Origin of the sequence: Hymenobacter sp. J193 (genome assembly GCF_024700075.1) — a bacterium.
Lineage (GTDB): Bacteria > Bacteroidota > Bacteroidia > Cytophagales > Hymenobacteraceae > Hymenobacter.
In genome coordinates this window covers 1434198-1635000 of sequence record NZ_JAJONE010000001.1, presented here as the reverse complement: position 1 = coordinate 1635000, position 200803 = coordinate 1434198, and the positions used below count along the sequence as shown (strand labels likewise).

The 200803-nt window shown below is 60.7% G+C and carries 163 protein-coding genes, 1 tRNA gene, 2 rRNA genes, 5 pseudogenes and 1 riboswitch (2 of these 172 only partly in view); of the genes and pseudogenes, 93 read left to right on the top strand and 78 right to left on the bottom strand.

The features are described 5' to 3' along the window. Together LRS06_RS07050 and rrf are read left to right on the top strand one after the other, a co-directional pair. A 23S ribosomal RNA gene (locus tag LRS06_RS07050) occupies window positions 1-492 on the top strand; it begins 2417 nt to the left of the window's first position. Window positions 493-575: 83 nt separating this feature from the next. Beyond that, window positions 576-687 (top strand): 5S ribosomal RNA (gene rrf, locus LRS06_RS07045). A 550-nt stretch (window positions 688-1237) separates the two neighbouring features. Here rrf and LRS06_RS07040 read toward each other — a convergent pair. The 10 genes and pseudogenes from LRS06_RS07040 to LRS06_RS06995 form a co-directional block, all read right to left on the bottom strand. After that, window positions 1238-1983, bottom strand: a pseudogene (locus LRS06_RS07040) (IS5 family transposase). 607 nt (window positions 1984-2590) lie between these two features. Further along, window positions 2591-3781 carry a class I SAM-dependent rRNA methyltransferase gene (locus tag LRS06_RS07035; protein ID WP_257870835.1) on the bottom strand — a complete coding sequence of 397 codons (1191 nt, stop codon included), beginning with the start codon at window positions 3779-3781 and terminating at the stop codon, window positions 2591-2593. A gap of 108 nt (window positions 3782-3889) precedes the next feature. Further along, window positions 3890-7570 carry a T9SS type A sorting domain-containing protein gene (locus tag LRS06_RS07030; RefSeq protein WP_257870834.1) on the bottom strand — a complete coding sequence of 1227 codons (3681 nt, stop codon included), beginning with the start codon at window positions 7568-7570 and terminating at the stop codon, window positions 3890-3892. A 159-nt stretch (window positions 7571-7729) separates the two neighbouring features. Beyond that, a complete protein-coding gene (locus LRS06_RS07025; RefSeq protein WP_257870833.1) occupies window positions 7730-8287 on the bottom strand; it encodes a hypothetical protein in 558 nt (185 codons plus the stop codon). Between the two features lie 107 nt (window positions 8288-8394). Then, complete coding sequence (locus tag LRS06_RS07020; RefSeq protein WP_257870832.1) at window positions 8395-8850, bottom strand: hypothetical protein; 456 nt, start codon at window positions 8848-8850, stop codon at window positions 8395-8397. A 57-nt stretch (window positions 8851-8907) separates the two neighbouring features. Beyond that, window positions 8908-11882: pseudogene (locus LRS06_RS07015) on the bottom strand (SNF2-related protein). A gap of 167 nt (window positions 11883-12049) precedes the next feature. Further along, window positions 12050-13279, bottom strand: a complete 1230-nt coding sequence (locus LRS06_RS07010; protein ID WP_257870831.1) for an ABC transporter permease — start codon at window positions 13277-13279, stop codon at window positions 12050-12052. Window positions 13280-13326: 47 nt separating this feature from the next. Next, window positions 13327-13662, bottom strand: coding sequence for a hypothetical protein (locus tag LRS06_RS07005; RefSeq protein ID WP_257870830.1), 336 nt, complete (start codon window positions 13660-13662; stop codon window positions 13327-13329). A gap of 58 nt (window positions 13663-13720) precedes the next feature. Continuing rightward, window positions 13721-14530 (bottom strand): bifunctional 2-polyprenyl-6-hydroxyphenol methylase/3-demethylubiquinol 3-O-methyltransferase UbiG, encoded by an 810-nt coding sequence (locus tag LRS06_RS07000; RefSeq protein ID WP_257870829.1) that lies wholly within the window; start codon window positions 14528-14530, stop codon window positions 13721-13723. 102 nt (window positions 14531-14632) lie between these two features. Next, complete coding sequence (locus LRS06_RS06995) at window positions 14633-15061, bottom strand: ribosome-binding factor A (RefSeq protein ID WP_257870828.1); 429 nt, start codon at window positions 15059-15061, stop codon at window positions 14633-14635. A gap of 171 nt (window positions 15062-15232) precedes the next feature. Between LRS06_RS06995 and LRS06_RS06990 the strand changes: the two genes are divergently transcribed. Continuing rightward, window positions 15233-16645, top strand: a complete 1413-nt coding sequence (locus LRS06_RS06990; RefSeq protein ID WP_257870827.1) for a hypothetical protein — start codon at window positions 15233-15235, stop codon at window positions 16643-16645. Between the two features lie 85 nt (window positions 16646-16730). Here the strand turns inward: LRS06_RS06990 and rpiB are convergent, their stop codons facing one another. The 7 genes from rpiB to LRS06_RS06955 all read right to left on the bottom strand — a co-directional run bounded on the left by rpiB (window position 16731) and on the right by LRS06_RS06955 (window position 24425). After that, window positions 16731-17162, bottom strand: a complete 432-nt coding sequence (gene rpiB / locus LRS06_RS06985) for a ribose 5-phosphate isomerase B (RefSeq protein WP_257870826.1) — start codon at window positions 17160-17162, stop codon at window positions 16731-16733. A gap of 149 nt (window positions 17163-17311) precedes the next feature. Next, complete coding sequence (tatC, locus tag LRS06_RS06980; RefSeq protein ID WP_308239878.1) at window positions 17312-18169, bottom strand: twin-arginine translocase subunit TatC; 858 nt, start codon at window positions 18167-18169, stop codon at window positions 17312-17314. Window positions 18170-18319: 150 nt separating this feature from the next. Beyond that, on the bottom strand, window positions 18320-19612 hold the full coding sequence (glyA, locus tag LRS06_RS06975; RefSeq protein WP_257870825.1) for a serine hydroxymethyltransferase: 1293 nt from the start codon (window positions 19610-19612) through the stop codon (window positions 18320-18322). A gap of 191 nt (window positions 19613-19803) precedes the next feature. Further along, window positions 19804-22308, bottom strand: a complete 2505-nt coding sequence (locus tag LRS06_RS06970) for a T9SS type A sorting domain-containing protein (protein WP_257870824.1) — start codon at window positions 22306-22308, stop codon at window positions 19804-19806. A gap of 545 nt (window positions 22309-22853) precedes the next feature. Continuing rightward, complete coding sequence (locus LRS06_RS06965; protein WP_257870823.1) at window positions 22854-23558, bottom strand: metallophosphoesterase family protein; 705 nt, start codon at window positions 23556-23558, stop codon at window positions 22854-22856. Window positions 23559-23640: 82 nt separating this feature from the next. Further along, on the bottom strand, window positions 23641-23853 hold the full coding sequence (locus LRS06_RS06960) for a hypothetical protein (RefSeq protein ID WP_257870822.1): 213 nt from the start codon (window positions 23851-23853) through the stop codon (window positions 23641-23643). A 71-nt stretch (window positions 23854-23924) separates the two neighbouring features. Beyond that, a complete protein-coding gene (locus LRS06_RS06955; RefSeq protein ID WP_257870821.1) occupies window positions 23925-24425 on the bottom strand; it encodes a hypothetical protein in 501 nt (166 codons plus the stop codon). 118 nt (window positions 24426-24543) lie between these two features. Here LRS06_RS06955 and LRS06_RS06950 point away from each other — a divergent pair, with 118 nt between their 5' ends. Next, window positions 24544-25113 (top strand): NADAR family protein, encoded by a 570-nt coding sequence (locus LRS06_RS06950; RefSeq protein ID WP_257870820.1) that lies wholly within the window; start codon window positions 24544-24546, stop codon window positions 25111-25113. Here LRS06_RS06950 and LRS06_RS06945 read toward each other — a convergent pair. Beyond that, entirely contained in the window at window positions 25103-25360 is a 258-nt protein-coding gene (locus LRS06_RS06945; protein WP_257870819.1) for a hypothetical protein, read from the bottom strand. The two genes, LRS06_RS06950 and LRS06_RS06945, sit on opposite strands and share 11 nt — an antisense overlap. A gap of 105 nt (window positions 25361-25465) precedes the next feature. Between LRS06_RS06945 and LRS06_RS06940 the strand changes: the two genes are divergently transcribed. The 9 genes and pseudogenes from LRS06_RS06940 (at window position 25466) to LRS06_RS25510 (ending at window position 31606) form a co-directional block, all read left to right on the top strand. Next, window positions 25466-25738, top strand: a complete 273-nt coding sequence (locus LRS06_RS06940; RefSeq protein WP_257870818.1) for a 4a-hydroxytetrahydrobiopterin dehydratase — start codon at window positions 25466-25468, stop codon at window positions 25736-25738. A gap of 71 nt (window positions 25739-25809) precedes the next feature. After that, window positions 25810-26538: a 16S rRNA (cytidine(1402)-2'-O)-methyltransferase gene (gene rsmI, locus LRS06_RS06935; RefSeq protein WP_257870817.1), complete on the top strand. Its 729-nt coding sequence runs from the start codon at window positions 25810-25812 to the stop codon at window positions 26536-26538. Window positions 26539-26566: 28 nt separating this feature from the next. Then, on the top strand, window positions 26567-28204 hold the full coding sequence (gene lnt, locus LRS06_RS06930; protein ID WP_257870816.1) for an apolipoprotein N-acyltransferase: 1638 nt from the start codon (window positions 26567-26569) through the stop codon (window positions 28202-28204). A gap of 26 nt (window positions 28205-28230) precedes the next feature. Further along, window positions 28231-28551, top strand: a complete 321-nt coding sequence (locus LRS06_RS06925) for a hypothetical protein (protein WP_257870815.1) — start codon at window positions 28231-28233, stop codon at window positions 28549-28551. Then, a complete protein-coding gene (locus LRS06_RS06920) occupies window positions 28551-29351 on the top strand; it encodes an inositol monophosphatase family protein (RefSeq protein ID WP_308239877.1) in 801 nt (266 codons plus the stop codon). The genes LRS06_RS06925 and LRS06_RS06920 overlap by 1 nt, the downstream gene beginning before the upstream one ends. A 206-nt stretch (window positions 29352-29557) precedes the next feature. After that, entirely contained in the window at window positions 29558-29752 is a 195-nt protein-coding gene (locus LRS06_RS06915; protein ID WP_196957356.1) for a FeoB-associated Cys-rich membrane protein, read from the top strand. A 127-nt stretch (window positions 29753-29879) separates the two neighbouring features. Then, on the top strand, window positions 29880-30221 hold the full coding sequence (locus LRS06_RS06910; protein ID WP_257870814.1) for a hypothetical protein: 342 nt from the start codon (window positions 29880-29882) through the stop codon (window positions 30219-30221). A 90-nt stretch (window positions 30222-30311) separates the two neighbouring features. Then, window positions 30312-31474: pseudogene (locus LRS06_RS06905) on the top strand (erythromycin esterase family protein); the annotation flags it as partial. 6 nt (window positions 31475-31480) lie between these two features. After that, complete coding sequence (locus LRS06_RS25510) at window positions 31481-31606, top strand: hypothetical protein (protein ID WP_374679456.1); 126 nt, start codon at window positions 31481-31483, stop codon at window positions 31604-31606. Between the two features lie 270 nt (window positions 31607-31876). Here the strand turns inward: LRS06_RS25510 and LRS06_RS06895 are convergent, their stop codons facing one another. From LRS06_RS06895 to radA, 3 genes are all read right to left on the bottom strand, one after another. Next, entirely contained in the window at window positions 31877-32899 is a 1023-nt protein-coding gene (locus LRS06_RS06895; protein ID WP_257870812.1) for an SPASM domain-containing protein, read from the bottom strand. A 110-nt stretch (window positions 32900-33009) separates the two neighbouring features. Beyond that, window positions 33010-34461 (bottom strand): TlpA disulfide reductase family protein, encoded by a 1452-nt coding sequence (locus LRS06_RS06890; protein ID WP_257870811.1) that lies wholly within the window; start codon window positions 34459-34461, stop codon window positions 33010-33012. A gap of 205 nt (window positions 34462-34666) precedes the next feature. Then, window positions 34667-36058, bottom strand: coding sequence for a DNA repair protein RadA (gene radA / locus LRS06_RS06885; RefSeq protein WP_196957351.1), 1392 nt, complete (start codon window positions 36056-36058; stop codon window positions 34667-34669). Between the two features lie 220 nt (window positions 36059-36278). Between radA and LRS06_RS06880 the strand changes: the two genes are divergently transcribed. The 7 genes from LRS06_RS06880 (at window position 36279) to LRS06_RS06850 (ending at window position 43966) form a co-directional block, all read left to right on the top strand. Then, window positions 36279-37604, top strand: a complete 1326-nt coding sequence (locus LRS06_RS06880) for a tail fiber domain-containing protein (protein WP_257870810.1) — start codon at window positions 36279-36281, stop codon at window positions 37602-37604. Between the two features lie 672 nt (window positions 37605-38276). Beyond that, on the top strand, window positions 38277-38723 hold the full coding sequence (locus LRS06_RS06875) for a DUF2846 domain-containing protein (protein WP_257870809.1): 447 nt from the start codon (window positions 38277-38279) through the stop codon (window positions 38721-38723). A 182-nt stretch (window positions 38724-38905) separates the two neighbouring features. After that, window positions 38906-40303, top strand: a complete 1398-nt coding sequence (locus tag LRS06_RS06870) for a sensor histidine kinase (protein ID WP_257870808.1) — start codon at window positions 38906-38908, stop codon at window positions 40301-40303. A gap of 261 nt (window positions 40304-40564) precedes the next feature. Beyond that, on the top strand, window positions 40565-42220 hold the full coding sequence (locus LRS06_RS06865) for an FAD-dependent oxidoreductase (protein ID WP_257870807.1): 1656 nt from the start codon (window positions 40565-40567) through the stop codon (window positions 42218-42220). Between the two features lie 287 nt (window positions 42221-42507). Then, window positions 42508-43338: a metallophosphoesterase gene (locus LRS06_RS06860; protein ID WP_257870806.1), complete on the top strand. Its 831-nt coding sequence runs from the start codon at window positions 42508-42510 to the stop codon at window positions 43336-43338. Then, window positions 43338-43682, top strand: a complete 345-nt coding sequence (locus tag LRS06_RS06855) for a hypothetical protein (RefSeq protein ID WP_257870805.1) — start codon at window positions 43338-43340, stop codon at window positions 43680-43682. The genes LRS06_RS06860 and LRS06_RS06855 overlap by 1 nt, the downstream gene beginning before the upstream one ends. Next, a complete protein-coding gene (locus LRS06_RS06850; RefSeq protein WP_257870804.1) occupies window positions 43676-43966 on the top strand; it encodes a hypothetical protein in 291 nt (96 codons plus the stop codon). The genes LRS06_RS06855 and LRS06_RS06850 overlap by 7 nt, the downstream gene beginning before the upstream one ends. Before the next feature lie 12 nt (window positions 43967-43978). Here the strand turns inward: LRS06_RS06850 and LRS06_RS06845 are convergent, their stop codons facing one another. Further along, window positions 43979-45370: a lysophospholipid acyltransferase family protein gene (locus LRS06_RS06845; RefSeq protein WP_257870803.1), complete on the bottom strand. Its 1392-nt coding sequence runs from the start codon at window positions 45368-45370 to the stop codon at window positions 43979-43981. 98 nt (window positions 45371-45468) lie between these two features. Then, the gene (locus tag LRS06_RS06840) at window positions 45469-46563 is read right to left on the bottom strand and encodes a sensor histidine kinase (RefSeq protein ID WP_257870802.1); all 1095 of its coding nucleotides are present in this window, start codon (window positions 46561-46563) and stop codon (window positions 45469-45471) included. Between the two features lie 227 nt (window positions 46564-46790). Here LRS06_RS06840 and LRS06_RS06835 point away from each other — a divergent pair, with 227 nt between their 5' ends. From LRS06_RS06835 to LRS06_RS06820, 4 genes are all read left to right on the top strand, one after another. Further along, window positions 46791-49238, top strand: coding sequence for a TonB-dependent receptor (locus tag LRS06_RS06835; RefSeq protein WP_257870801.1), 2448 nt, complete (start codon window positions 46791-46793; stop codon window positions 49236-49238). A 508-nt stretch (window positions 49239-49746) separates the two neighbouring features. Beyond that, entirely contained in the window at window positions 49747-51072 is a 1326-nt protein-coding gene (locus LRS06_RS06830) for an erythromycin esterase family protein (protein ID WP_257870800.1), read from the top strand. A gap of 166 nt (window positions 51073-51238) precedes the next feature. Further along, window positions 51239-51877, top strand: a complete 639-nt coding sequence (locus LRS06_RS06825) for a porin family protein (protein ID WP_257870799.1) — start codon at window positions 51239-51241, stop codon at window positions 51875-51877. A gap of 118 nt (window positions 51878-51995) precedes the next feature. Further along, window positions 51996-52655 carry a T-complex 10 C-terminal domain-containing protein gene (locus tag LRS06_RS06820; RefSeq protein ID WP_257870798.1) on the top strand — a complete coding sequence of 220 codons (660 nt, stop codon included), beginning with the start codon at window positions 51996-51998 and terminating at the stop codon, window positions 52653-52655. A gap of 142 nt (window positions 52656-52797) precedes the next feature. Here LRS06_RS06820 and LRS06_RS06815 read toward each other — a convergent pair whose 3' ends face one another. Continuing rightward, on the bottom strand, window positions 52798-53868 hold the full coding sequence (locus LRS06_RS06815) for a hypothetical protein (RefSeq protein ID WP_257870797.1): 1071 nt from the start codon (window positions 53866-53868) through the stop codon (window positions 52798-52800). A gap of 53 nt (window positions 53869-53921) precedes the next feature. Beyond that, a complete protein-coding gene (locus LRS06_RS06810) occupies window positions 53922-54773 on the bottom strand; it encodes an AraC family transcriptional regulator (protein WP_257870796.1) in 852 nt (283 codons plus the stop codon). A 140-nt stretch (window positions 54774-54913) separates the two neighbouring features. On the opposite strand from LRS06_RS06810, the gene LRS06_RS06805 reads away from it, so the two are divergent. Continuing rightward, window positions 54914-55327, top strand: a complete 414-nt coding sequence (locus tag LRS06_RS06805; RefSeq protein WP_257870795.1) for a hypothetical protein — start codon at window positions 54914-54916, stop codon at window positions 55325-55327. 9 nt (window positions 55328-55336) lie between these two features. Here LRS06_RS06805 and LRS06_RS06800 read toward each other — a convergent pair whose 3' ends face one another. Together LRS06_RS06800 and LRS06_RS06795 are read right to left on the bottom strand one after the other, a co-directional pair. After that, a complete protein-coding gene (locus LRS06_RS06800) occupies window positions 55337-55759 on the bottom strand; it encodes a hypothetical protein (protein ID WP_257870794.1) in 423 nt (140 codons plus the stop codon). Between the two features lie 105 nt (window positions 55760-55864). Next, entirely contained in the window at window positions 55865-56353 is a 489-nt protein-coding gene (locus LRS06_RS06795) for a DinB family protein (RefSeq protein WP_257870793.1), read from the bottom strand. A 171-nt stretch (window positions 56354-56524) separates the two neighbouring features. On the opposite strand from LRS06_RS06795, the gene LRS06_RS06790 reads away from it, so the two are divergent. The 6 genes from LRS06_RS06790 (at window position 56525) to LRS06_RS06765 (ending at window position 63083) form a co-directional block, all read left to right on the top strand. Further along, window positions 56525-57976 carry an aldehyde dehydrogenase family protein gene (locus LRS06_RS06790; protein ID WP_257870792.1) on the top strand — a complete coding sequence of 484 codons (1452 nt, stop codon included), beginning with the start codon at window positions 56525-56527 and terminating at the stop codon, window positions 57974-57976. A 141-nt stretch (window positions 57977-58117) separates the two neighbouring features. Next, window positions 58118-60196, top strand: coding sequence for an FAD-dependent oxidoreductase (locus tag LRS06_RS06785; protein ID WP_257870791.1), 2079 nt, complete (start codon window positions 58118-58120; stop codon window positions 60194-60196). A gap of 69 nt (window positions 60197-60265) precedes the next feature. Beyond that, window positions 60266-60706 carry a hypothetical protein gene (locus LRS06_RS06780; protein WP_257870790.1) on the top strand — a complete coding sequence of 147 codons (441 nt, stop codon included), beginning with the start codon at window positions 60266-60268 and terminating at the stop codon, window positions 60704-60706. Between the two features lie 53 nt (window positions 60707-60759). Next, window positions 60760-61863 (top strand): DUF3616 domain-containing protein, encoded by a 1104-nt coding sequence (locus LRS06_RS06775; RefSeq protein ID WP_257870789.1) that lies wholly within the window; start codon window positions 60760-60762, stop codon window positions 61861-61863. Window positions 61864-61913: 50 nt separating this feature from the next. Continuing rightward, entirely contained in the window at window positions 61914-62438 is a 525-nt protein-coding gene (locus tag LRS06_RS06770; RefSeq protein ID WP_257870788.1) for a thioesterase family protein, read from the top strand. Between the two features lie 90 nt (window positions 62439-62528). After that, complete coding sequence (locus tag LRS06_RS06765; protein ID WP_257870787.1) at window positions 62529-63083, top strand: type 1 glutamine amidotransferase domain-containing protein; 555 nt, start codon at window positions 62529-62531, stop codon at window positions 63081-63083. Window positions 63084-63156: 73 nt separating this feature from the next. On the opposite strand, the gene LRS06_RS06760 is transcribed toward LRS06_RS06765, so the two are convergent. Beyond that, window positions 63157-63849 (bottom strand): porin family protein, encoded by a 693-nt coding sequence (locus LRS06_RS06760; RefSeq protein WP_257870786.1) that lies wholly within the window; start codon window positions 63847-63849, stop codon window positions 63157-63159. Window positions 63850-64045: 196 nt separating this feature from the next. Between LRS06_RS06760 and LRS06_RS06755 the strand changes: the two genes are divergently transcribed. Then, window positions 64046-64120 (top strand) — tRNA-Val (locus LRS06_RS06755). Between the two features lie 130 nt (window positions 64121-64250). After that, window positions 64251-65159 (top strand): histone deacetylase, encoded by a 909-nt coding sequence (locus tag LRS06_RS06750; RefSeq protein ID WP_257870785.1) that lies wholly within the window; start codon window positions 64251-64253, stop codon window positions 65157-65159. Window positions 65160-65290: 131 nt separating this feature from the next. Here the strand turns inward: LRS06_RS06750 and LRS06_RS06745 are convergent, their stop codons facing one another. From LRS06_RS06745 to LRS06_RS06735, 3 genes are read right to left on the bottom strand one after another with little or no spacing between them, the layout of a single operon-like run. Then, window positions 65291-66001, bottom strand: coding sequence for a methyltransferase domain-containing protein (locus tag LRS06_RS06745; RefSeq protein WP_257870784.1), 711 nt, complete (start codon window positions 65999-66001; stop codon window positions 65291-65293). After that, window positions 65994-67106, bottom strand: a complete 1113-nt coding sequence (locus tag LRS06_RS06740) for a type III polyketide synthase (protein WP_257870783.1) — start codon at window positions 67104-67106, stop codon at window positions 65994-65996. Before LRS06_RS06740 ends, LRS06_RS06745 begins: the two co-directional genes overlap by 8 nt. A 42-nt stretch (window positions 67107-67148) precedes the next feature. Beyond that, window positions 67149-68288, bottom strand: a complete 1140-nt coding sequence (locus tag LRS06_RS06735) for an NAD(P)/FAD-dependent oxidoreductase (RefSeq protein WP_257870782.1) — start codon at window positions 68286-68288, stop codon at window positions 67149-67151. 175 nt (window positions 68289-68463) lie between these two features. Between LRS06_RS06735 and LRS06_RS06730 the strand changes: the two genes are divergently transcribed. Continuing rightward, window positions 68464-68838 (top strand): T9SS type A sorting domain-containing protein, encoded by a 375-nt coding sequence (locus LRS06_RS06730; protein WP_196955346.1) that lies wholly within the window; start codon window positions 68464-68466, stop codon window positions 68836-68838. Window positions 68839-69236: 398 nt separating this feature from the next. On the opposite strand, the gene LRS06_RS06725 is transcribed toward LRS06_RS06730, so the two are convergent. Together LRS06_RS06725 and LRS06_RS06720 are read right to left on the bottom strand one after the other, a co-directional pair. Next, window positions 69237-72365 carry a PAS domain S-box protein gene (locus LRS06_RS06725; RefSeq protein ID WP_257870781.1) on the bottom strand — a complete coding sequence of 1043 codons (3129 nt, stop codon included), beginning with the start codon at window positions 72363-72365 and terminating at the stop codon, window positions 69237-69239. 18 nt (window positions 72366-72383) lie between these two features. Continuing rightward, the gene (locus LRS06_RS06720; protein ID WP_257870780.1) at window positions 72384-73745 is read right to left on the bottom strand and encodes a sigma-54 dependent transcriptional regulator; all 1362 of its coding nucleotides are present in this window, start codon (window positions 73743-73745) and stop codon (window positions 72384-72386) included. Between the two features lie 326 nt (window positions 73746-74071). Between LRS06_RS06720 and LRS06_RS06715 the strand changes: the two genes are divergently transcribed. Further along, window positions 74072-76258: a T9SS type A sorting domain-containing protein gene (locus LRS06_RS06715; RefSeq protein ID WP_257870779.1), complete on the top strand. Its 2187-nt coding sequence runs from the start codon at window positions 74072-74074 to the stop codon at window positions 76256-76258. 574 nt (window positions 76259-76832) lie between these two features. Here the strand turns inward: LRS06_RS06715 and LRS06_RS06710 are convergent. The 3 genes from LRS06_RS06710 to LRS06_RS06700 are packed head-to-tail and all read right to left on the bottom strand — an operon-like array spanning window position 76833 to window position 78152. Then, a complete protein-coding gene (locus LRS06_RS06710; protein WP_257869901.1) occupies window positions 76833-77294 on the bottom strand; it encodes a transposase in 462 nt (153 codons plus the stop codon). After that, entirely contained in the window at window positions 77291-77608 is a 318-nt protein-coding gene (locus LRS06_RS06705; protein ID WP_257869900.1) for a transposase, read from the bottom strand. Before LRS06_RS06705 ends, LRS06_RS06710 begins: the two co-directional genes overlap by 4 nt. A 31-nt stretch (window positions 77609-77639) precedes the next feature. Continuing rightward, the gene (locus LRS06_RS06700; RefSeq protein ID WP_257870778.1) at window positions 77640-78152 is read right to left on the bottom strand and encodes a DUF4468 domain-containing protein; all 513 of its coding nucleotides are present in this window, start codon (window positions 78150-78152) and stop codon (window positions 77640-77642) included. Window positions 78153-78856: 704 nt separating this feature from the next. Between LRS06_RS06700 and LRS06_RS06695 the strand changes: the two genes are divergently transcribed. The 16 genes from LRS06_RS06695 to LRS06_RS25340 all read left to right on the top strand — a co-directional run bounded on the left by LRS06_RS06695 (window position 78857) and on the right by LRS06_RS25340 (window position 95792). Next, window positions 78857-79117: a hypothetical protein gene (locus LRS06_RS06695; RefSeq protein ID WP_257870777.1), complete on the top strand. Its 261-nt coding sequence runs from the start codon at window positions 78857-78859 to the stop codon at window positions 79115-79117. Window positions 79118-79329: 212 nt separating this feature from the next. Continuing rightward, the gene (locus tag LRS06_RS06690; protein ID WP_257870776.1) at window positions 79330-80208 is read left to right on the top strand and encodes a dihydroorotate dehydrogenase; all 879 of its coding nucleotides are present in this window, start codon (window positions 79330-79332) and stop codon (window positions 80206-80208) included. Between the two features lie 70 nt (window positions 80209-80278). Continuing rightward, on the top strand, window positions 80279-81040 hold the full coding sequence (gene pyrF / locus LRS06_RS06685; RefSeq protein WP_257870775.1) for an orotidine-5'-phosphate decarboxylase: 762 nt from the start codon (window positions 80279-80281) through the stop codon (window positions 81038-81040). Window positions 81041-81113: 73 nt separating this feature from the next. Beyond that, on the top strand, window positions 81114-81728 hold the full coding sequence (gene pyrE, locus LRS06_RS06680) for an orotate phosphoribosyltransferase (RefSeq protein ID WP_257870774.1): 615 nt from the start codon (window positions 81114-81116) through the stop codon (window positions 81726-81728). Between the two features lie 125 nt (window positions 81729-81853). Continuing rightward, window positions 81854-84988, top strand: a complete 3135-nt coding sequence (locus LRS06_RS06675; protein WP_257870773.1) for an AIR synthase-related protein — start codon at window positions 81854-81856, stop codon at window positions 84986-84988. Continuing rightward, the gene (locus LRS06_RS06670) at window positions 84985-86046 is read left to right on the top strand and encodes a phosphoribosylformylglycinamidine synthase subunit PurQ (RefSeq protein WP_257870772.1); all 1062 of its coding nucleotides are present in this window, start codon (window positions 84985-84987) and stop codon (window positions 86044-86046) included. The genes LRS06_RS06675 and LRS06_RS06670 overlap by 4 nt, the downstream gene beginning before the upstream one ends. Window positions 86047-86092: 46 nt before the next feature. Continuing rightward, complete coding sequence (locus tag LRS06_RS06665) at window positions 86093-87025, top strand: phosphoribosylaminoimidazolesuccinocarboxamide synthase (protein ID WP_257870771.1); 933 nt, start codon at window positions 86093-86095, stop codon at window positions 87023-87025. A gap of 54 nt (window positions 87026-87079) precedes the next feature. Next, complete coding sequence (locus tag LRS06_RS06660) at window positions 87080-87436, top strand: nuclear transport factor 2 family protein (protein WP_257870770.1); 357 nt, start codon at window positions 87080-87082, stop codon at window positions 87434-87436. 17 nt (window positions 87437-87453) lie between these two features. Continuing rightward, entirely contained in the window at window positions 87454-87951 is a 498-nt protein-coding gene (locus LRS06_RS06655; RefSeq protein ID WP_257870769.1) for a GNAT family N-acetyltransferase, read from the top strand. After that, on the top strand, window positions 87944-89230 hold the full coding sequence (gene purD, locus LRS06_RS06650; RefSeq protein ID WP_257870768.1) for a phosphoribosylamine--glycine ligase: 1287 nt from the start codon (window positions 87944-87946) through the stop codon (window positions 89228-89230). The genes LRS06_RS06655 and purD overlap by 8 nt, the downstream gene beginning before the upstream one ends. Continuing rightward, entirely contained in the window at window positions 89214-89831 is a 618-nt protein-coding gene (gene purN, locus LRS06_RS06645) for a phosphoribosylglycinamide formyltransferase (RefSeq protein ID WP_257870767.1), read from the top strand. The genes purD and purN overlap by 17 nt, the downstream gene beginning before the upstream one ends. Window positions 89832-89891: 60 nt before the next feature. Beyond that, on the top strand, window positions 89892-91400 hold the full coding sequence (gene purF / locus LRS06_RS06640; RefSeq protein ID WP_257870766.1) for an amidophosphoribosyltransferase: 1509 nt from the start codon (window positions 89892-89894) through the stop codon (window positions 91398-91400). Window positions 91401-91530: 130 nt separating this feature from the next. Continuing rightward, window positions 91531-92679, top strand: coding sequence for an AIR synthase-related protein (locus tag LRS06_RS06635; RefSeq protein WP_257870765.1), 1149 nt, complete (start codon window positions 91531-91533; stop codon window positions 92677-92679). A 633-nt stretch (window positions 92680-93312) separates the two neighbouring features. Next, entirely contained in the window at window positions 93313-94344 is a 1032-nt protein-coding gene (locus LRS06_RS06630; protein WP_257870764.1) for a porin, read from the top strand. A 75-nt stretch (window positions 94345-94419) separates the two neighbouring features. Continuing rightward, window positions 94420-95349 (top strand): ammonium transporter, encoded by a 930-nt coding sequence (locus LRS06_RS06625; protein ID WP_308239876.1) that lies wholly within the window; start codon window positions 94420-94422, stop codon window positions 95347-95349. Then, a complete protein-coding gene (locus LRS06_RS25340; protein WP_308239875.1) occupies window positions 95325-95792 on the top strand; it encodes a hypothetical protein in 468 nt (155 codons plus the stop codon). The genes LRS06_RS06625 and LRS06_RS25340 overlap by 25 nt, the downstream gene beginning before the upstream one ends. A gap of 39 nt (window positions 95793-95831) precedes the next feature. On the opposite strand, the gene LRS06_RS06620 is transcribed toward LRS06_RS25340, so the two are convergent. From LRS06_RS06620 to LRS06_RS06610, 3 genes are all read right to left on the bottom strand, one after another. Next, window positions 95832-96368, bottom strand: a complete 537-nt coding sequence (locus tag LRS06_RS06620) for a hypothetical protein (protein WP_257870763.1) — start codon at window positions 96366-96368, stop codon at window positions 95832-95834. Between the two features lie 259 nt (window positions 96369-96627). After that, a complete protein-coding gene (locus tag LRS06_RS06615) occupies window positions 96628-96843 on the bottom strand; it encodes a heavy-metal-associated domain-containing protein (RefSeq protein WP_196955325.1) in 216 nt (71 codons plus the stop codon). A gap of 255 nt (window positions 96844-97098) precedes the next feature. Next, a complete protein-coding gene (locus LRS06_RS06610; RefSeq protein ID WP_257870762.1) occupies window positions 97099-99831 on the bottom strand; it encodes a 4-alpha-glucanotransferase in 2733 nt (910 codons plus the stop codon). Between the two features lie 222 nt (window positions 99832-100053). On the opposite strand from LRS06_RS06610, the gene LRS06_RS06605 reads away from it, so the two are divergent. The 3 genes from LRS06_RS06605 to LRS06_RS06595 all read left to right on the top strand — a co-directional run bounded on the left by LRS06_RS06605 (window position 100054) and on the right by LRS06_RS06595 (window position 109304). Then, a complete protein-coding gene (locus LRS06_RS06605) occupies window positions 100054-101334 on the top strand; it encodes a DUF2268 domain-containing putative Zn-dependent protease (RefSeq protein ID WP_257870761.1) in 1281 nt (426 codons plus the stop codon). A gap of 410 nt (window positions 101335-101744) precedes the next feature. Beyond that, window positions 101745-106919, top strand: coding sequence for a translocation/assembly module TamB (locus LRS06_RS06600; RefSeq protein ID WP_257870760.1), 5175 nt, complete (start codon window positions 101745-101747; stop codon window positions 106917-106919). A gap of 9 nt (window positions 106920-106928) precedes the next feature. After that, window positions 106929-109304 carry a BamA/TamA family outer membrane protein gene (locus tag LRS06_RS06595; RefSeq protein ID WP_257870759.1) on the top strand — a complete coding sequence of 792 codons (2376 nt, stop codon included), beginning with the start codon at window positions 106929-106931 and terminating at the stop codon, window positions 109302-109304. Window positions 109305-109417: 113 nt separating this feature from the next. Here LRS06_RS06595 and LRS06_RS06590 read toward each other — a convergent pair whose 3' ends face one another. The 4 genes from LRS06_RS06590 to LRS06_RS06575 form a co-directional block, all read right to left on the bottom strand. Then, window positions 109418-109636, bottom strand: a complete 219-nt coding sequence (locus LRS06_RS06590; protein ID WP_257870758.1) for a hypothetical protein — start codon at window positions 109634-109636, stop codon at window positions 109418-109420. Further along, window positions 109629-109991 carry a hypothetical protein gene (locus tag LRS06_RS06585; RefSeq protein WP_257870757.1) on the bottom strand — a complete coding sequence of 121 codons (363 nt, stop codon included), beginning with the start codon at window positions 109989-109991 and terminating at the stop codon, window positions 109629-109631. Before LRS06_RS06585 ends, LRS06_RS06590 begins: the two co-directional genes overlap by 8 nt. A gap of 195 nt (window positions 109992-110186) precedes the next feature. Beyond that, the gene (locus LRS06_RS06580) at window positions 110187-112736 is read right to left on the bottom strand and encodes an FdhF/YdeP family oxidoreductase (protein WP_257870756.1); all 2550 of its coding nucleotides are present in this window, start codon (window positions 112734-112736) and stop codon (window positions 110187-110189) included. Window positions 112737-112777: 41 nt separating this feature from the next. Then, complete coding sequence (locus LRS06_RS06575; protein ID WP_257870755.1) at window positions 112778-113104, bottom strand: hypothetical protein; 327 nt, start codon at window positions 113102-113104, stop codon at window positions 112778-112780. 205 nt (window positions 113105-113309) lie between these two features. On the opposite strand from LRS06_RS06575, the gene LRS06_RS06570 reads away from it, so the two are divergent. Genes LRS06_RS06570 through LRS06_RS06555 form a run of 4 tightly spaced genes read left to right on the top strand, consistent with a single transcriptional unit; the run spans window position 113310 to window position 120460 of the window. Continuing rightward, a complete protein-coding gene (locus tag LRS06_RS06570; RefSeq protein ID WP_257870754.1) occupies window positions 113310-114065 on the top strand; it encodes a hypothetical protein in 756 nt (251 codons plus the stop codon). Window positions 114066-114110: 45 nt separating this feature from the next. Next, window positions 114111-116867 (top strand): TonB-dependent receptor, encoded by a 2757-nt coding sequence (locus tag LRS06_RS06565; protein WP_257870753.1) that lies wholly within the window; start codon window positions 114111-114113, stop codon window positions 116865-116867. Further along, window positions 116867-118009 (top strand): DUF4249 domain-containing protein, encoded by a 1143-nt coding sequence (locus LRS06_RS06560; protein WP_257870752.1) that lies wholly within the window; start codon window positions 116867-116869, stop codon window positions 118007-118009. The genes LRS06_RS06565 and LRS06_RS06560 overlap by 1 nt, the downstream gene beginning before the upstream one ends. A 51-nt stretch (window positions 118010-118060) precedes the next feature. Then, entirely contained in the window at window positions 118061-120460 is a 2400-nt protein-coding gene (locus LRS06_RS06555; protein WP_257870751.1) for a hypothetical protein, read from the top strand. Here the strand turns inward: LRS06_RS06555 and fdhD are convergent. Next, window positions 120455-121336, bottom strand: coding sequence for a formate dehydrogenase accessory sulfurtransferase FdhD (fdhD, locus tag LRS06_RS06550; RefSeq protein WP_257870750.1), 882 nt, complete (start codon window positions 121334-121336; stop codon window positions 120455-120457). The genes LRS06_RS06555 and fdhD overlap by 6 nt on opposite strands. A 114-nt stretch (window positions 121337-121450) precedes the next feature. Here fdhD and moeB point away from each other — a divergent pair, with 114 nt between their 5' ends. Beyond that, window positions 121451-122539, top strand: a complete 1089-nt coding sequence (gene moeB, locus LRS06_RS06545; RefSeq protein WP_257870749.1) for a molybdopterin-synthase adenylyltransferase MoeB — start codon at window positions 121451-121453, stop codon at window positions 122537-122539. Between the two features lie 252 nt (window positions 122540-122791). Further along, window positions 122792-123958 (top strand): putative sulfate/molybdate transporter, encoded by a 1167-nt coding sequence (locus LRS06_RS06540; RefSeq protein ID WP_257870748.1) that lies wholly within the window; start codon window positions 122792-122794, stop codon window positions 123956-123958. Here the strand turns inward: LRS06_RS06540 and LRS06_RS06535 are convergent. The 3 genes from LRS06_RS06535 to moaA form a co-directional block, all read right to left on the bottom strand. Beyond that, window positions 123928-124968, bottom strand: coding sequence for a leucine-rich repeat domain-containing protein (locus LRS06_RS06535; protein WP_257870747.1), 1041 nt, complete (start codon window positions 124966-124968; stop codon window positions 123928-123930). The two genes, LRS06_RS06540 and LRS06_RS06535, sit on opposite strands and share 31 nt — an antisense overlap. A 384-nt stretch (window positions 124969-125352) precedes the next feature. Beyond that, window positions 125353-126153: an alpha/beta hydrolase gene (locus LRS06_RS06530; RefSeq protein ID WP_257870746.1), complete on the bottom strand. Its 801-nt coding sequence runs from the start codon at window positions 126151-126153 to the stop codon at window positions 125353-125355. 21 nt (window positions 126154-126174) lie between these two features. Continuing rightward, window positions 126175-127161: a GTP 3',8-cyclase MoaA gene (moaA, locus tag LRS06_RS06525; RefSeq protein ID WP_257873387.1), complete on the bottom strand. Its 987-nt coding sequence runs from the start codon at window positions 127159-127161 to the stop codon at window positions 126175-126177. A gap of 219 nt (window positions 127162-127380) precedes the next feature. Between moaA and moaD the strand changes: the two genes are divergently transcribed. Continuing rightward, complete coding sequence (moaD, locus tag LRS06_RS06520; RefSeq protein ID WP_196955304.1) at window positions 127381-127623, top strand: molybdopterin converting factor subunit 1; 243 nt, start codon at window positions 127381-127383, stop codon at window positions 127621-127623. Between the two features lie 189 nt (window positions 127624-127812). Beyond that, window positions 127813-128232, top strand: a complete 420-nt coding sequence (locus LRS06_RS06515; RefSeq protein WP_257870745.1) for a molybdenum cofactor biosynthesis protein MoaE — start codon at window positions 127813-127815, stop codon at window positions 128230-128232. 112 nt (window positions 128233-128344) lie between these two features. Here LRS06_RS06515 and LRS06_RS06510 read toward each other — a convergent pair whose 3' ends face one another. Both LRS06_RS06510 and moaC read right to left on the bottom strand, forming a co-directional pair. Next, the gene (locus LRS06_RS06510) at window positions 128345-129529 is read right to left on the bottom strand and encodes an NTP transferase domain-containing protein (RefSeq protein WP_257870744.1); all 1185 of its coding nucleotides are present in this window, start codon (window positions 129527-129529) and stop codon (window positions 128345-128347) included. After that, the gene (gene moaC / locus LRS06_RS06505; protein ID WP_257870743.1) at window positions 129519-130007 is read right to left on the bottom strand and encodes a cyclic pyranopterin monophosphate synthase MoaC; all 489 of its coding nucleotides are present in this window, start codon (window positions 130005-130007) and stop codon (window positions 129519-129521) included. The genes LRS06_RS06510 and moaC overlap by 11 nt, the downstream gene beginning before the upstream one ends. Window positions 130008-130457: 450 nt before the next feature. Between moaC and LRS06_RS06500 the strand changes: the two genes are divergently transcribed. Continuing rightward, window positions 130458-131687, top strand: a complete 1230-nt coding sequence (locus tag LRS06_RS06500; protein ID WP_257870742.1) for a molybdopterin molybdotransferase MoeA — start codon at window positions 130458-130460, stop codon at window positions 131685-131687. A gap of 30 nt (window positions 131688-131717) precedes the next feature. On the opposite strand, the gene LRS06_RS06495 is transcribed toward LRS06_RS06500, so the two are convergent. The 7 genes from LRS06_RS06495 to LRS06_RS06465 all read right to left on the bottom strand — a co-directional run bounded on the left by LRS06_RS06495 (window position 131718) and on the right by LRS06_RS06465 (window position 139449). Then, entirely contained in the window at window positions 131718-132137 is a 420-nt protein-coding gene (locus LRS06_RS06495; RefSeq protein ID WP_257870741.1) for a putative signal transducing protein, read from the bottom strand. Between the two features lie 83 nt (window positions 132138-132220). After that, window positions 132221-132751 carry a hypothetical protein gene (locus LRS06_RS06490; RefSeq protein WP_257870740.1) on the bottom strand — a complete coding sequence of 177 codons (531 nt, stop codon included), beginning with the start codon at window positions 132749-132751 and terminating at the stop codon, window positions 132221-132223. A 45-nt stretch (window positions 132752-132796) separates the two neighbouring features. Next, window positions 132797-133369: an energy transducer TonB gene (locus LRS06_RS06485; RefSeq protein WP_257870739.1), complete on the bottom strand. Its 573-nt coding sequence runs from the start codon at window positions 133367-133369 to the stop codon at window positions 132797-132799. Window positions 133370-133571: 202 nt separating this feature from the next. Then, window positions 133572-134051: a tetratricopeptide repeat protein gene (locus LRS06_RS06480; protein ID WP_257870738.1), complete on the bottom strand. Its 480-nt coding sequence runs from the start codon at window positions 134049-134051 to the stop codon at window positions 133572-133574. A 91-nt stretch (window positions 134052-134142) separates the two neighbouring features. Next, entirely contained in the window at window positions 134143-135099 is a 957-nt protein-coding gene (gene metF / locus LRS06_RS06475; RefSeq protein ID WP_257870737.1) for a methylenetetrahydrofolate reductase [NAD(P)H], read from the bottom strand. Window positions 135100-135328: 229 nt separating this feature from the next. Beyond that, window positions 135329-139039 (bottom strand): methionine synthase, encoded by a 3711-nt coding sequence (gene metH / locus LRS06_RS06470; protein ID WP_257870736.1) that lies wholly within the window; start codon window positions 139037-139039, stop codon window positions 135329-135331. Window positions 139040-139111: 72 nt separating this feature from the next. Continuing rightward, window positions 139112-139225: riboswitch (SAM riboswitch) on the bottom strand. A 98-nt stretch (window positions 139226-139323) separates the two neighbouring features. Then, complete coding sequence (locus tag LRS06_RS06465) at window positions 139324-139449, bottom strand: hypothetical protein (RefSeq protein ID WP_257870735.1); 126 nt, start codon at window positions 139447-139449, stop codon at window positions 139324-139326. A 154-nt stretch (window positions 139450-139603) separates the two neighbouring features. Between LRS06_RS06465 and LRS06_RS06460 the strand changes: the two genes are divergently transcribed. Next, entirely contained in the window at window positions 139604-140707 is a 1104-nt protein-coding gene (locus LRS06_RS06460) for a PA14 domain-containing protein (protein WP_257870734.1), read from the top strand. A 71-nt stretch (window positions 140708-140778) separates the two neighbouring features. Here the strand turns inward: LRS06_RS06460 and LRS06_RS06455 are convergent, their stop codons facing one another. From LRS06_RS06455 to LRS06_RS06435, 5 genes are all read right to left on the bottom strand, one after another. Then, window positions 140779-142065, bottom strand: a complete 1287-nt coding sequence (locus tag LRS06_RS06455; RefSeq protein WP_257870733.1) for a pitrilysin family protein — start codon at window positions 142063-142065, stop codon at window positions 140779-140781. A gap of 5 nt (window positions 142066-142070) precedes the next feature. After that, window positions 142071-143267, bottom strand: coding sequence for a type IX secretion system outer membrane channel protein PorV (gene porV / locus LRS06_RS06450; RefSeq protein ID WP_257870732.1), 1197 nt, complete (start codon window positions 143265-143267; stop codon window positions 142071-142073). A gap of 57 nt (window positions 143268-143324) precedes the next feature. Next, complete coding sequence (porU, locus tag LRS06_RS06445; RefSeq protein WP_257870731.1) at window positions 143325-147260, bottom strand: type IX secretion system sortase PorU; 3936 nt, start codon at window positions 147258-147260, stop codon at window positions 143325-143327. Between the two features lie 120 nt (window positions 147261-147380). Then, on the bottom strand, window positions 147381-148148 hold the full coding sequence (locus tag LRS06_RS06440) for a phosphatidylcholine/phosphatidylserine synthase (protein ID WP_257870730.1): 768 nt from the start codon (window positions 148146-148148) through the stop codon (window positions 147381-147383). Between the two features lie 3 nt (window positions 148149-148151). Continuing rightward, on the bottom strand, window positions 148152-148787 hold the full coding sequence (locus LRS06_RS06435; RefSeq protein WP_257870729.1) for an MBL fold metallo-hydrolase: 636 nt from the start codon (window positions 148785-148787) through the stop codon (window positions 148152-148154). An 85-nt stretch (window positions 148788-148872) separates the two neighbouring features. Between LRS06_RS06435 and LRS06_RS06430 the strand changes: the two genes are divergently transcribed. The 18 genes and pseudogenes from LRS06_RS06430 to LRS06_RS06345 form a co-directional block, all read left to right on the top strand. Continuing rightward, the gene (locus tag LRS06_RS06430; RefSeq protein ID WP_257870728.1) at window positions 148873-149970 is read left to right on the top strand and encodes an FAD-binding oxidoreductase; all 1098 of its coding nucleotides are present in this window, start codon (window positions 148873-148875) and stop codon (window positions 149968-149970) included. Between the two features lie 20 nt (window positions 149971-149990). Next, on the top strand, window positions 149991-152174 hold the full coding sequence (locus LRS06_RS06425) for a hypothetical protein (protein WP_257870727.1): 2184 nt from the start codon (window positions 149991-149993) through the stop codon (window positions 152172-152174). Next, on the top strand, window positions 152057-153211 hold the full coding sequence (locus tag LRS06_RS06420) for a hypothetical protein (RefSeq protein WP_257870726.1): 1155 nt from the start codon (window positions 152057-152059) through the stop codon (window positions 153209-153211). Before LRS06_RS06425 ends, LRS06_RS06420 begins: the two co-directional genes overlap by 118 nt. A gap of 201 nt (window positions 153212-153412) precedes the next feature. Further along, a complete protein-coding gene (locus LRS06_RS06415; RefSeq protein WP_257870725.1) occupies window positions 153413-154054 on the top strand; it encodes a heme exporter protein CcmB in 642 nt (213 codons plus the stop codon). Window positions 154055-154178: 124 nt separating this feature from the next. Then, a complete protein-coding gene (locus tag LRS06_RS06410) occupies window positions 154179-154850 on the top strand; it encodes a cytochrome c biogenesis protein (RefSeq protein WP_257870724.1) in 672 nt (223 codons plus the stop codon). A gap of 79 nt (window positions 154851-154929) precedes the next feature. Beyond that, window positions 154930-155133: a CcmD family protein gene (locus LRS06_RS06405; RefSeq protein WP_257870723.1), complete on the top strand. Its 204-nt coding sequence runs from the start codon at window positions 154930-154932 to the stop codon at window positions 155131-155133. 102 nt (window positions 155134-155235) lie between these two features. Beyond that, entirely contained in the window at window positions 155236-155661 is a 426-nt protein-coding gene (locus LRS06_RS06400; protein ID WP_196955284.1) for a cytochrome c maturation protein CcmE, read from the top strand. 108 nt (window positions 155662-155769) lie between these two features. Further along, window positions 155770-158355: a cytochrome c biogenesis protein CcsA gene (gene ccsA / locus LRS06_RS06395; protein ID WP_257870722.1), complete on the top strand. Its 2586-nt coding sequence runs from the start codon at window positions 155770-155772 to the stop codon at window positions 158353-158355. Window positions 158356-158524: 169 nt separating this feature from the next. Then, window positions 158525-159340: a Rossmann-like and DUF2520 domain-containing protein gene (locus tag LRS06_RS06390; RefSeq protein ID WP_257870721.1), complete on the top strand. Its 816-nt coding sequence runs from the start codon at window positions 158525-158527 to the stop codon at window positions 159338-159340. A gap of 42 nt (window positions 159341-159382) precedes the next feature. Further along, window positions 159383-159736 carry a (2Fe-2S)-binding protein gene (locus LRS06_RS06385; protein WP_257870720.1) on the top strand — a complete coding sequence of 118 codons (354 nt, stop codon included), beginning with the start codon at window positions 159383-159385 and terminating at the stop codon, window positions 159734-159736. Between the two features lie 131 nt (window positions 159737-159867). Continuing rightward, window positions 159868-160104, top strand: coding sequence for a Fe-S cluster assembly protein IscX (gene iscX / locus LRS06_RS06380; protein WP_196955280.1), 237 nt, complete (start codon window positions 159868-159870; stop codon window positions 160102-160104). A gap of 115 nt (window positions 160105-160219) precedes the next feature. Beyond that, window positions 160220-160705, top strand: coding sequence for an HAD family hydrolase (locus LRS06_RS06375; RefSeq protein ID WP_257870719.1), 486 nt, complete (start codon window positions 160220-160222; stop codon window positions 160703-160705). A gap of 115 nt (window positions 160706-160820) precedes the next feature. Beyond that, on the top strand, window positions 160821-161015 hold the full coding sequence (locus LRS06_RS06370; protein ID WP_196955278.1) for a cold-shock protein: 195 nt from the start codon (window positions 160821-160823) through the stop codon (window positions 161013-161015). Between the two features lie 116 nt (window positions 161016-161131). Beyond that, the gene (locus LRS06_RS06365) at window positions 161132-162055 is read left to right on the top strand and encodes a geranylgeranylglycerol-phosphate geranylgeranyltransferase (RefSeq protein ID WP_257870718.1); all 924 of its coding nucleotides are present in this window, start codon (window positions 161132-161134) and stop codon (window positions 162053-162055) included. A 78-nt stretch (window positions 162056-162133) separates the two neighbouring features. Further along, window positions 162134-163345, top strand: coding sequence for a BamA/TamA family outer membrane protein (locus LRS06_RS06360; protein WP_257870717.1), 1212 nt, complete (start codon window positions 162134-162136; stop codon window positions 163343-163345). Window positions 163346-163426: 81 nt separating this feature from the next. Continuing rightward, complete coding sequence (locus tag LRS06_RS06355; protein ID WP_257870716.1) at window positions 163427-164308, top strand: outer membrane protein assembly factor; 882 nt, start codon at window positions 163427-163429, stop codon at window positions 164306-164308. Beyond that, window positions 164289-164576, top strand: a complete 288-nt coding sequence (locus LRS06_RS06350) for a hypothetical protein (RefSeq protein WP_257870715.1) — start codon at window positions 164289-164291, stop codon at window positions 164574-164576. The genes LRS06_RS06355 and LRS06_RS06350 overlap by 20 nt, the downstream gene beginning before the upstream one ends. A gap of 105 nt (window positions 164577-164681) precedes the next feature. Further along, window positions 164682-165302 (top strand): annotated as a pseudogene (locus LRS06_RS06345) (glycosyltransferase family 2 protein); the annotation flags it as partial. 544 nt (window positions 165303-165846) lie between these two features. Here the strand turns inward: LRS06_RS06345 and LRS06_RS06340 are convergent. The 3 genes from LRS06_RS06340 to LRS06_RS06330 form a co-directional block, all read right to left on the bottom strand. Next, complete coding sequence (locus LRS06_RS06340) at window positions 165847-166449, bottom strand: nodulation S family protein (protein WP_257870714.1); 603 nt, start codon at window positions 166447-166449, stop codon at window positions 165847-165849. Window positions 166450-166597: 148 nt separating this feature from the next. Next, window positions 166598-167347 carry a PIG-L deacetylase family protein gene (locus LRS06_RS06335; protein WP_257870713.1) on the bottom strand — a complete coding sequence of 250 codons (750 nt, stop codon included), beginning with the start codon at window positions 167345-167347 and terminating at the stop codon, window positions 166598-166600. Beyond that, window positions 167340-168497: an acyl-CoA dehydrogenase family protein gene (locus tag LRS06_RS06330; protein ID WP_257870712.1), complete on the bottom strand. Its 1158-nt coding sequence runs from the start codon at window positions 168495-168497 to the stop codon at window positions 167340-167342. Before LRS06_RS06330 ends, LRS06_RS06335 begins: the two co-directional genes overlap by 8 nt. 228 nt (window positions 168498-168725) lie before the next feature. Between LRS06_RS06330 and purH the strand changes: the two genes are divergently transcribed. From purH to rodA, 6 genes are all read left to right on the top strand, one after another. Then, complete coding sequence (gene purH, locus LRS06_RS06325) at window positions 168726-170249, top strand: bifunctional phosphoribosylaminoimidazolecarboxamide formyltransferase/IMP cyclohydrolase (protein ID WP_257870711.1); 1524 nt, start codon at window positions 168726-168728, stop codon at window positions 170247-170249. Window positions 170250-170499: 250 nt separating this feature from the next. Continuing rightward, window positions 170500-171525, top strand: coding sequence for a rod shape-determining protein (locus tag LRS06_RS06320; RefSeq protein ID WP_149070810.1), 1026 nt, complete (start codon window positions 170500-170502; stop codon window positions 171523-171525). 97 nt (window positions 171526-171622) lie between these two features. Further along, complete coding sequence (gene mreC / locus LRS06_RS06315; protein ID WP_257870710.1) at window positions 171623-172546, top strand: rod shape-determining protein MreC; 924 nt, start codon at window positions 171623-171625, stop codon at window positions 172544-172546. Then, window positions 172546-173085, top strand: coding sequence for a hypothetical protein (locus tag LRS06_RS06310; RefSeq protein ID WP_257870709.1), 540 nt, complete (start codon window positions 172546-172548; stop codon window positions 173083-173085). Before mreC ends, LRS06_RS06310 begins: the two co-directional genes overlap by 1 nt. Window positions 173086-173192: 107 nt before the next feature. Beyond that, window positions 173193-175034, top strand: a complete 1842-nt coding sequence (gene mrdA, locus LRS06_RS06305; protein ID WP_257870708.1) for a penicillin-binding protein 2 — start codon at window positions 173193-173195, stop codon at window positions 175032-175034. A gap of 80 nt (window positions 175035-175114) precedes the next feature. Next, the gene (gene rodA / locus LRS06_RS06300; protein WP_257870707.1) at window positions 175115-176392 is read left to right on the top strand and encodes a rod shape-determining protein RodA; all 1278 of its coding nucleotides are present in this window, start codon (window positions 175115-175117) and stop codon (window positions 176390-176392) included. 444 nt (window positions 176393-176836) lie between these two features. Here the strand turns inward: rodA and LRS06_RS06295 are convergent, their stop codons facing one another. The 3 genes from LRS06_RS06295 to LRS06_RS06285 all read right to left on the bottom strand — a co-directional run bounded on the left by LRS06_RS06295 (window position 176837) and on the right by LRS06_RS06285 (window position 184551). Then, the gene (locus LRS06_RS06295; RefSeq protein ID WP_257870706.1) at window positions 176837-181786 is read right to left on the bottom strand and encodes an Ig-like domain-containing protein; all 4950 of its coding nucleotides are present in this window, start codon (window positions 181784-181786) and stop codon (window positions 176837-176839) included. 517 nt (window positions 181787-182303) lie between these two features. Beyond that, window positions 182304-183344, bottom strand: a complete 1041-nt coding sequence (locus LRS06_RS06290) for a hypothetical protein (RefSeq protein WP_257870705.1) — start codon at window positions 183342-183344, stop codon at window positions 182304-182306. 13 nt (window positions 183345-183357) lie between these two features. Beyond that, entirely contained in the window at window positions 183358-184551 is a 1194-nt protein-coding gene (locus LRS06_RS06285; RefSeq protein WP_257870704.1) for a hypothetical protein, read from the bottom strand. Window positions 184552-184587: 36 nt separating this feature from the next. On the opposite strand from LRS06_RS06285, the gene LRS06_RS06280 reads away from it, so the two are divergent. The 4 genes from LRS06_RS06280 (at window position 184588) to recO (ending at window position 188906) form a co-directional block, all read left to right on the top strand. Further along, window positions 184588-184911, top strand: a complete 324-nt coding sequence (locus tag LRS06_RS06280; protein WP_257870703.1) for a (2Fe-2S)-binding protein — start codon at window positions 184588-184590, stop codon at window positions 184909-184911. A gap of 154 nt (window positions 184912-185065) precedes the next feature. Continuing rightward, window positions 185066-185701 carry a thymidine kinase gene (locus LRS06_RS06275; RefSeq protein WP_257870702.1) on the top strand — a complete coding sequence of 212 codons (636 nt, stop codon included), beginning with the start codon at window positions 185066-185068 and terminating at the stop codon, window positions 185699-185701. A gap of 90 nt (window positions 185702-185791) precedes the next feature. Continuing rightward, window positions 185792-188098, top strand: a complete 2307-nt coding sequence (locus LRS06_RS06270; RefSeq protein ID WP_257870701.1) for a T9SS type A sorting domain-containing protein — start codon at window positions 185792-185794, stop codon at window positions 188096-188098. 88 nt (window positions 188099-188186) lie between these two features. Next, window positions 188187-188906: a DNA repair protein RecO gene (gene recO / locus LRS06_RS06265; RefSeq protein ID WP_257870700.1), complete on the top strand. Its 720-nt coding sequence runs from the start codon at window positions 188187-188189 to the stop codon at window positions 188904-188906. Window positions 188907-189140: 234 nt separating this feature from the next. On the opposite strand, the gene LRS06_RS06260 is transcribed toward recO, so the two are convergent. The 4 genes from LRS06_RS06260 to LRS06_RS06245 all read right to left on the bottom strand — a co-directional run bounded on the left by LRS06_RS06260 (window position 189141) and on the right by LRS06_RS06245 (window position 192234). After that, entirely contained in the window at window positions 189141-189578 is a 438-nt protein-coding gene (locus LRS06_RS06260) for an FKBP-type peptidyl-prolyl cis-trans isomerase (RefSeq protein ID WP_257870699.1), read from the bottom strand. Between the two features lie 2 nt (window positions 189579-189580). Then, the gene (locus LRS06_RS06255) at window positions 189581-190120 is read right to left on the bottom strand and encodes an FKBP-type peptidyl-prolyl cis-trans isomerase (RefSeq protein ID WP_257870698.1); all 540 of its coding nucleotides are present in this window, start codon (window positions 190118-190120) and stop codon (window positions 189581-189583) included. A 77-nt stretch (window positions 190121-190197) separates the two neighbouring features. Then, complete coding sequence (locus tag LRS06_RS06250) at window positions 190198-191151, bottom strand: FKBP-type peptidyl-prolyl cis-trans isomerase (RefSeq protein WP_257870697.1); 954 nt, start codon at window positions 191149-191151, stop codon at window positions 190198-190200. 39 nt (window positions 191152-191190) lie between these two features. Next, on the bottom strand, window positions 191191-192234 hold the full coding sequence (locus tag LRS06_RS06245; RefSeq protein WP_257870696.1) for a bifunctional oligoribonuclease/PAP phosphatase NrnA: 1044 nt from the start codon (window positions 192232-192234) through the stop codon (window positions 191191-191193). A 461-nt stretch (window positions 192235-192695) separates the two neighbouring features. On the opposite strand from LRS06_RS06245, the pseudogene LRS06_RS06240 reads away from it, so the two are divergent. After that, window positions 192696-193114: pseudogene (locus tag LRS06_RS06240) on the top strand (nucleoside-diphosphate kinase). Window positions 193115-193212: 98 nt separating this feature from the next. Here LRS06_RS06240 and LRS06_RS06235 read toward each other — a convergent pair. The 7 genes from LRS06_RS06235 to LRS06_RS06205 all read right to left on the bottom strand — a co-directional run. After that, the gene (locus LRS06_RS06235) at window positions 193213-194331 is read right to left on the bottom strand and encodes an ATP-binding protein (RefSeq protein WP_257870695.1); all 1119 of its coding nucleotides are present in this window, start codon (window positions 194329-194331) and stop codon (window positions 193213-193215) included. Between the two features lie 89 nt (window positions 194332-194420). Beyond that, window positions 194421-195713 (bottom strand): nucleoside permease, encoded by a 1293-nt coding sequence (locus LRS06_RS06230; protein ID WP_257870694.1) that lies wholly within the window; start codon window positions 195711-195713, stop codon window positions 194421-194423. Between the two features lie 178 nt (window positions 195714-195891). Then, entirely contained in the window at window positions 195892-196500 is a 609-nt protein-coding gene (locus tag LRS06_RS06225; RefSeq protein ID WP_257870693.1) for a superoxide dismutase, read from the bottom strand. Window positions 196501-196602: 102 nt separating this feature from the next. Next, on the bottom strand, window positions 196603-197049 hold the full coding sequence (locus LRS06_RS06220; protein WP_257870692.1) for a nucleoside deaminase: 447 nt from the start codon (window positions 197047-197049) through the stop codon (window positions 196603-196605). Between the two features lie 73 nt (window positions 197050-197122). Continuing rightward, entirely contained in the window at window positions 197123-197689 is a 567-nt protein-coding gene (locus tag LRS06_RS06215; RefSeq protein ID WP_257870691.1) for a hypothetical protein, read from the bottom strand. A gap of 255 nt (window positions 197690-197944) precedes the next feature. Further along, the gene (locus LRS06_RS06210; protein ID WP_257870690.1) at window positions 197945-198406 is read right to left on the bottom strand and encodes a T9SS type A sorting domain-containing protein; all 462 of its coding nucleotides are present in this window, start codon (window positions 198404-198406) and stop codon (window positions 197945-197947) included. A gap of 192 nt (window positions 198407-198598) precedes the next feature. Next, window positions 198599-200803, bottom strand: partial view of a M1 family aminopeptidase gene (locus LRS06_RS06205; RefSeq protein ID WP_257870689.1) — the 3' portion only. 1419 nt of this gene lie beyond the right edge of the window; 2205 of the gene's 3624 nt are visible here — the last part of the coding sequence; its start codon lies beyond the right edge, outside the window — the gene reads right to left on this strand; its stop codon occupies window positions 198599-198601.

Below are 200803 nucleotides of genomic sequence, written 5' to 3'. Positions count from 1 at the left end.
GTGGTTCCGCATGGAAGGGCCATCGCTCAAAGGATAAAAGGTACGCCGGGGATAACAGGCTGATCTCCCCCAAGAGCTCATATCGACGGGGAGGTTTGGCACCTCGATGTCGGCTCGTCACGTCCTGGGGCTGGAGAAGGTCCCAAGGGTTCGGCTGTTCGCCGATTAAAGTGGCACGCGAGCTGGGTTCAGAACGTCGTGAGACAGTTCGGTCCCTATCTGTGGTGGGCGTTGGATATTTGACAGGACCTGACTTTAGTACGAGAGGACCGAGTTGGACCAGCCGCTCGTGCACCGGTTGTGGCGCCAGCTGCAGCGCCGGGTAGCGACGCTGGGATGAGATAAGCGCTGAAAGCATCTAAGTGCGAAACTCACCTGAAGATGAGATATCCGATAATTAAGAGTCGTGGAAGATGACCACGTTGATAGGCACTAGGTGTAGAGGTCGAAATACCACAGCCAAGGTGTACTAATGACTCGAACGCTTCTGTAGTCAAGAAGCTTACGTTTCTGCTTTCTTACCCGTTCACTGCGTCAACGATATTGGCAAGGCATGTGCTGCCTTGCACACCAGGAATGGTGGCTTTAGCACGGGTGTTCACCTCTTCCCATTCCGAACAGAGTCGTTAAGCCCCGTTGCGCCTATGGTACTGCCTTCACCGGTGGGAGAGTCGGTCGCCGCCAACCCTATCTTTGCTCAGCGCCCCCGCGTCACCCCCTCCCCAACCCGGAGGCCGATGCGGGGGCGCTGACGCGTTTAGGGTAAGCCAAGAAGATGCTGTAGTCGGTGCCCTTTGAGTTCAAGCAAATAGTAGGACCACTCTGCTAATTAGCTGGTAATTCGCCTGCTTAAAATAAGGCGGGCTTCATTGAATCTGAGCTAGCTCTAGAGCTGATTTGCCTTAGTCAATATAAAGGGGTGAGCGTTGGTAGCGTATTTGGGTAGGGTGTAGCTTATCGATATAGAGGGCGTAATTATCAAGTACCATGCGCACTTCTGTTGGTCGTAATGGTTTGTGGAATAGCTGCATTTGGGTTAGCGGTATGGTCGTTACCTGATCAGATTTGTGTTTATCGAGGGTTTACAAGCCATCTGACTCCGGCAGAAAGTAATAGGTGTGCGTTTGGGGTAAATAGCGGCGAGGTACCTCAAAGCCTATTGCTCCCCCGGCGCCAGTATACCTGAACGCTTTACGCACTTGACCAAGGCAGTTAATGATTAAGGTATTAGGAAGTGTTAACAGTCGCGCAACCAGAGCACGGTTGCGGCCAGATGAACAAAGGCCAGAAAATGCGCATCGAGCTTGTCGTAGCGCGTGGCCACACGGCGAAACTGCTTGAGTCGGCTAAAGAGCCGCTCAACGGGGTGGCGCTGGGCATAGCGGGCCACGTCGTAGGCGCGCGGGTGTCGGCGCTTGCGCCGAGGCGGAATCACGGCACAGGTGCCGCGGGCGGCCAGGGCCGCGACGAACTGGTCGGAATCGTAGCCACGGTCGGCCACGACATACGCCGGACTCAACCCGTCGAGCAGCGGCAACGCCTGCGGGGCATCGTGGCGCTGGCCCGCCGTCAAGCCCCCACGCACAAACCGCCCCCGCGCGTCGGCCACCGCGTGCAGCTTGCTCGTCAGCCCGCCGCGGCTGCGCCCGAGGGCTTGCGGCCCGTTTTTTTGCGTGCCCCGCTGGCATGCTGGTGCGCCCGCACGGTGGTGGAGTCCACCAGCAGCGTGTGCAGCGCGTCGTCCTGTTGCACAGCCGCCAGCACCCGGGCCCACACGCCGGAGGCCGTCCAGCGCTGGAAGCGCGTGTAGGTCGTGTGCCAGTTGCCCCATTCGGTCGGCAGGGCCCGCCACCGGCAGCCATTGCGTGTCAGCCACAGCACCGCCTCCACAAAGCGTCGATTGTCCTGACCCCGCCCGCCTTTGGTGCCCTCGCGGCCCGGTAGCAGCGGCGCAATCCGCGCCCATTGCACATCTGTCAGCATGTACTCCATACCCAACTTAACACCTACTGTTAACACCTCCTAGTTCGCTTACCGTCACTACGTCGGGGCTGGCAACGCTGAAAAAGTCTTCCTTACGCAACTGCCGTCGAAATACCTGCTTCTGGTCAGCGTCGAGGAGGGTGATTGTAATGCGGCCTTCATAACCGCGCACCTGGTTAGTCTTTGCGAAAGTCTGGGTATCATCAGCGAAAGCCAGACCTACTATGCCTTGGCTGGTAGCGGCTAATGGCTTGGTTGAGTCGGTTTCGGCCCGCAACAGTAGCCGGTACTTCTGCTGGCTGCTATAGAATGTGGTGTCTCGGCCAATACGGTAACCGAATCTGACGCGGCTAACGTCCGTTGTATCGGGCGTTGGGGGCGGGACCAGAGGTGATGGAGGCGCTGCTACAATAGCACTGGCACTATCGGCTGGTACGACAGCAGTGGCGGGAGACGCCTGGCTGACGGAACGTTGCTGTTCGCAGTTGGTCAGCATTAGTACAGAAACAGCTACTAAGCCAAAGAAACAGCGCATACGTGTGCAGGGCTACGGGCTATTATCGTAGCTACTACTCAATAATATCATTTCCCGGACTTATTAGCTATTCTACTCTACCGCCAGAACCAAGCCTTTCAGGTATTCGCCTTCGGGGTGGAAGAGACTCACGGGGTGGTCGGCAGGCTGGGTGAGGCGGTGCAGGATGCGGGCGGGTCGGCCGGCTTCGATGGCCGCGGCGAGAATAGCACCCTCAAACAACTCCATGCTCACTACCTGCGAGCAGCTGAACGTAAACAGCAGCCCCCCGGGCGCAATCTGGCGTAATCCGGCCACATTCAGGCGCTTGTAGCCCATCAGAGCATTGTGGCGGGCCGAAAGGTGCTTGGCAAAAGCCGGCGGGTCCAGCACAATCAGGTCGTACTGGTTGTGACGGTCCTTAAGGAAGCTGAACACATCCTGGGCGTAGGCTTCGTGACGGTCCTGCAGGCCGGTAAGGGCAGCGTTGCGCTCCGTTAGCTCAATGGCTTTTTTGCTGGAATCGACGGAGTGAACCAGCTCAGCCCCGGCCATGAGAGCGTAGGAGCTAAAGCCGCCCGTGTAGCAGAACGTGTTGAGTACCCGACGGCCGGGCGCGTAGCGGGCCAGCAGGCTGCGGTTGTCGCGCTGGTCGATGAAGAAGCCCGTTTTCTGACCCGTCTCCCAATCTACGGCGAAAGGGTGGCCGTTTTCTTGCACAACATGCTCCTGCCCGCTGCTTTCCCCAAACAGGTAGCCGTTCTGGGCGTCGGGCGCGGCTTTCGTCGGCACGGTTTCGGCACTTTTATCGTAGATGGCCCGCAGCCCGGGAATTACGGCTTGGAGTGCCTGCGCAATGAGTGGGCGGGCCTTGTACATACCAGCACTGTGAGTTTGCACGACGGCTGTGTCGCCGTATACATCGATAATCAGGCCGGGCATACCGTCGCCCTCGGCGTGAGCAAGGCGGTACACGTTGGTGTTGCCAGTGCCCGTGAGGCCTAGCCCCTGGCGAAGCTGGTAGGCATTACGAATTTTCTCTTCCCAGAAAGCCGCGTCCGGCCACTGGGCCTCGGTACCGAAAGCCAGCATCCGCACGGCAATGGAGCCGGGCGCGTAGTGCCCCACACCCAGCAGCTCACCGTTGGCCGCGTGAACGGCCACTAGTTCGCCTTCCACAACTTCGCCCCGCATGCGGCCAATGGCCCCGGAAAAGACCCACGGGTGCAGGCGACGAAGGGACTGGTCTTTACCGGGTTTAAGCGTTACGGAAGCAGTGGGCATGGCAGCAAGAAGCAAGAGAAATGGACGACAAAGGTAGCCCAAGCGAGAGACGCAGCCTCAACTGAATTTAAAATATCGCGTGGTGGCAGGTTGCGCCGCAGGCTGCCTTTACAGTACCGCCACTCGCTTAGTGACGGTTCCAAGGTCGGTTTCAACCACAATAAAATACCACCCAGCTTTGGCGGCATTTAATGACAAGAGCAGAGCCGTTGCCTTTTGATCAGTAATCAGCTGTGCGTGCAGTAGCTTACCCAGCGCATTATACAAACGCACTTCACGCACCTGGCACTTAGCCTGCTGCCAGTTTACCGTTATGCTTCCGTGGGCTGGGTTAGGATACACGTTCAACAGCCCGGCCATTCCGGCAGAGACAGAGAGAGAAGTAGCTGTTCCTTCCACTTGAAATACCGAGGTGCTAGTCGCACCGCCGTCAGTCGTCGTAAGCCTTATACTGCCCGTGGTAGCAGCGGCGGGCACCCGCACGACCAGGGCTGTCGGGGAAGCACTGCTTATTTCCGCAAGCTGGTTGTTGAACCATACTTTATTGAGAGTAGGTGTGGCCCCAAAGCGCATACCCTGCAACGTGACCAAGGTGCCGGATTTTCCCCGAGCCGGCGCAAAGCTGCTGATGTGCGGCTCGGTTTCAAGGGCCGTGTACTCCTGCCACACCGCAGGCACTATTTCCCGGGGTATATCGAATAGCCGGTTTTGGGTAACATTCGTTCTAACGGGCTCATTGTAGTCGAACACGATGTCGGCCACGTTCTCAATCAAGGTTTTGACTGCTAGGTTAGGTTTAGGGCGAATAGAGAATTCGATGAACCCCTGACTGCCGAGGACATTGCGGCCACTATCAGGGAGCATGATGCGCGGGAAGGTGAACGTCAGGACTGGCCGCTCCTGCCCTGTCATTTGAAGGCGGAAGTTGTGCGAAGCATTCCCGACGCGTAGGGTGCTGATGTCTAAGTCTGACGATAAGGTATCTGTCACGGTCACGAAGTACGCCGTATCGGTGCCGGTATTCTGGAAGCGGATGCGGTAGCGTAGCAGGCTTTGGGTAGGCGTGTAGTGTTCTGCCGTAAGCCCAGCTGGCAATACCGCTTTATCGTTGGGGTCGAAAGAGTCTACGATGGGCTGGCAATCCTCTGCTTCTACGGGCTCTGTTTCCTCGAGCGGAAAGGCTGCCATAGCCTCCGAGGGGGCATTACTAGTGCGCAGTTTAGGTACTTCCACGGTGGCACTGGTGTAACGCTGCCATAGATGTCCCTCGGGCTGGTCTGCTTCCAGCCGAACTACGGAGCGCAGGGCTGGCACGCGCAGCACTACACTGTCGCCGGCGGCTAGGGCGTAGCGGTGCGTCAGCGACAGGTCGGTATCCTGGTAGAGGCGGAGCAGCAGACTATCGGTAGTAGCTCCGGTGCCCGTGTTACGCAGCACAAACCGCACCTGGTTGTTGGCTTCCAGTCGGCCACTGGCCTGCAGGGAAGCGGGAGGCTTTGTAGGTGAGGAAGGATAGGTATTTTCAGGCGTTATCTGCGCCTTCGTACACACCGTTAATCCCCGTAGCTCCGTATTGCCGCACACCACAGAGTCCTTAATCACGATTTGGCTCTTATGTGCAGGTGCCAGGTTACCTACCGAGAAAATGTATTGTCCCTGCTTGGTGCGGGTGTAGGGGCTGCTGGCCGAAACTAATACGACTTGCTCTGGCAGGGTCACCGTTACCTGGGCATTGGCGGCCGTGGCAAATCCGGTATTGCGGTACGTGACCGTGGTGATATTTTGAGCACAACGCCGCCGTCGATTAGAGCCAATGCTGACGCTTAGAAACGGCGAGAGGGTTACGGCGTTGGCGAAAGCAGGAAGCTCCTGCACATTGCCGTAGGTGGCAAACGTAGCCCGGGTGGCTGTTACGCAGAGTGGTTTAATGGAGCGCCCGATTTCATCAGTAGGCAGCAGCTCCCGCACGAGGTAAGAACCAGTATCTACTGCAATAGTGTAGCGCCCCTGCTCATCCGATAAACCGTAATAGTTACCTGGCTCAGCCACCACGGGTATACCCGCTAAGCCGGGTTCGTTGGTGTCTTGCTGACAGTTTTTGTTGAGGTCCTGAAAGAGTTGGCCAGCAACTATGTTTCTGCTCTGTGGACCTTGATCAGATTTATAAAAACGGATTACATCACTACCCGCTGTAATTAATCGTGTTGAGCCAAGTTGATTATACTTACTAAGGGAAAAAAAGCCAATTCCTCTAAGTGATTTAATAGAAGTCTTATTCCGTCCTCTTTCGTCGTATACCTGTAGCCCCCCAATTAATGTACTGCTTACATACATTTTGCCAGCTTCATCCACCTCTAGGAATACGGAACTTTCTGCCACTGAACCATCAACAGTTGTACGTTTCCCAAATTCCTGTATGAATTGACCATTAGGACTAAAACGCTGAACTCGTAATCCTCCGTTATCAACGGCATATACGAATCCATTGGCGTCTATTGCTACATCCTGCGGTAGCCACAGTTGGCCAGCTTCTGTTCCCTGTACTCCAATAGCCGAAAGCATGTTCCCGTCACGATTAATTCTTCGTATAACACCACCATAATAATCTGTAATATACATAACCTCATAATTATCCAATGCTATACCAACATTTCCAGCATAATATTGTATGTCATCAAAAAGGTTTGTGTAACTCCTTAATAATTTACCATCGGCTGTGAGTTTTGTGACCTGGCCGGATGACAAAACATAAACTTGCTCATTTAAGTCTACAGCAATATCAATTGCTCCGCCTGGGAAAAGTTGCGGACCTTCTTCTTGACCACCTATTTGCCACAGCAATTTGTGTGATTTAGTGAATTTTGATACCTGCCATTTATTTTGATCATATACATAGTAATTCCCGTATTTATCTTGCGTTATTGGCCCTAATTGGGTAAGACTCCCCCATTTTGCGAGTTGCTTACCTGTTGGATCAAACTTATACAGTCTATCCGTGTCCCAATCAGCTGCATATAAGTTACCAGCTCTGTCGAAGCATAGAGAAGTACGACCACTTAAATAGGCATCTCCTCCTATAATGTCGATATGCTCTCCTTCAGCAGAAAATTTGTGAATTCCGCCTAGGCGAAAGCTAGTCATATACAAATTCCCTGTATTATCGACAGCAACGGAAATTGCACCATCTGTCTGAGGTCTATATGGAACTTTTAATGGGATAGTTTGTATATAACTCCCTGCTGAAGATATTTTTGTCACATTATAACCTTCATCAAAAACATAAATAGTACCATCTTGCCCTAAAGCCATATCCACTGGATTTTGTAGTCCAGTTACACCTGAAGAGTTGTAGATAAATAGCAGTTGACCTGAACTATCGAATTTTTGCAAGCTATTGTTACTATTGTCTACAACATAAATATCACCCTTAGAATCTACGCAGATGGAATATGGATTTTTAAATTGTCCGGCTGCAGAACCTTTAGCTCCAAATTCTAATACCAACTTTCCTTTTGAATCATATTTTTGCACTCCATCAGGTGAACAAAAATAACTATTTCCATTTATATCTAAACCCATTGAGTAGCTACCCCGATATTCCTCGGGCATAATACTCTCTATTAGCTTACCTTCTGCTGTAAGCTTTGTAATACCATAAATATCTAACATATAGATGGTGCCATATTTATCTACTATCACATCAGCTGGAGAGCTAATCGGTGTGCCAATCGTCTCGGTTAAATGAAAAGCAGGAGCCTGTCCATAACTTACGAAAACATGTAATGACATGTATAATGCGACTAATATTCTTTTCATACTGAGATCTTAAAAACTAATCAAATATATTGCTCTGACCACGCATTCTCAAATATACAACTTAAAATATATACTACAGCTTTCTAGAATCCCTTTTACTGGGTGTCATGTTTTTCCCATAGCATCCTAACTTTACGCAAATGGGTCCAGCCACGCCACCAGTACCGCTAACGCCGCTAACCCCGCCAGCACAGCCCATACCGGCCCGCCCCAGATCAGCAGCCCAATAAGGCTTAGCGGAAACACCACCAGCCCCAATACGCCCAGCACAGTAGTACCCAGACCCACTTCCTCGACTTGCTTGGGCTTGGCTTGGTGCTTCTTGGCGGCTTGCGCCGCCGAGCGTGCCAGCACGGGGTGAGTTGCTGTCAATCTGCGCACGGCCACCACGCGCTGGTAGTGCGACCGGCGAGCGGGTTGGTGTGACTGCGGTTTCTGCTGCGGCGGGTGCACACGGCTTGCCGGCTTGGTGCCAATCACAGCCCTCGAGGGGAGAGCAGATGCCGGGTTGCTATCCGCCAGCAGCGTATCGGAAGCAACTACGCTGTGGGCCCTGGGCTGAAACTGATAGGCCGGATGAGAGCCGGCGCAGCCTACCAGCACTAAGCTTGTCAGGCTGCAGGTCAGAACCGTCGCATACCGCGCAGTTAAACGGCGCAGGCACCAGGGCAGAAATGTAGAGTTGAACATACAGGAAATTGGAGTACTGGCAAGATACTGGGTAGTATCCGGCTTGTACGGCAACTAGCTCAACTACGCTGTCGGGACCCGGCCATCATTCCCGGCAGCCACCACTATCATCCAACACTAGGCTTTCCAAACCAGCGGCGGTACACGGGCCCGCGCACCGCAAACTGTGTCCACATGATGGGATATATAAGTCTATCCAACCAGATGAACCGGGTTTGGTAGGTGATATCCTCTATAATGATAGTTCCGCCGTCCGGCGCAGGCTGCAGCAAGTGGCGGTGGCGCCATCCTACCAGCGGCGCGGGCAGCTCCTGGCCCTCATCCACAAAGAAATACGTGCCGTCGGGCAGCGTACCGTGCTCGATAATGAGCGAGGTCCAGCGGCGCCGCAGCGGCCCGGCACCCAGCTCAATCTGCACTTCGTCGCCGCGTCGGCAGCCGTCGAAGCGCAGCAGGCGCATGGGCGGAAACGGCGGAGCCAGCGCCAGAAACAACTCCCGTGTAAAGCCCTCCCAGACCTGGGCCGGCGACGCGGCTACGTACGTGCGGAGAAGTAGGTGCATGGCCTGGCTACAGGAAGGCTGGCGTGAAAAGTCCCATGCTGGAGGATGGCTGATTGTTTACCCCAGCAGTTCCTCAATATCCTCCTTCGTGAGGCTCTTGATGATGGCCTCGTCCGTAGTAATCAAATCGGTGACGAGCTGAATTTTCTTGCGCTGCAGCGCCAGGATTTTCTCCTCTACCGTGTTCTTGCTGATGAACTTGTAGGTGAACACGGTGCGCTGCTGCCCGATGCGGTGGGCGCGGTCTACGGCTTGGGCTTCCACGGCCGGGTTCCACCACGGGTCAAGGATGAACACGTAGTCGGCGGCGGTGAGGTTGAGCCCTACGCCGCCCGCTTTCAGGGAAATCAGGAATACGCGCAGGCTTTCCGTCTCCTGGAAGCGCTGCACCTCCTGGTGCCGGTCGCGGGTGTTGCCGTCGAGGTAGGCGTACTTGATCTGCTTTTCATCCAGAGAAGCGCGCACCAGATCCAGGTGCTTCACAAACTGGCTAAAAACCAGCACCTTGTGACCCTCGGCTATTACACTCCGAATCATGCGCACCACTTCACGCAGCTTGCCCGACTCCGCCTCGTAGGTTTCGTCGGCCATGCGGGGGTGGTTGGCAATCTGGCGCAGCTTGGTGAGGCCCTGCAGCAGCATAAACTGGGTGCCGGCCGTGCCATGCTCCTCAATGTTCTGCAGAATCTTGTTGCGGTAAAAGCTCTTGGTTTCCTCGTAGCACTGGGCCTGCTCCTCCGTCATGGTGCAGTAGCTCAGGTGCTCAATTTTCTCGGGCAGCTCACGGGCCACCTGGGCCTTGTGCCGCCGCAGAATAAAGGGCTTGATGAGGGAGTGCAGGCGCCGGGTTTTCTGCTCGTCCTTTTCCTTCTCGATAGGCTTAAGAAACTCCTTGCGGAAAAACGCCTGCGACCCCAGCAGGCCCGGGTTGATAAACGACATCTGCGACCAGAGGTCCATGGTGCTGTTTTCCACCGGCGTGCCCGTCAGGATCAGGCGGTGGCGGGAGTTGAGGCGGCGTACGGCCTGAGAAGTGGTGGAACTGGGGTTTTTGATGGCCTGCGACTCGTCCAGAATCACGTAGTCGAAGTGGTAGGTTTTGAGCAGGTCCGCATCGAGGCGCACGATGCCGTAGCTGGTCAGCACTAAGTCGTAATCGGCGAACTGCTCCACGTTCTTTTCGCGGTAGGTGCCAGTGTAAATCAGTAGGCGCAGCCCCGGCGTGAACTTGAACGCCTCAGCCATCCAGTTATATACCAGGGAAGTAGGCATCACCAGCAATGAAGCTGCCCCACCCGCCGCGCCGCTTTCCTTGCGGTGTAGGAGCATGGCCAGCGTCTGAATAGTTTTGCCCAGGCCCATATCATCGGCCAGGCAGCCTCCAAAGCGGTACTGCTGCACGAAATGCAGCCAGTTGTAGCCGGCCTTCTGGTAGGGGCGCAGCTCCCCCGGAAACCGACGGGAATAGGTTGGTCTTCTACCGCCTCAAAGTCGCGCAGCTTTTCCAGCTTGCGGCTCATGGTTACGGTGGCCAGGTTGCCGTTCTGCAGGTCGCTGATGAGGGCTACGTGGTGCTTTTTGAGCGTAAGCGAGTGGTGGTGCTCCTCTGCAAAGGCAAACAGCTCCAGGTACTCCGTAAACCACTCTTCGGGGATGATGGCAATCTGGCCGTTGGGCAGCCGGAACTCGTGGCGTCGGTTGAGAATGTAGGGCCGCAGCCGGATAAACGGAATTTCGTAGTCGCCGAAGCGCACGGTGCCGTGCACGTCAAACCAGTCACTGGTTTCGGTGATGCCCACCTGCACCGTCACGGCCCCGATAAAGTAGTCTTTGCCCGAGTGCGTGCCCTGCTCCACCGTGAAACCCAGCCGCTCCAGGTCCTCGGCATGGCTGTGCAGCCAGCGGAAGGCGGTGGCTTTTTCGAGCACGGCCCGGCCATTGCGTACCTCCAAGGCCCGCTGCCGCAGCTCCCCAATGATTTCCTGCTCATGGTCGAGGTTACGGATAAGCCGGTGGAAGATGTAGTTGCCGTTGGCTTTTTCCAGCTTTACGCACACCCGCTTATCGAAGCTGTGGTGCACCGTGTGCCCGCCGTAGCAGAACGATAAATCGAAGTGGATGTGCTCGGCCGGCGCGGTTAGCGTGGCTACCCCGCCGCTCTCGGCGGCTACGCGGCCCCGACCAGCGGCGCGGGCGGCCACGGGCCGCTCCTCCAGCACTACTTCCGGTCCTGGTACGTCCGAAAACGTGAGGTGGGGCTTGCCTACGTAGCGCTCCGAGCGGATATCGAAGCCACGGGCGTGCACGTCAAACGACTCTACCAAGGGGGCTACAAAGCGCTGAAAGTAGCTTTCCTCCACCTGCCGCGGAATCACAATAAACTTTTTGCGCAGAAAAGGCTGCAGCTTGCGGCCGTCTACGTCGTTGCGGAAGCTGTAGAGCACGCCATCCAGCAGCAGCCAGGCCGGCTGAGAGCACACCAGCACAGCATCCTTGAATTGAAAGTCGAGGCGCTGGCCCTGATACTGGATGGTGGGGAAATAATGGGTGTTGTCTTCGTTGCGACGAAAGTGAAACAGTACCGAGGCGCGCTCGGGGGCCAGCTGGATTTCGCGCCAGGTCGGCTCCCCATCCTTGCCCATAATGAACACGCATTTGCCCGCCAGCCGCGCCAGAATCTGGGCCATGCGGTGCTGCACGTACTGGCAGATGCGGTCCTGCAGTGTCTTGTCGCCCTTGTCGGGGTCGTAGATCTTGAAGAAGAAGTCGGCGGTATTGATCTTCTTGGGCCAGAACTCCTTGATAACGGCTTCCTGCTGAATCTGGTCCGTCAGGGCAATGATTTCGAAGTCGGCGGGGTCGAGGCCATCGGCAAACTCGGCGGCGTTTTTGGCCGACACGCTCTGGTGCTGGAGCGTGAGCTGCCCGCGGGCATTGCGCTGCACCACGTACGACTCAAACAGATACCCCAGGAACTCATGCTCCAGTAAGGAGTATACTATTTGAAAAGGCTGCGCCGTGGAGACTTTCATAATAATCGCCTAATGCGGCATCGAAAGTAAGAACAAATGCCATATACCGAATAATATAGCGCAAAGCAAAATTTTTTCTATAAATAGTCATAATTTTCCACACAAAATATTCCACTTCGTGCGTCATTTTGAGCCTGTCAGAAAAACTGTTGCTGGCTGCGGCGCTGTTAGAGATTATCGCGCAAGTCGAGGCGGGAGGCGGCCAGTGCCGGCCGGATAGACACCACAATGGTGATGAACACAATGGCCAGGCCCGTGAGGGCAATATCGGCCGCCTGCATCTTCACGGGGTACGAATCGACTACCGCGGTGGCCATGCCCATCGAAACCAGCCCAAACGTTTGCTGCAACCAGCAGATGGTAACGCCGAGCACCAGACCAGTAATTGCACCTACCTGAGCGACAATAGCGCCTTCGAACAGGAAAATGTTGCGGATGTGGTGGCTGGTGGCACCCATAGCCTGAAGTACGGCTACGTCCTTGCGCTTGTCAATCACCAACATGGAGAGGGAGAAGAAGATATTGAGTGAGGCAATCAGCAGGATAAAGGCGAAGGTGATGAACACGAACATCTTCTCCACCTTGATGGCCTTGAGCAAGCTCACGTGCTGCTCGTCGGAGTTGAAGACTGAGAATTTCGGGCCCAGGGCCTTTTTTACGTCCTCCTGCACCTGGTCGATTTCGCGGCTCTCGCTCACTTTTACTTCTAGGCTGGTACGGCGGTTGCCGTAGTTGAGCAGATTCTGCGCAAAATTAAGGGGCACGAAAATGTAGCTGTCGTCGATCTGCTGCTCAATCAGGAACACGCCGCCGGCCAGAATGGGCTGCTCGTTGAAGGCCGTTTCGGGGTTGAAGGACAGAGTACGCTTGCCTGTATTGCGCGGGTACAGCAGCTGAAGGGGGGAGAGGCGGTTGTCGAGGGCAATGCTGAGCTCGTGCTGCACCCCGGCGCCTACCAGGGCATACTCAGCGCCGTCTTTCACCAAGCGGTGGTCGCCCTGCACCAGGGCCGAGTCGATGTTGCTTTGGGCAAAGAAATTTTCCGAAACGCCCTTCATTTTTACCACCATCTGGCGGTCGTGGTAGCGCAGCAGGGCATTGTCCTCAATAACTTCCGTGACGATGGCCACGCCCGGTACCTGTCGGATACGGTTGAGCAACTGCTCATTTATCTCGAAGGACTTGCCCGCCACTGCCGCAATTTTCAGATCCGGGTCCGATTTGCCGTAGAGGGAGCGGACTAAGTCTTCGAGGCCGTTGAAAACCGACAGCACGATAATCAGGGCCATGGTGCCTACGGCTACCCCCACCATCGAAATGTTGGAGATAATGCTGATGATGTTGCGCTTCTTCTTCGAGAGAAAATAACGCCGGGCAATGAGGAACGGAACGTTCATGCAGGGCGCGGGGAGGCTGAAAAACGGGAGGTGAAGCTGTATACGGATTAACCGGCGCGGCGCATGAAGTCTTCCAGACGCCGGAGCCGTTCTTCGTGGTCCTGAAAGATGGTGGTACGGATGCCGCGCAAATCAGATTTGATGTCGCCCAGGTGGTCGAGTACTGTCCCGGCAAACGCATTGAAGCCGGCTTCGTTGCGGTGGAGGCGGTCCAGAATCTTTTCCTGGGTGCGCTGCATTTGCTCCTGTACCGTGAGCATGCGCTCCTGCACGTCTACCACGGTGCGCAGGACGCTGCTGTGCTTTTGTAATTCCTGACTGTGCTTTTGCAGTTCCAGCAGGATATCCGTAATAATTTCCGAGAAATCGTTCTTGTCGGCCATAGCAAAAGTGGCGGTTGCCTGATAGATGCTCCAAGATACGCCGGCCGCGCCGAAACAGCTACTTCCAGGCCTTCACAATCAGGCCGGTGCCGGAATCGTGAATGCGGGTGGCGTCGAACCAGTTCAAAAGCAGACAGAAGGGAAATACCACGGCGTAGTAGAACGGCAGCAGCAGGAAAAACCAGCGCGACACGCCCAGCAGCTGAATGGGGTACTTCATGCTCAGGCGCCACGAAACCTGGCCCGGCTCGCCGTAGCTGTAGCGGGCCTCAATTCGCTCGAAGCCGGCCGTGCGCAGCTTCTGCTGGATTTCGTGGATGTTATACCCGTCGCGCACGTGCTCTTCGATAAAGCTGGATTCGCCGTCGCCGTGGACGTCGGAGCCGCCCTGGTCGGAGGGGGTTGAAATGAGCAGCATGCCGCCGTCCTTGAGGGAGGCGTGAATGTTGCGGAATACTTCCACGTCTTCCAGAATGTGTTCCATCACGTCAACCGACAAAGCCAGATCGAAGGTGTTGGGCTCCTGATAGAGTACCAGATCCTGCACCGCAAACTGCACGTAGGGCCGCCCGATCTGGCGAAAAAACTGGTTGGAGTCGGCAATCTGCTCTTCCTTCACATCCACGGCCAGAATCTGCCACTTGCGGCTCAGACCCGAAAGCCAGTAGGTGTACTGCCCGTAGCCGGAGCCGGCATCCAGGATGGTGAGGGACTCATCGGTGCGGCCTTTGGCCCACTGGCGCAGCTCGCGGTGGACGTGCCAGGTACGCAGCAGCAGTAAGTCGAGCAGGTGATAAAACACGCGCCGCAGCCAGGGTGTGCGGTTGAATACCTGGCCCAGCGTTTTCTTGATCGGGTCGTAATGCAAGTGAAGAGGTGGTGAAATGGTGAAATGGTGAAATGGTGAGTTGCTTGGCGAAGAGGAGTAGACGCGCGGAACGTCAACTCGCTATTTCACTAGCTCACTAGTTCACTTTTCGTCTTCATCGGAGTAGAGGCGGGGGCGTTTAGGCGGGCTCTGCGGCTCGGAGTCGTCTTCGGAAGGGGGAGACGGGATGCTCAGGCCCCCAAACACTTCGTCCATGCGGGCGGCGTAGGCGGCGCTGTCGTCGAGGAAAAACTGCAGGGCCGGCACCACGCGCACCTGCTGGCGCACGCGCTTGGCCAGGGCCATACGAATAGGCTTTTCGTTGTCGCGCACCTGCTCCAGCAGCTGCTCGCCGCTGCCGGCCAGCAGGGCACTCAGGTACACGCGGGCCGTGCCCAGGTCGGGCGACACGCGAATGGTGCTGATGCCGGGGGCCAGACCCGTAAACAGGTGGGGCACGTCGCGCTGAAACACGGTGGCCAGCTCCTGCTGCAACAAGCTGGCAAATTTCTGTTGTCGTTTGCTTTCCATAAGAACTGGCAAAGATAGGGACTTAGGGAGTTGCGGCGGAACAGGTTTGTTGGCTGGCCGCTGAATCGGGAATGGCCGACACTGCCGGGAGGTCTATCTTTGCTGCGGTTTGGAGTTTGGCTGTAAAAACCAAGCCCCAGGCCCCTAAGCCTCCAAGCCTCTCCATCTCACTTGCTCCAGTTCTTTAAAAGCACCCTGCCGAGCCGGCTGCTGGCGCTGCTCCTGCTGATTCTGGCGCTGCGCCTGCCCTTGCACGCGCTGGGAATTCCGCTCACGCCCGCCGAGCTGCACGCCCTGCTGGTAGGCGAGCGGGTGCACGCCGGCGCGCTGCCTTACCGCGACCTGTACGACAGCACCGCCCCGCTGGTCGCCTGGTTTCTGGGCGGGCTCGACGCTGTGGCGGCCCGGCCGCTGTGGCTGTACCGCATCCTGGCCCTAACGGCGCTGGTAGCGCAGGCCCTGCGCTTCAACTTCGTGCTCAACCATAGCGGCGTACACCCCGAGCGGGGCTACGTGGCGGCCCTGACGTACCTGCTGCTTGCCAGCATCACTACTGATCTGGATACGCTGTCGCCGCTGCTGCTGGGGCAAACCAGCATCGTATTCGCGCTGAGTGCCCTGCTGCCCACGCTGCGGGAGGGCTACGACAACCGGCGCTTGTTCCGGGCAGGCTTTCTGATTGGGCTGGGGGCCCTGTCGTTTCTGCCGCTGGCGCTGTTTCTGGTAGTGGCGCTGTTTGCCGTTATTATCTTCGCGGCCAACTCCTTTCGCAGCTTTTTGCTGCTGGTGTGCGGCTTCCTGTTTCCGTACGCGGCGGTGGCTACGCTCTACCTCTACGCCGACGCGCTGCCCAGCTTCAGCGAGTTTCATCTGAAGCCGATGCTGCAGGGGCTGGCGGCGGCGCAGGATGGCCTCCCGCGGGCTCTGCAGCTGCAGCTGCTGGTAGTGCCCGGTATCGTGCTGGTGCTGGCGCTAGCCCGCACGTTTACCACTTCGCTGGGACTGGTGTTTCAGGCCAAGTTTATGCAGCTGATGCTGGTGTGGCTGGTGCAGGTCGTGGGGCTGCTGCTGCTCACGCGGGGCACCGCACCCGGCTCGTTGGTGCTGCTGCTGCCGCCGCTGGCGTATTTCAGCTTGTTTCTGTGGCAGAAATCTGCGCGCAGCTGGGTACCGGGGCTGCTGATGCTGATGCTGCTGGCCGTAGTGGAAGTGGTGCGCTACCGGGGCGTGCTGCAGCTGGACCACATGCTGCCGTTGCCGCTCGAAGAAAATTACGCCGTGCGCCCCAATCCCGTGTATGCGGAGCTGGAGCAGCAGCGCCTGCTCGTACTCGGCCCCGACCGGCGCCCTTACCTGCACAACCAGCTGGCCACGCCTTACCTCGACTGGCAGCTGGCGCAGGTAGATTTCGGGCACCTCAACCAGTATGCGGCCGTGTTCCGGCTGGCGCGCAACATCGGCCCGCAGCCGCCTACTTATATCATCGACCAGGCTCGCCTGATGCCCGAGCTGCAATACAAAGTCCCGGCCGTGTTCGGGCGCTACCAGCGCACCGCCACGCCGGGACTGTATGAGTTAAAGTAAATAAATGGTTGTCTTGTTAACTGGTTACAGGGTTGTTAGTTGAAGCAACTATCCAACCATTAAACAAGCCAACCAGCATAACGAGTTAACAATTAATCTTATCCACGCGGGTTTGGTGGCGTCCGCCCTCGAAGTTGGTTTCCAGGAACTGCGTTACGATGGCGCGGGCGGCTTCCTCGCTCACGAAGCGGGCCGGCAGGCAGATGACGTTGGCGTTGTTGTGCTGTCGCGCCAGTGAGGCCAGCTCCGGTTCCCAGGCAATTGCCGCCCGAATGCCCGCGTGCTTGTTGGCCGTGATGCACACCCCATTGGCCGAGCCGCATACCAGAATTCCCTGCTCAAACTCGCCGCCGGTAATGGCCGAAGCCAGCGGATGCACATAGTCGGGGTAGTCCACTGAGTCGGGAGAGTGGGTGCCGAAGTCGCGTACCGCGTAGCCTTGCTCCACAAGCCAGGTTTTCAACATCTCCTTGTAAGCAAAGCCGGCATGGTCGGCCCCAATGGCGAGGGTTTTCATTTTCGAATGAGCTAATGTGTGGGAATGTGGGAATGTGCTAATGTGAAGAATGTGCTGAGGTGCTAATAAGAGAGAATGGACTGACGAAGAACGACAATCAGCAAATTCAACCACTTTTCTCACATTAGCACATTCCCCACATCAGCACATTAACTGACTCCCTGATTCTGAGCCAGCTGCTCGTTGAGGCGCCGGGTGCTATTGCGGCGCACCACGCGGGCAATGTGAATACTGACTTCGTAGAGCAGAATGATGGGGATGGTGACGATAATCTGGGCCGAAACATCGGGTGGAGTGATGACGGCAGCCACTACCAGAATAACCACAATGGCGTGCTTACGGTACACGCGCATGATTTCGTGGGTAATCAGCCCGGCTTTGGCCAGGAAGAACACTATCATGGGCAGCTCAAACACAAAGGCGCACGAGAGAGACATGGTGGTGAGCGTACTGATGTAGCTCTGCAGGTCAATCTGGTTTTCGATGGTGGCGTCGAGCTGGTAAGACGCCAGAAAGTTGATGCTGAGCGGAGCCGCCACGAAGTAGCCGAACAATAGCCCCAGAATAAACAGTACCGACACAAAGAACACCGCCCCCCGCGAGTTGGCCTGCTCATGCGGGTAAAGCCCTGGCCGGATAAAGCGCCACAGTTCCCAGAACGTATAGGGGAAGCCCAGCGCAAGCCCCACCACAAACGAGGTGCTGATATGCATGGTCAGCTGCCCGCTCATCTGGCGATTTTGCAGGTCAAAGGTGGGCTTATCCATGTGCAGGGCAGTAGCCCCCAGCCACTCACCTACCTGGTTGAAGGTGCGGTAGGTCCAGAAGTCGGCGCGCGAAGGCCCCAGAATCAGGTCATGAAACAGGAAGTCCTTCGCCAGAAACGCCGCAATGGTAAAGACGACCACCGCAATAGCCGCCCGGATAATGTGCCAGCGCAGGGCCTCCAGGTGGTCGATGAAAGACATTTCCTGCTGGGTGCCCGGCTGGGATGATTCAGTATTCAAAGGAAGAGGTAAAATGGTGAGATGGTGAAGAGGGAGTTGCCGTTCAGACAAATTCCGGTGGACAAACAAACGAGAAACCCCGGCAACGGGATGTTGGCTGCCGGAGGGCGGCTGCGAAACTCACCACTTCACCGCCTCACCATCTCACGGTTAAGCAAACAGCGGATACTGCTGCATCCACTCGTTTACCTGGCCCCGCACGCGCAGCAGGTGTGCCTCGTCGGCGTGGTGCATCAGTACGTCGTCGATAAACTCCACGATGCGCGTCATATCGGCTTCCTTCAGGCCCCGCGTCGTTACGGCAGCCGAGCCGATGCGCATGCCGCTGGTCACGAAGGGCGACTTATCGTCGAAAGGCACCATGTTTTTGTTGATGGTGATGTCGGCCTTGATGAGCGTGTTTTCGGCCAGCTTGCCGGTGAGGCCTTTGCTGCGCAGGTCGATGAGCATGAGGTGGTTGTCGGTGCCGCCCGAAATGATGCTGTAGCCGCGGTCCGTGAAGCCTTTGGCCAGCGCCTGGGCGTTGCGGATAATCTGCTGGGTATAATCCGTGTAAGCATCACTCAGGGCTTCGCCAAACGCTACGGCCTTAGCCCCGATAACGTGCTCCAGCGGCCCGCCCTGGGTGCCGGGGAATACGCCTGAGTCCAGCAGCGCCGACATCATCCGCAGCTCGCCTTTGGGGGTTTTCAGCCCGAAAGGGTTTTCAAAGTCCCGGCCCAGCATGATGAGGCCGCCGCGCGGGCCGCGCAGGGTTTTGTGCGTGGTGGTGGTTACAATATGGCAGTGCTCGAAGGGGTTGTTGAGCAAGCCTTTGGCAATCAGGCCCGAGGGGTGCGAAATATCGGCCAGCAGCAGGGCACCCACTTCGTCGGCGGCTTCGCGCAGGGCTTTGTAGTCCCAGTCGCGGGAGTAAGCCGAGGCCCCGCAGATGATGAGCTTGGGCTGCTCGCGGCGGGCGGTTTCTTTTACCTTCTGCCAGTCGATAAGGCCGGTTTCGGGCTCCACCCCGTAGAATGACGGCTGGTAGAGCTTGCCCGAAAAGTTGACGGGCGAGCCGTGGGTAAGGTGGCCGCCGTGCGAAAGGTCGAAGCCCAGAATTTTGTCGCCGGGGTTCAGTACGGCCAGCATTACGGCGGCGTTGGCCTGGGCGCCGGAGTGCGGCTGCACGTTCACCCATTCTACCCCAAACAGCTCTTTGGCCCGGTCGATAGCCAACTGCTCAATCTGGTCAACAATTTCGCAGCCACCGTAGTAGCGCTTGCCGGGTAGTCCCTCGGCGTATTTATTGGTCAGGATGGAGCCCTGAGCCCGCATCACCTGCTCCGAGACATAGTTTTCGGAGGCAATGAGTTCAATACCGTGCGTCTGGCGCTCTTTTTCCTGACGAATAAGATCGAACACAGCAGTGTCCTGAGCAAGTGCGGGGGCTTTGGTTTCCATATCGCCAAAGGTAAGGCGGGGCCCGGGAACTGCCAACCTTCTAAAACAAGCAAACCCGCCCGGAAAACCAGACGGGTTTGCTTTTTCCTATTGCTTCAGGCCTGGTGCCTAGTGCTTAGACTCTATCTGGGTGCATCCCAAACACAAAGCACCGGGCGAGAAGCACTGAATCCAAGAACCAGAATCCAAATCTACCGGCGTACTACGCGCTGGCGCAGCACTTGGCCGTTCAGCGTGGCTTCCAGCACATAGGTGCCGGCGGCGCACGCTGGGGCGGCAGTCAGCTGGTTGGTGCCGGGCTGCAGGGCGCGGGTAGCGGTCCATACGGTGCGGCCCAGGCCATCTACCAGGCGCAGCACGGCGGTAGCGGCCAGCGGCGAGGACAGGCGCAGCTCCAGGTCCCCGGCGAAGGGGTTGGGGTAAGCGGCCAGCGTCAGGCTGGCCGGGCCAAACGCGAGGCTGCGGGCCTCGGTGTGGGTGATGCGGCCGTTGGTATCTTCCTGGCGCAGGCGGTAGTAGCGCACGCCGGTTTTTTGCTTTTCGGTATCCACGAAGCGGTACTGCTGCCCGCGGCCGGCGGCCGGCACAAAGCCCAGCGTGCGGAACGTCCGTCCATCCGCCGACACCTCCACCCCGAAGCCATGATTGTCGATTTCCGTGGCGGTAGACCAGGATACTACCGCGTTGCCCCCATCGGCGCGGGCCGAGAAGGCCGTGAGGGTGACTGGCAGCGGCTTGTCGAAAACACCCAGCGTCCAGCGGCCCAGGCTCGTTACCTTGTCCAGCTCGGCCATGTTCGTCGTGCTGTTGCTTATGCCTTCGGCAGTCCAGTCGCCCCCGTTGTTGGTAGACTGCAGGAATTCCAGCTTGCTCATATTCAGCGTGCCGATTTCGTGCGGCAGGTATTTGATAACCATGGAGGCCGTCAGACCGCTGGCTACATCGGCATTCACATCGAAGTACCGCTGGATCTGGCCGGATACAGCGGTGCCCGTAGTGCGCACTACCGTCATAAAGCCTGGCAGCACGGAGCCGAACTGGGGCGTAAATACCAGGCCAATGTTGCCAAAGTCTTCGGCTTTCCCGGCTTCCGGCTCCCGGCCCGAGGCTTCTACTTTCCCCAGGATGTAGCTGGCATCGGTTTCCACTACGTTGGCCAGCGGCCCTACGCTAATGAGGAAAGCACCAGTGTTGAGAATACCCTGCGTCATCTGAATACCGTTGTACACCGTCATATTGCCCGTAAGGGTTTTGGTGCCGGTACCGTTTACTTCCAGGTTGAAGTAAGTACCGCCGCTTACTTTCTGGTCGCGGCTGCCGGTAAGCTTTACGGCGCCGGTGGTGCAGTTGAAGATGTTGCGGTTGGTCATGTCGCCCTTCACTTCTAGGTCACCCTGGGTTTGGGCGAAGGTGCCGTTGTTGGTGAAGTTGCCTTCCACCAGCATGTTGCCGCCGGTGTGGTTGAGGATGCCGCTGTTCGTTAGGTTATTAAGTACGTGCAGCGTGCCGCGCTCCACGGCCATAATCTGGCCGCTGCTCACCGCAAAGTCGCTCAGCACCACGTTACCCCGGCTGATCAGGCTGTTCACGCCCTTTGTACCGCTGTTGGCCAGGCCGGAAATTACGTTGGCGGTCAGCTCCACCCGGCCGCCTTCTACAAGAATAGCCGTCAGTGACTGCTCGGTGTTCTGGCGGCTCAGCGTGATGTTGCGAATGGTGTTGTTGCTGAGTACGTTGGCCGCAGCACCCGTGCCCGAGCCGCAGCTCACCACAATAGCCTGGAAGTCGTTGATGCCGGTGTTGTCCCAGATGCCGGTAGCGGTAGCCGTGCGCCCGCCAATGGTGTTCAAGGTGATGCTATTGCCATCGGAAGCCGCGCCGGGCTGAAAATCGATGGCGCGCTGGGCCGAAGTTGGCGTCGCCGACAGGTTGTAGTAGAAGCTGTTTTCGGTAATAGTCCAGTTCCCGCCGTTGCCAGCCTGTACGGCCAGGCCGGTGCCCGTGAAATTGAGCAACTCATTTTTGCGGATGGTTATCTGCTCGTTGAGCGTGCCGGCTGTGGCGTTGGCCGCGTAAATGAGGTTTACGGGCGCGCTGCCCGTGGGCACGTTGCCAATCTGGTTACCGATGAGGTGCAGCTCCTTGTGGCCCGAAGTAGTGCCGGAGCCAATCACTACAACTCCGCTCAAGCTGCTGGCGTTGCTGCCCTGGATAATAAGGTCCCGGACGGTAATAGCCTGCGCATCATGGGCAAACTGCAGCGTGGGGCGGGCCGCGTCGGGCTGGCGCAGGGTGAGGGCGCGGGCCGTGGTGCCGTTGTGGCCATCCACTGTCACATTTGCAGCCCCATCTTCCAGCGCCAGCGTGCCTTCCCACACCACGGTGCTACCTGCTGCGGGCTTGATAGTGAGCGGCGCACCGGCCGGGAAAGCCTGCGTGATGGTTACGTCCTCGGTAAAGGTGCCGTCCAGCAGCTGCAACTCGTAAGCCTCTGCACCCGAGGTGTTCCGTAGCGCTTCGTTGATGGTGGCAAACTCTCCGCCCGACCCCACGGTGCGTACTATTATGCCCTGGGCACGCCCCGTGCGGGCCAGCAGCAACAGCAGGAGCAGGCCCGCCAACAAAGCCCAGCGGGTGGCGGGCAGCCGACGGGCCGGCCGCCGGCCGTAGAAAGTGCGCGAGGAAAACTGTTTCATGGTTGAAATGAAAAAGGGTGAAAACAGAAGGGAAGCCCAACAGTAGCGGCAATACCTGGCCGGGAAGCGCCTATAGGCGCTTCAACTGCTCGAATACAACGGTTTAGCTGCATGGGCCTGGACCAGAAATCGGACGGTCAGGAGCAAAAAAGCAGCAGGAAGTGAAAGACCAACACCACAACACTCGCCCGGCAATCATCTTATACTACTTCACCTGGCGAATGTGACTTAACAAATATAGCTACCCTTTGAAGCAAGTCAATGCCTGGGCGGGCTGGCACTAAGGGCTTGTAGGCGCTAGGGGTTTAGATGTTTATATTATATTTTCAAATGAATGATTTTCAATGTATTGAATAGAATAAGGTGTGCATGGGCTGCATTCCAAACGCTGGTTTGAGCTTCAATTTTCTTGAAATATTCTAAGCGGCACCAAGAATATGAATTGTAAAAATTCTAATTGGGTCTTTTATACTCATGTCACAAACAGTGGCAAATCCTCCTTGATTCCAGTGCCTTAAGCACTTGCAACAAGGCGCTAGAAGAGGCTAGCTCGGCCGGCGCGCAATGGGGTAGGGCAGCTCGCAGTTAGGCACAAGGTGCAGCGTGAACGTGTCTAGGTTCAGCACGCTGAGTTGGGCCAATTCGGGGTTATGGCGATACACGCAGCCGGTATCCAGTTTCAGCACCTGGGCGTGCGTATTGGCCAGGTGCTGCGCTTCTGCGGTGGGCGTGGGCACGTGGCCATGCACGAGGCGCTTGCCCTGCAACCGTGAGGCATCGAAGGTAAACTGCTTGATGTTCATCATGCTCTGATAGTCCCGCCGCATCTGCTCCGGCGCCTGGCGGAAATCAAAGCCGGCGTGTACCAGCACAAAGTCGGGCAGGTCGAACTCGTAGGGGAGGGCATCGAGCCAGCGCAGGTAAGGCGCCGGGATATCGGTGGCCTGCGCCACGCCGAAGCTGCGCAACGTCAGCTCCCGGTCGGCGGCCGAGGCCCACAGGGCAGCCGTGCGGCCGTGAGCGGCATCAAGCAATTCCTGGTCGTGGTTGCCGCGCAGGCAGTGGACGGCCATACCCAAGGCCTGCAGCTGCATCAGGTAGTCCAGCACGCCGCAGCTGTCGGGGCCCTTGTTCACGTAGTCGCCCAGCACGTACAGCTCGTCGCGGGGCGAAAACCGGATTACTTCCTCCAGCGCGCGGCGCAACGTGCGCAGGCAGCCGTGCAGGTCGGTGGTCACAAAACGGGCCATAAACAGCAAACGAAATTGGTGAGTAAAACAAAAAGGCACCTCCCGCTTGCGCGAGAGGTGCCTGGCTATACGGCGCTACAAATTAGTTGTAGGCAGGTTTGTCGAGTTCGGGTTTGTCGAGGTTGCGGTTCGGATGGCGCTGGGGCGCATCGGTTGCTTCCTGTTCCAGCCGTTCCTCCTGCTCGGGGTCGTACTGGTTTACGGGCAATGACTCGGCTTTGGGCTGACCGGCGCCGGTAGGGTTGCCGTGGTTTTCCTTCGACTGCTGGTTGGTGTTATTGCTTTTGTAAGGCATGGCAGAAGTTGGGTTAACGTGGAAAAAAGCCGGCGCCTCGCCTGTAAACAAGTAGGGCGCCGGCGAAAAAGCTACTGGTCGATGGCCGTATCGGAGGCGTTCGGGTCGGTGAGGTCGGCGTTGGTGCCCTGGCGGGCCAGCTCGGAGTTATCAATGGCCCGAGGCTCCATCTGGCCCAGGCCCACGCGCGAGTTGGGGTTCTGCATTTCGTCGCGGCCAGGGCGGGTATCATCCAGGTCCAGCTCGTCGGCCGGCCGGCGCGAGGTCAGCTCGGGGTCTTCGTCTTCGGGCAGATCCTGGTTGGGTCGGTCCGGGCGGCCTTCATCGGTGGTGCGGATATTATCCTTGGGGTGCTGCAGGTCGTCGGTGTTTTCGTTCACCGAAACGGCCGTAATACCTGAGCCGCTGTCGGTGCCGAATCCTTCTTTCCCGTCGCGGTTGCCAAAGCCCCCGCGGGCGTCTTCATTCTTGGGTGGGTTGGCGCCAGGAATGATGTGTCCGGCTTCTAGTTCCTGGTCGGTGGTATCGTCGTTGATGACGCGCACGGGGCGGTTGTTGGGGTCGATGGCCATAGGAAGTTCGTCGTTGGAATGGGAAAGGTATCTGCCTAGGGTGTACTGCCGTTTGCGGATTTAGGTTTAGGTTTGGCCACGAGCCGACCACCACAAAATCCCGGCTTCTATATCGGCTATGGCTTCTGCTGCAACTCCCGAAATCCGTTCCGTTGAGCAGTTGCTCGCGCAGCTAGCGGCCGGCTATTCAGTCAAATACCTGTACTTCTGGGGGCATACGGCCAAGCCCGGAGCCACCGTCGGCAAAGAGTGCTTCAGCCAGTGGTACCCGGCGCCTTTCACCCTGGCCAGCGAAACGTACGCCACCACCGAGCATTATATGATGGCCGAGAAAGCGCGCCTGTTCGACGATGAGCCCACGCGCCAGGCCATTCTGGGTTCCCGGCATCCGCAGGAAGCCAAAAAGCTGGGCCGCCAAATCAAAAACTTCGACGAAGCCCGGTGGAATGCGGCCCGCTTTGGTATCGTCGTGACGGGCAACGAAGCCAAGTTCGGGCAGCATCCAGCCTTGCAGGATTTTCTGCTGGGTACCGCCCCACGGGTTCTGGTAGAAGCCAGCCCGGTGGACGCCATCTGGGGAATCGGGCTGGCGCAGGACGACCCCAAGGCAGCCGATCCGGCGCAGTGGGCAGGCCTCAACCTGCTCGGGTTTGCCCTGATGGAGGTTCGGATGCGGCTTAGCGCATAATCTTGCCCCGCAGGTCCCAGTGGCTCGATTTCACCGCCAGGCTGCCTGGCTCCCGCTTGATGGTGCGCGTGTACCGCTCACCCGCAATGGCGCCATCGGGGCGGCGCTTGCCAAAGAACAGCGTTACCGGTTCGCCGTGCTCATTGGTAATAAAGGTGATGTCGTAGCCCTTGAATACGTCATCCACGCGCGACGACGGCTCGTAGATTTTACTTAGCTTCTGGTCTAGCAGGCGGTGCAATGGCATGGCTTGGAGGGCAAATGGTGAGGCGAATTTCTACGCAGCCCGTTGCGTTTGGATAAGGCCGGGCTTACGTTGCGGCTTAATACCTTCCAACCTGCCTTCCCGCCCATGTGGACTGAACTCGACAACGCCCTTACCTGCACGTTCCGCTTCAAGGACTTTCAAACCGCCTTCAGCTTCATGACCGACGTGGCCGAGGAGGCCGAGTTTCAGGGGCATCATCCGTGGTGGAGCAACGAGTACCAAGTGGTTTCCTTTCGCCTGTGCACCCACGATGCCGGCCGCACCATCACCGAGAAGGACCGGCAGCTCGCGGCGGCTATTGATACGCTGGCGGTGGCTTATAAAGGTGAAGCGCTGGCGGGCGCGGAGGTGGTCTAGCCAAGGCGCCGGGTTATCCGTTTTTATCCGTTCCTGCATCCGTCATCATCTGTGGTCTACCTTTGCGGCTTATGGCTGAAACTCCTGCGCCCACCTTGCTCTACCTCGTGCCCACGCCCATCGGCAACCTGGAGGATATTACCCTGCGGGCCATCCGGGTGCTGGGCGAGGTAGACACCGTGCTGGCCGAAGATACCCGCACCAGCGGCCGGCTCCTCCAGCATCTGGGGTTCAAAAAGCCCATGCTCAGCTACCATCTGCACAACGAGCACCAGCAGGTGCAGCGCCTGCTGGAACGGCTGGAGCGCGGCGAAACCATGGCCCTGGTATCCGACGCGGGCACGCCCGGCATTTCTGACCCCGGCTTTCTGCTGGTGCGTGAGTGCCTGGCCCGGGGCCTGAAAGTGGAGTGCCTGCCCGGCGCTACGGCCCTGGTGCCGGCTCTGCTGAAATCGGGGTTTGGGGCCGAGCGGTTTACGTTTGAGGGCTTTCTGCCGGTGAAGAAAGGCCGGCAGACCCGTCTGCGCGAGCTGATACCGGAAACCCGGACTATGATTTTCTACGAGTCGCCGCACCGCATTGTGAAGACGCTGGAGCAGCTGGCCGAGGTGCTGGGGCCCGAGCGGCCCGCATCGGTGAGCCGGGAGCTAACCAAGCTGTTCGAGGAAACCGTGACCCTTCCCCTGGCCGAGCTGGCGGCCAACTTTTCCGCCCGGCCCGCCATCAAAGGCGAAATTGTGCTGGTGGTGCAGGGCCGCAAAGAAGAACGCAGTAAAGAAACCCATCGTGCCGACGACTAACTCGAACCCAAGAACTTCTTCCACCGCAATGCCTTCCCGCAAGCTGGCGCTGGGCGTACCGCTTGGGCTGGCCTGGCTGGGGGGCTTTCTGCTATGGGCCGGCTGGCCGGTGAATCCGGCGCCGCTGGCCGCCCTGCTGCTGGTTGGCTGGGTGCCGTATCTGCGGCTGGAGCAACTGCTCACGGAACGCGGGGCCAGCGGCTGGAAAGTGTGGCGCTATTCCTACCTGCTGCTGCTGCTCTGGAATCTGTTTACCACCTACTGGGTGAGCTACAGCACCCTGGGCGGCGGCATCGCGGCCGTGGTCTGCAATGCCCTGATGATGAGCGCGCCGCTGATGGCGTTCTACCACACCAAAAAACGACTGGGCGCTACGCTGGGCTACCTTTCGCTCCCGATATACTGGATAGCCTTCGAGCAATTGCACCTGCACTGGTTTCTGACTTGGCCCTGGCTCACACTCGGCAACGGCTTTGCGCAGGCCAACCAGTGGGTGCAGTGGTATGAGTACACTGGCTTTCTGGGCGGCTCCGTGTGGATATGGCTGGTAAATATCCTGGTGTTTGGGGCGTGGTTTGGCTGGCAACGGCGGCGGGCTGAAGTCGTGGCCTCAGGTAAGTTGAAGTTGCGTTGGCTGTGGCCGGTTTTAGCAGTTTTGCTGCCTGTCGGTGCGTCCTACCTCATCGGCAGCAGCTACCAGGAAAAGGGGGCCACGGCCGAGGTGTTGGTGGTGCAGCCCAACGTGGACCCGTTCAACGAGAAGTTTGAGGGCGGCAGCAAGTTTATTTCCTTTGATGAGCAGCTCACGCGCCTGCTCACGCTCACCGAGCAGAACCTGACGCCCCAGACCCAGCTGGTGCTCTGGCCCGAAACCTCCCTCGACGAAATCTACTTCGAGGACTCTTTCGACAGTAACCTCAAGATCCAACGCATCCGGCAATGGCTGGGGCAGCACCCCAACGTGGAGCTCATTACGGGCCTTACGAGCGTGGGCCGCTACCCTTCCAAGGAAAAAGCCAGCCCCACCGCCCGTTTCCGCCAGGATATGGGCTACTACGACATTTTCAACACGGCCGTGCACCTGCCGGGCGCCTCGGGCGTACCGGAGTTCTACCATAAGTCGCGGCTGGTGCCGGGCGTGGAGGGCGTGCCGCCGTGGCTGTCGGCCTTCGTCATTGACCTCGGCGGCACGGCCGGGGGGCTGGGCTCCCAGCCCGAGCGCACGGTGTACCAGATGCGCCCCCCGGCACTGCGCGTGGGCCCGGTTATCTGCTACGAGTCCATCTACGGCGACTTTGTGCGCGACTACATCCGCAACGGGGCCACGCTCATCGGCATCATCACCAACGACGGCTGGTGGTCCGACTCGCCCGGCCACCAGCAGCATTTGCAGTACGCCACCCTGCGCGCTATCGAAACCCGCCGCGACATAGCCCGCTCCGCCAACACCGGCATTTCGGGCTTCATCAATCAAAAAGGCGAAATCACCCAGCGCACCGCGTGGTGGCAGCAGGCCGTAAGCCGCGCTACCGTGCGCCTCAACACCGAGCAAACCTTCTACGTGCGCTATGGTGAGCTGATTGGCCCGGCCTGCCAAGTGCTGGCGGTGCTGCTGCTGGCGTGGGTAGTGGTGAGGAGATTCATGCAGCCGAAAGTGACCGGATGAGAAAAGGCGCCCTCGTTCCCGCACCTATGACGGAAGTAGTGCGCCTGATGATTCATGACGATGCAGAAAGCGGCGTTTACCTTTTTGCATATAACACGCTCAAAGATGCGTCGTCTGTTTCAGATGAATGGTTCGAGACAGTTGCTATGGCTGAAGAAGCAGCCGAAGAGAAATATAAAGTTGCCTCCAACTCTTGGAATCCATTACCTGATTTACACGAGCATTGTCAGAGTGATTGGATTGAGCCAGTACGCGTAAAAGGCCGCGTAGAAGGCCAGCCGCAATGGGGGCACTTCGAAAAGCTTGTGAACAATAAATGGGTAGATCTTTTGCCCACTAAACCCTAATGATGGACTTCATTCAACTCAGTCTCGAAACTGCCGAGGTAGCCCGCCGGGCCGGCCAGTTTATTCGCCAGGAAGCGGCGGGCTTCGACCGTAGCCGCGTGCAGCACAAGGGCCTGCACGATATGGTGTCGTACGTGGACCAGGAAGCCGAAAAGCTGCTGGTGGCCGGGCTGCGGGAGCTGCTGCCGCAGGCAGGCTTCATCACGGAGGAAGGCACCGCCGGCGCCCCCAGCCGGGCCGAGGAGTTCACCTGGATTATCGACCCGCTCGACGGTACCACCAACTTCATTCACGGCCTGCCCTGCTATTCCGTGAGCGTGGCTTTAATGCAGGGCAGCGAGCTGGTGGTTGGGGTGGTTTATGAGGTAAACCAGGACGAATGCTTCCGGGCCGTGCGCGGGGGCGGAGCGTTCTGCAACGAGAAGCGTATCCACGTTTCCGAAACCGCCGAGCTGAACCACTCCCTGGTAGCCACGGGCTTCCCCTACAGCAACTTCCACCGGGTAGACACTTATCTGGCCATCCTCAAGGATTTTATGGGCGCTACCAACGGCATCCGCCGCGTGGGCTCGGCGGCCGTGGACCTGGCCTGGGTGGCCGCCGGGCGCTTTGAGGGCTACTTCGAGTTCAACATCAACTCCTACGACGTGGCGGCCGGTATTCTGCTGGTGCGCGAGGCCGGCGGGCACGTTACCCAGTTTCTGCACGACGGCGACCCGGTTTTCGGCCGCGAAGTGCTGGCTTCCAACCGGGCCGTGCACGACCAGATGCAGCAGATTATGCAGCAGCACTGGTCGTAGCCGGTGTGCTACTATCGTGTCATCCTGAGCGAAGCGAAGGACCTGCCTCTGATAACTGACTAAGCTTGTGCAACGCTTCTGTTCCTCAGACTGAGCTTCCGAACGTTGAACGGCCAACAGCACCGAGAAAAGGCAGGTCCTTCGCCAGCGCAGAAAACACTTCAAACCAAAAACTAAAACCCGCCGCCGGGAGTTATCCGACCATCATGTGGCTCCAATACCTCATCATCGCGCTACTCTTCGTGGGTGCGGCCTTCTACGTTGGCCGGATTTTCTGGCGCGCCTTCTTCACGAAAAGCGCGGCGGGCTGCGCCAAGGGCTGCGGGGCCTGCTCCACTATTGATGTAGACCGGCTGCAGCGCACCATCGAAGCCGCTGCGGCCCGGCAGCCAACGGCCTAGCCGTTAACTCCACTTTAATTTCAGACAACCTGCCCCCGTCCCGGCCTCGTATAGCCGGGGCGGGGGCTCGTCTTTTCAGCGCCCCGCTTCCCACCGACTCTCTCCCACATCCAACTCTCCCTTCGCCATGCAAGACAAAGAAGAAGAACGCTCCCTCATCAACGTCGAGAAAAAACTTTCCTCGGATGGCTACACGCAGGACTTTCAGGTAAGAGGTGGGCGCCTCTGCACCATCGGCTCCGACTCCAACAAAACCTACGGGCCGGAGGATGTGACCATCGTGGATTTTTACCGCTTTGAGGGCGAGTCGGACCCCGATGATATGTCGATTCTGTACGCGCTGGAAACCAACGACGGCGTGCGCGGTACCATCTCCTCGGCCTACGGCACCTATGGCGACTCCGACTCGCTCGATTTCCTGAAGCAGGTAGAAGACCTCGGCAAAAACCTGCATAAACACCACAAATAGACTTTACTGTCGTCTTTTCGGTGCCCGGCGTGCGGCGCGACCAAGGGGTTGCGCCGCACGCTGCTGTTTCTGGCCTATTCAACCTCGACTATGCCCACCATGCTGCCCACCCATCCGCTCACTTCTGCTGCCGATCTGGACCCGTTGCTGGAGGCCATCGGCGACGCCCGCATCGTGCTGCTGGGCGAGGCTTCGCACGGTACCTCCGAGTACTATACCTGGCGCACCGCCATCAGCAAGCGGCTTATTCAGGAAAAAGGCTTCCGCTTCCTAGCCGTGGAAGGCGACTGGCCCGACTGCTTCGAGGTGAATGCCGCTATCAAGCAGGATACCGTCAGCTACGGTACCCCAGCCAAGTTGCTGCAGACGTTTAACCGGTGGCCTACCTGGATGTGGGGTAACTGGGAAATTGCGGCCCTGGTGGAGTGGCTGCACCAACACAATCGCCAGCAGCCCCTAGAGCAGCGCGTGGGCTTCTATGGCCTCGATGTGTACAGCCTCTGGGAGTCGTTGCAGGAGATTCTGCACTACGTGGAAAAGCAGGGCGACGGGGCCGTTCAGGCTGCGCACAAGGCATTTCAGTGCTTCGAGCCCTTCGGCAACGACCCGCAGGAGTACGCCCAGGCCGTGGCCTACGTGTCGCAGGACTGCGAGGACGAAGTGACGGACATGCTGCAAGCCCTGCGGCAGCAGGTAGCCAGTCAGCACCCACAGGGTCTGCCCGAGCGGGAGCAGCAGTTCAACGCCGAGCAGAATGCCCTGGTGGCCGTAAACGCGGAGCGGTACTACCGGGCCATGATTCAGGGCGGCTCGGCTTCCTGGAACGTGCGCGACCAGCACATGATGGAAACCCTGATGCGCCTGCTCAACCTGCACGGCCCCGACAGCAAGACAATCATCTGGGAGCATAACACCCATATCGGCGATGCCCGCTACACCGATATGCCCCGCGACGGGTCGGTAAACGTAGGCCAGCTGGCCCGCGAAGCCTACGGCCGCAACCAGGTGTTTGCTGTGGGCTTTGACTCCTACCAGGGCACGGTGGTAGCCAGTAAAAAGTGGGGCGCCACGCCGGAAAAGATGACCGTGCCGGAAGCTACCCGCGGCTCCTGGGAGCATATGCTTCATCAGCAGCTGGGGGGCAGAATGCGCTGCTGCTCTCGGAAGAGCTGCGCAACGTTGCGGCGCTGCGCAAACCCATCGGGCACCGGGCCATTGGCGTAGTGTACCGGCCGGAGTTCGAGCGTTTCGGCAACTACGTGCCTTCCATTATCCCGGAGCGGTACGATGCTTTCCTCTTCATCGACCAGACCCAGGCCCTCCACGCCCTGCCCACCCACCCCGATGAGCATACCCCGCCCAATATGTATCCGTGGGGAGAGTAGTGTTTAATGTGCTGCGCTTCGCTAATGTGGAGAAATGTGCTGATGTGCTAATGCTTCAATTGTCGCGAGCGAAGCGAAGCAATCCGTCCTGAGCAATGCACTGAGCTTTATTCAGTGAAAAGCCCTTTCCTGCGCGAACGGGAAAGGGCTTTCTGGTAAAAGAACGTGAAGTACGTTTCAGAGGACGGATTGCTTCACTTCGCTCGCAATGACACTCATTAGCACATTGCCCACATTCTCCACATTAGCGAAGCGCAGCACATTAAGAAATCACCCCCACACCTTGGTGCCCTCAGTGCAGTTGCGGCACATGTCTATCTGGTCGCGGCCTTTGAGGAGGGAGGCGCGGAACTGGCGGTATTTAGGGCCGTGCCAGAGTTGGCGGAAGGTCTGCGTTTTCAGGTCGCCGAGGCGGTATTCAGCGTCTTTATCGAAGCAGCAGGGCACCACCAGCCCGTCCCAGGTGACCACGCACGAGTGCCACATCTTCCAGCAGTGGTTGAGCAGGCGGTTTTTGATGCTCCAGGTACCGTCCTGGTTGTTTTCGTAGCGGGAGTAGTAGTCGATGGTCGGAATCAGCGGGGAGCCTTGCTGGTAGTCGTAAATCTGGGCGGTTTTAAACCACACGTCATCCACGCCCAGCTCCCGGGCCAGCTGCTTCGCCTCGGCCATCTGGTGCTCGTTGGGGCGCACCACCAGAAACTGAAACACCACCCGCGGCGTCTGCGACTTCAGCTCCCGCCGCCACTTAATTAGGTTGCGGGTGCCTTCCAGTACTTTATCGAGCTTGCCGCCTACACGGTACTGCTGGTACACCTCCTGGGTGGTGCCATCCAAGGAAATGATTAGCCTGTCGAGGCCCGACTCTACCGTGCGGCGCGCATTCTTGTCGTTGAGGTAGTGGGCGTTGGTGCTGGTAGCGGTGTAGATGCCTTTCTTGGCGGCGTATTGCACTAGGTCCAGGAAGTTGGGGTGCAGGTACGGCTCTCCCTGGAAGTAGAAAATCAGGTACCACAGCCGCGAAGCTACCTCGTCGATGGTCTGCCGGAACAGCTCGTCGGGCAGCATGCCGGTGGGCCGCGTGAAGGAGCGCAGGCCGCTGGGGCACTCCGGGCAGCGTAGGTTGCAACTCGTCGTGGGCTCAAACGACAAGGCCACTGGCAGGCCCCAGTGCCGGGCTTTGCCCGTGGCCTTGCTCAGCACGTAGCCGCCCGTTACCTGCGCGGCGTTCCACACGCGGCGCGGCGTGGCCTTAGACAAGAAGTTGAGTGCGTCGTTGAGTAGCGTGGCCATGTAGCGGCTAAAGGTCGGCAGGGAAAGGGTAGGAGCGGCTATGCACCCGCCCAAAACACAGCCGCCCCCCGGAAAACCGGAAGGCGGCTGGTATAGCATAACCGAAAAGGCTACTTTTTGATTTCGGCAGTGCTGGTATAGAGGGCGGCTTTGCCAAAGGAATCCTTGATTTCTTCCACGGCGGCGTGACTGCTCAGGCGCTTGGGCTTGGTATTGAGGAAGGTTCCGTCCTCGGCCAGCAGAAAGTAGGCTGGCACGTTGTCGAGGGCATAGGCCCGTGCCAGGGCCGAGCGCAGGCCGCCCACGGCACGGGCATGTACGCCCGGCAGCTTCTTGCTCACGACCAGCTGTTTCCAGGCCGGCTCGTTTTCGTCCAGGGCAATATTCAGGAACACAATGTTTTTGCCGTCGAACTTCTTGGCTAGATCAGCCGCGTAGGGCAAGTCGCGCAGGCACAGGCCGCTGGTGCTTTTCCAGAAGTTGAGGTACACCAGCTTGCCCGCAAAGCTGTTGAGCGAAATAGTGTCGCCGGCTACGGATACCAGCTTGAAATCGGGCGCCAATGCGCCAATCGAAAACGCCTTGTGCGCGTCGAAATCGGCCTGCAGAGCCGGTACGTAGGTTTTGGAGCCTTCCACGGCCAAGAAGTCGGAGAGCATGGCCTGCGACACTTTCACGTGGCCGAAGCGGAAGGATTCCTGCATCACCCGGCCCATCACCAGCGGCCGGATGGCGCCGCTCAGCTTGGTCTTCGCCATTTCGTAGCACACCTGAAAGAAATCCGGGTCGGTGCGGCGGTGATTCTGGCTGAGGGCCTGGTAGTGAATGTAGTTGAGGAGAAATTCCTGATAGGTTTCGTTGTGAATGGCGGAAGGATTGTTGACCAGCTTCTCGTCGTTGAGGAACTCGTAGAAGGTGGGCGTCATTTTCAGGCGGGGCTCCGTGGCCACCACCTGCTCGCGCAGGTCCTGAAATGTCAGCCGGTCGTTGGCATAGGTGTAGTCAATCTCGGCCTTAATGTAGTTGCGGAAGGTAGCGGTGAGTCCTTCTTCGCTTTCTTCCAGAAACTTCAGCTCCTGCTTGCGGCGGTAATCCAGGAAATCCAGGAAGCCCGGCTCGTAGAGCATAATGTTGTCGGGCAGCACCTGAAAGCCGTCGTTTTCCACGAACCGCTCGTCCATCTCGGCCAGAAAGGTATTGGCCTCGGCCCCAGTGCCCTTGAATTTGATAGAGCCAATCAGGTCAGAGCTCTTAAAGCGCACCTCCAAGTTGTTGCCGGGCTCCACAAACAGCTGGGTAGCGTCGTCGCCGTACACCAGGTCGGCTTTGGTGGGGCCGCTTACGGGCACGGCCAGCCGAAACTCGCCTTTCTCGTTGACGCGGGCGTAGGTAAGCTGCTCGTGGGCTTCCAGCGGATTTTCCCGCACGGCCACCGCAATAGAGTCGCTGGTGCGGTTGCTGATTTTGCCGGTCAGCACTACAGTGCCCTGGGCCCAGCCAAGCACCGGGCTCAGCAGTGCCGCCATCAGGCAACTGGCAGTCAGGCGTAAAACTGAAGTCATCGAAAAAACAGTATCGTAGGATTATACACTGAGGAAGTACGGTACGCCTTGACTTTCAGTGCCAGAAAACAAAACCCGTCAGCCACCCCATTTTCGCGGGAAAAGTCAATTGCTATACCGAAGATACGGCACTCAGGTTCAGAAAATCCAATCCAAGGACATAATTTTTTCGTAGCCCACCTCCGCCGGGCACGTTTAGCCGCTTTTAGCCAAACAAACCGGATAGGACTTCATCGAGCCGGCCCGAAGGGTGTACCCGAATACCATAGCGGCTCAGATCCAGGCCGCGGGCGTTGAACTGGGAGATGTACATTTCGGCAAAGCCCAGCTTCTCCGCTTCCGAGAGGCGCTGGTCGAGCCGGCTCACTGCCCGGATTTCTCCGCTCAGGCCCACTTCGGCGGCCAGGCAGATTTCGCCCGCCAGCGGAATATCGTTCAAGGACGACACCACGGCGGCGCACACGGCCAGGTCCAGGGCCGGGTCGTCGAGGCGCAGGCCCCCGGCAATGTTCAGGAACACGTCGTGCTGGCCCAGGCGCAGGCCGCTGCGCTTTTCCAGCACGGCCAGCAGCATCTGCAGGCGCTTGGCGTCGAAGCCGGTGGCCGAGCGCTGGGGCGTGCCGTAGGTAGCGGGCGTCACGAGGGCCTGCACCTCCACCAGCAGGGGGCGGTTGCCTTCCAGCGTGCCCCCGATGGCAATGCCGCTGAGCGTTTCGCTGCGCTGGGAAAGCAGGATTTCCGAAGGATTGCTCACCTGCCGCAGCCCCGAGCCCTGCATCTCGTAGATGCCCAACTCGGAGGTGGAGCCAAAGCGGTTTTTGATGGTGCGCAGGATGCGGTACGTCAGATGCCGGTCGCCCTCAAACTGCAGCACCGTATCCACCATGTGCTCCAGGATTTTGGGGCCGGCAATGGAGCCGTCCTTAGTGATGTGGCCGATGAGCAGCACGGGCACCCCGGTTTCCTTGGCGTACTTGAGCAGCTCCTGGGTACACTCCCGCACCTGGCTCACCGAGCCCGCCCCGGATTCCACCAGAGAAGAATGCAGCGTCTGGATGGAGTCGATGATGACCACGTTGGGCTGCAGTTGGTCGATCTGGCGGAAGATGTTCTGGGTGCTGGTTTCGGTGAGGATGTACAGGCCCGCGTGCTGCTGGCCCAGGCGCTCGGCCCGCATCTTGATCTGCTGCTCGCTTTCCTCCCCACTCACGTACAGCACTTTCAGGCGGCCCAGGTGCATGGCAATCTGGAGCATGAGCGTGCTTTTGCCAATGCCCGGCTCACCCCCGATGAGCACCAGAGAGCCGGGCACCAGCCCGCCGCCCAGCACGCGGTTCAGCTCTCCGTCGTGGGTGTCGAGGCGCGACTCTTCTTCGTAGAGGATTTCGCCCAGGGGCTTGGGCTTGGCCGCTTTGGTGGGCGTGCTGCCCACGGTGGTGGAAGCTTTCCAGGCCGTGTTGGCCGTGGCCGTGTCGGCCTTTTCAATTACCTCCTCCACGTAGGTGTTCCACTCCCCGCAGCTGGGGCAGCGGCCAATCCATTTAGCACTCTGGGCGCCGCAGTTCTGGCAGAAAAAGAGGGTTTTTATCTTAGCCATGGGGAGTAGTCAGGGGGAAAAGAAGGTAATGCGCGCAGGGGCTAAAAAGTTTGGCAAGAACGGGGTTTTTGCTTGTTTCTACTGGCCCTATGGGAGCTGACGGGCTTGGCATAAGAAGTCGTCCCGAGCTTTCGACATCTCAAATGACGGCGTTGACATACATAGCTTTTCTTTTGAGCCGGACTCCTAGTAGTTTAGGGGCTTCACGCTACCCCGTCCTATGACACGCTCTGTTATCCGCTGCCTTATGGGTATCCTAGTGCTGCCCCTGCTCAGTACCGTAAAGGCGCAAGCCCAGGCCACGCAGAATTACGGCTTCAACGACCACGAAATACTGCTGCGGAACTTTACCGATACCAACCATGGACTGGGCTGGTACGGTGCGGCCAACAGCACGAAGAACTGGCTGGGCCAGAACGTAGATGGGCCAGTACTCTACGGCTATACGGGCGGCGTACTGGGCATCAACCGTGGTGGTGCCCGTCAGTCGGTGCTGACCTGGAACTACAGCGGCAACGTGGGCATCGGCGTTGATAACCCGCAGTACCTGCTGCATGTGGCCGGCGCGGGCTACTTCACCGGCCCGATCACGACTACCGGGGCGCTGAGTGTGACCGGCAACGGCAGCTTCGGCGGCAACTTGACGACCTCCACTGCACTGGGCATAGGCACCACTGGCCCCGCGCTGCTGTTGCACCTGCTGCGTGGTAATACCCCGGCCATTCGTATGGAGCAGACCAGTACTGGCGGCTTCACGGCCCAGACATGGGATATCGGGGCCAACGAAGCCAACTTCTTTGTGCGCGACCTGACGGGAGGCTCACGCCTGCCTTTTCGCATCCGCCCCGGCGCCCCTACCAGTTCTCTCGACATCAGCGCCAGCGGCAACGTAGGCATCGGCACCCCCAGTCCGCAGGCCAAGCTGGACGTGCAGGGCAACGTGAAAATCCAGGGAGCCAATACCTTGGAGTTTGGCTCGGGTGTGGCGGATAAGCACGCTCAGGCTGGCACCATCGGCTACGGCAACCTCACGGCCGACGCACTTAACATCGTGGGCGCCGGCACCAGCACCACCAACCGCAAAGTGGCCGTGTACGCCGAGGGCGGTATCACCATCACCGGTAATCTCACGTTGCAGGGCGTGGTTTCTACGAGCTCCGATGCCCGCCTGAAAACCGACGTGCGCCCTATAAGTAACGCGCTGGCCGGAGTGCAGGCACTGCAAGGCCGCCGCTACCGTTTCCGGGCCGGCCAAGGGCCACAGGGCGAGCAGGTGGGCTTCATTGCCCAGGAGCTGGAACAAGTGTACCCCGAACTGGTGAGCACTGACAAGGACGGACTTAAAGCTGTGAACTATGCCCAGCTCACGCCCGTACTGGTAGAAGCCCTGAAAGAGCAGCAGCGGCAGCTTGAGCAGCTACGCACCGAACTGTCGGCGGCCCAGGCCCAGCTGCGGCAGCAACAGGCGCAAACGGCCAGCACCGCCTCGCTGGAAACCCGGCTTAAGAATCTGGAGACGCTGCTCGGAGCCCGGGCGGCAGAGTAATGGCTTGGGCTAAGATTTACCTGAACTGTTGGTTTCCTCCAATTCCCAACTTGGCAGAAAGTTACCAGACCCACCGGTAGATCATAGCGAGTTTTGTGGCTACGCGTACTCGCCTTTTTACCCCTGATGCCCGACAAAACCCATAGCGGCGACAACATGGGCATCCACAACGCCACCTGAACCTGACCTGGGTACCAACATCCTGGTGGGTCAGAATAGCACGACTGATGCGGTAAGCACGACTGACCTGCGCGCCTACTCGGAGGGGCTGGTTAGTGTGGGTACTCCACGCACCCTGGATAGCAGTTATAACAACAATTCCTTTGCTGGCCTAGAAGTGAACAGTGACCGGGGCCTGTTGGCCACAGACAGCTTTGTATTCACCGACTGCGCCAATTTGCCTGGAAGCCGACACCGCCGCGCCAGAAGCTCGCCTACGTGCACTGGAAGCCCAGGCAGGAGCTCGGTCTGAAGCCCTACCGCTGGCTACGCACTAGCCAAGCCTTGGGCCAACTCGCCAGCCGGCCGTTATGTTACCTCGCCTAGCTAAGAAAGCAGCTACTCTGCGCAATGTGTGGAAGACAAACCTCTGCAACTCATAGCCGCTTTGGGCATCAGCCATGACGTTCTATATTGGGCCGGAATTGCCAACGCTTCACCCTAACCCACTTCATGCGCTACCTTCTTTGCACAGGCATACTAATGGCTGCCGCCAGTGCCAGCTATGCCCAGGGCACCCTGCCCGCCCCCACGCCCGATATGGCCACCGTGGTGTTTTACCGCCCGCCCATGCTGGCGCAGGCCGGCGTGAACTTCACCATTCGGGCCAACGGGGCCGAGCTGTGCCGCCTTAGCAACAAACGCTACTTTGTGGTGAAGCTGAAGCCAGGCGAAACGGCCTTCACCTCCGTGGCCGGCGGCCTCAACCTGCCTGACCACGACAAGTTTGACCTGACCCTGGAAGCCGGCAAGGTCTACTATATTCAGGGCGATGTGAAAACCCGCCTGATGACCGTAAAAATGGTCTTTACGGAAGTTACCGAGTCGACCTACAAGAAGAAAAACGCCGACCTGAAGCCCGATAACTGCGACGCTGCGGCCCCGGCAGAAAGTAAGTAACCGGCCGCATCATCCTGTACTTCCGGCTCCATCTTAGCGCAGGCCTTCTTATCCGGGGGCCTGCCCTGGGATGGAGCCGCGCTATGGTATAGGTGGGCCGGCAGATCAGGCCCATACGAAGCCCGGATGCCTGTAAGCCAATCCGGCAGCTAGCTTGTTGTCAGCAATCAACGTTCACTGCCATGTCCGAAACGCTTCTTTCCGCCGCCGACCTGGCGGCCGTGCCCCTGCTGGCCGACCTGCCACCCACCGTGTACGACTGGCTGCTGACCCACGGGGAGCGGCGCGAGTTTGCCGCCCAGCAGGATATTATGCGCCCCGGCGAGCCGGCCGACTATATGATGGTGATTCTACAGGGCGGCCTGCAATTCTTTCGGGTGGTGAACGGGCAGCGGGAGCCAGGCTTTCGGATAGAGGCCGGTCAGATCAGCGGGGTGCTGCCTTACTCGCGCCTGCGCACCAGCAGTGGCTTCGGGGTCACTACCGGGCCCACGGTGCTGCTGGCGTTGCACCGCAACCTGTTTCCGGAAATGGAACAGGTGAGCCCCGAACTGGTGCAGCGCCTGGTGAGTGCCATGAGCGACCGGGCCCGCGACGAAACCCGCGCCCAGGAGCGCGATGAGAAGCTGCGGGCCCTGGGCAAGCTCTCGGCCGGGCTGGCCCACGAGCTTAACAACCCCGCCGCCGCCATTGCCCGCGCCGCCCAGGCCCTGGCCAGCCAGGTAAGCCAGCAGCCCGCGTTTCTGCAGGCGCTGGTGCAGCACTGCCCCACACCCGAGGCCCTGGCCTTGCTCGTGGCGCTGGCCGAGCCGGCAGCGCCCGAAAACCGGGGCGGCTTCACGGCTCTGGAGTGCGCCGATGAGGAAGACCTGCTGGCCGACTGGCTTGAAAGCCAGGGCGTGCCCGACGGCTACCGGCTGGCCGCTCCGCTGCTGCAGGCCGGCCGCACCCGCGCCGAGCTGGAGCCCCTGGCGGCAACTCTTGCCCCCGAGGCCCGTCCCATTGCCCTGGCCTGGCTGGAAAGCCAGCTGACGGCCCGCTGCCTGCTGCACGACGTACAGGAAGCTTCCACCCGCATCAGTACCCTGGTTTCCAACGTGAAGACCTATTCGCACATGGACCGGGGCGCCAACTACGCCCCACTTGATGTGCAGGCCGGTCTCGAAAGCACCCTCAACATGCTGGGCTACCGCCTGCGCGAGCGGCAGATCCGGCTGGTGCGTGCCTTTGCCCCAGGGCTGCCGCCGGTGCGCGGGCAGGTCAGCTCCCTCAACCAGGTGTGGACCAACCTGCTCGATAACGCCCTGGATGTGCTGCCCCTGGGCGGGCAGCTCGAAGTACGCACCCAGCGCCAGGGCGAGTTCGTGCAGGTGCTCATTGTGGACAATGGGCCCGGCATCCCGGCCGAGGTGCTGCCGCATATCTTTGAGCCGTTCTTCACCACCAAGCAGGCGGGCGAGGGCACCGGGCTGGGGCTGGATATTGCCCAGCGCATCCTTCGCAACCACGGCGGCCGCCTGGAAGTACGCTCCGCGCCGGGTCGCACCGAGTTCTGCGCCTGGCTGCCGGTCGTAAGCTGAGTTGCTTTGCCTGATTGTGTTTTTCTCAGGCAGAGGGTTCGGAGTAAAATCGCAGCCCCTTCGGAGTGGGTTCGGTGTGCCTTCGGTGCGACTTCCCGAAAACCTGCTTATGTCGCGCTGGTCTAAGGCACTTGAGTTTTGCACGAAACCAAGCCACCTGCGTCGCCGACACGTCATGCAGCGCGGAGCGAAGCACGACGGCCTAGCGTCGCCGCCCTAGTCACCTGTTACCTCATCACCTGTTACCCTATCACCCGACTCATGGAAAAGAAACCCGTTATTCTGGCCGTTGACGATGACCCGCAGGTGCTGGCCGCCATCGACCGGGACCTGCGCCAGGAGTTCCGGCGCGACTACCGGGTGCTGCGCGCCAGCTCGGGGGCCGAGGCCCTGGCCACGCTGCGGGAGCTGCAGGTGCGCAACGAGTCCCTGGCTTTGCTGCTGGCCGACCAGCGGATGCCCGAGATGGAAGGAGTGGAGCTGCTGGAGCAGGCCCGCACCCTGTTCCCGGACGCCCGCCGCGTGCTGCTCACGGCCTACGCCGATACCGAGGCCGCCATCCGGGCCATCAACCACGCCCGCCTCGACTATTACCTGATGAAGCCCTGGGACCCGCCCCAGCAGCTGCTCTACCCCACGCTTCACGACCTGCTGAGCTCCTGGCAGGCCACGCACCAGCCCCGCTTCCAGGGTGTGCGGCTCATCGGGTTTCAATGGTCACCGCTTTCCCACGCCCTCAAAGACTTCCTGGCCGGCTACATGGTGGCGTTTCAGTGGCTTGACTTCGAGGCCCAGCCCGAAGCCGCTGCCCTGCTGGCCCGCGTGGGTTACGGCCCCGCCGATCTGCCGGCCGTCGTATTCGAAGATGGTACTGCGCTGGCCCAGCCCGACCGCGCTGCCGTGGCCGCCAAGCTGGGGCTGGTGGTGCAAGCCTCGCAGGACCTTTACGATGTGGTGGTGATTGGGGCCGGCCCCTCGGGGCTGGCGGCGGCAGTGTATGGGGCTTCGGAGGGGCTGAAGACGCTGATTATCGAGCGAGAGTCGCCGGGCGGACAGGCGGGCACCTCCTCGCGCATCGAAAACTACCTGGGCTTCCCCACGGGCCTGAGCGGCACCGAGCTGGCTCACCGGGCCTGGACCCAGGCCGTGCGCCTCGGGGCCGAGTTTCTGGCCCCCCAGGAAGTAACGGCCCTGTGCGTGCAGGATGGCTATAAAGTCCTCACCCTCGGCAACGGCAGCGAGGTGCGCACCCGCGCCGTGGTGCTCACCACCGGCGTGAGCTACCGCACCCTCGACGTGCCCGGCATTGATGCGCTGACGGGCGCCGGTGTGTACTACGGCGCGGCCCGCACCGAGGCGCGCTCTTGTCAGGAGCAGGATGTGTACATCGTGGGCGGGGGCAACTCGGCCGGGCAGGCTGCCATGTACCTGGCCACCTACGCCCGGCGGGTATACATCCTCATCCGGGGCGAGTCCCTAGCGGCCAGCATGTCGGCTTACCTGATTGAACAGATCGGCCGCACGCCCAACATCGAGATTCTGCCCCACACTCAGGTGGCCGCCGTGCGCGGGCACGACCACCTCGAAAGTGTGGTCATCAGTAGCCGGGGCCAGGAAGAGGTGCGGCCGGCGCGGGCCTTATTTGTGTTCATTGGAGCGCGGCCCAGCACCGAGTGGGTGTGCGAGCAGGTCATCTGCGACGCTAAAGGCTTCGTGCTCACTGGCCGCGACCTGGTGCAGGACCCGCGCTACGCCGCCAGCTGGAAGCGCCAGCGTGAGCCGTTTGCCCTGGAAACCTGCGTGCCTGGCATCTTTGCCGCCGGCGACAGCCGGGCCGGGGCCATGGCCCGGGTGGCCTCGGCCGTGGGCGAAGGCAGCATGGCCATCAAGTTCGTGCACCAGTACCTGGACGAGTAGCCGGTCAATGGCATAGAACGTCGTACAGAGCGGAGCGAGGCAATTCGCTCCGCTCTGTACGGCTATCTGCTTTCCTGAATTGTAACCTCTTCGGGAGGAAACGCTAGGTTTTTTTTTATTGCGTTTTAGCGCCAACAACTTTACCGGCCGCCGTTTTGAGGAAACGCGGCCATTCCACGCCTGCCTGAGTGCTACAGTCAGGCTAACAATTATGCCTCTGACCCGGTATTAACCGCGTCCGCTGCCTCGCTGAGAGAGGGCGGTTTCGTGGTTTCTGTGCTGTAGTCATGCCCCTTTTTACTTCTTCGTCTTTTCTGCGGCCATTGCTACCGGCCGCAACGGCCCTGCTGCTCAGCGGCTGCGCCGATTTACTTGAATTCAGTCCCAACGACTACCGCTCGCCCGGCGACCAGCAGGACCTTACGGTTAAGAACCTGGCCCGCCTGCAGGCCGCCCCGCTGCCGCCCGGCGACACCCTGCGCTTTGTATTCACGGGAGACTCCCAGCGCTTTTATGATGAGGCTGAAGCGCTGGTGAAAAGCGTGAATCAGCAGGCGGGCATCCAGTTTGTGCTCATAGCCGGCGACATTTCGGACTTCGGAATGGGCCGGGAAATGCGCTGGGTCGACGACCACCTGCGCAAGCTGAGCGTGCCTTACCTGACCGTCATCGGCAACCACGACCAGGTGGGCAACGGCCGCGAGGCCTACCAGCACATCTTCGGGCCGCTCAACTACTCGTTTACCTACGGGGATACGCAGTTTATTATGACGGACACCAACGGCCGCGAGTACAACTTCAACGGCCAGGTGCCCGACCTGCCTTGGGTGCAGCAGCAGCTGGCCGACAACGGCGCGCGCCGCCAGATTATCGTGTCGCACGTGCCCCCGCAGGATGAGGACTTCGACCCGGCCGTGCGCGATGGGTACGTACGGCTGCTGCGTGAGGCCCCGCGCCTGGCCTTCGAGATGAATGGGCACCGGCACTCCTTCAGCATCGGGCAGCCCTTCAACGACGGCATTACCTACATCAACTCCAACGGGTTCGAGAAAAACCAGTACGTGGTAGTAACCGTGTGGGGCGACAAAGAATTTCGGCTTAAACACGTGCAGTTCTAATGGCAGCGCACCTTTTCCTTTCGGCTTTGCTGGCTTTGCCGCTGGCCTCTCCGGCTGCTCCTCTCGCCCCGGACACAACTGCGCAGGCCCCCGCCTCAACCGCCGACACGCCGCCCTGGTACCGGCCCCGCCACCTCGTGCTGCAAACCGGCGGGGGCCTGGGCATGGTAGCGGCTGGTGCGGGCTACTCGTTCTGGCGAAACCACGCCGACCTGGATATTCTGGTGGGCTATGTGCCCAAAAAGTACGCGGGCTCCACGCTTTCCCTGGCTTCGGCCAAGTTTCTGTACTCGCCCTGGGTGCTGCCCGTAGGGGAGAGTGGCAGCTGCGCCCGCTCATGGTAGGCGGCTATTTCAGCTACACCCACGGCACCATCAACGACGAGGAGCAAGGTCAGTATACCAAAGACTACTACTGGTTTTCGACCGACACGCGGGTGGGGCCGCTGCTGGGCAGCCGCGTGGGCTATGCCTTGCCCACTACCGCCAATGGCCGCTCGCGTTACCTCTCGGCTTACTACGAGCTGGGCTCCAACGACCTGTATCTCATCAGCTATGCCCAGAACCTGAAGGGGTTGTCGCCGGCCGATATTCTGGTGCTGAGTCTGGGTCTGAAGCTTGATTTCTAGGTGACTTAGCTGCTAAGCGCGCTGGGCGGTGCGGGCAGCCAGGTAGGCTGCGCGGGCCTCGCCCAGCAGCTGCAGGATGTGGCCCCGCTGCCGGAGCAGCCCGGCCGTGCGCGCAGGCTCCCGCCGAAACAAACGCAGGGCCCGCAGGCGGTGCACCCGGGTTTCCAGGTTGTTCCAGTAGCTAAGGGCATAAAAGCCAGTAGGCGCTAGGCTCAGGGCGTAGAGCGTAGTCCAGCGCCAGTCTTGGGTGAAGTGATGCACCAGCATCGTCTGCAGCACGTAGGCCAGGCTGAAGGTCAGCATGCCCGTCACTAGCATAATGGGCGCCACAAACTCCGCATCCTTGGTGGCGCGCCGGGCTACCATTGACGGCAGCTTGTAGGGTAGGTAGTTGTTGATGGCCCCGTACAGGTACACCGGGAAGCCCAGCACCAGCCGCAGCGTGGCCTTGGCAGCCCGCGACAGGCGGGTGCCCGGCCGCTGCCGTCCCGACTCCAGGGCCTCGTCCGTCAAACCCAGCTGGCGCAGCTCGGAGAGGTAGGCCGAGAGCTGCTCGCGCACTTCCGCCAGCCGTGCGGGGGCGTGCTGCTCGAAGTACAGGATGCCCTGCTGCACAGTGCGGCTAAGCTGGAAGTTGTCGTAGAGGGTGGTGGGGTCGTCGTCGGGGTTGAGGTGGGAGCCGAAGGTGCGCTCCACCTGCTGGCTGAGCTCGTCCTCGGCCGCGTCGCGGGTGATGACGAGGCGCACTTCCAGCCGCTGGCGGATTTCCTCGGTAAGGGCATCGGCAGCGGCTTCCGGGTCCTGGCGGTACAGGTCAGCGTAGTCGGCCACCCGAATGGTGGGGCCCGGGTTCAGGAAGGCATCGGAGCGAAACCGCTGCGGGTCGAAGTAGTTGATGCCCAGCGGCAGAATCTGCAAGCCCATCTGAAAGTTGCGGCGGGCCTCGGCGCCCAGGGCAATGCGGGCCGCCCCGGTTTTGAGGGGGCGCAGGCGCCGCTCCTGCACACTGGTGCCCTCCGGGAAAATCATAATGGTGCCGCGCCGGTCGAAGTAGTCGTAGCAGCGCCCGAAGATGGCCTCGTTCTGGGCGGCCAACTGCTCAGGCGTAAGCTTTTCGGCCCCGGTTTCCACGTCCTGCCGCCGGTAAATCGGGATGGAGTTGCCCGACTCCATAATAGCCTTCAGGATGGGGTTCTGGAAAAACGTGCTCTTGGCCAGAAAGGCAATAGGGTCGCGCCGGTTTACGGCCACCACCAGCGGGTCCATGAGCGTGTTGGGGTGGTTGCCCACAATCAGCAGCGGCCCCGGCACCTGCAGCCGCTTGGGGTTCCGGACTTCGAGCTGGCGGAAAAAGACACGAAGCGCCACCTGCACCAGGGGCTTCATCACGGTATAAAAGAGCATAGCGCAAGGTAGCGGTTCGGGCGCAGTAGCCGTACGTTGTTGGTCGTGCCTTCCGAAGTCCTTCACGGCTTTGCAAAGGCAAGTCCAGCCTCAGCGTCTCAGAGGTGCAGCGTCAGCTCGGCGCGGTAGCGGCCGTTTTGCTCGGTGAGGCGCAGCTCGTGGGCGCCGGGATAGTACAGCTCCAGGCGCTGGCGGATGTTCTGCAGGCCGATGCCGCCGCTGCGCTTGGGCGAGGCCACCGGCGCTTCGGGCAGCATGTCGTTTTCGATGACGAAGTGCAGGCGGCCGGGCGTGGCAGTGAGGGTAGCGTCTACCGAGGCGTTGTCGGAGAAGTGGTGGCGGCCGTGCTTGAAGCTGTTTTCCACCAGCGGCAGCAGCAGCAGCGGGGGCACCTGCACGCCGGCTGGTTCGCCCACGGTCTGGAGCTTTATCTGCGCCCCGGCGTACTTGCGCTGCTCCAGCTCGAAGTAGTTTTCCAGAAACGACACTTCCTCGGCCAAGGCAATGCGGGCCTTGCCGCTGTCATAGAGCACATAGCGCATTAGTTCCGAGAGCAGCAGAATAAAGCGCGGGGTTTCGGGGGAGCCGGCCAGACTCAGGCCGTAGATGCTGTTGAGCGTATTGAACAGGAAGTGCGGCTGCAGCTGGGCCTTCAGCTGCTCCATCTGCAGGGCCATATGGTCTTTTTCGAGGTGGCGGCGGCGGTACTCGTGCTCGAAAGCCACCCGCACAAAGGCCACGCAGCTAAAGGCCAGCAGGTCCGTGAACAGCAGGCTAAGATAAGGCTGCCGCAGCTGGAGCGCATAGCGAGCTTCCTGCAAGCCATACTGGTAGTATTCTGCCAGCAGCGGAGGACTGGCCACGTACTGAAACAGGCCGTGAGCCAGCGCCGTGTTCAGCTTGATGCCCCACCACAGATACAGGATGGACGCCACGCCCAGCAGCGCGTAGCGGCGGCGGCGCAGCAGCACCGGCACCAGCCAGCGGTAGTAGGGCACAATGTAGAGCGTGGCTAGCAGGGCAAACAACATAAGTTGCGGGTAGGGGAAGTTGGGGTACCCGACGGGGCGGTGCAGCCGCGCGGCTTCTGTCATGAAATGATTGTACTTATACAGGCCCACATACAGGCACCAGATCAGGCCTTCGAAGAGTAGCGGAAAGCGGCTGGGCCGGTCGGGGGAGGAGGTTTGCATGGGGCCAAGTTGGGGGATTTTCCGGCCGCCTGCCCCATCAATCAAGCGGCATTTCGACCAATGCGGGCATTTTTTCGACTAAAAAAGCGGGCTGCCCGCTTGGTCGGACCAACGCGGTGGCTGGTCGAAAAAAGGGTCGGAAACGCGCTGGGAGGCAGTTGCTTTGTCCTGTTCCCAGCCGGTTAGTGGCTGGGGTTGTCCTCGACCAGCTTCTTGCTCTCAACCTCATGAAAAACGCTTCCGCCTCCCTGCTTTTCCTGGCTTCCCTGGCTTCCCTGGCCGCCGTGCCCGCCGTATCTATTGCCCAAATCACCGCCCCGGCCCAGGCCAGTCAGCCGGCTGCCGCCCACCCGCTCACGGGTACCGTGGCCGACAGCCTCACCCGCCAGGTGCTGCCCTTTGCTACGGTGGTGCTCCAGCCCGCGGCGGGTTCGGTGCTCAGCACCATCAGCAACGAGCAAGGCGCCTTTCGCTTCGAGCAGGTGCCGGCGGGCCGCTACCAACTGCTGGTGCGCTACCTCGGCTATAAGTCGGGGGCGCCGGTAGGAGTGGAGGTGGGCGCTGGGCTGCCCGCCGCGCTGGCGCCGGTGCTGCTGGCTCCGGTTGGGCAGCACCTGAAGGGCGTCACCGTCACGGCAGCGAAGCCCTTTATTGAGCAGCGGGCCGGCAAGCTGGTACTGAACGTTGCCGCCAGCCCCATTGCCGCCGGCGGCAACGCCTACGACGTGCTGGGCCGCGCCCCCGGCGTGCTGGAGCAAGGCGGGGGCTTCCAGCTGCGCGGCAAAGTGGTATCGGTGCTGCTCGACGGCAAGCCCACCAACATGAGCGGCGCGGAGCTGAAAACGATGCTGGAAGCCATGCCGGCCAACACCCTGGACCAGGTAGAAGTCATTGCCAATCCTTCGGCCCGCTACGATGCCAACGGGGCGGCCATCATCAACATCATCACGGCCAAGGGCCGCAAGCTGGGTACCAACGGCACGGCTACCCTGGGTGTAGGGGCAGGCCGGCACGGCCGCTACAACGCCGGCCTCAGCCTCAACCACCGCACCACCCACCTGAACGTGTACGGCAGCCTCGACCGGCAGGAAAACCAGGTGTACAGCACCACCAGCGCCTTCCGTCGCCTGGGCGAGGGGCTGGAAATCCGCGAAGGAGGCCGGGAGGAGCGCCGCAACCAAAACAACTCCGCCAAGCTGGGCTTCGACTATGAGCTGAGCAAAGACGCCTCGGCCGGGATGCTGCTGAAAGGCATGCTCAACACCCGGGAGCGGAACGGTCAGAACCTGGCCTGGCTTAGCAACAACGTGCTGCAGTCAGCCGCGCAGGTGCATACGGCGGGCCGCGCGCAGTTTCTGAGCCCCTCCGTGAACGTGTACTACAAAACCAGGCTCGATACCACGGGCCGCACCCTGAGTCTGAACGCCGACTACTTCGGCTACCGCAAAGACTGGCACAACGACTACACCACCCGCGCCTTCGATGGCAGTATGCAGGAAACCGGCCTCGCCAGCCTGCTGCGCGACAACTCGCCGGCCCGCAACTCCGTGCGCTCGGCCTCGGCCGACTACACCCAGCCCCTGGGCAAAGGCACCCTGGAAGCCGGCCTGAAAACCACCTTCACCACCACCGACAACGACATTCGCTGGGAGCAGGCCCCGGCCGGCCAGCCCTGGACGGTGGACCTGGGCAAAACCAACCACTTCATCTACCGCGAAAACGTGAATGCAGCCTATGCTACCGTGAACCGCACGGTGCGCAAAGTGGACGTACAGCTGGGCCTGCGCGCCGAGCAAACCAACACGACGGGCTCCTTCCTCACCACCGGCCAAACCACCAACCGGCACTACCTCAACCTGTTCCCGAGCGTGTCGGCCCAGTACAACAAGTCGGAGAAGGTGCAGCTGGGCTTGGCTTACAGCCGCAAGATTGACCGGTTTGCCTTTGGCATCGTGAATCCTTTCGTGACCTACATCAGCCAGTACCGCTACGCCCAGGGCAACCCCGATATCCGCCCGTCCTTCTCGCACAACTTCGAACTCACGCACTCCTACAACAGCCTGCTCAACACGTCCATCAGCTACGGCCACCACACCCAGGTGCTAGTGGACAGCTACCGCCAGGTGGAAGGCACGCCGGTAGTGGTCAACTCCTTCCGCAACTACGGCAGCGCCGAGTCGGTATCGGCCAGCACCACGCTCATGAAGCCCCTGCTCAGCGGCAAGTGGATGACCGTGACGACGCTAGGGTTGGAATATGCCCGCGTAAACAGCCTGACTACCGGCCTGCGCGCCGCGCGCCCTGCCACCTATGTATCCAGCAACCACACCCTCACGCTGCCCTATAGCTTCAAGGCCGAAGCCTCGGCCATGTACATGTCGCCGATGACGTTTGGGGGACTGGCCTTCAAAGCCCGCTTCGGGACCAGCCTGGGTTTTTCCCGGTCCCTGCTCAAGGATGCCGCCACGCTCACGCTCAACGTCACCGACGTGCTGAACACCCAGCAGAACCGCTACGACGTGCTGGCCAACGGCATCAACTCCGTGAACCGCGACAAGGCTGAAAGCCGCTTCGTGAAGCTCAACTTCAGCTACAAGTTCGGCAACCAGCGCGTGAAGGGCAGCCAGCGCCGCAGCACGGGCATCGAGGCCGAAAAGTCGCGCATGGAAAACTAGGTTGCCACCGCTCCGCATTGGTTGCTGCTTGCCCCGGTGCTTCTCCTCCCGCAGGAGAGGCGCCGGGGCAAAGCCGTTACACACCAGTTTTCCCGGAGCTGATTGGGTTGGCCGTCAGCACAATGTAGAGACGCATACTTGCGTCTCGTCGGCCGCGCCTGTCGGGACGATTATCGTTCAAAGACGAGACACAGGTAGGCGTCTCTACATCGTTCAATGGCCTGAAAACCCAGCGCAGCCAGCTTTTCAGGTCTTGGGTCGGCGCGAAGACGCGAACGACAAAGTCTGCGCTATAGCCCCAGAATCTTAGCGCTGCTCCCGGCTAAGGTTTCGACCAACACGGGCATTTCTTCGACCAAAAATGCGGGCCATTGCCTTCGTCGCTGCGGAGCCGGGCTTGGTCTAATAAGGCTTCATTTCGCCTCTGGGGTCCGGTTCCTTTGTGTCGTTGCCAGTCGCTGAAATGGCTGGCTTTTCTCTCCCGACATCCTGTAACCTGACTGACCCCATGAAAACCATCTTCCGCTCCCTGCTCGCCGCCGCACTTCTCACCGGTACTTCCGTAGCTTCTTTCGCGCAATCCGCTCCTGCTGCTCCGGCCGCCGACACGGCCCGCATCACCCTCGATGCCTCCGTAGTAAACGCGGTGAACACCCAGAGCTTCTACCTGTTCCGCCAGGCCGTGCAGCCGCTCATCAAGCAGATGCGCGACAAGAAAGTGGTGGCCCTGGGCGAAGGCACCCACGGCTCGGCCGAGTTCTACAAGCTGCGCTTCTGGCTCACGCGCATTCTGATGGAAGATGCCGGCTTCACACAAGTAGCCCTCGAAAATACCTACGCTGACTGCTACCGCCTCAACCAGGCCCTGCACTCCCGCACGGTAGGCGACCTGAAGCCCCTGATGAAAAAGCACCTGCTCAGCATCTGGCAAAACCGCGAAACCGAGGAAATGCTCAACTGGATGCACACCTACAACACTTCTCACCTACGCAAAGTGGAGCTGCAGGGCATCGACGGCATGTTTGGTAGCACGGCCGCCGAGGTGTTGCGCGAGCAGCTAGCCCGCACCACACCCGAAATAAAAGCCCTGACCGAGCAGCTCGTGCAGCACACGCAGTACCAGGACAAAACGTGGGTAAACCTCAACGACCGGAGCATCCCGTTTAAGCGCCCCGAGATGCTGGCTAATGGCTGGTCTGGCTACGAGGCCACCGCGAAGCTGGAAAAAGCCCTGGCCGGCGTGAAGCTGACGCGCCAGCAGGCCCCTGTAGTGGCCGGGGGCCTCAAAAACCTGCACCACTACTTCGATACGTTCTACCAGCCTAAAGTAAACAAGCAGGAGTCCTCGCGCGACAGTCTGATGGCCGAGATGACCAAGTTTCTGGTTCGTGACAAAGGCAGCAAGGTCATTGTGTGGGCGCACGATTTTCACGTAGCACGCCGTCTGGTAGTACCCGGCGACAACAACGGCGGCGGCACTGGCAAATTTCTGGAGCGGATGTTCCCCGGGCAGTATTTCGTGTTGGGCACCACCACCGCCACCGGTACGGTAGCGGCTACCAACCACCGCTTTATTGCCCCAAGCAGTCCTATGGCTTCTTATCCCCTGGAGGCGCCCATAGCCGGTTCCTGGGAAGCTAGCCTGCAGGCCCTCACGCCCGCCGTGTTTTACCTGAATACCCACCAGCTGCAAGCCGCTGACGTGCGTCGTCCGCACCGCCTGGTAGGCTACGGCCCCGAGAGTGGCAAGGACAGCTACTTCCCCTTCAAGCTCTCCGAAGCCTACGATGCCCTGCTGTTTGTGCGCCAGACCACGGCCGCCACGCCCCTGTAAGTAAGTTTAATGCACCAACCGGCGCCCGCCCCCGATACGAGGCCGGGCGCCGGTTGGTAAAAACAAGCAGCTGAAAATCAGAAAGCTGCCAAAAAACCGGCGGTGGCCCGTCACCAAAGGCTGCCGCAGCTGCTCTCCTAGGTAACGCTATCCGCCTTTCTGCGCTATGAAAAAGCTCTTTTTACCCTTACTCTTTGGTGTAGCCAGCCTGGCTTCGGTACAAGCCCAGGGCCTGCGCCTGGGCCTTACGGCCGGCATGACAGCTGCTACCGTAGGAGGCCCCCGCAATGCCGATACGCCCGAGCCCGATGGACGGCTGGGTGCCCGCGTCGGCCTCACGGCGCGGCTGCCGCTCACGGCCAGCGGCCGGCTAGCCCTGCAAACCGAGTTGGCCTACGCCGGGCTGGGCTTTCGGCTTGAGGCAGCCAGCGGAAACTACGTGGAGTTTCGGGAGCGGCTGCACTACCTGCAGCTGCCATTGCTGATGCAGCTGCGTCTGTCCAAGCTGTGGCTGGAAGCGGGGCCGCAGGTGAGCTACCTGCTCGGCCACCGCTGGCTCGACGGCCCCAGCGGCTTGCTGGGCAACCCCAACATCTACACCGACAACACCGACAAATTCCACCGCTGGGATTTCAGTGCCGTGGTGGGTGCGGGCTATCAGCTAACCGATAAACTGGGCGTAGGGCTCCGGTACGCGCACGGCCTGACCCCAGTGTACCAGCCCGTATCGGCGGATGGCACCCCGCCCGGCCGCCTGCGCAACCGCTCCCTCAGCCTGAACCTGAGTTACCAGCTTGGACGGTAGGCGGCCTTACCTGGCAGCAAGAGTCGGAACCCGGAGGCGCAACCTCCACCGGAAGGCCGCCGTATCAGCCCCAGCATAGCCAACCGGCTATATGTTCTTTTCTTTGATACGACCTTTCATGAACAAGTCTTTGCTTTTCCTGTCGGCCGCGGCTGCTTTTGCCGTAGCGTCCTGCTCCCAGGACAAACCCGCCGCCGTTGATGCCGCTACCACGCCATCTGCCGATACGGCCGTTGTAGTAGAAAACAACCAAATGGCTAACGATACTGCCGCCTATGGTGCCGATGCCAGCCGCCTCTCCGACCGCATTGCCCAGGACCTGCGCCTGACCGATACGGTAGTGGTAACGCGCATCGAAAAAACTTACTACACCCGGGGCCGCCGCCTGAACGAGGTAAACACGCAGTATACCACCGATACCACCGGCCGCTACGCTGCTCTGCGCCAGGTGAACGATGATACCGACCGCGAGGTGCGCACCATTATCACCGACCCGGAGCAGTACCGCACCTACGAAAGCAACCGCACCGCCTACTACGCCGGCACGCCCTATACCTACCGCGAAACGCAGGAAGGTACCACCAACCGCTCGGCCGCCCGCCGTCGTGGCCCGGCCATTGAGAAGTATGAGCAGAAACAGAACGGCGAAACCAAAATCAAGTACGCCAACGGCACCACCGTCAAAATCGACAAAGACGGCGACCGGAAAGTAGAATACCCTAACGGTACCAAAGTGAAGCGCGACGCCGATGATGGCCAGCGCAAAGTGAAAGACTAGTTGTAACCAGCTTTCAACCCAATAAAAAAGCCTGCTCCGTTATTGGGGCAGGCTTTTTTGTTGGGGCGTCAGGCTTTGGCTCCGCTTCTGCAGGACGTTGCTGGTACCATTTCTGGATTTGAGAAGATGCGGGGTCTGCTGTTCAACTTCTTACCCCAAATGCCCGCAGCTCCGCGTCGATGCGCTGGTTCCAGCGCTGCTGGGCGGCCTCGTTGGTGCCGTGCTGAGTTTCGGCTTCGTACTGCTCCTGCACCCGGTTCATCTCCCAGTAGGAGCGCAGATATTGAAGCTGAATGATGCTATTGTAATCGGCCACGGTGAGGGAGTCGGGCTGGACTTTGCGCTTGAACCGCTCACCCACCAGCTTCACTAGGTCGAAATGGCGCTGCTCGTGGTTGAGACTATAGTCGGTTTGGGTAGCCGTCCAGGACGAGCTGCGCACCACAAACACCTGCAAGGTAAGGTCGAGGTGCAGGGTGCCATTTACTACTTGTGGCTTGCCCGTGTAAGCAAAGCTCGGGAATACGGCTGCCGCAAAGTTACCGGCCGAGCGGCGTGGCCCCGAGAAGTCAGCCCACACCAGCGGCCGTTGGGGCTGATAAAACAGCGTGTCGCCCTCCGCGGCCCGCGCATCATCCAGAAAGCGCACCTGAATGCGGTGGGCCAGGGCCACATTGTGCGGGGCCTGCTGCGTCATCCAGGTATCAAAGTACGTGAGGGCACCCACCAGCGCCTGCCGCAGAGCTGGCTCCACGGCGGCCCGCTGGCTGGGCAGGCGCCGGTAGCGGGCCCCGCCGCGGTACTGCGTTAGCGGCACGGTTTCGCCCTCGCGCTGCCAGTCAAAGGAAAAAGCCACGATAATCTGTCCGTCAATAGTGCCGCCGGGGCCGGCCGTTTCGCGCACGCGCAGCTCCTGTACCCGCACGGTGGCGGGCCGCAACGCAGGGTTGCGGGGCACCGTCCGGCTCACAAATCCGCGTAGGGCCGGTAGCGTGCCACCTTGCAGCTCAACCAGCTCGGGTGCCGTAGCCTGGGCCGTAGCCAGGAGCTGGGCTACGGGCTCCGGTTTGGCGCGGGCATCGGCCACGGCCGCCACGTAATATTCGCGGGGAACAAAGGGCAGCCGGGCCGGCTGCAAAACGAGTGGGGGAGAGGGCGCCGGGGCAAGCAGCAGTTCGCTGAAAAGCTGCCATAGAGAAAGAAGAAACAACATAGCCGGGGTATCTGCAGAACAGACACTTGCGCCCGGCCGCTGGTTCCGCGCCGCTAGCTTAGGCGCTGGCGGCGGTACTCGCTGGGGCTCTGGCCAGTGTGGCGGCGGAAGGTCTTGTTGAAGTGCGACACGTTGTTGAAACCGCTGCCATAGCAAATCTGCGTGATGGTCAGGTCTTCGTTCACCAGCAGGCGGCAGGCCTGGCTTACGCGGTATTCCTGCAGAAAATCGGTGAGGGTGTGGCGCGTCATCTTCTTGAAGTAGCGGCAGAACGCCGGCACCGAGAGGTTGGCCACGTCGGCTACCTCATCCACCCCAATGGGACGGCGGTAGTTTTCTTCCAGATACTGATACACCTTGCTCAGGCGCTGCTGCTCGCGGCCGTGCGGGCCCAGGCCGCCGCTGCCGGCGTGCAGGGGCTCTACCTCGGTGGTTTCGGCCAGGAGCTGGAGCACGCGCAACAGCGTGAGCAGGCGGGCAAGCGGCGGCTCCGTGAGCAGCTGGCGCAGCAGCGGGTCCAGGGCGGCGCGGGTGGCCGGCCCAAAGCATAGGCCCTGCTGGGAGCGGGAAAGCAGCTGCTGAATGGCAGCCAGCTCAGGCCGCTGCCAGAAGGCTTCGCCCATAAAATCGGCCCGCAGCTGCACCACAATTTCCTCGAAGGCGCCCTGCTGCCCGTAGCTGAAGCTCAGGTGCGGCAGGTTGGGCCCGATAAGGGCCAGCTCACCCTGCTCGAACCGGGAAATGTGCTGCCCGATGTGGCGCCGGCCGGTCCCGCGCGGGACATATACCAGCTCGTACTCAGGATGGTAGTGCCAGAGCAAACCGCCGTTCTGCACCTCCGTGTAGTGGAGCAGCGTGAAAGAACTGTCGGTAGTGGGGTGGATGGACTCGTACTGGAGCTGCATAATCGATAATCTATGCCTGACTGGCACTAGCTTGCTCTCAAATATATACGATAAGTCAACATAGCATTACAAGTGGCGAACCACGCGGTTGCAGCGGCCGTTTACAGAGCTGAGATTAGTGCTTACCTTTTCCTGTGCCCATGTCTTCCTTGTCTTCTCGTGCCGCCAGCCTGGGTTTTATGGCTTCCTGGCTGCTGGTTTCTTCGCTGGCGGTAGCCGCGCCCCAGGCCCCCGCTGCTGCTTCCGATAAAGACCATATCCGGCAGCGCGCCAGCAGCGTAACGAATTACTACCACTACGCGCTGCATCTGACGAAGGCGCAGCGGCGGGCCGTGCAGCGCTCCACCTACCAGCACCTGCAGCAGCTCGACTCCTTGCGGCAGGTATCGGTAGCTTACGCGGCGGGAGCCGGGTATGCCAGCCCCGCGCCCACGCAGCGCGCCGCCGCTCAGGTGCAGGAACAGTACGATACGGCTATGCTGCGGATTCTGACGCCGGGCCAGTACAGTACCTTCCGCTGGCTTGGGGAGCAGCAGCCCGCTACGGGGCGCTAAGCGGCGCATTTACCCCAGGCTTTGCAGCCAGGTCGTGGCTTCGGGCAGTGTGCCAAAGCGCTGAAAGTGAAACCCAGTCGGAGCATTGCTGACGATAGTCTGGGTAGCTAAGCGGTGCATCGGGTTATGCCCTTCCACAATGGCGCAGTAGTGCGTGTTGCTTTCCCGCATAGCCCGCGGAATCCAGTTCTGCGTTATCCACGTCTGGGCCTCGGCCGACAAAGGCTGGCGCTGGCCGTGCTCCGATACCACTTTGCCAATCCGGGTACTGCGCAGCAGCTGTAGAGCCTGTTCATAAAGCTGCTGCATATCGGCCAGGCTGATGCGCTCCGAACTCCAGTTGAGCTGCACGTAGCCCGCCGCAGAGTAAGCTACCTGCCCTGCCGTATTCTGGTAATAAGGCTTTTCGCGGCGTTCGAACAGGTTGAGCATAAAAAGCTGGTTAATCCGATTTTCGGTCAGCGCAACCGGGTAGGGCGTAGCTTACCAACCGGCAAGCTAAGGGGTTTGTTGGCGGGCCGCAATCAATGATTGTTCTCAGGCAGCCTCCTGCTGCAGAATCTGGCGCACGTGGTGTTCCAGGTGCATGGCGTAGTCGTCTATCAGCCAGCCCAGCGTCACAGTGTAGCCGTTCTCGAACAGCACCTGGTTTTGCAATGCAGCGGCTGGTATTCGGGCAATCATGCGCATCAGCTGCTCATTATACAGGGTCCAGAAGCTGAGCAGCTCGGCGGCCGGAGCCTGCTGATACACGCCCAGCCGTACCCATTCGTCCTGCTGATAGGCAACCATACGGTGGGGTTCTGGCTCTGTCTGGCACAGCACAAATCGGCGGTGGTTATTGACTGCCGAATCCAGCAAATGACCCAGCACCTGCTTGCGCGACCATTTGCCCGGGCCTAGGGCTGTTGTCAGTTCCGCCGGGGAAAAGTCCAGAAAATGAGCGTTCAGCAGGCTCACCATTTCCCGGAGCCGCCTAAGCGCTTCGTGGGTGGTAGCCGGGTGAGAAGTTAGAGTAGACAACACGCCTGCGCAATAAGTAAACCGCCTCAAAACCAGCCGCCCGCCAGGCGGCGCGTACGGTATCAGCCGTAAAGGTAGCTGTTTTCGGGGGCGCCCACGTTGGCGCAGGCTGCACGCACTGCAAGCAAATCCTGCTATCTTAGAAGGATTTCCCGCGTCGTTACTCTGTGCCGTATGGCTGCCGCTGCCCTGTCCGCTCCCGAAACTTCCCCCGCTATCAATTCAGACCTGCACGCTGCTTTTGAACGGCTGCGCACCCATACGCCCGTGCTGCGCCGCGAAGATGCTTCTGCCCGGGCCACGCGCCTTCGCCGCCTGGCCGCCTGGATTACCAGCAACCGCGTTGCCATCCAAACCGCCCTGTACGCCGACTTCCGCAAGCCCGCCGCTGAAACTGATCTTACTGAAATCTGGTCAACGCAGGCCGAAATCAAGCATACGCTGGCCCACCTGCGGCAGTGGATGAAGCCCCGGCGCGTAGGTACGCCGCTGTCGTTGCTGGGCACTACCTCCTGGGTGCAGTACGAGCCCAAGGGGGTGTGCCTGGTAATGGCGCCGTGGAACTACCCGTTTTACCTGGCGGTGGGGCCGCTGGTGTCGGCGCTGGCCGCCGGCAACTGCTGCGTGCTCAAACCCTCGGAGCTGACGCCGCACGTAGCTACCCTGGTGCGCCGCCTGGCCGAAGAAGTTTTCGACTCCGCCGAAGTGGTAGTAGTGGAAGGCGGCAAAGACGTGGCCACCGAGCTGCTGCGCCTGCCCTTCGACCACATCTTTTTCACGGGCAGCCCCGAGGTGGGTAAAATAGTAATGCGCGCCGCCGCCGAGCACCTGAGCGGCGTGACCTTGGAGTTGGGCGGCAAGTCGCCGGCCGTGGTGGATGCCACCGCCAACCTGCGCGACGCGGCCGAGAAGCTGGTGTGGGGCAAGTTTCTGAATGCCGGCCAGACCTGCGTAGCCCCCGATTACGTGCTGGTGCAGGAACCCGTGCAGGCCGAGCTGGTGCGCGAAATGGAAGCTGTCATCCGCCGCAACTACAACCCCGCCGGAGCTGGGGTGGAAAACTCCGAGTCGTTTGCCCGTATCGTTAATCAGCAGCATTTCAACCGGCTGGCAGGCTTGCTGGAAGATGCCCAGGCTACCGGGGCTACGGTGGCCGTGGGTGGCGAGGTGGATGGCCGTCAGTGCTTTATCGCGCCCACCGTCCTCACCCATGTGGCCCCCGACAGCCGCATAATGCAGGAGGAAATATTCGGGCCGCTGCTGCCGCTGGTACCCTTCCGCACGCTTTCTGAAGCTGCCGATTTTATCAATGCGCGGCCCAAGCCCCTGGCGCAGTACGTATTCACGCGCAACGCCGAAAACCAGCGGTACCTGCTGGATAATGTATCGGCGGGTGGCGCGGCCGTCAACGAAACCATTGTGCACCTGGGTCACTCGGAGCTGCCTTTCGGGGGCGTGGGCAACAGCGGGGTAGGCAAGGCGCACGGGCACTATGGGTTTCTGGCGTTTTCCAACGAAAAAGCCGTGCTCCGGCAGCGTATCGGTCGTACCAGCATCAAGCTGCTTTACCCGCCCTACACCCCCAAAGTGCGCAAAATGCTTGATCTGCTGCTGCGGTATCTGTAGCCGGCCGTAGTGCCTTGCCTGTGCGCATCGGTGAGTAATGCGGCTGGCAGTAAGCACAGGGCAAGCTGATAAATAGTAGGTGGGCAGCAGGCGGAAAGCGGAAATTCGTTTTTGAAAATAAAGTAGGCAAGCCGAATTCTTTTGCCGATATTTTCCGGCAGCTGGCGGCAGCATTTCTTTGCCGGTCGGCCCTTTCCGCGCCTCGTGCTCATGTCGTTTACTCCCACCCAGGCCGCCATTCTTCGGGCAGTGGCCGATACCTTTATTCCGGCTGTGCCCGGCCACGAGCAGGAACCGAATGCTGCTTATTGGCTTCGCCAAGGCTCAGAGGGCCTCAACCTCGACCAACTGACTGGTATGCTGGCTGGGCAACCTATGGGCGTGCAGCAGGAGTTCCGGCAGCTGCTGGGGCTGCTGGCCTCGCCCGCGCTGGGACTTACCTGGCTGGGGAAGTTGCGGCCGTTTATGGAGCTCACCCTGCCGCAGCGTGAACAATTGCTGCAGCGCTGGGCCGGCAGCCCGGTGCCACAGCTGCGCAAGGCCTTTCACTCCCTGCGCAAGCTCACCATGATGCTGTACTACGGCGGCTCGGTGCCCGTGCCCGACAATCCGGTGTGGGCTGCCCTCGGCTACCCCGGACCCCAGCCCGACGACCAACCAGTGGATACCGACAAGCCCATCCGCCCGCTTCAGCCCACGACCGATGTGCAGTACGACTGCGACGTGCTGGTGATTGGCAGCGGAGCCGGGGGCGGCGTGGTGGCCGGGGAGCTGGCCGCCGCCGGCCATGCCGTGCTGGTACTGGAAAAAGGTCCTTATTGCCACGGCTGCGACTTCACTCAGCGCGAGGTGGATATGCTCAGCAAGCTGTACGATGGGCAGGCGGCCCTTACCACCCAGGATGGGAGCCTGGCGTTGCTGGCGGGCAGCTGCCTGGGCGGCGGCACCACCGTCAACTGGGCCGGGGCTTTCCGCACTCCCGACTACATCCTGCAGGAGTGGGCCCGGGAACACCACGTACCGCATTTCGCTTCGCCGGAATTTGGCCGCAGCCTCGATGCGGTAAGCCAGGCGGTGAGCGTGAACACCAGCTACGAGCGGCACAACGGTCAGAACCAGGCCCTGTGGAATGGGTCGAGGCAGCTGGGGCAGGAAGTGAAACGCATTCCGCGCAACGAAAAGCACCTGACTTCCTCGGAAGAACACTTCCGCAGCCTCGGGTTCAGCCCGCTTGGCGACCGGCACGGCATCAAGCAGGGTACCCTGAACACGTATTTGCAGCAGGCCTTCGACCACGGCGCCCGCATTCTGCCCGATACCTACGTGACGCGCGTAACCACCGCTCAGGGCCAGGCCACCGGCGCCGAAGCCGTGCATACGACCTCCTCGGGTCAGGCCGTACGCGTGACGGTGCGGGCGCGGCGGGTAGTGGTAGCTGGCGGGGCTATCCAGTCGCCGGCGCTGCTGCTGCGGAGCGGGCTGCGGCACCCACACCTGGGCCGGCATCTGCACCTGCACCCCACGGTGGTGGTGTCGGGAGCATACGCGCAGCGCATGGACCCGTGGTTTGGCCCGATGATGTCGGTGGTAAATGACACCTATACGATGCTGGACGGGACCAACTACGGCGCCAAGCTGGAAACCCCGCCCGCGCACCCGGGCCTCATGGCCATGGTGCTGCCCTGGCACTCGGGTGTGCAGCACAAGCAGCTGATGCAGCAGGCCGCGCACCTGGGTAACTTTATTGTGCTGACGCGCGACCGGGACGGGGGGCGGGTGCGCACCGACCGGCAGGGCCAGCCGCGCATCGACTACTCCCTGAGCTCCTACGACCGGGGCCACATGCTGCAAGGCGTGCGAGCGGCCGCCGAAATTCACGCCGCTGCCGGAGCCCACACGGTGTATCTGCCCCACGGTACTCTGCCCACCCTGCACGTGCAGAATGGCGCGGTTCAGAATCCGACTGTCCTCGATGGCCTTAGCAAACTCAAATGGCAGGCCAACCGCTTCGGGCTCTACAGTGCCCATCAGATGAGTACCTGCCGCATGGGCGGGCAAAGGGCCACGCATCCGGTAGCACCTACCGGCGAAACCTATGAGGTGCGCAACCTATTCGTGGCCGATGCGTCAGCGTTTCCGACGTGCAGCGGCGTAAACCCTATGCTCACCATTATGGCGCTGGCACACTTCACGGCCCAGCACCTGAAAGCGGGCTTGTAGCCGCCCGGGCGCCGCCCGCGAACGGATGTTGGATTTTCGCGTAGTAGGGGGCGCACCAACTTCCCGGCTATGTCCTCCTCTTCTCCCCGCGTTGTACTAGTGTTTGCGCTATGTGTGGCTTTGCTGAGCGGCAGCAGCTGTGCCCGGCGCAAAAAGGACATTCCGGCTGCTGCTACCGCCGAGCCGGTGAAAGCCGCCCCGGCGCCCGCGCCTATAGCCCGTGCGGCCGCCCGCGACCTGGCCGGCGTGATGGCCGAGGAGCTGCAGCTGTCCGATGATCAGCAAACCAGGGTGCGAACCTTGCTGCGCTCCACGGTGCAGCAGGTGAACGAAGCCCGCAGCCAGTACGCTGCCGACAAGCCCGCCCTGAACAAAGAGCTGCTGCGCATCAATGCCGAGTCGGAAAAGCAGCTGCAGCAGGTGTTTTCGGCCGAGCAGTACAAGCAGTACCAGCTGAAAAAGCGCAGTATGCAGGCCAAAATGCAGGCCATCCGCGCCGGCAATAAATAAGTTGGGGTGCCCCTGCTTTTTACTGCCTAAATCCCCTCATTTCCATCCCAAAAATGCGTCCTCAACCCTACACGCTGCACTTCAACCCCAAGCTTAGTTTGAATGCGGCCGGCAAGCACGTGCGCGACGGCCTATCCACGGTGCTGCGTACCGGCGACAACCTCTGGCTGAGCTGCGACGAGCGCACCACCATTGAGCGGCTGCGCCTGACGGGGCCGCACGAGTTCGGGGAGCATTGCTCTTACCAGTTGGATGAGCTGCTCGATCTGCCCGCCGACGAAACCCTGGAAATCGATATTGAAGGTATGGGCGAGGCCGGCCACTACCTCTGGATTATCGGCTCACACAGCCTCAAGCGCAAGCAGCCCGACCCCGAGGACGAAGACGTGGAAAAGCAGATCGAAAAGCTGGCGAAGGTGAAAGCCGACCCCAACCGCTACCTGCTGGCCCGCATTCCGCTGCTGCTGAACCCGGAAACCGGCAACTACGAGTTGCACAAGCAGGCCCCGCATCCCACCGACCCTACCCAAACCCTGCACGCTGCCCAGCTGCACGGCAGCACCAGCAGCAACGAGCTGCTGGACGTGCTGGCCGACGACCCTCACCTCAAGCCCTTCCTGAAAATCCCTGGCAAAGACAATGGCTTCGATATTGAAGGCCTGGCCGTGGGGGAGAACGGGCGCCTGTTCGTGGGCCTGCGCGGACCGGTGCTGCGGGGCTGGGCCGTGGTGCTGGAGCTGCTGCCTCGCGAGGACAAGCACGGCCGCCTGCGCCTCGACAAAGTGCCTGGCAGCACCCAGCCGTACTACAAAAAGCACTTCCTGCAGCTGGGTGGCATGGGTCTGCGCGAGCTGCGCCAGCTGGGGTCCGACATCCTGCTGCTGGCGGGGCCCACCATGGACCTCGACGGTACCATTGCCGTGTACCGCTGGCCCGATGCCCTGCGCCTGCCCCAGGACAGCCTTATCGACGAAAAGCAGCTGCACCGCCTGTTCGATGTGCCCCACGGCGCCGGCCCCACCGCCGGCCAGGACCGCGCCGAGGGCATGGCCTTGCTCGATGAGACGCACATTCTGCTGGTGTTCGACAGCCCCACCGACCAACGCAAGCCCGCACCGCACCAGGTGCAGGCTGATGCCTATCGTCTGCCCCGGTAGCGGCTTTGCGCTACCTTCGCCGCGCATTTTTCCCGATTAACCTTCCCCTTATGGCAACTGCTCCGCTGGTGCGCACGCCCGAAACCACCCACCGCATCTATTTCCAGGATTGCGACATGCTGGGCCACCTCAACAACGCCCGCTACCTCGACTACTTCCTCAATGCCCGCGAAGATCAGGTAGCTCAGCATTACGCGCTGAACATGGGCCAGCTGGCCCGCGAGCAGAACGCCGGCTGGGTTATTACCAAGCACCACATCAGCTACCTGCGCCCCGCCCGCCAGGGCGAAACCGTGCGCATCCGCACCCAGCTCATTCACTTCGACAACTCCAATCTGGTAGTGGAAATGCAGATGCTGAGCCAGGACGGCCTGCGCCTGAAAGCGGTGCTGTGGTCGGAAATGGCCTACGTGCAGGTGAGCACCGGCACCCGCACCGACCATTCCGATGAAATGATGGACATGCTGGAAAGCCTGGACGTAGACGACGTGAACTACGATGTCGACGGCTTCGACGAGCGGGTGAAGGCGTTGCGCAAAGAGTTCAAGCGCCAGCGCGCCGGCGAGGAAGACTAACCCCACGGCGCCAGTTGCGTTAAAGAAAAGCCGGAGTTGCCCGCCAGGGTTGCTCCGGCTTTTCTTTTTTAACCGTAACACTGCAATTCCATGAGTATTTTCGGAAGCGACGCCCTGAAGGGCAAAACCATAGCCATCATTGCCACCGACGGATTTGAGCAGTCGGAGCTCGAAAAGCCCAAAAAGTACCTCGAAGATGAAGGCGCTAAGACCCACATCATCTCCCTGAAAAGCGGCTCCATCAAAGGCTGGGACCAGAAAGACTGGGGCGACAAAGTGGACGTGGACAAAGTAATCGGTGAGGTGAAAGTGGCCGACTACGACGCGCTGGTGCTGCCCGGTGGCCAGATGAACCCCGACGTGTTGCGCACCAAGCCGGAGGTAGTAAGCTTCGTGAAGGAGTTTGTGGCCTCCGGCAAGCCGGTGGCTGCCATATGCCATGGCCCTTGGGTGCTGGTAGAAGCCGACGTGGTGCAGGACAAGCAAATTACCAGCTGGCCCAGCCTGCAAACCGACGTGAAAAACGCCGGTGGCCGCTGGGTTGACGAAACCGTGGTGGTCGATGGCAACCTCATCACCAGCCGCAACCCCCAGGATATTCCCAACTTCAACGAGAAGATCAAAGAAGCCCTGGTAGGCAAGTAAACGCCTTTGGGTAAGCCCAAAAAAGCCCCGCCGTAATGTACGGCGGGGCTTTTTTAGGAAAAAATCGGGAAACTTAGTTGGTGATACCGATACCTACGTACACCTGAAAAGCACCGTTCTTAATTGCTTCGACTCCCATAGCCGCATTGCTGGTGGGGTCTTTAATAATGTCAGCAAAGCCGGCAGTATAACGGCCGCCCACACGGGCTGGTCCTACTCGCGCTTCAAGGCCGGCTGACAAGCCATAATCAAGGCTGCTGTAACTGTACCCGTATGTATTGTTCTCGTCGGCAATTTTCCGTTCAACATCGTTTTCTTTCACCTTCGTGAGCAATGAAACTTGCGGGCCTACATGCACACTTACATTATCCAAAATGTTATATACAAGCAGCACCGGTACTTGGATGTAATCTAGGCGAGTGATGTAAGTGCCAGGTTGAACACTTGCTGGATTGCTTCCTTCAAAGCCCTGGCGGCTGTAGAGTATTTCGGGCTGCAGCGAGAACTTGTCGGAGAAGCTGAACTGCGAATAGAAGCCCGCGTGGAAGCTGTTGTAGTTCTTGGCGTCGCCGTAGCTTTTCTTACCGTCGCCGCGGATGTCGGCGAAGTTCACGCCGCCCTTGATGCCGAAGCCCCCATTGCGGGAGTCGCTGGAGCTGCCGGAAGCATAGTCAGTGGATTTGCGGACGCCGATGGGGCCATCCTGGGCGGAGGCTACCGTAACCGACGCCATGGCGCAGGAAAGCAGGAGCAGAAGCTTTTTCATAAGAAGAGAATTTCGGGTGGAAAAAAGTCGCCGGAAAGGCCGATAGCCGGGCTATTTGTATGCGACTATACTTACATCCGAAAAGAATGTTGCGGCAGCCGAAACCGACTCGAAAAAAGACTCCAGATTTTTATTGCGAAAATCAAACTGACTTGTATATTTGGCCTTTTACGGCCGCCACCAGTCGGGGGCTTGCGGGGTATTAGCTCAGCTGGTTTAGAGCGCTACCTTGACAGGGTAGAGGTCACTGGTTCGAACCCAGTATACCTCACTTCTTCCCCCTTCGTGGGCGGCAGCTTTTGCCAGAGCCGCTGCCCGCTTCATTTTCCCGAATCCGGAAATAACCGCCTGAGAGAGCGGTTATTTTTGTATCCGGCCGTTTTCATTCCGGCTGCTCTTCTATGGTCGCTATTGCTTGGGCGCCGCTCTACGCTCATCCGCTGCCTGCGGGCCACCGCTTTCCGATGCTCAAATACGAGCTGCTGCCCGAGCAGCTTTTGCGGGAAGGCACTATCAGCGAGGCCAACCTCTTTCAGCCCGCTGCCGCCACCGCAGCCGATATTCTGCCCGTGCACGACTCCGGCTACTACCTGCGCCTGCGGCATGGCCAGCTCACGCGCCAGGAAGAGCGAGCCACCGGCTTTCCGTGGAGCCCGGAATTGATAGAGCGAGAGGTAACCATTCTGGGCGGGACCCTGGCCTGCGCCCGCCATGCCCTGCAACACGGCGCGGCCCTGAACGTGGCCGGCGGCACCCACCACGCTTTCCGGGACCGGGGCGAAGGATTTTGCCTGCTCAACGACCAGGCGGCGGCGGCTGCCTGGCTGCTGGCCCGGCCGGAACTGGGCGTCCGCCAGGTGCTGATCGTGGACCTGGATGTGCACCAGGGCAACGGCACGGCCAGTATTTTTCGGGAGGAGCCCCGCGTGTTTACTTTCTCTATGCACGGGGCCCGCAACTACCCGCACCGCAAGGAGCAGTCGGATCTGGATCTGGCCCTGCCCGATGGCACCGACGACGCCACGTACCTGCAGCTGCTGGCCGAAGCGCTGCCCCGCCTGCTGGATGAAGTGCGGCCGGATTTCGTGCTGTACCTGAGTGGGGTAGATGTGCTGGCCACCGACAAGCTGGGCCATCTGAGCCTCACCCGGGAAGGCTGCCGCCGCCGCGACGAGTACGTGCTGGGCCTTTGCCACCGGCATGCTCTTCCGGTGGTGGTGTGCATGGGCGGCGGCTATTCCGAGCGGCTGACCGACATCATCGAAGCCCACGCCAACACCTTTCGGGCCGCACAGAACCTGTGGGGATAAGGCTGGCGCAGCCCAGCGAGCAGCAGAACGAGGCCACACCCATACCAGGCCGGTGCCCGCTGCGCATCATAGGGGAACAAGTGACGAATTGATTCGCCGGAAAAGATAGAAGCTTCCCGCGAAATCCAACTTCAGGCGCCCATAGCGGGCACTATCAGCTGCCACCGGAACGCCCAGCACCAGCGCAGGGTATAGCGCGTGATGCCGGCCTGCTTCAGCAGTTGCTCCCAGTCGGTGCGCCGGAACGCCCGGGCTACGGACAGGGGCGCGTCGTGCTGAACCAGGTAGGAGCCGCCGAGCAGGCGCGTGAGCCACTTGATGCTGTAGTATGCCAGCGGGTGACGGTGCAGGTCGTTGATGATGACGGCCACGCGGGCCTGCTGCTGCCAGGTTTGCAGGAAATGCACCAGGTCGTCGTCCGAGAAATGGTGGCAGAACAGGCTGCACGTCAGTACATCGAAGCGCCGCTGCTGAAACTTAGGGGAGAAAATGTCGTGCTGTGAGAAACTGATTTCGGGGTAGCCGGCGCTGTGCTGGCGGGCGTAGCTAAGCATAAAGGCGTTGGCATCGATGCCCTCCAGCTGCACCGGCACGGCGCGGCGACGGGCCCAGCGGGCCACGTAGCGCAGCGTGTCACCGCCACCACTGCCCAGGTCGGCGAGGTGCAGCTGGCGGCCCACGGGTAAAGCCAGCTTTTCCAGTGCCTGCGTCACTACGTTGTAGCCCCCCAGGCGGGCGTTGATGAGGGCCAGCTCATCCAGGTTCTGGCGAAGGGCATCGGAGGCCAGCGTCAGGTCGTCCATCAGCTCCGGCCCGGTGGCGCGGCGGGAGAAATCAGGCATAGGCGACCTGCAACAGCATGGATTCCAGGGTGAGACCCGGACCAAACGCAAAGCTGAGCACGGGTGCCCCGGCATCGGCGGCGGTGAAAGATGCCAGCAGCTCGTGCAGCACAAACAGCACCGTGGCCGACGACATATTACCGTAGTCGCGCAGCACCTGGTAGGCAAAGCGGTTGTCGTGGCGCGACAGGCCCAGCTCCTGTTCAATGGTTTCCAGAATCTTGCGGCCGCCCGGATGAATGGCAAACGCCCGGATATCGGCCAGCTTAACCGGCAGCCGCCGGAGCAGCTGCTCCGTGAGCTGACGGATGCCCTTCTGAATCATACGCGGCACGTACGACGACAAGGTCATTTCAAACCCGAAGTCGTTGATGTGCCAAGCCATATCGGCATGGCCCTCGGGCTCCAGGTCGCAGTGGAAGGCCTGCAGGGCCAGGCTGGCGCCCTGGGCGGCGGGCCGGGCCTGCACCAGCGCCGCCGCCGAGCCGTCGCCAAACAGCGCATTGGAAATCAGGTGGTCTTCTTCGCGGCTTTTCTGGAAGTGCAGGGTGCAGAGTTCCGTGCACACAATCAGGACCCGCGCCTGGGCATCGGCCCGGCAGAAGGCGTCGGCCAGTTTCAGGGCATTGAAGGCCGCGTAGCAGCCCATAAAGTTCACGCAGGTGCGCTGCACATGGGGCGAAAGGCCCAGCGCGTGTACCAGCTCAATATCCAGTCCCGGCGCGTACATGCCCGTGCAGCTTACCGTGATAAGATGGGTGATATCCTGAGATGTCAACTCCGGCAGCTGAGCCAGGCAGGCACGGGCCGCCTCCACCGACAGGGGCAGCGCGTGCTCCCGGTACGAAGCCAGCCGCTGCCCAACTGTTGGGAAGGGCTCCAGGCCCGGGGTGTTCGGAAAAAACGTGTATTGACCGTTATGCTGGCCATAATCGGGCAGCACGGAGTAGCGGTGCTCAATGCCCGACACCCGGTAGAGGGCGCGGAGCTTGCGGGCTTCGGGCGCATCCAGCTGAAGCGCCTGGGCCATAAAGTCGGCTATCTGGGGCTGGGCAAGGCGGTGCGGTGGGGTAGCAGTGCCAATGGCACACAGGTAGCTGGACATTCGGTGCAGTTTACGCAAAGTACGCCGCCTGCCCTAATTGAGTTAGGCCCGCGTACCCTGGAACAGGATTAAAACGGTTGGCCGTGGGTGCCGCCAATAAGTGTCCGCACGGCAGCTGGCCAGTAGCGCAGCCCGCCAATAACCAGCTTCGCTCATCACGGGGCGGCCAAACAGCCGCTGCACGGTGCGGCCCACGCGCAGGCGGCTGCCAAACTGCCGCTGCCAGGCCTGCCGGTAGCAGCTTTCCAACTCCGGTCGCCCGACGTCGCCCCGCACGAAGGCATGGATATGCTCGGCGGCCAGGGCCGCGCCGTGCAGGGCCATGGCCATGCCATTGCCGCACAGTGGGGTAATCAGCCCGGCCGCGTCGCCGCACATCAGCACGTGGTTTTCCACCGGCGCTTTCGGGGCGAAGGATATTTCGTTGATAACCTCGGGCTGCGGATACAGGAATTCGGCTTGCCCGAATACCCGGGCCAGAAAGGGGTTGCGGGCCAGCACGGCAGTTTCGAGAGCTGGAATGGTGCCGTGCTGCTTAAGGTTTTGGCGGGTGGTGAGGTAGCAGAAGCAGTACTTGTCGTCTTCGATGGCAGACAGGCCCGCGTAGCCGTCGGCGAAGTTGTGCAGGGCAATGAGGTGGCGCGGGAAGTCGTAGCGCAGGTGGTACTTGACGGCCAGGTAAGGGGAGCGTTGCCGGAAAAAGGGGCGGTTGAGCTGCCGGTCGAGGTTGGCCCGCTTGCCATAGGCGCCCAGCACCACCTGCGCCGTAAGCGTGCGGCCATCGGCCAGGGTAGCGCGGTGCGTACTCGTAGCGGCATCAAAAACTATGTCGGCGACGGTGGCGGTTTCCACTTGCACGCCACGCTCCAGGGCCAGCTGGTACAGGAAAAAGTCGAGCTGGTAGCGGCTTATTCCAAAGCCGCCCAAACCCAGCGGGGCGCGCACCACGCGGCCAGCCGGGGAACTGACCAGCAGCTGCTCAATGCGGGCCGGGCGCAGCACGGCGGGGTCGGCGCCGAGGCGGCGCAGATAAGGCAGCACCTCGTTGGAAATGTATTCGCCGCACACCCGGTGGAAAGGGTATTGCTTGCGCTCCACCAGCGTAACGGCCAGCCCGCGCCCGGCCAGGTCAAGGGCTGCAGCCAGCCCGGCCAGCCCCCCACCGATTATGAGAATGCTCACGAAAAAATTATCAGAAAAGTCATACAAAAGAGGCCGGCTATATAGGTTTTTTCTCAAAGAATGGATATATAGCTAACCAGATTCTCCCATAGGATGTTACCTTTGCAAACCTAATTAAACACTTCACGTTAAGTATTCCTGCTGGATTGCTGAACGCCTTGTTGCGCCCTTCCTTATGATAAAACTCCTACGCTTCGTTTCCTTTCTCCTGCTGTTTGGCCTGCTGCCCGGCTCGGCCTTGCTGTCGCAGGCGGCCGCTCAGCCCACGGAGAAGGCAGGCAATAAACCTCAGCTTGAGGAAAAAAACCTGTTGGTGTATCCCAATCCCAGCACGGGTATCGTGCAGGTATCGGTACTGGGTTTCAAAGGCCGTAAGCTGGAGCTGCGGGTGCTAAACATCATCGGCACCGTGGTATACCGCGAAACCGTGACGGAGCTCAACGACCGTTTTACCCGCACGCTCGACCTGAGCAAGTTCGCCAGCGGCCTCTACTACGTCAAGCTCGACTCCGACAATACCAGCACCATGCGCAAGCTCGTGATTCGCTAGTTCCGGCGAGAGTTTATTTATAAGCCGTGCGGCTGCTCCTATTTGGGGTGGCCGCACGGTTTTTTATGTGATTCAGACAGCAGCAGGGAAGGCCCGAATGTTGTTCAAAAAAAAGCCTTTCCCGGGCAGGAAAGGCTCATCAATTGGCAAGAGAAAAGGGCGCTAGCGGCGGCTGCGCACCCGAACGGGCTGCAGCTCGGGCTGGCCAGTAACCCGAACGGCCTGGGCGGCCAGCACGGCAACCAGGGTAATACCCACGGAAACAAGCAGAATCATAAAGCAGGGGTGTTAAAAGTACAAAAAACAACTACGCTTGCCGGTCGGCAGAGGTAGAAACTACAGAGTAAACCACAAAAGCTCATGGGTAGTTTCGGTGCCAGGCGCTGAGTTGCCGGCCTTCAGGCGCCAATCTGCGAACGGAGCTGCTCTATCACGGTTTCCGCCACCTGCCGGATGTACTGGATAAGGGTGGCTACGTGCCCGGCATCTACGTGCGGGTGGCTGGCGGCGGCTTCCAACTCCCGGATAGGCTCCAGCAGGCTGCGCACGTTGAGCGAGTAAAAGCTGCTTTTGAGGTGGTGCGCCATTTCGGCCACGCGCTGCCACTGCTGCTGCGCGTAGAAGCCTTCCAGCTTAGCCAGGGCCGGCGGGGCCGTGTCGATGAAGAGCTGCATCATGTGCCGGATAAAGGCCTCGTCGCCCTGGGCTACCAGTTGAATGTTTTTTAAATCGAACAGCTGCTCCGTAATATGCGCCTTAGCGGGCAAGTGGTGCTGCAGCAGCACATACAGTTGCTGGTCGGAGAAGGGCTTGGACAGGAAAGCCTGGAAGCCCGCAGCCCGGTACAGCTGCGTCTGATCGGGTAGCGCGTTGGCCGTGAGGGCTACTACCGGCGTGGCCGCTCGCTGCGCATCGGGGTGCTGGCGCAGGTGGTGGGTGGTGGTGATGCCGTCCATTTCGGGCATCTGGATATCCATCAGCACCAGCGCGTACGAATGCGCCCGGAACAGCTCCAGGGCCTCGGCTCCGCTGGGGGCCGCATCTACCACCAGCCCCCAGTTGGCCAGCAGCTTTTTCGTCAGAAACAAGCTCACCGCGTTGTCTTCCACCAGCAGAAGGCGGTGGGGTCCGAGTGGGGGCTGCTCCACGGCCGTAGGGGCGGCCGTAGCCGGGCCGATAACCGGCTGCAGCGGCAGCTCTACCCGGAACGTGCTGCCCTGCTGTACCTGGCTGTGGGCCGTGATGGTGCCGCCCAGCCGCTCTACCAGCCCTTTGCTGATGCTCAGCCCCAGGCCAGTGCCACCGTAGCGCCGGGCCGTGCTGGCTGAGGCCTGGGTGAAGGGCTCAAACATTTCTTCGAGCTGCGAGGCCGCAATGCCAATACCGGTATCTTCCACTACAAAGGCAAAGCAGCACATCTTGGCTTGGTGGGGCAGCGGCTCGCAGCGTAGGGTCACGTGGCCCTGGTTCGTGAATTTAACGGCGTTGCTGAGCAGGTTCAGCAGGATCTGGGTGAGGCGGTACGGGTCGCCGAGCACCTGGGTGGGCACGTCGGGGGCGGGCAGCTCCAAATGCAGGCTGATGCCTTTTTCCTCAACCCGGAAGCGCACCGCCTCCGCGCTGCGGCGCAGCACGTCGCGCACGTCGAACACCCGCTCCTCCAGCTTAATTTTGCCCGTCAGCAGCTGCGACACGTCCAGCACGTCGTTTATCACCACCAGCAGGTTTTCGGCCGATTCCTGAATGTGCTGCACAAACTCGCGCTGCTCATCGGTGAGCGGAGTGCGGCCCAGCAGGTTGGCTACGCCCAGAATGCCGTGCATGGGCGTGCGAATCTCGTGGCTGATATTAGCCAAAAACTCCTGCTTGACGCGGGCCGTCTGCTCGGCGGTTTCCTTGGCCTGCCGCAGCTCGGCATTGACCTGTTTCTGCGCCGTTATTTCGCTGGCTACCGCCAGCACCTGCACCGTGCCATCGGCCAGCACAAACGGCTGCTTCAGGCACTGAAACCACCGCTCACGCCCGTCGTGCCACTCAAAATGCTCTTCGGTGGAAAGCTCTATCCGTGCCTGAATAACCTGCTGATCCTGCTCCAGCAGCCGCGTGCGCACTTCTTCGTCGGGCATCACATCGGCATAGGTGCCGCGTAGCAGCTGCCTTTTCGAGACGCCGTAGAAGTCTGCGGCTGCCTGATTGGCCAGTTGAAAACGGCCCTGGTTATCCCGGATGAAAATAAGCTGGGGCGAGGTGTCGATGATCTGCTGAAACAGCCGGTTTTTCTCCGCCAATCCCCGGTTGATGGCCCGGCGCTGGGCTTCGGCCTGCTTCCATTTGGTAATGTCTTCCAGGGCCCCGGCCGCCAGCCAGGCCTGGCCTGAGGCGTCGCGCTCCAGCGGGGTAGTGCTGGTGCGCAGGCATAGGCGGGCGCCGTTGCGATGGTAAACGTGGTACTCCATCGTTCGGATTTCGCCGTCGGCGGCGGACCGCATGGCGTGCCAGTAGTCGCGCATGGGGGTGCGGTCCTCGGCCGCGAGCAGCTGCTGCCACTCCTCCACGCCCATGGCCATGAGTTCCTGCTCGGTATAGCCCAGCAGGTCGTACATGTGCCGGTTGCAGTACGTAACCCGCTCTTCCAGCAGATCAAAGGTGTAGACAACGTTCGGTGCCGTTTCCAGCACGCGCTCCAGCAGGCGCTGGCTGCTGGCCAGCTCGGTGGTAAGGCGCTGCTGATCCGTGAAATCGGTGAGGTACACGTTCACGCAATCTTCCGTAAGCAGCGGCACCACCGTCCAGTAGTACACGTGGTCGTTCAGGGCAAACTGCCGGAAGCGCGTCTGGCCCGCCGCCAGGGCCGCCGTCAGCTCATGGCGCAGAAACTGGTTGCCTTCCTGGGAAGGCTGAGCGGTGAGCTCCTCCAGCACGGGCCCGGCCGCGGGATTGAAATACTGCGGATGGCCGGCCGGCGTGTAGCAGATAATGGGGTGGGGGCTGAACTCGGCCAGGCGGGAAAGCTGACTGATATGAGCCTGCAGGTGCTGCTGCTGCGTCACGTCCTGGTAGCTCCACAGGTGCAGGGCCACCACGCCTTGCTCGGCCACGGGCAGGTAGTTGAGCTTCAAAATGCGCCCATTGGCCAGGGACAGCAGCGCGTCCTGCAGGGGTACCTGCTGCTCCAGGGCGTGGCGGTGCAGCTTCACCGCTTCGTCGGGGTGCTGAAATCCGATGGTAAACTGCTCAAGCACTTCGCCCACTGGCGCACCCAGGTAGTGAATATACGGCTGCGGCAGCCCAAACAGGTGGCAGTAAGCCGGGCTGACCAGGGAAACGCGCAGGTCGGAGCCGGCTACGATAATAGCATTGTCAAGGGTGTGCAGCAGGGCGGCCGCCTGGGTGGCGGCAGCCTGCTGCAGCCGGGTGGTGTGCAGACGAGCCTGGTGCAACTGGGTGCGGGTCTCGCCCAGCAGGCGCCGGGCCTGGGCTAGCTTATGATGCAGGTGGCGGGAAGCGGCAGCGGAGCGGTCGGCCATAAAGTCAGATACAGATACTTACTTGATATACACTTCCTTGTTCTGGAGCATGCGGTACAGCGTGGACTTGCCGATGCAAAGCTGGGCCGCTGCCTGCAGGATGTTGCCTTGGTTTGCATCGAGGCAGCGCTGTACAATGCTGGCCACCTGAGCACGCAAGGGCGCAGGAGTGTCCGGGCTGGCAGCGGGCGAAGTAGACCGCAGCTGCAGGTCCGCCGGCTCGATAGTGTCGCCCTCGGCCAGCACGGCGCCCAGCTCCACCACGGCTTTCAGCTCGCGCACGTTGCCAGGAAAAGCGTATTGCTGGAGCTTGAGGCAGGCAGCGGGCGAAAAAGAATGCACGGCCAAGTTGTTGCGGGCCGCAAAGTCGCGCAGAAAGGCCTCAGCCAGCAGCAGCACGTCGTCGCCCCGCTCGCGCAGGGGCGGCAGCGCAATAGGCAGGCCTAGCAGACGGTAAAACAAATCCTCCCGGAAGGCGCCCTGCCGCACCCGCTCGGCCAGGTCGTGGTGCGTGGCCACAATTAGGCGGGCATCAAAGCGAATGGCGGAGTTTCCTCCTACCCGGTACACTTCGCGCTCCTGCAGGGCCCGCAGCAGCTTCGACTGCAGGCTGAAGTCGAGGTCGGCAATTTCGTCCAGAAACAGGGTGCCCTGGTGGGCTTCCTCAAACCGGCCCACCCGGCGACTCACGGCACCCGTAAAGGCGCCTTTCTCGTGCCCGAACAGCTCACTTTCCAGCAGCTCCCGCGGGATGGCGGCCACGTTCACGGCCACAAAGGCACCGGTGCGCCGCTCCGAAAGGGCATGAATGGCTTTGGCTACCAGTTCTTTGCCCGTGCCGGTTTCGCCCGTCAGCGACACGCTGATGTTGGTGCGGCCCGCTTTTTCAATCAGTCCCTGCAGCTGCTGCATCTGTGGGCTACAGCCCAAGAGCGTCCGGCGCGGGTCGGTGGCCTGGCCCAGCTGCTGGCGTAGCTGCTCGTTTTCGCGGCGCAGCGTCACCTGCCGCTGTACGTTGCCCGCCACATGCCAGAGGCGGTCCGGGGTGTCTTCGTCCTTCACCAAATAATCGTAGGCTCCCTGGCGCAACAGGGAAATGGCCGTGCGCACGTCTTCCTGGGCCGATATAACGACTACCGCCACGTCAGGCAGCTGCACCTTGATGCGGCGAAAAACCTCATCCCCAGCCATGTCGGGGAGGCCATAGTCTAGGCTGATCAGGTCAGGCTTCTGCGCGAGCTGGCTCAGGCACTCCTGGGCCGAGGCAAACCGGGTAACCGTGTAGTCGGGGTTCTGGTTGAGGCGGTAAGCCAGCAGCTGGCCGTACCACTCATTATCTTCAACGATGAATATGCGGAAGGCCGGCGTAGCAATGGGCATAGAAATAGCAGCGGTAAGGTGGGAAGCTTAACTATAACCTACGATAATCTATAGGGGCCCAGATGTGGCCTGTTTGGCTAATTTGGAGTGTTTAGCTTAGAACTTTGCTAAATATCTGATTTTCAAAATCTTGTTGCTGAAAAAACGAGCCACGTTTTGTATAATAGTCATTCTCTAATATTTACCTGTATTTCCCATTTTGGGAAATACAGGTTGTGGCTAGCTGCACTATTAGACGATTAGCAGGGTTTTGGCATGCTTTATTGAAGATGGCAAACAGCTTGTAAGTCAGACTGCCCAGTGGATACACTTTAACGCAGTTTGCTATGAGCCTTCTTCCTGTTTGTGCCGCCGCCCGTCGCCGCGGTATTCTGACTTTCCTGGCCCTGATTTCCTGGCTGCAGGCCACCGCCGCCGACCCCGTGACGTACTATTCTGTAACCGGGGCACCGCCCGTGGTTGCCACCAGTTGTATTACGGTGGTTTGTACCAAAGTAAACAACAAAGAACGAGCTACTGACGCGGCCCTCGACAATTTTGCCACCCTGGATCTGGGCATCATTGCGGGCTCAGCTTCCATCTCTATGAAGCTCAACGGTACGGTTCCGGCGTACAGTCGGGCGGGGGTAGTAGTGAGCGGCACGGCTACGGTACTCAGCCTCAACCTGCTGGGTGGGGCGCGTATTACCACGTATGCCAAGGGCGTGGAGAAAGACAAGATGGTGGTGGATATGAACCTGCTCAAGCCCGCTATTGGCTCCAGCCGGCCTACGCGCCTGGAGTTTGAGGCCCCGCAGGCTTTCGATGAGATAAAGCTGGAGTATTACCAGACCGCCAGCATCGACATCTTCAACCAGCACGACCTGCGGGTATACTACGCCTACGGCATCAGCAACAGCAACCAGAATGAGGTGCAGGGCTACCTGTCGCGTACCAACAGTGCCAGCACGGCCGTATCGCCGGGTGCGCTGGGCTTGTGCCTGAATACGGCCGTAGCACACCCCGAGCGGGCCACCGACACGGACCTGACTTCCAACTACGCTTCTTTTGGCAGCGCCGTTGATGTAAGCTGCCCGGCCACGCTGAACGTTGGTTTGGAAGGTATTGCTCCAGCCGGCTACCACGCGGGGTTTGTGATTGGCAATGGCGGCCTGCTCGACGCCAGCGTACTGGCCGGCCTGCAGGTGCGCACCTACCTCGGTGATGAGGAGCAGGAAACATTTAGCGGCGCCTCCCTGCTGCGCCTTAATCTCTTGCCCGACGGCAGCAACCGCTACTACGTGAGCTTTGCCACCAGCGAAGCCTTTGACCGGGTTTCTATCAGCCGGACAGAGCTGCTGAGCGCTCTGAATAATGTGCGTCTGTACTACGGTTTCGGAATTGAGCCGCGGGCTTTCGAGGCCGAAACCATTACGCTTTCCGACAATACCACCGCCACGCCAACCCAGGACTTTCAGGCTCGGTCCAACAGTGTACTGTCGGTGAATATCAATGGAACGGTAAATGGCATTATAAACCCGCAGAATGCCGCCAATGCCTCCACAACGGACTATGCCAAGATTACCAGTCTGGTAAACGTGTTGGGTACGCAGCGCCTCAAAGTAAAGCTGAATGGCACCGGCCAGGCCGGCAATACCGCCGGCGTGGTGCTGCAGCTGGGGGAAGGCCTGCTCGACGCCAGCCTGCTCAATAACTTTCGTATCAACACTTACGGCGGGCCCGATGGCAACACCCTGCTCGAAAGCGCCAGCGGAGCCTCGGCCCTGCAGCTGGCGGTGCTGGGCGGCAACAAGAGTGAGCTGACGCTCCGGACCACGCAGGATTTTTCGTGGGTGGAGCTGGAAGTAAATAACGGCCTCAGTGCCCTCGGTGACGTGCGCATGTACTACGGGCTGGCCGATGACCGTCCGTACGGCTTTCCCAATAACATCGTAACGCCCGTGGTGCTGCCCGTGGAGCTTACCGCCTGGCAGGCCCAGGTGCAGGGTGGCAGCGTACTGCTGCAGTGGCGTACGGCCTCAGAGCAGCAAAGCAGCCACTTTATAGTGGAGCGGGCCACCCAGGCCGGCGCTAATGAATTTGTGGCAGTAGGCCAGGTGCAGGCCGCCGGCAGCAACTCGCAGGCCCGTACCTACACCCTGCGCGACGCGCAGGCCGGTAAGCTGGGTGCCGCCAAGCTTTACTACCGCCTGCGGCAGGTAGACCTGGACGGGCATCAGAAGATATCGGAAGTGGTGGTGGCCGAGCTGGGCGCGGCCAGCTACGCGCTGCAGGTGTACCCCAACCCGGCTACCGCAGCTGGTGTTTTGCAGGTTGCCCTCACGGGCCTGCCGCAGCTGGGGCAGTCGGTGCGTATCCTCGACAACCAGGGGCGGCTGGTGCGCGAGTATCCGGTGTTGCAGCTAGGGCAGCAGCTACTGGTGCAGCACCTGCCCGCCGGTATGTATCACGTGCTGCTGCGGGGTGGCAACGGTCAGCGGCTGGCCAACCAGAAAATAGTAGTTACGCCGTAGCTGTTGCCAGCCACCAAGTATGACAAGCCCCCGGCGGATGCTGCGTAGCATCTGCCGGGGGCTTTGCTACACTAAGTATGTCCCTCGGCCAGGATAATAATTCGGCCTTCGCGGAAATATGCTAAAACAAACCTAACATACGTTAGCTCGTGGGATACTGTGAAAGCCAGAGTGAAATAACTGAGAAATAGGTTGCGTGGTATATTCTTAACCTATATCTTGGGTGTCTCGTAAAATTCAGTGAGTGAGTGATGTGAGAGCCTATACAGGCAAGACAGAAAGCCGCGCTGCAACGCGGCTTTCTGCATTTCAAGGATGGCACGGACTGCACTGTCGGGCTTACGCAAAAATGATACTGGTGATAATGGTTTAGTAATAACCTTGCACGCGCGAAAGGCTCTTGCCAGCGGGGGCAGCATTGGCTTTAGCACCACAATAGGAATATTCTTCGGGCAACTATTGACTGTTGCCACAACCGAGTAAGATAATAGCCTCTTTGCTACTCGTGGTCCTGAGCCGGCAGCCCCACGGTGCTGTCGTCGGTAGTGGGGAGGCTGTTCATGTAAGAAGCTGTTTAAGTTAGCTTGGTGAGTCGTCGGATGTTGGCTAGGTAGAGCCAGGCGTTGGCATGCTGCGTTTTCCGTTCGTAGTCTTTGGCCAAGCGGCGGTTGTTGCCGGCCCAGGCAATGCTGCGCTCCACCACCCAGCGCTTGGTGTGGATAAAAAAACGGCCTTTGTCGGCCACTACGCCCTTGGGTACCTGCGCCAGTACACCCCGGCCCGCCAGGTGCTGGCGAAAGCAGCGGCCAAAGCCGCCGTCCACGAACACGATCTGCAGCCGGTCAAGTAGTTCGTTGTCCAGCGCCAGTGCGTCCCAGAAGCGGGCCGTGCTGGCGCCGTCGTGGCAGTGGGCGGCGACCACGCAGCAGGCGAGCAGGTTGCCCAGCGTATCCACCAGGAAAAAGCGCTTGCGGCCCTTGATGCATTTGCCCGCGTCGTAGCCCACGCAACGCGTACTGGTGGCCGTGTTTTTCACGCTTTGGCTGTCGAGGATGGCCTCGGTGGGCTGGGCATTTTTTTTGCCCGCTCCCGGGCCTCAATCGTCAAACAAGCACTGACCCGTTGCCAGCTGCCATCCGCTGTCCACTTGGTGAAATAGTAGTACACCGTCGGCCAGGGTGGAAAGTCCGCCGGCACGTCGCGCCACACGCAGCCGTTCTTGAGCACGTAGAAAATGCCGTTTACTACCGCTCGCAACGGCCACTTGCTCGTGCGCTGCACCACCAGCAACGGCGCCAGCTTTGCCCACTGACGCTCCGTTAGATCCGAACTGTAACGCTTTTGCTGCATCCCCAAAGCTACTCGCTAACTTAAACAGCTTCTAAGAGCGAAACGCCATGGCAACCTCACTGGCCAGCGACATAGCCTGGGCCCGCAGCCGTCGGTCGTTGTGGGTCTTTACCGTGGCTTTTTGCAGGCTTAGCTGGGTTACGTACTCTTCCAGCAGCACCAGCTCCGTGGGGTTGGCCGGGTCGGCAATGTAACGGAAGTTGTCTACCCGGTAATCGTAGCCCTGGTCGGTGCAGTGGAAAGTGAAGTCGAACCGGACGGCCCGCTCTTCGTTTTTGCCGGACGAGGAAACCGGCTGCACTTTGGCGGTGCCGGTGATGCGCAGGGTGCCCGTGGCTGCGTTGTTAACCACATCGGAAGTAGGGCCAAAAGCAAAGCGCTTGTCTACCCACTCGGCGGCCCGACCGAACAAGGCGGCTTTGCCCGGCTCGGGCGCGGCTACGGTTTCAGCGTACTGCAGGGGCTCGTGGTTTTGGGCCAGGACGTGGCCTGTGGAAACCGTCAGCAGGGCTGCGGCAACCACGGTGAATAAAGTTTTTTTCATGGCGACGGACAAGGGAACCGAAATAAGGCAGGGCGGGATGCGTAGAACTCAGCGCAAAATTACAGGCTTTCGCATTGTTGAACATTCCAAAGCACGTTATTGGTTTGTTAAGTTGCAAGAAAATTGTGTTTTAACAGTATTCAGGCCTTGGTGTGTGCTGTCTCACAGGACGCTCAGATAAGCCGTGGCATAGGAAAAAAACGCTTTGTTTATCTACTTTAGGCTGTTTTTCGGCATTGTCACAGAAGCTTGGAGAAGTAGTTCTTACTGAGGAAGCTTATCAGGCCACTCTATTTTTCTTAGTTCAATTGAATAGTGAAATCTTCATGAGAAGATGGTATTATGAAAATATGCTGTGCGCGCATATCATTATAAATCAGCTATATAAGTAGGATGATGGCGCGCAAGGTACTTAGTTGTAGGCAAGCAACAGAAAGACGCAGTGCAATATGTTGGCAAACAAAACTTAATGTTACGGCAGTATTGCGGCGTAAAAAACTATCCGTAGCTTTGTCGCATGCTTCACCTTATCCAGCAAAACTGATGAAGTGCGGGGCTCAGTATAAAGCTGTTCTGCGAAGAGACCGGAAGGTCTTTTGCCACATTGGCTCTTTTGTTTTTTCAGGATTTTCCCGTTTTGCCGCTTCTGTTTTTGAAGCGGTTTTTTTGTGCCTAACCGGGTCGGTTGAAACCTCGCGCAAGCTGTGCACGACCATTTCTCTGCCTTCATCCATACAATGGTAATGCCCGTGAATGACAACACTATCCTCGCTCAACAGATGGTAGCCGCCGCTCCTGCCGCTACCCGCGGTGTGCGCTGCTCCCACAAGTATGTGGATTCGGAAGGCTTCGTCGCCATCCTCAACACGCCGCACAGTGTGAGTGTAGTAGCGCAGGTCATCCTCGGTCAGAAAGACATCCGTGACTGCGTGCCCTACCTGATCAACCGCACCAACGTTATCTAGTTCTGACTCTCAAAGCGCCCGGCCTCGTGCTGGGCACTTTGCTTTTCAGTCCGGCCCACCAGGCTCGTTGCGGTAGTCCTACCCGCCAATAGGGAAGGGCGGTTCTGGTTCGGAACTCTGAATCAGAGGTAATTGGTGAAGGTCCGGGCAAGCGGGCCACCCGAAAGCACCGCCGGCTACTACTAGTCTTCATTTTCTAAGCAACAACTTCCATGCAACTCGGCACTCTTACTTTGCAAAGCCCCGTTTGCCTGGCCGCCGCGCCGTGGCAGCTGCCCGCCGGACCTGCCTACGAGCGGCTGGGCGCCATTTTCACCCGCACCGTGACGATGGAGCCCCGGCCCGGGCTGTACGAGGAAGGTATCTGGCAGGTGAACGAGCAAACCCTGCTCAACGCTACCAACATGCGCACCGAAAGCGCCGAAATTCTGGTGCAGGAGCATTTGCCTCACCTGCTTAGCTACGGCGTGCCGGTGCTGGTGAGTATTACCGCACCCGGCATTCCCGGCTTCCGCAAAATTGCGCGCTTTCTGGCGCGGGAAGTTGGCGGCCAGATTGCGGGCGTAGAGGTCTACATAGCTCAGCCCGATACCGAAAAAGGCGGGGAGCTAACCGCCCGGTTTGTGCGCGACGCCACCCAGGCCGTGCGCAACGAGTTGGGCCCCGAGGCTGCCATTATAGTGAAGCTGCCGCCCTGGCCCGAGCACATCCGGGGTCTGGCCCTGGGCGCGCAGGAAGGCGGTGCTACGGCCCTGGCCGCTACCAACCTGCTCAAAGCCCTGCACCTACCCGACGATGCTACCGCTGCACCCGTAGCCGGTGGTCTTTCGGGCGAAGCGCTCCGCCCCGTGGCCCTGCGCTGCGTGTGGGAGCTGGCCCACGATGACCGAATCGCCCTGCCTATCATCGGTACGGGGGGCGTGTTTACGGCCAGCCACGTGACGGACTACCTGCGGTGCGGTGCCTCGGCCGTGCAGGTGGCCAGCGGTGAATGGCTGGAGCCCGGCCTCTCGGCGCGCCTGGCTGCTGAATGCGGAACCTCCTTCAGCGCGGAAAATGCGTGGAATGAGGCAAATTTTTCAGGCCAATAAAACCTGGCCCGGACTATCTTTCCGTTTCCTATTTTCACTTGATTCGCACACCTCGCACATCTTTCCACCCATGCAAAAGCTCATTCACCGCACTGGATCCGCTAACTCCCTGCTCTGCGTCGGCCTTGACCCAGTGGGCGACGACGCCCAAGTAGCCCGCCGCCTGGCCGAAGTCATCGACCAGACTCATGCTTATGCCGCCGCCTTCAAGCCCAACCTGGCCTTCTTTCTGAGCCGGGAAAACGGGGTACAGCTGCTGAAGGAAACTGTGCAGCGCATACCGAAAGACATTCCGGTGATTCTGGACGGCAAGTTTGGCGACATAGCCAACACCGCCGACCACTACGCCCGCTTCGCCTACGATGTGGTAGGCGCCGACGGCGTGACGGTAAACCCCTACATGGGCGACGACGCAGTGCGGCCGTTTGTGCGGGAAGACAAGCTAGTGTTTGTGCTGGCCAAAACGTCCAACAAGTCACAGTACTCCATGCAGGACATGGCCCTGACCCGGGGCGGCTCCCTGGCCGATGGGGTAGCCAAAGTAGCCAGCCGCCTGGATTCTGAAATCGGGGGTATCGGATTGGTAGTAGGGGCCACCAACGCCGAGGCCGTAGGCCGCCTGCGTACACTTTGCCCCGGGCAGTGGTTTCTGGTGCCCGGCGTAGGCGCCCAGGGCGGCGACCTGCAGGCCACGCTGAAAGCAGGCCTCCGCCCCGACGGCTCCGGACTTCTTATTAATACGTCACGCGTGTTATGGCAAGCAGCTGATGCCGGCGCAACGGCGAGGGAGCTGGTAGAGCAGATCAATCGGTTCCGGCCCGTAACGGCGTAATCCAGCCCGTCATGCTCAGCATGGCGTTCCATCAAAGAAGACTTTCCAAACCTTATATAATAGAGTGCTACCCTTGACTTCCACCTCAAGCACCTTCACCTCCGAAGCGCTAGAGCAGCAACTGCTCCAAGAAGACGCGCTGCTGCGCGGCCACTTCCGCCTTTCCTCGGGCCTGCATTCTGATACCTACGTGCAGTGCGCCCGGTTTCTGCGTCGCCCTGACCTGGCAGCTCCAGCGGCTGCGGAGCTGGCCCGGCAGATTCAGCAGGCCGGTTTGCAGCCCGATGTGGTGGTGGGCCCGGCTATGGGCGGCGTGGTAATTGGCTACGAGCTGGCCCGGCAGCTGGGCGTGCCCGGCATCTTCACCGAGCGCGACGATTCGGGGCAGATGACCTTGCGAAGGGGCTTTACCATCGAGCCCGGCCAGACCATTGTTATTGCCGAGGACGTAGTGACTACCGGCAAGAGCACCAACGAGGTAGCGCGGGTGCTGGAAGGTCTGGGCGCAAAAGTTTTGGCCGTGGCCAGTTTAATTGACCGCACGGGTGGGAATGCTGCGCTGAATTTCCCGAACTTTGCCCTGCTGCCGGTTACGGCGGCTACCTACGCACCCGATGATTGCCCGCTGTGCCGGGCAGGTATTCCGGTGGTGAAACCGGGCAGTCGGCCCGATAAAGCGTTTTCTTGAACCTACTGCGGCGCAACCGGCGCTGCGGCAAGGCATTTTCGGCGTACCCTGCGCGGGTATGCTTCCTCACGGTGGCACAGTCGCCTCAGCGTGGGAAACCCGAAAAATAGACAAACCTCCCTCTTTTGGACGCTACCCAAAGAACCATACAGCTTCTGCTCAAGCCCGGCCAACACGATGGCGAGGGCCAACGCGTAGCCGAAGCTGCCCAACGCCACCTGGGCCTCTCGACCGGCCGGGTGCAAAGCACCGCCCTCTACACGGTGCGCTACCCCGTGAGCGACGAGCAACTGCGCGACTTCGCCACCCACTGCCTCCAGGACCCCGTGCTGCACGACGTGGCCCTCGACGAGTTCCGCCACGGTGCCGAATACAAAAGCTACATCCTGGTGGCCAAGCTGCCCGGCGTAACCGACGACGAAGGCATATCGGCCCAAAACGCCCTCGGTGACTTCCTGAACCAGCCGCTGGACACGCATACCCAGCACATCTTCAGCAAACGGCTCTACTTCCTGGAGCACGAGCTGCCTGAGAGTAGTCTGCGCCGCTTAGCCGAAGACCTGCTCGGCAACAAAATGATTAACCGCTTCGAGGTCGGCCTCATAGCCCAGATTCGCGACTATACGCCGCGGCCGGGTGGTGGGGCCGAATCTATTACGGACACGGTGCCGCTGGTAGGCCTCTCCGATGAGCAGCTGGTGAAGCTGTCGAAAGACAACCTCTACGCCCTGAATCTGGAGGAAATGCGCGCCGTGCGCGACCATTACACCAGCATTGCCGAGGAGCGCCAGGCCGCCGGCCTACCCCAGGACCCGACGGACTGCGAGCTGGAAATCATAGCCCAAACGTGGTCGGAGCACTGCAAGCATAAGGAGTTCAGTGCCATTATCAGATATAAGGATGCCGATACGGGCAAGGAGTTTGAAGTGGACTCCTTATTTAAAACCTACATCAAAGATGCTACCTCCGAAGTAGACCGCCAGCTCCGCGCCAACGGCAACGACTGGCTGATCAAGGTGTTCAGTGACAACGCCGGTGCCGTGCGCATCAATCCCGAGTCGTTGTTCGTGTGGAAGGTAGAAACCCACAACTCGCCTTCGGCTATTGACCCTTACGGTGGAGCTATTACCGGCATCTTAGGCAACAACCGCGACCCGCTGGCTACTGGCATTGGGGGTGCGCGGCTGCTGTTCAACACCAACGTGCTGTGCTTCGGTAACCCGGAGTTTTCGGGCACCTTGCTGAGCAACCAGCTGCACCCACGCCGCATTTTCGAAGGTGTGCGCAAGGGCATCGAGGATGGCGGCAACAAGTCGGGGGTACCGACGGTGAACGGCGCCATTGTGTTCGATGACCGCTACGCTGGCAAGCCGCTGGTATACTGCGGCACCGGTGCCGTGATGCCCATGCAACTAGCTGGCCTCGACTCGTGGGAGAAGAACATTGACGCCCAGGACCGCATCATCATGGCCGGGGGCCGGGTGGGCAAAGACGGTATCCACGGTGCCACGTTCTCCTCTATTGAGCTAGACGAAACCTCGCCCGCTACTGCCGTGCAAATTGGCTCGCCGATTACCCAGAAGCTGGCCATGGATTTCCTGATCCTGGCTACCCGTCGCGGCCTGATTAAGTGCAGCACCGACAATGGTGCAGGCGGCTTATCTTCCTCCATAGGGGAGCTGGCGACTATCAGCGGTGGTGCCGTGGTGGAGCTGGAAAAAGTGCCCCTGAAGTACCCTGGCCTACGGCCCTGGGAAATCTTCGTGTCGGAGTCGCAGGAGCGTTTCTCGCTGGCCGTGGAGCCCGCGAAGATGGCCGAGCTGATGGCCCTAGGCCAGGAAATGGAAGTGGAACTAACCGATATCGGCTACTTCACCGCCGATGGCAGCCTCGACGTGCGCTTCGACGGTGAGTCGGTGGCGCGCATCGATATGGAGTTCCTGCACAACGGCGTGCCGCGCAAAGTGCTGGAAGCCGAGTGGACCAAACCTACGGCCCAGGAGCCCGCCATAGAAGTTCGGCAGAACGGTGTAGAGACGCATATTTGCGTCTCCCCGGTGAACGACACCAGCCGCGCCGCCTGGGCAAACAACCTCAGCAACGACGAGACGGAACTATGCGTCTCTACAACGGACGTGCTGTTTAAGCTGCTGGGCAGCCTCAACATTTGCTCCCGTGAGTCGGTAATTCGGCAGTACGACCACGAGGTGAAAGGACGCACCATTATCAAGCCGCTGATGGGCGCAACCGGGCAGGCCCCGCAGGATGCCGCTGTGGTGCGCTTCAACTTCGAGAGCTGGGAAGGGGTAGCCGTGAGCAACGGTATCCTGCCCCGCTTTGGAGATATAGACGCCTACGATATGTCGGCCGGCGCGTTTGATGAGGCCGTGCGCCAGATTGTAGCGGTGGGAGGGAAGCTGCCCAACCTGAGCTACGGCGACGGCAACTTCTGGTCGGTGAACGACAACTTCTGCGTGCCCGACTCGGTGTACGACCCTACCACTAATCCCGATGGCAAGCACAAGCTGGCCAAGCTGGTGCGCATGTGCCAAGCCCTGCGCGATGCCACGGCAGCCTACTGCATCCCGCTCACCTCGGGCAAAGATTCGATGAAGAACGACTTCAAAGCCGATGGCGTGAAGATTTCAGTTCCGCCGACGGTCCTGTACTCTATGACCGCCAAAATAGAGGATATCCGCCGCACTGTCACCTCCGACTTCAAGCAAGCCGACGACGTGGTGTACCTGCTGGGCGAAACCTACGACGAGTTGGGCGGCTCGGAGTTCTACCAGCTCTTCGGTGAGCTAGGCGCCAACGTACCTAAAGTGCGGTTCGAGGAAGCCAAAGCCCTCTACACGCTGATGGGTCAGGCCAACGACAACGGCCTCATCCAATCTTGCCACGATCTGTCGGATGGTGGCCTGGCGGTTGCCTTGGCAGAAGCCACGTTTGGTCATGGGTTTGGCGCCGATTTGGAACTGCCCGCTACTGGCCTAGGTCTGTCGGCGCAGCTGTTCTCGGAGTCGCACTCGCGCTTCGTTGCCACAGTGGCTCCGGAAGATGTAGTGGCTTTTGAGCAGCACTTCGGCGCCCGCGCTACCCGCCTCGGCGTGGTGACGCAGGACAACCAGCTTACAGTGCGCCACAACGGGCAGACGGTCATTTCGGCCAGCACGGCGGCCCTGCGCCACGAGTGGACAAATGGCCCAGTAAACAGAATCATCGGCTTCGGCCAGCACGAAGCGGCTCAGGTATCATGAACGAGAAACCATTATTTCCGGATCTGAATTCGCCGCCCATGCCGCAGCGCGACGAGACGGGGCCAGCGCAAACCAACGCCGACGGTTCCGTGACGGTGCTCGGCTACAAGAGCATTGACGGAGGCCACGAAAGCACCGAGCCGCTGAAATCAACGGAAGAACAACCTAACAACCGGCAACTGGCAACGGGCAACTCAACGGTGCGCGCCCTCATCCTGACGGGCTTCGGCATCAACTGCGAAGAGGAGTTTGCTGCCGCCTACAAGCTAGCCGGCGCCGAGCCAACCATCGTGCACCTCAACCAAGTGCTGCACGGCCATGTCAGCATCCACGACTACGACATCCTGAACTTCCCCGGCGGCTTTAGCTTCGGCGACGACCTAGGCTCGGGTGTGGTGCTGGCCAACAAGCTGCGCTACCGCAAAAACGCCGAAGGCCGCACCCTGCTTGATGATATCAAGGAGTTTATTGCCAACGGCAAGTTCGTGATGGGCATCTGCAACGGTTTCCAGGTGCTGGTGAAGCTAGGCCTGCTCCCCAACCTGAGCGGCAACGTGACACCGGAAGTGACGCTGACGCATAACGCCTCGGGCCGCTACGAGGACCGGTGGGTGCGCCTGCAAGTCAACCCGAAGTCGAACTCGCCCTTCCTTAAAGGTATCGACTCGATGGAAGTGCCCGTGCGCCACGGCGAAGGCCGCCTGATTATTAAGGGCGAAGAAACCCTTGCTCAAATCGAAGCCCGCGCGCTGAACTGTCTGGCCTACACCGATTTCGACGGCTCACCAACGGACGTGTATCCGCATAACCCCAACGGCGCCGACCTCAACTGCGCCGGCCTGACCGACACCACCGGCCAGGTATTTGGCCTGATGCCGCACCCCGAGGCGTTCCTCTCGCTCTATAACCACCCCGACTGGGCCCGGCGCAAACGCCAAAACCCTGGTCTGAGTGAGGAGGGCGACGGTCTGCGTTTGTTCCGCAACATTGTGGAGCACGTGCAAAGCCAGCGCCAAACCGCTGCTACACCCCAGGAAGCCCGCCAGTTTTCATCCTAGATACCTTCGCAAGCTACTGGCCTGGCGCCTGCTGCTAACCTGTTGTATGAACACCCTCAACCACTTCGATACCCCCCAGCTCCAACTTCTGCACCGCGGCAAAGTTCGTGACTCGTACCGCGCTCCTTCGGGCGAGCGTCTCATCGTGGTAACTGACCGCCTCTCGGCGTTTGACTCGGTGCTGGAAACGCCCGTGGCCCACAAAGGCGCGGTGCTGAACGGGCTGGCCGCTTTCTGGTTCGACAAAACTCAGCACATCATCCCGAACCACGTGATTTCGCTGCTCGACCCGAACGTGACGCTGGCTAAGGAAGCCGAGCCGATTCGGGTGGAGATGGTAGTGCGGAACTACCTCACGGGCTCGATGCTACGCGGCTACCAGCAGGGCCAGCGTACCTTCTCGGGCGTAACCGTTCCGGACGGCCTGACCAAGCACCAGCAATTCCCCGAGCCCATCGTGACGCCGACTACCAAAGAGGAGTCGGACCGCGAGATTACGCCGGAGAACCTGGTGGCGGAAGGCTGGGTGTCGGCGGACCTGTACGAGAAGATGCGGGTGAAGTCGCTGGAGCTGTTCAACTTCGCTTCGCAGTGGATGGCGGAGCGCGGCATTATCCTCGTGGATACCAAGTACGAGTTTGGTTTGCTGGATGGGGAACTGATTCTGATTGACGAAATCCACACGCCCGATTCGTCGCGGTTCTGGAGCGCCGAGGACTACGCCAGGAACCCCGAGACGGCCGAGCAGATGGACAAGGAGTACGTGCGTCAGTGGCTGATTGCCAACAAGCAGGACGGCCAATATCCCCGCGCCCTCACCCCCGAAGTATCTGCTGAAGCTACCCGCCGCTACCTCGATATCTACGAGCGTATCACGGGCGCCCCGCTACCCACCGGCGACGAAACCACTACCGGGGGCGACGTGCAAGCCCGCCTCGTGGGCAACCTTGTGCGCGCTGGCATTATGAAAGAAGCCTGAACTGCGGGTGCTGTAAGAACAAAACCAATGGACGCTGCTCAACAGAAACAACTAGTGCAAGATTACATCGAAGCGTACAACCGCTTCGATGTGGATGGCATGCTGCGCCATCTGCACGAGAACGTGGTGTTCCGCAATATTTCCGGCGGCGAAGTTAACCTGACGACTACTGGCAAAGAAAGCTTCCGTCACCAGGCCGAGCAAGCCAGGCAGTACTTCTCCCAACGGGAGCAGCGCGTTACCAATTGGCAAGTAGCCGACCACCGCATGGAAGTGCTGATTGACTACACCGGCGTGGCGGCCATCGAGTTTCCCAACGGCCTCAAACCTGGCGACACATTGCAGTTGCAGGGCAAAACCGTTTTTCAGTTTGCCGACGGGCTGATATCTTCCATTGACGACATCAGCTAAGCCTACGACAACTCCCGATGACCACCGCTACTGCCATTGTGCTTGAAGTTTCCTCGCCCCAAGCGATGGAAGCGCAGCCCTTGCTCGACGCCTTGTCGGAGCAGCTGGGCGCGCGCTTTGGCAGCGACGGGCGGGCTTCGTTTACGGAGTGGCGGCAGGATGACCCTCGTTACATCTTTCTGCTAGCCCAGCAGGATGGTGAAGCCGTAGGGTGCGGCGCGGTGCGGCCTATAGTGGATGGCATTGGCGAGGTGAAGCGCATGTTTGCCAAGTATCCCCGGCGGGGAATAGGAGAAGCGGTGTTGCAGCAGTTGGAAGCCGAAGCCCAACAGGCTGGCTACACCGAGCTGTGGCTCGAAACGCGGGTAGCCAACACCGAAGCCTGCCGATTTTACCTTAAGAATGGCTACCAGCGCCGCCCCAACTACGGGCATTATATTGGCCGCGACCATTCTGCTTGCTTCGGCAAATTTCTGACACCTACTGACGCAGCCGAGTTACTTTCTCATGACTAGTTCTCCCAATAAACCTATCGTACTCCTCGGTGGCGGGGCCCGCGAACATGCCATGGCGTGGAAGCTGACCCGCGACGGCGCCACCGTGCACGTGCTGCCCGGCAACGCCGGCATCCCGAACAGCCACCCCGAAATCAGTGCCACCGACTTCCCCGTCATTCAGCGCTTTTGCGAAGCCAATGGCGTGAGGCTGATTGTAGTAGGACCCGAAGCACCCCTGGCGGCGGGCGTGACGGACTACTTTGCAGGCTCTGATATCCGCGTGTTTGGCCCCTCGCGGGCCGGCGCTGTGCTGGAAAGCTCCAAAGTGTGGTCAAAGGACTTTATGCGGCGGCATGGCGTGGCTACGGCTATGTCGTGGCAGTACCGGAGCGACAAGTTGACCGAGGCCCGCGCCAAAGCTACTGAGCTGGATGGGCAGGTGGTAGTGAAGTTTGATGGCCTGGCCGCTGGCAAAGGAGTGTACGTGTGCTCCTCCATCGAAGAAGCCCAGGCTGCGCTGGATGATCTGCAGCAGCAGCACACCGGCTGGTTTTCGTTTCTGCTCGAAGAAAAACTTACCGGTCCCGAAATCAGCATCATCGGCGTGACGGATGGCAACCGGGTGCGGCTGCTGGCCCCGTCGCAAGACCACAAGCAGCTGCTGGCCGGCGACCAGGGCCCGAACACCGGCGGTATGGGTGCCTATTGCCCCGTACCTTTCTGCGACGACAACGTGCTGGCCGCCATCCGCACCAGCATCGTGGACCCCACCTTGCGCGGCTTGCAAAACGAGCAGTTCAACTTCAAGGGCTTCCTGTACTTCGGCATCATGCTCACCCCGCAGGGCCCGAAGCTGCTGGAATACAACGTCCGCCTCGGCGACCCGGAAGCCGAAGTATTGCTGCCGGCCATGGAAAGCAGCCTGCTCGAACTCATCGAAGCTACCCTCGACGGCAAGCTGCAGCAAACCACAGTCCGCCAGCGCCGCGGCTGCTACGTGGGCGTGGTGCTGGCCTCGGGCGGCTACCCGGCCGCCGAATTCCCTACCGGTTTCCCTATTACGGGCCTCAATCAGCTGCATCCCAGCATTCTGGCTTTCCACGGCGCTACCCGCCGCCAGGATGGGGAGCTGCTGACCAGCGGTGGCCGGGTGCTGGTACTTGTCGGGCACGGGGAAGAGCTGGAAGACGCTGTAGCTCACGTGTATCGGGAAGCAGAAAAAGTTAAATTCAAGGATGTATACATCCGCACTGATATCGGCCAACGGCCGGAACCCGTCCTTGTCGGCAACTGGTAACCATAGCAACCGCAAGCAGCGCCTGGCCATTCTGCTGTCGGGCCGGGGCTCCAACATGGTGGCCCTGGTGCAGGCCGTGCAACACGGCGTGCTGCAGAATCTGGCTGAGGTAGCCGTGGTGTTCAGCAACAAGCCCGACGCGCCCGGTTTGGAAACGGCGGCTGCCCTGGGGTGTCCGACGGCCAGCCTCAGCAGCCAGGGCCGCAAGCGGGCGGAGTTTGATGCCGAAGTAGTAGAGGTGTTGCAACAGTATCAGCCCGACTACGTGATACTAGCCGGCTACATGCGCATTTTGTCGCCAACCTTTATTCGGGCGTTTGCGGGGCGTATCCTCAACATTCATCCCGCCGATACCCACCAGCACCAAGGGCTGCATGCCTACGAGTGGGCTTTTGAAAATCGACTGCCGGAAACCAAAATCACGGTGCATCTGGTTGATGAAGGCCTGGATACCGGCCCTATCCTAGCCCAGCACCCCGTGGATTTGCGCGGGGCCGATACCCTGGCGGAGGTAGAGCGCCGCGGCCTGGCCGTGGAGCATATGCTGTACGCCGATACCCTAGTGGCACTGGTCACGAAGGACCGCAAGAAAACCCATTAGCCCACCCACCACCCAACCGCAGCGGCCTGGCAACGGGCAACTGGCAACTGACAACTCACCATGTGCGGAATAGTAGGTTTTTACGGCCCCGATGACGTCGCCCACGACATCGTATTTGGCTTGACGGCGCTCCAGCACCGCGGCCAGGACGCAGCCGGCATTGCCACCTTCGACGACAACTTTCACCTCTGCAAAGGCAACGGGCTGATTTCGGATGTGTTTAAGCCCAAGCAGCTCCGGAAGCTGAAGGGCAACATCGGCATTGGCCACGCCCGCTACACCACCCAGGGCTCCAACGATGCTGAGCTGGCGCAGCCGTTTACCACCAGCTACCCCTTTGGGCTGTCTATGGTGCACAACGGCAACGTCATCAACTTTCGCCAAGCTGCCAAGCGCCTGCACGAGAAGTACCACGTGCTGCCCAAGACCAGCAACGACCTAGAGCTGATCATGTACACCTTCGCCTCGGAGCTGCGCCTGAAAAACCTCGATAACCTTTCCGTAGTCGATATTTTCGACGCGGTGGAGACGACGCAGGAGCTGGTGAAGGGCGCTTATGCCACCATCACCGTCATTGCCGGGCACGGTTTGCTGGCCTTCAACGATCCGCTGGGCATCCGCCCTCTGGTGCTCGGCCGCCGCGACACGGAAGCCGGGCCCATCTACGCTTTTGCTTCGGAAAGCACCTGCTTTGATTACCTGGGCTTCGAGTTTATCAAGAACGTAGGTCCCGGTCAGGCGGTGTTTATCGACAAGGACTTCCAGGTTCACTACAAAAACCCGTACAGCCTGCCAAAGAACTTCTGCGTGTTCGAGCACATCTACTTCGCCCGCGAAGATTCCACTATCCACGGGCGCCTGGTGGCCCGGGAGCGGGTGCGGCTGGGCAAGATGCTGGCCCGCAAGGTCATTGAGTCGGGCATTCAGCCGGATATGGTGATTGACGTGCCCTCATCGGGGTACTTTTCGGCTTCTGGCCTAGCCGAAGCCATTGGGGTGCCCTACCGCCGGGCCATGGTGAAGAACAACCACATGGGCCGCTCCTTTATCGTGAGCAGTCAGGCTGGCCGCGAGGACATCGTCAAGAAAAAGCTGAACCCCATCCGGGAGTTTGTGGAGGGCAAGAAGATTGCCGTGGTCGACGACAGCATCGTGCGCGGTACTACCTCCCGGCGCATTGTGCGGATTCTGCGCGAGGCCGGAGCCGAGGAGGTGTACTTTATTTCCAGTGCCCCGCCCATCATTGCGCCCTGCATCTACGGCATTGATATGGCCATGAGCACCGAGCTGATTGCGGCCAACTACACCGAGGAGGAAATCTGCCGCTACATCGAGGCCGACAAAGTGATTTACCAGTCGATTGAGGACCTGCAGGAGCTGTTTTCGGAAGACAAGGGCCACGGCGGCAGCTGTTTCGCGTGCTTCACCGGCAACTACCCCACCGGCGACGTAACCAAGTACCTGCGTCACATCCAGGAAGAGCGCCAGAGCCACCGCGGCGACAAGAAAGGCGACTCTACTGTGGTGCCTTCCGTCAGTGCCAAGGCCCCTGCGCCTACCGAGCATTAAGGGAGAAGTTAGAAGTCAGAGCATAGAAGCAAGAGTCGTTTGGGCCACGTTGCAGGCCGTAGGACTTAAGCCAACAGTATCTGACTTTCAGCCATTCTAACTTCTAACCTCTAACCTCTAAGTTCTTTACATGAACGACCTCAAAGCCACCGCCGGCTACTCCATCGAAGAAGGCAACGCAGCCTCCAAGAACGCCTACCACTGGGCCCAGAAAACCTTCTCGACCCGCGCCGGCAAACCTGGCGAGCCAGCTCAGGACCTAGCGGGCGGCTTCTCCAACGAAATACGGTTTGGGGCGGAACGGCTGGGCATCGGTTCCGACGGTATCGGGACCAAGATTGAGGTGGCTGAGCGCCTGGACCGCTACGATACCCTGGGCTACGACCTGATTGCCATGGTAGCCGACGACCTGGTGGTGGCCGGCTTCATCCCCACCAACTTGTCGAACATCATCGACGTGAACACGCTCAACTACGAGGTGGTGGATGAGCTCATGCGTGGCCTGCACGACGCGGCCCAGTTCAGTCAGATAGCCGTAACAGGCGGCGAAATTGCCGAGCTGGGCAACCGTATCGGCGGCTACCCCGGCGCCCGAATGAACTTCAACTGGTGCTCCACGGCCGTGGGTGTGCTGCACCCCAGCCTGGAGCGCCCTTTGAGCGGAGCCAACGTACGCGCCGGGCAAGCTGTGGTGGCACTTCGCTCACCCTCTTTCCGCTCCAATGGCTATTCTTTGGCCCGCCGCGCCCTCACCAAAGCTTTTGGCGAGAAGTGGCACGAAGCACCTTATGGTGGAATCAAGAATGCAGAACTAAGAACCAACGAAGGTGGGGCTAACAACCAGCAACTGACAACCGACAGCGCGAAAACCTGGGGAGAGGTGATGCTGGCACCTTCGCTCATCTACTCACCCGGCGTGGCAGCGGTGCTGGATGCTGGCCTGTCCCTGCACGCGGCCGCGCACATCACCGGCGGCGGTATTGCCGATAACTTCAAGCGCGTCCTTAAAAACGGGGTAGGAGCTGAGCTGACCAATCTTTTCGAGCCATTGCCCGCCATGCGGCAGCTGGCCGAGCTGGCCGGCATCACACCTACCGAGGCCTACCTCTATTGGAATATGGGCAACGGAATGCTCCTCGTTACCGACGAAGACCAGGCCGAGGCCGTGGTTGGAGCTCTGCGCAGCCACGGCTACCAGGCGCAAGTGGCCGGGCGCATCACCCAGGAAACGGATGTGGTACTACAGGTAGGCGCCGGCGAGTTGCGCTACGAGGCCTAGAAGAATCAACAATCGAGTTGCTGCTGTACCAAGCAGCTTGGTACCGCTGATACCAACTGAACAACCTGAGCCCGCCTCAATTTTCTGCTGAAGCAGAGAGAAGAGGTGGGCTTTTTCATGTTCATGCCTATTAGGCTCAGGAGAAAATCGGAAATTAGAAGTTTAAGAAAATGGCCCTGTTTTGAAAGGGGGTATTCTGGCATATGATGTTTATTTGATAGAATTGATATAAAATTTGAAGGGGTGTTTGCTTTTTAATATGCTGTTTATCTATATTGTGCCTATAATATGAGAGGCAAGAAATTCAGGCGCCGGCCAGATATATACTTCTCTCGAAACTATTCGCTCTGATTACCTCCCCCAGGCTACACCCACCTTGGTTTGCGGAGAGAGGCCACCCATTGTTTTGGCCCATACTGGTACTGCAGGACCAGTCAGCATTTTTTTGAACAGAGTACGCTTGCCGTTGGCAAGGACGGGCCCGGGATGCGCCGGCACTCGTTCGTCTGCCGCCACGGAAGGTGAGAGTCAATGTTTCAGCCGCCCCAAGCATCGCTTAGGGCTTGCGCTGCACTGCCGTGTGTCCCACTCTTAATCTCCGAAAGTATGTTGCTTTTTACTGCTGCATTGGCTATGTGTGCTCCCTTGGGCGGTACTCCGGCCGATTCTACCGCGCCGGCTGCGTCTCCTTACAAGCTTTCGGGCTATGCCGATGTGTATTACCGGTACAACTTCCAGAACCCCCAGGAGGCCCCGTATAACAACCTCACCAGCTTCACCAACAGCCACAACTCCTTTGAGCTGGGCATGATTTCGTTGAAAGGCGAGCATACTATTGGCAAAGTAGGGTTGGTGGCTGATCTGGGCTTTGGGCGCCGCGCCGAAGAGTTTTCCTACGCCGACGACAACACGCGCTTTATCATCAAGCAGCTGTACGTCACGTACGCGCCCACCGCCAAGCTCAAACTCACGGCCGGCAGCTGGTCCACGCACGTCGGGTACGAGTCGGTAGACCCGTATCTGAACCGTAACTACAGCATGAGCTACATGTTCTCCTACGGTCCGTTTTTCCATACGGGCGTGAAGGCCGACTACCAGCTGACGCCCAAAACCACGCTGATGGCCGGCTTAGCCAATCCTACGGACCTGAAAAGCGCCAGCGCCATGCCCAAAGTGCTGATCGGGCAGGTAGGCACCAGCTCGGCCGACGACAAGATCAAAGCCTACTTCAACTACCAGGGCGGCCGCCAGCTTGATTCGTTGCGCCTGCAGCAGGGCGACCTGGTGCTGACGTACGCGTTTTCGCCCCAGTTCAGCTTCTCCTACAATGGTACGGTGCAGTACCGGAGCGAGCGGACGGAAACCGGCTGGCAGAAAGGCACCACGTGGTGGGGCTCGGCGGGCTACGTCAACTTCGATCCGGCTACCTGGCTGGGTCTTACACTGCGGGGCGAGTATTTCTCCGACCGCAAGAATGTGCTGGGCTTCGACAGCAACATTTTTGAAGGTACCCTTTCTGCTAACCTGCGCAAAGACAACCTCACCATCATTCCCGAGCTGCGCATCGACAGCAGCCAGCAGGGTGAGGGCCTGTTCGTGAACAAGGCCGGCACCCTCCATCGCTCCACGGTAAGCGGGTTGCTGGCAGCCGTGTACAAGTTTTAGTGCCCCGCCTGCCCCGGTAACTCAGGTCTTCGTCGCGCTTTTTCCATCGTTCCAAACCCAATCAACTTTCTCTTTATGGAAACTACCCTCTCTACCAAGCCCAGGTTAAACTACGGCACGCTGCTGCTGATAGTGCTGTTCGTGCTAAGTGCGGTGGCTGCCTTTGTGCCCCTTCCGCACCCATCCGCTGCGTCGACCGATGCGCTGAACACCGCCGACATAGCCTGGATGCTCACCGCCTCGGCTTTCGTGCTGCTTATGACGCCGGGCCTGTCGTTTTTCTACGGCGGGATGGTGCGGCCCAAAAACCTGATTTCCACCATGCTGCAGAGCTTTGTGGCGTTGGGCGTGATTTCGCTGGTATGGTACTTCGTGGGCTTCTCGCTGGCGTATGGTGACTCCTGGAATGGGCTGATCGGTAACCCGCTCACATTTGCCATGCTACGCAACGTGGGCACGGCCCCGCACCCTACTTTGTCGCCAGCTATTCCGTTCGTGCTGTTCTTTGCCTTTCAGCTGAAGTTTGCCATCATCACCCCAGCGCTTATTACCGGCTCATTCGCCGAGCGGGTACGCTTTAAAGGCTACCTGGCGTTCATCATCCTTTTCTGCTTGTTCATCTACTGCCCACTGGCCCATTGGACCTGGCACCCCGAGGGCTTCCTGCGCAAATGGGGCGTGCTCGACTTCGCCGGCGGCACGGTAGTACACATTTCAGCCGGTATTGCGGCACTGGCCGGCGCAATGGTCTTGGGGCCTCGGCGGGCACACCGCGAAACGGCTTTCTCTACTCCCAATGTACCCTTTGTGCTCCTGGGTACGGGCTTGCTGTGGTTTGGCTGGTTTGGCTTTAATGCCGGCTCGGCCCTGGGCGCCAATGAAATGGCAGCGCTGTCGTTCGTGAATACCAACCTGGCCTCGGCCGCCGCGCTGGTGGTGTGGATGCTGCTGGAAGTAAGCCGGGGGGCAAGCCCACGGCTATGGGCGCCTGTATCGGTGCGGTAGTGGGCTTGGTGGCTATTACGCCGGCCGCCGGCTACGTCGACTACGGGCAAAGCATCCTGATTGGTGTGGTGGGCTCGGCCGTGAGCTTTATGGGCGTGAACTGGAAAAACCGCACAACCCTCGACGACACGCTCGATGTATTTCCCTGCCACGGGCTGGGCGGCATCGTAGGGATGATTCTGACGGGCGTTTTCGCCGCTAAAGTAGGTTTGGTGAATGGTACGGCTACCGTGTTCGGCTACCACATGCTGGGACTGGCCATCGTTATTGCCTACACCTTCGCCGTATCATGGGCGTTGCTGAAGCTTACCGACAAGCTGTTCGGCCTGCGCGTGAAAGTGGCCGACGAAGAACTGGGCCTCGACCTGAGCCAGCACGAGGAGTCCATCTACCACGTCGACGAGGAGTTCGAGAAAACCTACCGCAAGGAACTGGTATCGTAGGCCTGCAGTGGCGCGGTCGGCTGTTTGTTGGCCGCGCCGCTAGCGGGTTACCAGGTCCGGGCCCTCGGCGTGCATCGCCTGATGCAGGCTTTCGAGCAGCTGCTGGAGGCGGGCGTGGATTTCGGTTAGCTTACGGGTGCGGTACTTGCTGGGCCGCGTGTACACAAGGCTTTCCAGGCGCTGCGTAATGGTGCCGGGGCTGTGCTTGCCGGCCCGGGCAAAACCGGGTTGGGTGTACGTAAGGTCGGTGAGGTGATATGTATAGGCTCCATCTTCTACGCGTATCGTCAACTGCCCGGTGTAGTTTTCCAGTCCATGGCGGCTGTCTACGCGCATTTTCATAGTGCCGGTTTCGGGGTTGCAGCGCCGAAGCGTGGCCTGATACGGCGCGGAGCCGGGCCAACTCTGGGCCCGCTCCAGCAGCTGGGCGGCCGTAGCCGCTTTCGGCACGGTGCCCGTGTACAGTACCTGATGGGTGCGCGCATCCAGCGGGAGCGGCGAAAACTGGAAAGGTGTTTCCTGGGCCACTGCCCAGCTGCTGGCCAGCAGGCCAAACACCAGAACAAGGTATTTCATGGGTGGGTAGTAAGCAGATGATCGGTACGAGAACCAAAGAAAAGGTATACGCGCCAAACATCCGTTAGGTAATGCCCGCACCCGTTTTCGTGCAGCAATTGTTACCAGCTGCCCTACAGAGAAGCAGGCACCTATCTGTGCGTGGCCCCACATCAGCCCCTGCGAGCCAGACGGACACCACTCACTCCCATTTATTTCCTGCTTACAACAAGCCCCGGACCTTTGCAGGCCGGGGCTTGTTGCGTTGGGACCGGAGCCTCTAGGCGGCCAACGGCTCGATATCGAACCCGGCCTGGGCTACGGCTTTCATTACCTGTTCGGGAATAACATTCTCACCTTCCACCGTCAGAACTTTGGCGGGGTTGCTGGTATCCACGCTCCACTTTTTCACCGTGGGCTCGGCGTCGAGAAACGGAGTAACGGCCCGCAGGCAGTTGGCGCAGTTGATGCTGGTTTTGAATTGAAGAGTAGGCATATAAAACGAGGCTTTTAGGCTGCGGCAGTAATTTAAAGTTACTGCCAACGGCGAATGAGGGTGAGCTGTTTCAACAATGTAACAGCCGCAAAAGTAGCTGTAGCGTTACACTCAGACGGTACAGGCTTTGGCTGGTAGTGTATAGATTTCTGCTTCCAGCCAGTGTCAACCTGGTTCTGTCCCAACGAACAGGAGGAAGTGTAAGCCACCATTTGCAGCTCACACTTCCTCCGCTAACTACGCTTCCTGCGGCTCTTATCCCTGCGTCCGGCCGCTCTGACTCACCAGTTGCTCCAGCTGCGTGTTGAAGCCAGCGGCAGCTACCAGCTCCTCCAGGGGCAGGTGCAGGCGGTATTTCCAGAAGTGCTGCGGGTTGGCCGGTACGTTGATCTGCTCTTCCTGCGGGTTCTGGCGGCGCAGGCTGCCATCAATGGCCAAGAGGTCCTGGATAGGGAAGATGGCCCACATGGCCGGGGAGTAGAGATGCTGTACCAGAATTTCGCGGGCCACCCACGGCTCGCAGAACAGCGGCGCCTGCTCACCCCAGTGGCCCAGCGTCTGCTCGAAGAAGCGCTGGGTTTTGGTTCGGTCTTCCTCCCACCAGCCACGCACCGTGCTCATATCATGGGAGCCGGGGCTCACCACCGACAGGTACGGGGCGGCACCGGGGTGGCCGAACTCGGTTTTGGGGTCAGCGGGCATGCGCTGGATGTTTAGGCCCAAGATGCCCAGCGCCTTCATCACCCCCGGCACCGACTCCGGTACCATACCTAGGTCTTCGCCACAGATCAGCATATCGGTGGCGTAGCGCACAGCCGGCAGCTTCACCAGACCCTGGCGGCGCCAGAACTCCTCGTGGCGGCGGTAGAAGAAATCAAGGTACAGGTCCCAGAGGCGCGCGCGCGTTTCGTCGTCGAGCTCCCGGAAGGAGTAGGTGTGCTGCAGCGTGATGCGCGGGTGCAGGTACTGACCGTAGGTGCCGTGCTCTTCCAGGAACAGCACTTCATTTACGAGGCGGTAGAGCCCGTCGCGCACACGGCGCAGATGGTCGGCGTTGCCGGGCTGAGCCTGGAGCTTTTGCCCGAACACGGCTTCGATCTGGCGCTGGGTGCGCACGTGGTCCTGGAACCGGAACGACTCATAGCCCGACTCCTCCAGAAACTCCTGGCGCACGGCGTCGGCATCGTCGCCGAAGATGTCGCGCAGCATGTGCCAGCGGATGTATGGCTCACACAGGCGCTGGTAATCGAACCAGCCCAGACGGGTAGCTACCTCGTCGCGGTGCAGGGGCAGGGCAGGGGCAAAGCGGCCGAGCAAGCCTTCTACTGAATCGCCTTGGATTTCCCAGATGCGGAAAAAGCCCAGAATGTGGTCGATGCGTAGGGCGTCGAAGTAGCGGGAAAGATGAGTGAGGCGTTGGCGCCACCAAGCGTATCCGTCCTCGGCCATGCGCTGCCAGTTGTAGGTTGGGAAGCGCCAGTTCTGGCCCGTAACTGAAAAATCGTCTGGTGGAGCGCCGGCCTGGCGGTCCATGTGGTAGAGCTCAGGCTGGGTCCAGGCATCCACAGAATGGCGGTAGATGCCAATGGGCAAGTCGCCCTTGAGCACCACGCCGTGGTAGCGGGCATACTCCACGGCCGTGCGCAGCTGCTTGTCGAGGTGAAACTGCGTGAACAGGTGCAGGCCGTACTCGTCGAAGTCCGGGGCGTCGAAGTTGATGATCTGCTCGTAGCCGGGCGGCGTACGAAACTCCTCGGGCCACTGCTCGAAGTCGGCCGTACCGAACCGGTCCCGCCAGGCCGAGAAGGCGGCGTAGGGCACCAGCCAGCTTTGCTGCTCAGCCAGAAACTCCCGGAATTCCGTATCGGCCAGGAAAGCGGCTTTTTCCTGTTGATACAGCAGGCGGGCATAGTGCCACTTGGCGTTCATCACCGCCTCGTAGTCCACGAAGTCGCGCTGGTTTAGCTCGTCGCGGAGGCGGTGGAGCTCCTGCTGCTGTTCAGGGCTGTTGAGCGGGGCAATGGCCTCCAGCGACAAGTACATGGGGTGCAGGGCAAACACCGATATAGCGGCGTAAGGGTAGCTGTCGACCCAGGCGTGCGTGGCGGTAGTGTCGTTGATGGGCAGGATCTGCACCATCTTCAGGCCAGTTTGCTTGGCCCAGTCCACCAGCAACTGAATATCGGTGAACTCGCCCACCCCCAGACCGGCCTGGGTACGCAGGGCAAAGACCGGCAACGCCACGCCCGCCCCGCGCCAGGGCCCGGTGGGGTAGCGGAAATGTTCGTCGTGGCGCACGCGCAGGGTGTGCTTCTCGGTAGCCGGGCTCAGGACGCGGTTTTCCCCGCTTTCCAGCTGCACCACTTTCTTTTCGGCCGGGTCCCAGATGCCATACTTATAGTAGACGGGGCGGCCGGCATCTTCCAGAGCCACGTCGGCTTTCCAGGTAGGGTACGCCTGGTCCGAGAGCAGCACGGCTTTGTGGGCTTCCCAGTTGCCCAGCGCCCCATCGGAGCCCAGGATGCAGAGCTGGTGGTTGGTATCCACGCGGGGCGCCGGTAGCTGAAAGCGCACTACGGAGTCGGCCAGGCGGGCGGTAGGGCGCGGGGCAGTGTCCGTACCAGGGCGGCGCATGAGGGCGCGGGTGAAGGCGGCCGTGAACAGCTCGTTTTCGGGCTGGGCCGGGGCGCGCCAGTAGTCTTCCAGCACCACGCGGGCAAACTGACTTTCGGCTACGTGCTCCTGGCGGTTGGGGCCCCACTCCCAGTGCGTGCCGCCGTCGCGCTCATCCAGCAGCAGGTACTTGTATTCCACCGTCAGCTCGCCGTCGGGCACGGTTATTTCGCGGGCCCAGAGGCCGGTGTCGGGCTGGTATTGTAGCGGCAGGGCTTGGTCGGTCTGCCAGTTGCCCAGCTCGGGCAGGTTGCCGCACACCGCGAAGCGCTGGCCCCATTCGGTGCGAAAAGGTAAGGTAAACTGAAGCTGCATAGGGAAAGCGGCTGAAACCGGAAATGAGGCCGAAAGATAACAGGCGAAGGAAGGCCGATGACAACCCCGGCCGGAGAAAACCCCACATCATACGGGAAAACCGCCCGCCGCAGCCCGGCCCCATGGCGCAAGCCTCACATAAACGGGTGAAGCTTATTGCAATGCCTCAACCGGCGCCAGTACTTTAGGGCATTCTTCGCGCTTTCACCGTTCCGCTCTTCTATGAAACCTGTTCTCTTCGCCCTGGCTACCGCTGCCTGCCTTATTTCTTCCCGCGCCCTGGCTCAGCGCCCGTTGTCCATCGATTCGCTGCTGGAGGTGGCCCAGAAGCAGTACCGCGACAAGCAGTACCCCGCCAGCGCCGCTACCTACGACCTGGCCACCCGCCAGAAAGCCGCCACGCGCCGCCAGCGGGCCTCAGCCCTCTACAACGAAGCCTGCTGCTACGGCCTGCAGGGCAACGCGGCCAAAGCCTACCAGTATCTGAACCAGTCCATCAAAGCCGGCTTCGACGACGCCAACAACCTGCGCAACGACACCGACCTGGCCTTGCTGCGCACGCGGCCCGACTGGGAAAAGCTCATCCGCCGCACCGCCGCCAACCGCCGCATCATCAGCCGGCCCGAGGATGTGAAGCTGGTTTCCTCCGACATCGACCACTTCTGGCAGGCCTACGACCGCGCCCAGCGCGATACGGCCCACGCCGCCCGGATTTATCAGAAATACTACTTCGATAAGGCCTCGGTGGGGTTGCAGGACTATTACAGCTCCCGCATTTACACCGTGCCGCGCTTTGTGCAGGGCATCCGGCGCAAGCCCCAGTTCTACGCCTCCATCCGGCCCACTACGCTGGCACTGGAGGGCCTTAAGCCCCGGGTACTGGGCTATTTTCAGCGGCTGAAGGAGCTGTACCCGGCCGCTACGTTTTCCGACGTGTACTTCCTGATTGGCGGCTACCACTCTGGCGGTACGGTAAGCCCCTCAGGCCTGCTGCTGGGTACCGACCAGGCCGCTGGTGGGCCGGGCGTGCATACCAATGAGCTGAACATGGTGCAGCGCAACCGCTTGGCGCCCATTGAAGAGCTACCTATTGTGGTAGTCCACGAAATGATTCACAACATCCAGCTGGGTGCCAACGGCACGCTGCTGCACGGGGCCATCAACGAAGGCATGGCTGATTTTCTGGCCGGGCTGGTAAGCGACACGAAAGGCGCCAATGGCCGTCTGTTTGCCTACGGCGACGCCCACGAGAAGCAGCTCTGGACGGAGTTTGAGAAGGAAATGAACGGCAAGGACTGGGACCATTGGATTGCCAACTCCCAGGAGGAAACCGCCGAGCGGCCCTGCGACCTGGGGTACTACATCGGCTACAAGATCTGCGAGGCCTACTACCAGCAAGCTGCCGATAAAAAGCAGGCCATAGCCGATATGCTCAACCTGAAAGATGCCACCGCCTTCCTGGCCCAGAGCGGCTACGCTCAGAAAGTGCTGAGCCGGAACTAGCAACCTGTCTAGCACGCTGTCATACTACGGGGAGAAGGATGCCGCATCCAGGAATATTAAGGTAGCAGCCTGTCGGAATCTTTGCTGGCATAAGCCAGCGAGGGTTCCGGCAGGCTGCTGCTTTATAGAGCACAAAGAGCCGGGCTTATTTCTGTCCTATTTAGGCCAGGGCCTGCTATGTAGCCACAGGCTACAGAGTCTAGAGGCAGTCTAGAAGGAGTCGAGAAGCAGTCTGGAAGCAGCATCTGGCTATAGTGCAACCTGGTAGAAGATTGGGGTAGCGAAGCAGGTAGGATAAGGGCTTATTCAGAGTGCCGATAAACAGGGAGTTTAAGCCCGACCCTAACCCCGAAGGCCAAAATTCCGTTGGGAAGGCCGAAACCCTTCCAACTTTCCGCATTATCAAGTCTTTGTCTACTCCCGTTCGTCGCGCGCTATACGTTGTGCTCGGGCTGCTGGCCTTTGTGCTGCTGCTCGTTGTTGGGGTTATTGTGGCCCTGCAGTTTCCTTCTGTTCAGGACTTTGCCGCCCGCAAAGCAGCCGGCTACCTCCAGGATAAGATCGGCACGGAGGTGCGTATTGCCAAGTTCCGCACCGACTGGCGCCACGGCCTGGCGCTGGATGGCGTGTACCTCGAAGACCAGAAAGGCGACACCCTGCTCTCGGTAGGCAAGCTGGCGGTGGGCATCGACCTGTGGGCGCTGACCAAATCCCAGATCAACGTGAGTAACGTGGAGCTGGTGGATGGCACCGTGCACCTCAGCCGCACCGAGCCCGACTCCGTCTACAACTTCGACTACATCCTGGCCGCCTTTGCCACCGGCGACACCACGACCACCACGGCGGCCGACTCCACGGGTGGCTTCAAGTACGACATCGGCGACGCCCACCTGCAGAATATCTACCTGACCTACAACGACCAGGTAGACGGCATGAGCGTGCGCACCCGCGTGGGCGACCTGGCCGTGGCCATGGATGAAGTAGACGTGGACCGCAGCATCTACCGGGTGGAATCGGCGGCGCTCAAGAACACGGCCCTCGACATCACCCAAACCAAAGTGCCGCCGGATACGCCCGCCGAGCCGCTCACGCTCACCTTCGGGCTGGGCAAGGCCACCCTCGACAACGTGGCCCTCAACTACCGCAACGACCCTTCGCGGCAGTACATCAAAACGCGCATCGGGCAGGGCGAAGTCACGGCCGATAACATCGACCTCATCCGCCAGCGCATCGACCTGAACTCGCTTACGCTGCGCAACTCGGAGCTGGCTTATGCCCAGAATGAGAACGTGCCGGTGGCGCAGCGCGTCATCAACCCCGCCGAAACGGTGCAGAAGCTGGACTCGGCCGTGACGCAGACCACCGGGGCGCCAACCTCCTGGCGCGTGAGCCTCAAGGAGTCCGACATCAGCGGGCTGCGGTTTGCCTTCGACAACGTGGACGAAAAGCGGCAGCGCACCCGCCTGGCGGCTATGGACTACAACCACCTGCTGTTCGATTCGTTGGCCTTGCGCACCCGCAACCTGGTGTACACCGAAAACCGCACCACCGGCCGCATCGATCTGCTGCGCGGGCGGGAGCAAAGCGGTTTCCGGGTGGATAAGGCCCAGGCCAACGTGGTGTACGACTCGGTGCAGATCCGTCTCGACGACCTTGACCTGATTACCCCGCACACCCGCATCCGCCGCACCCTCGCCATCGGGTTCGACTCGCTGGGTATGCTCTCGGACATGAAGCAGGTGGGCAAGATGCGCCTGGAAGCCGACCTGCGCAATACGCGCCTGGGCTTCCGCGACATCCTGTACCTGGCCCCCGACCTCATCACCGAAAAGCCCTTTACCAGCGGGGCCAACCAGTCGGTGCTGCTGAGCGGGCGCGTGAACGGGCGCCTGAACAACTTCGCGCTCAACGATCTGGAAATTGTGGGCCTGCGCAACACCATCGTGCGTGGGTCGGGCCGCATCCAGGGCTTGCCGAACACCGACGGCCGCCTCTACACCGACCTGAACATCCGGCAGCTGACCACCTCTAAGCGTGACCTGAATGATATTCTGCCCGCGGGCCTCATTCCGGAGGACGTTATCAACCTGCCGGACCGTGCTACGCTAAGCGGCACCGTGCGCGGCCGTCCCACGGCCAACGACCTGGCCCTGAACCTGCAGGCCAACACCTCGTATGGTGGCGCTACCATTGCCGCTACCATGAAACCGGGACCAGTGGGCCGGGAGCCATTCAACGCGAAGTTTAACCTGCAGAACTTTCAGCTGGGCAAGCTGCTGCGCCAGCCCGATATTGGCCCCATCACGGGCAGCGGCACCTACGCCGGGCGTGGCTTCGACCCCGAAACCATGCAGGGGCAGCTCACGGCCAAGCTCACCAAGGCCCGCTACGGGAACTACACTTACAGCAACATCGACGCGAAAGTGGGTATCCGCGGGCAGCAGTACGACATTGATGCCCGCAGCACCGGCGACGCCAATGCGGCCTTTGCCATCAAAGGCACCGTGGATTTGCGTAACCCCAACGCCCCGCAGTACGCCTTCAGCGGCAACGTGCAGAGCCTGAACCTGACCGCCCTGGGCTTCTACTCGGGCGGCTCCCTCCGGGTGCAGGGCAACCTTGACGCCAACCTGCGCGGCTCGGACCTGAACACGCTGAACGGCACTGTGAAGGGCACCGGCGTGGCCATCAACCTCAACAACCAGCTGATTCCGCTGGATACGCTCAATGCCCGCTTCCTGCAGCAAACCGGCCGCACGGAGGTAGACTTTGCCTCCAGCATCCTGCAGGCTACCATCCGGGGCAATACGCGCCTGGGCGACATGATAACCGAACTGCAGGGCCACATCGACCGGTATTTTGACCTGCCCGGCATCCAGTACCGGCCCAGCACGGCGGCCCGGCAGTTCACCTTCGATGTGACGGTGCCGCAGTCGGGCACGAAGCTGCTGCCTAAGCTGCTGCCGGGCCTCACGCGCATCACGCCCTTTCAGGCCACCGGTGCCTACGACAGCCGCGTGGCCTCACTCACAGTGCGTTCCGACGTGGCCCGCATGCGCTACCAGGGCATCACCTTCGACTCGCTGAAGCTGCGCGTGGGCTCCGACCCGCAGAAGCTCGACTACTCCGTGGTTCTCGACCAGGTGCGGCAGGATACCACACTGCGTATTCCGAACCCTTCGATAGTGGGCAGCATTGCCAACAACCAGATCGGCACGCGGGTGCGCATTGCCGAGTCGGACTCGGTGGAGCGGCTGAATCTGCCGGGCGTATTGCAGGTGCTCAATGGCGGCGGCGCTTACCAGTTCAGCTTCGGCCAGCAGATTATGGTAGATGGCAAGGAGTGGTCGGCTCTGCCCAACAACTTCGTGCGCTATACCACTGCCACGGGTAACATCGAAGCCCAGAACGTGCGCCTCTCCCGCAACGGGCAGACCGAGCGGTTTTTGGCGCTGCAAACCCTGGCCGGTCCCCGCAACCCGCTGCAGGTGCAGATCGGCAACTTCGACCTCTACGCTCTGGGCCGGGCCGCCGGCCTGCAGGACTCGCTGGTGGGTGGGCGGCTCAATGGCGAAGCCGTGGTGTATAACCTGGGCCGCACGGGCCAGGCCTTCACCGCCGATATGGATCTGACGGACTTCGCCTATAACAAGTACATTCTGGGCAACGTGGCGCTACAGGCCGTGAATCAGACCGCCAACCGCTACGACATTGTGGCCTCGCTCACGGGTGGGCCCGACCAGAACGACGTGCTGGCGACCGGCTACTACCTGGGCTCGGGCGAAATTTCCCTGGACGTGGACCTCAATCAGCTCCAGCTGAAAACCATTGAGCCCTTCTCGGCCGGGCAGCTGCGCGAAATGACGGGCGCCCTCAGCGGACCGCTCACCATCCGGGGCACTACCACCAACCCGCAGCTGCGCGGCAACGTCCGGTTCCGCGACGCGGGCTTCACGCTTTCCCAGCTGGGGGCACCCTTCCGGCTCTCGGAAGATGAGCTGGTGCTGGATGAGCGGGGCCTGCACTTCGACAACTTCGCCATTATCGACTCCCTGGGCAAAAAAGCCATTGTGGATGGCTACATCGTGCCGGCCCGCAGCCTGGCCGCGGTGGGGCAGTACCGCCTTGACCTGCGGGCCACGACCAACAACTTCCTGGCCGTGCAAAGCACTCGGCGCGACAACCCGCTCTACTACGGTAAGCTGTTCGTAGACTCCGACACGCGGGTGAGTGGCTTCCTGTACCGGCCGCAGGTGCGCACCCGCGCCACCGTGGCCGATGGCTCCGACCTGACCGTGGTAGTGCCCTCCGACGACCCCGTGGTAGTGGAGCGCGAAGGCATCGTCATCTTCGTGGACAAGGACGCGCCCAAGGTGGACTCGGCCCTGGTGCGCGAAGTGGCCGACATCGACTCTTCCCTGGTTGCTACGGGTTACGACGTGCAGGCCAACATCACCGTAACGGACCGTACGCCCTTCACCGTGGTGATTGACGAAGCCTCCGGCGACAACCTGCGGGTGCGGGCCGAGGGGCAGCTGGATGCCAAGCTGGATGAGCGCGGCGCCCAGACGCTGGTAGGCCGCCTGAACGTGACGGATGGCCAGTACAAAATGTCGCTCTACGACCTGGCCGAGCGCAAATTCGTCATTGGCCAGGGCAGCTACCTGGTGTGGACCGGTGACCCGTACAACGCCCAGGTGAACGTGTCGGCCATTTACAAGGTGCAGGCCGTGGCCGCCGACCTCATTGCCAACCAGCTGGACGGCGACGCTACTTTGAGCAATCTGTCCCGCAACCGCCTGCCCTTCGAGGTGTACCTGAACGTGACCGACCAGCTGCTCAAGCCTACCATCGGCTTTGATATCCGGCTGCCCGAAACCACCACCGGTGCCGTTGCCGAGCCAGTGCGGGCCAAGCTGGAGCAGCTGCGCCAGCCCAGCCAGACCAACGAGTTGAACAAGCAGGTATTTGCCCTGATGGTGCTGGGCCGCTTCCTGGCCGACAACCCGCTGCAGAGCACCTCCGGCCCCGGCACCTTCGTGGGCAATCAGCTGCGGGGCTCGGCCAGCCAGGTGCTCACCGACCAGCTCAACAACCTCACCGGGCAGTACCTGGCCGGCGTAGGGCTGGAGCTGGGGGTGAATTCCTATACGGCCGTAGAAGGCAGCGGGGAACAAACCAACCGCACCGACCTGAACGTGGCCGTGCGCCGCCAGCTGTTCAACGAGCGGGTGACGGTGCGCCTGGGTACCGATGTGCCCCTGGGTGGCAATTCCGGCAACCAGCTTTCCCAGGGTAGTGCCTCCACCAGCCAGTTTGCCGGCAACGTGAGCGTCGAATACAACATCCTGCCTGATGGGCGCCTGCGCCTGCGGGCCTTCCGCGACAACGCCTACCAGGACATCGACGGGCCGTTTGCCCGCACCGGGGCCGCCCTCATCTTCCAGCGTGACTACAACAGCCTGCAGGACCTGTTCGCGAAGCCACCAACGGAAGTGAAAGAGGCCGTGCGCACCGACCGCCGCGCCCGCCGCGACGAGCGCAAGGCCGAGGCTGACACGCTCAAGAACAACGCCCTGAACTAAGACCACAGATTGACACGGATTTTTGAACGGATGACGCAGATGCAGTCGAGGGGTGCTCTTATTACTTCAACCCGTACCGGGCGGGCCGGGCTGCGGCTGGGCTTGCTGCTGGCCGGGCTATGGCTGGCTGGGTGCAGCGGCACGCGCTTCGTGCCCGAGGGCGACAAGCTCTACACGGGCAGCACCGTAAAGCTGAAGTCACCCTACAGCATTCCGCGCGAGGCCGAAATTACCACCGAGCTGGAATCGGTTATCCGGCCCAAGCCCAACGCCTCCATTCTGGGGCTGCGGCCCAAGCTGTACTTCTGGCACATGGGCCAGGGCAAAAAGAAGGGCCTGGGCAAGTTTCTGGCCGACCGCTACGGCGAGGCACCCGTGCTGCTCAGCCAGATAGATACCACCAAGGTGAAGGGGCTGATGATCAACCGGCTCTACAACAACGGCTACTTTGCCGCGCCCCAGGTGTCGAGCCCGGTAAAGGCCAAGAGCGCCACGGCGGCCATCGACTACACGGCCAACATCCAGCGGCCCTACACCATCAAGGAAATTCACTTCCCGGAGCGCGACACCCTGGTAGACCGCGACATTCGCAAAACCCAGGCTGCCAGCCTGCTGAAAGTGGGCGACCCGTACAACCTGAACACGCTGATAACCGAGCGCACGCGCATCGACGACCAGATGAAGCAGCACGGGTACTACTACTTCTCGCCCGACTACCTGCTCTACGAAGTCGACAGCACCCAGCACAACCAGGTGAACGTGTTCATTAAGGTAAAAGGCTCGGTGCCCGAAAACGCGGTGCAGCCCTACGTGCTCAACCGCGTGACGCTGAACACCCGCTACGACCTGACGGATACCACCACCCGCAACAACGCCATCATTTACCAGAAGTACCGCTACGTGCCCGATGAAAAGGTCTTCAAGGCCCGCGCCATCACGGGGGCCACGTTCCTGTACCCCGACTCCCTGTACCGCCGCCGCCGCCACGACCAGACGCTGAGCCGCCTGATGAGTCTGGGCACCTTCAAGTTCGTGGATATCCAGTTTCGGCCCACCCGCCAGAAGCCCGATTCCCTAGGCTATGGCTTCCTGAACGCCTACGTGCGCATGACCCAGCTCAAGAAGAAGTCGTTGCGGGCCGAGGTGCAGCTGGTAAAGAAAACCAGCGGCTTTACCGGGCCCGGCTTCACGGTGCAGTACCGCAACCGCTCGGCGCTGCGCGGGGCCGAGCAGCTGCTGGTGAACCTGGTCGGCGCCTTCGAAACCCGCACGGGCGCCGCGGCCACCGACCCCGATACCGGGGAAAAGCTGCCGGTTTTCGGGCTCACGTCCTACGAGCTGGGCGTAAACGCTCAGCTCCTGGTGCCGCGCTTTATTGCCCCCTTCGACATCAAGCTCAGGGAATCCGACTTCCAGCCGCGCACCGTGTTCGGGGCCGGCTACAAGTACGTGACGCGCCAGGACTTCTTCCGGGAAGACTTCTTCAACCTGAACTACGGCTACAGCTGGAAAACCAAAATCACCAACCAGCACGACTTCAAGCCTATTGACCTGCAGTACATCCGGCTGGCCGATACCACGGCCACCTTTGGGCAGCTGCTGCAGGATCGGCCGTTTCTGGCGGCCTCGTTCCGGCAGCAGTTCATTCCGGCCAGCTCCTATATGTACACCTACAACACGCAGGTGTATGAGCAGCGCCGCAACCAGTTCTACTTCAACGGGGGCGTAGAAACCTCCGGGTTTGTGGCCAGCCTGCTGGGCAAACCCAACGCCGCGGGCCAGAAGGAAGTGTTTGGGCAGGAGTTTTCGCAGTACGGGAAGTTTGATGTGGAAGTGCGCAACTACTACCGCATCACCCCCGACCCCAAAAGCGGCAACAAAATAGCCACCCGCCTGCTGGTGGGCCTGGGCATGCCTTACGGCAACTCCCGCGTGCTGCCTTACCTGAAGCAGTACGGCGCGGGCGGCCCCAACAGCGTGCGGGCCTTCCTGCCCCGGGAACTGGGTCCCGGCACCTACCGGCCCACCAATACCTCGGAAAAAGTAACCCGCTTCTACGACCAGGTAGGCGACGTGCGCGTGGAGGCCAACGCTGAGTACCGCCAGGACTTGTTTCCCTACGTGAAGGGTGCCGTGTTCGTGGATGCCGGCAACGTGTGGCTCGTGAACCCCGACCCAACGCGGGCCACACCTGACGGGCGCAATGGGCAGTTCCAATTCAGCTCCTTCTTCAAGGAGCTGGCCGTGGGCGCCGGTGTGGGCCTGCGTATCGACATCGAGTTCATTGTGGTGCGGCTGGACGTGGCTTACCCGTTGCGGGCTCCCTACGGCTCGGGCGGCAGCAAGTCGTTCGTGCCCAACCTGGCCATCGGCTACCCCTTCTAGCGGTGAAATACTGAGTTTAAGGGCGTGTATCCCAGCGAGCAGCTGCATGCCATCTGCTTAAACAATACCTCACGCCCCAAGATGGACCGAGCGTGCTACCGAGGTCGTTGGCGTCACGGCTGTTGCCGAAGGCGGCGCCGCAGCTTGCGGAGCTGGAAGCTCTGTGCCAGGCGTACGGCCACCAGCAGCGTGAGCAGCCCCGGAATAAAAATCAGCAGCACCCACGTGTTGGCTTCTGGGTAGGAAGTGTGCGTCAGGTTTGCCAGATTCACCATGAAATCGGTGCAATACCAGAAGGCCTGCCCGGCCAGATCTATCAGCTCCTTACGCATGGCGCAGCCGGGAGCGAAGGTGCCGGAGAGTTTGCCGGTTGCGCAGAGCTCCGTAGGTGAGCCAGACCAGCAGCGCGGGCGTCAGACCCAGGTAGAAAGCCAAGTTCATAGCCTCGTAATACTTCCGCCCACCCGATGCCAACCCTCGAACGGTAGCGCTATACAGCGGCCGCAGCCGCACGTAAGCCGGACTGTTGGCGGCCGTGGCGTGCGGGCAGGCATGGTAGTAGCAATAGCGCGTGCAGTAGGCTGCCCGGCGCGTGGTAGTAGGTGGGTGGCCCGTGGAGTTGACGTATACCCCGAAGGCCAGTGGCAGCAAGGCCAGCAACAGGGTAAGTAGAAGCGGCCGCAGCATAGTGCAAGAGATATAGCGCAGTAAGGAGAGAAGACGAAGAAACGAAATAACCCGGTTCAACTCGTCAACCCATAGCTCATGCTTGTCGGCTATGCTCCCCGCATGCCGAGCATATCTTCCGGAGAGCCATCAAAAAACGTTTTTCCCGGCATCAACCGGGAAGGACGTATCAGCAAGCTGTATTCTGGGAAGTGGCTACGCCTCGGCAGCCAGACGTACTTCCAGCGGGGCGCCCACGGTTTTGCGGGTGGGCACTACCGTCACCACCACGTACTTGGAAGTAGGCGTGTTGCTGACTTTGGCCACGCTGCCCACGGGCACCAGCGGGTTGGCCTCAGGGAAGTAGGCGGCCACGTTGCCCCGCGGAATGTCGTAGGGCACCGCAATAAACTTTTCCACCGTGCGGCGTGTGCCCTCGAAGTGACTCGTAATATCAATGAGGGCCTGAGCCTGCAGGCTGCGGTCGGCCATATCCTGGCGGTTCATGAACAGCACGCGCCGCTCCCCGTGCACGCCCCGGTACCGGTCGTTGTAGTCGTAGATGGTCGTGTTGAACTGGTCGTGGCTGCGCACGGTCATCAGAATCAGCTGATCGGGCTCTACGGTGTGCTTTTCCAGCGCGGTGGCCGTAAAGTTGGCCTTACCGTTTTTGGTGGTGAATTTCCGTTCGCGCGGGCCATTAGGCAGGTAGAAGCCCCCTGGCCTCCGCAGCTTTTGGTTGAAGTCCTCGAAGCCCGGAATAACGCGCGCAATATGGTCGCGGATGACGTCATAGTTTTCCGTCATGGCCACCCAGTCGGCAATGTTGGTGCGGTTGCCCAGGGTGGCAATGGCCACGCCCGCCAGAATGGCTACTTCGCTCATCATCTGGCCCGGGAGGGGGGTGAGCACGCCCTTGTTCTGGCTTACCACGCCCATGGAGTTTTCGCAGGACGTCATCTGGTGCCCGGCTTTCTGCAGGTCCACGTCGGCATGGGTAAAGCAAGGCAGGAGCAGGCTGGTTTCGCCGGTGGTGAGGTGGCCGCGGTTGAGCTTGGTGCCCACAAAAACCGTGAGCTTCTGTCGGCGCATACCCTCGGCAATAACTTCGGTATCGGGCCCGGCACCCAGCAGGTTGCCCCCCAGGCTGAAGAATACCTTGGTTTTGCCCTTATACATGGCCTTGATGCTTTCCACCGTATCGAGGCCGTGCGCGTAGGGCGGCGTGAAATTGAACTCCTTGCCCAGGGCATCCAGGAACTCCTTGGTCGGCTGCTCCCAGATGCCCATAGTCCGGTCGCCCTGCACGTTGGAGTGGCCGCGCACCGGGCAGGTTCCCGCCCCGGGCTTGCCAATAGCGCCCTTCAGCAGGTGCAGGTTCACGATTTCCTGGATGGTTTGCACGCCCTGGCGCTGCTGCGTTACACCCATAGCCCAGCAGGTAATGATTTTTTGCTTGCGGGCCAGCAGGTTGGCCGCTTCCAGCAGCTGAGCCCGCGAAATGCCGCTCAACTCCTCAATATCTTCCCAGCTGGTGTTGCGGATATTCTGCTCGAAGGCCTCAAAGCCGGTAGTGTACTCGGCAATGAAAGCGCGGTCCGCCACCTGGCCGGGATTCAGGTCCTCGGCCTCGAAGAGGTGCTTCATAATACCGCGCAGCAAGGCCATGTCCCCATCCACGCGCACCTGCAGAAACAGGTCGGTTATCTGGGTGCCGTCGCCGAGCAAAGTGCCCAGCGCCCGTAGCGGATTCATAAAATCCTGGGGGTTTTTGAAGGCCAGCAGACCAGCTTCGGGTAGAGGGTTCACCGCTATAATTTTAGCCCCGTTGCGTTTGGCTTTCTGCAGGGCCGTGAGCATGCGCGGGTGGTTGGTGCCCGGGTTCTGCCCAATGATAATGATGACTTCGGCCTCGTGGATGTCGTTGAGCGTGACGGAGCCTTTGCCCAAACCCAGCGTAGGGCTGAGGGCCGCGCCGCTGCTTTCGTGGCACATGTTGGAGCAGTCGGGCAGGTTATTGGTGCCAAACTGCCGCACAAACAGCTGAAACAGGAAGGCCGGCTCGTTGGGTACTTTGCCCGAGGTATAAAACACGGCTTCGTCGGGCGAGGCCAGCGCGTTCAGGTTATCGGCAATCAGCTGGAATGCCGCCGGCCACTCGATGGGGGAGTAGTGGTTGTCGCCGGGGCGCTTCACCAGGGGGTGGGTGAGGCGGCCGGCGTTATTCTGGTCCCGGTCGGTCATCTTCGACAGCTCGGCCAGGCTGTGGCGGGCAAAGAACTCGGGGCCGGCGGCCCGCTCATCGGCGTCGGAAGCCGTGGCCTTGGCGCCGTTTTCACAGAACTCGGCTACGGAGCGGTGGTCGTCGGGGTCGGGCCAGGCGCAGCTGGAGCAGTCGAAGCCGTCCTTCTGGTTCATGTTCAGCAGCCCCCGCGTGCCTCGGTTCAGCCCGCCCTCACTCCACCCAAATGCCATGGACTTGATAACGGCCGTGACGCCGGCGGCCACCTTAGCGGGCTCCGTGAGGTGCAGGCCGGTGGGCGCTTCGGGCGGCTGGGCCAAGATGGGGTGGTGGTACTTGGCGTTGGCTACGTCGGGGGCGGGAATGGTGCTTTGGTCGCGCATGGCTTGCGGGTCGGGGCGGTAGTGGTCGGGGGCCGGGGCCTCGCCCTGGTCGGCCCGCTCCCCGCTCTGTGGTTTGTTGGCGGCTTGCTGCTGGGGGGCATTGCCGGCTTTACCGGGGTCAGCTTTGGGAGAATCTTCCATAAGGGCGCGCAACGAAACAGGGGTGGGAGGGAACAGCCGGGCTAATGCTTGCAGCCCAGGTCTTTTTCTACCAGAATATGCAGCACTTGGTTGTGCTGTACGGCTACGGTGCCACGCAGGCTCACCTGCTCCGTTGAAGTCCAGGCGTCGGCCACGGCGGCGGGCAGCAGCACCCGGATGCAGCCGGCTTCGGCCTGCACCGTGAGGGCGGGCACATCGGTGGTGCGCTCCAGGGTGTAGGTCAGCTGGTCCGTGGCCCGCAAGCCTAGCGGCACCACCGTTTCCAGGCGACCGTGCTGGCGGAACGCGGTTACTTCGGGCTGATCGAGGCGCAGGCGCAGGGTGTTGTCTTCGAGGCGGAGCTTCATTTCGCTTTAAACAATGCAATCAGCAGGAAAAGGTTTCAGCCGAAAAGCGGGGTGCTAAGGGAGCAGGCTGGTTGGGTTACCCGGTTTTTTGTACTATTCTCCCGGAATTGTGCAGGTGGGTGCATGCCCGCTCAGGAAGTTTTTATACTTTGGAGGGCTTATTGGAGACTGTATAATGGGGCGGCGTGCGCACGGGTTAGATCAAATGAAGAAAGTGTTTTACGGCTGCCTGAGCATAGGGCTTTGGCTGACCGCGTCCGGAGCCTGCGCGCAGAGCATCAAAGCCGATTCCAGCGCCGTGGCGGCGGCCATCAGCAGCCTCAGCCAGCGGTATTCCGAGGGGCTGCGCTACGAGTCGCGGCTTTACAACGGGCCCGAGTACGTGAGCACCGTGCGGTCCTACATCAAGGGGCACGCGTTTCTGGCCTCGGCCGACCCGCTGCCCGCCACCGTGGAGTACGGCGGAGCCCTGTACACCGACGTGGCGATGCGCTACGATCTGCTGCGCGACCTGCTGGTGGTGAAGGCTCCGCTGGGCGCCCTGGATATGCAGCTGGTAAGTGAGCGGGTAACGCGCTTCACGCTGGATGACCGCCAGTTTGTGCGCCTCGTGGTGGACTCGGCCAGCGCCTCGCCGGTGCGCACGGGCTTCTACGAAGTGCTGCTGGATGGGCCGGTGCAGGTGCTGGCGGCCCGCCGCAAAAACATGCAGCAACGCTCCACGGCTACCGGCATGGAGGGCGAAATCACCCAGAAGGACAGCTACTACATCGGCAAAGGCACCCGCTACTACGGCGTGGACAATGGCAAGACGATGCTGTCACTGTTCCCGCAGAACAAGGCTGCCCTGCGCAAATACATCCGAACCGAGAAACTGAAGTTCGGCAAAACCAGCCGCGAAGCTTCCCTGGTGGAGCTGGCGCGGTACCAGGCCTCGTTGCCGCCTACCCCCGGCAAGTAAGCCGCTTTCTGTACGGCCCCCACCCGCGGGGCCATTGACCTTGCTATGAAACTCGTTTACCGAATTATTCTGCTGCTGCTGTGTGCCCTCGGTAGCCTTCGCAGCTACGGGCAGCAAACCGAGCCGCTGGTGAGCGGCAGCTTCCAGAACCTGAGCGTGGAAGAGTTTGCGCGGCAGCTCCAGGCCCAGACCCGCTACCGCTTTTTCTTTGACTCAATGGCGGTGCAGGGCGTGAAGGTGAACCTGCAGGTGCAGGCGCAGCCCCTGAGCCGGGTGCTGCAGCAGGCCTTGGCGCCCACCACCGTGCGGTTTGCTGTGGACGAGGACCACAACGTGTTTTTCACCAGCGGCACGGCTATGGCTACCAATGTCCCCGGAAACTTCTTCCAGCCCGGCGCGGTGGCCGATGTAGCCGCTACCGCCGATACGCTGACTACCATCCGCGGCGGGCGCGCTACCAGCCCGGCCCGGCTCTATGAAATCGGGCGGCCGGGCGCGGCCAAGGGGCCCACGGCCACGGTGGCGGGCCACATCCGCGAAGCCAAATCCGGGGAGCCGGTGCTGGGCGCCTCGGTGTACATTACCTCCCCATCCATCGGCGCCTCCACCGACCAGTTTGGCTACTATGCCCTTACGCTGCCGGTGGGTGCCCATATCCTCAACATTCGCGGCATTGGCATCAAAAACACCCAGCGCCGCATTGTGGTGCACGCCGATGGCAAGCTGGAAGTGGAAGTGGAAGAAGATATTACCGCCCTGAAGGAAGTGCGGGTGGAAGCGGAGAAAGACAAAAACGTGGCTGGTCTGCAGATGGGCGTCGAAAAGCTCGACATCAAGACCATCCGGCAGGTGCCCACGGCCTTCGGCGAAACCGACATTCTGCGGGTGGTGCTTACCCTGCCCGGCGTGAAATCCATCGGTGAGGGCAGCACCGGCATCAGCGTGCGGGGGGGCGCTACCGACCAGAACCTGATTCTCTTCAACGACGCCACGGTGTACAGCCCATCTCACCTGTTTGGCTTCTTTTCGGCCTTCAACCCCGACATTCTGAAGACAGTGGAGCTCTATAAAAGCGCCATTCCGGCCCGCTATGGCGGCCGCCTTTCGTCGGTGCTGGACATTGCCACCCGCGACGGCAACAAGAAAAAGCTGGCCGGCTCGGGCGGCATCGGGCTGCTCACCAGCCGCCTCACGCTGGAAGGCCCCATCATCAAAGACAAAAGCTCATTCATCATCGGGGGCCGCTCCTCGTACTCCGACTGGATTTTGCGCCGCCTGCCCGACCGCAGCCTCAAGGAAAGCGCCGCCTCCTTTTATGACGTGAGTGCCCACATCAGCCACGAGCTGGACGATAAAAACACGCTCTACGCCACCGGCTACCTGAGTCGGGACCGGTTTAAGCTGGCCTCCGACACCGCTTACGCCTACCAGAACCGCAACGCCAGCCTGAAGTGGCGCCACACCTTCAGCAACACGCTCTACGGCGTGCTCACGGCCACCGGCAGCCAGTACGGGTACGATGTTACGAGCGAGAAAAACCCGGTGAGTGCCTCGGCGCTGGCCTTCAATCTGGCGCAGGTGGGTTTGCAGGCCGATTTCAGCTACTTCCGCAACGCCCAGCACACCATCGACTTTGGGGCCAGTACGCTGCGCTACCGCCTCCGGCCGGGTCGCCTCACGCCCCAGGGCCCGGAGTCGTTGGTGGAGCCCGACGACCTGGGCCGCGAGCAGGGCCAAGAAAGCGCCCTGTACGTGTCGGACCGCTGGGACGTGACGCCGCGGCTGGCGCTTTCGGTGGGGCTGCGCTACTCGCTCTACCAGGCTCTGGGCGCCCGCGACGTGTACGAGTATGCGCCCGGCGTGGCCCGCACCGTGTACAGCATCACCGATACGGTACACTACGGTGCCGGCAAAACCATTGCCACCTACCACGGCCCCGAGTACCGCCTCGGGCTGAAGTACGCGCTGTCGGACCGCTCCTCGCTGAAAGCCAGCTACAACCGCACGCGCCAGTACATTCACCAGCTTTCGAACACGGCCTCCCTGTCGCCGACGGACACCTGGAAGCTGAGCGACGCCTACGTGCGGCCCCAGGTGGGCGACCAGTTCTCGGTGGGCTACTACCGCAACTTCCGCAACAACACCATCGAAACCTCGGTGGAAACCTACTACAAGTTCATGCACGACTTTGTGGACTACATCAGCGGGGCCTCGCTGCTGCTGAACCACCACCTCGAAACCGATATCATCAACGCCGAGGGCCGGGCCTACGGCGTGGAGTTTTCGGTGAAGAAGTCGACGGGCAAAATCAACGGCTGGCTGAGCTATACCTATTCCCGCTCCCTGGTGCGGGCCAACGCCGGCACGCCCGCCGAGCAGATCAACGGCGGCAAGTACTACCCCAGTAACTTCGACAAGCCCCACGACGTGACCCTGGCCGGCAACTACCGCTTTAGCCGCCGCTTCAGCACGTCTCTGAACTTCAACTACAGCACCGGCCGCCCCATCACATTGCCACTCACCACCTACTACCTGGAGGGCGCCACCCGCGTGTTCTACTCCGACCGCAATGCCTACCGCGTACCCGACTATTACCGCGTGGATTTTGCCATAAACATCGAAGGTGGCCACAAAGCCAAAAAGCTGGCCCACAGCTCCTGGACGCTGTCGGTGTACAACCTCACGGGGCGGCGCAACCCCTATTCCGTGTACTTCAAGGCGCAGAACGGCAAAATCAACGGCTACCAGCTTTCCATTTTCGGGCAGCCGATTCCGAGCGTCACGTATAATTTCAAGTTCTGATGATACGCTTCAATTCCCGCCTGCGGAAATACCTGGCCGCTGCCCTCGTGCTGCTGCTGGGCAGCTGCGTCGATAAGTTTGAGCCGGAAGTGCTGGACGCGCCGCAGAACTACCTGGTGGTGGATGGCTTCATCAACCTAAGCGGCCCCACCACCATCCGCCTGTCGCGCACCAAGAACGAGGCCAACGCGCCTGTACCCGTAGAAGCCGCCGCCGTCGTCACAATTCTGGATGACGCCGGCGCGGCCTACCTGCTCCCCGAGCAGCAGCCCGGCACGTATCAGTCGGCGCCCCTGAGCCTGAGCTCTGACCACCGCTACCGCCTGCGCATCCGCACCGCTTCCGGCCAAGAGTATGAGTCGGACCTGGTGGCGGCCCGGCAAACCCCGCCGATTGACCAGGTAAGCTGGGAGCTGAACAACCGGGGCGTGCAGATTTACGTGAGCACCCACGACGATGCCAACGCCACGCGCTACTACCGCTGGCGCTACGAGGAAACTTGGCTGTTTCACTCAGCTTACCAGTCGGGCCTGGAGTACGTGGACGGCGTAATGCAGAACCGGCAGGAAAGCATTTATTACTGCTGGGGCAGCGAAAACTCCACCGCTATTCAGCTGGGCAGCACCAGCCGGCTCAGCCAGGACGTGGTAACGGATGCGCCGCTTCGGTTGCTGGAGTCCAACTCCCTGAAGCTGGGCATCAAATACAGCATTCTGGTAAAGCAGTATGCCCTCACGGCTGAGGAATTTGCTTACTGGGAAAAGCTGAAAAAGAACACCGAAAGCCTCGGCGGCCTGTTTGACCCGCAGCCCACCCAGCTGACGGGCAACGTGCACAACCTGGCCGACGCGTCTGAGCCGGTAATCGGGTACGTGGGCGCGGCCACGGTCACGGAAAAGCGCCTGTTTATCGACCGTACCGAGCTGGGGTCCATTCTGCGCTTTAAGACCGGCTACGAGGACTGCGGCAACCCCGACACGGTGCTGCTGGCCGATGTACCCTCGTACTTCAGCAGACCCAGCCTGCTGCCCATAGAAGGCATATACGTGGCCCGCACGCTGATAGGGTATACCGGCAACCCGGCCGTGTGCGTGGACTGCCGCCTGCGCGGCACCACGGTTAAACCCGATTTCTGGCCCTAGCGCCGGACCAGCCGTTGCGTTGATACCCGTTTTATCTGAACCCTTTGCCCGATGCTGTTTCGCCGCCTTTCCCTGGTTTGTTTGACGCGCTGCGTGGTCCTGCTGGGCGGCTGCCTGGCCGGGCTGGGCAACGCAAGCCCGGCGCTGGCCCAGGCCGACTCGCTGCAGAGCATAGCCCGACGCTTCGCCCACTACAGCCAGCAAACCCCCGCCGAAAAGCTGTTTCTGCACCTCGACCGGCCCAGCTACGTGAGCGGGGAAAGCATGTGGTTTAAGGTGTACGCCGTGGAAGGCAGCTCGCACCGGCCCCTGCCCGTCAGCTCGGTGGCGTACGTGGAAGTGCTGGACCCGGTACAGAAACCCGTATTGCAAGCCAAAGTTTCGCTGAAGCAGGCCACGGGTGCTGGCTCCTTTGTACTGCCCGCCACGCTGCCCTCCGGGCGCTACACGGTGCGGGCCTACACCAGCTGGATGCGCAACTTCAGCCCGGAGCTGTACTTCCATACCAGCGTCGCCATCGTGAACACCCGCGCGCCGCTGGGTGTAGCGGCCAAGCCAGCCGCGGCCGCCTACGACCTGCAGCTGTTTCCCGAAGGCGGCTACCTCGTGCAGGGCGTTCCGAGCAAAGTGGGCTTCAAGCTAACCAACGGCGCTGGCCAGGGCGTAGCGGCCGAGGGCACAGTGCTGGACCAGAGCGGCAACACCGTAGCTTCTTTCCGCACCCTGCGCTTTGGCCTGGGTTCATTCAGCTTCACGCCCGCCCAGGCGGGGCAGGCCTACCGGGTAGTGGCGAAGTTGGCCAACCAGCAAACCGTAACGGCCAGCCTGCCGCCAGCCCGGGAAGAAGGCTACGTGATGCGGCTGGTAGACGGCGGCGCGGGCGTCAGCCAGCTGCGCCTGGTAGTGCAAACGCGGGGCGCAGCCCTGGAAAATGAGCGGGTGTATCTACTGGGCCACGCCGGCCAAAAAGTAGCCCTGGCCACTGCCGGGGAGTTGTTTGAGGGTCGAACCGTATTTACTGTGGACAAGCAGCAGTTGGCGGCCGGTATTTCGCACTTCACCCTCTTCAACAGCCGCCGGCAGCCGGTGTGCGAGCGGCTCTACTTCCGCCCACCTACCAATGCCCTCAAGCTCACGGCCCAGGCTGACAAGCGCCAGTACACGGCCCGCGAAAAAGTGACCCTGCAGGTGGCTGCCGACCAGGCTGCCAGCTTATCGGTAGCCGTGTACCAGGTCGATTCGCTGTCGGCGGCGGGTGGGCCAGATATGGCCGGCTACCTGTGGCTGACGTCGGATCTGAAAGGCGCCGTGGAAAACCCCGGGTACTACCTCAGCCCCGAAGCTGCCGAGGCCGCCGACAACCTGATGCTCACCCAGGGCTGGAGCCGGTTCCAATGGAAGGACGTGCTCAGCAACAACCCCGGCCAGCTGCCTTACTTGCCCGAGTTGAACGGCCCGCTGGTGCGGGGCCGGGTGATGCACCGCTTCACGGGCGCATCGGCCTCCAATATTCCGGCCTACTTGTCGTCACCCAGCCGCCACATTCAGTTGTACACTGCCGTCAGCAAGCCCGAGGGCAGCCTGCAGTTTGAAGTGCCCGACCTCTACGGCCGCCGGCAGCTGATAGCCCAGACCAACACCCAGCGCGACAGTATGTACCGGATAGAGCTGTTCGACGCCTTCGCGCCCCGGCCCGCTGGCTTGCCGGCTTCGCCGCTGGCTGTGGCGGAAAGCTGGGCCGTGGGGCTCCGCCGCCGCGCCGTGCAGGCCGAGGTGCAGCAGCGCTACTATGGTAGCCGCCCCGTGGTATACACGGCCCCGGCCACCGACAGCATTGCCTTCTACGGACAGCCCAGCGAAAAATACCGCCTCGACGACTACACCCGCTTTAAGGTGATGGAGGAGGTAATGCGCGAGTACGTGCCCGGTGTGCTGGTGCGCATCCGCAAAGACGGCTTCCACTTCCTGGTGCCCGACAACAACTCTAATACCGTCTCCGAAAACCCCTTGGTGCTGCTGGATGGCATGCCCGTCTTCAACGTCAACCGCATCATGGCTTTCGATCCGCTGAAGGTGCAGAAGCTGGACGTGGTGAAGTCACGCTACCTGCTGGGGCCGCTGATTTCGGACGGTATCGTGAGCTACACCACCTATAAGGGCGACCTGGCCGGTTTTCCCCTTGACGCACACGCGCTGCTCCAGGAATACGAAGGCCTGCAGGGCCAGCGCGAGTTCTACGCCCCCCGCTACGACGCGCCCCGGCAGCAGCAAAGCCACCTGCCCGATTTCCGCAACCTGCTGTACTGGAACCCCAACGCGCCGGCCGGGGCCCCGCTCACCTTCTACACTTCCGACCAGGTGGGCACTTACCGGGTGGTGGTGCAGGGCCTGGCTGGGACCGGGCAGGCAGGCAGCGCTTCCTTCACCTTTGACGTGAAGGCCCCTTTATAGCCCGGCGGTTCTGCCTACAATCCGCCAGGGGTGGGAATATATGTTATAGCGGCCCTGGCGCAGGAAGCCGCACACGGTCAGGCCAAAGTTGTGGGCGGCCTGCACGGCCAGGGAGCTGGGGGCGCCCACGGCAGCCAGTACCGCAATGCCCGCCACGGCTGCTTTCTGCACCAACTCAAAGCTTACGCGCCCGCTCACCAGCAGCACGTGCCGGTGCAGCGGCAGCCACTCCTGCAGCAGCGCGGCCCCGATTACCTTATCGAGGGCATTGTGGCGGCCCACGTCTTCGCGCAGCAGCAGCAGCTCACCCTCCGGCGAAAACAACGCCGCCGCGTGCAGCCCGCCGGTTTGCTCAAACAGCTCCTGCTGTGCCCGCAGCCGCTCCGGCAGCTGGTGCAGCAGGTCGGCGGCTACGTAGGGGCCATCGGTGGGCAGCACGGGGCAGGCAGCCGCGTGCACGGCCTCAACGCTGGTTTTGCCGCACACGCCGCAGCTGCTGCTGGTGTAGAAGTGGCGCTCCAGGCGCGGCAGGGCTACGGATACGGTGGATGCCAGCTCGGCCCGCACCACGTTTTCGCGCTCTTCTTCCTTTTCCACATCGGGGCAGTACAGGATGCCGTGCAGCTCCTGGCGCCGGCTGATGATGCCTTCGGTGAGCAGGAACCCGGCCGCTAGCTCGAAGTCGTGGCCAGGCGTGCGCATGGTAATAGCCAGCGTGCGGTGTTCCCGCTGGCCGGTGGGCCCAAACCCCAGCCGGATTTCCAGCGGCTCTTCAGCGGCCAGAATGTCGGACGCCGCCGTGATGGTAGTGCCCTGCACCTTGTGCACGGTTACGTAGTCGTAGCTGGTGGGCGGCAGTAGAACGGGCGCGGGCATAAGAAGCGCAGGACAAAACGAGTTGGGAGGTGCAGAGTTAACCTTTCAGACCGGATGTAAGTTTGAGTGGGGAATTTGATCTAGCTGCCCCGGCGTTTAGTTTTCCTGTTTTTTATGCTCACGTCCGAAGAACGACAACGCTACCGCCGCCACCTGCAGCTGCCCGAAATAGGGGAGGCGGGGCAGGAAAAGCTGAAAGCCGCCCGCGTGCTGGTGGTAGGAGCCGGCGGCCTGGGCTGCCCGGTGCTGCAATACCTGGCCGCCGCCGGCGTGGGCACGCTGGGCATTGTGGATGCCGACGTGGTGGATGCCAGCAACCTGCAGCGCCAGATTCTATACGGCCCCGCCGATCTGGACCAGCCTAAAGCCGAAACCGCCGCCCGCGCCGTGCACCGCCTCAATCCTTTGGTGCACACCGAAGTGCATGGCTGCCGCGCTACGTTGGGTAACGTGCGCGAGCTGGTGCGCAAGTACGACGTGGTGGTGGACGGCTCCGACAACTTTCCAACGCGCTACCTGCTCAACGACGCCTGCGTGAGTTTGGGCAAGCCCCTGATTTCCGGAGCTATCTACAAGTTTGAGGGACAGGTTTCGGTATTCAACTACCAGGGTGGGCCTACGTATCGTTGCCTGTTTCCGCAGGCGCCCGCGGCCGACGAGGCGCCTAATTGCGCCGCCACCGGCGTGCTCGGCGTGCTGCCCGGCCTGGTTGGCACGGCCCAGGCCACCGAAACGCTCAAGGTGCTGCTGGGCATCGGGGAGGTGCTGTCGGGCCGACTGTGGCTTTTTGATGCCCTTACTTTCCAGACGCGCACGTTGCGCTTTGCCCGCCGCCCCGAGCAGGCCGCCATCAGCCTCGAAACCGCCAACCCCGCTGACTACGCCGACCTGTGCGGTGCCGAGGTCAATCAGATTTCACCCGCGGAGCTGCGCCAGCAGCTGGAGTCGGCGCACCCGCCGTTTCTGCTGGATGTGCGCGAGCCGGAGGAGTACGCCGCTGGCCACCTGCTTGGGGCCACGCTACTGCCGCTCGGCAGCATCGGCCAGGGCGTGGGCGCCGTGCCGCGCCACCATCCGGTAGTGGTGTACTGCCGCTCCGGGGCCCGCAGCCGCCGCGCCGTTGAGCAGCTCCAGATGGAGTTCGGTTTTGCTAATCTTCTGAACCTGGAAGGCGGGTTTCTGGCCTGGGAAGAAGCTGTTTAATGTGCTAATGTGGGTGAATGTGCTGAGGTGCTAATACTCGAAATGTGCTCAGATGCTGGTACATGTCGTGGTGAGCAACGCACTGCTCATACTTACCCCGGAAAGCTTATTCTTGTTCTTGCGGTATTGACAGACTTTCACCCAGCCCTTTGGCACGTTCCCCAGAACGGATGGCTTAGCTCGCCATAAAAGCTAAAGCATTAGCACCTCAGCACATTCCCCACATTAGCACATTCAACCACATTAACGCACATGCCCCTTACTGCTTTGCCGCCTCACCGTCCCCGTCTCCGCTTCGACCGCAACGAGCTGGCCGGGGCTTTTGGGGATTTAGGGACGGATCTGCCGCTGCTGATCGGGGTTATTGCGGCCTCAGGTATGGACAGTGCGGGCGTGCTCATCCTGTTTGGGCTGATGCAGGTGTTTTCGGGGTGGTGGTACGGAATGCCCATGCCGGTGCAGCCGCTCAAGGCCTTTGCTGCCCTGGTTATTGCCCAGAAAATTCCCGGCCGCGTCATCTTCGGTGGGGGACTGGCCATAGGCGTGGGCATGCTGCTGCTGTCGGTTTCGGGGCTGATTGATGGGCTGGCGCGGCTGGTGCCTAAGCCCGTTGTCCGGGGTATTCAGTTTGGGCTGGCCCTGCAGTTGGCTACGCTGGCCCTCAAGGAGTACGTGCCCGCCGACGGCCTCGGGGGCTACGCGCTGGCAGCCGCAGGCTTCATCGTTACGGTGGTGCTGCTGGGCAACCGGCGCTGGCCGGCCGCGCTGGTGGTGCTGGCCCTGGGCGTGGCTTACGGGCTGCTGTTCAAGCTTGACTTGGCTACCGCGCAACGCGCCATCGGGCTGCGCCTGCCCACTTGGCACGTGCCGCAGTGGCCCGATATCCTCACGGGCGCAGTGCTGCTGGCCCTGCCCCAGATTCCGTTGTCGCTGGGCAACTCGGTGCTGGCTACCCGGCAGGTAGTGCAGGACTACTTCCCGGAGCGGCCGCTCACGGTGCGGCAAATCAGCTTCACCTACGCCCTCATGAACCTGGTGAATCCATTTCTGGGCGGTTTCCCGGTGTGCCACGGCTCGGGCGGCATGGTGGGGCACTACACGTTTGGCGGGCGCACCGGCGGCTCGGTGGTGCTCTACGGGCTGCTTTTTCTCACGCTTGGCCTGTTTTTCAGCCAGGGCTTCCAGCAGATTGTGCACATTTTCCCGCTGCCCATTCTGGGCGTGCTGCTGCTCTTCGAGGCCCTCACACTGGCCACCCTGCTCCGCGACATCAGCACCCACCGCGCCGACCTGCTTCTGGCGCTGCTGGTAGGGTTGCTGTGCAGCGGCCTGCCCTACGGCTACCTCGTGGGCCTAGTGGCCGGCACGGCGCTGTACTACGCCATGCGTCAGGGCTGGGTGGGTTTGGGGAAGAGATAAGGACGATACCGCAGCTCGAGTTTGCGAAGCTTCGGTAGCCGCTGCAGGTCTACAGTGTCAAGGCCCGTGTACTGAATGTTGAGTTCTTCCAGTTGCTTTAATTGATATACTGCGGATGGCAGCGAATCCAGTGGGTTGTCTTTCAGACTCAGACGCCGTAAATGAGGTAAAGTTTTAAGTGCATCAACGTTGGTTATCCTATTCTTACGAGGGTTATTCCAGAAGCTATTTAACTCTATTATTTCCAGGTTTTGGAGCCGGCTAATGCTGGCGGGCAGTGTGCGAAGGTTGGCATTGCCCAGATGTAGCTCATGCAAGTTTGCCAGCCCGTTTACAGCTTGCGGGTAGCGGACCAAGCGATTATCATTCAGGTTCAGCACCTGCAGATTTTTCATCTGCTTGATGGATTCCGGGATACTGTCCAGCCGATTCAGCTCCAAATTCAGCTCCCGAAGGCTGTCCAACTGGTAAAGTTCTATGGGAAACTGCGCTAAATCATTATAGCCCAGATTTAGTTTCTTCAGCCGCTTCAGATTGGTAAAGCCAACGGGTAATGCAGGTAGACTGCTTAGATGCAGATTCAGTTCCTCGAGGTTATACAGCTCTCCGAGGCGGACATACAGCGTGTCGGGGCCACTGTCCCGTCCGTTGCGCTTTTCATACTGAATGGCATACGTAACCAAATCCAGTGACTTTACTTTGGCTGGTTCTTTCAGCGCCAGCCGCAGGTCGTCGTACCGGCCCTTGAAGTCCTTGCGGGTCCGCTCAAAGTAGTTGGCATCGAGCCGGAAGGTAAACGTTCCCCGCAAGAGAGGCTTCCGGCGCTTTTTCGCGTCGAGGTACTGCAAATCAAACCGTAGGCGCGGCTGGGTGGCGGAAGTATTCAGTCGGGTAATGGTACCTGTAATACCCTGAAACTGCTCAAAGTGCCACGTAGCCCGGTCATAGCCGATAATGGTAAAAGCAGCATTAGGCACCGGCATACGCTGGCCAACGGCCAAGTCGTTCAAGTGCTTGATACGCAGAAAAACCTTTTGCTATACCATGTATCACTGATATGCGGTCGGCTGGAATAGTAGCTGTATTGCAATACCTCAAACCGGCCGCTGTCCAGTTCGGTGCCTCCAATTATATCTGCTCGGCGCAGGTAGCTGGTTTTGGTTTGCGTTTGTTGCCAATGCAGAGTGCGCCGATACACCCTTTTCAATGGTTTGCAGCTTCCTGCCAGCAATAAGCCCGTAAAAATCAACCAAGAAGTTATCTGCCAATACCGCATATCTATTCTCTGTTCTTACCTAATCGTACTCATATACTCATATACTCAAAACTAGCCCAATGCAGCGGACGTTGTAGCTCGGCCTCGAAGTCATTTGTTGAGGGATACAATCCACAACCTACGGCTTGACCAGCACTTGCCGGATAAGCTGTTGATAAAACGGGTCGTCCGTCATGCCATTGTGGCCCACGCCGGGCAGCGTGATAAAGTGGTCCTGGGGCTTGAGGACACTCTTTAACGCCAGCGAAGCCTGGTGGCTGATAACCTCATCCTGTTCGCCGTGAAAGATGACGACGGGGGCTGAAACATGGGGCAGCACTTCGTCGGTAGCCAGTGGGTAGCGCACCACCAGGCCAGGTACCCAGGGGTAGTGCTGCCGGGCCATTGCCCGCATACTGGTATAGGGCGCCTGCAGAATCAACAGCTTAGGATGGTGCCGGGCCGCCAGCCAGGCCGCCGCTCCTGTGCCAAGCGAGTAGCCCAGCAGCACCGTCCGGTTTTCCGGATACTCCAGCAGTAGTTGCTGATAGGCCGTATCCGCATCAGCCAGAAAATGCTGTTGGCTGCTGATGCGGCCTTCGCTTTTGCCGTAGCCCCGGTAATCGAGCAGAAATACGTCGTAGCCCAGGCGGGTGTAGGTAGGGGCTACCTCGCCCCAGGTGTCGAGGGCGCCGCCGTTGCCATGCAGGTAAAAGATGAGGCCCCTCGACGAATCGGCGGGGAATAATAGTCCGTGCAGGCGGGTGCCGTCGGCGGCCGTAATCCACCGCTCCTCAAAGGGCTGAGGAAACCGAAAGCGGTAACTGGGCGGGAGTTTGGTAGGAAAGAACAGCAGCCGCTCCTGCTGGAAGTACAGCAATAGGCACACGGCTAGGTACAGCGCGGCTCCAAGACCCAGAATCCACAGCAAAGCTTTCATCAGGAAAGGAATGTTAACCCGTTACCCCCCAATCGTGCTCATCGACTCGAAGCTAAGCTGATGCACGGGGCGCTGCTGCTCGGCCTCGAAGCCGTTGGCGGCACGACGGCGGAAAGCTGATTTCAAGGCCTCGGCAATCTGTTCATCGGAGGAGCCGCCGCGCAGCAAAGCCCGGATATCGAGCACGCCCTGGTCGTAGAGGCAGGTTTTGAGGCCACCCTCGGCCGTGAGGCGGATGCGGTTGCAGGTGCCGCAGAACGTGCGCGAGTACGCCGCAATAATGCCCAGGCGACCCTGGTGCCCGGCCACGGTGTAGTGCGCGGCGGTGTCGCCGGGGCGCGTAGCCACGGGAGTAAGCTGGCCCAGGTGAGCTTCGAGGTGCTCCCGGATGCGGTGGTGGTTCCAGGGCAGGGTAGCGGCGTGGCTGTGGCCGTTGAAGGGCATTTCCTCGATGAAGCGCACATCCACGGGCAGGTCGCGCGTCAGCTCGGCCAGGGGCAACAGGTCCTGGGTGTTCTGCCCGTCCATCACCACGGCATTGATTTTGACGCGGATACCGGCCGCCAGCAGCGCATAAAAGGTGTCGAGCACCCGGGGCAGCTCGTCGCGGCGGGTGATGCTAGCAAACCGGGCGCGGTCCAGGGTGTCGAGGCTGAGGTTGACGGCCCGCACGCCCATCCGGGCCAGCTCCGGCACGTGGGGCGCCGTGAGCACACCGTTGGTTGTCAGCGTCAGCTCCTCGATGCCGGGCAGCTGGCTTAGCCGGTCCATGAAGGGCACTAGGTCGCGGCGTACGAACGGCTCCCCGCCGGTGAGGCGCACTTTGCGCACGCCCAGGCCCGCCAGGATGGCCACCAGTCGCTCCATCTCCTCGTAGCTCAGCAGCTCCCGCTTGGGCAGATACTGAATGCCTTCCTCGGGCATGCAGTAAAAGCAGCGCAGGTTGCACCGGTCCGTGACGGCCAGCCGCAGGTATTCCAGCGGGCGGCCGTGGTTATCAAAAAGCACCGACGGAACAGACATTGCAGATTGGACTGAGAAAAAATAAAGAAGCCGGACGGGGCGAAGCCCCTATACGCAGGCGGTCAGAAGCTGGCTATACGAACAACAATTGGCCGGCTCCGTAGTTCAAGCCCTGGCAGACGGCACGACGGTTTCTTGTTCCAAAGTAGCGGTTTCGCCGGAAAACGGGTAATCTGCGCTGAAATCTGCTTTTACTGACTTGCTATGAATCTGAAAATTGCCTTGTTCGGCATTGCCCGCGAAATCGTGGGGCAGTCTGCCCTGGAAGTTTCCGCCCCCGAGGGCCAGTCGGCGCGGGGGCTGCTGCAGGATCTGCACGCCCGCTACCCCGAGCTGGCCCGCCTTTCCAGCCTGGCCGTGGCCGTCAACAACGAATACGCCGCCGAGGATGCACCCCTGCGGGAACACGACGAAATTGCCCTCATTCCGCCGGTCAGCGGCGGATAGTTGAGCCCACCATTCCGAGCATGTGGCGCGTCAAGCAAGGGACCGAGGAACCTCGCACGCTGACGATGTCAAAGTAAATTGTCATGCTGAGCTTGTCGAAGCATCTCTACTGCTTCTTTGGATTACCATTGCAACGAAGCAAGACGTAGAACGTCATGCTTCGTCTCTATCACCCAGCCCATTACTGTCTTGATTCACATCGACCTGACCGACCAGCCCATTGACGTAGCCGCTGCCCTGCAAATGGTGGAGGCCGATGGGGCGGGCGCCATCAACACCTTCATCGGTACGGTGCGCAACCAAAGCACCGGCCGCCCCGTGGTGCGCCTGGAGTACGAGGCCTACGACAGCATGGCTTTGCACCAGCTGCGCAAAGTGGCCGAGCAGGCCCTGGAGCGGTGGCCCATGCTCCAGCAAGTGGCCGTCATTCACCGCAAAGGCACCCTCTACATCGGCGACGTGGCCGTGGTGGTGGCCGTATCAACGCCGCACCGGGCCGAGAGCTTCGCCGCCTGCCAGTTTATCATTGACACCCTAAAACAGGTAGTCACCATCTGGAAAAAGGAGTTCTATGAGGACGGCGACGTATGGGTGGCCGCGCATCCGTAAGGGAATGTAGGGGCGGGGCTTGTCCCCGCCCGGTCGTTGCCCGATACCCGTCGAGCGGCGCGGACGGGAACAAAGCCCTTACACAGGTAATGAAGCGGCTTCGCCAGTCTGATTACACCTTCCTCATGGTTTCCACCACCTGCGCGGCTTCCTCCGGGGTGTTCACGTTGCGTAGCTCTTGGGGCGCGGGCGCGGGCAGCAGCTCAATGTCGGAGTTGATGAGGGTTTTGCGCGGGCAGCTGTAGCCCAAACTCAGGAAGCGCAGCAGCGTGGTATAGCTGCGCGGCTCCCAGATGGTGATAAGCGGCTCGGGCCACTCGTTTTCAGGGCTCCGAAACGCCGTTGCCAGCCGCCCGGCGTGGCGGTGCCGCACCAGATGCTTCAGCGTAGCCGCCGACAGCAGGGGCAGGTCGCAGGATACTACCAGCCAGGCGGCGTTGGGGTCCTGGCGGAAAGCCGAGAGCAGGCCACTCAGCGGGCCCAGGTCCGCAAAGGTGTCGGGCAGGGGACGCAGCCCGGCGTATTCCAGCTCCACCACCTGATCGGGGCGACAGGAAACGTGCACATCCTGGCAAAAAGGCGCCAGCAGCTCGGCGGCGTAGGCACGCTGCTCCTGGCCGTGATAGGCGAGCTTGCCTTTATCCTGGCCCATGCGCTGGCTGCGGCCGCCCGCCAGTACCAGCCCCCGCAGCGGCGGCGCGGCCTGCTGCCATTCCTCCAAAATCAGCGCGGCAATAGCGGCCGTATCGTGCAGGGACAGCACGGGCACCGGCGCTTCGCCCAGGTGAGCGCGCAGGTAGGGTGGTACTTCCGTTATGCCCTCGGGCAAAAGCAGGGCACGCACGTCGGTGAGGCGGTCCAGCTTTTTCTCCACCGGCTTGGCCGGGTCCAGAATCACGAGCTGCTGCCGGGCGCGAAAGTGGTTGCCGTTTACCAGCACTAGGCTTTCATGCTGCAGCAGTTCCGGCTGACTGAATTTATTTAGGCTTCGCTTTACATCAAGGCGGGTGAAGGTGATTTTGTCGGTCAGCTCGGCCGCGGCGCTGGCTTGTAAAATAGCATCCTGGCCGCCGCTGCCGCCCTGGGCCGCGTCGTCGCCGGCGGCGTGGTCGGCATCCACGTAGGCTACGCGCAGCTGCGGGGCCAGCACGGGCAGCAGCCGGGTTACCAGCTCCTTGATTTTGCCGCAGGGCGCGCCCAGAATAGCGAGTTCATGACGGCCGAACTCGCCCAGGTGCGGGCGGGCCAGGTGGGCGTGCTTGCTGCGCGGGGTGTCGGCGGCGGAATTATTCAGCATGGTGGAAGTCCTGTTTGCCGCCGGTTTTCGCCAGCAGGCGCGTTTCCTGAATCACAATGTCGTGCGACAGGGCTTTGCACATGTCGTAGATGGTGAGGGCGGCCACGGACGCGCCGGTCAGGGCCTCCATTTCCACGCCGGTTTTGCCCGTCACGGTGGCGGTGCACTCGATAAGCACGGCGTCGGGGCCATCCACTTCAATGGTTACCTGGCAGTTGTCGAGGCCCAGCGGGTGGCACAGCGGAATCAGTTCGGACGTACGCTTGGCGCCCATGATGCCCGCCAGAATAGCCGTCTGAAATACGGGGCCTTTGCGCGTGGGCAGGTCGCCTTCCTGCACCAGGGCTATGATTTCGGGGCCCAGCACCACGCGGCTGCGGGCCCGGGCCACGCGGCGGGTAGGCTGTTTGGCGCCCACATCCACCATAGCCGGCTGCCCGGCGGCGTTGAGGTGAGTGAGTTTGGCAGAGTCAGACATAAAGCGAAAAGACAAAGAAAAGCAGCGGCCGAACCCCTGGCCGCGCAGGAGTAGTACGCGAAAAGGATAACCGTTGCCAACGGAGTAAGTTGAAGGCGCGCCAACGGAAAGCGCCGTGCAAGCTAACGGATCAGGGAATGGATGCGGGGCGTGTACGCTTCGGGCACGAATGCACCCCACGTCTGAAGCGTGCTAATCCAAAGCTGAAGCTATGTCCTTACTGAACATTGCGAATGTCGTTGCTGAACATTTGGAATGTCGTTGCTGAACATTTAGAATATCGTTACTGAACATTTGAAATGTCGTTACTGAACATTGCGGATGTCACTGCCTTGCATGGTGTATAGCGGCAGCTGAAGGTGCTGTGCTGCCCGGCAATACGGAGTGTGCATCAGGTATGCGGATGAGAAAGGCTGCGCCCGCTCCGGCGCTTCCGCTACCTTCGCGGGTATGATTTCCGTTGCCGAAGCCGCCCGCCTCGTGGCCGCCACCATCCGCCCGCTGCCGCCTGAGTTTCTATCCTTGCATTTGGCGGCCGGGCGGGTGCTGCGCGAAGACCTGCGCGCCGACCGTGACTTTCCGCCCTTCAACCGCGTGGCTATGGACGGTATTGCCCTGCGCTACGCGGCCCTGGCGGCCGGTCAAACGGAGTTTTGCATCGACAACACCCAGTTTGCCGGCCAGCCTCCCGTGTGCGTGCCGGATGCCACGGCCGCCATCGAAATCATGACCGGGGCCATGCTGCCGGCGGAGCTGGATACCGTTATCCGCTACGAAGACCTCACCTTCCGCACCGATGCCGCTGGCCAGCGCTGGGCCCGGGTGGAAGCAGCGCCGCCCAAGGCCGGCCACAACATCCACCCCCAGGCCGCCGACCGCCGGCAGGGTGACCTGCTCGTACCAGCCGGTACGCGCCTGGGGCCCGCCGAGCTGGCCGTGGCGGCTACCATTGGAGCAGTTACCGTAGCCGTCACGCGCCAGCCGCGGGTGGCAGTGGTGAGCACCGGGGATGAGCTGGTGCCGATTACGCAGGTGCCCGCCGCCCACCAGATCCGGCGCTCCAACGCCATTATGCTGCAGGCGGCGGCCGAAACTGCCGGCGCCATCACCGAAACGTTTCACTTCGACGATGACCCCGCCGCCCTGCGCCAGGGGCTGCCGGCGCTGCTCACCGGGTTCGATGCGGTGGTGCTGAGCGGGGGAGTATCCATGGGCAAGGCCGATTTTTTGCCCCAAGTGCTGCGCGAGTTGGGCGTCGAGCAGCTGTTTCATGAAGTGCGGCAGCGGCCCGGCAAGCCTTTCTGGTTTGGGCAGCGCCCGGGCGGAGCGGTGGTGTTTGCCCTGCCCGGCAACCCGGTGTCGTCGTTTGTGAACTTCTACCGCTACGCCCGGCCCTGGCTGCTGGCCGTGCAGCAACCTACCGGCACCGCGCCGGGTGGTGCCACCCCCACCACTGCTGTACTCACGCAGCCCGTCGATTTCAAGCCACCCATCACCCACTTTCTGCTCGTGCGCCTGGCTGCTGATTCCAATGGCCGCCTGCTGGCCACCCCGGAGCGGGCCGGGGGCTCCGGCGACATGGCCAGCCTACTTATCTCCAACGGTTTTCTGGAGCTGCCACCGGAGATTGAGCACTTTCCGGCCGGCACGGTGCTGCCGGCGTGGTGGTTTCGGGAATGAGTATTCAGGCAGGTACTAATCGGTAAAGCATCAGCCCTCAAAATCGTTTCCGCAGTGAAAGCAGTGGCACAGAGGCCGCTCGGGCGCCAGAAACCACAGGCGCAGGCGGGTAAGTAAGGTGTCAGTAGGCTGTGGGTGCTGGCGGCACACCACGTCGGAGTGCTGGCAGCGCGGGCAGCGCACGGTTTCGGTTGCTGTTTCGTCCTCGGGTGGCAGCGCGTGCATGAGGGCCTGGGCTGGCTGCAGCACCGCCTGAGCGGCGGCCAGATCGGGTTGGCGCACGTGCAGGCGCACCGGGTCGAGGGCCGAGCTGTAGGGGCGGTGCTCGTTGCTGAGAAAACACGGAATGCCAGCCGCCTCCAGCTGATTTTTAGCCAGATGGGCCGCAATGCCATCCGCAAAAGTGGCGACGAGCACAATGGGCGAAGACGATGGAGGCTCGGAAAGCATAAGGTAAGAGCAGCGTGGCAATACAATAAACAACAAAAGCACCCGGTTGGGTGCTTTTGACAACGGAAACTAAGGCCGCAGGCTTACGGCTGCTTTACGGCGCCGCCCAGGTCTTTCACGTCGCGGCTGGTTTCCATGGTTACAAACTCGGCCTGCAGCGCCCGAATGCGCAGCTCGCTACGGGCCGGCAAATCCAGGCGAATGGCTTTCAGCCGCTCGTTCAGCTGCTTGTAGATGGCGCTGGCATAGTCCCAGTCGCGTTGCGTCCACTGGCGGCGCAGGGTGCGGGTCTGGCGCAGCAGTTGGGTGTAGGCCGGCTCAATGGTCGTGACGGTGAGCTGGTCGATGGCGGCGTAGGTGCCCAGCAGCTGTTGCGTGAAAGCCGTGGTGGCCGCGTTATCCAGGGGCTGGCGGCTGCGGACCCGCGAGGCCGAATCGAAGCGGGCGGCACGGCGGGCGGCCACGCGCATCTTGCTGGCGGCAGTGCTGGCCAGGGTGTCGAGCTCATGCACTTCGTTGCGCACGGCTTCCTGCCGCTCACGCGGAGTAGAGTCGCAGGCGGTGAGCAAGGCGGCGCACAGAAGAGGGGCTGCGTAGGGTAGGAACGTTTTCATGCCCCTAACATACGCAGCCCCTCGCTATTTGATGGGTGCAGGCCGCTACTGCGTCTGCATGCGGAAGGTAAAGGGCATTTCGTATACCACTGGTACCGCCCGGGAACCCCGACGGGCTGGTATCCACTGCTGCGGAATAGACTTAGCCACCCGTAGCGCCTCTTCGTTGCAGCCGCCCCCAATACCCAGCAGCACCTGGTGGTCGGTAGCGCGACCCAGCGTATCTACTAAAAAGGAAATAATGACCTTGCCCTGAATTTTCTTAGCCTGGGCTTCCCCAGGGTAGTTCAGGCGGGTCATGAAGGTGCCCAGCAGGGCGTCGCCACCCAGAAACAGCGGGGGCTGATCGACGCGGCCACTGGTCCAAGAGTCGCCTTCCTTGATGCGGTAGACGCGGTCTTCGATGGGCCGGAAGTAGATCAGCTGGTTTTTCGAGTGGTCGTACTTCTGAGCTATTACCTGCGTACCGTCGCGGGTATAGGCGTAGTACTCCCACACGCCTACTTTATTGCCTTTTTCCAGGGTACCGCTTTCAAACTCGGTTTTGCGCGTGCGCTGGGCCAAAGCCCCGGAAACACATAGTAGTAGTAGTAAGGTAAAAAGTAGAGCTTGCTTCATGGGAATTATGCGTGCGAGGTGGGAAATTTTTTGTAGGATCAGTGCAATTTGTAAACGGCAGCTTCCCCTTCCCTTACCAGGTAGCAAGTATTGTTCCAACCGTCTGAGCCAGACTATTGGAACACCATGCGGCAAGGGGTGGGGCACCTACCGTCCGGGAAATTTACAAAACTTCCGCCTGACTAGGAATAATCTTACGCAGCTAATTTTCAAGCTCATCTGTTTTATCCCTCAGATCATATATCTGACCCTGCAGGCCCGGCCAGTTGGGGCAGAGGCGCGCTACGCGCTCCAGCGACGCCAGGGCCCCTGACCAGTGTTCCAGCATAAGCAGTATCTGGGCCTTGCCCATCAGTGCCCCAAAGTGGCAGGGCTCCAGGCGAAGGGTTCTGGCAATATCCTGCAACGCCGCTCGGTATTCGCCTCGCATGTAGTACGCGGTAGCGCGTTTGTTCCAGCCTTCCGCGTACTGCGGGGCGGCCTCGATAAGCGCAGAAAAATCCTGGATTGCCTGCGTGTAGTCGTCGGCGGCCAGGGCACGCATACCAGCTTCCAACTGCTTGTCCTGCGAGGGGTTGCCGGTGCGCAGCCATAGCAGCCAGATGCCTTCCTGCAGGGCCTCTATTTCCGGCGGTGTAGCAGCCCGGCGCAGGCGAACAAACAACTCGTTGAGGGCGTCCAAGGCGTGAAATGGTGAGATGGTGAAATAGTGCGTTTTACGTTCCTACTGCGCCATTTGTGCTGGTAGAGCGTAAAACGCACCATTTCACCGATTAAAACAGGGCCGCTGCTACCCGGCGGGTGCTTTCCGACTTGCCCATGCTGTAGTAGTGCAGTACCGGCACGCCGTGGGCCATCAGCTCCCGGCTTTGGTTGATGCACCACTCAATGCCAATTTCGCGGGCGGCCGCGTTGTCGGGGGCCAGGTGCACGGCATCGGCCAGCGCCTCCGGAATGTTCAGGAAGAAAGCCCGCGGCAGCATCGTAAGCTGGCTTTTGGTGGTCAGGGGCTTGAGGCCGGGGATGATGGGAACGGTGATGCCCGCCTCGCGGCAGCGCTTTTCGAAGTTGAAAAACTGCTCGTTGTCGAAAAACATCTGCGTTACAATGTAGTCGGCCCCGCGGTCTACCTTGTGCTTGAGGTAGCGCAGGTCGGCCCCGTAGTTCGGCGACTCAAAGTGCTTTTCCGGGTAGCCGGCCGTGCCGATGCAGAAGTCGGTGGCCCACACGTCATCCTGCTTTTCATCCAGGTATGCTCCTTTGTTCAGGTCCGAAACCTGCCCGATCAGGTCACAGGCGTACGCGTGGCCGTCGGGGTTAGGTATAAAGCTGCCTTCCGACTTGATAGGGTCCCCACGCAAAGCCAGCACATTGTCGATGCCCAGAAAGTGCAGGTCGATAAGGGCATTTTCGGTTTCTTCCTTCGAGAAGCCCCCGCAGATCAGGTGAGGCACGGTATCTACATCGAAGCGGTTTTTGATGGCCGCGCAGATGCCAACCGTGCCAGGCCGCTTGCGCACCGTTTTCTTTTCCAGCAGGCCATTCGGGTGCTGGCGGTACACGTATTCCTCGCGGTGGTAAGTCACGTCGATAAACGGCGGTTTGAACTCCATCAGGGGCTCAATATTGGAGAACAGGTTCTGGATGTTCTCGCCTTTTTTTGGAGGCAGCACCTCGAAGGAAAACAGCGTTTTACCGTTGGCGCGGGTCAGGTGTTCGGTTACTTTCATGTAAAAGGAAGCAGAACGAAAACTCCCCTCCTCAGACGAGGAGGGGATGTTTCAGCAACGCTGAAACTGGGGTGGTTGACGTCATTGCTGACGTTGTTTAAGCTGGTAAAAAGAAGGATATAGTTTGACTGAGAAGAAGGAAACCCAACAGTGCGGGCGTCATCAACCACCCCGGCATTGGCTAAAGCCAATGCATCCCCTCCTCGTCTGAGGAGGGGAGTTTTTGTTCTTACAACGCCGTCACGGGCACACTAACCGGGTCGTAGTTCAGGTTGGGGGCCAGCCAGCGCTCCAGCTCTGCCAGCAGCATGTTCTTGCGTTCAGCAATGTCCGCTACCTGATCCTTGCCGATGCGGCCAAGGCCGAAGTAGCGGGACTCCGGGTGAGCGTAGTAGAGGCCGCTGACCGAAGAGGCGGGGTACATAGCCAGGTTTTCGGTGAGGCGGATGCCGGTTTTGTTTTCCGCGTCGAGCAGCTCAAACAGGGTGATTTTCTCGGTATGGTCAGGGCAGCCGGGGTACCCAGGCGCCGGGCGCACGCCTTTATATTTCTCCTGAATGAGGTCCTCGTTCGAGAGGTTTTCGGCCGGGTCGTAGCCCCAAAATTCCTCGCGTACGCGCTGGTGCAGGCGCTCGGCAAAGGCTTCGGCGAGGCGGTCGGCCAGGGCTTTCACCATGATGCTGGAGTAGTCGTCGTGCTCCTTTTCGTACTTATCCAGCAGCTTCTCAATACCGATACCCGCCGTCACGGCAAACCCGCCGATGTAGTCCTCGCGGCCGGTTTCTAGCGGGGCCACAAAGTCAGAGAAGGCCAGGTTGGGCACACCGGACGCTTTTTCGCTCTGCTGACGCAGGGTGAAAAACTCCGCCTGAATTTCTTCGCGGCGGTCATTCTGGAAAATCTGAATCGTGTCGTGGCCTACGGTGTTGGCGGGCCAGAAACCGATAACGGCCCGGGCGGTGAGCAGCTTCTCGTCGATAATTTGCTTGAGCAGCTTCTGCGCGTCTGTGAAGAGCTGGGTGGCAGCCTCGCCCACGTTCTCATCGGTGAGGATGCGGGGGTAGCGGCCTTTCAGCTCCCAGGTCTGGAAGAACGGCGTCCAGTCGATGTACTCCACCAGCTCGGCCAAATCGTAGTCTTCCAGCGCCTTGGTGCCCAGGAAAGTCGGCTTCACAATAGGGGTAGTTTCCCAGTCGGCCTTGAAGCCATTCTCGCGGGCGGCTTCAATGGTCAGGTAGCTTTTCTCGCGCTGGCGGCCGGCATAGTCCTCGCGGAGCTGGCGGTACTCCTCACGCACGGTGCGGGCGTATTCCACATCAGCCGAGCCGAGTAGGGCCGCTGCCACCCCCACCGAGCGGGAGGCGTCATTCACGTGCACTACTGGGCCGGAGTAGTTGGGCGCAATTTTCACGGCAGCGTGCAGGCGGGAGGTAGTAGCGCCCCCAATGAGCAGCGGGGTGTTGAGGCCACGCTTTTCCATTTCCTGCGCCACGTACACCATTTCATCCAGCGAGGGTGTGATTAGGCCGCTCAGCCCGATGACGTCCACCTGCTGCTTCTGGGCTTCGTCGAGAATGCGCTCCAGCGGCACCATCACGCCCAGGTCCACGATGTCGAAGTTGTTGCAGGCCAGTACCACGCCCACGATGTTCTTGCCTATGTCGTGCACGTCACCTTTCACCGTGGCCAGCAGAATTTTGCCGGCGGTCTGCCGGTCGCCGCTTTGCTTGTCGGCCAGCAGATAGGGCTCCAGGTAGGCTACGGCCTTCTTCATCACCCGCGCCGACTTCACCACCTGGGGCAGGAACATTTTGCCCGCGCCAAACAGGTCGCCCACTACGTTCATGCCGGCCATCAGCGGACCTTCAATCACTTCGAGCGGCCTGCCCACCTGCTGGCGCACTTCCTCGGTATCCTGGTCGATGAACTCCGTGATACCTTTCACGAGGGCGTGTTGCAGGCGCTCTTTTACTGGCAAGCTGCGCCAGGCATCGGCTACTACCTCCACCTTGTCCTTCTGTTTCACCGTGTCGGCAAAGTCTACGAGGCGCTCGGTGGCGTCGGGGCGGCGGTTCAGCAGCACGTCTTCCACCAGTTCCAGCAGGTCCTTGGGCACTTCGTCGTACACGGCCAGTTGGCTGGGGTTCACGATGCCCATGTCGAGGCCCGCCTGGATAGCGTGGTAGAGGAAGGAGGAGTGCATGGCCTCGCGCACTACATCATTGCCGCGGTATGAGAAGCTGATGTTGCTGACGCCGCCGCTGGTGAGGGCACCGGGCAGGTTTTGTTTGATCCAGCGGACGGCCTCGATGAAGTCCAGCGCGTAGTTGCGGTGCTCCTCCATGCCGGTGCCCACCGTCAGGATGTTGGGGTCGAAGATGATGTCTTCGGCCGGGAAACCCACTTCGTTCACCAGGATGTCGTAGCTGCGCTGGCAGATTTCGATGCGCTTCTCATAGTTGTCGGCCTGGCCGTTCTCATCGAAGGCCATGACCACCACGGCGGCGCCGTACTGGCGCACGGTGCGGGCGCGCTCCTTGAAGGTTTCTTCGCCTTCCTTAAGGGAAATGGAGTTGACGATGCTCTTGCCCTGCACGCATTTCAGGCCGGCTTCCAGCACGCTCCACTTCGAGGAATCAATCATAATCGGTACCCGCGAAATATCGGGCTCCGAGGCAATGAGGTTCAGGAACGTGGTCATGGCCTGCTCCGAGTCGAGCATGCCTTCGTCCATGTTCACATCAATGACCTGGGCACCCCCTTCCACCTGGTCGCGGGCTACTTGCAGGGCAGCTTCGTAGTTGCCGGTCCGGATAAGGCGGGCAAAAGCGCGGGAGCCGGTTACGTTGCACCGCTCACCCACGTTCACGAACAGGCTTTCAGGGTAGATACCGAAGGGCTCCAAGCCACTCAGGCGGGTAGCTTTCGGTAGCTCCGGCAGCTTACGCGGCTCGTACTTCCCGGCCAGGCGGGCCAGCTCGCCAATGTGCTGGGGCGTGGTGCCACAACAGCCGCCTACCACCGTCACGAGGCCTTCCTTAAGGTAATTTTCTACTACCCCCGCAAATTCCTGCGCCGACTCATCGTAGCCACCAAAGGCATTCGGCAAGCCGGCGTTGGGGTAAGCGGAAATGTGCACATCCGCAATGCGGCTCAGCTCCTTGATATACACCTGCAGCTGATCGGCCCCGAGGGCACAGTTCAGGCCCACGCTTAGCAGCGGCAGGTGGCGAATCGAGTTCCAGAAGGCCTCCACCGTCTGCCCCGAAAGGGTGCGGCCGGAGGCGTCGGTAATCGTGCCCGAAATCATGACGGGCACCACGCGGCCGCCTTCATCGAAGAACTTCTGCACGGCATACAGGGCCGCTTTGGCATTGAGCGTATCGAAGATGGTTTCGATGAGCAGGGCGTCGGAGCCGCCGTCGATGAGGCCGCGCACCTGCTCGTGGTAGGCGGTGGCCAGCTCATCAAAGGTCACGGCCCGGAAGCCGGGGCGGTTCACGTCGGGGGAGAGCGAGGCGGTACGGTTGGTGGGCCCAATAGCGCCGGCCACGAAGCGGGGCTTGTCGGGGTTCCGGGCCGTAAACTCGTCGGCTACTTCCCTGGCAATGCGCGCCGACTCGTAGTTGAGCTCATACACGATATGCTCCAGCCCATAATCGGCCTGCGCAATGGTGGTGCCACTGAACGTGTTGGTTTCCACCATATCGGCCCCGGCTGCGAAGTAATCGGCATGGATGCCTTTGATGATGTCGGGGCGGGTTAGGCTGAGCAGGTCGTTGTTGCCGCGCAGGGGCTTCGGGTGGTCGGCAAAGCGGGTGCCGCGGAAGTCGTCCTCGGTCAGCGTATGGCGCTGAATCATGGTACCCATGGCGCCGTCCAGAATCAGGACGCGCTTGGCAAGAATATCGTGGAGCGGGGAGGCGGTGACGGTCGGCATATCGGCTCTTCTCAGAAAATCGGCAGCAAAAAGTGCCTATCCAGAAAGAGCCGCGTGGGGGCGCGAGTCCTGTACTTATCTTCTTCCAGCGCACCTAAATGCCCTGAAACGGGAGTTAGCACCTTGTTTTATTTCAGGTTGCTAAGACGTCGTCGGGCCCAATCCCTCGGTCTTTCTGGATAAGTAACAGAGGCGAAGATACGGCGGAACGAACTAAAAACAACAACCCCGGCCAGTGAGAAGGCCGGGGTTGTTTAAAGCAGAGAAGCTGCGTCTGACAAGAGCTAGTCTTTTTTGATGCAGTTTGGGACAGTTTTGCCGTCTTTCTGCTTGGTGCCAGCCTGCTCGTAGCCTTTCCAGCACGGATCCGTTTTTTTAGCCGAAGTAGAAGGAGTTTTCTTGGTAGCCATAGCTGCGGTGCGCGGAGTTGAATGAAAATTACCGCACACTCTACTTTACGACCAGGCAACGGTATTGGTTTGTCGGGCGGTCTATACGAACTACAACCGTAGGAGCGTTTCTTTGCCTGGGGCTGCCAACGTCACTATCTTATTCTTTCTTCCGATGAAGCACTTATTCACCTGGCTGATATTGTTGTTGAGCGCCGCGCCGCTACTGGCGCAAACATCCGCGCTACCCGTGGGCACGGGGCTGAAAGGCACGTATTACCGAGGGATGAACTTCGAGGAAAAAGTCTTTACCCGTACCGACCGTCAGATTGATTTCGACTGGGAACACATCCCGCCCAGGCCGGATATGCCCACGGAGGAGTTTTCGGTGCGGTGGCAGGGCTGGCTGCTGGCACCGGTCACGGGAGAGTATGAGTTTTCAACGGTGATGGACGACGGTTTCCGGTTCTGGCTGGGCGGGAAGCGGCTAATTGATGCCTGGCGCGACCAGGACCACCTCAATGCCACCGTGCGCATTAGGCTTCAGGCCGGCCGGTACTATCCGGTGCGCATCGAGTACTTTCAGAACGGAATAGAGAGTCGGGCGCTGCTGCAATGGCGGCGTACGGAGGAGCTGGGCGGCTTCGAAACAGTGAGCAGCAAGGTGCTGTTTACGGCTCTGCCCGGCTCAGCCCGCCCTATTCCGGTAGCGCAGCCCCGGCCGGTGCCCGTGGTAGCTGCCGCTCCTAAGCCAACGCCCGCGCCCGTGGCGGCCCCAACGACGCCCCGCCGCCGGCCCACGCCCGCTGCCCGGCCGGCCACCCGCCCCGCCGTAGCTGCCGTGCCCGCCGCCCGGCCAGCTCAGGCGGTTGTTTCGGCACCAACAGTGGCTCCGGCCGCAACGCCCGACTCATTGCCCAGCCTTGCCAATCTGGCGAAGGGCGCTGTGGTGGAGCTGAAAAACCTGTATTTCGAACAGGGCCGCGCCCGGTTGCTGCCCACCTCACAGCCCGAGCTGAACCGACTGGTGCGGCTGCTCCGGACGGAAGCAGCGGCCCGCTTCGAAATAGCCGGCCACACCGATAACGTGGGCGACGCAAACCTCAACCAGCAGCTTTCCGAGCAGCGGGCCCAGATTGTGCGCCGCTACCTCGTCCAGCACGGCGTAGACTCGCTGCGCCTCACGGCCGTCGGCTACGGCGGTACCCGGCCCGTAGCCGATAACGGTGACCCACGGCAGCGCCCCCGCAACCGGCGGGTGGAGCTGGTGGCGCGCTAATCAGCTTCCAGCTACTGCGTCCGCAAAGCCCTGGACGCTGTGCGCCTGCGGTTGCTTCTTGCCTCCTTGAGCTACTTCTTGGGGCCGGCCACGACTTCCAGCATCGTATCGGCCTGGAGATACTGCTGAGCCAGCTGCTGCAGCTCAGGGGCCGTTACGCGCTGGATTTGTTGCACGAAGTCGGTGTAGTAGCTGGCGGGCAGGCCCAGGAATACGATGCTCTTATACTTGTCGCACTGCTCAAACACGGTGCTCAGCTCATTGGCAAACTTGCCGGCCATGTAGTTTTTGACGGTTTGCAGCTCTTCAGCGGGAATAGCCTCGTCCTGCAGCAGCTGTAGCTCATGGCGAATTTCCTGAATGGCGGCCGCGGTACTGGCGGCGTTGACGTCGGTGCCAATGACGAAGCTGGTGGCATGCTCCCGGGGCGTAACGCTGGCGTAGATGCCGTAGGTGAAGCCCTTGTCTTCGCGGATGTTCTTCATCAGACGGGAGCCAAAATAGCCACCTAATACCTTTACCAGCACCTGCAGCCGATGCGTGTCGGAGTGGGCAGGGGAGGGCCACAGCCGGCCAATCCGGATGGAGGACTGGATACTCTCCGGCACCGTAACGTAGTCGGCCGCCAGGGGCAGGCCAGAACTGTCGGCCTGCGTGTGGGCTTCATTGACCGGGGCACTGGCGCTGCCGATGCTGCCTAAAGCGGCCTGAACGGCTTGCTGCTGCGCCGGGCCCACGTCGCCGCAAAGAAAGATTTCAGCATCAGCAAATGAATACGCCTGCTGAAAGAAAGCCTGGAGCGTTTCCCGGGGAATAGCCTGAAATGTGTCTTCCTGAAATACTACCCCGTAGGGCGTATCGGCCCCAAACAGGTTGCGCGAAAACCGCTCGGCTGCCAGATAGCTGGTTTTTTGCCGCTCGATGCGCACGTTCTGGATGGTGCGGGCCTTAAGCTGCGCCAGCTCGGTTTCGGGGAAAGTGGGTTCCGTAAGTACATCAGCCACAACCGGCAGCAGCTGGCCGAGGTGGCGTGCCAGGCAGTAGAGCGTGAGCGTAGCGCGGTCGAAGCCCTGCTCGCATTCCAGGGAGGCACCGAAAAAGGCAACTTCATCGGCAATCTGGCGGGCGGTGCGGGTGCGGGTGCCTTCCAGCAGCATACGGGCCGTGAGCACCGAAGCGCCCGGCGTGGTATCGTACCACTTGCCGGCCCGGAATACCACCTGCAGACGGATTACGGGCTGGGCCGCGTTGCGCAGGATATGCAGGCGGCTGCCATTAGGCAGTGAAAGCACGTCAGCCGCGGGCAGCGTGATGCTGGCCAGCGGCTGAACGGGAGGAGCAATAAGACGATTGAGCATGAATGTTAGTTCGTGGGAGCCGGGTCGCCGGCCGGTGAGGCGGCATCGGCGGCCCCGGCAAAGTTAAAGTGCAACGATACCCGCAAGGTTTGGGAAAGCGGGTTGTTTTTGTTGTTCGGAACCAGATAAGCGGCGTCTACCCCAAACACCTGGTAGCGCAGGCCGGCCCCGAAGCTCAGATACTGACGCGCCCCCTTCTGTGGGTGCTCATAGAAATACCCTACGCGGGCCGACAGCAAATCATTGTACCAATATTCCAGGCCCGCAGAAATGTTGATTTCCTGTAGCTCTTCCTTGAAGCCGCCGGGAGCATCACCAAACGAACTGAAAATAGAGCTGACCAGTCCTTTGCCGGCGCGGGAGCGGTTTTCCGCGTCTATTTCTTCCAGCACCTGGCGGCCCCGGCCGGTGGTGTCGCCCGTTACATAGTAGGGGCTGGGCACCAGCAGCTTGTTGGCATCCACCGTGAGCGTGAGCTTGTTGTAGGCGTCCAGCTCTTTCGTAATGGCCGTACCCAGCTTCAGGTTGGCGGGCAAAAAGTTGCCCTGCTCGGGGTTGGTGTAGGTGATTTTGTTGCCGATGTTGGAAATAGCCGCGCCCAGCGCCAGGTTGTAGTCCTGGGCTCCGATGGTCAGGTCTTTGGTATAGTACAAACCCAGATCAACGGCGGCGGCGTTGCCAGGGCGGGTATCACCCTGCCCGCCGGTGAGGTTGGAGCGAATGTAGCGGGCGGCTACGCCTACGCCCAGGTTTTCGCTCAGCCGCTGCCCATACGATACGCTCAGCGAGTATTCCTTGGGGTTGTACGTACCGTTGTCGGCGTTATTGATGTCGCGGAAGTTGATTTCACCCAGGTCGAAATACATGAGCGACACCCCGAAGGCGGAGCGCTGGCCCACCTTGTGGTAGCCCGAGAGGTAGCCCAGGCCCATATCGTCCGTCACCTGGCGCAGCCAGGGCGCGTACGAAAGCGAGGCGCCCGTGGCATTGGGCATAAAGCCTAGTTTACCGGCGTTGTAGTACATCGAATTGGCATCGGGCGAAATGGCGACGCCGGCCTCTCCCAGGGCAGCGGAGCGGGAGTCGGGGCTGAGGGTGAGCACCGGCACGGCCGTCGTAATAGCGTGGTCATCCCGCTGCTGGGCCAGAGCGCCCGTAGAGAGAGTGAAAAGCCCGGCCGCAACGCTTAGCCGTACAGTCAACTTCGATAACATACTGAGGGGTGAAATGGTGGTGATAGGGAAGGGCAAAGAAAGGGGTTAGCGCAGCAGTACAAGCTTCTCGAACTTGCTGACCTGCGAGCCGTCGCGCGGAGAACGAACGTGCACCCGATACAGATACACGCCGCGGGCTACCTGGTCATTAAATTCGTCGCGGCCGTCCCAGCTCAGGGAGCCTACGTGCGACTTGCTGCTGACCAGGTTTTCGGACAGGGTGCGGATAAGCTTGCCGGTAACGGTGAAAATCTGCACCTGTACGTCCAGCTCCTCACCCGTGCGGTTGTGGTCGAAGTGAAACGTAGTGGAGGCGGCAAACGGATTGGGGTAGTTCAGCAAATGGTCCAGTGCCAGCTTCTCATTACGCACCACCACAAACTCCAGCTCCTGCTCCGACGAGTTGTTGAACGTGTCCCAGGCTTTGAGGCGCAGTACGTGCGGGCCGGGCGCGAGGTTCTTGAACAGGTAGCGCACCCGTCCGCTCCGAAAGTTGTCTACGTCGGCGGTGTAGTACTCATTCAGCACCAGTACCTGCGTAGGGGCATTGTCCACAATGGCTGTGATTTCGTGACCGATGCCCGAGCCGGCCGTGTTGATGCCGCTGCTGTCGCGCAGCACGGCCAGCAGCGTAGTGGTAGGGCTGGTGAGGCCGCCAAACACGAACGACTCATTATCCATGAACAGCTGAATGGTGGGCGGAATCGTGTCGCGCCGGGCTTCACCATTGACGCCCCCGATCAGGATTTCCCGGTTGGCTCCGTGTGCATCCCGCCCCAGGCTGGCCGACGAGGCATAAAGGCTGATTTTGCCGGCATCTACCTTGTAGTTGATGTCGCGCGGAATCACGAAGGACGTAATGAACTTGCCATTGCGCACCGTGGCCTGTCCATCGTATAGCACGCTTTCCTGCACTTCTACCGTCTGCTGCCCGTCACTGCTGTCGTTGCCGAGCATGGTGAAGGGCGTGGGCTTGTCAAACACCGTAATCTGCACCGTGCCATTGAAGTCGGCGGCCAGCTGGCTGCTGCGGTCCGACACGTCGCCGGCCAGCTCCACAGTGGCCATAGCTTTCAGCGTATCGGCCGGGGTGGTTCCCTGGGAAACGGCTTTCTGGTTGATTTGCCGGATCGTGGTTTCGTATTCCGGGTAAGCCAGCCGCATGGAAGGGTCGCCGAGCAGAGCAAAGTTGCGGTTGTAGGAGCCGCTGACGCTGGCGTTTTTCGTTTGAGAAACGACGTCGCCCAGGCGGGGCAATGGCTGGCCTGCCTGCGGAAAGGCAGCCTGGTAGAAGCTGCTGCTCAGAAACTGGTTGTTGTGCTGGTACACCACGCGGGTGGTCGTCAGCAAGGCAATAGCGCCGGCGGCAACATCCGTCAGCGCCACTTCGCCCGCCGAGACGATGCTGGGGTCGTCATAGATACTGAAGTCGCAGGTAGCGGTGAGCAGAAACGTGAGCCGGTTGGTGTTCTGGAGCTTTTCGATGGAGCTTTTCGTGAAGATCTGCTCATCGGCCCAGGCCAACGGCCCGCCATGCCCCGAGTAGTTTACAATCAGGGAGCCTTGCTCAATGCTCTGGTCGATGGCCGTTTCGGCCGCCGGGGAGCGTTGGCCACCCGCTACGGCTTGCTGCGGGTACATATCCAAGTATACCTTATGGATATTGTAGGCCGGCTCAGTGCTTTGAATCATATCAGCCAGCAGTTCGGCCGAATAGAGCGTATGCAGGTTGTTATCCCCGTCGTCGCTGACTAAGGTGAGCCGGTTGCGCCATTTGCCGTATGCGGAAGTCTGGTCGTAGGCAATAAGCTTATCCACCACCAAGCGGGCCTGGGACGTGGAGCGGGGCTGGTCCTGGGGCGCCCGCACCGGCAGGCGGCCCACGCCAATGTCCATCAGCTCAAAATTGCCACCGGAGCCTTCCGCCCATTCGCCTTCGTTATCGTCCAGCAGCCCGAAATAATCATCGGAGGAAAAGGATACCAGCGCTGAGCTGTTGATGGGGTTAAACGACTCGTACGACTCGTACACCGGCACGTAGTTCTGATTGGCTGCGTCCTTCACCTGCCGGCTTTTCCAGTAGCCAGGCTCAAACTCGACGTCATTGGTTGGGTCGGCTTTGTAGTCGTACGAGGCGTCGCCGAACAGCAGGAGCATCAGCTTGGACGTGCTGCTAGTGCGCTGGTCGGCCTCATACACCATCTTCATAAAGTCGCGGATAGCCGAAATGTCCTGCCCCCCGGAGCTGAACTCGTTGTAGACCTGCGTGGTCGTCACTACCTGGGCCTGGAGCTTGTCATGGGTGCGGCGGTGCTGGGCCAGGCGCTCGGCCTCGGCCAGAAACAGCGGATGCGTCACGATAACCAGATCCAGCTGGTTTCCCTGGCTAAGGGCGTGCAGGTTCTGGTTGCCTACTTTCCCAAACAGACGCGGCGCGGGAAACGCGCTGCCCCGGAAGGCCACGTACTCGCGCACTGAATCGGAAGGAGCCGGGAAGCGGCCATTCGTGAGCTGGCGCTGGGCGGGCCGGCGCGGGTTGGTTACGTCCCACACGGTAGCATCGGCGGCGTTTTCCAGCACAAACTCACTGACGGCGCCCGGGGCTACATTGGTGCGGGAGCGGAACTCGCGCACGGCCCCATCCAGCCGGAGCTGACGTTCAGCCACCACTTCCAGGTAGTCGAGGTAGCCCTTGGCCGTGATGTCGCCACTGGAGTTGTAAGCCAGCCGCACCTTCAACTCGGTCCCGCTGGCTGTTGTCGTGAAAGTCGACAGAGCCTGATTGGCAACTAGAGGGAAAGAGCCCCCTTCTATTCTGCTGATGAATTGCGTCCCGATGGTCTGTCCGTTAAGCGTCAGGCCGAAAGAGGTATTGATAGAGGAGGCTGCCGCCGTGAGGCTGGTAACGCGCACCGGGGAGCCGGCTACTACGTCGGGCCCGGAAAAGGTGAATTCCTGTTGGTCGCCGCCTGAGAATGCCTCACCCAGCCACTGTCGCCCCGATTTGAGCAGGTTGTACAGGTCGATTTCGTGGAACTGCCGGTCGAGGTAGGACGTGATGGTGGCAGTGGGCGTGGCGATGGGTGCTTCGGCCGGAGCCACGCGGCGGCCGGCGGCGGTGCCCACCGTCAGAAAGTAGTAGGCAGTATCAGTGTAGCTGTGGTAGAGGTGGCGGAAGGGCCGCGTAGCCGTGCCAGCTTCCCAGGTGTGCGGGCCCCGGGCGTAAAACAGCACGTACTCATCATCACCCAAACTCCCATCACCGTTGCCCGACACGTAGATGGCGTTTTCCACTAGGTCGTCGGGGCGGGGTGTGCTGTTAAGCTGGGGCAGCTGACCGGTGGCATTGCCGTAGAGCTGAAGGCGGCGCGGGTCGAGGCTCTGCACGTCCAGGCCCAGCTTGCTTAGCGTGGCTTTATCGAGCTTGTACATGCCGCTTTCCGGCACGCCAATCTTGAACCACTGGCCCTGGTTGAGCACGGAGTTGGCCGCGTAGACGTGGGCCGTACGAGCCGCGCGGGCCTGCGCACCGCGGCCCAGCGAGTAGGAATACGTGAAGGAAACGAGCTTTTCGAGCTGGCCGCTGCCGGAGCGCCGCAGCGGCGTAAGCGTAATGGTGGTGAGCTGCTGGCGGCTGGCTGTGCCCGTCACCTGCCGGATTTCCGGCGTGGCTGCCACGGTAGCCTTGGTCAGCAGGCGCGCATCGGCCGCCGACAAAGGCTCGTATACCGCGTTCAGCAGCTCGCCTTGCGCCACGGCGCCCTTCACCGAGAACTGGTAGAAAGGCACGAGCTGGCCGGGCAAAAAGCCTCCTTCCAGCAAAGCTGGTACCTGCTGCTTGCGGCCGTTGGGCAACTCGATGGTTTGGTAGCCTTTCCAGTGCAGCGTGTGCTGGCTGGCCACCAAGCCGGCCTGCTGCGCCCGTACGTGCAGGCTGGTGCACAAAAAGCTCAGCAGCAATCCTAAAAACCGAAAGCGCATAAATCGTTTCTCAATAAACTCAGATGCTGGATTGACAATAGGCTGGCAACAAGCCGGGCGGGCGCGAGGTTCACGGCCGGCCGGAAGACTCAACGAATCAGTTGCCAAACTATTGTGCAGCTACACGTATTTCGGTTTCAGCACCGACAACAGCACGTACAGGAGCACGATAAGCGGCACCGCCGTGGCGCCCAGTGCCAGCACCAGTCCCACCGACAGCAGCACGAAAATAAACCGCAGAGAATTGTCCTGCCAGCTGAAGTTCTTGAACTTGAGCGCGAACAGTGGAATTTCGGCCACCAGCAGGTAAGACAGCAGCGCCGTGAGGCCCAGCAGCACCCAGGGATTGAGCAAGTAGGTCTGCAGGCCAAACCGGTCGTTCAGCAGAATCAGCGGGAGCGAAACCACCAGCAGCGTATTGGCTGGCGTGGGCAGGCCGATGAAGGAGTTGGTCTGGCGGGTGTCGTTGTTGAATATCGCCAGCCGCAGGGCCGAAAAGATGCTGACCGTAAAAGCTAGGTAAGCAAGGCCGGCGGGCAGATCATGCATCGGCAGCACCATTTGCAGCAGCTTGAACAGCACTGCGCCGGGTACCACCCCAAACGAAACCATATCGGCCAAGGAGTCAAGGTCTTTGCCAATAGGAGACGAAACGTGCAGGGCCCGGGCCACAAACCCATCGAAGAAGTCGGCCACTGCTGCCAGCCCGATAAAGTAGGCGGCATGCACCAGAGGCTGCCAGGTAGCGGCCGAGAACATAGGGGCAAAGCCGGCCACGGCCACGCTGGTCTGCGCCGGGTTGCTGCTCAGGATAAGGTTCAGGGCCACGCAGCCGCAGAGCAGGTTCAGGCAGGTCAGCGCGTTGGGCAGATGCTTTCGGATAGCCATATGCTATTTTAGAAACGGATTGGAAACTCGCTCGGCGCCGATGGTAGTAGCCGGGCCGTGGCCGGGATACACAGTTACCTCGTCGGGCAGGGAAAGCAGCTCGGTTTTGATGCTGCGGATGAGCGTGGCGTAGTCGCCGCCGGGTAGATCGGTGCGCCCGATGCTGCCCTGGAACAGCACGTCGCCCCCGATAACCACCTGGGAAGGCGCATGATAGAATATCACGTGGCCGGGCGCGTGGCCGGGTGCAAAGCGCACTTCCAGCTCTGTGTTGCCAAAGCGTATCGGCTCACCAGCGACCAGGGTGCCTGTAGGATCAGCGGGCTGGTACTGCGCAAACCCGTAGGAAGGCGCATATGTCTGCACGGCCCGCAGCGTGGCTACGTCGGCTTCGTGCAGCAGAAACGGCACCTTGTAAGTATCCAGAATGAATTGGTTGCCCAGCACGTGGTCGATGTGGGCGTGGGTGTTCACCAGCAGCACTACCCGCAGTTGCTCCGCTGCAATAAACTCCCGCAGGGCCTGCTGCTCGTCACGGGAGTAGCAGCCGGGGTCTACCACCACGCATTCCTTGGTGGCGTCGTGCAGCAGGTAGGTGTTTTCGGAAAAGGCGTTGAAAGTAAAGCCGGAAACGAGCATAAACGAAAATAAAAACGGCCCGCAACCAGGGCCGAAAGGCGAGGAAAGGTACGCATTCGAGTTGTACTTGTGTACCTTGGCCGCCATGACACAGTCCGTCGATTATCTGCTCGTGGGCCACGGCCTGGCCGGGGCCACGCTGGCTGCGGTGCTGCGCCAGCGCGGCCGGCGCGTGCTCGTTCTCGACCCTGGCCTGCCGGATACAGCTTCCTCGGTGGCGGCCGGCCTGCTGAACCCGGTGGCCGGCAAGCGGTTGGCGCTGGGCTGGCGCATGGCCGAGCTGCTGCCCGCCGCCGTGGCGTACTACCAGCAGCAGGAGCAGGAGCTGGGGCAGGAATTTCTGCGCCTGCTGCCCATTCGCAAGCTGTTTTCGTCGGTAGCTGATCAGAACGACGCCATGGCTCGCAGCGCCGACCGGCCCTGGCAGGATTTCGTGGCAGAAATCAGTCCTGAGCTGCCGCCGCTGGCCGGGGTGCGGCAAACCTTTGGCGGTATGCTGATTGCGGGCGGCGGCTACCTGCGGGTGCGCGAGCTACTGGCGGCCCAGACGGCTGCCGGCCTGCGCGAAGGATGGCTGCGGCAAGAAACTTTTGACCCCGGGCAGCTTGTTATCGGCCCGGCCGGTGTAACCTACGGCACTGCTGTGCACGCCGGCCACGTAGTGTTCTGCGAGGGTGCGGCGGCCCGGTACAATCCGTGGTTTAACTGGCTGCCGCTCACGCCCAACCAGGGCGAGGTGCTGGACGTAGAATGTCCCGGCCTGGCCGAAACCGAAGTACTTAATAAAGGCGCATACGTGGTGCCGCTCGGCAACGGGCGCTTCCGCGTGGGCGCCACCTACCGCTGGCCACCCTTTGCGGCCGGCACCACCGCCGAGGCCCGGGCTGAGCTAAGCCAGCGCCTGGCGGATATCACCGATTTGCCGTTTACGGTAGTGCAGCAGTGGGCCGCGGTGCGACCCGCCACGCGCGACCGAAAACCTTTGCTGGGTACGCATCCGGCGTTGCCTTCTTTAAGTATATGCAACGGCTTTGGCTCCAAGGGCGTGCTGATGGCGCCCGGGCTGGCCGGCCACTTTGCCGATGTGCTGGAAGGCACTACGGAGTTGTGGCCCGAAGTCAATATCCGGCGCTATTTTTCGTTGTACCCGGCAGTGGCCCCGGCCGCGGTGGTTTCTTCCTGATTTCTTTTCCTTCTGGCTTAATGATGCACGTATTTACTTCTCTGCCGGGAACCTGCGCACGATGGGCGAGCAGCTGGTGGCTGGCGGTGCTGTTGCTTTTGGTGGCTCTGCCGTATGAGGGCCGGGCCCAAACGTCCCAGGAGCCGTTTGGCCGGGTGCGCATCCAGTACAAGCAGTTCGACTGGAGCTATTACAGCACGTCCAACTTCACGATCTACTTTTACCCGGGAGGGGAGGCTACGGCCCGCCGCACGGCCGAGTACGCCGAGAAGGAGCTGCAGCGCATTACGGCGCTACTGGGGTACTATCCGTATTCCAAAACCACCATCATGCTCTACAACTCGGTGTCGGACCTGCGCCAGAGCAATATCGGGCTGAACTCCGATAAGTACCAGATGGGCGGCGAAACCGATCTGCTGCGCATGGATAAGGTGCAGATAGCCTTCCAGGGCCAGCAAACCGTGCTCAAGCGCGACGTGAGCTACCAGGTTACGCGCGTGCTGCTGCACGATATGATGTATGGCGGCTCTCTGAAGGAAGTTATCCAGAGCAACTACCTGCTGCAGCTGCCCGACTGGTTTGTGAGCGGGGCCGCGGCCTATACGGCCGAGGGCTGGAGCGTGGAGATGGATGAGTACATGCGCAACCTCACCCAGCAGATTGAAGGCAACCGTGCCCCCGCGTTCTTTGCCCGCAACCAGGAACTGGCCGGCCAGAGCGTGTGGAACTACATTGCGGAGCGCTACGGCTACACCAGCATCCAGAACATCCTGAATCTGACGCGCATCACCCGCGACGTGGAAACCGGCATCAGCTCCTCGCTGAACGTACCCTACAAAACCTTCCTCAAAGACTGGCTGACGTACTACCGCCAGCTCAACGCCCAGCCCGAAACGCCCTTCACCGTCATCGACGACAAAAACCAGTTGGTGAAGCGCAACCGGCGCGGGGCCAAGTACTCGCAGATGGCCCTGAGCCCCAGCGGCAAGGAAATGGCCTACGTGACCAACGACCGGGGCCGCTACCGCGTGGTGGTAGGCAACACCGATGGCAGCGGGCGGCACACCATTTACCGGGGCGGCTACAAAACCCCCGACCAGCAGGTGGATTTCCGGCTGCCGGTGCTTACCTGGCGCAGCAACGAGCAGCTGGCCGTGGTAGAGACCAACAAAGGCAAGCTCAATCTGCGGCTGCGGCCTACCAACCGCGGCGCGGGCGGAATCTTTTCCCGCCTGGTAGAAGCGCTGCCGTTCGGGCGCCAGGGCAACACGGCCCTCTTCAGCGGCTTCACTCAGGTAATAGGCCTTCATTACTCCCCCGATGGCAAGTCGCTGGTGTTCAGCGGGGCTGCCAACGGACAGAACGATTTGTATCTGCTGCGCAGCGGCAGCCGTACGCCCGAGCGTCTCACCAACGACTTGTTTGACGACGTGCAGCCAGCCTTTCTGCCGGGCGGCCAGGGCATAGTGTTCAGCTCCAACCGCTGGCTCGATACCACCGGCACCGTGAAAAACAACTTTGCCAACGTCGTCAACAACTACGACCTGTTTCTGTACCACCTCGATGGCCGGGCCCAGCCCGTGGAGCAGCTCGTCAGCACGATTTCCAACGAGTCGGCGCCCCGGCCCATATCTGATATGGAAGTAGTATTTCTGAGCGAGGAAAGCGGCGTACGCAGCCTGTACCGCTACAACCTGTCGACGCGCCAGTACGTGCCCGTCAGCAGCTTTCTGCCCAACATTCGCAGCTACGACTACAGCGCTGCCACCGGCGCTCTGGACTTTATAGCTGCCGACGAAGCCCGTGACTATGTGTATGGTTACGCCTCGTACCCGCTGCCCGAAGGCTTGCGGCTGGCCAAAACGGCCCGCCAGGAAACGCTGGAAGAACGCTCGAAGCCGGCTCCGGCGCCCAAGCGCCCCGCTCCGGTGGCGCCCGATACAACCCGCGCCGGCCAGACGGCTACCACCGGCGGCCAAAAAAGGTTGGTGATTATCAGTACGAGGAAGATACGCCGCCCACCCGAACGCAGCGCCGGACAGCTGCCCGCACCACTGCCACTGCTCCGGCCGCTGACGGTATTGCGTTGGCTGGCCCTTTTCGCTACGGCAAGCAGTTCAGCATCGACAACGTGGTGTCGTCGCTGTACGTGGATCCGCTGCTGGGCTTCGGCATCATTGGGCAAGCCAATCTGTCGGATCTGATGGAAGACCACCGCTTCCGGGCCGGTATTTTCGCGCTTACAGACTTCCGCACCAGCAACATTTTCGCCGAGTACAGCAACCTGCGTCACCGCTACGACTGGGGCATCAGCTACCAGAAGCAGTCCTATAGTCTGGACTTCGACTTTAACACCGACCGCCTGACGCGCCACGAAGTAGCTCCCCGCATTGCGTATCCGCTCACGCATAACCTGAACGTGCGCATGGCTGGCCGTTACGTGAACGTGCGCCGCTCCCGCCTGGCCGACTTCAGCGAAAAGGACGTGGTGGAAAACTTTGTAGGCGGTAGCGCCGAGTTGGTGTTCGACAACGCCATTGCCACCGGCGTGAATATGCTGGAAGGCACCCGAATGAAGGCCGGAGCCCAGATGCTGCACGCCATGCGCGACGAGCAGCAGAGCTTTGGTAAGTTCTTCGTGGATCTGCGGCACTACCAGAAAATCCATCGGCAGATCATTTGGGCCAACCGCGCCAGCTACGGCCACTTCTTTGGCAATGCTACCAAGACCTTTCGCCTGGGCGGCATGGACAACTGGCTGAATAAGAGCTATGACGGAGACGAAGATGCCCTGTTTCAGGGCCATCCGGCCAATGTGTTCTACCAGGAGTTTGTGACCAACCTGCGCGGCTTCAACTACAATGCCCGCACGGGCCCCAAGTACGTGCTCTTCAACTCTGAGCTGCGGGTACCCATCATCCAGTATTTCTCCCGCAAGCCCATCGAGTCGGGGTTCTTCCGTAATCTGCAACTCACGGCCTTTGCCGACGCCGGCTCAGCCTATGCCGGCTCCAGCCCCTTCAACGAAAACAACTCCTACAACACGCGTGAGGTGCTGGGCAACGGGAATGCCTTTTCCGCCACCGTTATCGACTTCCGCAATCCGCTGCTGCTGGGCTACGGCCTGGGCGCCCGGACCACCCTGCTGGGCTTCTATGGCAAGCTCGACGTAGCCTGGGGCCGGGAAGATGAGGAACAAACCGGTCCGAAGTTCTATTTCACGCTTGGCTACGACTTTTAGCCCAGGCAACTCCTGCCGGAATGCAATTGTACCGGGAAGCCCCGTCAGCTGTTGCTGGCGGGGCTTTTTGATGGGCACTTTCCCTGCCTTGCAAGAACATCTTAGGTCCATCTGATTACCCCTAACCAATCGTGTAGTATCTTTGCGGTCCTGTTCACCACCCCTGTTGCCGTGCCGCTCCTGAGCCAGATTTGGTATTTGATGCAGAAGGACTTCCGTCTGGAATGGCGGCAGCGCGCGGCCCTGAGCGGAATGCTGCTCTACGTGGGCAGCACGGTGTTTGTGTGCTATCTGAGCTTTGCCCTGCGCGGCGGCCAGCTGCCTGTGCCCGCCTGGAATGCCCTGTTCTGGATTATTCTGCTGTTCACGGCCGTGAATGCCGTAGCCAAAGGGTTTCTGCAGGAAAGCCGGGGTCGGCAGCTGTATTACTACGCGCTGGTGCAGCCCCAGGCCGTAATTCTGGCCAAGATCGGGTACAATGCGCTGCTGCTGCTGGTGCTGGCTACGGTAGCCTTCGGGGCCTATGCGCTGGTGCTCGGCAACCCGGTGCAGGATGTGCCCCTATTCGTGGGTACGGTGCTGCTAGGCGCGCTGGGCTTTGCTTCTACCCTCACGCTGGTGTCGGGTATTGCGGCCAAGGCTACCAACAGCCATACGCTTATGGCCGTGCTGGGCTTTCCCATTATGATTCCGATGCTGCTCATGCTCATCAAAATATCCAAAAACGCTCTGGACGGGCTGGAGTGGTCGGCCAGCCGTAGCTCGGTGCTCACACTGGTAGCCCTGAACCTGATTGTGGGGGCGGTGTCGTACGTGCTGTTTCCTTTTTTGTGGCGGAGCTAAAGGTCGTTAACTGGTAGTTCTTGGCCGACAGCTTCTTCCGGTTCCAATCTTTTTATTGACACTTCGAACGGCCTCTTTTCATTCATAAAAAAGCTAAAAGCCAACCGCTCCTAGCAAAGTGCTTATGAAAAACAACTGGTGGAAAGTGCTGACGGTGGCTCTGCTGCTTTACACGGCGGTGGCGGGCCTGCTGCTGCCGGTGCCGCGGCTGGCTATCCTCAACGAAACTATCCGCAACCTGTACTTCCACGTGCCCATGTGGTTCGGGATGACCATTATCCTCACGGCATCGGTGGTGTACTCGATTCGGTACCTGCGTAATCCCTCGGAGCGGCTGGATACCCTTTCCAACGGCTTTGCTCAAACGGGCATTCTGATGGGCATCGTGGGGCTGGCGACGGGCAGCCTGTGGGCCCGCTACACCTGGGGCACGTGGTGGACCAACGACCCCAAGCTCAACGGGGCGGCCATTGCCATGCTCATTTACGGAGCCTACCTGGTGCTGCGCTCTTCGTTTGCCGACGAGCAGCAGCGCGCCCGGGTGTCGGCTATCTACAACATCTTCGCCTTTGCCGCGGCCATGCCGCTGTTCTTTATCCTGCCTCGGCTCACCGACTCCCTGCACCCCGGCGCGGGCGGCAACCCTGCCTTCGCCAAATACGACCTTGACAGCAACATGCGGCTGGTGTTCTACCCGGCCGTGCTTGGCTGGACGCTGCTGGGCGTCTGGATTACGCAGCTAAGCGTGCGGCTGTCCCTTTTAAAACAACATGTTCATGAAAAACAGCTTGCGTAGTTGGGGGCTTGGGGTCTTAGAATCTTGGGGTCTTAAATCGAAAGTCTTATTCACGAAAACCAAACCGGCTCTGTTGCTGGTGCTGGGGTTGCTGCTGCCGGTGTGGCACGCAGTAGCTCAGCCGGCCGCCAACGCGCCCGAAATGGCCGATACCCTGCGGCAGGATGGAAAAATCTACGTGGTGGTGGCCGTCATTGCCGTGGTGCTGGCGGGGCTGCTGGCGTACCTGGTTTCCCTGGACCGCAAGCTCACCCGCCTCGAAAAAGAGGTGCACAACCGCTAAACTTTCTCCCTTCTTGGGCCCGGGGGATTTTTCGGGCCCGTTTGGTTGTTCTGAAGCGCTGGCCGGGGGGCTGGCGTCTAGTTTTTTTCGCTTCGTAGCGCCATGAAAAAATCACATTTACTCATTCTGGCCGTTATTGCCGTGGCTATCAGCATTCTGGTTACCACGGCTGGTGATGTAAGCCAGTATGTGTCGTTTAAGGAAGCCCGTGAGCTGGCCGCCGAGGGCAACGCCGCTAAAGTACACGTGGTAGGCCGCCTGCCCCGCGACCCGCAGAAGAACATCATGGGCCTGGAGTACAATCCTACGCTCGACCCCAATTACTTCGCCTTCACGCTGGTAGATACCAACCGCCTGGCGCAGCGCGTGGTGTACTTCAACCCCAAGCCCCAGGACTTCGACAAGTCGGAGCAGGTGGTTATTACGGGCTCCATGCGCAACGACGTGTTCGTAGCCGATAAGATCCTGTTGAAGTGCCCCTCCAAGTACGTGGAGAAAGACATCAAAGGCGCCACCGCCATGCGGTAAGTATGAATTGTGAATTCAGAATGCTGAATTGATAGCAGACTGCTTTAGCGGCCTGAAATTTACTCGGTGTTCCAATTCATAATTCTGAATCCATAATTCAGAATTTCCATGAATACTTTCATTGGCGACGTTGGGCACCTGAGTGTCATTGTGGCGTTTGTGGCAGCCATTGTGGCTACCTATGCCTACTACCAGGCGGCCCGCGGCCGGGCACTCGGCGACGCCGAGCCAGCGTGGCTGCGGCTGGCGCGGGGCGCGTTTTTCGTGCATGGGGCGGCCGTATTGGCGGTTATCGTGAGCTTGTTCGGCATCATCTACGGGCACCGTTACGAGTACTACTACGCCTGGAGCCACTCCAGCAACCACCTGCCGGTGTACTACATGATTTCCTGCTTCTGGGAAGGGCAGGAGGGCTCTTTTCTGCTCTGGATTTTCTGGCACGTGCTGCTGGGCGGCATCATCATCCGCTTCAACCGCCAGTGGGAAGCCCCCGTAATGGCCGTTTTTGCGGGCGTGCAGCTGTTTCTCACCTCTATGATTCTGGGTGTGGTGGTGCTGAACGTGAAAATCGGTTCCTCGCCCTTTATCCTGTTGCGCGACTTCCTGACCGACGCGCCGGTGTTCCGCCTCAACCCCAACTTCATCCCGAAGGACGGTACCGGCCTGAACCCACTGCTGCAGAACTACTGGATGGTAATTCACCCGCCTACGCTGTTTCTGGGTTTTGCCCTCACGCTGGTGCCGTTTGCCTTCGCCATTGCCGGCCTCTGGAAAAATGAGCTGACGAAGTGGGTGAAGCCCGCCATTACCTGGAGCCTGGTGGGCGGCGCCGTGCTGGGTGTGGGCATTATGATGGGTGCTTACTGGGCCTACGAGACGCTGAACTTCGGCGGCTACTGGAACTGGGACCCGGTGGAAAACGCCGTGTACATTCCGTGGCTGGTGCTGGTGGCAGGCCTGCACGCGCTGGTGCTCTGGCAGCGCCGCCGCACGGGGCTGCGCACGGCCTTTGTGCTGGTTATTGCCACCTTCCTACTGATTCTCTATGCTACCTTCCTCACCCGCTCGGGTGTGCTGGGCAACGCCTCCGTTCACTCCTTCACCGATCTGGGCCTTTCCGGGCAGCTTATGATCTATCTGGGGGCTTTCGTGGTGCTGGCTATTGCGCTGCTGGTGGTGAAGTGGAAAACCATTCCGGTTTCCGACAGAGAGCTGACGACTTACAACCCCGAGTTGTGGGTGTTTGTGGGCGCCACGGTGCTGTGCCTGGGTGCTTTTCAGGTGCTGGTTACCACGAGCATTCCGGTCTATAACGCTTTCCTGGGCTTTATCGGCATCAAATCCAACCTGGCGCTGCCCGCCGACCAGATTGCGCACTACACCAAGTTCCAGTTGTGGATGGGCGTGGGCGTGGCCCTGGTATCGGGCATTGCCCAGCTGATGTGGTGGCAGCGCAACGACAAGGAAACCGTTTCCAATGCCTTCACGGTGCCGGGTATTCTCACGCTGCTGGGTGCGGCCCTGGTTATTCTGCTGGTACGCTACTTCGGCCTGAAAATGTCGCCAACCTACATCGTGCTGCTGACGGCGGGCATGTTTGGGGTGCTGGCCAACCTAAGTATGATTCTGGTGCTGCTCAAGCGCCGGGTGAGCCTCTCCGGCGGGGCCGTGGCGCACATCGGTATTGCGCTGATGCTGCTGGGCGTGCTGGCTTCGGCGGGCTACTCCAACATTATTTCCCAGAACAGCTCCGGCCTGGTGTACTCCAAGGACTTTCCTGAGGACATCAACCGCGACAACGTGCTGCTGTGGCGCAACGAAGCCGCGCCGATGAAGGATTACGATGTGACTTACACCGGACAGTACCTGGATGTGCCCGGCGTGCCCGGCTACGTGAACAAGGACCTGCTCTTCCGCACCGATGACGAGTACAAGGCCCTGGCCCGCGGCGACGTAAAGCGCGGCGACCGGGTGTATTACAAGGCCGGCGACACGCTTGAAATTCGCCCCGAGGATACGTACTACCGCGTAGAGTACAAGAACCGCAAGTCCGGCGAGGCTTTCACGCTGTATCCGCGGGCGCAGGTAAACGAGGAAATGGGCGGCCTGCTGGCTTCGCCCGATATCAAGCAGTTCCTCAGCCACGACATCTACTCCCACATCAGCACCGTGCCCGACCCCTCCAAGGAAAAGGAATGGAGCGAGGTGAAGGAGCACCAGCTGAGCGTGGGCGACACCATCTACCTCAACGACTACTTTGCGGTGCTACGCGCCATTGAGCCCGCCCAGAAATCGGCTACGGCCGGGCTGGGGCTGGGACCCAAGGATGTGGCCATTCAGGGCGACATTATCGTGCACGGCGAGAAAAAGCAGTACCATGTGCACCCCGTTTTTGTGGTGCGCAACAACCTGATCGGCCGTGTGCCCGATGAGGTGGAAGACCTGGGCTTGCGCGTGTCGTTCAACAACGTGGACCCTACTACCAAGAGATTCACGTTCGGCGTGAGCACCACCCAGAAGGACTACATCATCCTGAAGGCCGTGGAAAAGCCGTTTATCAACCTGCTCTGGAGCGGTACGCTGCTCATGGCGCTGGGCTTTGGCATAGCGCTGGTGCAGCGCGGCCGCGAGAACCGCAAACCCAACGCTAAGCCCGTGGCCGCTGCCCGTAAGCGCCCGGTGCAGGTAGCCTAAAGGTTCTGCTGACGCGAAAAAGTCCGGTTTCTGCTTCAGGAGCCGGACTTTTTTGTGGGCAGCAGACGGCGCATTGCGGCGGTATTTACCGTGGCTAACCAGCTGGTCTGTTGCGTCAGCCCGGGCCTTGCACAAGTAAAGCCGATTTATTCCTTCCACCTTTGGGTTTATGGAGCATCATTTTCCGGCGGATAGGCCGTTTCGGGTAGCGGTGCTGGGTACCGGCCGCGTAGCCAGCCACCTGGTGCCAGCACTGGCACGGGCCGGGCACCAGGTAACCGCCGTGTGGGGCCGCTCGTTGGCCGCTGCTACTGAGCTGGCTGCGCTGGCGCCCGGGGCGCTGCCCGTAGCCGGCCCCGGGCCACTGCCCGCTGCCGATATCTACCTGGTAGCTGTATCCGACGCGGCCGTGGCCGAAGTTGTCAGCGCGGTACGTTTCCCGGCAGGCAGCATAGTAGCCCACACCTCCGGCTCGGTGCCGCTGGCCGCGGTTGCCGCGGTGCCAGAAGTACGCGGAGGCGTGTGGTATCCACTCCAAACCTTCAGTGCCGGCCGTGCCGTAGACTGGGCGCAGGTGCCCATCTGCGTAGAGGCCGCTGACTCTGCCGCTGAAACAGCCTTATTGGCGCTGGCTCGCAGCCTGAGCCCGGAAAAAGCGCAGCTGGTAGCCACGCCGCAGCGCCAGGCTCTGCACGTGGCGGCGGTGTTTGCCTGCAACTTTCCGTATCACCTTCTGGGCATCAGCCAGGAACTGCTGGGGGCAGCGGGGCTGCCGTGGCCATTGCTGGAGCCGCTCATCCGCGAAACAGTGGAAAAAGCCCTGACAAATCCGCCGTTTCAGGGTCAGACCGGCCCGGCCGTGCGCGCCGATGTGCCAACAATGCAGGCGCATCAGCGGTTATTGGCCGACCACCCCAACTGGCAGGCTTTGTACGAGCAGCTTTCCGCCAGCATCCGGCGCCAACACGAGGAGCGTACGACGTAGCTTTGATGGGGGAGCCGGCCTGCGTACCTTTGCGCCCTCAATTTGCCCATACACCTTCACGCCGTGAAAACCGTCAATATCACCTTTCAATTTGAAGACGGGCAGCCCGCGCAGACGCACGTGGCCGCCGAGGGCGAATCTGTACTAGACGTGGCCCTCAACAACGACATTCAGCTGCAGCACAACTGCGGCGGGGTGTGCGGCTGCAGTACCTGCCACGTGTATGTAGTGCAGGGCGAAGACGACCTGCCCGAAATCAGCGACAAGGAAGAGGACTTCATCGACCGCGCCGTGAACCCGCGCATCAACTCGCGCCTGGGCTGTCAGTGCGTGGTGCAGGCCTCTACCAGCGACCTGATCATCCGCATTCCACCCCAGCACTTCCTGGGTCACTAATGTTTAATGTGCTAAGGTGGGGGAATGTGCTGCTAGGCTAATAACTCTTGTTCATTAGCACCCCAGTGCCTTCAACCCCATCAGCACATTAGCACATTCAATCACATTAGCACATCAGCCCATAACACCCGATGACTTATTTCGAGCCCCCGATTCACTGGCAGGACCACGAGGATATTGCCATGGCCCTGTACGAGAAATTCGGCGACGACTTCACGGAGGCCAAAATCTACCGTATCCGCTTCACCGACCTGCTGGACTGGATACTCACGCTGCCCAACTTCGAAGGCACCCGCGAGCAGGCCACCGAAGGCCACCTGGAGCAGATCCAGGCCAAATGGGTATACGAGTGGCGCGACAATCAATAGATGGTGAGTGACAGGCAACAGGTGCCAACCTCGCCTATATACCTGTATAGAAGTTGCCGGCTGATTACCTGTCACGTATTACTTGTCACCTGTTACCTTCTAACCCACTTGCCATATGATGAATTTATCGGCTATCAAGGCATTTATCTTTGATGTGGACGGCGTGCTGACGGATGGCACGCTGCTGGCCCTGAACTCAGGCGAGCAGGCCCGCGCCTTCCACATCCGCGACGGGTATGCCATCCGGCACGCCCTGCGCAAGGGCTACCGCGTCATCATCATCTCGGGCCGCGAGGAAGAGGGCGTGCGCCGCCGCCTGGAGTCCCTGGACGTGCAAGATATCTACCTGGGTGTGGATGATAAGATGGTCGTTTTCAACAAGTACATCAACCTGCACCGCCTCGACCCGGCTACCATTGCCTACATGGGCGACGACATGCCCGACGTAGAGGTGATGCGCCGCTGCGGCCTGGCTGCCTGCCCCGCCGATGCCGCCGCGGATGTGCGCGCCATCAGCGCATTTGTGGCGGCGCTGCCGGGCGGCAAAGGGGCCGTGCGTGAGCTGATTGAAGCCACTATGAAGCAGCAGGGCACCTGGTAAGGTCGGGCTGCCTACGCTTTTTTTGGCTTGTAGAACCGCGTAAAAGTGGAGTTGCGATTTTGGTAAATGCCTATATCTTTACAACATCATCCATTCACTTTTTTGCATACTTTTCATGAAAACAGGAACCGTAAAATTCTATAATGAGGCGAAGGGCTACGGCTTCATTACAGAAGACGGCACGAAGGAAGACTTCTTCGTTCATGTTACCGGCCTTAACGGGGGCCAGATTCAGCAGAATGACCGCGTGGAGTTTGATACCCAGGAAGGCCGCAAAGGCGTGAATGCGGTGAACGTGAAGAAAGTATAGGCGACCCATCTACTCAGATTTTTTGCATGCGGAAAGCCTCTCCAGCCGGAGAGGCTTTCTTTTTAGACAGCCGGCACCCGGTTTCGGCGTCGGGGTGGCATCTTTACGCCGTACAGGTGAACAAGCAACTAATGGTGCAGCCTTCTTCCACCGCTGATACACGAAGCCCCTGGCGCGGCCTGCGCGAGCTGGTGCAGCTGGTGCGCCTGCCCAACCTGCTGCTGCTGGCTTTGTGCATGGTGCTGGTGCGCGTGGGGTTGCTGCACCGCCATATGCCCGCCGCCAGCCTGCTCGATGTGCGCTTTGCTCTGCTGCTGCTGTCCACGCTGTGCGTAGCGGCCGCTGGCTACATCATCAATGACTACTACGACGTCAAGATTGACGCCATCAACCGGCCCGACCGGCTGGTGGTAGGCCGGGCCGTAAACCGCCGTCATGCCATGCTGGCCCATTTGCTGCTTACGGGCATCGGGATGCTGGTGAGCGGGGCGCTGTCGCCGCTGCTGGGGCTGGTGCACGCGGCGTCGGGGCTGCTGCTCTGGGGCTACTCGGTGCGCCTCAAGCGTATGGCGTTGGTAGGCAACCTGAGCATTGCGGCCCTCACGGCGGCTTCGGTGCTTACGCCGGAGCTGCAGCTGCGCACGGGCGTAAGTACCGTGTGGGTGTACGCCCTGGCGGCGTTTCTACTCTCGGTTGTGCGCGAAATCATCAAGGACGTGGAGGATATGCGCGGGGACGCCGAGCACGACTGCCGCACGTTGCCCATTGTGGCCGGCGTGGCCCGCACCCAGTGGGTAGCTGGTTTCTTTCTGTTACTGTTGGCGCTGCTGGTGAGCGGGGCCGTGTGGCAGTCGGTGCAGCTGGGCTGGTGGTGGCTGGCGGCCTGGCTGCTGGTATTGGTCCTGTTGCCCCTGGCGGCGCTGGCCCGGCTTTTAGCCCGTGCCGACCGCAAAGCCCACTTCGCGCAGCTAAGCTTGTGGTGCAAGCTCATTATGCTGGCCGGGGTGCTGTCGATGCTGGTGGTGGAGGTAGGCGGATAACCCGCGCCGGGACCGGTACGTTAGGAAAGGAGGCCGGCCTATTGAGGTGGCTGCTTACTTCACCTTCCCCGACTTCCCATGCGTATTCTTACCCTGCTGCTGGCCACGTTGTGGCTGGCACCGGCCGCCGTTGCCCAAATCACGCCCGTTGCCGTCGATTCCGCCGCCATTGCGCCGGTCCCGACCGTGACGGCTGAGCCCGTCCCAACTGCCACCCCGCCGACAACCACCACCGCGCAGCCACCCAAAGACCCCGCCGACAAGCCCAGCTTTATTCCCGCGCCGGTCATATTCTACGAGCCAGAAACCGGGTTTGCGGCCGGTGCTACGTTTCTGCCCACCTGGCGGCACGGCCGCGACACCACGGTGCGCAAGTCCAACGGGCGGCTCGGCGGCTGGTTTTCCCAGAAAAAGCAACTGAACCTGCAGCTCTCGCACACCATCTTCACCCGGCAGGAGCGCTATCTGCTCATCGGTGATATTCAGTACTTCGACTACCCTATTTTCTTCTACGGGATTGGCAACGACACCCGGAAGGAAGACGAAAGCGAAATTGCCTACAAGCTGCTCACCATCAACCAGCGCGCCCTCAAAAGCATCCACCGCTACACCTTTCTGGGTTTGCAGTACCGCTTTGCCGACCTGCGCAGCCTGCGCGCCAAGCAGGAGCTGAACAATGAGGAAACAGGTGCCAACCTCTACTATTCCGAGCTGACGCCCCGCGAAAAAGAGCCCTTCCGCATATCCGGTGCCGGCCCCACGTTTATCTACGACAGCCGGGACGTGATTCTGAGCACGTTCAAAGGTGCTTACCTGGACTTGCAGACGCTTTTCAACCTCAAGGGCCTGGGCAGTGACTACACCTTCACGCGCTACATGGTGGATGGGCGCTATTTTCAGCCCCTGGGCTCCAACCGCACTATCTGGGCCAGTCAGGTTATCGGCACTTTTCACAACGGCACGGTGCCGTTTCGGGAGCTGGGCAACCTGGGCGGCGTGAGTTTGCTGCGGGGTATATACGAGGGCCGTTTCCGCGACCGGCAGCTGCTGGCCGCCCAAACAGAAATCCGGCACCACCTGTTCTGGCGCCTGAACGGAGCCGTGTTTGCGGGCGTGGGCCAGGTGGCCCCGCACCTGCAGGATATGTCCTTCAGCGGCATCAAGCTGGCCGGCGGCGCGGGGGTGCGCTTTCAGTTCAACCGCCGCGACCGGCTCAACATCCGCTTCGACTACGGCGTAGGCTCGGGCGGCAACAGCGGCCTGTACTTCGGGGTGAACGAGGCATTTTAGCCTCCGTTGCTATGCCTGATTTGAGGCAGGAAGAGTAGGGTCTAAATCGGTACATTTAGACCCTACTCTTCCTGCCTCTCTATGTTCTTACTTCGTGCCAGCGCCACATTGTCGCTAACGCTGCTGGCCCTGGCCGTCGGCGCCCAATCGTCTGCCGACTCAGTAGCCACCCGCAAAGCCGCCAAAAAAACGCGCCGCGTGAAAGTGGCTGCGCTGCCCATCGTGTTTTCGCAGCCCGAAACCGGTGTGGCTTATGGAGCCGCCGTGCTGCCGGTGTGGCGCTTTGGGCAGGATACCACCACGCGCAGCTCCAATGCCCGCCTGCTGACTTACCGCACCCAGCGCAAGCAGTCCAGCGCCAGCTTCACCCACGCCATCTTCACGCCCGGCGAGCGATACTTCATCAGCGGGGAAGCCCAGTATTTCAACCTGCCGATTTATTACTACGGCGTAGGCAACGATACCCGCAAAAGCGAGAAAAGCGACATTTCGTACCGCCTGTTCATTCTCAACCAGCGCGTGCTCAAGCGGCTGCGGCCGGGCCTGTTCGTGGGCGGGCTCTACCGCCTCACCAACCTGCACCGCCTCCGGATCGACGACCCCCTGACGGATGATGGCACCCGCCCCAACTGGCTGCTGGAGCGCAATGAGCGGGAGCGGCAAAACACGCTGACATCCGGCCTGGGACCGTCTCTTATTTACGATACCCGCGACAACATTCTAAGCGCCCACCACGGCAACTTTCTGGATGCCAGTGCCCTGCTGGTGGGTAAGGCGCTGGGCAGTGACTTCACCTTTTCGCGCCTGCAGGTGGATGCCCGCCGCTACCAGGTGCTGGGCTCGAAGGAAACCGAGCGAACGGTCCTGGCCGGGCAGGTGCTGGGCACGTTTCATGGCGGCACTGTACCATTTCGGGAGCTGGCGCAGTTGGGCGGGGGAGCGAATGATGCGGGGCATCTATGAAGGGCGCTTCCGGGACCGGCAGTTGCTGGCCGCCCAGGTAGAGTTGCGCCAGCAGCTGTTCTGGCGGCTGCGGGGGGTAGTGTTCGGCAGTGCCGGCCAGGTGCAGCCCCAGGTCACCGACTTCCGGCCCGGTGAGTTCAACCTAGCCGGCGGCGCGGGCCTGCGCATCGATGTCAACCGGCAGGACCGGCTGAGCATCCGTATTGATTATGGGGTAGGCTCGGGGCAGTCCAGCGGGCTATATTTTGCCTTCAACGAAGCCTTCTAATTCGTTTTTCGCTCCGGCAGTAGAACTACAGATAGCGGCTCCTCCATCGGCATTTCTTTTGTCGAGCTTCATCCAAAGCTCGACAATTCCGTAGGAGTGGGACTTATGGATTTGGTTTCTCCCCAACTATTTCACTTCTCTGCCGGGCCCGTTGAGTTGCTGATAGCGCCGCTACGCATGGCGGTGGCGCCCCACCCGGCTTTGCTTGCCTCTGTTATTATTCCCGCCAAAAATGAAGCGGCCGATCTGCCGGCTTCCCTGGCCGCTCTCACCGCCCAGACCACGCTGGCCGGCCAGCCGCTTGACCCTGCCACGTTTGAAATTCTGGTACTGGCCAACAACTGTACTGATACCACTGCCCAGATAGTCCGCCGTTTTGCTGCCGCTCATCCTGCCTGGCAGATTCAGGTGGCCGAACTGCGGCTGCCACCGGCGGAGGCGCACGTAGGGCGTGCCCGCCGCTTGCTGATGGACGAAGCCTGCCGCCGCCTCGAAGCCGTAGGACGCCCCCAGGGACTGATTCTCTCTACTGATGCCGACACGCAGGTAGCGCCCACCTGGCTGGCTGCTACCCAGCAGGCTATCAGCGCGGGCGCCGATGCCGTGGGCGGACGCATCCTGCCCCGGCACAGCGGCCCGGCGCAGTGTGCTGTGCGTCGCCAGCACCTGCACGACGCTGCCTATCACCTGGCCCGCACCCAACTGGAAGCCCGCCTCAACCCAAGCGTCCACGACGCCTGGCCGCGCCACCACCAGCATTTTGGAGCTAGTCTGGCGCTGACTGCGGCAGCTTACCGCGCAGTGGGGGGGCTGCCCGTAGTGCCTTACCTGGAGGATGAAGCTCTGTACCGAGCCCTGCTGCGCCACGATTTGCGGGTGCGCCACTGCCCGGCCGTGCGCGTTGTTACTTCCGACCGCCGTGTGGGCCGCGTGGCCGTAGGTTTGTCGTGGCAGCTGAGCGAGTGGGCCCGGCAGGCAGCAGCGGGCCAGGAACCATTGGTGGAAGGTGGCCATCAGATTGCTGCCGAAGCCATTATGTGCCGCTGCCTGCATCTGCTCTGGATACAGGCTCAAACTTCCCTGTCCGACCTGCTGTTGCTGGCGGCCCAACTGCACGTGCGGGCCGACGAACTGGCATCCCGCTTAGCGCAGGCAGCCTGTTTTGGCCTGGTGTGGGAGTGGGCGCTGGCCCGCTTCCGGCAGGTACAGCCAATGGAACTGGTGCCGATGAAGCAGGCTTTAGCCGAAGTCAGGCAGCAGCTCCGGCAGGCTAAGCCGGCTTCTTTTCCAGCAGATCGAGCCGGTACGTGGGCTGCCGCTGGTGCAACAGATGCTGCGCTATTCCCCCGGGCCGGGCGTATTCCAGAAACAACTCGTGCACTTCGTCGCCGGTGAGGGGGTAGTCGTGGACGAGCGGTGTCCAGTGCACCAGCAGCAGCTGCCCACCCGGTAGCAAGGCGTCAAACATGGTTTCGGCGGCCCGGCGCAGGGTCGGCTCATCCCAGTAGTAGCCCACCTCCGACACTAAGATCAGCTCAAACTGTCCCGCCGGAAATTCATCCGGCACCTGCATCCGCCTGAACTGCACGTGAGGGAAGGCCGCGCACCGATGCCGGGCCCTGGCTAGCGCGGCTTCAGCCACATCTACGGCCAGCAGCTCCTGGCACCGGGGCGCCAACTGGGCCGTAAGCACTCCCAGTGAACAGCCAATTTCTAATGCGCGCTGGTGGTAGGGCCGGGGCAGCGCCGCGAGGGTAGCCTGGTACTTGTCGTGCTCATAAGGGCTGGTTTCGAAGCTCCACGGGTCGTCATTAGCCCGGTACACGTCGTCGAAGTAGGCCGGAGGTAGGTTGTACGGCTGGTTGGGGTTCATAACAGGGGAAGGAGATTATTAAGGTGGTTTTTAACCCGTCATGCTGAGCTTGTCGAAGCATCTCTACCGCTTCGTTGTAGTGGTAATCCAACGAAGCGGTAGAGATGCTTCGACAAGCTCAGCATGACGGTCTTTCGGGTATGTCGTTCTATACAGGCTCCTCACCTGCCACCGCTTCCAGGTACGTTTCGAACGGCTGGGCGAAGTGCGCGAGCATGGACGGCGCCAGGTAGAACCCGGTAGGATCATCATCGATAGGGCCGCCGGGCAGCTGAGAGGCGTGGGCTGCCAGTGCATGCTGCTTCTGCGCCAGCACCGGGCTGATGTCCAGCCGCCAGCCCTGCACTTCGCCCGGCTGGGGTACATCAGTAGGGGAAGCCCGCTCCCAGGCCCACACCACGTACTCCAACAGGCGCGGGGGCGTGGGCAGCCGCGCCACTGCCTGCTGCACCAGCGCGGTGGTAGCGCGGTGGTCGGGGTGGGGGTCGCGGCGCCAGGGCGTGAGCACAGTGGCTGGTCGCTTGGTTAGCAGCAGCTGAGCTAGCTGCTCCAGTGCCTGGGCATCATCGGCAGCTACCCGACCATCGGGCCGCGCCAGGCAGGTGAGGGCCGTATCGGCCACACCCAGTCGGGCCAGGGCTTCGCGCAACTCGGCTTCCCGGAGGGCCTGCCGGGCGGCGGGCGGGTGGCGCCGGGAGTTGGGGTGCGACATCGTACCATCGCTCACCAGCACCACCCATACGGGCACCTGCGCTTGCCGCAATAGCGCTATCAGCCCGCCGCAGCCCAGCGTTTCATCATCGGGGTGCGGGGCTACTATCAGGGTAGGACCACAGGCAAGCGCAGCAGTAGCAGGCCGCAGAGGCAGATCGACAAAGAAAGCCGGGGCGCTAGGCATGCCAGAGTTGATAAGTGGGCATGTCGGAGCTCAGGGCGAAGCGGCCCACATCAGCCAGGGCGGCATCAGGGGCGGGTTGGCGCAGGTAGTGCGTCAGGTCGCGGTGGAGGCGCTCCAGCGGCTCGGGGCGCAACAGGCCGCGAGCCCCCACGGAACGTTCAGCCAGGGGCAGCACCCGCAGGCAGATTTCCTCAATAGCGGTGCGCACCATGTTGGCGTAGGCCACAGTGGCTTCAGCCTGCTCCGTGGCCTCGGGGCGGGCAGCGTGTTCGGCGGCGGCGCGCAGCCACTGGCGGCCACTTTCCACCAGCGTAGCCATTTCGCCGAGGCGCTGGCGTTGGTAAGGGTCATCGGTACGGCCCAGCTGGCGCAGGAAGCGGCGGGTTTCATCCAGCACGCTCTCGGCCCCACCCAGCTGCACGGCCGCAAACCGAATGGCCCCGCCGCTAAACCAGGGCTGCCGGTAATAGTCGCCGGGCGGGCCCAGCTGCTGCTCCGGCGTCACCGTCAGGCCCGCGAAATCGGCGCGGAAACTGGCGGAAGCGCGCATGCCGAGCGGTAGCCAGAAAGCTGGGTCGAGGGCAGGTACCTGCTCATCGGCAGACAACACCACTATCTGCCAGCCTCCATTGGGAAGCCGGCCCGTGAGTAGGGGCCGCGTGACGTGGCCGGCGCCCGAGGCAAAGGTTTTGGCTCCGTGCAGGGCCAGGCCGCCTTCGGGCAGGGGCATAAGCTGCACGCCATCGGCGGCTTCGGTGTTCCAGACGCCAAAAAGGTGCCCAGCGTGGGCATCGGCGGCCCAGCGCCGTTGCTGGTCCGGGGTGCCAAACCGCAGGATAAGCTGTAGAGCGTTTACGTGGCCTTCAAACACGCGGCCTACGGCCAGATTGCCGCGCCCGATGTGACAGAGCACCCGTAGCAGCGCCTCATCGGTCAGGCCCACCCCGCCCAGCGCAGGCGGCAGCACGGCGGTGAGCAAGCCCGCGTCACGCAGCCAGGTAAACTCCTCCACAGGGAAGCCGCCGTCGAAATCAGACAAGGGAGCATGGGCAAACAGGCGGGGAACCAGCTGCGCGGCGGCTGTTTCGGGGGCGGGCAGCACCACAGGTGCCAGCGGCAGCTCGGCGGTGGGAGTAGGAGGAACGGACATGGAAAATGAAGCAGGCAAGCACAACAGTAACTCTGATACCTCCAGTTGAGCTTAAGGGTTATGTGCGCCCCTAGGTCAAGTGAGTTTTGTGGACCCTTCTTGTCACCCCGCCGTCAGAGAAGGAGTGCTGCCGGGCAGCGGGCCTATCAGCAAATTGGCGCGGGGCTTGGGTAGCTAACCGGGCGCTGCCTACCTTCGCGGCGTCGTCCAGTTCAACCTTTTCTTGTTATGATGCAGCCCATTCGCTCTGCCTTGGTTTCCGTGTATTACAAAGACCGGCTGGAGCCGCTTATCCGGGTGCTGGCCCAACACGGCGTGCAGCTGTATTCTACGGGCGGCACCCAGAAGTTCATCGAGGAGCTGGGTGTGCCCGTGACGGCGGTAGAAAGCCTGACGGGCTTCCCGGAAGTGTTTGGGGGCCGCGTGAAAACCCTGCACCCCACCGTATTCGGGGGCATTCTGCACCGCCGACACGAGGCCGCCGACGTGGCCCAGGCCGCCGAGCACCAGATTCCCCCCATCGACCTGGTGATTGTGGACCTGTACCCCTTCGAGGAAACCGTAGCCTCGGGGGCGCCGGAAGCTGATGTGATTGAGAAAATCGACATCGGCGGCATTTCCCTGCTGCGCGCGGCCGCCAAAAACTACCGCGACGTGCTGGTGGTCAGCAGCCGCGACCAGTACGAGGCCGTGACCACGCTGCTAACCGAACAGAACGGCGCTACTTCCCTGGAAAACCGCCGCCAGTACGCCGCCGCCGCCTTCGGGGCCACCTCGCACTACGACACGCAGATTCACGCCTATTTCCTGGGTAACGAGCAATCAACGGACGCAAATTCCTCCTTGATTACCCCGCTGCGCTACGGCGAAAATCCTCATCAGCAGGGCGCTTTCCACGGCGACCTGGCGGCGCTGTTCGACCAGTTGCACGGCAAGCAGCTCAGCTACAACAACCTTGTGGATGTAGACGCGGCCGTGCTGCTGATGCAGGAGTTTCAGGCCGATGGACCGGCCGCCTGCGCCATTCTCAAGCACACCAATGCCTGCGGCGTGGCCCAGGCCGATACGCTCACCGAAGCCTATCTGAACGCCCTGGCCTGCGACCCGGTGTCGGCGTTTGGGGGCGTCATCATCGTGAACCGGCCGGTGGATGTGGCTACGGCTGAGGAGTTGCACAAGCTGTTTTTCGAAGTGCTGATTGCGCCCGATTTTGCACCCGATGCTTTGGCGGTGCTGCAAGGCAAGAAAAATCGTATTCTGCTGCGCCAGAAGCCCGTTGAGTTCCCGCAGAAGCAAATCAAAACCCTGCTCAACGGTGTCATCGAGCAGGATTTCGACCGGGTGGTAGAAGGGCCCCGGGAGTTCCGCACCGTTACGGAGTCCGCGCCCACGGCCGAGGAGACGGCGGCGCTGGCGTTTGCCCTCAAAATCTGCAAGCATACCAAGAGTAACACCATTGTGCTGGCACGGGCCGGGCAATTGCTGGCTTCGGGCGTGGGCCAGACCTCCCGCGTGGACGCCCTGCGCCAGGCCATTGAGAAGGCCCGCGCCTTCGGGTTCGATCTGCAGGGCGCCGTTATGGCCTCCGATGCCTTCTTCCCCTTCCCCGACTGCGTGGAAATTGCGGGCGAAGCCGGCATCCGGGCGGTGGTGCAGCCCGGCGGCTCCATCAAGGACCAGGACAGCATTACGGCCGCCAACCAGCTAGGCATGGCTATGGTGCTCACGGGCGTGCGGCACTTCAAGCACTAAGGTGAGTGATGAGGTGACAGGTTACACGTAACAGGTTCGAGGCAGTCGTTCCTGTTCTTCTACAAGCCCGGTCGTAGGTATACGGTCGGGCTTGTAGCATTATCAGCCGGCTTGGAAGCATGTTAGAGGTACTCGTTTCTATGTGCGGCCTGTTACCTGCCGCGTATCACTTGTCACTCAATTCCTGCTTACCTTTGCCCCACTTTTGACGGGCGCAACCCGCCCGTTCTCATTCATTTGCCGCTACTCAATGGGTTTCTTCAATTTTCTGACCAGTGACATTGCCATTGACCTGGGCACGGCCAATACGCTTATCATTCACAACGACAAAATCGTGGTGGATGAGCCGAGCATCATCGCAAAAGACCGCACGACCAATAAAGTAATTGCCGTGGGCCGGCAGGCGCAGCAGATGCACGAAAAGACCCACGACAACATCAAAACCATTCGTCCCCTCAAAGACGGCGTAATTGCCGACTTCCACGCTGCGGAGGAAATGATCAAGGGAATGATCAAGATGATTGACACCCGGACGCGGCTGTTTCAGCCCTCGCACCGGATGGTTATCTGCATTCCCTCGGGCATCACGGAAGTAGAGAAACGCGCCGTGCGGGACTCCGCCGAGCACGCCGGCGCCAAGGAAGTGTGGATGATTCAGGAGCCCATGGCGGCTGCCATCGGCATCGGCATCGACGTGGAGCAGCCTGTGGGCTCGATGATCATCGACATCGGAGGCGGTACCACCGAAATTGCGGTTATTGCCCTTTCTGGTATTGTGTGCGACCAGAGCATCAAAACCGCCGGGGACGTCTTCAACCAGGACATTCTGGACTACATGCGCCGCCAGCACAACCTGCTGATTGGGGAGCGGAGCGCCGAACGCATCAAGATTGAGGTAGGCGCGGCCCTTACCGAACTGGACCAGACACCGCCCGACTTTGAGGTGCGCGGCCGCGACCTGATGACTGGTATTCCAAAGGTAATCAAGGTGACATCGTCGGAAATTGCCATTGCCCTCGATAAATCGGTGGCCAAGATTGAGGAAGCCGTGCTGAAGGCCCTGGAAATCAGCCCGCCCGAGCTGTCGGCCGACATCTACGAAAACGGCATTCACCTGACCGGTGGTGGCGCCCTGCTGCGCGGCCTCGACAAGCGCCTGGCAGCCAAAACCAAGCTGCCCATTCACATTGCCGAAGACCCGCTCCGCGCCGTGGTGCGCGGCACCGGCGCCGCCATCAAGAACATCCAGGCCTTCCGCAGCGTGCTGCTGACGTAATAGCTAAATGGCTGGATGGTTGAATAGTTGATTGTTCTGATGACCTATTGGAACGACCAGCCATTTAACCATCCAGCCATTTAACCATCTTTTTCAAGTGAATAACCTCTTCGCCTTCCTGTTCCGGTACCGGGGTATGCTGGTATTTGGCCTGCTGGAGGTGTTGAGCGTGTTTTTGCTGCTGCGCAACAGCGACTATCAGCGGGCAGCTTTCTTCAACTCAGCCAATGCCTACACCGGGCAATTCCTAGCGCTGCGGACCCGCGTGTACGACTACTTTCGGCTGGTGGAAGTAAACAAGGCGCTGATGGAGGAAAACGCCACGTTGCGCCAACAGCTGTACCCGCCGGATACGGCCCGGCGTGTGGCGGCCGTGCTGCCCGTGCGGCAGGACAGCCTCACGCAGGCCCGCATTCAGCGCCTGGGTCGCCCCGATTCGCTTTTGCTGGGGTTGCGCAGCCTGCCGACCCAGGACCCCGCTTACCCATTGGTGCCGGCCCGCGTCATCAGCAATACGCTGCGGCGGGTGGATAACTACCTGACCCTGAACGTGGGCAGCCGGCAGGGCGTGAAGCCGGGCATGGGCGTGGTGGCGGCAGCGGGTGTGGTGGGTAGGGTGAAAGTGGTGAGCGAGAACTACGCCACGGTATCGTCGGTGTTGCACTCCAAAACGGCTATTTCGGCCAAGATCCTGCGCGACGGCACGTTCGGCAGCATTAAGTGGCTAGGCGACGACCCCACCCGCGTGCTGCTCGACTACATCCCGCGTCAGAACCGCCTCGTGCGCGGCGACACGGTAGTGACGTCGGGCTACAACGCGGTGTTTCCGGAGGGCGTGCTCATTGGGCGGGTGGAAAGCTTCGTGAAGGAGCCCGACAAGAACTTCTGGACGGTGCAGGTGCGCCTGGCGCCCGATTTTTCCAACCTTACCTACGTGTACGTGGTAGCCAACCGCGCCCAGGCCCAGCGCGATACGCTGACGGTGCGCGCGGGCATCAAGCCGGAAGGAGGGCAACCCTGATGCGTGGCATAGCTGGTACCCTGCTCATTCAGGTTTTACGGTTTGCGCTCTACGCCTGCCTGCAGGTGTTTGTGGTAAGCCACGTGACGCCCACCGGCCTGTTCGGGCTGGGCTGGTGCTTTCTGTACCTGGGCTTTCTGCTGTTTCTGCCCATAGCCACGCCCATTGTGGTGCAGCTGCTGCTGGGCTTTGCCATGGGCATCAGCATGGACGTATTCTTCGACTCGGGCGGAGTGCACGCGGTGGCTACGGTGCTGGTGGCCTACCTGCGCCCCTGGGTGCTGCGCCTGCTCACCCCCCGCGACGGATACGACGCCTCCGACTCGGTAAACATTCACCGCATGGGCTGGCAGTGGTTTGGGGTGTACGTGGTGCTGCTGCTGGCTATTCACCACGCGGCATTTTTCTTTGCGGAGCTGGGTGGGTTTCGGGCCGTGGGCCTCACGCTGGGTAAGGTTTTCGTGAGCGTGCTGTTCACGGGCCTGGTGCTGCTGATTGTGCAGCTGGTGTTTTTTCCGGCCGGCCGCCGTAGCCGGTAGCGCGCGGGCACCTTCCCGGTTTTTTGCAACTTCCCCACCGGCCAACCGGTTATCTTTGCGCTTCCGATAACTGTATCGGCACATCGTATTTATCAGGTTTTTCTGCTTTGCAATACTTAGAAGGCCGCAAGTTTGTGGTGATGGCCATTTTTCTGGCCGTGGCAGTGGTGTTTGCGACGCGGTTGTTTTATATCCAGGTGCTCGATGGCAGCTACAAGCTGGCCGCCGACCGCAACACGCTCCAGCGCATCGTGCAGACGCCTTACCGGGGCCTCATCTACGACCGCGCCGGGAAGCTGCTGGTGCAGAACACGCCCGTGTACGACTTGATGGTGGTGCCGCGCGAGGTGAAAGCCCTCGATACGGCTCGGTTCTGCCAGCTGCTGCAGTTGCCGGTAGAGGACTTGCGCGCCGGGCTGCTGGCGGCCAAAACCTATTCGCGGGTGAAGGCCTCACCGCTGGTGCCCAACCTGAGCACGCCCGAGCTGGCGGCCATTCAGGACAACCTGATGGACTTTCCCGGCTTCAGCATCAAGGCGAGGATGGCCCGCTCTTACCAGGATACGGTGATGGCGCACGCGCTGGGCTACGTGGGGCCCGTAACGCCGGCGCACCTCGAAAAGCCCAAGTACGCCCGCTACCTGGCCGGCGACAACCTTGGGATTTCGGGGCTGGAGTCGTTTTATGAGCAGCAGCTGATGGGCCAGCGTGGGGTGCAGTACCGCATGGTGAACGTGCGCGGCATCGAGAAGGGCGCCTTCCGGGGCGGGGAGTTCGATACGCTGTCGAGGGCCGGGCAGGATCTGCACCTGAGCATCGACCGGGAGCTGCAGCGCCTGGCCGAAAAGCTGATGGCCGGTAAGCGCGGCTCCGTAGTGGCCCTCGACCCCAAAACCGGCGAAATCCTGGCCTTTGTGTCGGCGCCCACTTACAATCCTAACAAGCTTACCGGCAAAGGCCTCGGCAACCGCTACATGGAGCTGCTCAACAACCCCGAGCGGCCCCTGTTCGACCGGCCGCTGATGGCCACATACCCGCCCGGCTCGGTGTTTAAGCTGGTGAACGAGGCCATTGCCCTGCAGGCGGGGGTGGTGACGCCCACAACGGGGTTTCCGTGCAACTGGAAGCTGGTGCGCTGCACCCACCGCCACGAGGCGCCCAACAACGTCAACATTGCCATCAAGCAAAGCTGCAACCCCTATTTCTACCAGGTGATGCGGGCTATGGTGATGCGCGGCCGCTCGACCCGCAAAACCGAGGACGCTGCCCTGGGTTTGGCCGACTGGCGACAGCAGGTGGTCAACTTCGGGCTGGCCCAGCACCTGGGCGTGGATTTGCCGGGGGAACGGATGGGGTTGATTCCTTCGCCCAACTTCTACAACAAGCAGTACGGCAAAAACCACTGGAACTTCCGCACGGTGTACTCGCTCAGCATCGGCCAGGGCGAAATTGGCATTACGGGGCTGCAGATGGCTAACATCCTGGCCATTATTGCCAACCGGGGATGGTACTACACCCCACATTTTGTGCGCAGCGTGGGCCGGCAGGGGCCGCTGCCCCAGTACCGGGTGCAGCACCGTCTGCCCATTGAGCCCCGCCACTTTGAGGCCCTGGTGCCGGGCATGCAGGAGGTGATAGACGGGCGCGGGGGCACGGCCAACCTGGCTTCCCTGGCCGATGTGGGCATTTCGGTGGCCGGCAAAACCGGGACCGTGCAAAACTACCACGGCGAGGACCACGCTACCTTCGCGGGCTTTGCGCCGGCCCAGGACCCGAAGATTGTGGTGGCGGTGTTTATTGAAAACGCCGGTTTCGGGGGGCTTTCCGCCGCGCCGCTGGCCTCTCTGCTCATGGAAAAATACCTGCGAGGCAAAGTAGCCCCCTGGCGGAAGCGCTGGGAAACCTGGCTGCCCGGCCCCGCCGACCGTTTCCTGACGCGCCGACACTAAAAAGAGTTGCTGGTTTCTAGTTATCAGCCAGGCAACCAGCAACCAGCAACTAAAAACCAGCAACCAGAAACTTCCTTCCAATGTCTTCTCCCGCCCGCTATAGCCGCAGTATCGATTGGGTGACGGTGGGATTGTATGCGCTGATGGTGCTGCTGGGCTGGCTGAACGTGTACGCGGCCAGCTACTCGCCCGAGGCCCCGGCTGGCTCCCTGTTCAACTTCGAGTTCAACTACGGCAAGCAGCTGGTCTGGATTGGTACTACGGTGGTGCTCATCGTGGTGCTGCTGGTGATTGACTACAAGGCCTACGACACGTTTGCCTTTGTGCTCTACGGGCTGATGATTGCCCTACTGATTATCACCCCGCTGATTGCGCGGCCCATTGCAGGCTCCCGGTCCTGGCTGGAGCTGGGGCCGGTGCGCCTGCAGCCCGCCGAGTTTGCCAAGTTCATTACCGCCCTGGCCGTGTCGCGCTACATGGCGGGCATCAACCTGCGCAACCAGAACTGGCGCGACCAGCTGGTGCTGGCCGGCCTCACACTGCTGCCGCCCCTGCTGATTGTGTGGGCCAACGAAACCGGGCAGGCGCTGGTGTTTGGGGCGTTCCTGCTGGCTTATTTCCGAGAGGGTATGTCGCCGCTGATTCTGCTGGTGCTGGCTGCCGCGGCCATCATTCTTATTCTGGCGCTGCTGGTGCCTAAGCTGTGGCTGATAGGGGTCTTCACGTTGATTCTAGGGCTGGTTTTTGCCTTCAATACCCGGGTGATGCGCCATCATCTGCCGGTGGCGCTTAGCGTATGGGCCGTGGTTATCGGGATGGTGTTCGGGGTGGATTACTTCTTTAACAGCGTGCTGCACGACTACCAGCGCAAGCGCATCGAGGTGCTCATCAACCCCTCGGCCGACCCGTTGGGCGTGGGCTGGAACGTCACGCAGTCCAAAATTGCCATCGGCTCGGGTGGGTTCACCGGCAAGGGCTTCCTGCAGGGCACCCAAACCAAGTTCGACTTCGTGCCCGAGCAGAGCACCGACTTCATTTTCTGCACCGTGGGGGAGGAGTGGGGCTGGCTGGGTACGATGACGGTGATTGTGCTGTTTGTGGCGCTGCTGGGGCGCATAGTGTACGTGGCCGAGCGGCAGAAATCCGTGTTTGGGCGCACCTACGGCTACTGTGTGGCCAGCATCATCTTCTTCCACTTCAGCATCAACATCGGCATGACGATTGGGCTGGCCCCGGTGGTGGGCATTCCGCTGCCCTTCTTCAGCTACGGGGGCTCCTCGCTCTGGTCGTTTACCACGCTGCTGTTCATCCTGCTGGCTATTGATGCCTACCGCAAGCAGGACCTGGAGCGGTACTAGGCGCGGGTAGGAGTAGGGGTAGGGCTTGCCCCCGCCCGGACGTTGGCGCCTTTGCAACGACTCTGTTCAACGATGGGCGGGGGCAAGCCCCGTCCCTACGGCCTATTGCATATTCTGAGTATACGGCGTCATGACAGTCGGGAGAAAACCCGCACCCACACCCGCAACGACTGAATCCGGGCCGCGAACATCCGGGGCGACACCGCGAACAACCGCGCCCATGCCGCGAATGATTGAGGCGAGGCCGCGAATGTCCGGGGCGGCACCGCGAATGATTGAGGCGAAGGCGCGAACGGTTGTGTCCAGACCGCGAATGACTGAATCCATAGGTCGGACTTTTCATAAAAGACTGTACCTGTTGGGGGTAGCAGCCTTTCTGTTAGTACATAAAAAGGGCCGCAGACTATGTCTGCGGCCCTTTTACCTGACGGGTACTGGCCCCGTTTATTGTTTGACGAACTTCTGCACCTCGGTGCCTTGGCTGCCCCGGATGGTGAGGAAGTACACGCCCTGGCGGAGACCATTGACGTTCAGCTCAGAAACCAGCTGCCGCGCTGCCACTTTCTGCTGCAGTACCACCCGGCCCAGGCCGTCGGTAACGACCAGCGTTTCGGCGGCCACAAGGGTTTCTACCCGCAGGCGGCTGGTGGCCGGGTTGGGGTAGAGCTTGGCCAGGGTCGTGCTGCCGGCGTTGGTTGCCAGGGCAGTGCCGGTACGAGCCTGCAGGTTGCAAGCTGTGCCTACGGTGTAGGAGAAGGGCGTGGCCGCGTTGTTGCGCTCGGGGCCCCCGGCGCCTACCTGGTAGGTGAAGTAGAGGTTAACCACCGTGCCCGTGGCCATGGGCAGCGTGTAGGTGAAGTCCCCGGCCGCGTTCTTGGTCATGGTGTAGCCTGGGTAAGCACCGCTCGTGCCCTGGCGCAGGTAGAGCAGGGCCAGGTTGCCGCCGGCCGTGGCCCCCAGCGGGTGGAAGGTGATGGTCAGGTTGCCCCCGCTGCTGACGGCCTTGTAGCTGAAGTCCGTCGTCACGGCGCAGTAGCCGCTGGAGGAACCGCCAGTGACCGTCACACTCACGGCCGAGGAGGTCGTCACCGCCCCGGCGTTATCGGTAGCGCGGGCCGTGATAGAGTAAGTACCCGCGGCCACGCCGGTCCAGGCAAAGGAGTAAGGCGAAGACGTGTCCGTGCCCAGCAGCGTGGTGCCGTTGTAGAAAGCTACGCTGCTCACGGTGCCGTTGGCATCGGCCGCGTTGGCGTTAATCGTAATCGAAGCCGGAGCCGTAAAGGTCGCGCCGCTTGCCGGCGAGGTCAAACTCACGGTGGGCGGGGTATTGGTGGTCACGGCCGTAAAGCTGAGCCAGTTCACGTTCAGGCCCCCGGCCGTGGCGTAGAGGCGCAGAGTCTGTGCGCCGGCCGGCAAGGTTACGGTGGCGTTGAGCGTCTGCCAGCTCTGCCAGCCCCCGGTCGCTCCAACCGTTACGGAGCCCAGGCTGGTGCCGGCGCTGTTGCGCAGCTGCAGGCTTCCTCCGCCCGGCTCGCTGGCCAGCCGGAAGCCCACGGTGTACTGACCGGCCGTGGTCACGTTCACGGCGTAGTCGAGCCAGTCGCCGGCTTCGATGTAGCCCACGTTCAGCCCCCCGCCCGTGTCGGTGGTCGTCTCGGTCTGGATGCCGAGCATGGCCGAGAAGCTTTCCGCCTGAATCGTGCCGGGAATGGTCTGCCCGCTTGGGGCGTTGCCTACCGTCACGCTCACGGCCGAGGAGGTCGTCACCGCCCCGGCGTTATCGGTAGCGCGGGCCGTGATAGAGTAAGTACCCGCGGCCACGCCGGTCCAGGCAAAGGAGTAAGGCGAAGACGTGTCCGTGCCCAGCAGCGTGGTGCCGTTGTAGAAGGCTACGGAGCTGACCGTGCCGTTGGCATCGGCCGCGTTGGCGTTGATAGTGATGCTGGCCGGGGCCGTGAAGGTCGCACCATTCGTGGGCGAGGTCAGGCTGACGGTGGGCGGGGTGTTGGTCGTGACAGCCGCAAAGCTGAGCCAGTTCACGTTCGTGCCCGTGGAGGCCGAAGCAAACAGGCGCAGGGTCTGCACCCCGGCCGGCAGCGTGACCGTGGTGGTCTGCGTCTGCCAGCTCTGCCAGCCGCCCGTGTTGCCCACGTTCACTGAGCCCAGCACTGTGCCGGCGCTGTTGCGCAGCTGCAGGGTAGCCCCGCCGTTGGCCGAGGCTACGCGGATGCCCACGCTGTACTGGCCCGCAGCGGCCACGTTGACCGAGTAGTCGAGCCAGTCGCCCGTCTCGTACCAGTCTACGTTCTGGCCCCCGCCCGTGTCGGTCGTGGTTTCCTTGTCCGTGCCCTGTTGGGCCGTGTAGCTCTCGGCCTGAATCGTGCCCGGAATGGCCTGCGCCGTGGGGGCTGACGTAACCGTGACACTAACGGCCGTGGAGGTGGTTACCGCGCCGGCATTATCCGTGGCTTTGGCCGTGAGAGAGTACGTGCCCGCACCTACGCCGGTCCAGGTGTAGGAGTAGGGCGAGGTCGTGTCCGTGTTCAGCAGCGTGGTGCCGTTGTAGAACTCCACTTTGCTGATCGTACCATCGGAGTCGGCGGCATTAGCATTAATCGTGATGGAAGCCGGAGCCGTGAAGCTGGCTCCATTGGCTGGGGAAGTCAGGCTAACGGTAGGCGCGGCGTTGGTCGGCGTGGTGCCAGCCGACAAGCTGCGCAGGTTGTCGATGTAGAACACCGAGCCGTTGGTGGAATTCGGGGAGAACAGAATCACCACGTTGTCGATGTCCGCGTCGGCAGTGCCGGCGTCGGGCGAGTTGGCGTAGGAGAAGGTGAGCGTATGCCAGGCGTTGGTTTGCTTGACGACGGACTGGTAGATGCTATGCCGGCCCGAAGGGTAGTTGCCGGGCGTGGAGGCCGTGCTGCTTTCCAGCTGCCACGACACCACCGTGCCGACCGGCGCCGAGGTGTACACGTCCATGGCAAACACTTTCTGGCCCGAAACATAAGCGCTGCCGTCCTTGATCTGCGAGCTGATCAGCGTGAGGGCATCGTACTGCGAGGCTGTGTTGCGGGTGTACTGGCCCACTTTCGCTGAGGTATTGATGCCCGAAGCCGAGGGGTTGTTGGCAGCGGCTACGTACGTACCGTTGGCGCTGCGCAAAGACAGGTTCCGGATGGCGTCATAGTTTTCGAAGGTGGTGGCCGCCGAGTAAGTTGGTGTGGCCTTCTTGGCAATACGGATGTTGTCGATGTAGTACGTTTCGCCGGTGTACAGGCCGCTGTTGAACAGCACCGCCAGCTGATCGACGGCCACGTTGGCAGTGCCCGCGTCGGGCGCGGTGTTGAAGGCGAAAGTCAGCGTTTCCCACTGGTTTTGCTTGGTGGTATTGGCCAGGTAGGTGCTGTTGCGGCCGGCCGGGAACGAGTTCAGTGGGGCCGCAGCCGTCTTGTTTTGCAGGGTGATGTTGATGGGCGTGCCCACGGGTGCCGAAGTGTACACATCCACCTGCAGCTGGTAGGTCTGGTTCTTAAACAGGGCGGCATCCTGAATTACGGTGCCGGGGGAGCCAGCATCCAGGAACAGCACATCGTACTGCTGGGTGGAGTTGCGCACGTACCTGGCCACGTTGGCCGAGGTATTGACGCCCGCCGCGCCGGGGTTGGCCGTAGGGGCCGTGTACACGCCGTTGGTGCCGGCCGCGTTGAAGGTCAGTTTGCTGGTGCCGTCGTAGTTGAGCAGCACTTCCGTCGAAACCACGGCCGCCTCGGGCTGCTTTCTGATCAGCAGGTTATCGAGGTAGAAGGTGGCGCCGGAGTTGGTGGCGGGCTGAAACAGGAAGGATACGTTGTCGATGGAGTAGATGCTGGTGCCGGGGTCAAGCGACTTTTCAAACTCAAACTCCAGCGTTTCCCAGGCATTCTGACGGGTGGTAAAGGCTTTGTAGGCGCTGTGCCGGCCCAAAGGAAAGTTAATGGCCGTGGTTACCTGGCTGTTCTCAAACTGCATGGTGACCTTGCTGCCCGCGGGCGCCGTGGAGTACACGTCGATGAACACCTTGCGGCGGCCGGCAATAAAGTCGTTGGCGTTGCTGATTCCCAGGTTGCGCACGTACATCACGTCGTACTGCTCACTGGAGTTACGCACGTACTTGCCCACCTTCGCCGAGGTATTGATGACGGTAGAGGGGTTGGTCACGGCCTGCGTGAGCGTGCCCGTGGTGGTGCTGTAGGTGATGACGCGGTTGGCTTCGTAGTCCTCATACACGCGGTCCAGCTGCAGGGCGGGCGTCACGGTAATGGCCTTGGTGTAGGTTGCCGCCACGCAGCCGCTCACGGCTACGGAGGCCGTCACGTTGCCGCTCACGGCCCCGCTGGCGAAGTTCACCTGAATGGCGTTGGTGCCCTGCCCGCTGGTGATGGTGGCCCCGCTGGGCACCGACCACGTGTAGGTGCCGCCGGTAATGGCGTCCATGCGGTAGGTTTTGTTCTGGTCGCCCTGGTGTACCTGATCGGCCCCGAACACGGCATAGTTGTAGGTGCCTTTGTACACCCGCACGTAGTCGACCTGCGTGTTCACGGGGAAATCCGAGGGAGTAGGCTGCTGGTTGCCGGTGTACGGTGTGCCGGGGCCACCCACGGCCGTGTTCAGGATGATGTAGAAGTTGCCGTCGTTGAAGGGCCAGCCGCCGGCGAATGTGGTTTTGGGCGTGGCCGTGTGAAACAGGTTGCCATCCACATACCACTTAATCTGATCGGGGCCCCATTCCACGGCGTACACGTGGAAATCCAGCGACAAATCGACTGTGGAAAGGTAGTCGCGTCCGGTAAAGTGCCAGCCGCCCGCGTCGTAGTGGATGGTGCCACCTACCGACTTGGGGTTCTTGTGCTTGGCCTCCATGATGTCGATTTCACCCGTGTAAGGCCAGTTGCCGGGGTCGGCCAGCATCCAGAACGCGGGCCAGGCACCCTGGGCCGAAGGCAGCTTCATGCGGGCCTCAATGCGCCCGTACTTAAACGTTTGCAGCCCGCCCGTAGCCGGCACTTTCGACTGTAGCTTGGCGGAGGTGTAGTTGTAGGTGCGCCCGCCTTCCACGGAGTTTTCGTAGCGCGTGGCAATGTTCAGGACGCCACCCGAAACGGTGGCGTTGGCGGGGCGGTACACCTGTAGCTCGGCGTTGCCAAAGTTACAGTTGCCTACGTTGCAGCCGTCACCGTTGTATACCTGCCACTTATCGAAGTTGCCGGGGGTGTCAAATTCGTCCTGCCAGACAATCTGGTTGCACTGAGCCTGAGCGGCATTGGGCTGAAGCAGCCAGCTGGCACCAGCGGCCAGGGCCAGCCGGGCCCAGCGCCCGAGCCAGCGGCCCGAGGGGGTAGAGGTTGTGTTCATTATGGTGGGATTATGGTAGAGGGGCAGCGCGAAACCACCAGGAACCGAAACCAACAATCCGCCAACCCTAAATGAAGCGGCTGAGAACTGAGTTAGTTGGCAGAACCAGCCAAAACTGACTGTCCGGTACTTGGAGGGGTACCAAATATACCAGCATTGCATCTTGGAAAGCAACTAGTAAAACGCTCTTTAATACCGAAAAAAGCGCATTTTTCAGTTATGACACACGTCCGCTATACGCTTACCGCGCAAGCGAAAAGCAACCTCATTCCGGCAACAGCCTTTCAGCTACTACCATTGCCGGTTGCGTAGCACAGGTAAGAAACAATGAAAAAATTATCCGTTAGCCCGAATTATATTCAGCTTAAATACCAATTGAATGAAATATCTTTTCCGGAAGCACAACCAGGCTTTCAGCTGCTGGAGGCAGCAGGGTAAGCCAACTGATTAACAGGATTTTATTTGCGGCCCGAGCCTTCACTTCAGATCTTCAGCAACAAGCCTGTCACAACTGCTATTACGCCAGTAGCCGGCTTTGAAAGGCTCGTTGCAGCTGCGTAATGACCAGGGCCAGGGCCACCGTAAATGCCGGGGCAAACAAGTAGGCCATGCGGGCCAAATCGCTCGAAAGCAGCATATGCACGCCTATTACTGCTCCCAAAGCAGCACCGGTCCAGCCTAGCGGCCGCGCCCATACCCGGGGAGGCACCAGCAGCAGGGCCAGCGAAGCAAACCCAAACACACTGAACATTTCGCCCGCTCCTTTCACCGAAAAAAGCCGGCTCAGCGAATAGGTTATATTTTCAAAATGGTCGAGGGCATTGTGCACGCTGGCACTGGCGGGTGTGGCAGCCTGGGCATCAATCCAGTGGCGCAAAGCCAGGGTAAGTGCTCCGGATACCGCCAGCCAGGCCAACTGCAACGGCCACCGCCCCGCACGCTGCCCAAATACCAGCAGCCAGGGCACCAGAAACACAAACGACTCCTTAGCCAGGGGGCCCAGCAGAAGGCACGCTACCAGCGCCGCCCGCGAGTGACTAGCCGTTGCGTAGAACCCCAGCGCAAACACCAGCATGTACAGGCTGTCGACTATAGGCAGGCCGGCAATGTACACGGCCCAGCGGCTGCTCAGGGCCAGCAGCATGGCCAGTGCGGCTGCCTCGCGGGTAGCACCGTAGCAGCGGCTGCCCCGGTACCACAAAAGCCCTGCACCGGCCAGCACAAGGGTGTTTACCACGTAGAAAGCCAGCCGCAACGGCCACTCCGAGGCAGCGCGTTGCGGCCACACCCGGGCGTATACTTTCTCCAGGGGCCAGGCCACAGCGGCCGCTACGGCAGGTACCAGCACCCGGTAGCGGCGCGTAATGCTGATATCCCGAAACTCGCCCCGGGCCACGCTCAGGTAGCTGCGCGTGTCGAGGGAGTGGGAGAAATCATAGTGCACATACATGGTGTAGGCCGGGCCGGCCAGCACGCCCACCGCCAGCCCGTACACCAACAGCAGCCGCTGCCAGTGCCGGCGCAGCAGGCGGGGCCAGCCCGGGGCCAACGCATCCATCGGGCCGGCCGGCTTACTCAAACTTGCGGTCAATCAGTCGCAGCAGCTTGTTGATGTGCTCATCCTTGCGCACCCAGCTGTACTGTTTGGCCAGATCTTCCTGCACATAGCGCCGGGCCGAAGCGGCATCGGGCATGGCATCAAGCTTCTGGATAGCGGCGTGGTATTCCATGTTTTCGCCGTTGAACAGCTCATTGATAAAGCTGAACCGCTGGTTGATGGAAATAGCCTCGCGCAGGGATTCTACCTTGGGCGCTTTGTCGGCCAGAGTGGCCGTGGCCGGGCGCTCCGCCCGCAGCGTTTCTGCCAGGCCGGGAGTAGCATGCTCCGCCTTTTCAGCCTTCAGCTTTTCGTAGAGCGGCACTTCCGTGGGCGCAGGCGCCGCCGGAGGAACCGCGGGTGCCGGGGCAGGTACTGGAGCGGGAATAGGAGCTGGCGGCACTACCGCCGCAGGAGTCGGAGCGGGAGCAGACTTGGCAACAACTGGCTCCGGCAAGGGAGTTGGCCGCGGAGCCGGGCTCGGAGCTGGCGGGGCGGCAACAGGAGCCGCAGCCGGAGCAGCAGGAACAGCAGCTTCGTCCTCGCGCAAGTCAATTTCCGATAGGGGCAGCAGGGCGCTTAGCTCGTTCACCACCGTTTCCATGGGGTGCAGCGTCTGGTAGTTGGTTTGCTGATACAGCCGGAAGCGGCTGCTGAGCAGCTCACGGTCCAGGGCCGTGCCCACTGGCAACGACTCCACGAAGCCCTGATACAGCGGTTTCTCCACGTCGAAGTAGCGCAGCCCTTCCTGGAGTTGCTCCCGCGTCACGGCCGGCTGCGCAGGCAGCAGCTTTTCATCAAAGCCCACGGCCGGCTCGGCCGCCACGCGCAGGGTGTCCGTCACGGCCCGGGCCAGCAAAGGCTCAAACGCTTCCCGCGTCAGCCGGATGCGCCGGGAAAGCAGGTTCATCAGCTGGGTAAGCGCCTGGCGCACTTCCGCGTCCTCAAAGTCGAAATACGGGCTGCGGAGCTGGGCCATTTCGGTTGTCCACTTGGTCAGCAGCTGCTGCACCACAAACAGGTTCACTTGCCGCACCGGGGTAAAGCGCAGCACGGCCGGCCCGTCCAGGGTGGCGTCGGGTTGGGGGCCAAAATGCCGCTGACAGAGGTGGGCAGCCAGCTTCTGGCCGTACGCTTCGAGTTTAGGTTGACTATATTTGTCCTTCATGGCAAGCCGGGTTCACGGCGGGAAAGTTAGAGAAAGATGCCCACACTGACGGTGCAGAACCTGCCCGGTGCTACGGTGGAAGTGCCTGCCGGCGCTACGCTACTGGCCGCCGTGCAGGCCGCTGGCTACGACTGGATGCACGCCTGCGGCGCCAAAGGCCGCTGCACCACCTGCCGCATAGCCCTGACGGCGGGGGCGGAGTTCCTAACGCCACCCACCGCGCCGGAGTTGCGCTACCAGGCTGCCGGCCGCCTGCTGCCTCAGGAGCGCCTCATGTGCCAGACCCGACTGGAAACCGGGAACGTCAGCGGCCGGGTGCCCCGGGCCACGATGCTGCCTCACCAGCAGTACCTGGAGTAGCTGAGGGCAGCCGGAGAATCATACTGCCTGATTTCGTGGTGGGTAAGCACCGAGGTCGGGCGTATGCTTTGAGCCTACCGGCCGGAAGTCGTACCTTAGATGTTCCGAGGAGTACCGGGAAACCGGCCTCCGGCAACGCTCAACAAACAACGCTGTGTTTATAGAACCCCGTGTGGGCAATGCCCGCGACATGCCCCGCCGGGGCTGGATTGAAGTGGTGTGCGGCTCCATGTTTTCGGGCAAGACCGAGGAGCTGATTCGCCGCCTGAACCGCGCCAAAATTGCCCGGCAGCACGTCGAAATCTTTAAGCCCGGCCTCGATACGCGCTACCACGCCCAGAACGTGGTGTCGCACAATGCCAACAGTATCCGCTCCACGCCCATTCAGCTGCCCGAGGAAATGCTACTGCTGGCTAGTAGCTGCGACGTGGTGGGGGTAGACGAAGCCCAGTTCTTCGACTCTTCGCTGGTGGAAGTCTGCATCCAGCTGGCCAACCACGGCAAGCGCGTTATCGTGGCCGGGCTGGATATGGACTACCTGGGTCAGCCCTTCGGGCCCATGCCGGCCCTCATGGCCGTGGCCGAGTACGTGACGAAAGTGCACGCTGTGTGCGTGTGCTGCGGGGAAATTGCTTCCTATTCTTTCCGCATTGCCGCCTCCGAAAGCAAGATTCTGCTGGGCGAAACCGACTCTTACGAGGCCCGCTGCCGGGTATGCTTCCTGGAAGGCCAGCAGGGCAAGCACACCGACGACGAAACCACCGCAACTAAGGTGCTGGCGCAGCACTAAACCGGCCGCCGCAGCGTTAGGCTGCACTACTTCTTAGGTTTTTAGCTTTCTTCGATGCGGCTTTTTACTCGTGCGTTAGCAGTTGGATTTGTGATAGGCGGGCTGTGCAACTGGGGCGCCACCCGCAGCCAAGCTCAGGGCAGCGTAGGCTACGGTGACTGGCAGCTGCACCTGCCTACCAATCGTGCCCTGGCCCTGGCCGACACCGGCCCGCTGGTATACGTAGCGGCCGAGGACGCTTTCTTCGTGTTCGAGAAGGAGCTGCACACCACCCGCCTGCTTTCCCGCCGCGACGGCCTGCACGACGTGGGCGTGCGCACCGTGGCCTACGATTCGCTGACGCAGCAGGTGCTGGTGGCCTACCGCAACGCTAACCTCGACGTGCTGCGCCCCAACGGCTCCATCCGCAACCTCAACGATATCCTGCGCAAGCAGCTGGCGGGCAATAATAGCATCAACCAGATTTCTTTTCATGCCAGGCGCGGCTACCTCGCCGGCAGCTTTGGCTTGGTAGTGCTGGATATGGACCGGCTGGAAGTGCGCGAAACGTATTCCAACATCGGGCCGGGCGGTGCGGCCGTGCGCACGTACGCCTCCACTATCCTGGGCGACTCGCTGTACGTGGCCTCTTCGGCCGGCGTGCTGCGGGGCCGCCTCACCGATAACCTGCTCGACTACCGCAACTGGAATACCGACCCCGGCGGCGGCCAGCGCGACGGCGACCCGTACCGCGCCATAGCCACCCAGAATGGCCACGTATACGCCGGCCTCGACTACACCAACCTGCTGCGCTTCACCGGCCGCGAGTGGATAGCCTTGGGGGCGCTGTCGGGCAGGGCCTACCGGCAGCTGACGCCTTCGCGCCTGGGCTTGCTCGTGGCAGATCAGGAGAAAGTATCGGTGCTGCGGGCCGATGGCTCCAGCGTCAGTTACGCATCGGAACTGGTAGCCGACCCGCGCGCCGTTTCGCGCGGGCGCGACGGCCGCCTGTACATTGCCGATAACCGCAACGGCCTGGTGGTATCTTCGCCGGACAAGCAGCAGTTCGAGAACTTTGTGACCAATGCGCCCGCTACGGCCAGCGCCTTCAACATCCTGCCCGATGCCAGCGGCCGGACGACAGTTTTCACGGGGGGATTTTCTGACCGTTACCTGCAAACGGGCAAGCACGAGGGCTTTTTCGAGTTCAAGGATGGGAAGTGGACGAACATCACGCCCCAAAATACCCCGGATCGGACGCAGTACCCCGACCCGCAGGACCTGGCCCGGGGAGTCCGCGCGGCGGACGGCACACTGTATGCGGGCAGCTACGCCAATGGCCTGCTGGAGTGGAAGGGCCTGGGCAAGTTCCGGCTCTTCAACCCCACCGAAAACCAGCCCAATCCCATCATTAGCGCCCTGAAGGATAACCCTGGGTATGCCCGTATCACGGATGTGGCCATCAACGCCGACGGTGAGGTATGGGCGCTGAACCGACATCCGGAGTTTCCTAACAGATCGGGTGTGCACCTTTTCAAGCCGGCTTCCGGGCAGTGGCGCACAGTGCCGTATTTTCCCGGGGCCGAGGCGCTGGACCGCATTGCCCTGGACGAGTACGGCAATGGCTGGCTTACCCGCTCGCGTACCCACGGTACCGGCCTCGTGGCCGTAGACCCCACTACCGGTAACTACCGCCCGTTCACCGAAAGCTCGGGCGGGCTGCCCGAGAAAGGCAGTGACACCTACGACATTGTGAAAGACCGGCGCGGCGCCATCTGGATAGCTACGGCCAAAGGCGTGGCCGTGTACGACGACCCCAGCCTGGTGTTCACGGCCGATGACCCCGGCTTCCGACTGCCCATCGTGCGGCGTGGGGCGGGCAGCAACTACCCGGCTTTGTTTACCGAAACCGTGCGCACCCTGGCCGTGGACGGCGGCAACCGCAAGTGGTTCGGCACCGATGCCGGCCTCTGGCTTTTCAATGAAGATGCCGACGAGGCTTTGCTGCACTTTACCACCGACAACAGCCCGCTGCCCTCCAACAAAATCGTGGATGTGGCCGTGAACGACAAAACCGGGGAGGTTTTCGTGGCCACGGAGGCCGGCCTGGTAGCGTACCGGGGCTCGTCCACCATCACGGAAGGCACACCGGCCTGCGCCAAGGTGTTTCCGAACCCGGTGCGCCGCAGCTTTACCGGGCAGGTGGGTATTTCGGGCCTGGCCAACAACGCCATCGTCAAGATTACGGACGTAAGCGGCCTGCTGGTGTACCAGACGCGGGCCAGCGGCGGTACCCTCACCTGGAACCTGCTGGACTACAACGGCCGCCGCGTGCAGTCGGGCGTGTACCTGGTGCTCAGCTCCGATGCCGACGGCAAAAACGGCTGCATCAGCAAAATTGCCGTAGTTGAACAATAAGTGAATGCGTGAGGCGGTGAATGAGTGAGCTGTTGCAGCAGCCCTCATTTCACTTTATTCACGCATTTACTCATTCACTCACTGTCTTATGCTCATCAAAACCCGCGGTATCGTCCTCAACTATATTCGCTACCGCGAAACGTCCATTATTGCCCGGGTGTATACGGAGCAGCTGGGGCTGCAGTCGTACGTGGTGAATGGGGTGCGCAAGGCCAAGCCCCCGGGCCGCATTGCGCTGTTTCAGCCGTTCACGCTGCTGGAGCTGGTGGCTTATACGTCGCGGCAGGGGGGTATTACGCGGCTGTCGGAGTTTCGGTGTGCCGAGCCGTTCGCGGCCATTCCCTACGATGTGCGCAAGAGTAGCGTGGTGCTGTTTCTCTCGGAAGTAGTGGGCCGCACGGTGCAGGAGGAAGAGCAGAATGAGCCGCTGTTCCGCTTTCTGCACGACTCCATTCTGCGCTTCGACCAGCAGGCGGAAGGCTTTGAGAACTTTGCGCTGGAGTTTCTGCTGCAGCTAGCCAATTACCTGGGCTTCGGTGCCGAATCGGGGCAGGAAATTACGTCCCAGGTAGCGTTTGCCGGTGCCGCGCCCAACACCGCCGCCGACACCGGCCCGGTAGCATTGCGCTTTCAGGAGTTCGACCAGTATTTCGATGAGCTGCTACGCACTCCGGCGCAGGCAACTATTCCAAATGGCCGCGTCCGCCGTGAGCTGCTTCAGGTGCTTATCCGCTACTACCAGCTCCACGTCGAGAAGCTGGGCGAAATTCGCTCCTTGGCCGTGCTCTCAGAAGTGCTGGCTTTTTAGTTGGTGACTTGATGCTTCGTGCACAAGGTTAAGCGGAGCAGGAAGTAGCCAAGAAAAGATTAAAAAGAAAAGATTAAAAGAAAGGCCCCGCAACAACCATTGCGGGGCCCTTCGCATACATTCTAAGCTCTAAGCTCTAAGCTCTAAGCTCTAAGCTCTAAGCTCTAAGCTCTAAGCTCTAAGCTCTAAGCTCTAAGCTCTAAGCTCTAAGCTCTAAGCTCTAAGCTCTAAGCTCTACTTCACCCTCACCACATTCAGCTCAAAGCGCAAATCGGTATTGGGAGGGATGGTGTAGCGCTTGTTGTCGTCGGGGTCGCGCACGCCTTTGGCGCCGTAAGCCAGGGCGGCCGGAATGTACACCCAGGCGCGGGTGCCGGCGGGCAGCAGCGGCAGCACCTGTTCCCAGCCGGGAATAACGTCATGCTCGCCTAAGTGGGCCTTCACCGGCCGTCCTTCTATGGCTGACGACTCAAACATTTTGCCGTCGGGCAGAAATCCGGTGTAGTGCACTAGCACGGTATTGCCATTACGGCCCGCAGCGCCGGTTCCCAGGGTGTGTACTACATAGCGGATGCCCGTGGGCAAACTCAGTGTATCCGGCGCAGTCTGGCCATAGGCGGCCACCGGCAGCACCCCCAGCAATAAACTCCACAGGATAGACTGATGCTTCATGGCTAGCGTTGTCTTAGGACTTCAATGTCAAACATCAACGGAGAATCGGCGGGGATGATGCCACTTTCTCTGGCGCCGTAGGCCAGATAGGAAGGAATCAGCAATGTTTTCCGGTCGCCTATTTTCATCAGTAGCAAGGCCTCTTCCCAGCCAGCAATTACACCATTGGCACCCACCAGCACGTTGAAACAGCCACAGGGGCTTCCATTATCGATGGATGAATCGAACTTGGTGCCGTTGAGCAATTGCCCAATGTATTTGACTTGATACGAGGTGCCTTTTACCACCTGCGCGCCAGTTCCTTCGGTAATAGGCACCAGGTACAGGCCCGATTCGGTTTTGGTGAAGTTAGTGATGTTATTCTTCGTCAGATACGCCCGAATAGCCTCGTCATCTTTGACTTTCTGCTCGGCGGTATGCTTTTCAGTCTCCTTCTGATAATCAGATTCACAGCTGGAAAGCAGCGTAGCTGGGGCGGCTCCGAGCATTAAAAGCAGGGCAGGCAGGAGCAGGCGGCGACGGAAGGAAGAAATGCGGGTCATAGGAAAAGAAAGGGAAAAGTTCGCGCCGCCACTGGGGCGGCGCGAAGAAGAGTATGCCACAACCGGAAAAGGTTGCGTTATTTCACATCAACCAGCTCCACATCGAAGCGGAGTACCGCATCGGCGGGAATGTCGGCGCCGGCACCGCGCTGACCGTATGCCAGCGAAGAAGGAATAAGCAGCGTGGCTTTGGTGCCTTTGTTGAGCAGGGCAATGCCCTTGTCCCAACCCGGAATCACCTGGCCTACGCCCAGCGGAAACTCAATGGGCTTGCCCCCATTGCTCTTTGCTGAAGAGTCAAACTCTTTCCCGTCGAGCAGGGTTCCTTTGTACTGTACCGAAACCGTCTGGCCGGACTTAGGCTTGGCGCCCGTGCCCTGCTGCGCTATCACGTAGTAGATGCCCGAAGCGTCTTTTTCGGCCTTCAGGTTGTTTTTCTTGATGTAGTCCTGCAGCACCACGTCGTCTTTTTTCATTTGCTGCTCGGCGTAGGCCATCATTTTCTGCTGCTGCACGGCCATCATCTTCTGCTGCTCCACCATGGCCTCGTCGCGGGTCATCAGCTTGGTGGCTTTGGCGTACACCGTCATGATGTTGCCGGCCTTCTTCATGAAAGGCGGCACGGGCACGCGAAACGACTTGGCGAAAATCGTGTCGAGGTTGAAGCGGAACACGCCGCTGTCACCGGGCTGGAGCAGGGAAATAGCATCTTCCAGGCCGCCTTTGGTCGTCAGTTCCTGCAGGGGCACCATCACGGGCGTGCCCTGCTGCTTGCGCGAGCTGAACAGTACGGAGTCTTTGGCCGTGCGGTATTCCACGTTCAGGGCCAGTACTTTGCCAATACGGCTCTTATAGGCCGTATCGGTAGCGGCTATTTCTTTGCGGGAATACTTTCCGCCTTCGTTGGCGAAAAGCTGGTATTCAATACCCGATTTGGTTTTGTCGAATCCCTTGTTGCCCTTCTCACAGGAAGCCAGGCTGAGGGTACCGGAAGCCAGAGCCAGGTACAGAAAAGTGCTGTTGAAACGCATGTAAAAAGGAAGAGGGTGTAAACGTAAATTTTGGGCAAGTTACGCCGCGGGCGGCGCAACTGCCAAGGGGCTGGTCACGAGTTGAGTCTGATATTCGGGCAGCAGGCTCAGGAAGCGCTCCACGGTGGCCGGGAGCGGGTCGTAGCTGATACCGCCGGCGGCATTGTGGTGGCCGCCGCCCTGGAAATGGCGCCGCGAGAAGTCACTTACCGAGAAGTCGCCCACGGAGCGGAAGGAAATCTTCACGGCGTTGCCCCGGTCGATGAGAATGGCGGCAAAGACCACGCCTTCAATGCTGAGCGCGAAGTTCACGAGGCCTTCGGTGTCACCCGTTTTCGACTGGTACTGGCGCAGCTCATCCTGGGTAATGGCAATATAGGCCGTATTGAACTCGCGCAGCACCGTGAGCTTGTCCTTGAGCACGAAGCCCAGAAAGCGCAGGCGCATTTCGGAGTGCGAGTCGTAGATGCGGCGGTGCACGGCCGAGAGGTCGATGCCCGCATTCAGCAGCTCGGCAATGATCAGGTGCACGTTGCGCGAGGTGCTGGGGTGGCGGAAAGAGCCCGTGTCCGTCATGATGCCGGCGTACAGACACTCCCCGATTCCTTTGTCGATCAGGTCCTGGTCGCCCATGTCCCGGATGACTTCAAACACCAGCTCGGCCGTAGCGGCAGCTTTGGCGTTGGAGAAATCGAGGCTGGCAAACTGCTCCGGCTCCTGGTGGTGGTCGATAAGCACCTTCGTACCCGAGGCCGCCCGGATGTACTCGCCCAGCTCGTTGATGCGGCTGAGGGCACTGAAATCAAGGCAGAAAATGACGTCCGAATGGCTGAGCAGGTCGCGCACCTGAGCGTCGTTCTGCGTGGGCTCGTACACGATTACCTCGTCGTTGCCGGGCATCCAGGCCAGAAAATCGGGGTAATCGGACGGGGTAACCACCGTGACGTGATGCCCTTTTTTGCGTAGGTAGCCTGCCAGGCCCAGCGACGAGCCCAGCGCGTCGGCATCGGGCTTGTGGTGCGTGGTGATGAAAATCTGCCGGGGTTGGGCGAGCAACTCCCGCAGGGCGCTAGTATCGTGCATTGCCTGCTGATAGGTGGCTGAAATCCGGCGGTTTAGGCCGGATACAAGGGCGCAAAAATCGGAAATATTCCGGGTTTCAACAAACCGTACTCTGGAATGGTGCGCTTTGCGAATGGGGAGAATGTGCTAAGGTGGGGTTAATGTGGTTAAATGGCTGAATGGTTACGCGGCCATCATGGCGAGGAGGCACGACATTCCGCGCATCAAGCGGCGCCAATCCGTTCTGGGGAATGTGCCAAGTCCCCGATGTGTGCAGGTGTCAGGGGCTTTCTAGCCGAAGCACGTGTCTGGTTCTGTTCAGGACGGATGGTCGCTTTTCGCTCGCCATGACACATAGCGCACATGAGCACATTCTCCCCATTGCTCCACATTAGCACATTAACAACGCGGATTTCCTACTTTTGCAGCCGCAATTCCCGTATGCCTTTTCACACTTCACGATAAACCCCCACACCCACAGTATGGCCACGAACCGCACGTTCACGATGATCAAGCCCGACGCCACCCAGGAAAACCACATTGGTGGCATCCTGAGCATGATTGAGGAAGGCGGCTTCCGCATCGTTAGCCTGAAAAAGTACTGCTGACGCCCGAGCGCGCCGGCGAATTCTACGCCGTTCACAAGGAGCGCCCTTTCTACGGCGACCTGGTGAAGTACATGTCCTCTGGTCCCATCGTAGCGGCTATCCTGGAGAAAGACAACGCCGTAGCTGACTTCCGCACCCTGATTGGTGCTACCAACCCGGCCCAGGCCGCCGAAGGCACCATCCGGAAGAAATACGCCAAGAGCATCGAAGCCAACGCCGTACACGGTTCTGATTCCGACGAAAATGCCCAGATCGAAGGTGACTTCTTCTTTTCAGCCGACGAGCAGTTCTAAGCGCTGAGCTACGCCTTTAGGCTAAAAAGCCGCTCTGGGTCTCCCAGGGCGGCTTTTTGTTTGTGCTACTTATATACTGGTCTTATACCAGATTTAGACTATTGCTTTTGCTCACGGGCCCCGAAGCCAATACGCTTTGCAGCTTTGCCAACTTCGAATTCCTGCTCCTCACGATTGTAAATATCGGCCAAAGCAGTGGCCGCACCCAGCGCCGTGGCTTGTCCAAGGCTGGTGGCCAAGGCTTCAGCTTTGGGCTCAGCCAGCGGCTGAAAATGGTAGGCGGCGATTAATCGGCCTTTGCGCAGCAGCGCGCTGTCGATATGAGAAAGGTCCGTATTGAAGGTGCACACAATCTGAATGTGAAAGCAGTCGGCCAGTAGCCCATCGGAGAGGTTAAGCAGGTTGCTCACGGCGCTGGGGCCGCCCCCCGCTGCGTCGCGCTTCGTGAGCAAGGTTTCCGCGTCTTCGATGATCAGGATGGAGTTGGTGTTGTCGTGCAGCAGATTGATAAACTCCGGGTCGGCAATGCGCGCCGCCAGATTAGGCGGAATAAACAGCTTGGGCTTGTCGGTGAGGCCGCAAAGGTGGCGGATGTAGCTGGTTTTGCCGGTGCCCGGCGGGCCGTGCAGGATGACGATGCCTTTGTCCTGAGGCTGCTGCAAGCGCCGTACAATGGTGTTGTGGGCCGGCAGCAAGTCGTCGTTGTAATGGGTAGCTAGGTCCAGCGCCGGAATTTTGATTTCGAGCGGAGTAAACTCCAGATCATTATACGCCAGGCGCAGTACATGAATGCGCTGCCGCTCCTGCTGCCCGGTTTCAAGATGAGCCATCAGCAGCTCACGTACGAAAGTCAGGTCCTCCGCTGCGGTGTGGGTGGAGTAGAATACCTGCACGCCCCGCTCATTGTAGGTACCATGGTCGCCGACGAGCAGTAACAAGTGAGGAGCAACGTTAAGCGCCCACACATTCAGCTCGGGCTCTTTGGTGGCCTTTTCGATGTAAACGGAATGAACGACGGTTGCGACTTCTAAATCGAAGCGGGCAGCCAGGGCCGTTAGCACGGCGGTGCGGGCATCGGCGTTGGCCAGCTGGAAAATGAGCTTGCGCGGCACTAAGCCAAACGCTTGATGAAACCACGCCAGGGGTAAAAAATAATGAGCCTCATCAAATGTACTACTCCAGTCAGTTGGAGCAGAAGCAGGTAAATCGGGGTGCATAGAAGGGTAGAAAAGGAAGAAAAAGGACCGCCTGCTCCGGCACAGGTGGCTGGTAGCAGGCGGTAAAAATTGATAATCTCAGAGGTAAATCAGGCTTGCTCCACCGTCAGCTGGGGCTTCGCGGGCAGCTCGTGCTCTGCGGGCTGGGTGGTGTGCTTGTGCTTGAAGAGGACAACGAACAGCACAGCAATAACCAGGGCGTAGAGGGCAAACGTCAGCCAGATGCCATGCCAGTCCTTGGTGACCCCATCGGCGGCAGTGAAGTACTTCTCAATGACGATGCCACTGACGGAGCTGCCCAGCACGGCCCCGAAGCCGTTGGTCATCATCATAAACAGCCCCTGGGCGCTGGCCCGAATGCTCGAAGCCGTTTGCGTTTCCACGAACAGGGAGCCGGAGATGTTGAAGAAGTCGAAGGCCATGCCGTAGACGATGCAGGAAAGGACAATCAGCGAGATGCCGGGGAAATCGGGGGTGCCGAAAGCCAGCAGGCCAAAGCGCAGCACCCAGGCAATCATGCTGAACAGCATCACCTGCTTGATGCCGAAGCGGCGCAGGAAAAACGGAATAGCCAGAATAAACAGCGTCTCCGAAACCTGCGAAATAGACATGATGATGGCCGGATACTTTACGGCAAACGTGTCCTTATAGGCCGGTACTTTGTCGAAATCGTGCAGGAACGTGTCGCCGTAAGCATTCGTCAGCTGTAGCGCCGCCCCCAGCAGCATAGCAAACAGGAAGAAGGTGAGCATCTTGGTGTCGCGCAGCAGAGCAAACGACTTCAGCCCCAGCACATCAATCAAGGAGCGGCTGGGTGTATCTTTGGACGGCGGCGGGCAGGCGGGCAGGGTAAACGAGTAGAAGCCCAGCAGAATAGCGGCGCCGGCGGCTATGTAAAACTGGTTGGCCGATTTCTCGAAGCCCAGCAAGCTCACCGTCCACATGGCCACAATGAAGCCTACGGTGCCCCACACCCGGATGGGCGGGTAGTCCTTCACCACGTCGCCGCCCCGGCTTTTCAGCACCGAGTACGATACGGCAATGCTCAGCGCCAGCGTGGGCATGTAGAAAATCATGTTCAGCAGCATCACCCAGAACATGGTGCCGGGCGAGCTGACCATGGGCACCGTAAAGAGCACAATACCGCCCAGGATGTGCAGAATGCCGTAGAGCTTCTCCGCATTCACGTATTTATCGGCCACGATGCCCATGAGCGAGGGCATGAAGATGGAGGCAATGCCCATCGTCGAGAAAATGGCGCCAAACTCAGCCCCCGACCACTGCTTGGTCTGAAACCAGTAAGCGCCAATGGTTATCAGCCACGAGCCCCAGATAAAAAACTGTAGAAAGCTCAGGATAATGAGCCGCAACTTGACACTCATGCAGAACGCGGTTGGAGGGAATATGAGGAAAAAGGCTGCTAAATATACAAGAAATCTAACCGGATAGGCGGTCCGCTGACGGCCTGCGGCCCCGTATTTTGCCTAGCCATTAAACGCACAAAAGCCTTTCCGCGGGCTGCAGAAAGGCTTTTGTGAAATGAACCGGGAACCGGGCTGGTTAGCTGGCGGCCGAGAAGCGGCGGTTTACTTCGTCCCAGTTGATGAGGTTATAGAAGGCCGCAATATAGTCGGGGCGGCGGTTCTGGTAGTTGAGGTAGTAGGCGTGCTCCCACACGTCGAGGCCCAGGATAGGGGTGCCTTTGCAGCCGGTGTCGGGCATCAGCGGGTTGTCCTGGTTGGGCGTGGAGCAGATTTGCAGGGAGCCGTCGGGCTGCTTGCACAGCCAAGCCCAGCCCGAGCCGAAGCGCGTGGTGGCGGCTTTGGTGAATTCTTCCTTGAACTTCTCGTAGGAGCCAAACGCGCTGCTGATGGCTTCGGCTACGGCGCCGGTGGGCTCACCGCCGCCATTGGGGGCCAGCACCGTCCAGAACAGGGAGTGGTTCCAGTGGCCGCCACCGTTGTTGCGCACCGCCGCGGGGGCCGCCGCAATATTGTGCATCAGCTCTTCCAGGCTCTTGCCTTCCAGCTCGGTGCCGGCAATGGCGTTGTTGAGGTTGGTGACGTAGGCCTGGTGGTGCTTGGTATGGTGGATTTCCATGGTCTTGGCATCAATGTGCGGTTCCAGGGCGTCGTAGGCGTAGGGAAGCTGGGGCAATTCAAAAGCCATAGCAATGTAGGGTTAGGGTGAAAGAAGAAACGAGTTCAGGGTATAACCGCCGAAGGGCGGCCGGGGTTGCGGTACCGGCCGACCAACGCAGCCAAAAGTAGCCTATTTGCGCTTGCGGGCGAAAAACTCCTGCATCAGGGCAGCGCACTCCAGGGCCATGATGCCGGTGGCCAGCTCAGTGCGCGGGTGCAGCAGGTTGCCGTAGCGGCGGTAGCCACGCTTGTCTTCGGGGGCCCCGTACACCACGCGCTTCACCTGCGCCCAGAAGGAGGCTCCGGCGCACATCACGCAGGGCTCCACCGTCACGTAGAGGGTGCAGTCCTGCAGATACTTATTGCCGAGGTGGTTGGCGGCGGCCGTGAGGGCCAGCATTTCGGCGTGGGCCGTCACGTCGCGCAGCTTTTCGGTCTGGTTGTAGGCGCGGGCAATAATCTGGCGGTCCATCACCACTACTGCCCCAATTGGAATTTCCTCCTCCTCCAGCGCGTAGCGGGCCTGCTTCAGCGCCTCCCGCATGTAGTGCTCATCAGAATACAGGGAAAGAGTCATACAAGGTGAAATGGTGAGATAGTGAAATGGTGGGTTGGCGGACTGACAGGACAGCAACTCACCGTTTCACCGCTTATTTCATCGATATGCTGCTCATTACGGCCTGGGCCACGGGCTGCCAACGGGCCTGTTCCTCAGTTGGGGCATTGAAGGTGAAAACGGTAAGGGTTTTGCCCTCAATGGCGTACTGCACCAGCTGATATTTACGGATGGGCGCCAGGTTGCTGTTGCGGCGGGTGTCGGCTACCTCGGAGGTGAATTCCAGCACGATGAAGTCCCGCTTGTTGATGGTGCGGATGTCTTCCGTGAGGAACGTCACCTTCGTGTACATGTTCTGAATGCTGGCCTTGTAGATTTTCAGCAACAGGCCATAGTCGCCGCTGCCGAAGGGCGTTTCCTTCTGGGCCACGCTCAGATCCACGCGGCCGGCCCGGTCGGTGAATACGGCCAAGGGCTTGCGCGGGGCCGGAAACTTGGCGGCAATGCCTTCGTCGGGCAAAGGTGTAAAGCCCTCCGGCACACCCACGGTGATTCCGCCAGCCAGCGCGGTTTTCTTGAGCTTAGGCTTGGGCGCTGCCAGGGCGGTAAAAGTCGTGAGCAGCACCAGCAGGAAAAGGAAACGACTAAAATGCGTTTTCATAGAAGGAGAAAAACGAGAGGGAAGGAGCGGCACTTGAGGCCGCAATCTGCGGGAAAAACGGGAAAAGCCGGTCAGGCAGAAATTATCAGTAAAAAAATGCCTCCGCTACCGGGCGGCAGCGGAGGCACTGGAAGTTCTCTGGGACGTCATGCTGAGCGAAGTCGAAGCATCTCTACCGCTTCTTCTGAATAGCATTGCAACGAAGCGGTAGAGATGCTTCGACAAGCTCAGCATGACTGTTTCTGAAACCACGCTCTAGCGGCGGCTACGCTTGTTTTTGGTGCTGCTGCTCGATACGGCGGGGTACTTGATGCGCACCTTCTTCCAGTACACATAGTTGCCGGTTTTGGCTTCTACCAGGTAGGTGCCGGCCGGAATGCGGCCCAGGTCCACGGGCTGGCCGGTGTTAGTCTGCGGGTCCAGGGCAGTGGTATAAATCGGTTCGTTCTTGTAATTGGTCATCACCAGCGTACCGGGCACCGTGAACTGCTGGGTAAAGCTCAGCAGGATAGTGTTGGTGCTACTGTTGGGGTACACGTCGATGCCGGACAAGGTTTCCACGCGCTTGATGGGCCCGTCCAGCACTACCGGCCCGGCCGTGCTTTTCGACTTCACCGAGGCGTCTTCATCCTTGGCTTTGGTCTTGATTTTGGTTTGGGCCTGAGCAGCGGAAAAGCTGAGGGCAGAGGCGAGGGCGAGAAGGACGAAACGTTTCATATCGAAATGGAGAAAGGCTGAGGAAGAGGGCAACCGCCCGTACAAAGGCGCTTTGCAGAAGTCGGGCCAAACTTGCGCGCCGCCCGGCTTTGGGTGAGGCTACGGATTTGAGTTGCCCGCAGTTGGGCCGCCGCACCAACAAGAAGCCCGGTCGCAGAACGACCGGGCTCCGGGAGAGGTTCAGATCAGGCACTATACCTTCTTTTCCTCGGGCGCTTTCACGTTGTCGTCGGGGTTGCGGTCCACCAGCTTGTTGAAGGGGTCGATGCCCACGCGTTCCGGCTTTTGGGGCACGGTAAACTCCAGGCGGTTGCGGCCGGGGCGCAGGTGGCGCTTCTGCACCAGCATGGGCACATCCTGCCACTGGCCGTTCACTTTTTTGCGGCCCAATACGCCCACTTCAATCAGGTCGCGGGCGTTGGTGGCGTCGGTTTCGTTGCCCAGGGAGTCGGCGTAGACCTTCTTGGTATCCACCGTGAACTGCACGCGGTACTGGCCGTTGGGCAGCTTGCGGTAAGAAGCCGAGTCTACCTTGTTTTCATAGAGGGTGATGCGCTCAAACAAATCCGTCACGAGGTATTGCAGCGAATCGGGGGTGTGCTTGCGCAGGTAGCCGATAAACTCTACCGAGTTGGTGTACGGAGCCCGCTGGTAGGCTACTTTGTCGCGGTACTCTTTGATGGCGCTGTTTACCGCGTCCTCGCCCAGGTAATCCTGCAGGGCATACATCACCAAGGAGCCCTTGCGGTAGTGGATGTAGGGCTGGTTTTCAACCAGGTACAGCGGCACTTCCTTTTTCCGCTCGAAGCCCCGGCCCGTCAGGTAGGAGTTCAGCTCAAAGCGCAGAAACTTCTTCATCTTGTCAGGGCCGTAGAGGTGCTTCATCACCATCAGGGCGCCGTACTGGCTCAGGGTTTCCGACATCAGCGTGCCGCCCTGCACGTTGCCCCCAATAATCTGGTGGGCAAACCACTGGTGCGCCACCTCGTGGGCCGTCACGTAGAGCGGGTAGTCGATGTCCTTGGGGTCGGTAGAGTCCACCTCCGCCACAAAGCCGATGCTTTCGGAGAAGGGAATGGTGTTGGGGAAGCTCTGGGCAAACGAGGAGTAGCCCGGAAACTCGATGATGCGCACCTGCCGGTGCTGGTAGGGCCCAAACTGCGCGGTGTAGTACTCCAGGCCTTTTTTCACGCCCTGGGCCATGCGCTTCAGGTTGTACTCGTGGCCCGGGTGGTAGTAGATTTCGATGGGCACCTCCTTCCAACGGTCCTTGTACACCAGGTAGCGGGCCGATTGGAAGGAGTAGAAGTTGAGGATGGGCGCGTCCATCTTGTAGTGGAAATAGCGCCGGCCTTTCTCCGTCCACTCCCGCTGCAGGTAGCCCGGGGCAATAGCCACCTGGTCGGGTGAGGTACTCACCGTCGCCTCAAACCGGATCCAGTCGGCGTCGTTGCCGATGTAGGTATTCATGCGGGCCGCCGAGTCGCCCACGGGAGCCATGCGCGGCTTGGGGAGCAGGCCCTGCTCTTTGCGGGTGTCGTCGCCGGACAGCTCGGCCTCGGGCTGGTAGCCGATGTGGGGCAGCATCTGGGAATTGACGAACGTGCCATTTTCCACAATGCTGGTGTTGGAGCCGCTGTTCTTGAAGCCGGGGTTGGTGTAGGCTAAGTCGAAGTTCAGCTGCACGGAGTCGCCGGGCTGCAGAGGCTGGGTCAGGCGCAGGATGCGGTAGTCGACGTCACCCACCTGGTCGTGCAGCACCTGTTGGGCTGGGCGGCTCAGGGCCAGCTGCTTTACCTCAGCCTCGGCCGCGCCCACCAGGTGCACCGAGTCGATGGGCTGCCGGGTGCGGTTGAGCAGCCAGTAGGAGCCCCGGAAGCGCACGTCGCGCTCCTGGGGAAAGATGTCCACGTTCACCTGCACGGCCGTTATGCGGGGCTGGGGGGCTTTTTCGAAGTGCTTGTACTTGCGCTCAAAGGCCGCACCCAGGGCATCGTTGTCGTCGGAGGTGCGGTACTCATTCAGGATGTTGGTATTATAGAAAATATAGACACCCAACCCCGCAAACGCCAGCAGTGCCAACCCAGCAACTATGCCCAAGGCCGGCGACAAGCTAAAGCGGGCCTGCTGCCAGCGCCAAGAAAAGCGCGTTTCGGTGCCCCGGGGCCAGAGTAGGGCGCTGCCCAGGGCCAGCAGCACGGCAAACGCCGCCCAGTACAGCTTGAAGGTCAGGAACGGCCCCACGAAATGCCCGTAGCCATTCATGGCTGAGTACGGCGTGTTGGGGGCTCCGTTGAAGGAATACAGGTTGTGCTCCAGCCCCAGCGTGCCCTGAAACAGGTTAAAGGCGTAGTACAGGATCATGATAAAGTGTCCCAGGTACTTGTTGTTGACCAG

Excerpts from the sequence above, each read along its gene's own strand:
- LRS06_RS06925 (WP_257870815.1), top strand. The coding sequence starts at position 28,231 with ATGACGGAAGTAGTGCGCCTGATGATTCATGACGATGCAGAAAGCGGC.
- LRS06_RS06280 (WP_257870703.1), top strand. The coding sequence starts at position 184,588 with ATGCCCACACTGACGGTGCAGAACCTGCCCGGTGCTACGGTGGAAGTG.
- LRS06_RS06835 (WP_257870801.1), top strand. The coding sequence starts at position 46,791 with ATGAAAAACGCTTCCGCCTCCCTGCTTTTCCTGGCTTCCCTGGCTTCC.
- LRS06_RS06215 (WP_257870691.1), bottom strand. The coding sequence starts at position 197,689 with ATGAAAACGCATTTTAGTCGTTTCCTTTTCCTGCTGGTGCTGCTCACG.
- moaD (WP_196955304.1), top strand. The coding sequence starts at position 127,381 with ATGAATCTGAAAATTGCCTTGTTCGGCATTGCCCGCGAAATCGTGGGG.
- LRS06_RS06730 (WP_196955346.1), top strand. The coding sequence starts at position 68,464 with ATGATAAAACTCCTACGCTTCGTTTCCTTTCTCCTGCTGTTTGGCCTG.
- LRS06_RS06510 (WP_257870744.1), bottom strand. The coding sequence starts at position 129,529 with ATGCTGAATAATTCCGCCGCCGACACCCCGCGCAGCAAGCACGCCCAC.
- LRS06_RS06250 (WP_257870697.1), bottom strand. The coding sequence starts at position 191,151 with ATGCGTTTCAACAGCACTTTTCTGTACCTGGCTCTGGCTTCCGGTACC.
- LRS06_RS06585 (WP_257870757.1), bottom strand. The coding sequence starts at position 109,991 with ATGCTGCGGCCGCTTCTACTTACCCTGTTGCTGGCCTTGCTGCCACTG.
- LRS06_RS06460 (WP_257870734.1), top strand. The coding sequence starts at position 139,604 with ATGAAGCACTTATTCACCTGGCTGATATTGTTGTTGAGCGCCGCGCCG.
- LRS06_RS06700 (WP_257870778.1), bottom strand. The coding sequence starts at position 78,152 with ATGAAAAAAACTTTATTCACCGTGGTTGCCGCAGCCCTGCTGACGGTT.
- LRS06_RS06860 (WP_257870806.1), top strand. The coding sequence starts at position 42,508 with ATGCCCCTTTTTACTTCTTCGTCTTTTCTGCGGCCATTGCTACCGGCC.
- rpiB (WP_257870826.1), bottom strand. The coding sequence starts at position 17,162 with ATGAAAACCCTCGCCATTGGGGCCGACCATGCCGGCTTTGCTTACAAG.
- recO (WP_257870700.1), top strand. The coding sequence starts at position 188,187 with ATGCTCATCAAAACCCGCGGTATCGTCCTCAACTATATTCGCTACCGC.
- LRS06_RS06960 (WP_257870822.1), bottom strand. The coding sequence starts at position 23,853 with ATGCCTTACAAAAGCAATAACACCAACCAGCAGTCGAAGGAAAACCAC.
- LRS06_RS06870 (WP_257870808.1), top strand. The coding sequence starts at position 38,906 with ATGTCCGAAACGCTTCTTTCCGCCGCCGACCTGGCGGCCGTGCCCCTG.
- LRS06_RS06350 (WP_257870715.1), top strand. The coding sequence starts at position 164,289 with ATGATGCGGGGCATCTATGAAGGGCGCTTCCGGGACCGGCAGTTGCTG.
- LRS06_RS06620 (WP_257870763.1), bottom strand. The coding sequence starts at position 96,368 with ATGAAATACCTTGTTCTGGTGTTTGGCCTGCTGGCCAGCAGCTGGGCA.
- LRS06_RS06540 (WP_257870748.1), top strand. The coding sequence starts at position 122,792 with ATGCCCCTTACTGCTTTGCCGCCTCACCGTCCCCGTCTCCGCTTCGAC.
- LRS06_RS06355 (WP_257870716.1), top strand. The coding sequence starts at position 163,427 with ATGTTCTTACTTCGTGCCAGCGCCACATTGTCGCTAACGCTGCTGGCC.
- LRS06_RS06815 (WP_257870797.1), bottom strand. The coding sequence starts at position 53,868 with ATGTTGTTTCTTCTTTCTCTATGGCAGCTTTTCAGCGAACTGCTGCTT.
- LRS06_RS06565 (WP_257870753.1), top strand. The coding sequence starts at position 114,111 with ATGAAACTCGTTTACCGAATTATTCTGCTGCTGCTGTGTGCCCTCGGT.
- LRS06_RS06455 (WP_257870733.1), bottom strand. The coding sequence starts at position 142,065 with ATGCTCAATCGTCTTATTGCTCCTCCCGTTCAGCCGCTGGCCAGCATC.
- ccsA (WP_257870722.1), top strand. The coding sequence starts at position 155,770 with ATGAATACTTTCATTGGCGACGTTGGGCACCTGAGTGTCATTGTGGCG.
- LRS06_RS06440 (WP_257870730.1), bottom strand. The coding sequence starts at position 148,148 with ATGGCTATCCGAAAGCATCTGCCCAACGCGCTGACCTGCCTGAACCTG.
- LRS06_RS06310 (WP_257870709.1), top strand. The coding sequence starts at position 172,546 with ATGCGTGGCATAGCTGGTACCCTGCTCATTCAGGTTTTACGGTTTGCG.
- LRS06_RS06555 (WP_257870751.1), top strand. The coding sequence starts at position 118,061 with ATGCTGTTTCGCCGCCTTTCCCTGGTTTGTTTGACGCGCTGCGTGGTC.
- LRS06_RS06770 (WP_257870788.1), top strand. The coding sequence starts at position 61,914 with ATGGCAACTGCTCCGCTGGTGCGCACGCCCGAAACCACCCACCGCATC.
- LRS06_RS07005 (WP_257870830.1), bottom strand. The coding sequence starts at position 13,662 with ATGGCCGACAAGAACGATTTCTCGGAAATTATTACGGATATCCTGCTG.
- LRS06_RS25340 (WP_308239875.1), top strand. The coding sequence starts at position 95,325 with ATGGGCGCCTGTATCGGTGCGGTAGTGGGCTTGGTGGCTATTACGCCG.
- LRS06_RS06430 (WP_257870728.1), top strand. The coding sequence starts at position 148,873 with ATGACACAGTCCGTCGATTATCTGCTCGTGGGCCACGGCCTGGCCGGG.
- LRS06_RS06780 (WP_257870790.1), top strand. The coding sequence starts at position 60,266 with ATGTCCTCCTCTTCTCCCCGCGTTGTACTAGTGTTTGCGCTATGTGTG.
- LRS06_RS06410 (WP_257870724.1), top strand. The coding sequence starts at position 154,179 with ATGAAAAACAACTGGTGGAAAGTGCTGACGGTGGCTCTGCTGCTTTAC.
- LRS06_RS06895 (WP_257870812.1), bottom strand. The coding sequence starts at position 32,899 with ATGGCCACGCTACTCAACGACGCACTCAACTTCTTGTCTAAGGCCACG.
- purD (WP_257870768.1), top strand. The coding sequence starts at position 87,944 with ATGACTAGTTCTCCCAATAAACCTATCGTACTCCTCGGTGGCGGGGCC.
- LRS06_RS06255 (WP_257870698.1), bottom strand. The coding sequence starts at position 190,120 with ATGACCCGCATTTCTTCCTTCCGTCGCCGCCTGCTCCTGCCTGCCCTG.
- LRS06_RS06490 (WP_257870740.1), bottom strand. The coding sequence starts at position 132,751 with ATGAAAACGTTCCTACCCTACGCAGCCCCTCTTCTGTGCGCCGCCTTG.
- iscX (WP_196955280.1), top strand. The coding sequence starts at position 159,868 with ATGACTTATTTCGAGCCCCCGATTCACTGGCAGGACCACGAGGATATT.
- LRS06_RS06230 (WP_257870694.1), bottom strand. The coding sequence starts at position 195,713 with ATGAGTGTCAAGTTGCGGCTCATTATCCTGAGCTTTCTACAGTTTTTT.
- LRS06_RS06500 (WP_257870742.1), top strand. The coding sequence starts at position 130,458 with ATGATTTCCGTTGCCGAAGCCGCCCGCCTCGTGGCCGCCACCATCCGC.
- fdhD (WP_257870750.1), bottom strand. The coding sequence starts at position 121,336 with ATGCCCGCGCCCGTTCTACTGCCGCCCACCAGCTACGACTACGTAACC.
- LRS06_RS06915 (WP_196957356.1), top strand. The coding sequence starts at position 29,558 with ATGTGGCTCCAATACCTCATCATCGCGCTACTCTTCGTGGGTGCGGCC.
- LRS06_RS06605 (WP_257870761.1), top strand. The coding sequence starts at position 100,054 with ATGAAACCTGTTCTCTTCGCCCTGGCTACCGCTGCCTGCCTTATTTCT.
- LRS06_RS06400 (WP_196955284.1), top strand. The coding sequence starts at position 155,236 with ATGAAAAAATCACATTTACTCATTCTGGCCGTTATTGCCGTGGCTATC.
- LRS06_RS06220 (WP_257870692.1), bottom strand. The coding sequence starts at position 197,049 with ATGACTCTTTCCCTGTATTCTGATGAGCACTACATGCGGGAGGCGCTG.
- LRS06_RS06840 (WP_257870802.1), bottom strand. The coding sequence starts at position 46,563 with ATGCAAACCTCCTCCCCCGACCGGCCCAGCCGCTTTCCGCTACTCTTC.
- LRS06_RS06845 (WP_257870803.1), bottom strand. The coding sequence starts at position 45,370 with ATGCTCTTTTATACCGTGATGAAGCCCCTGGTGCAGGTGGCGCTTCGT.
- metH (WP_257870736.1), bottom strand. The coding sequence starts at position 139,039 with ATGCCGACCGTCACCGCCTCCCCGCTCCACGATATTCTTGCCAAGCGC.
- LRS06_RS06790 (WP_257870792.1), top strand. The coding sequence starts at position 56,525 with ATGGCTGCCGCTGCCCTGTCCGCTCCCGAAACTTCCCCCGCTATCAAT.
- LRS06_RS06390 (WP_257870721.1), top strand. The coding sequence starts at position 158,525 with ATGGAGCATCATTTTCCGGCGGATAGGCCGTTTCGGGTAGCGGTGCTG.
- LRS06_RS06670 (WP_257870772.1), top strand. The coding sequence starts at position 84,985 with ATGAACGAGAAACCATTATTTCCGGATCTGAATTCGCCGCCCATGCCG.
- LRS06_RS06580 (WP_257870756.1), bottom strand. The coding sequence starts at position 112,736 with ATGGAAGATTCTCCCAAAGCTGACCCCGGTAAAGCCGGCAATGCCCCC.
- rodA (WP_257870707.1), top strand. The coding sequence starts at position 175,115 with ATGTCTTCTCCCGCCCGCTATAGCCGCAGTATCGATTGGGTGACGGTG.
- LRS06_RS06235 (WP_257870695.1), bottom strand. The coding sequence starts at position 194,331 with ATGCACCCCGATTTACCTGCTTCTGCTCCAACTGACTGGAGTAGTACA.
- LRS06_RS07035 (WP_257870835.1), bottom strand. The coding sequence starts at position 3,781 with ATGCCCACTGCTTCCGTAACGCTTAAACCCGGTAAAGACCAGTCCCTT.
- LRS06_RS07010 (WP_257870831.1), bottom strand. The coding sequence starts at position 13,279 with ATGAACGTTCCGTTCCTCATTGCCCGGCGTTATTTTCTCTCGAAGAAG.
- glyA (WP_257870825.1), bottom strand. The coding sequence starts at position 19,612 with ATGGAAACCAAAGCCCCCGCACTTGCTCAGGACACTGCTGTGTTCGAT.
- LRS06_RS06330 (WP_257870712.1), bottom strand. The coding sequence starts at position 168,497 with ATGTCCGTTCCTCCTACTCCCACCGCCGAGCTGCCGCTGGCACCTGTG.
- porU (WP_257870731.1), bottom strand. The coding sequence starts at position 147,260 with ATGCGCTTTCGGTTTTTAGGATTGCTGCTGAGCTTTTTGTGCACCAGC.
- LRS06_RS06965 (WP_257870823.1), bottom strand. The coding sequence starts at position 23,558 with ATGGCCCGTTTTGTGACCACCGACCTGCACGGCTGCCTGCGCACGTTG.
- LRS06_RS06615 (WP_196955325.1), bottom strand. The coding sequence starts at position 96,843 with ATGCCTACTCTTCAATTCAAAACCAGCATCAACTGCGCCAACTGCCTG.
- LRS06_RS06320 (WP_149070810.1), top strand. The coding sequence starts at position 170,500 with ATGGGTTTCTTCAATTTTCTGACCAGTGACATTGCCATTGACCTGGGC.
- LRS06_RS06290 (WP_257870705.1), bottom strand. The coding sequence starts at position 183,344 with ATGGATGCGTTGGCCCCGGGCTGGCCCCGCCTGCTGCGCCGGCACTGG.
- LRS06_RS06635 (WP_257870765.1), top strand. The coding sequence starts at position 91,531 with ATGAACGACCTCAAAGCCACCGCCGGCTACTCCATCGAAGAAGGCAAC.
- LRS06_RS06570 (WP_257870754.1), top strand. The coding sequence starts at position 113,310 with ATGAAGAAAGTGTTTTACGGCTGCCTGAGCATAGGGCTTTGGCTGACC.
- LRS06_RS06745 (WP_257870784.1), bottom strand. The coding sequence starts at position 66,001 with ATGCCTGATTTCTCCCGCCGCGCCACCGGGCCGGAGCTGATGGACGAC.
- rsmI (WP_257870817.1), top strand. The coding sequence starts at position 25,810 with ATGGCTGAAACTCCTGCGCCCACCTTGCTCTACCTCGTGCCCACGCCC.
- LRS06_RS06375 (WP_257870719.1), top strand. The coding sequence starts at position 160,220 with ATGATGAATTTATCGGCTATCAAGGCATTTATCTTTGATGTGGACGGC.
- LRS06_RS06775 (WP_257870789.1), top strand. The coding sequence starts at position 60,760 with ATGCGTCCTCAACCCTACACGCTGCACTTCAACCCCAAGCTTAGTTTG.
- LRS06_RS06805 (WP_257870795.1), top strand. The coding sequence starts at position 54,914 with ATGTCTTCCTTGTCTTCTCGTGCCGCCAGCCTGGGTTTTATGGCTTCC.
- purH (WP_257870711.1), top strand. The coding sequence starts at position 168,726 with ATGATGCAGCCCATTCGCTCTGCCTTGGTTTCCGTGTATTACAAAGAC.
- LRS06_RS06225 (WP_257870693.1), bottom strand. The coding sequence starts at position 196,500 with ATGGCTTTTGAATTGCCCCAGCTTCCCTACGCCTACGACGCCCTGGAA.
- LRS06_RS06340 (WP_257870714.1), bottom strand. The coding sequence starts at position 166,449 with ATGAACCCCAACCAGCCGTACAACCTACCTCCGGCCTACTTCGACGAC.
- LRS06_RS06285 (WP_257870704.1), bottom strand. The coding sequence starts at position 184,551 with ATGAAGGACAAATATAGTCAACCTAAACTCGAAGCGTACGGCCAGAAG.
- radA (WP_196957351.1), bottom strand. The coding sequence starts at position 36,058 with ATGGCTAAGATAAAAACCCTCTTTTTCTGCCAGAACTGCGGCGCCCAG.
- LRS06_RS06485 (WP_257870739.1), bottom strand. The coding sequence starts at position 133,369 with ATGAAGCAAGCTCTACTTTTTACCTTACTACTACTACTATGTGTTTCC.
- LRS06_RS06655 (WP_257870769.1), top strand. The coding sequence starts at position 87,454 with ATGACCACCGCTACTGCCATTGTGCTTGAAGTTTCCTCGCCCCAAGCG.
- LRS06_RS06920 (WP_308239877.1), top strand. The coding sequence starts at position 28,551 with ATGATGGACTTCATTCAACTCAGTCTCGAAACTGCCGAGGTAGCCCGC.
- LRS06_RS06820 (WP_257870798.1), top strand. The coding sequence starts at position 51,996 with ATGAACAAGTCTTTGCTTTTCCTGTCGGCCGCGGCTGCTTTTGCCGTA.
- LRS06_RS06495 (WP_257870741.1), bottom strand. The coding sequence starts at position 132,137 with ATGCTTTCCGAGCCTCCATCGTCTTCGCCCATTGTGCTCGTCGCCACT.
- LRS06_RS06855 (WP_257870805.1), top strand. The coding sequence starts at position 43,338 with ATGGCAGCGCACCTTTTCCTTTCGGCTTTGCTGGCTTTGCCGCTGGCC.
- LRS06_RS06590 (WP_257870758.1), bottom strand. The coding sequence starts at position 109,636 with ATGCGTAAGGAGCTGATAGATCTGGCCGGGCAGGCCTTCTGGTATTGC.
- LRS06_RS07025 (WP_257870833.1), bottom strand. The coding sequence starts at position 8,287 with ATGTTCAACTCTACATTTCTGCCCTGGTGCCTGCGCCGTTTAACTGCG.
- LRS06_RS06360 (WP_257870717.1), top strand. The coding sequence starts at position 162,134 with ATGCGTATTCTTACCCTGCTGCTGGCCACGTTGTGGCTGGCACCGGCC.
- metF (WP_257870737.1), bottom strand. The coding sequence starts at position 135,099 with ATGAAAGTAACCGAACACCTGACCCGCGCCAACGGTAAAACGCTGTTT.
- LRS06_RS06850 (WP_257870804.1), top strand. The coding sequence starts at position 43,676 with ATGGTAGGCGGCTATTTCAGCTACACCCACGGCACCATCAACGACGAG.
- LRS06_RS06415 (WP_257870725.1), top strand. The coding sequence starts at position 153,413 with ATGCAGAAGGACTTCCGTCTGGAATGGCGGCAGCGCGCGGCCCTGAGC.
- LRS06_RS06530 (WP_257870746.1), bottom strand. The coding sequence starts at position 126,153 with ATGAAAGCTTTGCTGTGGATTCTGGGTCTTGGAGCCGCGCTGTACCTA.
- LRS06_RS06750 (WP_257870785.1), top strand. The coding sequence starts at position 64,251 with ATGGTCGCTATTGCTTGGGCGCCGCTCTACGCTCATCCGCTGCCTGCG.
- pyrF (WP_257870775.1), top strand. The coding sequence starts at position 80,279 with ATGCAAAAGCTCATTCACCGCACTGGATCCGCTAACTCCCTGCTCTGC.
- LRS06_RS06825 (WP_257870799.1), top strand. The coding sequence starts at position 51,239 with ATGAAAAAGCTCTTTTTACCCTTACTCTTTGGTGTAGCCAGCCTGGCT.
- LRS06_RS06610 (WP_257870762.1), bottom strand. The coding sequence starts at position 99,831 with ATGCAGCTTCAGTTTACCTTACCTTTTCGCACCGAATGGGGCCAGCGC.
- LRS06_RS06435 (WP_257870729.1), bottom strand. The coding sequence starts at position 148,787 with ATGCTCGTTTCCGGCTTTACTTTCAACGCCTTTTCCGAAAACACCTAC.
- LRS06_RS06740 (WP_257870783.1), bottom strand. The coding sequence starts at position 67,106 with ATGTCCAGCTACCTGTGTGCCATTGGCACTGCTACCCCACCGCACCGC.
- LRS06_RS06560 (WP_257870752.1), top strand. The coding sequence starts at position 116,867 with ATGATACGCTTCAATTCCCGCCTGCGGAAATACCTGGCCGCTGCCCTC.
- LRS06_RS06465 (WP_257870735.1), bottom strand. The coding sequence starts at position 139,449 with ATGGCTACCAAGAAAACTCCTTCTACTTCGGCTAAAAAAACGGATCCG.
- LRS06_RS06865 (WP_257870807.1), top strand. The coding sequence starts at position 40,565 with ATGGAAAAGAAACCCGTTATTCTGGCCGTTGACGATGACCCGCAGGTG.
- LRS06_RS06720 (WP_257870780.1), bottom strand. The coding sequence starts at position 73,745 with ATGCCCATTGCTACGCCGGCCTTCCGCATATTCATCGTTGAAGATAAT.
- LRS06_RS06575 (WP_257870755.1), bottom strand. The coding sequence starts at position 113,104 with ATGAAGCTCCGCCTCGAAGACAACACCCTGCGCCTGCGCCTCGATCAG.
- LRS06_RS06940 (WP_257870818.1), top strand. The coding sequence starts at position 25,466 with ATGTGGACTGAACTCGACAACGCCCTTACCTGCACGTTCCGCTTCAAG.
- LRS06_RS06890 (WP_257870811.1), bottom strand. The coding sequence starts at position 34,461 with ATGACTTCAGTTTTACGCCTGACTGCCAGTTGCCTGATGGCGGCACTG.
- LRS06_RS06760 (WP_257870786.1), bottom strand. The coding sequence starts at position 63,849 with ATGAAAAAGCTTCTGCTCCTGCTTTCCTGCGCCATGGCGTCGGTTACG.
- LRS06_RS06715 (WP_257870779.1), top strand. The coding sequence starts at position 74,072 with ATGAGCCTTCTTCCTGTTTGTGCCGCCGCCCGTCGCCGCGGTATTCTG.
- LRS06_RS06295 (WP_257870706.1), bottom strand. The coding sequence starts at position 181,786 with ATGAACACAACCTCTACCCCCTCGGGCCGCTGGCTCGGGCGCTGGGCC.
- LRS06_RS07020 (WP_257870832.1), bottom strand. The coding sequence starts at position 8,850 with ATGCACCTACTTCTCCGCACGTACGTAGCCGCGTCGCCGGCCCAGGTC.
- LRS06_RS06260 (WP_257870699.1), bottom strand. The coding sequence starts at position 189,578 with ATGAAGCATCAGTCTATCCTGTGGAGTTTATTGCTGGGGGTGCTGCCG.
- LRS06_RS06370 (WP_196955278.1), top strand. The coding sequence starts at position 160,821 with ATGAAAACAGGAACCGTAAAATTCTATAATGAGGCGAAGGGCTACGGC.
- LRS06_RS06800 (WP_257870794.1), bottom strand. The coding sequence starts at position 55,759 with ATGCTCAACCTGTTCGAACGCCGCGAAAAGCCTTATTACCAGAATACG.
- LRS06_RS06970 (WP_257870824.1), bottom strand. The coding sequence starts at position 22,308 with ATGAAACAGTTTTCCTCGCGCACTTTCTACGGCCGGCGGCCGGCCCGT.
- LRS06_RS06425 (WP_257870727.1), top strand. The coding sequence starts at position 149,991 with ATGATGCACGTATTTACTTCTCTGCCGGGAACCTGCGCACGATGGGCG.
- LRS06_RS06210 (WP_257870690.1), bottom strand. The coding sequence starts at position 198,406 with ATGAAACGTTTCGTCCTTCTCGCCCTCGCCTCTGCCCTCAGCTTTTCC.
- LRS06_RS06875 (WP_257870809.1), top strand. The coding sequence starts at position 38,277 with ATGCGCTACCTTCTTTGCACAGGCATACTAATGGCTGCCGCCAGTGCC.
- LRS06_RS07030 (WP_257870834.1), bottom strand. The coding sequence starts at position 7,570 with ATGTCATTACATGTTTTCGTAAGTTATGGACAGGCTCCTGCTTTTCAT.
- lnt (WP_257870816.1), top strand. The coding sequence starts at position 26,567 with ATGCCTTCCCGCAAGCTGGCGCTGGGCGTACCGCTTGGGCTGGCCTGG.
- LRS06_RS06765 (WP_257870787.1), top strand. The coding sequence starts at position 62,529 with ATGAGTATTTTCGGAAGCGACGCCCTGAAGGGCAAAACCATAGCCATC.
- moaC (WP_257870743.1), bottom strand. The coding sequence starts at position 130,007 with ATGTCTGACTCTGCCAAACTCACTCACCTCAACGCCGCCGGGCAGCCG.
- LRS06_RS06910 (WP_257870814.1), top strand. The coding sequence starts at position 29,880 with ATGCAAGACAAAGAAGAAGAACGCTCCCTCATCAACGTCGAGAAAAAA.
- LRS06_RS06950 (WP_257870820.1), top strand. The coding sequence starts at position 24,544 with ATGGCTTCTGCTGCAACTCCCGAAATCCGTTCCGTTGAGCAGTTGCTC.
- LRS06_RS06995 (WP_257870828.1), bottom strand. The coding sequence starts at position 15,061 with ATGGAAAGCAAACGACAACAGAAATTTGCCAGCTTGTTGCAGCAGGAG.
- LRS06_RS06245 (WP_257870696.1), bottom strand. The coding sequence starts at position 192,234 with ATGCACGATACTAGCGCCCTGCGGGAGTTGCTCGCCCAACCCCGGCAG.
- moeB (WP_257870749.1), top strand. The coding sequence starts at position 121,451 with ATGCTCACGTCCGAAGAACGACAACGCTACCGCCGCCACCTGCAGCTG.
- LRS06_RS06955 (WP_257870821.1), bottom strand. The coding sequence starts at position 24,425 with ATGGCCATCGACCCCAACAACCGCCCCGTGCGCGTCATCAACGACGAT.
- LRS06_RS06810 (WP_257870796.1), bottom strand. The coding sequence starts at position 54,773 with ATGCAGCTCCAGTACGAGTCCATCCACCCCACTACCGACAGTTCTTTC.
- LRS06_RS06665 (WP_257870771.1), top strand. The coding sequence starts at position 86,093 with ATGAACACCCTCAACCACTTCGATACCCCCCAGCTCCAACTTCTGCAC.
- LRS06_RS06625 (WP_308239876.1), top strand. The coding sequence starts at position 94,420 with ATGGAAACTACCCTCTCTACCAAGCCCAGGTTAAACTACGGCACGCTG.
- LRS06_RS06725 (WP_257870781.1), bottom strand. The coding sequence starts at position 72,365 with ATGGCCGACCGCTCCGCTGCCGCTTCCCGCCACCTGCATCATAAGCTA.
- LRS06_RS06690 (WP_257870776.1), top strand. The coding sequence starts at position 79,330 with ATGCAACTCGGCACTCTTACTTTGCAAAGCCCCGTTTGCCTGGCCGCC.
- LRS06_RS06880 (WP_257870810.1), top strand. The coding sequence starts at position 36,279 with ATGACACGCTCTGTTATCCGCTGCCTTATGGGTATCCTAGTGCTGCCC.
- LRS06_RS06705 (WP_257869900.1), bottom strand. The coding sequence starts at position 77,608 with ATGCAGCAAAAGCGTTACAGTTCGGATCTAACGGAGCGTCAGTGGGCA.
- LRS06_RS06335 (WP_257870713.1), bottom strand. The coding sequence starts at position 167,347 with ATGCCTAGCGCCCCGGCTTTCTTTGTCGATCTGCCTCTGCGGCCTGCT.
- purF (WP_257870766.1), top strand. The coding sequence starts at position 89,892 with ATGTGCGGAATAGTAGGTTTTTACGGCCCCGATGACGTCGCCCACGAC.
- LRS06_RS06630 (WP_257870764.1), top strand. The coding sequence starts at position 93,313 with ATGTGTGCTCCCTTGGGCGGTACTCCGGCCGATTCTACCGCGCCGGCT.
- LRS06_RS06830 (WP_257870800.1), top strand. The coding sequence starts at position 49,747 with ATGAAAACCATCTTCCGCTCCCTGCTCGCCGCCGCACTTCTCACCGGT.
- LRS06_RS06945 (WP_257870819.1), bottom strand. The coding sequence starts at position 25,360 with ATGCCATTGCACCGCCTGCTAGACCAGAAGCTAAGTAAAATCTACGAG.